This is a genomic window from Psychrobacter sp. WY6, from assembly GCF_018448495.1.
Lineage (GTDB): Bacteria > Pseudomonadota > Gammaproteobacteria > Pseudomonadales > Moraxellaceae > Psychrobacter.
Genome location: NZ_CP049902.1, coordinates 2306856 through 2537541 on the forward strand (window position 1 = coordinate 2306856; position 230686 = coordinate 2537541).

A 230686-nucleotide genomic window follows, 5' to 3' on the forward strand; every position below is an offset into this window, starting at 1 on the left:
CAATAAGACCCGATAAAAATAAATAGACGCCAGCAATGGCCGCGTGGGGCAATGCCAGTGAGTGAAAGGGGTCAAGATCATGCAGTAAGTGTGCAGCCTTGTCGGTATTGATCATCGCGCGCACCAGTATATTGTAGCCATGCAAAAGAGATAATCAGAGCGACTGGTATCGCTAGCATAATATTACCCATAATCGCCACAAACTGGGTACGTAAAATATCGACCACCAATTCTGATAATTTATTTAACTGGTGTGACTTTTTGCCAGAACCGTCCGAAATAGTAGAGGCGATTGCCGCCGCCGTCATAGCAGGCTGTTTGGTAGCAACCGTACCATGAACGATATGGATAAAAACAAAACCCAATCCATAAATCATACTATTGACAAAGGCGCGTCCCATCGGTGCGAGGGCTAGGTTATAGGCTAATATCTTAAGCGTTGCCATAAACGCAATAATAAAACCACCGATAGAGGCTTTCTTGAACATTTTTTGGTAGCCCGATTTATCGGTACTAATATAATGTTCACCCACGCGGCTGGCATTTTCAGTGACTTTGCGCGACAGCAGCTTGGTATTATTATCAATTAAGTATCCGATACTATAACGGCGGCTCGCAGTGGTAATCAGCGCTTGAATCAACTCAATGAGCGCCTGATCACGCTTATCATAATTATCTGCTACCAGTTCAGTTAGGATGCGCATACGTTGCAAGCTTTGGTCTAAACGCAGCATCATGTTGGTCAGGCGAATAGAGATTCCTGTTTTATAAATGCGCTTGCGTATGGTGGCAACGATATCTTCGCATTGTTCAATCATGACCAATAACGGCGCAGGATCTACCGCTTTTTCGGGCGTAATATCCGTTAAAGTATCAAGCTCATGCGCTTCTCGGTACTGATTGACGTATAAGACCGCCTCTTGATTTTGTGCCACAAATGACGCTGAATAATTCAGCATTTGCGGATAAAATTCCATCAAATCTGGATGCAAGCCAATACCGCTGATACGGTATGACAAAATGATAATCGCGTTCAAAATACTGTTTTTTGCTGTCGCAACTAAGTTTAAATGCTGCTCATCGACTTTGAGTAGCTCAACCAGTTCATCCCATTTGTCTTTTTTAATATTGGCAAGCCAGCGCTCATCATAGCGTTTATCAAATAAATAACCGACCAATTCTACGACAGAATCTTCTTGTGGCAGTAGCGGTAAAAAACGGTGCCCGATAAGGCGACGTAGACTATTAAAAAAGCCCTGAGATCCGACATGATGCCGGTATCGGTATATAAAGCAATTTGGCGATTAATAATCAGTTTTAAGACGAAACTTGACAGTCCATCTGCATATTCTGGATGTTGACGTAAAATATCAATCAGCTCTTGAATGTTTTGATTGGCTAATGTGGGCTTTATCACTCACTCGTAGCTCATCGATTAGGCGCTTGAGTACCGCAGGATCTGGCACATCACTTAAGGCTGTAATCTGTTGTAAAATGTGTTTTATTTCTGACACATTGCATCCCTTGTGGTGGTTATTTCAATCATTGTTATTATTGAGTATGAGCAAAGATATAAGTGCTTTGAATGGCTATATTGGCTATCAATGTCGCGATATCTACCACGATTGATTGTTAGGTTTTTAATTTACAGCTCACTAATTTGGAAATTATTGGTTCAGAGCTTATTGGTTTCGGCGTTAAAGATATTTGTACCAATCTTAATGTTGTGACTTTGCGTTATTTTAATCGTAACAATGCCTGAGCGGTTAATTATTTTGTTAGCAGTTATTTTGTGGCGCTCATTATATCGATTGTGGAAACCATCACTGTGATGATATTTTTGGCAAAAAAAGGGACAGTAGCGTGACTGTCCCCTTATCGTAGTGCGGTATGGCTTACTTTATTATAAAAGTAAGAAATTAGCTAGCAGGTACATCAAAGTAGCTAAGATCAAAGTTCATCATTGGATCACTACCAGCTTGAACCATTTGTGCATGAGCATCAATGCGTGGCAAAATACGCCCGACGAAATAATCGGCAAGCTTGGCTTTATTGGTATAAAACTCACCTTCTTTACCGTTAGCGGCTTCTACCATCAACGCAAACATGTACGAATAAGCGAGGTAACCAAAGGCATGCATGTAGTCAACGGCACAGCCATTGACTTCGTTTTTACGCTCGCCAATGTTGCTAAGCACAGTGTTAGTCAATGCTTCAATCGTGTCAGCAGCATCTAGCGTTGCTTGCTTGATACCATGATCTGCTTGCATGTTATTGACAAAATCACGAATTTCACCTAAGAAATGAGTGACGTATTTGCCGTTATTTTTCGCCACTTTACGACCTAGTAGGTCAAGCGCTTGAATACCATTGGTGCCTTCATAAATCTGGGCAATACGGGTATCACGAACGATTTGCTCCATACCCCATTCGCGGATATAGCCGTGACCACCAAATACTTGCTGGCAATCAATGGTGGCTTCTAACGCTTTGTCAGTCAAGAACGCTTTAGCAACAGGCGTCAATAGGGCAACACGCGCGGCAGCAGCTTGAGCGGCCTCTGGATCGGTACTAAACTTCTCCTGATCAAGATTTTTGGCAACGTACATCGCAAAGCAACGTGACGCTTCAGTATTGGCTTTGGCATTTAATAGCATACGGCGTACATCGGCATGATGAATGATGGCATCTGCTGGTTTTTCTGGGCTTTGCAGTTGGGTATCGCTACGACCTTGACCACGATCATTGGCGTATAGCGCTGCGTTTTGGTAAGCAAGCTCAGAACCACCAAGGCCTTGCAGACCCATGGTGACACGCTCATAGTTCATCATAATAAACATTGATGACAGACCCGTGTTTTCAGCACCAACCATCCAGCCTTTAGCGCTGTCAAAATTCATGACACAAGTGGCTGAGGCTTTGATGCCCATTTTGTGCTCGATAGAGCCGACTGCTAGCGTGTTACGCTCGCCTAAGCTACCATCTGCATTGACCAAAAATTTTGGTACCACAAATAGCGAAATACCTTTTGAGCCTTCTGGCGCGTTAGGGGTTTTTGCCAATACCAAATGAATGATGTTTTCGGTTAAGTCATGCTCGCCGCCAGTAATAAAGATTTTGGTACCTGAGATATCATAGCTACCATCATCGTTAGGGATAGCTTTGGTTTTGATGATACCTAAGTCAGTACCAGCATGTGGCTCTGTCAAGCACATGGTGCCCGCCCACTCGCCGTTGTACATTTTTTCTAGGTAAGTTTGCTTTTGTTCTTCAGAAGCCGCTGCGTTTAGGCACAGTGTTGCGCCAACGGTTAGGTTAGGGTAGAGGGCAAACGATTGGTTGGCAGTGAATACCATCTCTTCAGTCAGCATGGTCACCATTTTTGGGAAACCTTGACCACCGTATTCAGCGTTACCGCTTAAGCCAACCCAGCCTGATTCAGCATACTGCTTATACGCTTCTTTAAATCCAGTAGGAGTCGTGACGACGCCATTACCTTCAAAGGTTGCGCCTTCTTCATCGCCGCTGCGGTTGATTGGCAAAAGAATATTTTTTGACAGTTTTGCCATTTCTTCCAAAATCATATCGACTGTTTCCATATCGACATGAGCTAAGTTTTCGTTGTTTTGCCAAAATTTAGGCGCGTTAAATACATCATTTAAGATAAAGCGCATGTCATTCAGAGGGGCATTATAAACAGCCATAAACATTCCTTTGGTTCAAATAAATAAAATTAAAGTTGTTAAAGATATCAATTGTTCTTTTGGTCTAACCTTAGCGGTTAATAATCAAAGTTTAGCAAATAAGCTTGCGCACGGGTGTGTTTCTTCGTGAATTGTGCGTACACCAAAAGTATTGATAAAGGATAGCCTTTATAAAAATAAGGATAGATTTTTGACAGTGTTAACTCTACTCGTTATTAATTTTAATAGCGCTAAGAAAATCGGCAACACACCTGAGTATGTTGCCGATAAAAATACAGTATTAGCAGTATTTAACGTCTAATTAAAAAGCGAACTGATCAACGTCCATGCTCATGTATGGTTCAACACCAGTGCTGATACGCTGTACGTGAGTGGTGGTACGTGGCAATAGCTTAGCAAAGTAGAACTGCGCGGTTTTTATTTTCGCGTCGTAGAAGGCTTGTTCGCTAGTACCGTTAGCAAGTTCAGTTTGTGCTACTAATGCCATGCGTGCCCAAGTAGGCTAGCGTTACATAACCGCTGAAATACATGTAATCAACCGCAGCGCCGCCGACCGCATCTGGGTTTTCAGTGGCTTGCATGCCGATGCGTGCAGTCAAATCACCCCATTCTTTAAGGTGTTTGGCAAGTGGGCGAATAAACTGACCCATCTCATCGTTTTCTTGTTTTCTTCACAGAATGTCTGAATGATTTTGACAAAGTTTGCAAGCAGTTTGCCTTGTGAGCCCAATACTTTACGACCTAGTAGATCGAGTGCTTGGATTTCAGTGGTACCTTCGTATAAGCAAGCAATACGCGTATCACGCACGTTTTGCTCCATGCCCCATTCGCTGATAAAGCCATGACCACCATAAACCTGTACGCCATGGTTAGCCGCTTCAAGACCAGTTTCAGTCAAGAACGCTTTAGCAATAGGTGTCAATAGTGACAACATTTGATCAGCAAATTTAAGCGCATCGCCTTCGCCTTTTGCAACAGTATCGGCAAAATGTGAGAGGTAATAGACCAAAGCACGACCGCCTTCAGCAAAGGCTTTTTCAGTCAAGAGCATGTTACGAACCGCTGGATGAACGATGATAGGGTCAGCGACTTTTTCAGGGGCTTTAACACCAGATAATGAACGCATTGCTAGACGATCTTTGGCATAAGTCAATGAGCCTTGGAACGCATATTCTGCTGCTGTTAAACCTTGCACTGCGGTACCAATACGCGCCACGTTCATAAAGGTAAACATGCACTGTAGACCACGGTTTTCTGGGCCAATTAGATAACCCGTTGCGCCATCAAAGTTCATCACGCAAGTGGCTGAGGCTTTGATACCCATTTGTGTTCGATAGAGCCACAAACGACGTTATTGTTTTCACCTAGGCTACCATCTTCGTTGACCGTTACTTTAGGAACGATAAACAGTGAGATGCCTTTTGTGCCAGCAGGCGCGCCAGGTAGACGAGCCAATACAATGTGAATGATATTGTCCGTTAAGTCATGCTCACCCGCTGAAATGAAGATTTTTTGACCAGTGATGCTATAGCTGCCGTCTTCTTTAGGCTCGGCTTTGGTGCGGATAATACCCAAATCAGAACCCGCATGTGCTTCAGTCAAGCACATGGTGCCTGACCATTCGCCGCTGACCATTTTTTCTAGGTAGGTTTGTTTTTGCTCGTCCGTACCGTGATGCTCGATGGTTTGAATCGCACCATGTGATAAACCAGGGTACATAGAGAATGACCAGTTCGCTGTACCAACCATTTCATTAATGACGGTCGATAATGAGAACGGCATGTTTTGACCACCGAAGTCTTCTTCAGCAGATAAGGCTGGGAAACCAAGCTCACAATACGCTTTGTATGCTTCTTTAAAGCCCTTTGGCGTGGTCACTTGACCATTGTTAAACTGGCAGCCTTCAGCGTCACCACTTTGATTCAATGGTGATAGCTCATTTTCAGCAAAGCTTGCCGCCATTTCAAACAGGCTGTCCATTAGCTCGCGATCCGCTTCTTGGAATGCTGGCAGGGTTTTATAATGGCTTTCGCTGTCGAGTAACTCATGCATCACGAATTGAATGTCACGTAAGGGCGCTTTGTATTGCATAACTTCCTGTCCTTTTGAGAATATAACCATCATCATCAAGGGTAGGCACATGACTGCACTGTTATTTAATGCACAAGTCCAGCCCATATTAATCTAACAGCCCAAATAAATGCTAGGCAATAATGCAGATTGACGATGTTGTCGGCTATATAAAATAGTATTGAAAAGAATGGCGATGGTCAGAGTAAGCTTGAAACTTAATAAGCTCTAACAAATTCACTATAAAAGATAGGCTTTCAGAGGGGATTATACAAGTTTGGTGACAGCACTGATAAGTCATGAACCTATCTTGCATCGGTTATACAATCGACGTTAGGCGTTAAGAGGAAACGCGAATAACCATATGAAAATACTCATGATACTGGATGAATAAACATTCGTTAAAGGGGGTTTATTTGGCGGCGTACTGCTGAATCAACATCTCAGTCGCAGCCTCTGCTGGCACTGGTTTGCCAAACCAATAGCCTTGTCCCTGTTGACAGCCCATTTTTAGCAACACATCTCGCTGTTGTTCAGTTTCGATACCTTCGGCGACTACCTGCATATCAAGTGCCATTGCCAAGTCTAAAATAGCTTTTACAATGGCATGTTGGGTACGATCGGTGTCGATGTTGGATATAAAACTTTTGTCAATTTTAATAAAATCAAACGGATATTCTTGTAAGTAACTCAAAGAAGCATAACCGGTGCCAAAGTCATCCAACGCCAGACAAATTCCCAGCTCTTTGAGCAGAGTAAGCTGTTTTTTGACATTTGCATGACGCTGAATTAACGATGATTCAGTGACTTCAATATGTAGCTGATGCGCAGAAATACGGTGTTGCACCAGTAAATTGCTCACCATCTCAGAAAACTCAGGGTGGCTAAATTCGGCGGCATCTGCATTGATACAGATATGCTGACAAAATCCTTGCTGTTGCCAAGTCGATAACTGCTTAGCTATTTGAACCGCCATGTGCGAGAACAGCTCAAACGACAGTTTATGAGTGATAATGGCATTGATAAAATGTATCGGCTTTAGCAGTCCGCGAGTCGGGTGTTGCCAACGTACCAGCGCTTCAAAACCAATAATGATGCCAGTAGCCAACTCAAACTTTGGTTGATAATAAGGAACAAACTGATTTTCAGTGGTGGCGGCTCTAAGTTCCGCCTCTAACTGCAAGCTACCCGCAGTGGCTTCGTCAATGGCCGTATCATACCAGCAAATGTCATCACCGCCTTGCTGCTTGACATAATGCAGGGCTTTTTCAGCCTTGGTCAATAATCCTGTCACTTCGTCGTCGTTAGTGGGAAAGTAACTGACCCCGACGGAAATATGACAATAAATCTTGGCATCTGTCGCAGTATTTTCATCTAAGGAGAAGGGGCGTTCACACATTTGCATCAAGCTATCTAGCTGATGACGTACCATGTTAGCGTCATTGGATTCGAATAATAACGCAAAATCATCGCCGCCAAAATGGGAAAAACACTGTAAATTATCGAGCTTGAGGTTCTTCAGGCGTGTGACAAAGTTTTTACCAAAGTGTTGATGCCATCAGGGCCAAGTAAGCTTGCTAGATTGCGATAACGGTCAATATTAAGCGCACAATCACGACTTCTTGATAGCTGTCCAACAATAGGTCGCTGGTCTGACTCAAGAAAACCTTACGGTTTGGTAACCCAGTCAATTGATCATAATTGAGCAAATGCGCCACTTGCTTTTGATCCTTGACGACCGAGGACATATCACGCACCATACCGATATAGTAAGTCTTATGATTGACACAGATTTTGCGATAAGTCATGTGACAGTCAAGTATTTGTCCATAACGGTTCGGCATCGAAAAGTCGTTTTCATAAAAACCATTGCAGTCTAGATGGTTAGTAATATCTGCTAAAACGGCTCTTTCTTCATCTGATAAAAACTCTGCCGCATAAACACCAAGTGGTCGCCAAGCAAAAATGACTCACTGTAGCCAATGATAATCTCAACTGGCATTGACCGATAGATAGCGTAAATGGACATCCAAGATGAATATTGCATCATCAAGCTGCTCACATAACTCGGCCAGCAGTTGCTGTTTGTCTGCGATGGAAATAGGGGCGAAAGCAGCATAGTTGGACTCATCACGTCGAAATGGAACAGCAATTAGGATTACGCATATGGTATTTACTCATAATAGCTCAAAGCATGCAGAGTCGCCAACGCCACCACGGGTGCGGTCTCGGTGCGTAAGACTCTTGAGCCAATTTGCCAAGGTTCAAAACCAGCCTTCGCTGCTTGCTGGCATTCATCAACACTCAGACCGCCTTCAGGGCCTATTAGCAGCTCAATATAAGGAGACTGTTGCGTTAAGACTGTTGGTAGCGACCTAGGCATTGCTGGTTGTCCTGCAGCTGGTACGCTCAGTTGCAGACGCAAATCTGCTGGTTGTTGTAATATTTGATAATAAGGGTCTTGGCTAAGGGTTGTGACAATAGTACTGGTAGTAGGAGGGCGAACGTCCATTTGTGAATCGGCAGAGTGAGTCACTGACTTTTGTAACCAGTCATTTATGGACACAGGCGCAATAATAAGCGGTGGACGGTTAAGACCGCATTGTTCAACGCGGCAATGGCAACTTGCTGCCAATGTGCCAGTTTTTTTTCTACTTGGGCAGGCTTTAGATTGACCTCGCCATGATGGCTACGCAATTGAATGGCAGTGACACCAAGCTCGGTGGATTTTTGAATCGCATAGTCCATGCGTTCACCGCGGCTCATCACTAGACCGATTTTAGTGAAGACAGCGGCACTTCGGTCAGTATCTACATGTGCTAATAATGTCACAGTGGCGTGTTTTTTACTGATGACCTGTAGCTGCACCTGATACTCGCCGCCAAAGCCATCGAATAATATGCCTTGATCGCCAATATTGGCACGTAATACACGGCACCAATGATGGACGATACTCTCTGTTAATTCGGCACTATCCCCAATAGCCAAGGTGCTAAGTTGAGGATGGAGTGAGCTTTTTCATCACTGATGTCATTGCTGGTGTCATAAAAAAAACGTCGCACAGTTGCTTAGTCCTATTGTTTGAATATATATTTCAAATATCTTAGCAGAATATCGTTTGAGAGGGTAAAGGGATTATCTTTAGTAGAATTTGCATTAGTGCAATTCTTATACCAAAAGACTGGCGCTCCTAGGAACGCCAGTCTTTAAAAAATACATTCGATAAATATGATGAGTAATTAAGCTAAGCCGAGTGCTTCAACCAAGCGCTTGTTTGGCTCAACCTTATTCATGCTATAAAATGCATGGCAGGTACGCCCTCAGCAATTAAGCGCTCGCATAAACGATAGACGACATCAAAACCAAATTCACGAATGGCTTTGCGGTCATCACCAAAGTCAGACAACTGCTTACGTACATAACGCGGAATATCAGCGCCACAGCTATCGGCAAAGCGTACCAAATTACTTGAGTTAGTAATTGGCATGATACCAGCGATTAAAGGCTGAGCAACCGTATCGATACCACGCTTCTCAAGGTATCTCGCAAATATAAGTAACTATCAGCGTTATAGAAAACTGGGTAATCGATGCATTAGCACCCGCTTGGTATTTATTGACCAAGTTGTCAATATCAAACGCAAAGCGCGCTTGTGGATGCATTTCAGGATACGCTGCGACCTCGATATGGAAATGATCGCCTGAATGTTCACGGATAAACTTAACCAAGTCTAACGCAAATGGTAGCTCGCCCATACCAACCTGACCTGATGGTAAATCACCACGCAACGCGACTAAGCGCTTGATGCCCAAACCTTTATACAGATCGAGCAATTCAGCGATTTCCGCCTTATCATCACCGATACAAGATATATGCGGCGCAATGTCAGTCTCACCGCGTGCGCACAGGGCTTGAACGATATCTAAAGTGCGATTTCGGGTTGAACCACCAGCACCGTAGGTCACCGAAAAATACGCAGGTGATAGCTTATTCAGCTCATCATAAGTACTGAGTAGTTTTTCATGACCTAGCTCGGTTTTGGCAGGAAAAAACTCAAAGGAGAAAGCAGGCTTAGTCACAGTCTGGCTCCTTTTAGTATTTGTAAGCGTCAGGCTTAAATGGACCTTCGACAGGCACACCCAAATACTCTGCTTGTTTTTCAGTCAGCTTAGTCAACGTACCGTTAAAGCCAGAAACCATCGCCGCAGCGACTTCTTCGTCGAGCTTCTTAGGCAGTACTTTTACATATAAATTGTCAGTACGTGCGTCGGCTGGCAAGTCAGCAAACTTTTCTTCGAACAGATACATTTGTGCCAATACTTGGTTGGCAAATGAGCCGTCCATCACGCGCGATGGGTGACCAGTGGCATTACCAAGGTTAACCAAACGACCTTCAGCAAGCAAAATCAAATAATCATTTTCGTCGTCCGAGCGGAAAATTTGATGCACTTGTGGCTTAATCTCAACCCAGCGCCAGTTATCACGCATGAATTGGGTGTCGATCTCAGTATCAAAGTGACCGATGTTACAAACAACCGCACCAGGCTTAAGGGCTGCTAGCATATGTCTGTCACAAACATGGTAGTTACCAGTAGTAACAATCATGTCAGTGTCTTCAAGCAGACGGGTGTTGATGTTTTCTGCGCCGCCAGTGTTATCACCATTGATGTAAGGTGACAATACTTCAAAACCGTCCATACATGCCTGCATGGCACAGATAGGATCAACTTCTGAGACACGTACGATCATGCCTTCTTGACGTAAGCTTTGTGTAGAGCCTTTACCCACATCGCCATAACCGATGACCAAAGCGCGACGACCAGCAAGGAACATGTCAGTTGCACGTTTGATAGCATCATTTAAACTATGACGGCAGCCGTATTTGTTGTCGTTTTTAGACTTAGTAACCGCATCGTTAACGTTGATAGCGGGAACTTTAAGTGTGCCTTTATTTAGCATTTCGACTAAGCGATGGACGCCAGTAGTGGTTTCTTCTGAGATACCATGGATGCTGTCAAGAAGCTCGGCATAATCATTATGAATCAATGCAGTTAAATCACCGCCATCATCTAAGATTAAGTTGGCATCCCAAAGCTGACCTGACTCTTCGCCGCCAACGTGGATTTGTTGACGTAAGCACCATTCGTACTCTTCTTCAGTTTCGCCTTTCCAAGCATAAACAGAGATGCCAGCAGCAGCAATAGCCGCAGCAGCATGGTCTTGGGTTGAGAAGATATTACATGAGGTCCAACGTACTTCAGCACCTAGCGCGACTAGTGTCTCGATAAGGACGGCAGTCTGAATCGTCATGTGGATACAGCCAGCGATTTTTGCGCCTTTAAGCGGCTGATCGGCTTCGTAGCGACGACGCAAACCCATTAGGGCAGGCATTTCAGCTTCGGCAAGGGTAATTTCACGGCGACCGTAGTCAGCAAGGCTGATGTCGGCGACTTTATAGTCAGTGAAAGAGGGGTCGATCGTATGGGCAGATGGGGTGTTAGACACTGCGTCCATAATATGCTCCTATCAGTGGTTAAGGTATGATAAAAAGAATAAAAACGCAGGTGCCGTTGTTTGCGCTGTGAGCGACCAAAATAGGGCGATCGACAGTTAACCGAGCCTAACATAATGATTGATTAACATGGCTTTGAAGCCTAGATGCAATAATCAATTATTATGGCGCAACACCTCTCGGAGGGTGTCATTGTAATAGATGACAGATAAAATGTCACCCATAAAAAAGACCATCAATAGATGGTCTCTTTTAATAACAGAACGAATAACTCTAGTACCAGTTATAAGTTAATGAGGTGAAGAAGTTAGTGCCGTCAGTATTATAACCAGGGGCTGTTACATATTTTTCATTGAACACGTTATTTAAACGTGCAGTCATAGATAGGTTGTCAGTCAGTTTGTAATTACTACTAATATTACTAAATTATAACTCTCAACTTTCGTATCATTAGTAGCGTCATAATAATAATCATCCACGTACTGGTATTCAGCACGGATATCTAGATCTGATAATTGATAGCCGACATAGACCAAGCCTTTATGTTCAGGACGAATAGCTAGTAAGTTACCATCATTACCAAGTCCACTATCATTTTCGGCTTTCTGGTAATCATAGCTTAAGCCAAATAAGTAATTATCAATATTCCAGTCAGTGCTTAAAGTAGCACCTCTTTTTGCTGATTCAATTTTTCATTTTGTGAACCAGACCAAGAGATAAGGTCATCAACTGTATTATGATAGCCTGTCAAGCGCGTAGATTGAAGCAAAGTATCATACTCAATAAAGCTTCATAGTTGTCACTGGTTTCAGGCTTTAAGTTTGGATTACTTCCCCAACTAGCTGGAAATAATTGGGTAAAAGATGGTACGCGATAACCTTTAGCATAATTCGCTCCGACACGTAATTCAGGAGTGAAGTGATAAGCGGCGCCTAAGTTATAGGTGGTTTCACTATCAAAATCAGAATAATCATCATGTCTAACATTAGCCTGAGCGTCTATATTATCTTTAGATAGAATATATCCTAGATAACCACCAGTAACTTTACGGTCATCAGCTTCATAAACACTAGAGTCTAACTCTTGTTTTAGGTGCTCAATACCATAAACAGCAGTACCAATAGGTAACTTATAATCACCTGTTAAGGTGATCTGCTGTTGAGTGGTATCATATTTATCTGGATTGCCCACTTTGGATTCATATTCATAGGTAGAAGAGTCGGCAACACTGTATCCATAAGCTAGCTTAGCTGTTTTTTCAGCATCTTTGTACTGGATATAGGCGCTAGCAACCCCGTTTTTTTGATTGACATAAGCGTCATGTAGAGCTGTTTCTAGCTTTTCATAGGGAGATTCCCAGTTATACTGATCTGCTGAATCAATATCTGTGGTTGAGTCAGTATAAGCCAAATACCTACCGTGACCGCTTCATTCATTTTGGTTAAGATTCAAACTATAGTTATTGCTCTTAAATCCATCATCGTCTTTATTATAACCATAGCCATCGGGAGCAACGGCGCTAAAACCCTTGATTTCATTACGGCTAGCAGAGACTTAGGCTCGTACCTTGATCGTTTCTGAACTGTGCAGTAGCACCATATAGGTAATGGTCGTGAGAGCCTGCTCCTGCAGTTACAGAAAATTGATTTTTTTCAATATTAGAGCCTTTTGTGAATATTGAATCACGCCACCCATGGCATCAGCACCATACATACTTGAGCCTGAAGCACCGTATAATATTTCGATACGTTCAATTTGCTCAGCAGGCAATAAACTTAATGCTGCACCGCCATCATCAACAGAGCTATAACGTATCCCATCAACTAAAACTAAAATCTGTCTTTTGTCATAACCACGAATGTAGAAGTTGCCAGTAGTTCCCATGCCACCGTTAGAAAAGTTACTAAAACCTGGTTGCCGAGAGATTATATCTTGCACGGTTTGACCTTGATAACGCTGTTCTTCGCTATCAATAACCTTGTTTGGGCAATGGTATTGCTGATTTTGGTAGGGGTGCGGGTAGCTGTTACAACGATTTCATCGAGTTCAACTTGTGGTAGCTCGCTATCGCTAATAGTAGCAACGTCAGGTGTCACTGCCATTGCTGTGTTAACCGCAAGTAAACCTAGTGCGCTTAAGATACTCAAACGAAGGTAGGTACGTGAAGATGAACGTGATAAAGACATAGTCAATTCCAAAATAATCATATTAAAAAATGCAGCGAAAAAGCAACCATATTGACGTTAATATGGCTAAAAATTACAAAAAACAGTGGACAAGCAAAACTGCGTTCATTATCTACAAAACAGACCGCTTTATAAACCACTTTAACCTAATGTTTATTCACGATAAGCTGAGGAGTTTTCATGATAGATTGCGGTTTACTCATTTAACGATTATCACTCTCATTCATAGTAGGCATTGAGAAGGAGTATCGTGAAAGGTGATAAAAAATCAGAAGCCATAAGCAAAGGTGAGAGCAGATAACTCACATAGATGACCATAAAAACGTGTAATCAAAAGCACTGCTGTTATAAATAATTGCTATTATGGGGAAGTGCTCATTTGTTCTTCGTTGTACCATTCATAATGCTAAGAGGTTTGTTTTGTCTATTAAGTATCGCCTGATTCCTATGATTACCAGTCCCGAGTTGTCTTCACCATACTCAATCATCAAAATGCCACTAATGGCAATTTTGTTTTGCTTGTGATGCTGTTGAGTGCGTTGTTACCAAATAATGCATTTGCTGCTGAAGCTAGCGCACTGGGGATGGGTGGCAGTACCAGTGAGGAGTCGGCGAGTACGCCGATACCAGATTCATTCGGACGCGATACACCGCGCCATACCGTACAGGGCTTCATCAGTGCGTTAGGTGAAAATGACTATCTGCTGGCGAGTAATTATTTAAACTTATCAAAGTCTGACAATCCAACCACAATCGTTCGTCAATTCAAGCAAGCGCTGGATGCAGGCGGGCGTTTTCAGCCTGATTTGCAGATTAATAATACGCCTGAGGGCAATCTAACTGATCAGCTACCGCCAAGCCAAGAAAACGTCGGTGCGATTAATGTGGGTGAAAAAAGTGTGCCACTGATACTTGAAAGAGTGGTGTCTAAGCAAGGAGAGCAGTACTGGCAGTTTTCTACGGATACGCTTAGCTCAGTACCAGAAGTCATAGAAAATACCGAACCAACGTTAGTGTCTCGCTATACTTTTGATTCATTAGAAGGCAAAAAGCTGTTTGGCTATCAAGTGGCGGATTTAGCCGCAGCGTTAATGATGACTGTCGGCAGCTTTGTATTTACTTATATCATGGTATGGCTGCTGTACCATCTATTACGAATCGTCTATCCTCGTGTACGCGGCGTACCATTGCCATTACCTGATAAGGTCGTATTGCCGCTGGCTGTGGTCATTATGGCGCTGATATTGTCAGAAGTGATGGTATATGCGGGCGTGTCAGTGACGCTGCGAGAACCGGTCAATCGCTTTACTGAGATTGCATCTTGGCTTGCATTAACTTGGTTGCTGCTACGAGTCATCGATGCCATATTCACTCGTGCGGTAAATTTAAGTTATAAGAAAAACTATACTGAACGGGTCTCTATCTTGGGGCTGCTACGCAAAGTCGTCAAAGCGTTGCTGCTGATTTTTGCTGTGATTGTTATCTTCGGTAATTTGGGTTTTGATTTGACCACGGGTATTGCCGCCTTGGGTGTGGGTGGTTTGGCATTAGCACTGGGGGCGCAAAAAACCATCGAAAACCTTGTTGGTAGTGTCGTGGTCGTGGCGGATTCGCCCGTACGTATTGGTGATTATTGTAAGTTTGGCACTTATGAAGGCACAGTCATTGATATTGGTATTCGCTCATCGCGTGTGCGCACCTTGACGCGCACTGTTGTGACTGTACCAAACGGTGATTTCTCATCCATGCAGATTGAAAACTTTACGTCCCGCGATATGTTTCGCTTCTTCCATCAGTTATATATTAAACGCACTGCTGATATTGATGTGGTCTTTAAGATGGTTAAGGACTTGGATGAGTTTATAGATGAGCATTATTTGACCAACCAAGAATGGAATCAGGTCAATATTTTAGAGCTACGTCAAGACTGCTACATCATTCAATTACAGGCGTATGTTAATGCTAATGGCGTGACTGAGTTCTATGACAAACAGAACGTTTTGTTTGTTGATTTATTGAACCAAGTGGCGAAATATGATGTCGAGCATGCCTTGCCAACGCAGCAGCTTATTGTCAATCAAACTGAGCTTGAGCATCACATAGAAAACGAAATTGAAGATAAGAATAAGGAAGGTAACGTCGCTGAAACGACAAAAGACATGTCAAACGATGACCATGCTGATGATGATGATGCTAGCGACAATAAGGATAACAGCAACGATGATAAGCATGCCGTGGACTTGAGTAAAGGTAAAGATAACGTCAAGACAGATGAAAAAGGCAGCCAGCGAACCTCTAAATCAGTCAAGAGCAAAAAAGACAATGCGTTAAAGGCATTGAGAAATAAAAGTCGGATGATAAAGAAAATCAAGTTCAAGTACGCAAAAAGAAAATCTGGCTTTTCTATATGGAATCAGCCATAAAATTATGGATTAAAAACGGTATAAGATAAGCACTTGAGGTAAGTACCAAGCGTTTATCTTATACCATTCACAAAAATTAGAGCAGCAAAGAAAACGAGTGCTAGACTAAGCTTAAGCTAAGCGAGTTTGACATAGTGAATCGTCACTTGGATGTTTGGCATTATAAAGGGACAGCGGTTTGATTACGTAATAAGCCGTAGTATGACCATAGCAACAGGCTGGCAGCGCTGCGATGTGGTGACCAATCTTGTGTTAGATTCTTTAACTGTTTCGGCGTTGGGCGTTCCGTTAAGCCTAATAACACCATCGCCGCTACTTTAATCGCTAGATCATCGACCGCAAGTACGTCTGCACGTTTGAGAGAGAATAATAAATACATCTCAGCCGTCCAGATGCCAATACCAGTAACGGCCGTCAGCACTTCTATTGCTTCTTCATCAGGCATAATTTCTAACGCAGCAAAGTCTATATCATGATCGACTAATGAGCGAATATAACGGGTTTTTTGTTTAGATAACCCTTGCGCTCTTAAGTCCTCATCTGTTGCTTTGATAATTGCCTGTGGATTCGTTAAGGCGGCATCAAGTAGTCTTTGCCAAATACTGGCTGCTGCTGCCACAGACAGCTGTTGACCAACCATTGCTCGCATCAACTGCTCAAACCCACCGACATTATGCCGTAGACTGGGCATACCAACTTGTTCATAGATAGACAAAAATCTTGGCTCGATAACAATCAAAGCCATGATATGTTCATGTAGCTGTTGTGTGTTCTGAATGGTCTGTATGCTCATAAATGCTTATCCTGATTTATGCAAATATCGCTATAGCTAGATGTTAAATATAGTGGCTATAGTCAATAAAGATTAAATAATGATTTTATGAGCATAACAAAAAGGACTGCCAATAAGCAGTCCTTTTGATTCTTCATACTAACCCTAAAAACTACTCACCATCAGCTTTAGATTTTTTGAGCAGTACCAATACAGCACCGTTTACCACCATCTTTTGGCGGTGCAGAGCAAAATGCCAATACTTCTGGTAGTTGACGCAGCCAACCATTGACGCAGGTTTTTAAAATGGCTTCACTGCCTTTACCATGGACGATTTTTACCATGGTCTCGTTTTTCTGTTTCGCTTGGCTTAGGAGTTGAGTCATGGCCACGCGTGCTTCTTCGATGGTACAACCATGAATATCTACGGCGTCATACCAACGTAGCTTACCTTTTTTAAGCTGATCAAAGATTTTATTCTGCAAAGTCGGCTGTTTGTAAGATAAATAGGCCTCAGCAGCGACAGGATTGAGTAGTGCTTGCATATCTGACAAGCCAGCTCCCAAATCACTCGCTTCACTACCTTGCGCGGCAGCACGTTTAGACAAGGTGGTCGCATCAGGCTTGCCCGCTTTGCTAGCATTGGCAGGTGAGCGTACGTTTTTGTCTTCAAGCTGATTGACGCCATGCATTGCTTGCATAAACAGTACTTTGTCATCGTCAATATGCTCGCTAGCCATTTGCTTGACGGTCTTGTTTACTTGCTTTTGCGTGGGCAATGATACAGGCTCAGTAGGCTTTTGGTTTTCATCTTCAGGCGAATTGGTATCGCGACCTTTGCTAAGTTGGCCTTTTAGCTCTTTGAGCTGGTCTTGCATTTCTTTTGAAAATAGAGAGTTTGACATAGAAGTTAACGTATCGTTGGTTGATGAATGATGGATTGATTTAAACTGTTCAGTAGACTTAAGCCACTTTACCCGTCTGCTGCGACGCCCGCAAGTAAGGATTGTAACGCTTGTCCAGGATGGTCAGTCTTCATGAACTGTTCACCGATTAAAAAGTGCTGAATGTCATTATCTAACATCGAACGAATATCAGCGCTATTATGAATGCCACTTTCGGTGACGATAAGCGGTTTAAGCGTGCTATCCACATTAGCTGCCAGTGCGTCGATTAAAATATTTTTTAGATCCAGCGTGGTTTGCAAGTCGACATCGAAAGTATTCAAATCACGATTATTAATGCCGTAAATATTATGCGCTGAGCGCGGTAGCTGTAGCGCACGTTCAAGTTCGAATTGGGTATGGACTTCTATCAATACATCCATACCCAATTCGATACTTAGCGCATGCAGCTCTTGTACTTGGATGTCGTCAAGGCAGGCCATAATAAGTAGAATGCAGTCAGCTCCCATCAGATAAGATTGATAGATCTGGTACACATCTATCATAAAATCTTTACGCAGTATCGGTAATCTTACCGCATTAGCTGCTTGAATAAGATAGCTATCATCACCTTGGAAATAATCGCGATCAGTCAATACAGACAGACAGCTGGCGCCCGCTTGCTCGTATTGCTTGGCAAATAGGGCTGGCGCGAAGTTGTGATTGATAATGCCCTTAGAAGGAGAGGCTTTTTTAATCTCAGCGATGATACCAATACCATGCTCTTTAGTGCTAGCCGCTCGCAGCGCCGTCGCGAAGCCACGACGTGGTTTGTTATCCGCCGCGACTTGTGCTTGTAAGTCTTCAAGAGATAATACCTTGCAAGCGGCGTTTACTTCTTCCACTTTAGTGGCGACAATGCGTTGCAATACGGAAGGAACATCTGTCTTGGTTTCTGTATGAGTCATGCTGGTATCCGAATATCGTTAAATGTAAATAGACAAAATAGCTATAGTGCACAGTAATGGTGCTTAGCCGTTAAGCAGGAGTCACTAGTTGCTGCGTGTATGTGGCGAGAGACTCAAGCTTGAGTAGAGCATCACCATTCTGAATGACTTTTTGTGCCCGGCTCACACCATTAGCATAGTTGCTGGCAAGTCCTGCGGTATATATCGCCGCACCTGCATTTAGGGCAATCATATCACGAGCTTTTAGGACCGCGCGATCATGAGTCTCTTCACCTGATAAAGCGGCGCGTATTAGCTCAAGGCTTTGTTCTGGAGAATCTACATCAAGCCCAATCAGCGTTTGTGATTCGATACCCGCATCCTCTGGCATCATCTCATAGACAGAGATTTCACCCTCTTTTAATTCAGCTACTGTGGTCGAAGTGGCGAGGCTGATTTCATCTAAGCCATCCTTTGCACCGACGACCATGACATGACGTGCGCCTAGATTTTTCATAACTTTGGCGATTGGCTCACACAGCTGAGCAGTAAAGACGCCAATGACCAAATTGGGTGTGCCAGCAGGGTTGGTTAATGGCCCTAAGATATTAAAGATAGTCCGCGATTTGAGCTCACGACGGACTGGATTGGCATAACGCATCGCATCGCGCTGTGATGATTGGGCGCAAACAAAAAGCCAACGCCTTGATTTTCGATGCAGTCTTTTGCTTGCTCAGGTGTGAGCGACAGACTAATACCCGCTTGCTCCAACAAATCTGAGCTACCGGATCTGGTAGAGACGCCGCGATTACCATGCTTAGCAACTTGAGCGCCTGCCGCTGCCACCACAAACGCCGACGCTGTAGAGACGTTGAATAAATTCGCACCATCACCGCCCGTACCGATATCGACTAAATGAGCACAGTTCTTAGGTTCGATATTCGCAGCCAAAGCGCGCATGGCACTGGCTGATGCCGTAATCTCGTCGATGGATTCACCTTTCATACGTAAACCAGTCAAAATACGCCCATCATCGCATCGCTACATCTGCCTTGCATGATAATCAGCATGACTTGATACATCTCATCAAAGGTCAAATCAATATGCTGAAAAATTCGACCCAAAGCTGTCGTCAGTAGCGTATGTGTCTCTTCATCAGACAGTTGAGCAATGTTAGCTGGGTTAGGGCTTTCATTTGTTTTTGTTGTACTCATTATGATCTCTCTTAATACTTTTATACGTTAATTTTAAATTATCAATAGAATAGGTTTTATTTTAATTTTGTTATTAACGGCTTTTTAGAACATGCTTTAATAAACTGTTAGCCGACTTGTGGTAGTTGATCTGAGGTTAGTGCTGACAAATGATGCGTTTGCAAAAAATTGTTGAGCAGCATATAACCTGCTTCGCTTAAGATAGACTCAGGATGGAATTGTACCCCTTCTATCGCAAACGTTTTATGACGGATACCCATGATTTCTTCAATACTGCCATCACTGTTTTGTGTCCATGCGGTCAGCTCAAGACAGTCGGGCAGGCTGGTTTTATCAATGACAAGCGAATGATAGCGCGTGACTTGTACGGGATTAGGTAAGCCTTCAAAGACACCTTGGTCAGTATGATAAACGGCGGATAAGCGGCCATGCATGACTTCACCAGCCTTGACCACTTGTCCACCAAATGCCTGTCCAATTGCCTGATGTCCTAGGCAAATACCTAGTATCGGTATCACGCCCTGAAAAGTCTTGATAGCTTCTAGAGAGATACCAGCTTGATCAGGATCGCAGGGACCGGGGCCAATGACGATCGCATCTGGCGCAAGGGTTCTAATATTTTCAATAGTGGTTTGATCGTTACGCCAGACGGTGATGTCCTGCTGTAATTCACCGAAGTACTGTACAATATTGTACGTAAAGCTGTCGTAATTATCGATCATCAGAATCATTAGCGTTCTACTTATTGAGATGGTTATATAACGCCGTTATCTTACCACTATTTTGTAGACTATCAAATGTAGGGTGCAGGCGACCCAAACAAGTGGTGAATAACAATACATTTTGCTTGTTAGATGACATTTGTTAAAATCTCGAACGCACTAAAAAGTACATAATTTTATTTATACACTAAATACGCACTAATTTAGTGCGTAAATGCGTTAATAATGATTCTGAATAAATAATTCGCATGACGCCACTGACGATAAATCTACTACGGCTAGAATATTTTCAAAAGTATTATAAGTTACTGTAATTATTATAAAAAATATTTTCATCTTCTGTGTTTATTGTTATAAAAAACTGGCATAGCCTTTGCATTGTTACTGTTATGATTATCTTTGGTGATAAAGTGGTTCAATAATTATTATTAACAAGTGCCTGAAGAATTCAGCATAATGAGTGATATGTTGTTAGAATAATATCGAACCAAAACACTGGCGGTTCTTATTAAGCGCATAACTCAGATGACTATCTTTACTAATAATATTGACAGTGCTGGAGAATAAGCATATATTAAACAGGATATTTAGCTCTAAACGCAGCGCTGACTGTTATCAAACCAGAGATTTTTAATCAACAGATTGTACCTATAATTTTAAATCGCAATAACCTAATCAACACAACGGAGACTATTTATGTCGAACAAACTACTAGATCTTATCCAATCCTCTAATGCTAAATGGGTTGATTTTCGCTTCACTGATACACGCGGTAAAGAGCAACATATCAGCTTTCCAGCGCATAGCGTTGACGAAGAAGTGATGGAAGATGGCAAGATGTTTGATGGCTCATCTATTGCTGGTTGGAAAGGTATCGAAGCGTCAGATATGATCTTGCGTCCTGATCCAGAGACGGCTTTTCTTGACCCGTTCTTTGATTCACTTACCGTAGTTGTTACTTGTGATATCATCGAGCCATCAACGCTACAAGGTTATGATCGTGACCCACGTTCTATTGCGCGCCGCGCCGAAGAGTACTTAAAGTCAACGGGTATTGGCGATACTGCTTATTTTGGTCCTGAGCCTGAGTTCTTTATATTTGATGATGTGAAATGGTCAATTGATATGTCTGGCGTTAGCCATAAGATCACGGCCGAAGAAAGCGGCATGGTCGACTAACAATGACTATGAGTGGGGCAACATGGGACATCGTCCACGTGTTAAAGGCGCTTACTTCCCAGTACCACCAATCGATAGCTCGCAAGACATGCGCTCTGTTATGTGTGAGCGTTTAGAAGAAAATCATCGGTGAAGGCTGTGTCGAAGTTCATCACCATGAAGTTGCGCCTTGCCAGTCAGAAATTGGTGTCGCTTTCAATACGTTAGTCAAAAAAGCCGATGAAGTACAGCAGCAAAGTATGTTGTGCATAATGTTGCGCATCAGTTTGGTAAAACGGCTACCTTTATGCCAAAACCAATCGTTGGTGACAACGGTTCAGGCATGCACGTGCATATGTCAATCTCCAAAGATGGTGTCAATACTTTCTCAGGTGATGAATATGCGGGTCTTTCTGAATCTGCACTGTATTTCATCGGTGGTATTATCAAGCATGCGCGTGCGTTGAATGCGATTACCAACCCATCGACTAATAGCTATAAGCGCCTAATACCGCATTATGAAGCGCCTATCAAACTTGCGTACTCAGCGTCTAACCGCTCAGCATCTATCCGTATTCCCCATGTTAGCAGCCCAAAAGCGGTACGTGTTGAAGCACGTTTCCCTGATCCAGCGGCCAACCCATACTTAACGTTTGCAGCGCTACTAATGGCAGGTCTTGATGGTATTCAAAATAAAATACATCCAGGTGAAGCGGCTGACAAAACTTGTATGACTTACCACCAGAAGAAGAAGCACTCATCCCAACCGTTGCGGAGAGCTTAGAAGTTGCATTACAAGCCTTGCGTGATGATCATGAGTTCTTATTAAAAGGTGATGTATTCACTGAAGACATGCTAGAAGCGTTCATCGCTTTGAAAGAAGAAGAAGTGCAACGTGTCAATGTAACCGTGCATCCCGTTGAGTTGACTTATACTACAGCTGCTAATTTATAGCTAAAACACTCAGTTATTTTGATACGTAAAAAAACCAGCTAAGAATAACTTAGCTGGTTTTTTACATCTCAATAATTTGCTAAATCAACGGATATGTCCTCTTTGAAATTATTACTGATTTAACGCCCAAAGTATCGCATAATAGATATTCATAATATTAGGTACTCATTAGGTTGACTGACTATGACTTCATTATCAAAACCGGTTTTTTCAAACAGTAAGTTAGGGTTGGCACTGATTGCTGCTACGATGATTAGTATGGCAACTCTCTATGCTCCTTCAGTGAATGCTGCGCCTATTTATAAAGTTATTGACGAAAAAACAGGTCAAGTCACCTTTACCGATCGCCCGCAAAATTATGAACAGCAGGCAGGTAAAAAAATCAGCCAAACGGGTGTCACGACGAAAGAAAGTCGCGTCAGCTCAAGTAACAGTGATAACACGAGTAGTCAACCTCCTTCTAGTAATGTTAATACGACTACGCAAAATACGGCTGCTAAAAATAGCCCTGTCGCCAAACCAGTCGTCAATTATCAGCTTAATATTACTGAACCAAGCGCAGAACGTGCATATCGTCGCCCAGCCCAAAGCATTGATATCAAGGTACAAGTGAAGCCGGAGTTACAAGCAGGTGATAGTGTCAGTATTTATTTGGATGGCAATGAAGTCGCTCAAGGTCTCAGCGCATCGATTGCAACGGTAGATGTTTTACCAGGATCGCACAAGATAAAAGCCGTGTTGAAAAATGAGAAAAGTCAAACACTCAAACAAGTAGAGCGTACGGTTTATGTGATTCAAAACAATACAACATTGCAAAATAATAAGAAAATCGCGCAACAGCTTTTAGCTTATCAGAATCTACCTTGGTATCAAAAAGTGCTGTTAAAAATGCGTCAAGAGGGCAAACAACCGAATATGCAATCATTTACTAAGCCTATAGTGGATAAACCCATGACGCTTGAGCAACCAGTGACAAATTGACTTGTAGTTAATGTGTCAATCATGGATAAGTATAAGAACCCATACAAAGTAGAGTAACTTTATAAGTTAATTTCTTCTGTATAAACATAAAGGCAAGCGCTGATTGCAGCACTTGCCTTTATGTTTATAAGGATATTTATCAATTCTATGTATTTACAGCTTATTTAGTCAATTCAATCGTACCATTAGCAGTCACTGAGATAGTGCTATTGCCAGATTCAAAACTTTGGCTAGGTACTGATTCGTCTGCTGCGCCTGCTTTCATGCTCATAGCACTATACATCGGACGTGGGTAGTTGCTACCTGTATTTAGATTCACATTGACGACACGATAGCTACGAGCATCCCAAGCGCGTGTTAGGTTTTTAGCTTGTTGCTGAAAGGCACGAGACGCATTGGTCATCAGCTTTTGCTCAAGCGCATCCTTCTTGGTATCTGAGACACCAAAGTTCAGATTGTCCATCACCAACGTTTCTTGTAGGTCAGCGATGAGTTGGCTGGTTGCTGCAAAGTCGGTGCTCTTTAAATCGATGTTTGCTTGTCCTGTCCAGCCAATGATTTTGTCATTTTTATCATAGCGAGGGTAGGTGCGCTGTTGTCCGGTACTCACGGTGACCGTTGGATAGCGCTTAGCAATTTTCATGGCATTATATATTGAGGTGTTGAGCGTTGTCGCTAGAGTTTTAGAATCCGTTGCCTGCGCTTTTTTATATAAGCTGGCTCGTACTTCATCATTCTGGATTTCTTCTTTTACTTCTGTCTGAAAAGTAAGCTGATCGTAGCCTGTTGGTTCTGCATGCGCGCTACCCATCATGGCTGTGAGTAAAAATGCAGTACCAGTCGTTAGAGCGGCTTTATTAAGTAAAGTGGTTTTCACAATGATCTCCTGAGTGAGTTATATCAATAGTATTTAGGTGAGCCATACCATAGGTAAGACTCGCCTTATTATGAGAAGCTGTCCATTTTAGTTATTAGTTGATACCGAGTATGCTCAGCTTCCTCAACTAAAATAGCAAAATTTAACAGGCTCGCTGTGAGAATTTTGTCACCTAAGTTACAGGGCGTTTTGAGATAATAGAAAGAGTTTTACGATAGGGGTTGTAATATTTAAAAATTCTTGTATAATTTGCAACTGGTGGCTCCATTGGTAGCCTCGCAACATTGTTCTATGAACCCCGCCAGGACCGGAAGGTAGCAACGGTAATAGTCACAGTGTGTGCCGAGGATTTGCTTTTGGAGTCGCTTTTTTTGCCTAAAATTTGATACCTGTTTTGATATTTAATCAGAAATGCTCGTTTGATCTATTAAGCCCTTCATTGTAAAGGGCTTTTTTTCGACCTTTTTTTGTCCGATTTTGACCTTTGATTGATTAAGATGGGTTAAAATACAATGTATTAACTTTTATTAACATTCTGGACACTTTAGGGTTTTCTTATGAAGATGTTTGTTTGGTTGTTCATTGCCTTCGTGCTACTAGTGATTGTGTTTGGCGTATCTATATTTAATAAATTGGTACGCGCTCGCAACCAAGCGAAAAATGGTTTTGCCCAAATAGATGTACAACTGAAGCGCCGTCATGATTTGATTCCAAATTTGGTTGAAACTGCTAAACGTTATCTAACGCATGAAGAAGAGACGCTGACCCGTGTGATTAGTGCACGTAATCATGCCCAGAGCTTGCAAGACTCCAATACACATCAGCCAGACTCGCTTGAGCATATGGCGCTATTTGCCAAAGCTGAGAGTATGCTGTCTAAAGCGTTAGGGCAGTTCTCAGCGGTTGTGGAAGCTTACCCTGAGCTAAAGGCGGACAGCATGATTAAAGAGTTGATGGATGAGCTGACCAATACTGAGAACCGCATTGGCTTCGCCCGTCAGCACTATAATGACAGCGTGATGTTCTACAACAATGACCGCGAGGTATTTCCCAACAATCTTATTAGTACGACTTTTGGCTTTCGCCCGTTAAGCCCGCTAGTTTTTGAAGACAGAAAGGTGATCGCTCAAGCACCTGTCGTCAATATGGGCTGATATTGAATTATATTCATATGTTCAGATGCGTTTAGCTATTTTTAAGTCAGGCATATAGATGGATTTTTTTTGAACAACGCACCCGTACCCAGCGAAGTCTATTGCTCTATGGGCTATTTTTTCTCATTGTCTTTGCCCATCTGGCAGTAGCGCTGGGTATCATGGCGCTGCTGCTAACGATATTTACTGGTGGCATTTATCATTGGGTGTTGATACTGGTTGCTATCTGGACAATCGGTAGCTTTGTGATCGGTAGTTTTTTAGAGTACAGACGCTTAGAAGCGGGCGGTCGCGCTATTGCTCAGCGTGTGGGCGGGGTTCGGCTGTTTATCGACCACAGCCAAGATGCGTGGGAGCATAGTCAAGGGGTTGCTCACCAGCATGAGCCTATACCAAAGGTTCGTTTCAGCGCCCGTCATATCGCCGTGCGTGATGAGCGAGACTTCCCGCCTGTCTACCGTCGTTACTATGAGATTGCCCAGCAGCTAGCCATTGCTTCGGGTGTACGTATGCCGATTCTCTATGTATTGCCTGATGAGCAAGGTATTAATGGCTTCGTTGCTGGTCGTCATAGTCAAGATATGGTAGGTCGTCACTCAAGGCGCGCTTGATAAGCTGTCCGATGAGGGGCTGTATGGGCTGATAGGGCATGAATATGGTCATATCTTGCATGGTGATGCGACGTTTAATTTGCAACTGATGGTGGTACTGGCAGGCTTGCAATTACTCTATGACTGGAGTGATTCTATTAATAATTTTGGCGCTGGTAATCAGAATAGCCATCACAATTATTTTGATGATGCGGTCAATCGACGCAATCTCTTGTCACAAAGAGTCGTCGATAGCCATGCGCGTAGCACTGAAGCTCAAACCGCCAACTTTACCACCCATAGTGAATGGGTAAGCTATTGGCAAAGTCAATCACAAAGCCAGCAGTCGTCAGCTAAGAGCCAGTCACGATGGCTACAAAATAATAATAAGTTTGATAGTCAAGCACCGCGCAATATTTGGACGTTGTTAATACATGGATTGAGTTTTTCGAGTATGGCCAGTGCGCAACTGATTAAACACAGCTTTAATCGCCAGCGTGAATTGCTTGCCGATGCGACCAGCGTGCAGCTGACACGCTCGCCGGCTATTATGGAAACCTTACAAGCCATTCATCAAGATTCGCTTGGTTCGCGCTTAACCAGTATCGCTGATATCAATGGTCTTAGTCATTTCTTCTTTGCCAGTAGTGGTGCTGATTTGGGTGACGTCTCTTGGTTTGCTACCCATCCGAGCTTGGCTGAGCGAATGAGTGCCATTAATGCCCACGCTTATCATGATTTTGCGGTAAAAGTAGCTAAAGAAAAGCGCATAAATCAACAGAAAATAAAAGAGATATATGAGCAGCGGCGATTAGGGAATTGGGGTTTCATAAAAGCAAATAGCCTAAGCGAAAACAAAAAAGAAAAAAATACCCAATCATCAATATTTGAAACTCAATCAGCGTTAAATAACAATAAAATCAATAACGATAAAAGCCTTACTAATAACAGCAATGATGTTATAGACAAAGAAATTACCCCTTTTCCTGCAAATGAAATAAAGAATGAGTTGGACGAAGATAAGGGACTGGAGTTTGTTATCGAGAAAGATGTCGTTGTTGCAGGACGTTTACAGGTTCAAGCGCAAGATACTGGTATTCATCAGTTGCTCAAGCCATGGCAAGCAAAACCTGATAGCGATTTGCCATCGGATACATTGATTGGTATCGACGATAGACAAAAAGTTTCACTGCCGCAGTATATACTCAATCACAGTTATCACCCGCTTGGGGCGCAAGCTTTGATTGAAGCAGTTATGTTGTGCCATCAAGGTCGTATATATCAACGACTGAGAGTTATGACTTGAGTGATATCTGGCTTGGACTTGCTAACGATAAAGCGTCTGCTGTTGAAATCGATAATAACGCTAGCGCTAATATTAGCAGCCACCCCCAATTTTTAGCGCATACGATAGATCATAAATTATTAGCGGCAGTGGCACATCTTGATAGGCGTTTAGACAACGCATTGATTGCATTGGCAATAAAGCAATTGAGTCAGCATGACCTGTCAGAAACTGCTATCAATGAATCACGCTTAAGATATGAAGCGAGTCAGAGCAATCAAGATCATCAACATTATGTGCAGCAAAAAAGTGTCGTACAATGCTGATGCGCTATCAACAGGGTATCATTGAGCTATTTGAACACTATCTAACGGCGGATTTAAGTCAACATTTGGCTGATAACATAGCCAGTGAAGATGGTGCTATGGATAAAACTAAGCCAGTATCAACGCACTCAGGAAAAATAGACTCTCGGTTGCCACCGATTTTATCATTATGGCAAGCGCTACAGTTGCAGCAATTATTACCGATATTGTCTGCCGTATTAAACGCTACAAAGGTCCAGTCGCATCTTCATCCTCAATCTTCTTCATCCTATCAATGGCAGCAAGTATTGAACGCTGGCACGGATGATATTTATGACCAGATTGACCCTTCAGGACAGGTGTTTGATGGTCTCGATGTTGCGGCGAAAACAATGCTTATTTTATTGGCTTATCGCCTATCAAAAGATGTTAAGGGTCAGGTCGTATCAGCACTAGATAGCTCAGTACACATTTCAGCACCTACTTCAGTACTCGGCTATAATAATGACAGTGTTGCTCACTATCTTGTGGATTTGCGGCGTCACGCACGTTTGATTGATATTGACTTAGCCGCCGTTAGTGACGCAAATTTGCAATGGCTACTATTGACTGCGCAAAATATAAATAGTATCCAGTTATTGGCAGTGATAGAAGCGGTGCCTATTTTATTAGCATCTGCCAGTCAATCATCTAGTTCTAAAGCCAAACGTAATGATAATTATAGACAGAGGCAACAGGGCGGCGCTCAAATAGATTATAATGTGATTAATAATAAGCCTTATGATTACAATGATTACAATGATTACCGGCAATGGCTGAGCACATTGCATACGGTGATGTTACACGATACGATAGTCAGTCAAGATGAGTATGATTGCTTGTCCATGTTAGCCAATCATTGGTTAGGCGTTCGGCAGCTTTTTTGAGCAATTTAGTTGATGGTACTTAAGTAATTGTTTTGCTGGCAAGAAACGATATGTTCTTGACCTTTTCTTAATAGCATTTCTTTTGATAGTAAAAGCCTGTAAATTCATTTTAGATAAGTAGGATAGTAAATAAGCATGAGTGATATCCGAGACCCGCTAATTGTATTGCAGCAGCGCATGCAGCAGCGCCAGATTTTAGCGATGATGGGTATCAATCAGTGGGTGCAGCCGAGCTCTGAAACCATGAATATCGCCGATATTTCTGCGCCTGCCTTGCCTGATGCGGTTACAGCTAACGCTAGCATTGCATCTCATTCTAATGCTACTACTTCTACAACGAGCACCGAACAGCCAAGCATTGAATCTTCTAATATTGAACCCCCAAATATCGATACTATAAACGTCGCCATAGCAGATATGGTAGATGATGAGTCTAATCATTCTTATGATGACGCTAATGAAACAGGCTTAAGTCCTTCTGACCAACAAAGCCCCGTCATCTATAGTTTTGACTCGACTGCCCCTGATATCTCCAAGCCGGCCGTTACCTCACTTGTAAATACGGTCGTTCAGCACACTACGATTGATAATATAAACGACGCTCCGAGCTTTGAAGACGTTGGTTTTAAGGAAGAGGGCTTTAAAGAGGAAAGCTTTAAAAAGGTAGCACCATTTGATTTACAAGGTGGTCGCTATGGCGATTGGGTAATTTTGGTTGATATCCAAGCCCTTAATAATGACAGCCAAAAGCTGTGGCAAAATATCACCCAGGCGCTATCCATCAGTTGTGAGACAACCTCATTTCCTATTTGTGAAGGTATGGATACCGCTGAGCTTGCCAATGCCAGCCTTGCAGGATATGTCTTTAAAATTGGTCGTCGCGAAGAGATAAAAGTTGCCGCATTGACAGTGTTACCTGACGGTCTTGAGCATCCGAACTTTACCACTGTGCCGACACTCGATGAGATGCTGGCTGATAGTAGCCTTAAACGTCAGCTGTGGGAGCAGTTATCAAAGTAGTATTAAAGGCTTACCACTTACTATTATTACGACTACTACGGCAGAGATTAAAAAATAACGATAACATTCACCTTTAACATTTAATCTTTAATAACCACGATGATTTCATCATATTTAGGATAATGATTATGACCACTAAAGCCGCTCCTAACCGTGTACCCAACTTTTCAGCGGGACCTGCCACCATACCTACCGCCGTCTTATCACGCGCTCAAGAAGAGTTGCTTGATTGGCAGGGACGCGGTATGTCGGTCATGGAAGTGAGTCACCGTAGTAAAGAGTACATCGCGATTACTGAAAAAGCGGAAGCCAAATTGCGCTCGCTCATGGACATTCCAGATAACTATAAAGTGCTGTTTTTACAAGGCGGTGCCAGCTTACAGTTTTCAGCGATTCCATTAAACTTATTAAATGGTAGCCGCGCAGATTTTTAACGACAGGTACTTGGTCTGGTAAAGCGGTTAAAGAAGCACAGCGCTATGCCAAACTGGGTTTGGGCGAGGTTAATGTGGTGGCAACGGGTAAAGACAGTAATTTTACTGACGTGCCAGCCCAAAGCGATTGGAACCTAAGCGAAGATGCGGCGTATTTCCATTACTGCGCTAATGAGACCATTCATGGTTTGCAGATTTTTGAGCCGCCACAAGTCGATGCACCAATTATCGCCGATATGTCTTCTTGCATTTTGTCACAGCCAATCGATGTCTCTAAATTTGGCATGATTTATGCGGGTGCGCAAAAAATATCGGGCCAGCAGGACTAATTATCGTCATTATTCGTGAAGATTTATTGGGCAAAGCGAGTGAGTGGTGCCCACTACTGATGAACTATGAACACCAAGCTGAAAAAGAGTCGATGTCAAACACGCCAGCGACCTATTCTTGGTATTTAGCAGGACTAGTATTTGATTGGTTAGAAGAGCAGGGCGGCGTTGCTGCTATTGGTAAAATCAACCAGCAAAAGCCGATTTACTCTCTATAAAACGATTGATGACAGCAGCTTTTATAGTAATCCCGTTGACCCCAAATATCGCTCTATCATGAACGTGCCGTTTACGTTAGCCGACAGCAGCCTTGATAAAGTGTTTTTAGAAGAGTCAGAGGCGGCGGGCCTCATGAATCTAAAAGGTCACCGCGATGTCGGCGGTATGCGCGCCAGTATTTACAATGCAGTGTCATTAGAGTGGGTACAGCAGTTGGTTGACTTTATGATAGATTTTGAAAAAAACACGCTTAAGTTAGTACAGGCTTTGAAACAAAAGGCGCAACTTTAAGAGCTGCGTCTTTTTTTATGTCTATTAGCGTTTTTTTAAGTAGCATAATGCGTTATGTAGCATCCTTAACACCGCAAAGCATTAGGTTAAAAACCTAAGTTTGTTATGATAAAATTTCTTCAATTGCCTATTTGCCGTCGTCGCGCATTTTTTATCCAAGTCGGTTTAGAGTAGAAGGTCGTTATGAGGGGTATTACTAGTCATGATGCTAAAAAATACCATACTAAAAGCCGTCTTGCTTGTCATGACTAGCAGCTGGATACCTGTTAGTATCGCAGCGCCAATCACCACGACTGCGCTTGGGCACAATAGTACCACTGAGATATTGACGTACCATACATGCCCTATGCCAATCCAAAGGCGCCCAAAGGTGGTACGCTTTCATTGGATGCACGCGGCACCTTTAATGCGGCCAATAAATGGATGACCACAGGTGTGGCGATGGTTGGTACGGACTATCTGTATGATACCTTGATGACAGGCTCACTCAATGAAGCCTTTACCATGTATCCGCAGCTGGCAACCAAAGTAACTTATGACCCTGATGATACCAGTTGGATTATTTACCATATTAATCCTGCTGCGCGCTTTTGGGATGGCACGCCGGTCACCAGCAGTGACGTCAAAGCGACTTATGATGCACTGTTAAATAAGGTCCGATGTATATTCGCAGCTATTTGGGTGATATTAAAATATTGAAATTATTAATAAGCAGCAAGTCAAATTTGTCTTTGCTTCTGAAGATAATCAAGAAATTCTATTAACGGTCGGACAGTTTCCTATTTTTGCCAAGTCCTCTATCGATACTGATTTTGAGAAAATCACTTTGACGCCATTGATGGGCAGTGGTCCTTATAAGTTAGGGCGTGTCGATGCAGGGCGCTCGGTCAGCTATGTACGTGACCCCAATTATTGGGGTCGTGATTTGATGGTCAATCGCGGTCGTTATAACTTCGATATGATTAAGTTTGTTTATTATCAAAGCGATGAGATTGCCTTTGAAGGTTTTAAGTCTGGTCAATATCGTTTTCGCCCTGAGAATAAAGCGTCGAACTGGGCAACGGGCTATAAATTCCCTGCAGTCAAGGCAGGGATGATTAATAAAGAAACGATTAGCAGCGAAAACCCAGTACCAATGCAAGGGCTAGTGATGAATATGCGACGTCCCATCTTTCAAGATATTCGTGTTCGCCAAGCACTGAGCAAGGCTTATGACTTTGAGTGGATGAATAAGACCTTGTTTCATGGGCAGTATGAGCGCTTACAAAGCTTCTTTCATGGCTCCGAGCTTGCCGCAACAGGGATGCCATCTGCTGAAGAGATGCAGGTGCTTACGCCTTTATTACCCAAGCTTGAACCGCTGCAACGTCAAGCCGTATTAATGGAGTGGCAATTGCCTACCAGTGACGGTAGCGGCTTTAACCGTAAAGGACTGTTAGAAGCGCGGCAGCTGTTGCTAGATGCTGGGTTTTATTATAACGATATGAAACTATATCAGCCCAATGGACAACTTGCTCAGATTGAGATATTGATGACAGGCGAAACCATGGGTCGGGTGCTGCTGCCATATATTCGAAATCTAAAGCGCTTGGGATTTGATGCGACGTTACGTCAAGTCGACGGACCACAATATTATGAGCGGGTACGCCGTTTCGATTATGATATGGTGGTCGATGTATTTGCTCAGAGTTTATCCCCTGGTGCGGAACAAGTTGGCTTTTGGGGTAGCTCAGCCGCTGACCAAGCGGGCAATAGAAACACTATTGGTATTAAAAATACGGCGATTGACACAGTAATAGATCAGTTAGGCAAAGCCAAAAATCGTGATGAGATTGTTTTTATACTCAGGTGCTCGATCGCCTACTACGTGCTGGTCATTATTTAGTGCCCTTATACGGCAAATCAGCGACCAATGTCGCCTATTGGGATCAATATCGTCATACTGAAAAACTGCCCTCTAATGCCATCGGTATTGACTACTGGTGGACGGATAAAGAAGCAGAAGCACATGTTAACCAATACTTGAAGCAATAATTTAGAACAATAAAGGAAATAACGCTTCATCTTAAAATTTTATTTCGTTTAAAAATCAATAAAAGACATCAGCAATAAAGATAACTACTGGTAAGGATTTAATATGACTATTCGCATTCACCCAATCAAAGCGTTCAATGATAATTATATTTGGACATTGATTAATGAAAATAATAAACAGGCGATCGTGATTGATCCTGGTCAAGCTGAGCCTGTCATGAGTTATTTGGAAGAAAATAAATTAGAGCTAACGTCTATCTGGACGACTCATCATCATCATGACCATATCGGCGGTCGCAGAACTGCAAGAGTCTTATCCGATGACGCATCTGGTTGCGCATACTGAGCATAATGTCGATGAAGATCAAACCATCAAAGATGGCAGTACCGTCAGTGCGTGGGGCTGTGCAGCACAAGTATGGGATGTGTCCGGTCATACCGCAAGCCACGTGGCGTATATTTTAGATATCGATGGACAGAAGCATTGTTTTTGCGGTGATACCTTATTTAGTGCTGGATGCGGACGGGTATTTACGGGGACGATTGAGCAATTACACAACAGCTTTAAGCGTTTAAATGGTTTACCAGCTGAGACGCTACTATATCCTGCGCATGAATACACTGCCAGTAATCTGCGCTTTGGACTATCTATTGAACCTACTAATGACGCAATGCAGCAAGCACTGATTCAAGCAGAAGAAAAAACCACTCAAAGTATTCCGACGTTGCCAGTCACTCTAGAACATGAACGTGCGATCAATGTATTTTTACGGACGCAAGAGCCGAGTGTGATAGCAGGGGTGAAGTCTAAAACAACTATCGATGATGATAAATCTTTGGCTGTATTTGCTGCGTTACGTGAGCTTAAAAATAGCTTTTAAACCATAACGGGCGCTTCGACTGACGTTTCGATAGTTATTAGCTGCGTATTCTTTCTGTCGTCATATTTATTATCTTAGGAAGCCGTCGTTATGGGTCGTTATATCTTAAAAAGGTTACTACTGATATTACCGACGCTTTTTTGATATTGCTCGCAAACTTTGTGATTGTACAAGCAGCGCCTGGTGGTCCTGTCGAGCAGCAACTGGCGCTTATTGAGCAAGGGGCAAAAGACAATGCGCTTGGCGGTAATATTGGCGCGGGTAGTGCGGGAAATAACAGTACCTATCAAGGTACGCGTGGCTTATCTGAGGAAATGGTTGCAGCGATTAATGCCCAATACGGCTTTGATAAATCGGCACCTGAGCGCTTTTGGCTCATGTTAAAGAATTACGCTCAGCTAGATTTCGGTGAGTCTTTTTTTAAAGGGCAGTCGGTAACAGATTTAATTATCGAGAAATTACCCGTTTCTATCTCGCTTGGACTCTGGAGCACGCTGCTGATTTATATGATAGCGATTCCACTAGGTATCTATAAAGCCATGCATCATGGTCGGGGATTGATAAAGTTACTGCTATGCTACTGGCTATCGGGCATGCAATACCTGTTTTCGTATTTGCCGTTATATTACTGGTGTTTTTTGCCGGTGGTAGCTACTGGAATATCTTTCCACTGCAAGGATTAACTTCTGAGAACTTCGATCAATTAAGCGCGCTGGGTAAAATCAAAGATTACTTTTGGCATTTAGCGCTACCACTGCTGGCAAGTACGATTGGCGGTTTCGCTGGCTTGACTTATTTGACCAAGTTTAGCTTTTTAGAAGAGCTGGGTAAGCAATATGTGCTTACTGCTCGTGCCAAAGGCTTGGCTGAGCGTCAAGTGCTATACGGACACGTGTTTCGTAATGCCATGCTGATTATTATTGCAGGTATTCCAGCGGCTATCGTTGGCATTTTCTTTGCCGGAAACTTCTTAATCGAGATTATTTTTAAACTTGATGGTTTGGGGTTGTTAGGTTTTGAAGCCATTCAGCAGCGCGATTATCCGGTGATATTTGGTACATTGTTTATTTTTACCTTGGTCGGACTGTTATTACAGTTAATCAGTGATTTGAGTTATCACTTGATTGATCCTCGTATTGATTTTGAGGGGCGATAATGTCAGATAAAATATCAAATCATCCGTTACCTTCAACGCACATCTGCATCTCCTGTCTCTATGCCAAAAAAACGTCGCCTAAATCCTATCTGGCAGGCACGCCTCAACCGCTTTCGCCGTAATTGTCTAGGCGTCGTATCATTATTCATTTTTGTGCTGATATTCGTCATTTGTATGGCAGCCAATGTGATTGCCAATGACAAGCCGCTACTGGTGCAGTATCAAGGCGATTATTACTTTCCTGTCCTAAAAGCCTATCCTGAAACGGCTTTTGGTGGGGTGTTTGAGACTGAAGCCAATTATAAAGACCCTGCGGTGCAAACGCTGATTAATGAGCAGGGTTTTTACATTATGCCGCCGATTCCATTTGCCGATCAGACACCAAACGTTGAGCTGGGTATTCCATATCCAGCAGCGCCCAATAGCCAGAATTGGCTTGGTACTGATGACTTAGGCCGTGATGTGTTGGCACGGATACTTTATGGCATGCGCGTGTCATTATTGTTTGGTTTAGCATTAACACTTGCTGGGGCAGTGATTGGCATCATCGTCGGTGCGATACAAGGCTATTACGGTGGTTGGATAGATTTGGCAGGGCAGCGCTTCATGGAAGTATGGGGCGGTATGCCGCAGCTGTTTATGATTATTATTTTGGTCAGCTTATTCAGCCCTAGTATCTTCATGCTATTTGCTATGATGTTATTATTTGGTTGGATGGGACTGGTTGGTTTGGTACGGGCAGAGTTTTTGCGCGCGCGTAACTTTGACTATGTGCGTGCTGCGCGTAATCTTGGGGTATCGGACAGTCAAATCATGCTAAGGCATATCTTGCCCAATGCCCTAGCGTCAAGCTTGTCACAACTGCCATTTATATTAACAGCTATATTATTGCTTTAACGGCACTAGACTTTTTAGGTTATGGCTTGCCGCCTGGGTCACCGTCTCTCGGCGAGCTGATGGTACAAGGGAAAAATAACCTAGATGCACCATGGCTTGCGCTATCTGGGTTTTTTAGTTTGACCTTTATCTTATCATTGCTGATTTTCGTTGGCGAAGCGCTACGTGATGCCTTTGATCCGAGGCGCTCCTGATATGACAACTGATGATGTGACAACTGATGATGTGATAACGACTAATATAACGACTACTAAGCAAAGTGTTACTGAGCACAATGCCCATTCAAATAACAATCATAGCAATAGCCAAAATAAGCTTATGCTGAGCGTCGATAAACTTAGCATCGTCACGGACGCAGGCAGCGTTCTGGTCGATAAACTATCGTATGAGCTACGGCAAGGGCAGACGTTAGCGATAGTAGGTGAATCAGGCTCTGGCAAATCCATTGCAAGTCTCGCGCTATTAGGCTTATTGCCAGACAGTTTGACTGTTAGCGGTGAGGTGAAGCTGGCAGGGTCAGCAGGTTTGACTGTGCTACCGATAGCCAATGCCAATGTTGGTGTTAGTGCTAAGGCACGTAACGCTGCGCTGCGCTCTATTCGCGGACAGCGCATCGGCATGGTGTTTCAAGAGCCGATGACAGCGCTCAATCCACTACATACAGTTGCCAAACAAATTGCTGAATCACTACGTCTAGTTGGTGTGCCCAAGAAACAATGGCAAAGCCAAACAATCGATTTACTAAATGATGTCAATATTACCAATCCGATTGATAAGTTGAACCGCTATCCGCACGAGTTATCAGGTGGTCAACGTCAACGGGTCATGATTGCCATGGCATTGGCACAGCAGCCTGATATTTTAATCGCTGATGAGCCGACCACCGCGCTTGATGTTACTCTCCAACATGAGATTCTCGCTCTATTAGATGATCTTAAGCGTCAGCATAATATGGCGATGGTGCTTATTAGCCATGACCTCAATCTGGTCAGGCGCTACAGTGATGACGTCATCGTGATGCGCCAAGGACAGACGATTGAGCAAGGGCAAACCGCAGCGGTGTTTAACCAGCCCAAAGCCGAATATACCCGCTCGCTAATCAAACAAGACTTTGGCCAAGCACTGAACTTCTCTAATGATGATAAATTCAGCAATCAACCGTATTGCAAGTCAGCAATTTACAAGTACAGTTTCCCATTGAAAAAGTCTGTTTGGTGGTACTAAGCGCTGGTTTGATGCGGTAAAAAATGTTGATATGACGCTACAGAAAGGGTGGGCGTTAGGCATTGTAGGTGAGTCAGGCTCTGGAAAAACCACCATCGCACTTGCGTTAAGTCAATTACTTAGCAATCAAGCGCGTGTGGGTGGCGAAATAATGGTCAATGGACAAGATATTTCAGTATTGTCCAAGGGTGAGCTACGTCAGTTTCGCTCGCAAATTCAAATGGTATTTCAAGACCCATTTGCCAGTATCAATCCACGTATGACGGTGATGCAAATCGTTGAAGAAGGATTGCTCGTACAAGGCGTTGATAAGGCAGCACGGCAGCAGGCAGTGATGGATAGCCTTACTACCGTGCATCTGCCAGCTGAGTTTTCGCATCGCTATCCGCATGAGCTATCAGGTGGTCAGCGTCAGCGTGTCGCACTTGCGCGCGCCCTTATTATGCAGCCGAGTCTATTGATATTGGATGAGCCGACGTCCGCGCTTGATAGTACCACGCAGGTGACCGTCGTTAATTTACTACGTGAAATTCAGGAAAAATTGCAAAAAATGCAAATCAGCTATGTGTTTATTAGTCATGACTTAAAAGTGGTGCGCGCCTTATGTCAGCAAATTATGGTGCTTAAAGATGGCATATGTATTGAGTCTGGACGTACTGAAGATATTTTTAATAGCCCACAGCATCCCTATGCGCAGCAGTTGCTGCAGGCGAGTATGATTTAGCTTAGCCAAAAAGAGTTAAGCAGATAGAGTCAAATAAGTAGAACATGGCAGTTCATACTAATTGCGATATCCTAAAAATAGCAGTGATACAATAAGTTAAACAGACGTTCACTTTAGTTAGATGCTTAAATTTGTTTAATTTTTAGTTAAAGAGCAGTTTAAATCGCTGCTTTAAAGGATTGTCATCGCTATTATTACCATCAATAAAAAGGATTTTTACTCATGAAAAAACAAAATAGTATTGCTAAATTAGTAAATAACAAGTTAGTAAATACTAATGGATTGCAGCAAGTTGGTTATTTAGCCGTTGCTAAAACACGCGCTAAAGTCTTAAAAGCGTTCGCTTATGTTGTTCCAATTAGAAGACCAATGCTATTTGTTGGTGAGAGCTCTTGTGAAGAGCTATGTGATATGGCTATCAACGAAGGCAGCACCAATGTATTTATCGTCACTGATGCCGTGCTTAATAAGCTAGGTATCCCAGCCAAAGTGACTGATTATCTAGATAGCAAAAATATCAGCTATACCGTTTATGACGGCATTACCCCAGACCCTACTTTTAAGGTTGTCGAAAAAGGACTGCGCAAATCTATCGATGCTAAGTGCGATTCAATTATTGCCATCGGTGGTGGTTCGGTCATTGATGCGGCTAAGATGATTGCGATGTCACAAGGCAATAGCTGCAAGCCGCAACAACTTATCGGCATTCTTAAAGCCAGAAAGCCTTCTATGCCGCTCTATTGTATTCCTACCACGGCTGGCACAGGTTCAGAAGCAACCCTTGGTGCAGTAGTATCAGACGATAAAACGCATCAAAAAGCGCTGTCTATTGACCCAAGAATGGTGCCATTAGCAGCGGCTATTGACCCTGTTATTATGAAAGGCATGCCGGCTCATATCACAGCGGATACGGGTATCGATGTTTTAACGCACGCGCTTGAAGCTTGGATGAGTGCTAATGCGAGCGTAGAGACCGATTATTATGCGGCTTCTGCGGTCAAATCTGTGATGCAAAACCTACCGCTGGTTTATAAAGACGGCGGCAATCTTAAAGCCAGAGAAGAGATGGGTATTGCCGCTCATTACGGCGGTATCGCCTTTAATAAAGCGGGTCTTGGTTACGTCCATGCTATCGCTCATCAGCTAGGGGCGTATTACAGTATTCCTCACGGTCGTGCCAATGCCATCGTGCTGCCGTATGTGCTTGATGTCAATCGTCAAGGAAGTAAAAAAAGACTGGCAGAGTTGGCTAGAAAAACAGGTATGGTAAAATCGGGACAAGCTAGCAAGAGTGATGCTGAGATTGCCGACCACCTCATCGCGCAAGTACGCGAACTGATTGCTACTTTGAATATAGATCCAACGGGTGAAAGGCATGCAAAGCAGTGATTTTGATAAAATTGCCAAAGCAGCAGCAAAAGAAGTCAGTGATACCTATGCCGTACCAACGTATCTATCAGCGTCTGAAATCAAGGCTATTTTAACCAAGATTCAGCAAGCCAGTGATGAGCATACTGCTGGAAAATAAAAGAGTAACTAAGCTACATAAGCTGCCTAAGATATATTGATGTAATATAAAAGAGCACACTACGCTGTCCGTAATGTGCTCTTTTTTTAATTATTGTACTTTGTAGCAAACTTATCTTATTAAGAAATTGGGTATAATTCAGGATTATACTGTTTAATTATATTAAATAATATCTAATTACTGTTAAATTTTTATAACAATGTAGGTATGGTTTAGTGAGGTCAAAGAGTTATCATAGTTATATTATATTACTTTTAGGAGGTATCGATGAATCATAAATTAAAGACGGGCGCTATTTCGATGGCTGTAGCAGCCATCAGTATGGTTTTCGTTGGCTGTGCTGCCACCGAAAATACGCCCGCTGTAAAAAATACTGCCATCGATAATCCTTATGCGCCAACGGATCCAAATCTCGCAGTCGCTACGGTCGCTGGCGGTTGTTTTTGGTGCGTGGAAGCGGGTTATGAAAAGATACCTGGCGTTGTAGAAGTGGTCTCTGGCTATACCGGCGGTCAATCGACCAATCCAACTTATAGCACTGTATCAGCAGGCGGCACAGGGCATACTGAAGCGGCTCAAGTATATTATGACCCGACGAAAATCACCTATAATGGTCTCGTTCAAGCGTTATGGCGCATTGGGGATCCTACCGATGATAAAGGTCAGTTTGTAGATCGTGGTACTCAGTATCGTCCTGCTATTTTTTATAATAATGCACAAGAAAAGCAGATAGCAGAAGCGGCTAAGCAATCACTGCAAGACTCTGGTATCTATAGCAAACCAGTTGTGATTGAAATTGTTGCTGCTAGCAAGTTTTACCCATCTGAAGAGTATCATCAAGATTATAAGAAAAACCCAATCCGCTATAAAGCTTATACCTTTAATTCTGGTCGCTATCAGTTTATCGAAAGTGTCTATGGTAAAGACTACGAGCTGGATTTTAGCCAGTTTAAACCTACGGCGGCAGATAGCGTACAGGCATCATTAAACAATGCGACAGCTACTAAAGCTAGTACAGGATTCAATCCTGATACTTTTGTGAAGCCTGCACAGGATGAGCTAAAGCAGTCACTCAGTGACATTCAATATAAAGTCACTCAAAAAGACGGCACCGAACGCGCTTTTGATAATGAATATTGGATAATAAAGCGCCTGGGCTGTATGTCGATGTGATATCGGGGGAGCCACTATATTCCTCTCGTGACCAATACAAATCTGGCACTGGCTGGCCAAGCTTTACCCGTCCATTGAGCACAGATATGGTCGTTGAGAAGGAAGACCGAGGGATATTCGGCACCCGTACCGAGATTCGTAGCCGCTATGCAGACTCACACGTCGGTCATGTATTTGACGATGGTCCAGCACCGACAGGCAAGCGCTACTGTATGAATTCAGCGGCAATGCGTTTTATTCCACTGGCGCAGATGGAAGCAGAAGGTTATGGCAATTGGATTGATGACGTAAAATAGGTTAGTTAAGCTTCGTTATATTGCAATCAAGGATTGATTGCTAATTATTAATGATAGCTATATTGAAAGGTACGCATTAAAAAAGGATACTTAAGTATTTTTTATTATCTATTATTACTTGAAGCGTTAGAATGCAGGCTGACGTCTAGGGATCGCACTCAAAAACTCATTGCGTGCTTGATTGTCATGTACGTACTCACCCAACATCGAGTTGTACGTGTGGTGGAGTGCTGCTTATTTACGCCGCGCATCATCATGCACATATGCGCTGCATCCATCACTACTGCTACGCCGCGACAGCCAGTGACATCCATGATAGTTTGTGCCACTTGCTCGCTTAAATTTTCTTGAACTTGCAAGCGACGGGCGAACATGTCGACGATACGGGCAAATTTTGATAAGCCCAGTACTTGACCATTGGGTAAATAGCCTACATGAGCGATACCATGAAAAGGCAGCATATGATGTTCGCACAATGAATAAAATTCAATATTTTGTACCAATACCAGCTCGCGATTGCTCGATGGAAACAGGGCGTCGTTGACGACTTCATCCAAGCTTTGATGATAACCTTGGGTTAAATGTGCAAAAGCTTTCGCGGCACGCATCGGCGTTTCTTCAAGACCGGGACGCTGTAAGTCCTCGCCAGTTGAGAGAATCAGTTGGCGATAAGACTCAACGCTTTCTTGGTAATTTGATGCTATTGTTGGGGTGTTACTCATAAGTTTGGCAGCCATCCAAAATGTGGGTGTAGCTTAACGCTAAATCCCTAATTACGAACAGTCACAAATAACTGTGGTAAAGGATTTTTATAAAAATTGTGCAAGCTGGGAAGGGCTGTGATTATACTTGAAATCTACTTAACTTCATACTGCTGTGGCGAGCAGTTGGGCGTTTAATCAATATTAGACGCCATTATAAGGGAATACAGTTTACGACTGTTTACTTAAATTAATTCGTGTATAATGACTTATTTTATAATTTATGCTTTTTACGCTGTGATATTCATCGTATCTAATCACTCTAAATAACCTAATATGATTAATAATTTTGATCGACCCAAAAGGAAATATTATGCTACTACAAGGACAACGATTTGTCGTGACAGGCATTGCGAGCAAACTGTCTATCGCTTGGGCTATCGCTGAGGCACTGCACCGTGAGGGTGCCTCATTAATTTTCACTTATCCTAATGATAAGATCAAAAAGCGTGTCGATATGGCAGCGGAGAAATTCGAAGCAGATTTGGTACTTGAGTGTGATGTGGCGTCTGATGAGTCTATCGCTGCCTGCTTTGAGCAAGTCACTGCCCATTGGGGTGATGGAATCGATGGTGTGGTACATGCGATTGGCTTTGCACCGATGGATCAGCTTGATGGCGATTTTGTTAATGCGACGACCCGTGAAGGCAGTCAAATTGCCCATGATATCTCAAGCTATAGTTTTGTAGCATTAGCCAAAGAAGCTCGTGCTTTATTGGCCATGCGTCACGGTTCGATGCTGACATTGACATATGAAGGTAGTATCTCGGTATTGCCAAACTACAACGTCATGGGTATGGCAAAGGCTAGCCTTGAAGCCAGTGTTCGCTATTTGGCTACTTCGATGGGTGGTGAAGGCATTCGTGTCAATGCGATATCAGCAGGTCCTATTCGCACGCTTGCTGCCAGTGGCATCAAATCATTCCGTAAAATGCTCGATATCAGCGAAAAAATCGCGCCGCTAACGTAATATCACACAAACCGAAGTCGGTAATGCGGCGCTTTTCTTGCTATCACCTTGGGCATCTGGTATTACCGGCGAGATTATGTTTGTTGACGCAGGTTTTAATACCGTTGCTATCAGTGAGCAATTAATGAGGCTTGATGAGCCGAAATAATCCACTTCAATAGTCGATTATAGGGTTCTATAGATCAGGAAGGCAGCCAATCGGTTGCCTTTTTGGTATAATAGGCTTTTTGGTGTGAAGCCATTAGGCGGCGAATATGATAACCAAATTACCAAAGTGGATATTGTGGGGCGGGGCAGTACTGGCATTCAGTGCTGGCTGTGTTAACACTGCTGCGTTAATGGGGTTTACCAATCTATCGGTTTCTCACGTCACTGGAACGTAAGCTTATTGCAGCGGCTATTGCTTACTTTGGATGTGCGTAGTATCTTGTATATCGGTGCGCTACTACTGTCTTTTTTGGCAGGTGCGATACTGAGTGGTTATGTAATTGGGCAGACATCATTAAAGTTAGGTAGGCGCTATGGTAGTGCGCTATATATCGAGGCGGCACTGTTAATGGCCAGCTACTGGTTGTATCAGCAGCATGATTATTTAGGACAGTGGCAGCGGCAATGGCATGCGGATTACAGAATGCCATGGTAGCGACTTATAGTGGCGCGGTTATTCGAACTACCCATTGACGGGTTTGACATCAGATATGGGCGCAGCGATTGGCACTGGTTGGCGGTCCGATCGATTAGCAAACCGACATTAGGGTCCAAGCCATTTTGGTATTGCTTTTGCGGTGGCAGCGCCGTTGGAGCATTTTTATCGCCAAGGTTGGCTATGAAGCGCTATTTGTACCCATTGCTATCGTTTTAACAGCAGCATTTATATATAACTACGTCTCAGATCGCTTGCCAGAAAAAAGAGCCAAAAAATAAAAGGCACTCATCATAACGATCAGTACCCTTTATTTTTGCTTTGAGGTAATAATAAAGCTGTGATTTAGTTTTTACCTTCTTCCTTATGGTCTTCATGTTCATGCAACCCTTGCATCATATCGAGTGCAGAGTCATCGGTACGCTGCTGATCTTTTTTAGCCAAACTGTCTTGATTGATATCTCTCGGTGCCATTTTAGTGGTTGAATCTGTTTTATTTGCATCTGTCATAAAGTGCTCCTATTTATTGTTATTCATTTTCCGATATAAATACTAATAAAAAATAGTTGTTAAACTATTACTGGTATTAGAAATTTATTTTGACTTATTTAGTATGAGATAGCACCATACGCTTGTACATACTAAGTGTACGCTTGTTTAGTGACGATGTGTAACTGCAACTCACAAGGCTTGCTGTTTAATTAAAAGCAATTACTTGGTTATAAGTTGCTCTCACTTACTCTCGGCATTCGGTTCAAAAATTAAAAACTCATTAGATAAATATCATCTCTATAAAGTACCGTTTTAAAGTACCTTTCCTAAAACGCATTAAAGTAATTCTTTACCTATGAAACAACCATATTTATTGCAAATTTTATAAGGTTTTTTTTATAAAGGCTTTGTTGCATCAGCTTTTTGTTATATATCTGTTATGATAACGGCGTATTTTTGTGGTTGCTGGTTGAACAACCGTCAATCGCTAACATGCGTTTTATTTTAGCGTCTTTTTACACTGTCTTTGGGAAAATAAGGACATTTTATGTCAGAGCAAAAACTAGATAGCCATCTTCCTGATGATGGCAATGAGTATTTATTTACCGATACCTTTCCAAAGGGTACTGGTAAAGGGTTGATAGTGGTCGCTATTGCGGCGATAATCAGTATAATTATTTATAATGTATTGCCATTCGATATCATGCCAATAAGGGTCTTGCCTTATTGTTCTTCATCGGCGTATTGTGGCTAACGGAAGCGTTGCACGTCACGATTACGGCACTATTGGTAGTCGTGGTTGGTGCCCTAGTTGGCATACCAGAATTCGATGCCGAAATAGGCTTACAAAGCTTTGCCAATCCGACCATTTATTTGTTTTTGGTGGTTTTGCTTTAGCGGCAGCCTTGCATGTACAGCAATTGGATAAAAAAATTGCTCTGAAGATTTATCAATGTCAGGTGGCAAATTAAGCACGGCGGTATTTTTGATATTTGGTGTGACCGCATTTTGTCGATGTGGATATCGAATACTGCGACGGCGGCGATGATGTTGCCATTAGCGCTGGGTATTTTAACGCAAGTTGACCGTGAAAAAGACCGAGGCACTTTTGTATTTGTACTATTAGGTATCGCTTACTCAGCAAGCCTTGGTGGTTTAGGTACGATCGTTGGTTCGCCACCAAATGCTATCGCTGCAAAGGCGCTCAATATTGCTTTTGTGGACTGGATGAAGTTTGGTGTGCCGATGATGCTGGTATTATTGCCGCTATTGTTAGGCGCGATGTATGTGTTTTTGAAGCCCAACCTGAACCGTAAAATTGTACTGGTTGAGGATGAGCCTATTGTATGGAATAAACCTCGCGTAGTGACGATTATCGTCTTCATTGTCACCGCATTGAGCTGGATTTCTCCAAAAAGATTGGGGCTGCGCTTGATATTACAGATACTGACGCGGTTATTGCCTTATCAGCTGCTGCCGCTGTGGTCAGCTTAGGCTTGGTATCGTGGACAGGTGTCTGATAATACCGATTGGGGTGTACTCATGCTGTTCGGTGGTGGTATTGCCCTATCGACGATTCTGAAAGTGTCAGGTGCGTCCTTGGTATTGGGGGAGACGGTCGCTAATGCCTTGTCTTCTGCACCGCTTATCGTGGTTATGATTGCGGTATCAGCATTTATTATTTTCTTAACGGAGTTTGCTTCTAATACCGCCTCTGCTGCACTGCTGGTTCCCGTATTTGCTGCCATTGCAGAGCAGATGGGTTTACCACACGAAGTGTTGGTATTGGTCATCGGTATTGGTGCATCTTGTGCCTTTATGCTACCAGTTGCAACACCGCCAAATGCGATTGTCTTTGGTACGGGGTTGATTAAACAGAGCGAAATGATCCGTACGGGTGTCATTCTTAATATCATTGCTACCTTTGTCGTCGGATTGTGGGCTTATTTCTTCTTAATATAGTTTAGCAATCACATTAATCATAATTTATGAAACCCAATGTCTCAATAACGAGCCATTGGGTTTTTTTGTTTCTCTTTTCTATTCCTTTTTACGGTTAGTCGATGTATAACATAGTGATTTGTTAGGAAAATAAATAAGATGGCGCACTCTAACTCCAACTCCAACTCTAATAACAAGCATTTAAATACTATCGCAGCTATTTCCGACATTCATAGTAATGTCTTCGCGCTTGAAGCCGTGCTGACTGATATTAAACAGCGCGATATTGATCAAATTGTTAATCTAGGGGATATTTTATACGGACCGATAGCCCCCAAAGATACCTATGCGCTCTTAATGGCACAGCAGAACGATATCATTACTATTCGAGGTAATCAGGATAGACAGATTTATGAAGCGACAACGGCGGAGATTGGCAACAACGCAACCATGGCTTTTATCATAGAGGACTTGCCTAAAGCAGCGGTTAAGTGGCTGCAGAATTTACCGTTTGATTGTCATTTGAGTGAGAATATTTATCTGTGCCATGGGTCACCAACCGATGACATGGTCTATTTGTTAGAAAATATCGAGACGGGTCAGCCGACCTTACGTGATAATCTAGCCATTTTGGCACTGCTTAACGGTATCGATAGCACCGTTATCATATGTGGTCATACTCATATCCCACGTACAGTCACGCTATCGACAGGGCAGATGGTCGTCAATACAGGTAGCGTTGGTTACCCAGCCTATGAAGATGATTTGCCTATTTTGCATAAGATGCAAACCTATTCGCCCCATGCCAGTTACGCGATTATTAAATGTGTTGATACTGAACAGGGCAAATACTGGCAAACTGAGCATATCAAGGTGCCTTATGATTATGAAGCTGCGGCTAAATTGGCTTCAATGAACGGTCGTAAAGACTGGGCGTTTGCACTGAGAACAGGGCGAGTATTGCCTTGACGAGCAATTAAATATATAAGTATCAGGATTTTGCCTATTTTTAGCATGATTTATTAAGTTGCAAGCTATGATATGCATCAATATCTCTATGACCACACCAAGCCTCTTTCAATGCGGGTAGCGCTTGAATATCTATTTGCCTAAAAAAACCGTCTACATTAAGCTGTCGATAATTTGGTCCTCGCTCCATTAGTTGATTAGAAAATAAAGAAAAGCTTGCAACTGGCGTCTCGGAATGGCTATAGATATGAATACTAATAACATTAGCTCCCTCTTTGCCGCCTAGACCTTCACGCCAAAAACCATGGCTTTGACTGTTTATCTCATCGACTATGGCCTGCATTTTTTCAGGCTGATGCTTTGCGTCGTAAGATAGTAGAATAGGGTTTGAATAAGGGTTCTCAATTTCAACTTTGCTGATGTCATGATAAGTAGCTCTTGATGTTAAGCTTGATTCTTTATTTGTACAGGAAGTTAAACACAACACTATTGGCAAAAATATAGTCGCTATAAACGTCAGCTTAATAGCTATCAGAATGCCCATATTAATCCTTTTTATATGATTTATCTAACATCACACATTTTACTCAGAAGTTATTAACGTACAAGGTAATTCTTTATGCCAACACTATTTATGGTGCAGCTTGGTGGTCGCCCCAAAGGTCGTTTGATTGAGCAGCACGATATTTTCTTCGGTGTAGCCAATCAGGTAAGCGAGCTGGTAGACGATATCAATCACCACTGGCCAGAAGTCAAAAACAAATGGCATATTGATTCATACAGAGCGATTACCAAAGTGGGAAACCATACTGTTAAATTGATTGAGTCAGATAACCAAGCTGAGAATGATAACGGTTTAAAACTGTTCTTTATTAATTTAGGCGGCTATCAGCGGGGGAGTTTTGAAGAGTTTCATCATAAGCTACTTATCGTCGCTGCTACTCAAGCAGAGGCTATTAAACAAGCAAAGCAAAGTACATTTTATAAAGAATTTACTTTTAAAGATAAAGACTCACCTTTTAATGCCGCATCGCACATTGATGATAAATTTCAGGTAGATATCGATGATATATACGACGTGAATGACCTTGTCTCAAACATACAGATTTTAATTGAGCCTAGGATTCATAATAGTCACGAACTTGCAAATGCTGATGAAGATAAAGAGTATGTTGGTTATCTAAGTATCAAGAATTTAAGGAAGTTATTTTAAATTCATTTCATTTTTAGTCTCATCATTTAATTAAGGACACACCCTAATATGGCTTTAAATATGTACTATAAAAATGGAATGATTCGCAAATCGCGTTGCCAACTCTCTGATGAGCTATTACCGACCCTTTATCAGATTCATGATAATGCTAAGTTTCCAAAACTCACTTGGTTGATTGATAATGTGTATGAAAATCCTCAGATTCAACCTGATGTCGCACAAGCATTAGCTGATGAAATGGTAGCGTTTGAGAGGTTAATACTTTCGCTGCATCTGCCTTTTCCTAGGCTGCCATTGCAAAAGTTGCAGAATTTCTTTACGGGGGCTGCCATTCGTCAACAGATTATTTATACAAGCGTTTGAGCTTACAAATAATTTATTCATAAAAATAAAATAGGGCTGGCAGGTTTGAGAAATTTGATAAAATGTCACTACTAAACCACGAATTTACGAACCTTTTATGATCTATCAATGCATCACAGAAGAGGGTGAGCATTTACGTTTGGATGTGATTAATAGCGATATTGGTTATATGCTCAAGTATTATTTCGCCACCCAAGGTAATCCTTTAAGATTAGAGGCGTAGCAAGCTACTGAGGATACCTATTATACGACTCTTTCTAATGGTACTAATCTCGTTATGCGGGATCCGAATAATTATTATGAGCTGACACAGTTTGAAGATAGCGATACCTCTATTTATATTATTAATGCCATTACTGGTCAGGAGATGAATCATTTTTCTTGTGAGGATAACTCAATTGAAAAGGATCAGTATGCTTTGATTGCTCAAATGGAGCCAGAGCATTTTAAATTTAGACCCATGACGGATGATCTTAGAAATATTTTGACTGAGCGTTTTGCAAATAGGTAATAGCCTGCATAGTTGCCAACCAAACACTATAACCACCTTGAATCACGCCCAAATTACCCTCATAATCTAACCACTTCCAAACAATAAATAGCCTAAGTAAATATGCCGAATACTTCTAAGAGCACCTCAGATATGCCAACTGGAAACAATACCAATGGGTTTAAATCCGATGAATTAAGTAAATTAACAAACCCAAGTGACGATGATTTAAATATTACGGCAAACAGTAATGAAGCGTCTTCACAACCTGATATGGTGTTGATTTACCAGTACTCGCTAAAGACAGTTATTATTTAAGTCGTCTTGAGCGTGAACTGGCAAGGGCTGCCGTGGCTAAAAATAAAAAAGTTTCTGACGATAAAGCGGATGATGGGCTAACTAAAAAACGTGCGCAGTATGAAAAATCAAGACCCGCTCACAGCAAGCGGTGCAGGCACGTATGGATAGTATTCCAGAAAAACTGGCAGAAAAACTGAATCTTGATTTGCCCGTGAGTCAACGAGCAGAAGATTTAGTACAGGCAATTATTGATCACCAAGTCATTATTGTTGCAGGGGAGACAGGTTCTGGTAAGACGACGCAATTGCCGAAGCTGGCAATGCTGGCAGGTCGCGGTATCACTGGGCAGATAGGGCATACCCAGCCTCGACGATTGGCCGCGCGCAGTGTGGCAAACCGTATCGCTGAAGAATTGGGCGAGCAGCTCGGTAATACTGTCAGCTTCAAGATTCGCTTTAATGAGCAGGGTACGGCGCAATCTGTTGTTAAGCTGATGACCGATGGTATCTTGCTGGCTGAATTGGGTCACGATAGATTCTTGAGTAAATACGATACCATCATTATTGATGAGGCGCATGAGCGTAGCTTAAACATTGATTTTATTATGGGTTATCTGAAAAAGCTACTGCCCAAACGTCCTGATTTAAAAGTGATTATTACCTCAGCAACACTTGATACCAAACGCTTTAGTGAATATTTTAGCCGCTATGATAATAAGCTAAAACGCAACGTACCTGCGCCTATTTTCAATGTCGAAGGTCGTAGTTTTCCTGTTGAAGTTCGTTACCGTCCGCTGACCGATGAGCCAGTGAACAGCTCGGATGATGACAGCTATGATGACTTTGAAGAAAATCTGCCACGTGCGGTCGTTGCCGCCGTCGAAGAATGCTTTAGCGATGCACAAAATAAAGGTCATGCTGACCAAGCAGACATCTTGATATTTGCCGCCACAGAAGCTGAGATTCGTGAGCTGCAAGAGGTGCTTGAGCGTCATGGACCCAAGCACACCGAAGTGCTGCCACTATTTGCACGGCAGACTTATGAAGAGCAGCGCATCTTTCAACCGTCAGGTCGTGGTCGGCGTATCGTTATTGCGACCAACGTTGCCGAGACCGCGCTGACCGTACCGGGTATCCGCTATGTGATTGACTTGGGTTTTGCGCGGATATCACGCTATTCGTATCGCTCGCGCGTACAGCGTTTACCGATTGAGGCGATCTCGCAAGCGGCTGCCAATCAGCGTAAAGGTCGCTGCGGTCGTGTTGCGCCGGGTGTTTGTATCCGTCTGTATAGCGAAGAGGACTTTACCGGTCGTCCAGAATTTACCGAACCTGAGATTTTACGGACCAATCTTGCATCCGTTATTTTACAGATGGCCAATCTGCGCTTAGGTAGTGTTGATGATTTTGCCTTTATCGAGCCACCCGATAGCCGCTTGGTTACTGATGGGCATAAATTGCTTGATGAGTTAGGCGCGATTACCTCTAAAAATGAAGTAACTGCTGCTCATCAAACCAATAAGCCAAAACCAAAAAAAGGTCTCGACCATTTAAGCCTGACGCCAACTGGACAAAAAATGGCGCGTATGCCAATCGATCCAAGGCTAGCACGTATGTTGGTTGCGGGCAGTGATTTTGATTGTATCCGTGAGATGCTGATTGTAGTAGCGGCTCTTGCTGTACAGGATCCACGCGAGCGTCCTGCCAATAAACGCCAGCAAGCCGACCAAAAGCATGCGGAATTTCGTCAAGATGATTCTGACTTTTTATTCTATCTGAGTCTGTGGAAAGCGCTATTTGAAAAAGATGAAGATGGCAATAAGCTGTCTGGCAATCAGCGTAAGCAGTTTACAAAGAAAAACTATCTGAGCTTCCCGCGTGTACGTGAGTGGAATCAAACCCATCGTCAGTTAGTACAAATGGTCACAGACCTTAAGCTGACGGATGTTAAAGAGGCAAAAGCTTCCGATAAAGGAACCGATAAAAATGCTTCGTTAGAAACATGACCAGCGACCCTACCGCGATAGAAGATGAAGAACTCAAAGCGGTTAAATATGCCAATTTACACCGCGCTATTGACAGGTCTATTGTCTACGATTGCGCATAAAACCGAAAATCGCGGTGAATATCTAGCAGCAGCGCGCCAGAAGCCAAAATCTTCCCCGCGAGTACGGTATTTAAACAAGTACCCACTTGGGTCATGGCTTTTGAAGTGGTCGAAACCTCGCAAGTCTTTATGCGCACTGTTGCCAAAATGAACCAGAAGGGATATCTCAGCCGCAGGTGACTTATTAAAGTAATCACTACTTTGAGCCGCATTGGTCGAGAAGAGATGGACGAGTGAAAGCTTACGCGCAGATTAGCTTATTTGGGCTGATATTATTAGTAAACAGCTGACCAATTATGAGCAAGTGAACTTAGTTGAGTCACGAGAAATCTTCATTCGTGATGGTCTGGTGACTGGTAATTTGGGGCGTCAAGCGCCATTTTTACAGCATAATATGGATAAAATTGCCGACATTGAACGCATTGAAGATAAGTTACGTCGCCGTGATTTGTTGGTTGATGAAGCACTGTATCAGTTTTATGATAAAAAAATACCTGAGCATATTGCCAGTCGCAAAGCCTTTGAAGATTGGCGTGCCGAGGTTGAAAAAACTGATGCCAAATATCTATTCTTTACCGATGATGACGTGCTCAATAGCCAAGCACCGACCACAGGCGATTTCCCAGAAGTGTGGAAATTGGGTGATTTAAAACTACCGCTACGTTATGTCTTTGATCCGTCCAGCGATGATGATGGCGTGACCATTCGTGTGCCACTTGCCGCGCTACCGCAGCTTGATGCGATCGAACTATTGTGGGGCGTACCCGGTTGGCGTTATGAGCTAGTATTGCAGTTGCTTAAGTCACTACCAAAGGATATCCGCCGTCAAATTGTACCGATTCCTGATACAGCCGATAGCTTGTTTGATGAACTGCAACCTGCTGGTGGACAAGGATTGCTCAAGCAGCTTTGCCAAGCCCTAAATCGTCGCGGCGTTATGTCAGTGACGCCTGATAGCTTTAATCCCTCTAGCATTGATCGCTATTTACAGCCGCAAATCTGTGTGGTCGATGACAAAAATCGTATTATCGAAAAGGGTCGCGACCTGCAAACGCTACAGATTCGTCATGCCTCTGAAACCCGCCAAGCGGTGAATGAGCAGCAAGGTACGCATACCGAATTCCCTGAGCATTTTGCCTTTAGCAAAAATCATTATAGTGCAGGCGTGGTGATGAAGCAGTTTGCTGCGCTCGTAGCAGATGCGTCAGGTGAAGCGGTATCTATCCATCAATATACCGATGTCAATGCAGCGTTACAGGCACACCGTATCGGGGTTTTGACCTTGATAAAAGGTAAGCTTGGTGCGAAGAAAAACAGCTGACCAGCCAAATTGATAAGATATTCAAATTGGCATTTGCACCACTTGGTGATATGGAGAAGCTAAAAACCATCGTCATCGACGCGGCATTGGACGCGTCGCTTGAAGAGCATTATGTGTTATTTGACCACAGTGCTGATTTGCCTGAAAGCGCTGATGATACTGCCGTAGCGCTTGCTGAAGAATTACCCTTTACGCCAGAAGAGTACGAGAAAACCTTGGAAGTGGTGTCGGTTAACTTTCTATTGACGGGGCAAAACGTTATAAAAATCCTTAAAAATGTCTATACTCGCTGGCAGCGTATTCGCCAAAGCTTACTCATGCTCGATCGAGAGGTATTTGGTGAGTCTATCGAAGATATCGAAGACCAATTAGAAGACTTACACTTGGCTGATTTTGTTTATCGTATGGATTATAGCCATTGGCAGCAGTATCCGCGCTATCTAGAGGCGCTTGAAATTCGTATCGAACGGCTTGAGCACAATCTCGAATCCGATCTTGAAGGAGTATACGCGCTTGATGTGCATATGGAGCGGTTGGCGAATCGTGCCAATGATAAAGCCATTAGTGAGTATCGCTGGATGGTCGAGGAGTATCGTATTCAGCTATTCGCGCAACCGATGAAAACCCGCATGGCAGTGTCACCAAAGCGCCTAAGCAAGATGTGGGATAAAATGAGTTAGGATAGCGTTAGATTTTTAAAACTTGCTAATTGACAATAAATGACAATAAATGACAATTGTGTTATATAGATCTTTGATTTAGTCGATAATATTTGATTAAATGAAAGAGCTATTATTTTTTATACCAACGTTTTTTGATCGTTACTTAATATATTGATGTAGGTTTTTGAGCAGGATAAAAATAATGATTAAATTTAGGCTGATAATACTAGCATTTGTATCAACTATATTTATGAGTACGGGCTGTGATGAGACACAAGCCAGTGAGAATGTGAAGGTATTTGCGCCAACAAGCGTAGAAAAAGAAGTGCAGTTACGAGGCAGTTTTAAAAGAAGCTTTGAGATTCATGAGTTCGTTTCTGATAACATTATTTACTATGTGTCAGACCCAAAGCAGCTATTAATTAAAGATTCAAAAAGTATCAATCAAAAAGGTTATTACAAATATTTCGAAACTTACGTCATTGGTAACATTAGCCCCATCGGTCAATACGGGCCTCTAGGCAAATATCAAAATCAAATAACTATTCGTGAGATTTGCGCGTAGCTTTGATAGCGTAGGTTATCGAATGGATACCCTACTGATTTTAAGTAACTAACTTTCACTCACTATCGATAAAAAGGCTGGATTAGCAATTGCTAACCTAGCCTTTTTTTGAGTGTCACTATTTTTCTGTGACGGATAAATCTTTTATGAAACAAAAAAGCAAAGGTGGCGTCATATGACCTTTGCTCTAAAATTTAGCACCTGAGTAAAATTAGTGGCTGATCTTTTCTGTCAGCACACCCATACTATAAACGAATGCTATAACGGTCAGTGCTACAATAAATGGTGTGAGTATCCAAATCACCACGTTGATCAATAATGAGGGCAATAATCCGTTGAATAATACCGTGTTTGGTGTAAAAAAATCCGTCATAACATCGACTGAACGCTTAGCTACGGGGAATAGCAAGGTGCTTAGTGCCAGCATATAAATACTTGCTAAAACCAGGGTCGCTCATGACCACCATAAAATAAAACACCAAAAAATAAGTGACACCCAATGCCCAGCATTTGAGAGTATAGCTTAAACGAATCATGTTAGTGCCTCCCGAAATATTCTGACGATCACACGTAGAAAAATTATTATAATAGTTGCAAAATTATGAATATATTATATATGTTATAATATGAATATATAGACCAAGTCAACTGTTTTTTTCTTGGGTAAGATATTTCGTCGTTTGTTTGGCTGGAAAGAGGGAGGGTGTAGGAATCTGTTAAACAGATAATTACATTGTGTACGCAGTTGCTTATGAAGCTGTCAAGACGCAGAGGGATTGCCTTAGTCAGAAACCATTATAGTAGGGGCATTATGGTAGAAGCATCATGCTAGATATTTAACTCACTGCTTGGGCTTACTCCAAATAGCCGCTTATATTCACGGCTAAATTGGCTGGGACTTTCATAGCCTACTTGCATGGCGATTTGCGATACTTGTGCCTCGCCGAGTTGAATCAGCTGCCGAGCTTTCATCAATCGTAGGCTTTTTTGATATTGAAGCGGGCTTAGTTGAGTGATTTCTTTAAAATGTTGATGAAATCCCGACACTCATACCGCATCGACTGGCCAAATCTTCTATGATGACGGGTTTCTTCTAAATGCGCTTTTAGCCAATCGGTAGCTTGGGCAATACGGTGGTGTGACTGCCATTAACCACCAGTTGCCGAAGCTTATGACCTTGCTTGCTGCTATGAGCAGCCGATAATAAATCTCTTGCTGAATCAAAGGTGATAAAAAATCTATATCATTTGGATAATTAAGCAATTCTATCATCCGTTCGAATGCGGTTAATATGGTGTTTTTTCTAACGGCCATTTATACCTTGATGCTCATAGTCGGCATTTTTTCTGAGGTGGTATTTGTGCCATGACCTCACGAATGAGCGCCAGATTTAATTTCATAGACAATACGATGACTGGCTTCTCTACAGTGGCGTGTTTGATATGCATGCTTATAGGAATATTGACAGGGCAGAACATCAGACTGCTGTCATCAAATTTCTGGCAATCTGTACCTAAGTAATTTCACGCGTGCCTTGTAAGACGATACATATGCTAGGTTCTTGGATATAGCTGATAGTCTTTCTTGGTCTGTCGGCACAATAAAAAAACAAGCCTGAAATGTCTGATTCGATGGTTTGATTTTTGGGTAATATACTAAGTAGCTGCTCTACCGTTTTTGTTTTCATGATTTATGCTTACTTTATAATTTGCCTAATGATATAAATATTTATAGGATTAGGCAAGGATTATGGAGTAATGCTCTACCGGATTAGCGTGCTCACTTCTATAATGATGGCATCAAAACGCAGTAAGATTGATTTACAGCGTATTGCACAACACCAATAACACGCCAATCCATAAGGAATATATGATGAAAATTTTCTATAAAACGCGAGCAACGGCAACCGGTGGTCGTTCTGGTCATACAGGTCTTGACGATGGTTCGCTAGCTTTTGATCTGGTCTCTTTTCAAGAAACAGACAAGGAAGGTGTCAATCCAGAGCAGCTTTTTGCAATGGGTTATGCGGCTTGTTTTGATAGTGCTTTAAATCTGACCGCCCAGCAAATGAAACTGCCAATTACTGCCTCAAAAACCTCGACCCAAGTGGGTATTGGTATGAAAGCCGATGGTAGCTATAACTTAGATATAGATTTGTATGTTGAAGTGTCGGGTATTGATGAGGCTCAAGCGCAAACACTGGTCGAAACAGCTCATCAAGTTTGCCCATACTCTAATGCTACTCGCGGTAATGTCGATGCACGTTTGCATGTGACCGTGGTTTAACGGTCAGCAGTAGTTAACACCTAACGACTGATTCAACAGCTGCTCTAATAACTATAAACAAATATAAAAACGACATGACTTTCAACTGCTTGGGTATATAAAGTATTCAGGCAGTTTTTTATTGAGTGATTCAACGTTGATCATTAAGATTAAATTATCAGGCATGAAAAGTTAAGCACAAAAAAGAGCCAGTAGTTTGACTACTGGCTCTTTCGTTTTCAATAGATGTGAATAAAAACATGGATTTTATTCAAATAACCATCACGTATTATTTACGCTTGTTTGTAGGGTTACTATAGTTGGCAGTTCACTTGGTATTGTTGACCATTGTCTGATTTGATGGTCATGATGCCGTAATCCGCTTTGGTGTGCCAATCGTAAGTGGTTTTAGGGTTAACATTATTGACATAACGAGCGCCAGAACCTGATACCGCTTGTTCCATAGTGATTTTTGCATTGGTCAAGCCAACTTTAGGCAAGGTCACGTTTAGGTTAGCAGTTTGACCATTGGCAGTGTAGGCAGCAGTGAGTTGACCGTTGTCTTCACAAGTGAATGATTGGACTACTGGCTGAGTATTGGTCTCTGGGATCGTAGTAGTTGGTGCATTAGTGGCGCAGGCAGACAATAATAGAGCAAAAGGTGCTACGGCTAATAATTTTTTCATAATATGCCTCAAAAATATCGGTAAAAGTAGGTTGTTACTTGAAGCAACATGATACCGTAGAGAATGTAACTTCATGTTGTGTTTGAGAGCTATGGTAGTAATCTTATCTGTCTTTTTTATCACTAAGCCTCTCAGTCTTTATTGACCTATTTATTTTAAATAACGAATGAGGATATTTCACGTAGGGGCTTTTTCTCTATTTAAAATAAATACCAATACTGCACCCAAGATAACCGAGCTTGCTATAACGAATGGCACGGTTAGTTGCTCAGATAAAAACACCACGCCTAATATCGCAGCCAGTATAGGTACACACAGTTGTACAACTGCTGCTTGGGTGTTTTTTAACAAAGGCATGGCCATATACCAGATGCTATAGCCTATACCGGATGCGATCGCTCCTGATGCACAGGCCAAAAGTACTCCCTTACTAGTGATGTCACCTAAATTGATGTTTTCCAAGCATATATTGTCTAAATAAGTCATGCCTATCACTAACAGTATGGGCGCTGCTATCAGACTCCGAATGAAATTAAAACCTGTGGCTCGCAGCGGTGACACGCATGATTTGCCGCGTATGCTATATATGCCCCAAGCAGCACCACTGATTGCCATAAGCACCGCCGCTAGTAACGAAGGCACTGCTGCTGAAGGTAGCATCAAATAGACAAACCCTGCTACCGCTACGATAAATGCCAGCCATTGTAAGCCGCTCAATTGCTCTTTCTTATAGATGCCCCAACCAATCATCGTCAGCTGAACCGCTGAAAATAGAATCAGTGCTCCTGTACCAGTATCCAACTCTACATAAGCAATCGAAAAGCATAGCGCATAAATCACTAAGCTCACGCTACTTAACCAGCTGCCTTTGTCGTTTAAAATAGCAGCGTGAGCAATACTGTCAGGCTCTCGCACGTGCTTTCGTAACCGATAAGCATGAATGGTCATGATAATACCTAGGCAGACAGCAGCGCTCAGCAGGCGCAAGATGGTAAAGCTCCAAGCATCTATAAGACCCTCTGCTAACGCCATACGGCAAAAGAGAGAGTTTGCAGCAAAGGCGATTAATGCAATAACGGTGTACAAGGTGGCTTTCAAAAATAATTCCTACAATAAAGAAGCTGGTTTTTGAATAAAATAGGCAAATTCGACTTTTAGGGATGTTGTTATTACCGCTTTTTTACTAGCAAAAATACTGGCTGAAGTGTGAAAACTCAGTTGCTAGTTGCCAATTGGGAGATTTCTCACAATAGAGCATATTTTATTGCACTTGCGGGCAAAAGTATTTCTTAAATTGGACTGACGATAGTTGAATTAACAATAAAGGCTGACTACAAGGGTGGTGGTAGGTCAAGCGCATACTCAGAACGATTGCTTAAATGAATCGTCATAAATCAAATAAAAACAATAGATAGGAAACAGTAATATGGATTGGGTAAGTATTTTTATTCATGACACCACTTGGGCATTTGCGCTTGAGATATTGGTGCGTGTCAGCGTCATGTTTGTGCTGATTATCTCGTTTTTGCGTTTGACGGGAAAACGCGGCGTCCGTCAGCTGTCAATCTTTGAGTTGACCATTATCTTATCATTGGGTTCTATCGCAGGTGACCCTATGTTTAACGAGGATTTGCCGATTATTCAAGCGGTGCTGGTCATGAGCGCCGTTATCCTGCTTTATCGATTGTGCACGTGGATCATGATGGAATTCCAACCTTTTGAAGATTTATTAGAAGGGAAATCGCTCTACATTGTAGAGGACGGGATGCTAGTACTCGATAAGATTAAAAAGGGTAAAATGTCTCATGATGAGTTTTTTACTGAAATGCGCCAACAAGGGATTGAGCATTTGGGTCAAGTGCGTACAGGCCTGCTAGAGACAGACGGTAATTTTAGTATATTGTTATATCCGCCTGAAAACACTGGCTATGGTATGCCGCTTTTCCCTAAGCAGTATCAACCTGTCGAAGAGATAGAGTCAGAAACATATTACGCATGTATGCATTGCGGCTATGTCGATCATATATCTGACCCAAATCAGCTCTGTGAACGCTGTGAGAATGGATGTCGAGACTGGGCGAAGGCCTTGAATAGTGAGATCGTTAGATGATAATAAATGAGATGATGGCTATATGAATTATCTATGAGTAGATCGAGCGGTCTTATGTTGGCAGGCTTAATAATAGCCAATGATACCAACGTAAGACAGCCCTAGACTAAACGCTTTTAACATGCCCTATCTGAGTTAGGCAATTTTATACCAATCAATTTTACGGGTCATGACCATCACGCAAGCGAGTAGCACAAAACAGAAGACAGCACCAAGCAATAAATTCATATCTTCGGTGGTTAATATGCCGAAAAACGCCGCATACAATCCTGCCAATGTGACAGTGAAAATCGCCGCTCGCTTGACGCTACCCAGTACATAATAAGTATACCAACCAATGAGTCCAACACAGGCGCTAGCAGCAATGGCATACGCTTTCCAAAAGACAATTTGCTCAGCAAGTGGTAATAGTAAGACATAAAACACAAACAGCGCGCAACCGACCAACAGATATTGAATAGGGTGAATACGGCTGGATTTGATCACTTCAAATAAGAAGAAAGTGCCGAATGATACTAAGATTAATAATAAGGCATATTTCATCGTTCGTTCAGTTTGTAAATACACATCATTAGGCTCAGCAAAACTCACACCAAAGCTGTTCAGGCGCACGTTTCGATAGCTATCAGGTATGGCAGTAGCTTCTGCTGTAGCAGCGCCTTCCATTGCTATAAGCGCATCATCAGAAACCATCGACTGGCTGTTGTTATCAAGAGTGGCTTGACTGGTGACGACACATCGGTTGTTAGCGCTGCTGATACACTGCGACAAATCTTGATTGTTGGCTATTGTTAAATACTGATTTTGCCAACTGGCTTCAAAACCTTTAGCGGTAAGTTTCTTGGCATTGGGGAGCGCCTTACCAATAAAGTTTGGCGCATGCCAATTACTGCGCATCGTTAAGTTAAAGTTTTGTCCAGTCGGTACAGTGTTTACATTGCTAATACCAGCTAACGGTAAATCAATGACGATTTCTGTACTGGTCAATGACTCGCTAGTACCGTTCGTAGCAAGGGCGTTATTGCCATTCTGCTGGCTCGTTATGTTTTTTACTGAACGCTGTAATATATCTTGCGGAATAGCTACTTCTACATAGGTCAGGTTTTTCAGCAGCGCTGTCTGAGGGTAGGTTGCTTCATCGGTTTGTTATCAATGGTCACCGTTGGTAGCGTCGCCACGCCGCGCAGATCTGATACTGGAATAATCAATTTTGCTGCATTCCAGTGGATGATGGTTTTTTCGGGCTGGGTGTTATTTTTATTGGTGGGTGTGTTGATGGATCCTTGTGCGTCACTAGCTGTGCTCGTAGTGTCATATAAGCTGCTGATGGCTTGATCAAATGTATAGCGTTGATCAAATGTCAATGCACCATCATAACTGGTCGCATGATAGATGCCACGTTTATAGGTATCAGTGCTGACTTCAAGATCTTGTATGGCTTGGGTCTGACTGGCAAAGACAATTTCATTTTTTGAGTAGGATGGTGCACATTTACTGGTTGTTTCAAGTGCTGTAATCTGACATTCAGGCGTAATTGTGGTAGGGATGATGATAAATGGGGTGATGACTTCTTGCGGATTGACGTGCTGCTGGGCAATTTCTTTAACCACCGACGCGGCATAATTTTGCCGTTCGTAGATGACTGAGCCAATCATACCGAGACCGATGGCAAAAATAATACAAAGCCCGGCGATGATGGACAATTTAGTCAATAGTGTTTTTTGCATGAAAGCTCCTCATATGAATCTTTAGTCCAAAACTGTGCATATACAGTCAGTAGGTTCAAAGAAGAGCATAGAGGAGAGATGAAGAAAAAATATGTAAGAACGATGGAGAGTGTGTGGAAAAATAAGCCTTAGTGTTTTCTGATATCAGTGTTTTTTAGTATCACCAACCACTTTATCCATAATAGCAAATAATAGCCAGACAACACGAAAGTCATATGAATGATGACTTTCCACATGAGTTTGTCCGCTTCACCCTCACTCAATTCATTAGGAATATCCATAAACGATTTTAACAGATCAATCGCAGAAATAGCGACGATGGCACCAATGACTTTTAGTTTTAGACCAGAAAAATCTACTTTGCCCATCCAACTAGGTCGATCAACGTGATCACCAGTGTCAATTTTTGAGACAAATATTTCATAGCCACTAAATATGATAATTAATAATAACTGGCTACTAAAGAGAGGTCGACCAACACTAATATATTAACAATGACATCTGATACAGAGGCGCTAAATACAGTATTGAACATCATGACTGTTTTTTGAATGAACTTTATAAATATAAAATAATCCCTAAGACCAGCCCTAAATAAAAAGGCGCTAATATCCAGCGGCTGTTAAAGATGGTTTTTTCTAGGTATCGTTCAATATTTTTTAGCATGGACATCTCTTAATGCTCTTAAAGGTTGTAGGTCATTTACTGATAACGTGGTATAGGATGGATTTAAGAAAGCCATTCGAGCACTTGTTGTACCCGCTCATCTCTATCACCACCTATGCGATGAAATGGCTTTTGGTGACGGGTCAGCTGACTTTCAAAATAAGCACTGATTTCATCACGTTGATGTGGGCTATCTCTTAGGTCGTCGGCTACCCACGGGATATCAACTTCGGTTAATAAAATCAAGTCATAATGATGCGTTAACGCCGCTTGGGTAATTGCATCAGGGCAATCACCATAATACCAGTTGGCATAAACCATTAGCTCAAATAAACTGGTGTCACAAAACAAGTAGCTGCTATCGGAATTTTGCGCGGCTTGTGCGGCGAGTTTATTTTCTAACTCAATTTGACCTTGTGCAATAGGGAGTAAATCCTCCCAAGTGCAAGTGAGGTGTTCCTTATCCCATTTTGCTTGTAGATAGGTGCGCATGTATTCTGGCACCCAAGGGCAGCCAAAATGCGCTACCAAGTCGCGACATAGCGTGGTCTTACCAGTGCTCTCTGCCCCTAGAATCGCGACATTGATGACCGATTTAGGGGTATGCTGCGTGAGATTGTACGCGGTAACGTCGTTGCCATTCATAGTAAGCCCAAATTGCGATAAGAGTGAAGACTACGTATTGTAGCGCAGTAAAAGTGAGACCTTTATAAAAGTATAGCGGGACTGAAATAGCATCGGCGATTATCCAGAGTATCCAATGCTCAATTTTGCGCCGCGCCATCAGCCACATCGCCATCAAAAACAGCGCGGTGGTCAGCATATCGGTGTAATCGACCCACGTAAATAAATGCAAACCTAATACCGCGCCATCAAATTAAAGTTATTATTGATGACTGGTCTGAAGTAATACACCAACGCGACAAAGGCAATAGTCGCCGAGGCTAGTAAGGCGAGTATTGGCACATCTTTTTTATTAAGATGTTCTACTTGAATAGCATTCTGGGCGTTAATGTTTGCTAACGACTCATTTTGCTGCTGACCAGTAGGGTTGATATAATCTTGCTGTTTTTTATGGCTGTGTTTTTCTTACTCTGTGTCCAATTGATCCAGCCATATAGACTCATTACCGTATAGTAGGTATTGATAAACATATCGCCAAATAATTGCCATTTCCACAACAGATAAACAAATATAGCGGTGCTGACGAGACCGATCGGAAATACCAAAATATTGGTTCTGCTGGGCGAGTAAGACACTTGCTACCCCAAATATGACGGCAATCAATTCAAGAGCAATAAAGACAGTGGGATAGTCAGCGTATTGTCCAAATAACCAGTTAAAATTTCTACCATGAGTATTCCCAAATATGAGCGGGTTTTATGTCTCGCAGTTTTATGTGCTCGAACTGTGAACGCGTCGCTAGCAAAGTGCGCCAATTATAACGTAGCTGCTCCAAAATGAAGTCAGGACTTTGCTTATTTTTCGCAACAAACAGATTATTTGTAACAAAGTATTAGAAAAATAATTATATTCAGGCATAATAAAGGCTCTGATTTTAAGTTTACAGTTATTCACTGAAATCAAACGACTGTTATTTTCCACTTTTATGCTTATCCCAAGCCCTATAGTAGTAGACAAGGAAGCTTATCATGACGACTTGTATCACAGGCACTGGCCTGTATATTCCGCTTATAGCATCAGTAATGAAGAGCTAGTAGATTCATTTAATAAGTATGTTGAGATTATAATGCAAAGCATGCTGACGAGATAGCAGCAGGAACTTTGACTGCCCTAGAGCCTTCTTCAGCGGCCTTTATCGAAAAAGTATCTGGTATTAAATCACGTTATGTGATGGAAAAGAATGGTATTTTAGATCCTGAAATCATGGCACCAGTGATTCCTTATCGTCATTTAGGTAAAGAGCTGTCTATCATGGCAGAAATGGGTACTGCGGCTTTGAAAGACGCGCTAGCAGATGCAGGTCTTGAGGCGAATGACCTAGATGGTATCATTCTTGCCTGTTCAAACTTTCAGCGTACTTATCCTGCAGTCGCTATCGAGATTCAAAATGCAATTGGTATGATTGGTGGTTTTGCTTATGATATGAACGTTGCTTGTAGTGCCGCGACTTTTGGTCTATCGCAAGCACATGGCTCTATCGTTTCTGGTCTGGCTAAGCGCATCGCTGTGGTCAACGTTGAGATTACCTCAGCTCATCTAAACTGGCGTAACCGTGACAGCCACTTTATCTTTGGCGATGTCGCAACAGCATCTATCGTCGAAGAGCTAGAAACGCCAAAAGGTTATGAGATTCTTAACTCTAAGCTATTTACCCAGTTTTCGACCAATATCAAAAACGAATACGGCTTTATGGATCGCTCAGAGTTCTTAGCGGCACAGACTGAGATGTATCCAGACATCAAAGAGCCAGTCACCGACAAGCTATTCTTACAAAATGGTCGAAAAGTGTTCCGTGAAGTCTGTCCAAAGGTTTCAGAAGTCATCACTGAGCATTTGCAAGAAAACGATATCGCAACGTCTGATGTTAAAATGATGTGGCTGCACCAAGCCAACGCCAATATGTTGGATTTAATTCTACGTACTGTGATTGGTAAAGAAGCAGATAAAGCGATTGTGCCAAGTGTCATTGCTGAATTTGCTAACACCAGTTCAGCCAGTCCGATGATTGTTTTCCATCGCTATAAAGATGAGCTGGCATCAGGTGATTTGGGTGTGATTTGCTCATTTGGTGCGGGTTACTCTATCGGTTCAGTGTTGGTGCGTAAGGTTTAATTTTTAAAGTACAATCTGTTACTAAAAAATAGCTAAGAGCAACCTTAGCTATTTTTTTGTCTGTTGTTTTTATTATGAGCATTTAATCACATTATTTAAGCAATATATTATTCAAAATGAGGCGCTATTTGCGAATAAACGGGAAGAATGCTTAGAATATCGACAAGAATGCGTAGAGGTTTTAATTTACCCCGAAAATTTGCTATAATCACGGTCTTATTCCTCTCATCCAATTAAAAGTCCTTTTATGAAAGAATCCTTACGCCTGCGTTTAGACCAGATGGTAGACCGTTATGAAGAGGTCACCGCCTTATTATCAGATCCTAGTATCATCAGCGATAATAATAAATTCCGTGAATTGTCTGTCGAGCACAGCGACTTGATGGATATCACTACTTTATGGCAGAACTATGTGCGTGCAGAAACGGATCAGGCTGATGCAGAGGCTATGCTGGCTGATGCATCAGATCCTGACATGAAGAGATGATGCAAGAAGAGATTGATAACGCCCCGAGACCATCGTAGAGATGGAAGAGGCGCTCAATGTCATGATGCTACCGAAAGATCCAAATGATAAAGTGCCTGCTTTCTTGGAAATTCGAGCGGGTACAGGTGGTGATGAAGCCGCGATTTTCTCTGGTGACTTGTTTCGAATGTACCAAAAGTACGCGCAGACACAAGGCTGGACAGTGGAAGTGCTGTCGGCAAGTGAAGGCGAGCATGGCGGTTATAAAGAAATTATCACTCGCGTATCAGGCAACAGCGTGTATGGTCGCTTAAAGTTTGAATCAGGCGTACACCGTGTGCAGCGTGTGCCTGAAACCGAAAGCCAAGGTCGCGTGCATACCTCAGCTTGTACCGTGGCGGTGATGCCTGAAGTTGAGATTGATGATACAGTAGATCTAAATCCAGCCGATATCCGCTTTGATACCTTCCGTTCAAGCGGTGCGGGTGGTCAGCACGTTAACACCACTGACTCAGCCGTACGTTTGACCCACATTCCAACGGGTACCGTGGTAGAGTGTCAACAAGAGCGTAGCCAGCACAAAAACCGTGCGCAAGCGATGAAAATGCTGATTTCAAAGATTCAGCAAGTCAAAGTACAGGCTCAAGTTGATGCCGCAGACACCATCCGTCGTGATTTGGTCGGTAGTGGCGATCGCTCAGAACGCATTCGCACTTATAATTTCCCACAAGGTCGCATGACCGATCACCGTATCAACCTGACGTTATACAAGCTTGATGCCATTATGGAAGGCGACTTGGATGAGATTCTTGATGCACTGTTGCGTGAGCATCAGGCTGATTTGATGGCGAGTATTGGCGGTGAGTAATATTTAATAAATGTAGGATTTAGTTATTTATTTTGTTCAAAGTGCGTGTTTAAAGGCATATTAAATGAATGTTTGTAAGCTGTTAGCTGCTACTTTTATGTCAAGTATTTTAATGTCGCTATCTGCTTGCGAGGTACCAAACAATCAGCCATTAAAGGATACAACTTCGAGTGGTTCGGTAACCAAAGTTGAAGAAGGCATGAATCAAAACAGTTAGTGAATCCTCCAGTTGAGCAAAAGCTCAGCCAGAGTGAGTTGGATAGTATTTATCAGGTATTAGATGAGTATGAAGGATGTATTGTATCGTTGATACCACAGCATGTTGAAGAAGCTTGTCAGTCTATAGGCGGGACTATGAAACCACAGGGAATGGCAGGTTGTTTCAGCTGTGTTCAACAGTACTCAGATGGCGGTCAATTCTGTACAGATGGCTCAGAATGTCAGGGAGACTGTAGAGGTTGGATGGATATGGAACAAACAGAAGGCGGCGATTTTGCAGGTCAGTGCGCCTATGACGACAGTATTTTTGGTTGTTATTCAATTATTAAAGAAGGTAAGCAAGTATCAGGTGGTTGCATAGACTAAGTAAAAGATTACTTAGTTTGTATTAGCCAGTTAATGATCTCTAAAATGAAACATGAACCACAATTAAATTTTGAGAATTTTATGTCAAAGCACAATAATCAGAACCAAGACCAAACCCCAGTTGTAGAAGACGCTAACGAGCTGATTGCGCAACTGCAAGCCAAGCTAGACGATATCACTGCTTCAGGCAAACAGCCGTATCCAAATACGTTCAAACGCACCGATTATGCGCAAGATTTGCAAATGCTTTTGACGGCGTCTCAAAACAAGAAATTGAAGAAAAAGCGGCGAATGGCGAAAAAACACAGGTCAACGTGGCAGGTCGCGTCATGCTGAACCGTGGTGCCTTTATTGTTATTCAAGACATGACGGGTCGCATTCAGTTATATGTTGCACGCAAAGAGTTGGATCTAGAGACGTTAGCGACCATTAAATCATTAGATTTGGGTGATATTGTTGGCGTATCAGGCTATATTGGTCGCTCAGGCAAGGGCGATTTATATGTGCATATCGAAGAGTTTCAGTTATTGACTAAAGCGCTACGTCCGATGCCAAACAAGTTTCATGGTTTAGCTGATGTCGAAGCGCGCTATCGTAATCGTCATCTTGATTTGATGACCAATGAGACGACTCGTGATACCTTTATAATTCGCAGTCAAGTCATTAGCGGCATTCGCAAGTTTATGTTAAATGAGCGTTTCATGGAAGTTGAGACGCCGATGATGCATCCTATCCCAGGTGGTGCGGTGGCACGTCCGTTTGTGACGCATCATAACGCTCTAGATATGCCTTTATATCTGCGTATCGCGCTGAGCTTTACTTGAAGCGCTTAGTCGTTGGTGGTTTTGAAAGAGTGTTCGAGATTAACCGCAGCTTCCGTAACGAAGGCGTATCAACTCGCCATAATCCTGAATTTACCATGATGATTGAGTTTTATCAAGCGTATGCTGATTATCATGACTTGATGGATTTGACCGAACGCTTATTTAATGAATTGGCGATGGATATTTTGGGCACAACTGAGATTACTTATCAAGAAGGACATTAGTCTAAAAGCGCCATTTATACGTTTGTCTATGTCTGATGCAATTGCAAAATATGCTGAAAATTTCGATATGGCACGTATCAATGACCGTGAATATCTGGCAGAGTACGCCTCGACAACGCTTAAGCAGCAAGTGAAAGAGGTGTTTGGTGTGGGCAAACTACAGACTATTATCTTTGAAGAAACCGCTGAACACCAATTGCGTCAGCCCTTTCATCACTGAATATCCAGCGGAAACTTCACCACTGGCACGCCGTAGTGATGACAATCCTGAAATCACCGATCGTTTTGAGCTATTCATCGGTGGTCGTGAACTGGCAAACGGCTTTAGCGAGCTTAATGATCCTGCTGATCAGGCAGAACGCTTCCGTGGACAAGTCGCTGAAAAAGACGCTGGCGATGATGAAGCGATGCATTTTGATGAAGAATACATCGAAGCGCTGTCTTATGGCTTACCACCAACCGCAGGTGAAGGTATCGGCATTGACCGTTTAGTGATGTTGTTTACTGATTCTGCCAGTATTCGTGATGTGATTTTGTTCCCGCATATGCGCCGCAAGTTAGAAAGCTAAAACTGGTTTACTTGCCATAAATCCATGCTGGGACTAAACTGGACATAAGAAAGCTCTTTTGCTTTCAATGGAATGGTCCCAGATTCTTTATGAGACCTCATTTATAGGGACATCATGGATACTCAGCACGCGTCACCCTCACTTTGGCAACAAATGATTCAACAAAGTTCTTATCTTTGTATGAGTTATCAGCAGATAAAACAACCAATCCTGAGCAGTTTCAAGGTTATGATTTCGTTTTTGAGTTTTCTGGCGCTATCATTTATCTGATCGTCAATGATGTGGTGATGCAAGCGAGTATGCAAAAAGTAGACAGCGCTCAAGTTCGTGAGTGGAGAAAAGAAGTTGTCAACCAACTAATCAAGCGTCACGCTCAGCTTTATCTAAAAAACGATAGTTCGATGGCAGAAAGTAATACCTCGGCAGCTGGTAAGGATGTTTATTTCATTGGTTTGACGTCACTGTCTGTCACGCATCAAGATGATAAACCACAAGCATCCTCGCATACGGTTGATTATGAATATGGTAGTCAGTTTTTTGCTGAAGACTGTGTTTTAGATCTGGATGATGAGCAGAGTGTCTTACAGGTATTTAGCCATCAAAACTTTGTCGATATCATCAGCCAATTGGTTACGCCAAGCGATTTGTCCGCATTTTTAGACTTTCATCGCAGCCAGCTGACAGGGTTTGAGTCATTCCAAGACGAGTCGACATTACTTACCCAGTTTTTACAGTCGCCTGACTTTCATCAAGAGCGATTAGGGTGCAAGAGCAATTGATTGACAATCAGTTGATCGATCAGATTGAGCAACGCTTGCTCAAAGCTACAGAACCAGATCAGGGTCTTTGCCAAAGCACTCATGGCTGAGATTCAGAAAATACTCGGATGTGGTACAAGCTGTTTAATAGTTGATCAAACATTATTATGAGGCGGTCAACCCCTACCAAAAGAGCCGGTTGATATTTTGGTCGATGAGTCAATGTACACTTACGCTTGTCTGGTTGAAAAAATCTTAGCTTACAAAACGATGGATCAAGACTCTCGCTGGAATGGTTATGTTGTCATGAGCACTCTTATCACGGTTTGGACGCCATTATCTGATGGTTTTCTATGCGCAAGATGATAATAGTTCGCTGAGTGCTGACAAGGTGCGCACGTCTCAACAAGATTTGTTGTGGAGCTCAATGCCAAATGCAGGATCAGTGATGGATGATTTGTTTTTGATTGGCGTAGAGTTTAGACCTTGTGATGATAGCGTCAATACAAAGGTGCACTTAGATGCCTTTATCAAAAAGGCTCAGTGATTGACGCCAATACTCAGCGCTTAACAAACGTTTAGCACAACTTCAAGCGCAGTTAAATCTAAACCTAATATAGCCTACTGGTTTGACACTCCATCTATATTTGTATTATTCACATTGGCTTTATTTGCCGCACCTATCAAGTTTTAGCGCGCAAATACCGTCCCAAAAACTTTCACGAGTTGATTGGGCAAACGCATGTTTCTCAAGCATTGATTAATGCGATTGATTATAACCGTTTGCATCATGCTTACCTCTTTACGGGCACACGCGGTGTGGGTAAGACCACGATTGCGCGTATCCTATCTAAATGTTTGAACTGCGATACGGGTATTACTAGTACGCCTTGCGGTGTGTGTGATAACTGCGTGGCCATCGATCAAGGGCGATTCATCGATCTTATCGAGATTGATGCGGCATCCCGTACCAAAGTAGAAGACACACGAGAGTTGCTGGATAATGTGCCGTATGCGCCAAGTCAGGGGCGTTATAAAGTATACCTGATTGATGAAGTGCATATGTTGTCCACACACAGTTTTAATGCGCTTCTTAAAACTTTGGAAGAACCTCCTGAGCATGTAAAATTCTTACTTGCCACGACTCCGCAAAAATTGCCGATTACCATTATTTCGCGCTGTTTGCAGTTTGTACTACGTCCGCTACCACAAACGTTACTCAGCGAGCATTTGGCAAATGTTCTTACCCAAGAGCAGGTAGGTTATACACAGCCTGCGCTCTGGCAATTGGCGAGCGCCGCCAAAGGCTCGGTACGTGATGCGTTGTCATTGACCGATCAGGCCATTGCTTTTGGTCAAGGTGCGCTCGATGATGTGACGGTTAATGCGATGCTTGGTTTAATTGATGCGGCTGATCTGGTCAGTTTAATTACTGATATCTATAACCATGACAAATCTGCTGTCGCGGCTCATATAGAACAAATGCGCGCGCAAATGGTTGATGCGACGAGTATGTTTGATGGTCTTACTGAATTACTGCATCAATTGGCGTTGACTCAGCTGTTGCCTGAAGTGGCATTAAATGTAAATGAGGCACAGGCGCAAGATATAACACGCTTGCGCAGCATATGAGTCCAGATGTTCTGCAACTGTATTATGAGATTGTCGTGCAAGCACGTGAAGGTGTTAAGCTTGCGAGCACACCGATGCAAGCGCTGGAAATGTGCATTTTACGTCTGCTGGCATTTCGTCCGTTGCCAGTCGATGAGATATTAAATCATACTTATGCTGGCTCTTTATCACCTGAAGTACCAACTATAGAAGATGGGGCATCTACACCTTCTACACAGTCATCGAATAGCCAAACGGCTTCTGCACCGCCATTACAGTCTTATGGCGTTGATTATCAAGCACGAGATAATGATGATTTACAAGTCAAAACCTATAACAATTTTGAGCCAAGTTTGGCTCAAAATTCTGAGCAAAATCATGATGTATTAGTTACTAACCCTGAACCCATTGTTGAGCCTGAACCCGTTGTTGAGCCTGAACCCGTTGTTGAGCCTGAACCCGTTGTTGAGCCTGAACCCGTTGTTGAGCCTGAACCCGTTGTTGAGCCTGAACCCGTTGTTGAGCCTGAACCCGTTGTTGAGCCTGAACCCGTTGTTGAGCCTGAACCCGTTGTTGAGCCTGAACCCGTTGTTGAGCCTGATGCAAATAATTCTCAGTTAACAACGCAACTGGATGATCCTCGTAATTTTCTGCGTTGCTCACCGCAAGAACTGCTTGGTGAGTGGACACCAGAAAAATGGGATTATTGGCTACAAACGGCTCGTGAAGCGGAGATATTGGCTCAAGACGAATTGGCACTTGCGCGTCAGGGCATGATGACGGGCTTATGCGATGGCAAGGCAGTATTTATCACAAGTGTAGATAGTCGGCATTTACAAACCACTTTTCAGCAATTAGCGGCTAAACTGCAACAGCAGTTCACTCAAGCAGAAATTGACTTGCAAATCGATGGCAGCGTCATGCAAGCAGAGGATAAGACGCCTGAGCGTCGCCAACAAAAGCGCTTGGTGCAAGCCAAAACGGTTGCAGAAGCAAGACTGCTTGCTACGCCTGTGATGCAGTATTTGAATGAGCGCGGTGAAGTAAAAATGGGTAAGGTTCAGTTGTATTAAACAATCAGAAAAACTGTTGTTAAAATTATTTAAAAGTCTATATAGTTATTAAAGACAACTTTCATATAAAATATCAAGGCGATGTTGTACTATCGCCTTGATATTTTTGTTTTTATTGCAGAGTAAATGGGCTTTTTTAAACAAGAGAGAAAATTTAATAACGATAAGATAAATTAAGATTCGTTATAATGGTTAAGTTATATTAAAAACTGAAATGAAGTTTAGGTGAGAATATGTTGGATAATTTACGCGGTATGGCTGTGTTCGCCAGTGGTTGGACATGGCTCTTTTAGTGGCTCTGCTCGTGAGCTTGGCATTACAACCAGTGCAGTCAGCCAGCAAATTCGCTCATTAGAAAATGAGCTGGGCGTCGTGCTATTACACCGCTCAACTCGTAAGTTGAGCTTAACAGAAGCTGGCGAAAGTTTTTATGAAGCTGCAAAAGACGTTGTCAGTGCTGCTGAACAAGGGCGGATTAAGGTCAATCAGTTGCGTGATGAGTTGGCAGGCAGCTTACGAGTGGCGACAACACCAGAGCTTGGTGTTAATCATATTTTGCCGGCACTTTCTACGTGGATGGCGGCACATGATGATCTTAGCATTACCTATCTGGCAGACAACCACTATATTGACATGATTGATGAGCGGATTGATATTGCGATTCGTATGAGTCCATCGATTAATGATTCGAGCCTCAGCAGTCATCCATTGACTGATGTGCGCCAAATGTTGGTTGCGTCACCGCAGTATCTACGTCAACATACCAAATTGCAAACACCTAAAGATTTGGCTGATCATCAGCTGATTTGTATTGAAATCATGAAAGATGCCAATCAAATTGATCTCATTCAGACAGAAACGGGTAAAAAGACGCGCACGAAAATGAATTCACGCATTTATACCAATAATGTCTTTATGGCAACCACCTTGGCAAAAGAAGGTCATGGTTTGGTTAGAATGATGGAAATGGACATCAAAAAAGAGCTTGAAAATGGTGATTTGGTCGAAGTGTTGACCGGTTATCAATTACCAAGTTTTGTACTATATGCGGTTACCTTAAACCGTGATCAACAGCCAGCCAAAATCACTCGCTGTTTAGAGGTGTTAAAAAAGTATTTTCATGCTAATTAGATGACGTTTGAATAATGCACCGTAGAGAGTGGTTTAAAGCCTTCAAAAGCAAAAAGCCTATAGACATATTATCTATAGGCTTTTTTAGTATTAGCGTTTAATGTGGTAACCCTCCCAAACCTAAGACACCTAACAAATAGAATTAAGCTGCTTGATTGAGTTTCTGTATGGGCGTAAAACCGCCATTGCCCATGTTTGGGCGCTCATGATTATAATGATATAACCAGTTTTCTGCTTGTGTGCGTACTTGCTCTAAGTTATCAAACAGCTCCTGATTTAACCAATCATATCTCATGGTTCTGTTAAAGCGCCACATAGGCATTTGCTGTGGATTGCCAGGTTCAATATAGCTTAAGTTAATGCTTTTGCAGCCAGTGTCCGTGAGCGCATTGCTGATGTACTCAGGACCATTATCGCATTATTTGTACAGGTTTGCCTCGATATTCAATGAGCTGGTCTAATGTGCGTATGATCCTTTGTGCTGGTGAGAAGTCAATCTCAACGGTGAGCGCTTCACGGTTGTAATCATCAATCACATTAAACAGTCTAAAGCTGCGACCGTCATTTAAGCCGTCGTGCATAAAGTCCATGCTCCAGCTTTGGTTTATCCTATCAGGTACTGCTAATGGTATTGGTTTAGCGCGTTTAATGCGACGCTTGGGCTTGATTCTAAGGTTGAGTTCAAGCTCACAGTAGATGCGATATACCCGCTTGTGGTTGTACGGCAGTCCCATGACATTACGCAGGCTTAAAAAGCATAAACCAAAGCCCCAGTTCTTATTCTCATCAGTCAGTTTGATGAGTAAGTCCGCGATCTGCTGGTTCTCATCCGTGGCCATTGACTTATGGTAATAGCAGGTCACGCTGATGTTAAAGATACGGCAAGCACGACGTATGCTAATACCATGCTCTTCAATGTAATGACAAGCCATTTTCCTGCGCCTTTGGGGCGCTACCACTTTTTTGTCATGGCATCCTGTAGGATATCGGACTTAAGACATTCATCAGCATACATCTTCTTAAGACGTGCATTTTCAATTTCAAGTTCTTTTAAGCGCGCAATCAAAGAGGCATCCATGCCGCCATACTTTGAGCGCCAGTTATAAAAGGTACTTTGGCTGATATTATGCACGGCAAAGCTCGGTGATAGGGACACCTTGTTCGGCTTGTTTTAGGATATTAACGATTTGGTTGTCAGTAAAGCGTGTCTTTTTCATAGGATTCTCCTGCTGATATATTTAGCAGTTAATCTCTATTTCTAAGTGTTCTTATTTAGTGGGGGGATTACCATGTAACCAATCATTTAAAATGATGGTTTTAGCAAGTCAATCAGACGCTCAGCCACTTGTGTGCTCTCATCGCGGCTCATATTAAGCGGCGGTAGCAAGCGCACAACATGCCCACCAGTGACATTGATGATGAGCTTTTGTTCATCACGCGCACGATCAACCAACTGACTACAGTCCATGTCTTCAGGCAAAGCGATACCAATCATCATACCTGCACCACGACTGCTGACGCCATATTGTCCTAGTGTATCGACCAGCGTCTCTCGAATAAACAGCCCTTCGGTTACGGCATTGGTCATGATATCACTGTTAGCCAATACGTCTATACGCTATGTACTACACGACTGGCTAGCGGCGTACCGCCATAAGTAGAGCCATGACTACCAGCACCAAACAGGCCATTAGCGCGGCCACGTACCATACATGCGCCTACTGGAAAACCGTTACCCAAGCCCTTAGCCGTCGTCAATACATCAGGACGCGCATTACTATGTTGATAAGCGAAGTATTTACCCGTACGGCCATTACCTGTTTGCACTTCATCCAGCATAAATAGCCAGTTGTGGGCTTCACACTCTGCTTGTAGCTCTTCAAGATATGTAAATCCGTTAGCAGCAGTATTTAAACCCCCTTCACCTTGAATAGGCTCTACAAAGATGGCGCAAATTTCATCATGATCTTGCGCGGCTTGCTTAATCGCGGCAATATCGCCAAAGGGTACACGGATAAAGTCATCAATGTGTAAAACCCTTCACGGGCTTTTGGGTTGGCGGTGGCTGACAATGATAATAAGGTACGACCATGGAATGACTGCTCCATAACGATGACTTTTGGGCGTTTAAAACCTTGCTGATAGGCATATAGACGCGCCAATTTGAGCGCCGCCTCGTTCGCTTCAGCACCACTATTGGCAAAAAACACACTGTCCATTTGGGCGGCTGTACATAGCACTTCACCCGCACGCTCTTGCCAGTCGATACCGAATAAATTACTGGTATGTACTAAAGTCGCTGCTTGCTGCTGAATGGCGTCAGTCACTTGCGGGTGGCAATGCCCTAGACCGCATACAGCAATACCAGTCAGCGCATCTAAATAAGGCGTGTCATCTTTGGTATATAGCCAGCTGCCTGAACCGCGTGTAAAGCTGATTGGCTGACGGTTATAAGTGGGCATCAGATAAGTAGCAGACATATAAAACATCCTTAAAATGATAAATTAGTTAAAAGAGAAGGTGTTGATTATAGCTCGTCAGAAAAAGGCGTGGTTTCTGCAGGTAAGGTATAGTCTTCATTTGCCCATGCACCTAAGTCGATAAGTTTGCATTGACTGCTACAAAACGGCTTGTATTTATTGTCTTGCCATGCTGTTTTAGTGCCACAACGTGGGCAAGGATAGGTTTTAGGGGAGGTGTGGGGGGTAGATTCAGTCATGATAAGGGTGAGAGTATCCTCGATTTATTTGTATGATGAACGTCATTAGCGAGCGGCAGTCGGTAATTGTATCTATTTTCACCTCGTATACGCTTGATAGACTACGATAGCGCGTTACTCGCTGTCGCTATATTACTATTGAAGTGGATTGGCTATATAATAGCATGCGCCCGAATAATGGCAAAAGACAAATACTTTAAGGATAGTAGATGAGCGATAATATTGAGCTTACACATCAGCAACAGCGAGCATTTCAACCAGAAAAGCTTTCAGCACCACGTGATTTTATCATGCCAAATATCATTCACGACAATAAAAGCGCTGTCCCTTTAATATTAGAAATTGGTGCAGGGAAGGGTAAGCATGCGCTTGGTTTCGCCGCAAAAAATACCGATAAGCATCTGATTGCGATCGAACGTACGCGAAATAAATTTGACGCTTTTGCCAAACTGGCAGTGCTACAAGATTCACCGAATTTAACTGCCATTCATGCTGATGCGATCGCATGGATTGTGCATGCCATTGAACCCAATAGTGTCAGTCAAATCTTCATACTGTACCCCAATCCTGAACAGCACAATCCCAACCAGCAATGGCTAAAAATGCCTTTTTTCGAGTTTTTATTGTCACGCTTGCAAGTAGGTGGAGAGGTGGTACTAGTAACCAACATCGAAGCCTATATCAATAATGCAGAGCAGCAAGCAACGGAGATATGGTCGTTGCCTAATGAGCGCTATCAAGTTGCTGATGACAGTCAGCGCACGCATTTTGAAATAAAATATTAGCCCGTGGAGAGGTATGCTGGGAGCTTAATATGCGTAAGCCGGAGGGTTATAAAACTAGGTTTGATGAGTGGCAGGCAGATATTGTGAATCAAGTTAAATAGCCTAATTAATAAATCAAGACCAATCTTGCCGATATAAGTGCAAATTTGTAATATTTAAAATAGCCTAAGTAAATAAAATACTAAAAGATAAAACCGCCACAAAAAGGCGGTTCAAAAATTGCTTACTATTAAAGAAAATTTGCTTCAATCAAAACTATAAATAAGGTTTTACTAAAGTATCGGAATCAGTATAAGCGTCAAGCACCGTCAAAAAGGTATAAGCACCAATAAATTTTCGACTAATAAACATAAATTCTTTTGGTGGTAAGTTAAACTCAAAAGACTGCATCGCTTTTGTGGCTTGTGTTGAGAGGCGAGAGTGAAGTTTGCTGTTCGCCCAAATAAACGGTCGTCCTTATCTAGACAGTCGATAGGAATATCAGGATTGGTCGCTGGATCACTAAACGGTTCAGTTGCCAATAAAAATAGTGACGCCATATCAGAGCGTACTTTATTGCTCATACTATCAAAGAAGTCATAACCCGTCATCGCAAGCATCATCGCCTGATGGTCATGGCGGTAACCCGCTTTTAGTAAGCCATGCGCAATGGTCAAAAGGTTGTTATCAAATTGACGAATAGCACCAAAATCTAATAATACTAATTTATCGATATCGCCTTCATTTTCACTGACACGAACCAGATAATTACCAAAGTTGGGGTCCGTCTGCATTTCACCCCACACAAAAATCTCTTGCATCATGATTTCGATGGCTGCCTGACCAATAGCGTTACGACGCTCATGAGGTAATAATTGTAATGCCTCAGAAACTACGGTAATACCTGGCTCATAAGACATACAGAGTAGGCGTTTTTTGGAATAAGTGCGATTAATCTTGGGAACTATGTAACGCGGATCATTACTCAAGCGTTCATAAAAGCGTTCTGTCGTCGCGGCTTCAGCTTCATAGTCCACCTCATGATGGAGTAGGTCACGTATTTCTTCGAACCAAGCATCGAGCGAACGGGTCTGCGGAACGATATTACTAACTTTTAATAATTGCTTAAATAAAGCAAGATCTGAGTTGATCGCATCAGCAACACCCGGATACTGAATTTTTAATACAACTTGCTCGCCAGTTGCAATCACGGTGGCTCGATGAACTTGAGCGAGCGACGCAGTACCTATAGGAACCGTATCGACATCTAATTCATGTAGTTTTTCACCCAATAATTGCTGCAGCGTTTGTTGCATGGTTGGCCATGATAGCGTAGCGGTATCGTCATTGAGCGTTTGCAAGGCACGGGTGATTTCTGGTGGCAAAATATGTTCGCCATAAATCGCTAGCATTTGACCAATTTTGACGACCGAACCTTTTAGCTTACCTAGCTCTTCTGCGAGGTAGTTTGCTTGGGCTTCCATAAATACTTGGTTGCGTGCTGTGCGTGCTTCTTTATTTAAGAACATACCAGACACACTATTACCCGCCCAGCGGCGACCGATATTTAAGGAGGTTTTAGCAATCGACATTCGTCTATCAAACCCTGAGGTTTTTAAGTTATCGATGGATTGCTTGGTGCTAGAAGGTTTAGACGTATCATTTGCCATAATATAATCATTCATCCAGTTGGTATTGATTTGTGGGTTCAAAACCTACAATACAAGGGAGATGCGATGTACGGGTACAAAATTGTATCATATAAAGCACATTTGGTTGATGAGCCTAAGCTTGCCAATAGCAGTTACTTTGTAAGCCGCAGTATATGTTTGCAGACTATAATTTCGTAAAAAATAATATCAAAAAATAAGACCTAGCATGATGCTAGGTCGAATCATAAAAGCTAAGAGTAATTTGGTGTATCAGACTAAAACTGCGAGCAGCTCTCGCCTGAGTAATATTTATTTTTAACTGTTTTCACGAGCAATGGCATGATGACCAATATCACGGCGATACTGTGCACCATCAAAACTAATCGCACCTGTTACCGCAAGTGCGGCTTGCTGAGCATCTGAAATACCTGCAAGAGCAGTCACGCATAATACACGTCCGCCATTCGTCACCACTTCTTTTTCACGGTCTATGGCATCACTGTCAGAAAAAGCAGTGCCAGCATGGAAGACTTTGACAGCGTTGTCATTATTGTCATCTAGTTCTGGCAAGCCAGCAATCACATCACCTTTTGATGATGTTTCAGGATAACCTTTTGAAGCAATGACGATACCGAGGGCAGGGCGGCTATCCCATTGAGCATCACTAGGCAACTGTCCTGCTAGACCTTTTGCCACCAAATCTACCATTGATGATTGTAAACGCATTAAGATAGGCTGAGTTTCTGGATCACCAAAACGGCAGTTAAATTCGATCACATAAGGGTCACCTGTTTCATCAATCATGAGACCTGCATATAAAAATCCCGTATAAGGGTGACCAGCATTATTCATTGCATCAACCACTGGTTGAATGACTTGGGTCATGACTTTTTCATGGACATCTTGAGTGACCACTGGCGCAGGAGAGTATGCTCCCATACCGCCTGTGTTCGGCCCTGTATCGCCTTCAAAAGCCCGTTTATGGTCTTGGCTCGTTGCCATTGGCAAGATATTTTTACCATCAATCATGCAGATAAAGCTCGCTTCTTCACCTTGCAAAAACTGCTCAATCACCACGCGGCTGCCTGCATCACCAAACTTATTGTCCGCAAGCATGTCATCGATGGCCTCATATGCCTGTTCGATAGTTTCTGCAACAATGACCCCTTTACCAGCGGCAAGGCCATCGGCTTTGATAACGATGGGTGCACCTTGTTCATCGATATAAGCTTTGGCAGCTACCGCTTCGGTGAAGCCTTTGTAGGCTGCGGTGGGGATATTATTTTGTTCCATGAATTCTTTGGCAAAGGTTTTGGAACCTTCTAATTGCGCACAGTATGCTGTTGGTCCCCACGCTTGAATCCCAGCATCGCGGCAAGCATCAACGATACCAGTGACCAAAGGCGCTTCTGGTCCAACAATGACCATATCAATGGCATTATTTTGGCAAAAATCGATGATTGCACTATGTTCACTAGCGTTCTCGCCCGTAGATACTAGGACAACGTTTTGGCATTTAGGTTCAAGCGCTGTACCAGCATTACCAGGCGCGACGTAGACATTATTGACCTTATCGTCTTTTGCACATTGCCATGCTAGCGCGTGTTCGCGACCACCTGAACCAATCACCAAAATATTCATCATACGTCTTGCCCTTAGCATTAAAATTAGTTATGAGTTAGCCACACACTCTCAAATACTGGCATATTCTAACAAAAAAGTCGTACCGATTGCCATGAGTATCCACTTGCCAGCAATTAATCATCAATAAACGGAAAAACCTGTCTCATGAGCAAATGTTATCGACATGTTGCTGATTCATGAAATGATGTTGTACGCTTTAGCTGGCGCGCTATGTACGTTACACTTCACTAAATTAATGGCATTAAATCCCAATTGCGACATATTCCTAAAAACAAAGGTGAAAAAAGGAGAGAAACTTAAAATATCAAGAAAAAACAGAATAAATTGCGTAAATGGATATACTGCTCCGCAGCACCAATAATGTTTCACATATTTATGCGGTGCCATTAGTTAGTACGAATTAATAAACTTAAATAAATGATAAATTAAATCTATAAAAAAGGATGAAGGACATGCCAAACTCCCTCAGTATCGCAAAAGCGCATCAGCCAGATAAGCGATATTGCTACCAGTTATGTACAAAAAGACAAATCATTATTTGATCATTTTATTCATAGTTATTATCAGCCATTGCACGCAGAGGCAGCTGAGACTATCAGTAATGCTGACCTAGCGGGCATGGTATTACATCATTTTACGTTGCTCCAAGCCTATGATGGTAGCAAGCCACAACTGAAGGTGCTAAACCCCAAAGCAGAAGAGCAGCATTTTCATAGCTCACATACGGTTATTCAAATTGTTGCCTATGACAGACCGTTTTTAGTCGATACGATTTTGATGAGTCTTGAGTCTGAAGGTATCGATGTTCATCGTACTTATAACATCATTGTCAGTGTTGCACGTGATGATAATGGTCATATTACTCATGTCGAAGGCGCACATGAAAGCGCGACCTCTCATTTGTCTTTGATTCATTGTGAAATTGCCTATCAAGATGATGAAGATCTGGCTGCATTACAGCAAATGTTATTGGCAAAAATTGATACGCTAGATACAGTCGTTGGCGATTGGAAGCAGATGCGTGCGCAGTTGACGGATATCAAAGCTGAGCTATCAAACAAGCCACTGCCAGAAGTTTTTTACTCGCAGCAAGAGATACAAGCATTTTTAGATTGGATATTAGACGATCATTTTATATTCTTGGGTTATCGTGAATACCGTTTGGAAGGCGGGCAGGCTGTCGAAGTGAATGCTGAACCTGCTGATTTAGATTTATTCGCCATTGGTAATAGTGGTCTTGGTCTATTACGCGGTGCCGAAGAAGATAAACTGTCAGAAAGTTTTAGCCAATTGCCAAAAGTATTAAAGCAACTATTGACTGAACCGCGAGTATTGATGTTGTCCAAATCAAGCCGTGTATCGCCTGTGCATCGTCCCGTATATATGGACTTTTGGGTATTCATAAGTTTGATGACAATGGTAAGCTGGTTGGTGAATATCGATTTATTGGTCTATTGACCTCACAAGCGTATCAACTAACGGTACAGCAAATTCCGCTATTACGTGACAAAGCCAATAAGATTATGGCGATGGCAGAATTGCCACGTGACGGTCATGCACACCATAAAATGATGCATGTGATTAACACCTTACCGCGTGACGACCTCTTTCAAGCCAGCGTTGAAGAGCTATATCCTATCGTTTCTGGTATCAGCCAATTGCAAGATAAAAAGAGCCTGCGCCTATTCAGCCGTGTGGATCATTATCAGCGCTTTGTCTCATGCTTGGTCTATATCCCGCGCGACAAGTTCAACACCGAGCTACGTATCAAAGTACAGAACGTCCTAAAAGAAGCCTACGGTGGCACATCATCAGGCTTTACCACAGAATTCAATGAATCAGCTCACGCACGTGTGCATGTCCATGTGCGTACGGTGCCAGGTCAAGTGAAAGACGTCGATACTGCTGCACTTGAAGCCAAACTATCTGCTTTAATGCAATCATGGAGCGACAGCTATCAAAAGATGCTGCTGGATAATGTGGGTGAGCAACAAGCCAATGCTTTAAACCGTCGCTTCTTAAATTATATCCCTGCCGCTTATCAAGAGCGTTTTGATGCCCGTACTGCGGTTGAAGACACCAAGCGTTTGGCTGTATTGACAGCAGAACAGCCGATGATTTGGCATTTATACCAGTCAACGGGCGATGCAAGCAATCAATTACACCTAAAACTGTATGGTCGTGAACAGCCTGTTATTTTGTCTAAGGTCCTGCCAATCCTTGAAAACTTTGGTGTGTCTGTCATTTCAGCGCAAACCTATGAGTTTGATTTGCCAGAGCAGCCCATTTGGATGCAAGAGTATGAACTGACACTAGAGCATGTCGATACTGTCAACATGCAAGTGGTTCGTGGTCAGTTTGAAGACAGTCTCAAACAGATTTGGGCGGGACATGTTGAGAGTGACTCCTTTAACGAATTGGTATTAACGACCAATTTAGACACTTATGATGTGGTGGTGCTACGAGCATTGTCACGCTATATGATGCAAGCAAAAGCACCATTCTCTAGTACGTATATTCAGCAAACGGTAGTAAAAAATAGCGACATTAGCGTGGCGCTCGGTAGTTTGTTTGATGCCCGTATGAACCCTAAATACAGTGAAGGTGAACGCACAGAAAAAACCGCGCAGATTCAACAGAAAATCACGGCGGCATTGGCAGGTGTGGATAGCTTGGATGAAGACCGTATCTTGCGTTGGTATTTAGATTTAATTAACGCCATGGTACGCACTAACTTCTATCAAACCGATAGCGATGGTCAGCGTAAAGATCGTTTATCGTTTAAGTTTTTGGCAGCAGATATTCCTAATCTACCAAAACCAAAACCGATGTTTGAGATATTCGTGTATTCGCCGCGTGTTGAAGCCGTGCATTTGCGCGGTGGTAAAGTGGCTCGTGGTGGTCTGCGTTGGTCAGATCGTATGGAAGATTTCCGCACCGAAGTGCTTGGTTTGGTCAAAGCACAGATGGTCAAAAACGCGGTGATTGTTCCTGTTGGTTCAAAAGGCGGTTTTATCGTCAAAACCAAAACCATGGCAGATGGTCGCGATGCATTCCAAGCCGAAGGCATTGCTTGTTATCAAGCATTCCTACGCGGCATGCTTGATGTGACGGATAATATCGTTGATGGAAAAATTGTCCCGCCAGCCAACACCGTGCGTCATGATGAAGATGATCCGTACTTAGTGGTCGCGGCTGATAAAGGAACCGCCAGCTTCTCTGATATTGCGAATGCCTTGTCTGCTGAATATGACTTCTGGCTCGACGATGCCTTTGCCTCAGGTGGCTCGGTTGGTTACGATCACAAAGCCATGGGTATCACTGCACGCGGTGGTTGGGAGTCGGTCAAACGTCACTTCCGTATGCGCGGCATGGACATTCAAAACCGTGATAACTTTACCGTGGTTGGTATTGGCGATATGAGTGGTGACGTATTCGGCAATGGCATGCTGCTATCAACCCATACCCAGCTGGTCGCTGCATTTAACCATCTACATATCTTTATTGATCCGAATCCAGACGCTGCTGCTTCACACGCAGAACGTGCCCGCTTATTTGACATGCCGCGTTCGACGTGGGATGACTATGAAAAGTCACTTATTAGCCAAGGAGGTGGCGTTTTCTCCCGCCAAGATAAGAGCATCACGCTCAGTGCTGAGATGAAACAGCGTTTTGATATCGCTGAAGACAGCATGGCACCCAATGAGTTAATCAGTGCGTTGTTAAAATCGCCTGTTGATCTTATTTGGAATGGCGGTATTGGTACTTATGTGAAAAGCGTGAATGAGAGCCATGCTGATGTCGGCGACCGTGCCAATGACGCGGTACGGGTCAACGGCAATGAGCTACGTACGGCTATCGTTGGTGAAGGTGGTAACTTAGGATTTACCCAGCAAGGGCGTATCGAATATGCACAAACGGGCGGTCGCATTTATACCGACGCTATCGATAACTCAGGCGGCGTAAACTGCTCAGATCATGAAGTGAATATCAAAATCTTACTTGGCAAAGTGGTCGAGCAAGGCGACATGACTTTAAAGCAGCGTAATGAGTTGCTTGAAAGCATGACTGATAGCGTGGCAGAACTGGTATTGCGTCAAAACTACCTTCAACCACAAGCCATTGAGCTTAGCCACATTCGTGCGGCGGCTAACTTAAGTGATCATCAGCGTTTTATTCAGATGTTAGAAGGTGAAGGGCGTCTTGATCGGGCGATTGAATATCTGCCATCAGATGAAGAAATTGCCAAACGTCAAAAAGCAGATACTGGCTTGACCAACCCTGAGCTGGCAGTTGTCATGGCTTATGGCAAAATGTGGATGTATGACAACTTGTTATCATCAGACTTGCCAGATGATGCGTACTTTATCAATGAGTTGCGTAAGTATTTCCCTGATGAGCTGGCGACGCGGTTCTTTGATGAGATGACTGAACACCGCTTACATCGTGAGATTATCAGCACCTATTTGACCAATAGTGTGGTCAATCGTTTGGGTATTGAAGCACTGTTCCGTCTTTATGAGGAAACAGACCAATCGCTGGCGACCATCGTGCGTGGTTATGCGATTAGCCGTGATGTCTTCAATGTGTCAAAAGCTTGGAACACGCTTGAAGCACTGGACAATCAAGTCGATGCTACATTACTGCTAACTCTTGAGCTGCGTCTACGTGACGCGCTTGAGCAAGGTGTTGTTTGGTTTATAAATGCCTTTGGTCAAGAATTGCAAGTCGCTGACATGATCAGTCGCTTTAGTGATAGTGTTGAGAAATTAACCAAATCAGGCGGCTTTATTGAGCAACAATTTGCAGAATACTTGCAAGAAGATACCACTAGCCTGATGCAGAATGATCTGTCTAATAATGATGCCGCGCTGTTTGCGATGCTGCCTTATCATGTTGATGCACTTGATGCCGCACTGCTCGCTGAGCAATATGAGCGTCCTGTTGATGAGATTTGCAACGTTGTACTTTGATGCCTATCACGTCTTGCAGTTAGATTGGATGATGGACAACATCGCCACGTTACCACAGCAAGACTACTGGGATCGCCGCGCGCGCCATGCGTTGATGAACGAGCTGTCACGTAGTCTACGTCTACTGATGGATGCCATATTATCTAAACCAGATGCGAAGCAAGCATTTGGTGAATGGCGTTCACGTCACTTAGATCATTTGGAGTCAGTCACCACAGAGATGAGCAAGTTAGATAATCTGCATAGCAATGATGAAAATGGTCAAATTGGTCTTTCAACGTTGTCAGTATTGATGAGTGAGCTAAGCGGTTTAGTAACTAAGTAATTAGTTATTAAGTAATTACTATTAAGTACTAGTGACTAAGTAAAACGCCTAAATAAATCAATGGTCTTTGACATAAAACCCCACCGTTATAAGCTAACGGTGGGGTTTTTTATTGATTAATACTATCGATCGTATCTACAAAGTACCAAAATTAGATATTTACTCTACTGTTATCAGGGTATTTAAACGTACCAATTTTCCATTGTTCTCAAACCATACTTTATCCGCGTCATCGCGATAACTGTCAAATTTGGGTGTTAGTATCACGTCACCTTTATCATTAATCAGCCCAACCTTGCCAGCCTGTTTAAAGGTATAAAGCTGATGATAGAGCAGTTTTCTAATAGGCGCATTAGAGGAAAAAGTCAGCTTACCATTAGCAGCAACAATGTCGGCACTAATAATATACTCTTGGATATCTTCACTCATAGCAGTCGCTATGTCATCAGTAATCTCATGAGATAAGCTGCTGCGCAAAAATAGTAGTGGATTGGCGTTATTATTAAAGGACTCTATATGCTAATTGGCTGCAAATGGAATGATGACGTCATTATTTTGGTCAATCAGTGCGGTCTCACCTTGCAAACTTACTTGCAGATATAAAGGCTGACCCGTACAAGCGTTAAGCGGATTAATGGCTTCGTACTGCGGCATCACCGCCAGTAGCCTTTATCATCAAGTAGTCCTGTCAGACTTTTATGATTGCTCGCTGCATTATCCGTTACTAAAAAATAATCTTGGTCATAATCAGGATCATAGTGCGCATGCTGGATATGAGCGTTTGCTAACGGATAAACCCACTCGCCATGACGATTGATAATACCTTGTTTGGTATTGCCCTCTGATGACTTAACGCTGACAATAAAGCTGGTCGTTATATCAGTTCAGTTTGAATATCGTCATACTCAAAAGGCACAATTATCTTGCCAGCTGCGTTTACGACACCATATTTTCCGTTTTCTGAGCCAATAAACTTATCCATCAATATATAGCCGTCTGTCAATCCATCGAGAATAACGGTGCCATTTAAATCTTGTAGCTGCTGCGACCCATCTGTTAATTCGACTAACTTGCCAGCAAAGGGTACGTTAGTTTCAATACGCTCAAAATAGCTATTCGGTAAATAACCAGCGCAGCTGATGGTTGCCTGAGCGGTGCCAGTCGCGATAACCAAGACTCCAACTAAAACAACGGGCAGGGCGTTAGCAATCTTTGCGTTACCCACACTCTGTATAACTCTACTTAGCATCATAATAATATCATCATAGTCCTTTCATCTCTTTCACACTTTAAACAGCATCTTTAGTGGTGACTCTACTACAGCCTTGACCACTTATTTCACTATAACCACCTGAGAGCTTCTTCACGTGAATTTGGGTAAAAATGCGTGCTTTCAGCGCTTGCACATGAGAGATGATACCAATGATTTTACCTTCTTGTTGCAAGTTGGTTAAGGTGTCGAGGGCAATATCTAATGACTCCTCATCAAGCGTGCCAAAACCTTCATCCAAAAACAGTGAATCGACCCGCGTATTTTGGCTGGCCATTTGTGATAAGCCAAGCGCTAGAGCGAGACTGGATAATAAACCTTCGCCACCATGGTAGGTTCTTGGTACTACGAATATCACCGCCTTGATAATTATCAATAACGTTGAGCTCTAGCGGATTATTAATATCGGGTGTTAGCAAATAGCGGTCACTCATTTTCTTCAATTGAATATTGGCATGGTCAATCATAATTTTAAAGGTTAAACCTTGTGCAAAATTGCGATATTTTTTACCATCTGCTGAACCGATAAGCTCATACAGCTGCTGCCACACTTGTAAGGCTTCTTTTTGAGCATTTATGGCAATATTTTGCGTTGTTTGCGCCACTTTTTGTTGTTCATTGTCTATTAGTCGCTGCTTAATTGCCCCAATTGCGCCCAATCGCTGCTCATTCTCTAACTTGAGTTCAGTATGCTTACTGGCAAGACTGTCTCGATTCTCATCTGTCAGCTCAGTTAATGCCAAAGATACCTTTTCATCGAATGCATGCTGCGTCTGTTTTAATTGCATGTTGGCATGATTTAAAGCCTGTTCAATAGAGGCGTATTGCTGTTGGAGCGTATCACGTGTCGCTTTCGGCAGACGAGCGTTAAAAAAATCAGTTTCAGTATCGAACTGCGATTGTATTAACACGCTTGAAAACTCACTTTCCTGTGTGCTAAGCGTGATAGAAATCTTACTAAGATCAGTTGATAGTTGTTGGGCACGATTCTGTAGTTGCAACAGCAACTGCTCGTTATTATCTCGTTGCCTTTGTGCTTCTACCTTTTTGGACTTCGCGTTATCAAGTGCTGTATGCAAACGATTGCTTTCTTCATCAGGATCTTTATCAGTGAATTTCTGTGTTCTATCGTCTTGTAATTGCTTAAGCGCTGTTGTTTGTTCTTCGATACTGTTGTTAAGCTTATTAAGCTCAGTATTTTCATTATCCAACTGTACTTGCTTGGCCTCAATTAGAGTGGTTAATTTACTACTTTCCGTTTGTAAGGTTTGGGCGCTGTCTTTTTGAGCATGAAAGTACTGTTTCAGCTGTTTTAAACCCAAACTTAGCTGGCGCAAATGACCAATATATGTATCACTATCCTGTTGATTAACAACTATTTTATCTTGAATGCTATTGTAATATTGATAAAGTATTTTTATTGCAGTAGAATCTGTTATTACACTATGGGTTGAATCATTATCAGATATCTTGCTTAAATGATTTGATATTGATCAGCCGGATAGGTTTCTACCACAGTCGCTACCGCAGCTATTACTGTGGTCAGCTCCACAAAACTTGCCTGTAGCACGCGATCTATGTCGTCTATTCGTTGAGTGTTGAGCCTAATCAGTGGTTATCTTATGATTATCATTATGGTAGTGCTGCTGTTGTTTTTGAGTATTATCAAGCGCTTCGGTCGTCTCAGACAGTGTTTGAGTGAAGCTGTCATATTGGTTAAGCGTACTTTTGATCCTTTCTTTTCTTGGCTCAGTGCTGCTTTAACATCGTTGACGGTAGATAATAAATGGCTAAGCAACTGTGGGTCTGTGCTTATACTGTCGGCAGCATCGCCTAAATACTGAGTAACTGACAGTATTTTATTATTCATATCACTTATAGGCTGAACAATAGTGTTGATAGCAGTGTCAGAATTGATATTATTTTCGATATAGCTATTGATATCGCTACAAAGCGTTTGCGCTTGCATGCGTAATGTGGCGAGTTGATTGCTTTCATTTTGCAGCTGGTTTTGTTTGCCAGCATATTGACTTTGACAATCTGATAATTCGTGCGTCATATTATCTATACGCATATCAATATTAATAATCTGTTGCCGTGTTTGTTCCGTTAATGAGGTCTCATGTTGGCTATTATGACTTTCTAATAGTGGGTGCTGCTGTCCGTAGGGGTGTTCAAGCGCTCCGCATAATGGACATGGCATGCCATCCTGTAACTCGATAATATAATTCTCAAGATTAGCAACTTTCTGTAGTGCTTCAAGATAGTCTTGCTTGTCTTGGCGTTGAGTTTTTTCGCCTTTAATAGCTGATTCATGATTAGTATTATATCTCTAAGCGTATTCAATGCTTGTTGGATATCTGGCACAGCTGCGCTAACAATAGTTTTTCTTCTGAAACGTCAGCCAGTTGCTGGAGTCCAAGGCGTATTGTTCACTGTGATGAGTAAGCGTGTCATATAATCAATATCAGCACGTAGCTCATTTGGTGACTTATCTTCTAATAATGCCGTTTGCTGCTGTTGTAATTCTTTAAGTACTTGTTGTTTTTGCTCAATAAGCTTGTTATCTGCTTCTTGTTGCTGATTGAGAGTCGAAAGTTGTTGTTGCAACTGGCTATTTGAGTGTTGATACGCCTGTTATTGTCACTTGATATTGCTCTGTAGCAATGATTTCATACGAGTGCAATTATTATTAAAGGTAATAATATCGCTATCAATATATTTAGCGCACTACGCTCGCCTAGATAGCTTGCGATACGAGTCAGCTCACTCTTATCTTGCTCTGTTTGATGTATCATTATTTCTTGTGATAAGCGCTGGATACTCGATGATAAGATGTTTTTGCGCTGATTATCAGCGGCTAACGTATGTGTGTGCTGCTGTATTTTGGTATCGATTTTTCGCACGCTATCGATGATGGGCTGGGTATCGCGTAGCTCATTTTCCAGTTGGGATTCAGAGGTATTGGCAACGAAAAGTGGTCGCTTGCTCTAATTGTTGTTTGAGTAGGGATTTTATCAAGTAAATCCTGTTGTTCATTGCTGAGTTGTTTGCTTATATCACGACTGTGCGTCAGTGCTTGAAAAGCGCCTTCAATCTCAAGCGCCTTATTGGCCGCATTTAGACGCAAAGCATTGGGAACAAAGTCTTGCTCATCTTGTGGCGTTGGTCAGTGCGGTGAGATTTTGCGCTAAGCTTTGCTTTAATTTCGCAACGTCATCTAGCCAGCCCAGTTGCTTAGTGATGGTATCAAAGTCTTGCTGCTGCGTTGTTTGTAAGCTTTGCTGCGTTTGTAGTTCTGTTATCAGTTGTGCTTCGTTTTCAGCACTCAATAAGGGTAAGCTATCCACACCAGCTTGCAATTTAGCAAGCTCATGCCTTATCCCGTTTTTTCTCAAAGACATTTTTAGATATTTGCGCATAAATATCAGTGCCAGTTATTTTCTCTAAAATAGCGGCTCTTTCCCATGTATCTGATTTTAAAAAAGCAGCAAAACCACCTTGCGCCAACATAATTGAGCGCGTAAATTGGCTAAAATCCATGCCAATGAGTTCTTTGATAAACGGCGCTGTTTTAGACTTAGCATCCTCTAAGATATCACCTGTTTCAACGTCACTGATCTCATGGATAATAGAGGCAAGCTTGCCTTTGGGTTTTTTATGCGCGCGATGCTGATACCAAAAGCAGCGATAATGCTTACCGCCAATTTCTATAACCACTTCAGCTGAACACTCGCCAGTACCTTGGGTCATCATCTCATTAGATGCACCTGTGATATCACCCAGTCTCGGAGTCTGACTGTATAGCGCTAAGCAAATCGCATCCAAAATGGTAGTCTTGCCAGCGCCAGTATGTCCGGTAATGGCAAAAATACCTTCGCTAATAAAAGCGGGGTCGGTGAAGTCAATAAGCCACTCGCCTTTGAGCGAGTTTAGGTTTTTTAGGCGTAATTCTATTAGGCGCATGGCAGGGTCTTATAAAATTTGGTAGTAAAATTAGGGTGTTTTATTTTTTGTCATCATTATTAAGCAGGGATTCGCTTAAAAGGCTTGATAAAAAAACGGAAAATAAAATTACTTATAGATTTGAATATAGAGGGTTTGTAGTCATCCAAGATGACAATAAGGCTGGGTAACTGAATTAATTTTTGAAAGCTTTTAGGTAGCACTTTAATATTATTGTGTTCAAAATTAAGTACACTGAGGTTAGTTAGCTGGCCAATACTATCTGGAAACTCATTAAGTTGATTGTTGTCTAGTGTCAGTTGCTCTAACTCTATTAAATCACCAATACTATCTGGAAGTTCAGTGAGTTGATTGTTGTCTAGTAAAAGAACTGCTAATTGATGGAGACAGCCTATATTACTAGGCAATGTGGTTATTTGATTGTTTTCGAGTGCTAGAACAGTCAACGTCGATATATTGCCAATACTGTCAGGTAATATGGATATTTTATTACCACTAAGTGTTAATAGACCTACTTGAATGTCATTTGGAAACTCAGTGATTTTTATTATTCAACGACAATCCGTATAACTCAGAAAAATCCCTAAAACTATTGGGTAATCGCTCAATTTGGTTGTTATTTACGCTAAGCAGTGTTACTTGTGTGCATCTTGGAAGTTCAGTGAGCTGATTAAAATCCAGATTAAGCGTGTGTAATTGTGTCAAATTAGAGATATTAGATGTGATACTTGATATCTGATTATTAGGCAGATGAATATTTACTAGTGAAGGAACATTATACAAAGCTTCAGGAAATTGAGTAAGATTGTTATCGCTAGCATTAATGATAGATAGCTCGGTAAGCTTACTAATATCATTAGGTATGTGAGACAGGTTGTTTTCAGAGATTTCAAGATGCTCTAATAGATAAAGCTCAGTAATGATTTCAGGGAATTGACTGAAGCTGTTGTTACCAATACTCAGTAGTGAAAGCTGGGTTAATTTGTTCATACTATCTGGTAATTCTTTGAGTTTATTGTCAGATAGCATCAGCTCGTCCAGCGCGGTGAGATCACCAATGCTATCAGGCAGAGAGGAGAGGTTATTTTCATGTACACTTAGTGTTTTTAGTTGCTGTAGTGCACCAATCCAGCTTGGTAGTTCAAGTAATCCACAATCAGAAGCTTCAAGAACTTCTAGTTTAGTAAGGTTGTAAATACAACTGGGTAAGTGTGTTAACGTATTATTTGCAAAAGCTAACTGAGTTAGTTGTGTCAGGCTAGCTATACTATCAGGCAGATTCTTCAAACTATTAAAATTCAGGTTAAGCTTAGTGAGATTAATAAGGTTGCTAAAATTATCAGGTAAGGTCGTTAAGTTGTTAAGGCTCACATCAAGCGTAGTAAGGTTAATAAGATTGCCAAAACTATCGGGCAGATCATTTATTTGCTTGGACGCCATATTTATTTCTGTGACTTGATCCAATTGTCTGACGCTTCTTGGAATAATGTCTTCTGAAATATTATTTTTAATAGCCCAATCAATAATCGGTTTTAATTTTTCGTACTTTGTATCCCAATTTTGTTCGGTCATTATTCTGCTCTACTGTCTGTATGATGAATGGCATGCAGTATTTGCTCATAAGCGTCGCGTAGGCTCAGCTTCTGCGCGTCTGTTACCTCATTAAGCGTCAGACAGCGTTCAAATACTTCTAACTCATTTAAATCTTGTAAGGTTTCAGAGGCTGACTCTTGATTGAGCACCTTATCATAAGTGGAAAGGTTTTTGATTTTCAGTACCTCACATGGCAAGCCGTCTACTATAGCTTCTATTTGTTCACGCAGATTGGCAACAATGTCATCGCCAGTATAAATAACTTCAAGCCAAGTTGACTCTAACGATGAGCACGACTGCGTCAGCGTATGAATGGTTGTCTCAATGGTTTGCATATCACCTGAGACTTGCGCTAATGACTGAAAACAAGGAATGGGGACAGAGAGGACTTGCATGTCACGGTCAGTGTCGTGATGCAGCAATGTCGAATCTTTACTAGGGTTTTTATCTCTCGTAAGTTGAGGTAATAACTGGTGATTACTACTTAGAGGGTCGTTACTTTCTGATTCTGATAACGATATAACTTCCTCTTTAGAAGTATCTTCAAAGCCAAATAAGTCATCCATAAAGTCGTTATTGCTCTTAGTACTGCTCAAGGTTTTCTTATTTTCCGCAGGAGTAACTTCCGTTTGTAGGTCTGAGCTATTAATAACACTATCATTCATGAATTTTTCATTACCAAACCGTACCAATAATACCTGTTTTTGCTGGCGAGCTTCGCCAAAACCCATGGCAATAGGCGAGCCTGAATAGCGAATATGCTCACGTCCTCCAACGCGCTGCGGCACATGCAAGTGTCCAAGCGCCACATAATCAAAGCACTCATCAAACATATCGGCAGATATTTTACCTAAGTTACCGACATATAAGTCACGTACGCCATCATCTGCTGTTGTACTGCCACCAGCCGCAAATAAATGCCCTGTAGCAATAATAGGAACATTATGAACATGGTGCTCAATAGTCTCAGTAAGCTCATATTGCTTGGCTTTGGCAATGCTAGCCACTTCATCGTAATGAGCACGAATGCCTTTGATGACATTGGCATCTTTGCTATCAGCCGACTCGCCAGCACCACTACTTCTAACATCACGGTCACGTAAATAGGGGACGGCAGTCACGATACAATACGGAATATCGTGCTCGTCATTTAGAACCAACACTTCATCATTTAAGTCTTCACAAGCCATACCAATGACATGTACGTTTAAAAACTTTAATACTTGATTGGGCGCATCTAAAAATGTAGGTGAATCGTGGTTACCTGCCACAACAACGATATGTTGACAGCATGATTTTGAAACTTTTCCTAAAAATTCATAATATAGCGCTTGAGCTCTATTGCTTGGGGTCATGGTGTCAAAGATATCACCAGCAACAATTAATATATCCACTTTTTGCAGGCTAATGGTGTCTTGCAACCAATCTAAAAACGATTCAAATTCGTCATAACGCATTCGTCCATAAAGCCTGCGCCCCAAATGCCAGTCGGAAGTATGAAGGATAGTGAGAGGTTTGGTAGTAGATACAGGCATAATTGAGCTTCATGATGGATAAAAGACATCGATTATTCTAGCAAGAATTGGTGCGATTTGCTTTGTTATAAACTTAACAGTAAAGCAAAGTGGATACGAATGAGTAGTGACATTGAGCCGTAAATGAAACGATGAACGTTTATTAAAAATAATGGCTATTTAAAAAAGCTGATTAACAAAGCGGATTGTTAATAGTATTAAGTAACAAATAAATGGTACTAGAAAAGGTCCATATTTAGTAACATCCAAGCCATTATTAATAAGGGTATGTTATGTCGTTTATCAGATTATGCACATTGGCTTTAATTGCCACTTCCTTTTTGGCTGCTTGTAGCAGTTATGAGCAAGCAAATATGAATAATAAAACCAGTGTGAGTCAAATAAAAGATAGCACCGCGTTTGTCCATTCGATTAAACCGAGTCATTCTGACGCAATCATTGGTCAAGTGACTGAGGTCATCTCGCAAGACAGAGAGCAGCAAAAAGTTACTATCGTCGCTCAGGATGGACAGACGTATACCGCAGAAATCAGTAAAGCCAACTTTGCTCAGAAAAACGCCCATCAAATGCAGAAATTAACCATAGGCGATTATGTTGAAGTGATGGGAGAGCAATCGACATTACAATCAGATAGATAGTAAGCGCCACATTACTGTCCATGCGATGCCTTATGTTTTACGTAAAATCATCGCTGACCATCAAGTAGACTGTGTCGGTGTTGCGCCGCAATCATGTTTACTGACTAAGCCTGCTGAACAAGCTAACGCCGACTGGGAGTATCGATATAGTGGTATAGAAGGTTTTGATTTTGAACCTAATTATGAATACACTTTGCTCATCAAGAATACACCTATTAGCAATCCGCCTGCTGATGCATCATCAATTCATAGCACGCTAATAAAAGTCATTGAGAAACGAAAGACCAAATCTTAATTGTTAAAAACGAATAGCTCATAAAAGATCAATAGCGTTATACTCAAAAGCCCTGCTAATCTACTGGCAGGGCTTTTTGGAAATTTAAAATCATACTTCAACCAATCACTAACTGCTCCAAACCATCATCAGCCGTTGCTAAATTGGCCACCATTGATAACGCATGGGCTTGCTGGCTGGTATGATCTGCCTTTGGTGTAGCCGCTGTGCCACCACGTAGCCAGTTACTAGCTGTAGTGTCACTATTGTTGTTTTTCTGCTGATTTTGCAAATTATACCAAGCCAAATCATGATGGAGTGCGACCACGTCTCCCATAATGAGCAAGGCTGGCGTGGGTAGCTGATTTTTTTCTTGCAACTCAACGATGTCGGCAAGCGTTCCCGTTAATACCTGCTGATTGGGCATACTGGCATTGGAGACGATGGCGATTGGGGTGTCGCTACTGCGCCCTGCATCAATCAAGCCTGTCGTCAAACGCGCCAGCGAATGCAACCCCATATAAAAGACGACTGTTTCATCCGTATTCAAAAAGCTCTTAAAATTGCTATTGGGTGCGCCAGCCTTTAAAAATCCAGTGACAAAACGCACCGACTGCGAATGGTCACGGTGAGTCAATGGAATGCCAGCATAGCTTGCGGCGGCATTGGCAGCGGTAATACCAGGTACGACTTGATAAGGGATACTGTGCGCACGCAAACTCTCAATTTCTTCGCCGCCACGTCCAAAGATGAAGGGATCACCGCCTTTTAGGCGCACCACACGGCGACCTTCTTTTGCGCTATTGACCAACAACTCATTGATGCCCAATTGCGCCACAGCATGATTGCTACGTTTTTGCCAACAAACACTTATCAGCATCACGGCGGCCATAGGTCTAATACTGTGGTGAGACGAGCGCATCATAGTAGACGATATCCGCTTGTTGCATCAAACGCAGCGCTTTAAAAGTGAGCAGCTCTGGGTCACCTGGGCCTGCACCAACGATATAGACTTCGCCTATAGCGTTTTCTGTTTCTATTGGCGCATCTGATATCACGGGAGCAGAGGTTGAAGCGGATTCCGCAACAGTGCTAAGCGCATTATCATCTGCGGTATTTTTGCAGTGATTGCCGCAGTGGTGCTATCTAGATCTAACTTTAATTGCGCAGCTGCTTCCTTTTCATTACCGGCAAACATCAGCTGACTGACTTGACCCTCAAAGGCACGCTCCCAAAACTGTCGACGTCCCGTCAATGTTGGAATTTTGGCTTTGACTTCACTTCGAAACTCGCCAGCCAGCTTGGCCAATTTACCATAACCTTGCGGAATCAAGGTTTCGAGGCGTGCTCGCAATAGACGTGCCAGCACTGGCGCTTTGCCGTTTGACGATATGCCAATCACGATTGGATTGCGATCAACAATCGCGGGGAAGATAAAATCGCACAAATGGGGCGTATCGACTACATTAACTGGAATGTTTAGCTCAGTGGCATCAGCATGTATTTGATGGTTAAGTGTCTCATCGTCAGTGGCAGCAATAATGACGCGCGAGTCTGTCATATAGGTTTTATTATAGTTTTTATAAATCAATTCGTGCTTGCTATCACTTAACAAGGCTTGTATTTCGTGGCTAATGCTTGGTGCAAGGACAATAATACACGCGCCAGCACGGCTGAGCAAATCCGCTTTACGTAGCGCCACATCGCCGCCGCCGACGATAAGTACTTTGCGACCTTCTAATTTAAAAAATAATGGAAAGGTGTTCATAGGATTACCTGTAATTCATTCAATGTAAGGTATGTCGCTATTATGATGTATCACAGGCATACGCTCACGTAGCGAATTGGCATTAGCATATTCGTTTTTGTCATGTTGGTGAGGGTTTTTGGTGTAAAAGGGAATAGATTAGAATGTGCAATCTTAGTCAATATAAGACATAATTTCAGTCTTGAAATTTAAATAGTGAAGATAAGAACCATGATTCTGAACAATAATCGCAGAAAACCAATAACATATTCTTTTGCTATATTTGGATTATCCTTTGGTTTGATGCTAAATGGTCAAGCCGCAACCAATTTAGAGTCTAAATTAGAGAAAGACGATACAAAGGAAATGGTTTATGAGAGCGATAATGATTTTTATGAAGGGATGGCAAGAATAGAGCAAGATGATAAATATGGTTTTATTGATAAGAATAATAAGATAGTCATTCCAGTTAAGTATGACGATGCCAATGCTTTTTTTAAAGGATTATCGCGAGTCAGCCTGAATGGTAAGTGGGGCTTAATTAACAAAATGAATGAACAAATAATCCCCATAGAATATGATGAAGTGAGTCCCAGCTTTGAATTTAATCTAATAGCCGTCAGTAAAGGTGGGAAATGGGGTTACGTCAATAAAAAAAATAAAGTCGTTATTCCTATAATATATGATGAAGTAGGTGGGTTTTCAGAGGGATTGGTTAGCGTACAAAAGGATGATAAGTGGGGCTTTATGAATGATAAAGGCAAGCTAGTCATACCGATAGAATACGATAATGTAAATTATTTAATAGAAGGTTTGGTTGCTGTTGCTAAAGATGACAAGTGGGGTTTCTTTAACAATAAGGGTGAGCAAATTATTTCTTTACAATATGATTACGCCAGTAGCTTTCAAGAAGGTCTAGCGCCAGTCAAGCTTCACAAAAAATACGGATATATCAATAAACTAGGTGAAGGAATTATTGACTTTTCTTATGATTCCGCTGGTAAGTTTTCTGACGGCTTAGCATTGGTTAATAATGCTTATAAAACAACGTACGAGGTCGGTACAGTCGAAAGATATAAAATGGGATTTATTGATAAAAAAGGCAATATCGTCATTCCTTTAATTTATAATTTGAGTGACAAGTTCTCTGAAGGTCTGGTTGCAGTTCAAAAAATGGTAAAGGTGGTTATCTAAATAAAGCAGGACAGACAGTCATTCCTTGATTATGATCAAGTTGACTCCTTCCTTGACGGCAAAGCTTATGTTTATAAAGATGGCGAAGGCTACTATATCGATAAACGAGGACAGCGACTGCATTGATTTAGCTCTTATAACTATTTATTTACAGAAAAATTTGGAGCTAAGCTAAAGTCTGATCTTGTGATGAACTTGACCTATCACGTAAGGCATTTGATTTACGTGATAGGCGTAAGAATATCAAACATCTTTAACCGGATGCCAAAACCTATTCAAACTCACTCAGCATCTTAGTCATACGGGCATCTTTTTGTTGCCAGATATCCTCTAACCAGTCAAACATCATTTTTTTGGTGGTTTCATCACGGTCATAGCCGCCGTCCATGATGGCAGCAAATAATTCGTCTGGTATCTTTAAGCGAGTCACATCGACGCCCAAACGGCGAATATTGCCTTTCCATAAATCATCATAGTCAGGCGCGCCGTCTGGGTAGACAATGGTCACGTCTAAGATAGAATCCAACTCAGTGCCTAACGCATTAATTGCTAATGACAAACCGCCAGCCCGTGGTTTTAACAAATGCTGATAAGGGGATTTTTGTTGGTCATGTTTTTCTTTAGTAAAGCGCGTCCCTTCCAAATAGTTTAATAGCGCGAAAGGTTTGTCCTTTAATTGACGACAAGCACGCTTAGCCTCAAGCAGGTTTTGTTTTTTAAGCTCTGGATTCTTGGCCATCGCTTTGGCAGAAAAGCGCTTCATCATCGGAAAGTCTAAGAAATAAAAGGCTTGACCGATAACAGGAATATAAATCAGATTAAACTTGGTAAAAAACCGTGTCAGAGGCAGCGTATCTTGGCTGATATATTGCACAATGCTGGTGTCAACCCACGATTGATGGTTGCTTACCAATAGATACTGCTTGTCTTCGCTCAGGTCGTCAGGCAGGTTAATGCGCCAGTCTTTATGAGGTAGGGCATGATCAATGACGGCGTTATTACTATTAATCCAGTATTTGGTAATCGCAATCAGCGCATCATCCGCAGCTTTTGCTCCTGTCAATACTTTTGCCGCTCCCAAAGTCCAGATGGGCAGACCCACCATCGCACTATTGGCAGTAAGAACACTCGTACCAGTTAAAAAAGAGGCGGTCTTGCCTACCGCTGGTAGCTTATCGTGCAGTTTTTCATAGAGTGAATCGATTTTTTTATAAAAGACATAATAAATATCCATATTGATGAGCGCGAGTGCCTATAAGGAAATAAAAAAGGATGAGTAACTTTGTCCATGATGCGGCTTTATAGCGTCGGTTTAATGCCGAGCAGCCACTGAGGCAAGCCATAGAATACCGCAATGTTAGACAATAAAACGTTCAAGAAACGTTAATTATTCAAATGCTGACTTCTTTATACAGATAGAGATATTCAAAAATAATAGAAAATTGTCTATTAAGCGGAGTATTTGCTATAGTTTGGCGGCCTCTAATGAATACTTTATATAATAAGCTATTGTGAGGAAGAGTAAGATGTATGTCATGGTTCACCATAGCGTATTAAGCGAGCTGTTAAAGCAATAAACGGTAGTCAATATGATTGTAGTGCTAATCTAAGGTGTTGAACATTATTCCGCGTGGCGCCGTGCTAAGTTTAGCGTCTGCTTTGTTTGGCATCCTTTTATTATTGGCTTTTGTACTGACTCATCAAATAAGCTGGTCGGTTCTGGCGGCATCTATCGCTACGATCTCTTGTTGGGATACGCTTTAATTATTCAAGTCTTTTTGGTTTATTTCAAGTTAGAGACACCGCGTGAGGTATGGGTCATTGCTATTTTTCATATCATGGCCATGGCAATGGAGCTGTTTTTAACCCATCCCAAAATTGGTTCTTGGTACTATCCTGAACCATCCATTTTTAGAATTGCCACTGTGCCACTTTTTGCCGGTTTTATGTATTCGGCCGTAGGTAGTTTTTTAGCGCGTGGCTTAAGATTGTTTAATGCCTCTTTTACCGACTTGCCACGTTTACTATGGGTGAGTGTATTGGTTATTTTTTCTTATGCCAACTTCTTCACTAAGTTTTTTGTCCCTGATATTCGCAATATATTGTTCATCGCTTCAGTAGTTTTATTTTGGAAAACCAGAGTGTTTTTTCAAATCCATCACAAAAATAATCTTCAATTGCGTGATACCAAGCAATATCAATGTCCATTTTTACCATTACTGTTGTTCCTCGCTTTTTTGGTTTGGTTGGCAGAAAATATTGCTACTTTTACCAATATTTGGCGTTATCCGTCACAAGCGAATGTATGGCATATGGTAGGTTGGGGTAAGCTGGGCTCTTGGTACTTATTACTGATGTTAAGTCTAGTGTTGGTTTTGGCAGTCATGGGTAAAAGGGATGAGAAAGGCGGTTGGCAGTTAGCTCGATAATTTTGATACTTGCGTGTGTTCTCATTGTTTTGGCAGTAGCGCTAGCGCTTGGATTATAGATTCAAATTTTGTGGGACTGAATATTGAATCGAATATGAAAATAAAAAAGCCCTCTTAAATCATAAGAGGGCTTTTACTTTATGGATTGCTGCTAAAATTACAACTGCGTATGCAAACCACACTCACGGCTTTCTTCTACTTTCGTCGGATCAAAGTAATCAAATTCATTCGGTAAGTTATGCTCTTCGAGATAAACATCTAAATCGGCGTCAGTGTTTTCAAACAATGGTGCTACTTTTAACACGCCATCTTTTGATAGGCTAAGTACATCAAGACCTTGACGGAATTCCGTTTTCTTTACGAATGGCATTGAACCACACGTCAGGCTTTAGCTCATCTAGCGCGCGGCGGAATGGCTCAAGTTTCACTTGTTCAGTGAACTCGCCATGTTGCGGGTTGTCAATGCCTGGGATGCCATTCATGGTGGCGTCACGATGGGCAGCGGTTTGTTTTGGAATATACGTCACGACGTTGAGATCAAGATCACGAATCAATTTGTTGGCAAACTGATAGGTCGCATCGGTGTTATAGCCTGAATCTACCCATAATACGGTGATGTCAGGGCGCTGCTTGGCAACCAAATGCAAGATCGCTGACTCATAAGGACGGAAGTTGGTGGTGATGATTGGGTTTTTGGCTTGCGTCAATGCCCACTCAACGATTTGCTCAGGTGATTTACCTTGCAAATCTTGGTTTGCTTGGTCGATATCTAGGTTTGGGTGTAATTGGCTCATAATACATTCCTTAATAATTGTTAATATAAAAATAGCGATTTGATAGTGAATAATAAAATCAGTTTTTTGAGAACATCGGTAATGCTGAAGCGTCTCGACCATCATAGCTACTGGCTAGGGCAGTGAAGGCTTGGCTAATATCAGATTTAGCATCATGCTCATTGAGTACAAAGCTAGTAGCACCAGCGCGCAGCAAATAAGCGATTTGATCACGACCAAACGCGCCTGCCATGCGAATATCACCTTCATAACCAAGCTGACGCAGGGTCTGTGCAAAACTAAAACCGCGACCGTCTACAAACTTGGGACATGAATGACGATCAAGTCTTGCGTCAATAAAAATTCTTTTACATCAGGCAGATCATCAGCATCGGTGTTGGATGTGATCCACACACCCAATCGGCTGCTGTGCTGCTTGAGGATATCCAATACTTGCGCGAGCAAACCGTTTGCCAGTTTGCCATCAGCATTTAATAAATCTGCTAGTGGGACAAGTACATCAACTTTTTCTTGTTTGTGTAACAGCTCAAGTAAGGTCAGGTTTGATAACGCGATACCGTCAGGCAGCTGCGCTGTCGCTAGCGCTTGCCAAGTATCTTCGCCACTGATGTCTGCGCCATGGCTATCAAGCACATGATGATTAGCCATAGACCTTCTCCTTAAAGGGGGCGATACCAACGCGGTCAATCACGTCACCAAAACCCTCAACATCTTGTTCGTTAGTGCCGCGTATATCGAGATACACATCTAAAATGGTTTGTAGCGTGCTGGCCACATCATCCGCTGGCACCGCTTTTCCTAAGATTTTGCCCAATTTGGCGTCATTACTAGAGTTACCGCCAAGGCTAATCTGATACCAGTGCTCGCCTTTTTTGTCCACACCCAAGATGCCGATATCACCTGTGTGATGATGGGCGCAAGCATTCATGCAGCCTGACATGTTTAGGCGAATATCACCAAGATCATACAAGTAATCTAAATCATCAAACTGCTTTTCGATTTGTTCAGCGATGTTATGCGTCGTTGCATTGGCAAGCGAGCAGTAGTCCCAACCTGGGCAGACAATCATGTCAGTTAAGGTGTTGATATTGGCACGCGCTAAATGCAATTCTGCTAGCTGCTGCCACAATTCATAAAGCTCATTGGTTTGCACATCAGCGAATACCAGATTTTGCTGATACGTACCGCGCAATTCACCAAAGCTATAACGATCAGACAAATCGGCAAGCGCATCCATTTGCGCATCACTCAAGTCACCTGATGGCACATAACGACCGTCCACCAGTCCGGCTTTTAAAGAGATCACTACCGCACGGTAACCGTCCACCTTATGTGCCACGGTTTTTGCTTATACCAATCAGCGAAATCTTTATTGTCTGCCAATTGTGCTTGCAACTCTGATTGTACTGCGAGCGCATCAAATGACTGATAATCAGGCATGCTAAAGTAGCTAGCAGCGGTGTCAAAATTCTCTTCAGTCAAGGTAAGCGGGCCATCTTTAGTATGTGCTTCCCACTCAGCCTCCACCAATTTGCCAAACTGATCGCCACCTAAGCTATCAACCAAAATTTAATACGGGCTTTGTACTTGTTATCACGGCGACCATGCAAGTTATAAACGCGCAAAACGGCATCGAGATAGCTGAGTAAATGCTCACGAGGTAAAAACTTGCGAATCGTTTTGCCGATAATAGGGGTACGCCCGAGGCCACCACCAACGATCACTTCAAAGCCAAGCTCGCCTGCGTCATTGGTAACGACGTGCAGACCCACATCATGGACTTGCGTCGCAGCTCGATCCGCTTCGGTACCGATGACTGCAATTTTAAATTTACGTGGTAAAAAGGCAAACTCAGGGTGGAAGGTTGACCACTGACGGATAATCTCACAATAAGGGCGTGGGTCAGCAATTTCTTCTTTATGGATACCCGCATAAGGATCCGTTGTCGTATTACGGATACAGTTACCTGAGGTTTGGATGGCATGCATCTGTACTGTCGCAAGCTCAGCCAAAATGTCTGGCACTTCTTCTAGTTTTGGCCAGTTCAGCTGAATATTGGTACGGGTGGTCATGTGCCCATAGCCTTTATCATACTTACGGGTAATCTCAGCCAATTTTCGCAATTGGTAGCTGGCAAGTAGCCCGTAAGGAATAGCGATACGCAACATCGGTGCATAACGCTGAATATAAAGGCCGTTTTGTAATCGCAGCGGCAAAAACTGCTCTTCTGGCAGCTCACCTGCCAAAAATCGCTCGGTTTGGTCGCGAAATTGGGCAACTCGTTCCTCTACCAAAGTCTGGTCAGCGTAATTATATTGATACATGACGTAATCTCAGTTTTGTTTTTAATCTTAAAATCAGCGACGAAAATGATTTGCGTGTGTAATAGGTTTTATTGCCGTTCGCAATGTAAATAATTCAGCTATACATCATATAAGCTTGTAGCCAGAAACATAAATTCCTTTCAGACATATCCATATCCAAACACAGCATAAATTTTCATAACGAAAGTTAGGTAGCCTATGCGTATCAAATTTAATGCCCAGTCGCTAGTACGCTACTTATTATCTAGCGACGGCTTTCTTCTCAGTTTTGTACATTTAATCGCTTTTGCATTTTTGCTCATCTCTTCCAACCATTCTTTTTATAAGAGGTTTTAATAACTATATGTCTCAAACTCAAAGCCAAACCCAATCACAATTCAAATCAAAGCTGGTTCCACCACATGGTAGTGCAGAGCTTAAGCCACTATATTAAACGGTGCAGCACGTGATCAAGCATTAGAGCTTGCCAGCACATTGCCGACCATCACTCTAAGCTCACGTGAGCGTGGTGATTTAATCATGTTCGGTATTGGTGGTTTTACTCCGTTAAATGGTTTTATGAATCAAGCGGACTGGCAGGGCGTGGTAGACAACATGCGTCTGCAAAGCGGTGAAAACGCTGGCTTGTTTTGGCCAATTCCTATCACTTTGTCTGCGCCAAAAGAGACTGCGGATAATTTGAGTCAAGGCGACAAAGTAGCCTTGGTCGCTCAAGATGGCGAAGTCATGGGTATCTTGACGGTAGAAGAGACTTATACCATCGATAAAGAGCATGAGTGTCAGCAAGTATTTACGACCACGGATTCAGAGCATCCAGGCGTACAACAAGTATTAAACCAAGAAGCCGTCAATATTGCCGGTAGTGTTGAAGTACTTAGCGAAGGTGAGTTCCCAACGTTATATCCAGAAATCTACAAAACGCCAGCAGAAACGCGCGCAATTTTGGATGCTAAAGGCTGGAAAACAGTGGCGGCATTCCAAACGCGTAATCCAATGCACCGCTCACATGAATATCTGGCCAAGATTGCGATTGAAATCTGTGATGGTGTATTGATTCATTCATTATTAGGGGCATTGAAACCTGGCGATATCCCAGCAGAAGTTCGTCAAGAAGCCATCAAAACCTTGATCGACAACTACTTTAGACAAGATACCGTTATCCAAGCAGGCTATCCGTTGGATATGCGCTATGCTGGCCCACGTGAGGCATTATTACATGCGCTATTCCGTCAAAACTATGGCTGTAGCCATCTGATTGTCGGTCGTGACCATGCGGGTGTCGGCGATTACTACGGTGCGTTTGATGCGCAAACTATTTTTGAACACGTTGGTAAAGACGACCTTATCACCCAACCGCTCAAAATTGGCTGGACGTTCTGGTGTAACGCTTGTAACGCGATGGCATCAGACAAAACTTGCCCGCATGACGCCTCTGAGCACGTTAAAGTGTCAGGTACTAAGCTGCGTAAAGCGCTATCAGAAGACGAAGATGTACCAGATAACTTTAGCCGTCCAGAAATACTACAAATTTTGCGTGACTACTATGCCGGCATTGCAAAAGAAGAGCGTGCTGAAGTTAAATTAACGGGTGCATCTGCGGTATAAGGGCAGATCATCAGTATAAATAACCCGTACTAAGCCAGTCATAAAAAGGTGTCAGACTTATTGTCTGGCACCTTTTTGTTTTTATCACTACTTTTGAAATGAAAAACACGTCCTAACACATGCTAGCGATGACTATTAAATCTCCAAACCTACTGCCAGCTTTTTATATTCTCCAGCAAGCGAGCCTCCACCTGAGCAAAATAGTTCAGTGCATACTTGTCTGGGCTGTCGATGATGAGGGTGTCATCCTTAAATTGAAAAAAAGCCGTGCTGTCATTTACCTTTGACTGAAAAATCATACCATGAGCAGTATCTTGCCCCATGAATGTCGCTTTACCATCGAAGTGACAAGTAGGTTTTTTGATATCGCTGCGTGAGCGAACTCTAATGTCAATCTGTCGATCACCATCTGCTCGTACCATCACGCCAACCCAATCATAGCCTTGCGCGCGCTTTTCATAACCTTCATCAGCATAATCTCCAACGACTGCTTGCACAGCTGGCATGACATCGGTTATCGGTTGTTTTATAGCTTGGTGATTCACGCTAGGTGTCACGTTATTACAGCCACTTAAGGCAAACAGAGCCGCCGATGTGGTGAAAAATACTGAAAAAAAGCGTGAGTGACGAGGTGGAGACATGATCATTTAAGTACCTTTGATAAAGGAGTGTAAGAGGAATGGTCGTTATCTAAACGCAACGCCTAACAGCATGGCTGTAAGGATATTAGTTGACCACTACAAGAGATAGTATCGTTTACATAAAGGCTCGTCTATATAGTAAGCAATACCATTACTTACTCAAAAGTGTCTGCTCATCACTATAGCGCAAAATACTTAGAAAAAATAAGCCTTGTAAAATAATTAATAAAATGACTTATGCCAAGTTAATCACTCGATAAGCGCATTTGTCACTAAGCATTTGACTCACATGCTGTTAGCATGTTTCTCATTATCCATAGAACCGCATCCAAAGAATTATGAGCATTAATAAGATTGTTAATGCTGTGGAAAACGCTTCTATTATCAACATTATCGAGAGCACCCATGCAACCAGATAACAAAAGTATTCAGCAAATATCTCAAAAGAGTCATTTTGCTAACCTGCATACCCTTATTGAGGATAAAAAGACGCCAATGCCGCTAGCCAATATCAGTGTTAAAGTTGGTAGCGTACTAGCCTTTGCCATGCTAATGACAGGCTGTAATCCTACCGAAGCCACTCAACAAGACGGCTCGAACGCGACAGGTGATGCAAAAAATATCAGTTAAATGTCTCTTATGATGTATCACGCGATTTTTATAAAGATTATAACGCTTTATTTAGCGCAGATTATCAACAAAAGCATTCAGACAGTCAGGTCAATATCAACCAATCACATGGTGGGTCAAGCAAACAAGCATTGTCGGTTGCCAATGGTCTGCAAGCAGATGTAGTCACTTTAAACCAAGAAAGTGATATGAATCTGTTGGTGAAAAAAGGCTTGGTCACAGCTGATTGGCAGCAAGCGTTCCCGAACAATGCGGTGCCTTATACCAGTATCATGGTGTTATTGGTGCGCGATGGTAACCCCAAAAACATCAAAGACTGGTCGGACTTGGCGCGTAACGATATCGACGTAGTGATACCAAACCCGAAAACCAGTGGCACCGCGCGTTATGCGTTTTTGGGTGCTTATGGTTACGGATTACATCAATTTAAAGAAACGATGCAAAGTCCTGCCAAAACGGATGATTTTATCAAAAAGCTACTGGCAAACGTGGTCACTTATGACAATGGCGCACGCGCCGCAACGACCAGCTTTACTCAGCGCGGGCTGGGCGATGTGCTCATCACGACCGAAAATGAAGCGCATTTAGCCGCCAAGCAATTTGCCAAAGGACAGGTCAATATCATTTATCCCAGTTATTCTATTGTGATTGCGAACCCAGTGGCGGTCGTAACAGCCGTCACTGACAAAGACGGCAAGACGGCAGCGGCGAATGCTTACTTAAAAGGCTTATGGGACACCCCAGCACAAGAGCTGATGGCAGAGATGTATATGCGTCCAAGTAACCCACAAGTGCTGGCAGCTCACAAAGCAACTTTGCCTGATATTGAGACTTTTGAGCCGGTAGCAGTGTTTGGTTATTGGGAGCAGATCATGAGCACTTTCTTTGTCGATGGTGGGCGTTTTGATCAGCTGGCAAGAGTGAAGTAGGGAGCCGTTTATCAAGAGATTGTCAATGGCCTGATACATACTCAAAGTGCTCAATTTGTATGAGCCAGAGCGGGTAGTTAGTAGTGTGTCAGCGTTATGTATTAACGATACTATTTAAGTGATTGATAACCTTGTATTTATCCCTTTGTTATTCCATTTTGGCAATAACATACGCATATTCATCATTAAACATAATAAGATGGCACTGTTAGCATACTTGCATTACTTAACAGATACCTTTGAGGGATTTATGACATACGCTTTGCACTATCAACAAAAAAGTAAAAAACGTAACGTCTTGAGCATTGCAGGCGTTGCATTAACCTTGGGGCTGGCTGGCTGTAGCAATAGCGAGACAGAGACGACTGCTAATGCAGATGGCACCGCTGCCACAGAAGGTCAAAATATTGAGCTACTGAACGTCTCATATGATGTGGCACGTGACTTTTATAAAGACTACAACCCATTATTCGTTGAGCATTATAAAGCGGAAAATCCAAACAGCAATATTCTAATCAAGCAGTCACATGGTGGCTCAAGCAAACAAGCGCTGTCGGTTGCCAATGGTCTGCAAGCAGATGTCGCTACCATGAACCAAGGCTCTGATATTGAGTTACTTGAGAAAAAGGGTTTGGTTGAGTCAGATTGGGAAAGTAAATTCCCAGACAATGCCGTTCCTTTTACCAGCACCATCGTATTCCTAGTCCGTAAAGACAATCCAAAAGGTATCAATGACTGGGAAGATTTGACCAAAGAAGGCGTTGAGATCGTCATGGCAAATCCAAAAGTGACCGGTAATGGTCGTTATGCGTTCTTGGGCGCTTATGGTTATGGCTTACATGCTTTTGATAAAAACGAGACCAATGCCAAAAACTACGTGAAAGACATGCTCAAAAACGTCAAAGTTTATGAAAATGGCGGGCGCGCCGCGACCACCACTTTCGTTCAACGTGGTATTGGTGATGTCCTAGTGACTTTTGAAAATGAAGCCAACCTTGCCGCCACTGATTTCGGTGCGGGTAAAGTAGATATCGTTTATCCTAAATACTCTATTAAATCAGAAAGCCCTGTTGCGATTGTCAAGTCAGTGACAGATAAAAAAGGCACAACGGATGCCGCAAAAGCTTATCTTGACTACTTATGGAGCGAGCCTGCCCAGCAGCTAGCAGCCAATCTATACTTGCGTCCTAGCGTCAAAAGCGTCCTTGATAAAAATGGTGATAAATTACCACCAATCGAAACCTTCCGTCCAAATGATGCCTTTGGCACGTGGGATGAAATCATGGGTACCTACTTCAGCGATGGCGGTGTATTCGACCAGCTCGCCATTAACGCACCGCAGTAATCACTTGCTAAGTGCATAAGAGAAGCTACTGCGCTAGCAAATGCAGTCAGTCACACCGTTAGTCATGCAGAACCTTATAAAGGACATGGTCATATACGCTATGTCCTTTATACCGTAAGCACACTAATAACTACCTGATAGCATGGTTTTATGGACGACATCATCGTTAAATGCTTTCTGTTAAGTGCTCTTTTTAAGTATCAATAGTGAAAACCCACGTGAAGCAATAACAATAAATAGTAATCATCGCTAAGTACGATTGGTTAGGCAATAGGACATCATTATGAGTGCAAAAACACTGCCAGCGAAGCCCCTGCAAAAAAAGGGTGGTTAACACGTTTGCGCCAACGCAATGTGCTGCCAGGGTTCGGCCTGAGCATGGGTATCACGGTCTTTAGCTTGTCGCTACTGGTGGTATTACCGTTTGCCATGATGGCCTACACCACGACTCAGATGGGTTGGACTGGATTCTGGGAGACGATTAGTCAGCCGCAAGTCACTGCTGCTATCAAGCTAAGCTTATGGATGTCATTTTTGGCGATGCTGACCAACATGGTGTTTGGCACATTGGTCGCTTGGGTACTCGTACGCTACGAGTTCTGGGGTAAGTCGTTGATTAATGCGCTAGTTGATTTACCATTTGCATTACCAACGGCGGTCACGGGCATTTCGCTTGCGACCCTTTATGCCCCTAATGGTTTGATTGGTCAGTGGTTTGATAAATTTGGCATTCAGGTCGCCTTTACACCTATAGGTATTTGGCTCGCCTTGGTTGTGGTCAGTTTCCCCTTTATTGTCCGTGCGGTACAGCCTGTACTCGCTGAGCTATCGGTCGAATTTGAAGAGGCAGCCGCGGTATTGGGCGCCAATCGTTTTACGACGTTTCGCAAAGTAATTTTGCCAGAGCTTTTGCCCGCTTTACTCATGGGTGCAGGCATGATGTTTGCTCGTGCCACTGGCGAGTACGGTTCGGTTATCTTTATCGCTGGCAATATCCCCATGCAATCAGAGATTTTACCGCTCATTATTAGTAAACTAGAGCAGTTTGATGTTCAAGGGGCTTCTGCGGTTGCATTATTTATGCTACTGATCTCATTTGTGATCTTATTGACCATTAACATTGTGCAGTGGAAACTGTCGCGCCGTGTAGGAGCTCGCTAATGCAAATATCTAATAGCTATGACTACCAGAGCAATGCAGCGACAAGATACGCATGGATACGCCTTACCTTTATCGTCATCGCAGTGCTCTTTATGGTCATCATGTTGGTCATTCCCTTGCTGGCTGTGTTCTATGAAGCCTTTAAAGGTGGCTGGCAGTTGTATATTGCCTCGTTGGTTGACCCAGAAGCCCTGCAAGCCATTAAGCTGACGTTAATTACCGCGGCTATCGTCTTGCCGATTAATATGGTGATGGGTATCGCAATTGCATGGTTAGTGACGCGCTATCAGTTTAAAGGTAAGCAGCTGGTCACCACCTTGCTTGATCTGCCATTTTCAGTATCACCCGTCGTTGCAGGTCTGATGTTTGTTTTACTATTCGGACTCAATTCCACCATTGGCGGCTGGCTTGAAAGCATGGGATTCCAAGTTATTTATGCGGTTCCAGGTATTGTATTGGCAACGCTGTTTGTTACTTTCCCTTTTGTAGCACGTGAGCTGATACCGCTGATGCAGACGCAAGGCGACTCTGAAGAGCAAGCGGCATTGACCTTGGGCGCAACTGGTTGGCAGACGTTTTGGCATGTGACATTACCCAATATCAAATGGGCACTACTTTATGGTTTGATTTTGACCAATGCGCGGGCAATGGGTGAGTTTGGGGCGGTGAGTGTGGTATCTGGTCATATTCGTGGCGAGACCAACACCATGCCACTACTGGTTGAGATTGCTTACAATGATTATAACTTTACCGCCGCTTTTGCCTTGTCAAGCCTACTTGCCGCGCTGGCGCTCGTGACGTTGCTTATTCAACAAGTCATGACTAAGCTACAAGAGCGCAAATTTGCCAAGTCCGAACGGCTGGCAAGTGTGCCTGAATTACTGGTAAGTGCCAACGCTACGAAGGCTACCAATACTACTGATGCAACAACCGCTGAAATTTCGGATAAGTAATACTATCTACACTTGGTCTGAAAGGGCTGGCATTAGATTTAATTTAATAATGTAAATGCGGTAACCAAAAAATCTGCCACCATAGCAAAGATATAATAAGAGAACCCATTATGAGCATCGAGATTCGCAACGTTAATAAAAAATTCGGTCAGTTTACCGCCTTAGATAATATCAATATCACCGTGCCGACTGGCAAGCTGACCACTTTACTGGGACCATCAGGCTGTGGCAAAACGACGTTGTTACGCATTATCGCCGGCTTAGAATATGCTGATTCAGGGCAGATATTGTTTGATGAGATGGATGTGACCAATACGCCAGTACAAAAGCGCCATATTGGCTTTATGTTTCAGCATTACGCATTGTTTCGTCATAAAAATATCGCCGATAATGTCGCCTTTGGACTGACCTTGTTACCAAAGAATGAGCGGCCAAGTAAGGCAGATATCAATAAGCGCGTTGCTGAGCTATTAGACTTGGTGCAGTTACCACAAGTTGCCAATGCTTATCCGCATCAATTATCAGGCGGTCAGCGTCAGCGGATTGCGCTGGCACGCGCCTTAGCAGTGAAGCCAAAATTATTGTTGCTCGATGAGCCTTTTGGTGCACTCGATGCCAAGGTACGTAAAGAGCTGCGCACGTGGTTAAAGAACATCCACCATGAGCTTGGTATTACCAGTATCATGGTCACTCACGATCAAGAAGAAGCCCGCGCCGTCTCAGATGAGATCGTGGTCATGAATCAAGGGCGGGTAGAGCAGGTAGGCACATCGGAGGAGCTGATACACCAACCAGCCAATGCGTTTATTAGTGATTTTTTAGATTTGGCATAGTAAAATTTGGTGCAGTTCTTCTATTATCACCCATAAAAAAAGACCTATTTATTGTAGGTCTTTTTTTATGGGTTAAAGCAGGTCTCAATTTCATTTGGTATCTAGCGTTATTGAGATCAAATGTTGATAGCAATAATGCTAGATAGTCATCATATCTCAGCAGGCTTGGACATATCGATATCTTTGCTAGATATTTGTTTATAAGTAATATCCAAAATCTCTTGGCACCATTCTGGCAAGTCGTCAGCGACTTCATACCACATCCACGTACCGTCGCGAACACAGCTTAAAATGCCGAGTTTCTTTAAATGGTTCAAATGACGCGATATTGTTGGCTGTGGTTGATCTAGTATTTCTACCAACTCACCAACACAGCGCGATTCTTTGTTAAATAGAATTTGAAATATTTTTAAGCGCGTCGGGTCAGATAAGACTTTAAATAACTCGATAGGTCGTATCGTAAAATTATTATCAGACATAGAACAATTCCAATTGGGCTTTGTTAATAGGGGTTCAATATAACAGCAGTTATCTACAAATCGATTAAAAAATGGGCTAAATTACAGTTCGTCGTTAATTTACTACCTTTCATCATATTCGGTTACACGCACGCTTATATTCACTTACATCAATTAACTGCGTGCAATATAACTCTACTTTGATGACTGTACTTTTATACCAATAATATATCAAATGCTATTGCAAATGATAATAGTTATCGTTATTATACATCAAGCCATAAAAATGACCGTGAATATCAAGACAAACACTCTAATCACCATTTTTATCATCAATGCACTAAATTTATGAGCAATAAAAGCAGTTACCGAATAGCGGTATTCAGAGGAGCCAGACCATGTACGTATGCATCTGTAATGACGTAAAAGAAAAGCAAATCAAAGCAGCCATTGCTTCAGGTATCGATACCCTTGACGGTCTAAAAGATACCCTCGATGTTGCGACTTGCTGTGGCTGCTGCGAACGATGGTTAACGATTACCTAGATGAGCATCATGCGAGACTCGATGTCTTGGCTTACGCTGTCTAAGCGTTATCAAACCAGAGATTTACTACCCAGCTGTTCATCACCCATTACACCAATATCACTAGTACGCCTCGATACCACATACATTCAATATTCCGCACTTATCCTTTGGTCATTATACATAAAGGGTAAGTTGCGAGCGTCCATATAACTTTACTCATACACCTACTACAATGATATTGAGCATCATTAGCAGCCATTGTTGCGATAAATCAGTGATTACTAAAGCTAGCTAATTATGATTCTCAATTAGCATCTTATTCTTAGTTCATAACATTACAAGCTGTATAGCGCCTATATGCTACTATATCTGTCTCACGTTGTAAGACGTTTTGTTGATTTTGATCTTTACTGATCAGTTTACCAATAGTACTATCCTTATATGGATAATTATGAATGTACGGTGATCTGTAAAATATAAATAGGGGAGTATAGGTTATGATAGGTAGCCCAAAAGTCATTGATTATTTGAATTTTTTGTTAGGCGGTGAGCTTGCTGCCCGTGACCAGTATTTTATTCACTCAGAAATGTATGCTGAGTGGCATTATGGCAAATTGTACGACCGTATCCATCATGAGATGGCAGATGAGACGCTACATGCCCAATCTATTATTCGCCGTATCCTAATGCTGAGCGGCACGCCGAAAATGACGGTAAATGCCATCAATATCGGCGCGACAGTTCCTGAAATGCTGCAACTTGACCTTGAGCTAGAGTATCAAGTACAACAGCACTTAAAAGACGGTATTGCTCTCTGTGAAGCAGAGCGCGATTATGTCACGCGTGAGATGTTGGTAGAACAACTAAAAGACACTGAAGAAGATCATGCGCATTGGCTTGAGCAACAGTTGCGCTTAATTGATATGATTAGTCTGCCCAATTATCTGCAAAGCCAAATGGCTGAAGTCACTCCCAATCTTGTTTAATGTCACGAAGATATGAACAATAACCATAGTATTTAGCATAAATAACGGCATGAAAGGGAAGAGATAATGAAAGGGGATAAAGAGTTATTCGCGCTTTAAATAAAGTGCTCGGACAGTCATTGATTGCCATCAACCAGTACTTTTTACATGCGCGCATTGCGCGCCATTGGGGATTAGAAGCCCTCAATGAGAGTTTCTATAAACAATCCATCGCTGAGATGAAATGGTCTGATGAGCTGATTGCCCGGATTTTATTGCTAGGCGTTTACCAAACTTGCAAGATTACGGCAAGATGTTCATCGGTGAAGATGTGCCAGAGATTATCGAATGCAACTTGCGCCTAGAAAAACAAAAATTCGAGATCATTACCGATGCCATTACTCTATGTGAAACAAAGTCTGACTATGTGTCACGCCAGCTATTGGTGACGCTAAAAGATGGTAATGAAGAGTATCAAGACTGGTTAGAGACTCAAGAAGACTTGATCGAAAGCATTGGGGTTGAGCGCTATATCCAATCACAAATGGATGATGACGCGCCTTAATGGTTCATTGTTGATGCAATGAGCCGTAATATGCTCTAAAAATGCCAGCGTGTCTTGTGGTTTATAATCACTCACATGCTGGCATTTTTGTCTCATATTTGACAACGCGTGCTATCTGCACTGCTGACAAAATCAACGCTTAATCAATATTTTTTCAAACTCTTTATTCAAAATCCAAATATCAGCGGCTCAGTATAAGCCGCGTCCATCTTCGGGCTTAAGTCGTAAGAAGTAAAGCCCCGAGAGAATGGTCAAGACCCCAAGTATCCAATAGGTGGTTTGAAACGCTGTCAGCGTATCCATTTGTAGCCTTTCACGTAACAGCGTCAGTACCGCTGCCCCAAAAGCAATACCGAAACTAATCGCTAACTGCTGATTGACCGCCATCAAGCTATTGCCGCTACTGGTTTGAGCGCCTTGCAAATCACCAATAGTAATCGTATTCATCGCGCTGAATTGCATAGAATTACAAGCGCCCATTATGGTCAAAATAGGGATAAACCATAACCACTGTGAGGCATCGGTAAACTGTGCCAACACAATAATGAGCGTGCCCATCAAAAACGTGTTGAAGACCAGCACTTTGCGATAAGTATAACGCTGAATAATTTTACTGACCCATGGTTTAATCCCGATAGCACCGACCGCGATGGGCGCGAGTAGCCAACCTGCCTGCGACGGTGAGTATTCAAACACCACTTGCAGCAACAGCGGCAGCAAAAACGGTACGGCGCTAATACCTAAGCGCGTGAATAGGTTACCAGTGATGCCAATACGAAAGGTGCGAATGTCAAACAAACTCAAGGGGAACAACGGTGCTTGACGACGCTTGGCGTGCCAGATATAAGCGCCTATCAATAAACTGGCCACCAAACTAAGCAACAACCCATAAAACCCTCGACCAGTCTGTGAGCCGAACTCTACAGCAAGCGTAAACCCACAAGCCGCTGCCGCAAACAATAAAAATCCTGTCCAATCAAGCCGCTTGGTATCCTCAAATAGTGCCGGAACCAGTTTTTTGCCCATGATAAAGCCAAAAATACCCATCGGTATATTGATCAAAAATATCCAATGCCAACTGGTATATTGTACGATATAGCCACCTAAGACCGGTCCTACTAGCGGTGCTACCAAAGCAGGAATTACCGCAAAGTTCATAACGGTCAGCAGCTTATTGCGTGGGTAGGATTTGACCAATATTAAGCGAGCCACAGGCGTCATCATCGCCCCGCCAATGCCTTGTATAACCCGTGAGCCAATCAAAAAATCCAACGTTGGTGACGCAGCACATAGCAGTGAGCCAATACAAAAGATAATAATCGCTGCCAAAAATACTCGGCGCGTGCCGTATTTATCCGCCAAAAAACCACTGATGGGAATAAATATGGCCAAAGTTAGCGCATAACTGATCACCGCCCACTGCATTTTTAATGGAGACTCACCCAGCGCCTGTGCCATCTGCGGTAATGACGTATTTAATATAGTGGCATCCAAAATTTGCATAAATAGCGCCACCGCTAGCACATAGGGCAAGTATTTATCTTGTGTCGGGGTTAGCGTTACCATGTAAATCTCATTAGATATCCCATCATAAAATGAACAAAATAGTCTATTGACGACTAATTCGCTATACCAACCGAGTAGTATAAGAAAGACTCAATCATAATAAAAGGGAATCAAAGTAACGGCTGGCGGTTGAGGTTATAGAATTCTGTGTTTAGAGATAATAATATTAACACTGCTTACAAGAGAGGGCTTTAATATCAGGGTTAGTTATCGTTATAGTAAACCCTCGCTAACGACTTAAGCCAACAGATATGCAGTATAGTTAATTTCATCTCAATCATATGAGATTGGATTGACTACCGACGATATAAGTAGAAGCATCAACAATACGATAAAGATAAATTGAGGATATATTATGAGTCAGGAAAATAACAAAGGTTGCAATCATACCGATGGGCAAAACGATAAATATGTACCACCAAAGGTTTGGACGCAGGACAAAGAAAACGGTGGTAAGTTTGCTAGTATCAATCGCCCAACAGCGGGTGCGCGCTATGAGAAAGCGCTGCCAGTAGGCGCTGCGCCATTACAGCTGTACTCGTTGAATACGCCAAATGGCGTCAAGGTTAATATCCTGTTAGAAGAGCTTGCCGAGATTGGTGTTAAAGGTGCTGAATATGATGCCTATAAAATTGATATCTCTCAAGGAGAGCAGTTTGGTTCTGGCTTTGTAGCCATAAACCCTAACTCAAAAATTCCAGCCTTGGTTGATCATTCTGCCGATATAGCTGGCGAGCCGATAGCACTTTTTGAGTCTGGTGCTATCTTGATGTATCTGGCAGAAAAATTTGACCAATTTATGCCTTTGTCACTTGGCAAAGCACGGGCAGAGTGTTTGTCTTGGGTCATGTGGCAGATGGGCAGTGCGCCTTTCTTAGGTGGCGGCTTCGGACATTTTTATGCTTATGCACCTGAACCGCTAGAGTACCCGATCAACCGCTATACTATGGAAACCAAACGCCAGCTCGATGTGCTGGATACCCATCTAAAAGACAGCACATATATGTGTGGCGACAACGAAGCCGATTATAACATTGCGGATATGATTATTTGGGCATGGTATGGACAATTGGTGCTTGGAAAGCTCTATGATGCCGCCGAGTTCCTGCAAGTTGATGACTACAAGCATGTGAAGCGCTGGGCACAGGCAATTGCTGAACGTCCAGCTGTTAAGCGTGCCGTAGACCTGTCATTAAAGCCTATTGACTAAACCTATCGATAAGAGACGCATTAATAAAATCAAGGCTGATAAGCAAATAGCCTATCAGCCTTGATTTTATCCGACATCTTGCTATTCTATATTCATATATGGTTATATTAAAATAGAGATATACTTACCTGTTTACACAATGATACATTAGTACAACAGATAGAAACCTTAGTACGTTAAGATAGCTTGAGTACCTCAAGCATAACATCTTAATGAGCGGGTATCTATAGTGCTTATTTGATTGGTTTAATATTACTGGGACACCAGCAAGGCGAATAGAGCCACTTATTATAATAGACTGAGTAAATCAGACAGAATATCTGATTGAAATAAGATTGACTATATTGATGGATAATGATTATGAAGGATGATAACCGTAAACGGATCAACTTCTCACGACAGGCGATGGCTAGCGAATTAAAAGTTATCAATACCAAACTCAGCGCCATTTATAACGATCAACAGATAGATGCTGATCGATACTCAATATTGCAATACAAAGCCAACTTAACCACCCATCCTAAAAAAATAAAAAAGATACTCTTATTGATGATAAAAAATAAAATACGATTACCTATGTTTGCTGCTATCAGCGCAGCTTTATTTAGTACAGCGACGATGGCCAGCAATGGCGTTGAATTTACCAATCAAGACTGGCAGGTAGTCTGCGACAATACCCGTACGTGCCGGCTGGCAGGCTATCAAGCAGAAAACAATAGCGAATTCCCTATATCGGTATTGCTCATACGCCGTGCAGGTGCAAATGCTGGTGTGGATGGCAAGGTAAAGGGGCGGTGCTAAAGAAAGCTCATCTAAAGCCTTGATGCAACTTGGCAATCGTCATCGTATATCATTGTTCATCAATGGTAGAGACTATGGCGAAACCAAGCCTTTTTCAACTGCAGCAGGTAATGCTGACCTGACCCCAACACAAGTCACAGCGCTACTAGAAGCACTGACTAAGTCAAGCAAAATTGAGCTAGTGCTACGTAACTCACGCTGGCAACTGTCTGATAAAGGGGCTAGTGCCGTCATGCTCAAAGCAGATGAAGCCCAAGGTCGAGTAGGGACGTCATCTGCCTTTATCAATACTGATGGTGCCGCCAAATCAAATAGCACTGTATTGTCACTCAAGTCAGCACCAAAACTTCGCTTTGTGGCGCCCAATCCGAAAGCCGTCGCTAGTAACAATAGAAAGTTTGTGATGAAATCGTCGCAACTAGCGGCGCTGATGAAAAGTACGATGAAAGATGCGGATAGTGACTGTCCCAATCTATCAGACAAATCACCATGGCGTGTGAGCCGACTGAACGGCTCACAGCTGTTGGCACAACATGATTGCTGGACGGGCGCTTATAATACTGGTGCAGGCATCTGGGTCATCAATGACAGTAAACCTTATAAACCGACATTGATAACCACCAACGCCACTGGCTATGATAAGGGTAAAATCACTTCCGTACAAAAAGGTCGCGGCATCGGTGATTGTTTAACCAAGACTGATTGGATATGGACAGGTAAGGCATTTGAAAAAAGTCATGAAAGTACTACAGGGCTTTGCCGTATGATTGAAGCGGGCGGTGCGTGGCAGCTGCCGACGTATGTCACCGAAGTTAAAATGGTGCGATAGCCGCCAATAATACTGCTGATTGTCTTATTACTCAGCATATTGAATGCGTACATCTATAAGTAATTTTGCTCTATTTACCGAGAAATTTAATAAATAGCTACATATAATATTTTATTGTGCTATACTGCGTCGCCACGTTAGCTTAGGCTTTCGTGAATTATGAGATTGATAACATCGCCTGCGATTTTGGGTCTAGGATGACCATAAGTAATTGTTGCCGATGATTTTGTGTACTTAAATAACCTGTAATGAAAATAGCAGTTATTTTTGACTCATATCTTATCTACCGAACCATAAATGTGGTTTAAATTGGTTGCTATTCGCGATTATTTGCTTTGGACAAAGCATTAATAATACGCTTATATCAAACAAGGATGAGACACTCGGCACTACCACCAAAATACGTCAGACAGCACGAACGCATTTATTGTAGAGGCTCTAAGCTTTATTGGCTTGGCTTCTGATTATCGACACTTACATGTGGTCCGGTAATTCTTTAATAAAGGCAGCGTGGTGAACGGTTATCAGTGGTATGCATCAAGCTTGCTGAATTTACAGCAACTTATACTTACCAAGGATTCTCATGACTGATATTTTATCTGCAATCGCCGCTGAAAACGGCATCATCGAAAACACTGATACTCCAAATACTGATACTAATAATCAAGCGGCTACTCCTGACGCGACTGATGAAGATCAAATTACCTTTGCTGAACTAGACATTGCCAAGCCGATTTTGACCGCGCTTGATCGCAGTGGTTATACCAATCCAACACCTATTCAAGCACAAGCGATTCCTTTTGCTCTAGCAGGTCGTGACTTACTATTGTCTGCGCAAACCGGTAGTGGTAAAACAGCGGCATTCGTTATCCCTGTACTTGACCGTTTAAGCCGTGCCACTAGCTTTGATAAACTAACTAAAGCCCTTATCTTAACGCCAACGCGTGAACTTGCTCAGCAAGTACATGATAGCGTACGTACTTATTCTAAAGACATGCGTGGTCTATTCTGCGTACCTTTAGTTGGCGGCGCACCATACAATGGTCAGATCACTGCGTTGAAAAAAGGCGTTCAAGTTATCGTTGCGACCCCAGGTCGTCTACTTGACCATATCAATGCTGGTCGTGTTGACTTATCAAGCCTAGAAATTTTGGTACTTGATGAAGCTGACCGTATGCTAGACATGGGTTTTGCTGATGATATCAGTGACATCCTTCGTGCTGCACCAATTGATCGTCAAACGATTATGTGTTCTGCAACTTGGGATGGCCCAGTAGGTAAAATCGCTGCCAGCTTCACTAAGAACCCTGAGCGTGTATCAATCAAAGTAGAATCTGCACACATCGAAGAAAAAGTGTACTACTGTGATGATTTTGATCACAAAAACCGCTTACTTGACAAAATCGTTTGCCAGCAAGATATGGAACAGATCATTATCTTTGCTGCCACCAAACGTAGCACTGAAAAACTGGCTAAACAACTACAAGAAGCGGGTCATAAAGCCAGCTTCCTACATGGTGATTTGCCACAAAGCAAGCGTAACCGTATCGTTCAAGACTTGCGTAATGGCAAGGTCAAAATCCTAGTAGCGACTGACGTTGCCGCTCGTGGTCTAGATATCCCAGCTATCTCGCACGTTATTAACTATGACTTGCCGCGTCAAACAGAAGATTACGTCCATCGTATCGGTCGCTGTGGTCGTGCTGGTCGTACTGGTATCGCTATCAGCTTGTGTAGCATGGATGATCGTCCACAGCTAAACGCTATCAATCGTTACTTAGATCGCAAAATGGAAGTATGTATCATCGAAGGCATGGAGCCTAAGAAGACTTATGTACCTAGCGAAAACAAAGGTAATGGTCGTGGTCGTGGCCGTGGTCGTTCAAACGGCGGCGGTGGTAATGGTCAAGGCCGTGGTCGCGCGGGTGGTGGCTATCAAGGTAATCCTGCTAATGCTCGCGGTCGCTCAAGTGACAGCTCATCAACTGGTCAACGCGCTAGCAATGACAGCGGTTATCAAGGTAAGCCACGTGACACGTCAGGCAAACCAAACGAGCGTTCAGGTGGCAAGCCGTATCAAGGCAAGCGCACTGGTGCTCCTAGCCGCGGCGATAGCACTGGCGTTCCACGTGGTGAGCGTGCTGCAACAGGTCGTGGTCGTCCAAGTGGCAGCCAAGGTCGCCCAGCAGGTCGTTCTGACAGCCGTGGCCAAGGTCGTCCAAACGGCGGCAACCGTGGTAACAACTCGTAATACTGTTATATTTGGTGATTAAAGTTATTAATTGCTTGATCGCCTAAAGATAGCACTAAAAAGCCAGATACTCGTTATCTGGCTTTTTTGTGTTTATTCGATCGCTGCTTGCGCGTTTTTTTCGCCTTGTCTATACTAACAAGCTTTTATTCATCGTGTGCTGCGGAGCTATTTGATGCCCGATATTTCTCATTTAACCATTGATAGCCTGCCATTGGCCTTTGGCATCATTATGGCCATTATCGGTTTGGTTTTTTATACCCAAGGATTACCCGGTAAATTCTGGCAGCGCTTTTATGCGGTATTGCCAGGTATCGTGCTGTGCTGCTTTATACCTGCAACGCTTAATAGTTTAGGCGTCTTCGCTGACGGTATTGGCTCACAGATTTATGGCTTTACTGCCACTTATCTGTTGCCAGCAAGTTTGCTGTTAATGACCTTGTCGATGGATGTACCAAAGATATTGGGGCTAGGCTGGAAAGCCATCGCCATGTTTTTCGCCGCCAGTATCGCGATTATTATCAGTGGTCCAATAAGCTTGGGTGTCGCTACATGGATATCGCCTGAGATGTTTACCGATGACACGCTATGGCGTGGGTTTTCGGCGGTGGCGGGTAGTTGGATCGGCGGCGCGGCAAATCAAGCAGCGATGAAGGAATTGTTTGGCGTCAGTGATGATTTATTTGGGATGATGATTTTGGTCGATACCACCAATGCTTCATTATGGTTATTGGCTATCTTGGTATTGGCGAAGCATAGCGATAAGATAGATAGGCTATTGAGGGCAGACACCAGTAGTATTGATAAAGTGATTAAGGCGGTTGAGAATTATGAGCGTGACAATGCTCGTCCAGCAACTTTAAATGACTTGATGGTGATGTTTGGCTTATGCTTTGCTATGGTGGGTGTCGCACACTTTGTTGGTGGGCAAATTGCAGGGTTTTTTGCACCCTATAGCTGGGCAGTACAATATAGCTTTGCCAGCTCGTTCTTTTGGATGGTTGTGATTATAACCTTGATAGGGGTAATTTTTTCCTTTACCAAGATACGTCGCCTTGATCATGTGGGCGCTTCCAAAATTGGTACGGTATTTATCTTTATCTTGATTGCTGCCATTGGTATGCAAATCAATCTTGCGGGTATCGTCTCGCAGTGGCGACTGCTCCTTATTGGTTTATTATGGATGAGCATTCACGTTGTCATTATCTTTGCTGTGGCTAGAATGATCCGTGCGCCGTTTTTCTTTTTGGCAGTCGGCTCCAATGCCAATACTGGCGGTGCATCATCAGCACCCATTGTCGCAACTGCGTTTCACCCATCACTAGCGCCAGTTGGGGGTTTTTGGGCATTCTGGGCTATGCGGTAGGCACTTTCGGTGGCTATATTAGTACCCAATTGATGCGCTTGGTAGTAGGGTGAGCTCGAATATAATGCTCAGCATTGGTAACGCCAGACGCTTCTGTCATAACGCTAACTAGTCTGCGCTGTTAATTGCCAGCATATTCATATGAGTCGGACTGGTTAGTATTAGTTGATAAACAACTATGTTGACCCATCATATATCTACAGAGATAAAAACTTTCAATTTATACCAAGTTAATAACAAAAAGCCGACTTCACCGTCGGCTTTTTACTTGTAGTATCAATACACACCAAATTGAGCAAACACTCAAATTTGATATTAAATATTTTTAACTCAAAACTATAAGGACGAAACAATGCAAGCAAACTACAACCCAAAAATCATTGCTGGTGCAACATTCCCCAATATCGAAGTACCCACTTATAATGGTGACATGACGTTATTGGGCAAGCCCGAAAATGGTCATGACTGGAAAATGGTGGTTGTTTACCGAGGTCAACACTGTCCCATTTGCACCAAATACCTCAATCAGTTAGAAACATTAAAATCAGCATTTAATGAAACGGGTGTCGACGTAATCGCTGTTTCAGGTGACAGCAAAGAGCAGGTAGAAAGTCATTTGGAAAAAATAAATGTGAGCTTTCCTATCGCCTATGATCTGACCGTTGAACAAATGAAAATGCTGGGTCTTTATATCTCCAACCCACGTTCAGAGAAAGAAACCGATCATCCATTTGCAGAGCCCGGCTTGTTTGTTATCAATACAGAAGGGGAGATTCAGATTGTAGATATCTCCAACGCTCCTTTTACTAGACCTGAGCTGGAAGCCTTGGCAAATGGTCTAGCCTTTATCAGAAATCCAGAAAACAACTATCCTATTCGTGGTACACACGATTATGCTTAAGACTGTATTATTGACGACGGCATTTTTTCTTGATGTCAGACATTTAATACGCTTAAGTGTGGCTGTAAACTTAAAACTAAACTAATAAATAGTCAAAGACGTAAATTCATAGGGCAGTGCATCATAACCGATGCATTGTCTTTTTTATTGCAAACGCTCTTTATTGTTAACATTCTCTCCAAAAGCTGAAATCACAAACCTTATTTATACAGGTGTGCACTCACAGTCAAAAACTCTGCACTGTCAGCCAATTAATTTACCAAAAACCTCGCTATAGTAAAAAAGCTTCGTCATTAGGATGAATGACAGCCATATAAAGAATGAGTGTAATTGTTAAGTATTGACGGCCACATTGGGCGCTATATTTTACAGAGCCACTCATATCTTCTGATATAAATTTCTAGACAAGGAGTCTCACATGAGCAACGCTCACACTTCAATTGATCCTATTACCTTGTCCGTCGTACGTGGTGCCTTAGAAACGGCACAGCGCGAAATGACGACAACCCTAGAAAAAACCGCACGCTCTAGCGTCTTCAACTTAGCTCATGATTATAGTAATGCTTTGTTTGATCATCTGCCTGAGATGATTTTACAGGGTCAGGATATTCCTATTCATCTAGGCTCACTCATGCCAGCCATGAAAGCTGTTGCCGAATATTATGGTGATGACATTCATGAAGGCGACGTTATTTATCACAACGATCCCGTGATGATGGGCAGTCATATCCTAGATTGCTGTATGTATAAGCCAGTGTTTTATAAAGGCGAGTTGGTATTTTGGACAGTATGCAAAGGTCACGTCACTGATATCGGTGGTCCCGTGCCGGCAGGATATAATCCAGACGCTAAAGAAATATACGCCGAAGGGTTGCGCATTCCGCCTATCAAAATATGGGAAAAAGGTGTTCGACGTTGTGATGTCATTAATTTAATTCATAGTAATATGCGTTCTCGTCGTAACCAAGAAGGCGATCTTAATGCTCAATATGGTGCTTGTGCCGTCGGCGAGCGTAACATGATTGCGCTGCTAGATAAGTATGGGGTAGAGACCGTCCGTGCGGCGATTGAAGAGCTAAAGAATATGGCTGATACCCATATGCGCTCATTGATCTCATCTATCCCAGATGGTCAGTATCATGGCGAAGCAGTATTAGAAGACTCGGGTCACGGTTTAGGTGATTTGACCATTAGCGCTGATATTGAGATTAAAGACAGTGATGTACATATCAAGATTACCAGTCCACCGCAAGTACCTTACTTCATTAACTCCTATGCAGGCAACTCGATGTCTGGTGTACTGCTAGGGCTGATGATGTTTGCCCAAGTAGATCCGCCGTACAACGAAGGTTTATACCGCTGTGTCACAGTAGACTTGGGTGAGCATGGCACGCTATGTAATGCCAAAGAGCCTGCCCCTCATGTCAACTGTACCACCACGCCGATGGAAACCTTGACCGATGCCGTGCGTATGGCATTTGAAGATGCCGCGCCAGATCGTGTGATTGCTTCCTGGGGTCATGCCTCAGGTATCAACATCTCAGGTATTGACCCAAAAACAGGGGAACAATACGTCACTATGATTTTGGCCTCTATTATCTCTGGTGCTGGCGCGACTCAGCAAATGGACGGCTGGCATGCTTGCGGTACCGTATGGGAAGTTGAGCCGTTAGGTCATGAGATGACGGTAGTAGCGTTTGGAGAAGGTCGTGAGCATCCGACAATGGGCGCTGCAGGCGCAGAACAAATATCACCTGAGCTTAAGTTAGGCCGACTAGAGATTATCTATAAGGATGGCGTCACTGATCTGCATAAGCAAAACATAATAACTGAAATTCAACCGGGTGACCGTGCGCGTAATACCAATCCAGGCGGTGGCGGCTATGGCAGCTCGTTTGTACGGTCTGTACCCGCAGTATTAAAAGATGTAGAAGAAAGAGTCATATCAGTAGCAGCGGCTAAGACTGAGTACGGTGTGGTTATTGACCCACAAACGCTGGCGGTCAATGAAGCAGAGACGGATGCTTTACGTCGTAAGCTGACGGCATAAAACCCAAAACTAGCTGATGATATTACATAATTTGAGTTAAGGATGACTTATGAAAAATGATTTCCGAATTGGCGTCGATGCTGGCGGGACGTTTACTGACTTTGTTTTGGCCGAAAAAAGTGGTGATGTTCATCTATTTAAAGCGCCATCTACCCCTGAGGATGGCACCCTGGCTATCGCTAATGGTTTACAGCAAATCGCCACGCAGTTTGACCGTCCTATTGAAGAGATTATTCAAGCCTGCGACCTATGCATCAACGGTACGACCGTCGCGCTAAACGCCTTGATTCAGATGAAAGGGGTGAAGGTCGGGCTATTATGTACGGCAGGCCATGAAGACAGTATCGAGATACGTTTAGGGCATAAAGAAGAAGGGCACCGCTATGATGCTAGCTACCCGCCAGCGCCACAAATTGCCACGCGTGACCGCCGCTTCCCTATCCGTGGTCGTATTTTAGCTGATGGTACTGAGCACGAACCGCTAAACGAGCAAGACGTACTCGATGCAATCAAATCACTTAAGGAAAAAGACGTGCAGGCCGTTGCTATCTCCTTCGTCTGGTCTATTCGTAATACTCGGCATGAGCAGCGCGCCAAAGAGCTTGTTGAACAGCATATGCCAGGGGTATTCGTCTGCTGTGGTAGTGACGTATATCCACAGATTAAGGAATACACCCGTACCTCAACGACCCTAGTAAATGCTTATTTAAGCCCAGTTATGGCATCTTATGTCCATAAGATTGACGACTACTTTAAGGCGTTAGGCGCTGAGCAGCCCGTACGTTATTTCCAGTCTAATGGCGGGCTTGCAGTTGGTAGTATCATGCGAGAGCGTGCGGTAAATGCCATTAACTCGGGGCCAGCATCTGCACCACAAGCGGGTCTGTATATTGCTAACCCTTTTGGAATTGACGATATTATCACGGTCGACATGGGCGGTACTTCTTTTGACATCACCATGGCGAAGGCAGGCAGAACCAGCCTCAACCGCGATATTGATTTCTTACGTAATCGTATTGGCGTACCTATGATTCATGTAGAAACATTAGGGGCGGGCGGTGGCTCTATTGGGCATGTTAATACTTTTGGTATGCTAGAGGTCGGTCCTCAGAGTGCTGGCGCGACGCCTGGACCAGCATGCTATGGTAAAGGTGGTGACTTGCCAACCGTCACAGATGCAAACTTAGTATTGGGCTATCTACAGCCAAATGCGGTGTTAGGTGGCAGTGTGACCTTAGACAAAGACAAAGCGGTACAAGCGGTGCAAACACACATCGCTGATCCGCTAAACATCGAGTTAGATCACGCCGCATTTGGTATCAGTGCTATCGTTAATCAAAACATGTCTAATGCCATTCGCCGTATTACTATCGAAAAAGGCTATGACCCTCGGGATTTTGCGCTAGTCTGCGCAGGCGGAGCAGCTGGCATGCATATTATTGCTCTGGCTGAGGAGATGGGTATTGGAACTATTTTAATACCCAAAATCGCATCCTGTCTCTGTGCCTTTGGTCAGATTATCTCTGATATCAAGTATAACTACTTAGCGACACAAATGATGATTCTCGCACCAGATGTAGAATTGCAATCACTCAATGCTAAGCTACAAGAGCTTGAGGAGCAGGGTGTACAAAAACTGCTAGAAGATGGCTTTACAGATGAAGATATCACCATCGAACGTACCATGGAGATGCGCTATGTTGGTCAGGTGCATGAATGTAACGTGCTGATACCGAATGGTAAGCTCGATGCTGATAGCGTCAGCACCATTATTTTAGAATTGTTCCATCATCGCCATCGTGAACTTTATACTTATGATGAGCGTGATAGTCACGTCGAGCTGGTCAACATTGAGGTATCAGTAATTGGTAAAATAAGTAAGCCAAAACTACCGAGCCTTGTGCCGCAGGAAGGGGATATCAGTAATGCTAAAACGGGTAGCCGCGAGATGCTGTTTGATCAGTCCTATGACTGGATTGATACGCCTATCTATGACGGTGAGAAATTCGGTGCTGGTGCATTGGTCACAGGCCCTGCGCTTATCCAAGAGCCAACCACTACTGTGGTCATTAAAAATGGCTGGCAAGCAGAGCTGCATGAGACTGGAACTTATAAGCTGACTCGAGCAGCATAAAGCAAGTCTATAAAAGCAGGTTATAAAGAAAAACCAACTCAAGGATTTAGGCATTAAAGAGTATTTAATGCCTAAATCCTTTTTTATTTTATGATATAAAGGAGGATTATTGATGAATAACTGATAGGATATCAGTACAGTTGTATACCATATATTGAGTGTTCAAGGATGAATGCAAATCAAAAGCCAAATCGTTATCAAAATACCTCTCATCAAACCTTGCTAGCAGATAAAACAAAAGACATCGCTGCACATGATTTATCAATGAATAAAAATCTTCTAAGCCCCTCAGGGTTAGAGATGCCAGCAACGGATCGCATGCAAACCTTAGGTGCCTTCGATTGGAAACATACCATCAATGAGACTTATTTTGATCTTGAAGTTAGTTTCAGGCAACCGAATAAGTTTTCTGGTTTTTTGCAACATGCTAAGCTTCTAAAGATAGGTGTTTCGCACTATCATGCTAATACTGTGCACTATAATCGCGGCAGACAGAGCTCTGGCTATATTGATGACAGTATTTTAATTACTTTTCCTATGACAGGCGACGTTCGTTTTACCCAAAAAGGTCGACAGCTAACGTCTAAGCCCGGTCAGTTCTTTATTGAGCTGTCCAGCCTACCTTATGAGTTCTATCATCTGCACGAAGCATCACTGTATGTGATTAAAGTGCCTTTAGTGCTATTAACCCCGCAAATGGGCACTATAGAGCGGCAGTTTGCACGCAGCTTAACTGTTGATGAAGGTGCTGGCAGGTTGCTAGTATTTCAAATTGGTCAAATACTGGCGCTTATTCATAACAATCAGCTGGGTGACTTGGAGATAAAAATTCTAGAGCAGCAGCTGCTTAATCTTATTGTATTGACATTGAGTGCCCCGAAAGAGGTGATGATGAGTTGCAGCTCGTCCATACAATCGGTGCACCTAAAGCGCATCGAGAATTACGTTTATTTGCATCTAGAAAACTCCGCTTTAACTCCAGCGATGGTCGCTGCTTGTCATATCTCTGCCAGATACCTACATAAGTTATTTTCTGAGCTACCTTATACTTTTTCGGACTGGGTCAAGGAATTGCGTTTAAAGCAAGCTAATCATATTTTGAAGAGCAAAAGCTACGTGACTATAGATGAGGTCGCTCATAGAGTAGGCTATACCGATCAAGGTTATTTTTCACGTATTTATAAGCAGCACTTCGGTTATTCGCCGCGAGATACACCAAGTACAGGATAGTTATTGTTATGTACTCTGTCATGCAGTCGCTGTATGATTTATGAATTGAGCATAAGCGCGCATATTAAGCTAAGGAAAAACCAAGATGGCTGGTGTTACGAATGATAAAACAGCAAAAGTAGAGATATATGAAAGCGCTGATGGGAAGGCGCAGATAGAGATACGCTTAGAACACGACACACTATGGCTCTCACAAGCCCAATTGGCGACGCTGTTTGAAAAAGACTCGGATACCATAGGATTACATCTAAAAATATTTATAAAGAAGGTGAGTTAGACCCAGAAGCAACTACCGAGCAATCCTCGGTAGTTCGTCAAGAGGGGAATCGGCAGGTTCGACGTAACATTCGCTTTTACAATCTAGATGCTATTATTTCTGTGGGTTATCGGGTTAATTCTAAAAAAGGTACTCAGTTCCGTATATGGGCAACCCAACGTCTACGTGAATACTTGGTTCAAGGCTATACACTCAATCAAGAGCGCTTTGATAAAAACTCGAGCGAACTACAACAAGCATTAAATTTAATTAGGAAAACCGCGCAAAGTCCCGAGCTGAAAACCGATGAAGGACGCGGCTTGGTTGAGATTATCAGCCGTTATACACAGACATTCTTATGGTTACAGCGTTATGATGAAGGCTTGCTTGATAATCCTTCAGGGGAGGATGGCGGTATCTTACCCAGTCCGACTGAGGCGATGGCAGCGCTGACGGATTTAAAAGCGCAGCTGATAAATAGAGGTGAAGCGACCGAGCTATTTGCTAAGCCTCGCGGTGATGGTTTGGACAGCGTACTGGGTAATTTACAGCAAACCGTCTTTGGTGAGCCTGCATACCCGACCATCGAGAGTAAAGCGGCGCATCTGCTGTACTTTATGGTCAAAAATCATCCTTTTACCGATGGTAATAAACGCAGCGGCGCTTTTTTGTTTGTAGATTTTTTGCATCGTAATAATCGACTGCTCAATGATAAAGGTGAGATGGTCATCAACAATACCGGGCTTGCTGCATTAACCTTGTTAGTCGCTGAATCTGATCCCAACCAAAAAGAAACCTTGATTAAGCTGATTATGAATATGTTGTCGTTAGAGAGTTGATACACAGGCTTATTGTCAGCACCATTTAACCCCTTAAAACACATAACGCTAATAATAAAAAGCACAGTCTAACGACAAAACTAAAGGAAATTCAATATGTTTAGCATGATAAAAGACTGGCGCGAGCAGCGCATACTGGACAATAGCGAATTTACTCATGCTGACTGGCTGCAAGCGGCTCAGCGTATTGTGATACTTGATCGGTTAAATGAGGACGAGCTACACGCTTGTTTGAGCTAGCGACGTTGTTTTTGGCGGATAAGTCAATTACTGGCGCACAAGGTTTTGAGATTAGCGATGCGGTGAGGCAATCTATCGCCTTACAAGCTTGCCTGCCTATCTTAAACCTAAGCCTTGAGTGGTACGCTGGCTGGTCAGCCATTATCATTTATCCTGGTTCCTATAAGAGTGAAACTACCACTGTCGATGAGCTGGGCATTGTCCATGAGGGTAGTCAGCACCGTAGCGGCGAAGCGTGGTTGCGCGGCCCCGTTATTCTGTCGTGGAAGGATGCCAAACACTCAGGGGAGCGCGATGGTCACAACGTCGTCATTCATGAGTTTGTGCATAAGCTTGATATGTTAAATGGTCGTACCAACGGCTTTCCACCACTGCAAACCGATATGGATCCTGCGCGCTGGACTGAAATTATGACACGAGATTTTGAGGATTTTCAAAGCCATCATAAATCAGGTCTTGATCGTTATGGCGCAACCAATCCAGCGGAATTTTTTGCGGTACTCAGTGAGGTATTTTTTGAGACGCCGCAAAAGCTGGTCGATGCTTACCCTGATATTTACGACATAATGATGAAGTTTTTCGCCAAACACCACTTTAATCAAAATCATCAATAGTCACTATTAATGCTCCATAATGAATATACAGGCATGAAAAAGCAATAAAAAAGGGCAGTGTATTTATTTAATAACACTGCCTTTTTTTTGGCTTATTTTTCCTTTAAGTCTATGTTTTTATCTAAAAACTATTTAAGTTGTCCATTGCTCATTCACAATAGCGACCAAATAGCGTTTACCTTGATATTCTTCAAACACTAAACGCATGATACGCCAATCCATACCGGCATATTCCTCCGAGCCTTTATGATAAAACTCGACAACCTCTGAATTGGGAAAATTTTCTTCAGTTATTATCATTATTCCCACTGTGTGGAATCATTAATACTGATACTGGCATTGTTAAATTTGCTAGCATCAATCCACGTGTCTAAATATGTAGTAGTGGCGTGACGAGTAGATCACCCGTACCGTCTTTTTCGCCCCAAGTAAAACGAATTTTAGACTGTTGCAAATATTGGGCGAATTGTTCACGGCTAAAGACTTTATCTGTCTCAGGACGCACATGGGCATACATCGAAAAACGGACGCCACGGGTTGGATGAATATCATTGGTAATACGAGCGAAGTCTTTATTTGTAAGCGCGCGCTGAATACGTAAGGCTTGCTGCTTAAGGGTTTGCTGACTGATATCGGAGACAACGGGCGTTGATGAATGGCCGTTAGATTGATTTGGAGTGGCTATATTGGATTCAGCAGAAGATTGACAGCCAGTTGCTGCTAGCGCCAAAGCCAATGCGCCGCCAACGGTTAATTTAGATGAACGGTCTTTGAAAGTAGATAATAGGGTCATAAAGCATCCTTATCGCAGTGGTTAGCGAAATATACGTTAATGTGAATATAATTGAGCAAATGTCACAAGATTACTGAGCAAAAAGTTATTATTTAAAAGTTACTAAGTAATAGATTGTTTTTAGTAGATAAACCGGAATGATACGATAATACAGCAGAGTCATAATATGGTTATGATGTAATGGTTTATAACACTTATATCATTGAAGCTCGTAGAGAACGCCATGCCAACACATTATTCACTGACGCTGCTAGCTATGGGACTGATAGCAACCAATTCTGCTATAGCTGATATAGCAGAGTCAACTCAGACTTATGCAGCCATAAAAATAGCGACCATTAGCAACATGTATCAGCAAGACGTCAGCAATCAAGGCGTGGATAATCCGGTCGTATTGCAACAGTATGCCGACCCAGATCTACAAGCCGCGATGCAGATTGAACAGGATTATTTTGATAGAGAGCAAATATCTTGTCATGTTGATTATGATGTATTGTGGGATTCGCAAGATCCTGATTATGCACAAGACAAACAGTTTTCAATGACTGACCAAGGATTGGTGCAAGTGAGTTTGGCACATGGCAGCAATGTTTATTATGAGTTGTCATGTAATGGTACCGGTGACGATGCTGATTGCCGAGTGGCAGATGTGATTTTAGATGAAGATGGCAAGTCTTTGCGCAAGCATTTACTAGAAACCTGTCGCTAGCCAATACTGAGCATTATTTTTATTGATACCTAAATATAAAAACTATAAACCCTGAATAAAAATCACAGAGACAATCTTGAGAGCTTATAAATCGCACTGTATAAAACTATGAGCCTAACTTCTAAAGCTATTGGTTTGTTTTCGCATAATGTATATTATGTTAAAGGGACGGTACCCGATGATAAGTTCATGGGATTATGATCAAACAGTAATTTGTTAGTCAGTCTGGTTGTTAATTGCTTAACCATGATATGTGTTACCTGTTCAAATAATCATTGTAATCACCGCTAGTATAATTACTAACTGATATATCTTGAAGCCTTAATGTATAGAGTCTTCATAGATCCTAGTTTATCCGTAATCGATTAATGTATTAATTCAAGTCGCTAATAGCCTCTCTATATATTCCAGAAGCCTATTATAGATATGTTGTAGATACAGTAATTTTACTATTCATTCAAAGTTAGTCTGTTTGGTAATCTTGCTCTGCTCATCATTGCTAAGCTTATTACCTTCACAATACCTACCAAGCCCTTTGCATAATCTGTCATTTCTAATCATCACCTAATAACCGAATCACTCATCAATCGATTGTTGGTAGCTTAGCCGACTTCCTCATTAATGCGAATATGCTTGAACTACGTTAGGTACAGAAGTATTCGCCACCAAGTGACAATCAGCTCAAAGTAAAAGCAATAACCCTTCTGAATGCCTATTACTCTATATCATTGATAAGCATGTATACAAGCTCTGACAATGCGCCTACTTGGCATATCAGTAGGTCCAATCTAGATGCACCTTATAGCTGCTATCATCATAGCTAACTACGTTGTAATACGCTTTTATTTAGAGTCATCAAAAGAGCCTTCCTAATTAGTGAAACATTCATTGGTCTTTTCTAACATCTCTCGTTCTTCCTGAGATATCTTAATATAAAGCATTGAGTTGATACCTTCCAAATTTGCACAGAACAGTACTATCACCCTGATTAAGGTATTCTGTGCAAGTACAGGAGCACGGTTTTTCGTGCAAATATGTCGAAGGACTCTATTGCCAATAGCAAACAGCACTCTTACTTTTAACCTATGTGAAGTTTATTCCTTCAAACACCATATATATCAACAAAAAAATAGCTTACTCCTTCTTTCTCCACTATACTATAATTATCCCCAACCTTAACTTGGGGATAATTAAGTGTTAAAACCTTTATTATATAAGGTTTTTCTAATAATATTAGCGAATACCAGTGTCCATAGCAGTGTCCAATAATATTCCATGCTGCTTTCCTTAACTTGAAAAACCTACTGAAAAATTACTCTGGACCTCAGCATATAGATATTAGATCAATAATCATAACTCATCTACCTTAGAGAAATTACGGATACACATCATGACTATCAATAATGCAAACGATATCAATAAGCTTGAATGCCGAGATAAGGATTATTCGGTCAGTGTCTCAGGTGTGGCTGGTTTAAGTCTGCGTATTTATCCAAATGGTAAAAAGGAATACTACTTGCGATATTCCCATCCACATATCGAGGGCAAACGCCCTAGGATGATGTTAGGTAAGATTGAGGAGATCAGTTTACATGAAGTTAAGTATAAAGCAGAAGCCATCCTTAATACGGTCGCAAAAGGTTCTGACCCTAAAGCTATCCAGCAAAAAGAGCAAACTAATAAGTATACTCACCTAAAAAATGCTACGTTTTCTGACATTGACCCCTGCCGTCAAATCCGTATACATAAACTTGGGAGATTTTAGTTACGCAGCCTGACGATAATAATCAAACCACATCTGTATTGGTGATTTATAGCCCAAACCCTTTTGAATTCTCGTTTGGTTGTAGTACAGCTCGATGTATCTAATAATATCGTTGATCGCTGCAAACCTAGTCTTATAATCCTGATGATATACCAGCTCGTTCTTTAAAGTGCCCCAGAAGCTTTCTATTGGAGCATTGTCGAAGCAATTACCTTTAGCGCTCATTGAGCCTGTAAATTGATGCTGCTTGATGATCTTATGGTACGCGTGGCTACAGTACTGACTGCCTCTGTCAGAGTGAACGATTAGCCCTTTGCTTGGACGTTTATTCCTGATGGCCATGTTCAATGCTTTGCATACTAGATCTGCGGTCATTCGCTTATTGATAGCATAGCCGACCAGCTCTTTGGTGTATAAGTCTTTGACTCCCGCTAAATACAACCAGCCCTCATTTGTCCAGATATAGGTAATGTCGCTGACCCACGCTTGATTCGGTCTTTGCATATCAAAATGCTGATTTAATACGTTGTCATAGACCAGTTTTTTTGATTGAGTCAGTGGTGACCTTGAAGCGCCTGTGACGACGGCATTTGATGCCATGTTCTTCTTTGATGCTTCTGACCATGTATAGACTAATATCATACCCTTGCTCGGTGAGCGTTGCATGCAGACGCTCAACACCATAGCGCTCATGAGTTTCACTATGAGCGGCTTTAACTAGTAGCTCGCACTGATTACGGTGTACCTGCTGACACTGATATCACGAAGCCAGTCGTAGTAGCTCGATGGTTTAACGCTAAGTACGCGGCACATCCTACTGATGCTAAAGATTTGCTGTTGTCTTTGATAAAGGCGTACTTTACTGCTGTTTTGCGAAGTACGCCGTCGCCTTTTTTAAGATCTCGCGCTCCTCTTCGGCAACTTTAAGCTGTCGCTTTAGGCGTTTTACCTCTTCAAGCGCACTCATAAGTTCAGGGTCATACTGCTTTGTTCCTACAAGCTTGCCTTGATTAGCTTGTGTTCTGCCAGTTGGATAGCGTTTGCATGGCGATGCCAAGTTGCTTTGCGGTCGCTGAAATATTGCCGTTGTTATCCGCTATCTTCTTGACGGCTTCAGCTTTAAATTCGTTACTGTAAGTTCTTAATTTCTTGGTCATGGTAAACTCCTGTTATTGTCTTAGTTTACCAAGTTTACTTATACGGTTTCTTCAGCAGCTCATAAGTAGTTGTTTTTCATTAGTATTAAACCGACTCAAACCCGTTTGTTACCCCTTTTAGGGGTGTTTACGTAAAAACACTCAGCTCATACTAACCTCAGTTTTTACAAACCCTAAAGAGGATAGTAACCATGCTAATGAAGATTGCTAAATGATCTAGATCAAATTGTTGGTATTAAACAAGTAGAAAGAGGACTCGCTTGTAACTGTTATTGTTTTGAATGTAGCGAACCCGTTGTTGCTAGAAAGAGAGAAAAACGAGCATCATTTCGCTCACTCTAGCAATAAAGAGAGTTGCCATATCAACCCTGAAAGTATCCTACACAAGTTTGCTAAACAAGTCATTATGGAGAAAAAATGTGTGGCGCTGCCACCGTTCCAGAAACAGATGAGACTGAAGCAAAAAATTGGCAGTTCTCTAGCTTAGTAGCAGAGCAAGCTGTTGGCTCAATTCGTCCTGATTTATTAGCAAGTATTGATAGAGATGCTGTTTATCGAAGTTGCCGTCGTCATTTGTATACTCACAAACTTAATTTCATCAAACAATTAAATATCAAGACCATTGAGATAGACTTGCGAGAACTACTAAAGCGCAATGTCTGTATTCCCAGCGATGAAGCAGAACAGTTCATTCTAGAACAAGTGGATAATAAAAAATGGTTATACCCTGAAGCTAAGAAACCTGACGAGCCGTTAGCAGATTGGTTAAGTACGATGCCTTTACCTGAAATCAATACGAACCATGTTGCTGATGATAGTGAAGAAGCTCAATCTCAGCTCATCAACAATTATGTTAAACATCGCTTTATTATTAATAATGTATGGGTAGATGCATGGGTGTTTAACGATGGGGGTATTTCAGTAAAAACGGTCAGTTATAATCCAGAAATTATAGCTTTACTGAAGCAATGGAGCAAAGAAGGTGGTGGTAGATATACACCAAAATTCAAAGCTTGGAAGTATTGCAATCCTTTCTCTCATACCGTGTTACTACGTTTGCGAGAAATGGATACTACACCCAAACTCTAATTTCTTTGCGATTGATCTATCAATACTGCTGCAACTTGGAGGAAAAACATAATGAACATGAAAAGATTTACAAACCGCAAATTTAGATTTTGTTCTGCTTGTAGCTCTAAACAGGCGCTTAGAGTAATCGAAAAAGATGACTGGAAGTTAGGTGCTTACCATTGTCCAAAGTGTAATGCCGATACTGTTGATAGCTTTGTGCTTGTTAATTATTATGAAAACGGGTGCAGAATTGTCGCTAAGAAGATGAAAGCCTATGATTTATTTAATAGAAAGTAATGCTTTAATAACAACAGTGGAATTATTGGAAACTCAACAATCCGAGAGGCAGATTCTAGTTAGATACCTCTATAACGCACCAATCCAATAATTAATGAGATGGTAATTGCCGAACTGATTGAATCAGTTCGGTTCCCTAGTGAGGACTTGAACCTTTGGCTGTGGGCTATATACGATAGTAGATACAGCCATCAAGATTATGACAGTGTACTTGGTGGTGTACATGAACTGGTAATCCCCCCAATAAATAAGAACACTTACAAATAGAGATTAACTGCTAAAATACACCAGCAGGAGAATCCTATGAAAAAGACACGCTTTAGCGACAACCAAATCGTCAACATCCTAAAACAAGCCGAACAAGGCGTCCCTATTACCGAGCTCTGCCGTGAGCATAACATCAGCCAAAGCACCTTCTACAACTGGCGATCTAAATATGGTGGTATGGACGCCACACTTATCAGCCGTCTTAAAGAGCTTGAAGTTGAAAATGCCCGCTTAAAGAAGATGTACGCTGATGAATGTCTTAAATCCGACATCCTACAGGATGCTATGTCAAAAAAGTGGTAGCGCCCCAAAGGCGCAAAGCGTTGGTTTGTCACTACATTGAAGATCGTAGCATTAGCATACGCCGTGCTTGCCGTATCTTTAACATCAGCGTCACCTGTTATTATCACAAGTCGGTGGTAACAGATGAGAACCAGCAAATAGCGGACTTACTTATCAAACTGACTGATGAGAACAAGAACTGGGGCTTTGGCTTGTGCTTTTTAACCTTGCGTAATATGCTAGGACTGCAGTACAACCATAAGCGGGTATATCGCATCTACTGCGAGCTTGAACTCAACCTTAGAATCAAGCCTAAGCGTCGCATTAAACGTGCTAAACCAATACCATTAGCAGTACCTGATAGGATTAACCAAAGCTGGAGCATGGACTTTATGCACGACAGCTTAACTGATGGCCGCGGCTTTAGACTGTTCAATGTCATTGATGATTACAACCGTGAGGCACTTACCGTTGAAGTCGACTTCTCGCTACCGGCCGGGAGGGTCATACGCAGTCTTAATCAGCTTATTGAGTACCGAGGCAAACCTGTGCAGATAAGATGCGATAACGGCCCTGAATACATCAGCAATGCGCTCAAAGACTGGGCTGAGCAGCAAGGTATCATCTTAAGCTATATTGAACCTGGCAATCCACAGCAAAATGCGTATGTAGAGCGCTTTAACAGAACCATGAGATATGATTGGTTAAATCAGGAGCTGTTTGATAATCTAGAGCAGGTACGCGCACAAGCAGAAAACTGGTTATACCATTATAATCATAAGCGCCCAAACATGGGCAATGGCGGTTTTACACCGATACAGAAACTCAATCAGGCAGCTTAATTCTATTTATTAGGTGTCTTAAGTTTGGGAGGGTTACCAACTGAGCTATTCTAATATAAATATTAACTAAAGGCGCTCTGCTAACAAATTATGATAAATACTATATTTACATCAAAGATTGATTTTTGGTTGGCGTTTTTAATATTGGGTTCTAGCTTACTACTCGTTTTGGTGCCTGTATGGGAATGGATGTACAACAATAGTTCTATTAAAAGAATAATATTTATAAGCCTTTTTACCATACCAACTGCGTTACTGCTATTGGTACTGTTTTTTAATATAAAGTACACTTTGACAGCTGACACATTGTTAGTGAAAAATGGTTTTTCTACTCAGAGTATCTCGTTAGAAGACATTACCCATATCACTCCTACCAGCAGTACTTTATCTGCTCCAGCACTGTCTTTAGATAGGATTGAGATAAGATATGAAGGTGGTAGCATAGTGATATCACCAAAAGACAAAGATAGGTTCTATCATGCAATACAAGAACGTGTACCAGCATTAAAAACCGATGATAATAATGGGCTGATAAAGAGATAGCCGATAGTTCGATGCGCTATACAGGCATCGAACGTATTTCAGTGACAGATGTTATAGTAAAAAATTACTAAAATAGATCAGTATGAAAAAATGGTCAACTTACAGTCTTACGTTAGGTGATAAAGGTTTATAAATTTAATGAGAGATAACCTAGAAAATACTAAGTCAACACAGGAAAAGTCAGTTTATAAAAAAATTGGTTTAGGCATTTATATTATATTTGCTTTGATTTATTATTTTTTATGAAAGATATGTTTCTTGATGGAACTTTTTTCCTTGTAGTAGGTATAGCGCTTCTTCTAATTATTATATTTAAGTTCTTTAAAGAACATGATTACAATTTAGGGGTTATAGCGTTTTGTATATATATTCTTATACTTGGTTCAGTTGATTTTTTCCAGTTAAATCAATTAATTTCAGCTGTGGCTGCTATTGTATTATTGATAATTATGATATTTGTACACTACAAATCAGTTGAAAAGGTTTAGGACTTGTTATACCAAAACTGTTTAAGCTTGGTATTTACTTTACTTTGGAACGATAGCAAGTTGACCTTTACTGTCAGATCCGTAAATATAATTTGGGTGATTGTCGTTTTAAAAAATCTGATCTGCTATTTATTTCTATTAAGGTATATCCCAGCGGAACCATCTGAAAAGGCTCATTAATCAATTAATAGACTACTCATAGTAGACTGCTGTAGTGGAACCACTTAATGAGTACTGAGCATCTTCGGTCTTTCCTTGGCTACATCAGCGATCAGATGCCGTGAGCACTTGGTCATTTTTTGAATATCAGAATAGCTATGACCTGATTTGAGCAGACTAGCGATGATCTTGCGCTTTTCCGTATCTTTCCTACGTCCTGAATACTTACCTTCTGCCTTAGCACGAGCAATACCTTGCATCTGACGGTTACGGCGATCTTCATAGTCTTTTCGAGCAATGGCTGCGAGCATATCCAGCATCATCGAGTTAATGGCCTGCAATACACTGCTCATAAATTCTGTACTGCTTTCAGATTGAAGCGCCATATATGAGGTCGGCAGCTCTTTTGATACGATAGAGAGCTTTTTCTCTGATAGCATTCTTTTTAGCGTATCCCAATCAGCTTGGTTCAAACGCGCCAAGCGATCAATCTGCTCAACTAAGATCACATCGCCCTTATGAGCGTCTTCAATCAGCTGCATCAGCTTTGGTCGCGCCAAGATAGCGCCTGATTCGTTTTCGACATAGAAGGCAGCAATTTTGTGGCCATGATCGTTGGCAAATGCTATGAGCTCGCTTTTGGCACGCTTAGCATCTTGTTCTTTGGTAGACGCTCGTAGATACGCTCTGATAAACATAAACACCTAAAATAGTCTGTTATAAGTGGTTCCATTATAGCAGTCTGTTTTAAGTGGTCTGTTAATACGTTTGAGTGGTGAAATAGCTGGTTCCCTTGGGGTATGCTCTAAAATTCTTCCTCTCGAAATTTATTATATTTAGAAGAAAATTTACGCAAATCATTTTTCAATTTTTCATTTAAAGTATCATATAGGTCATTTTTCAAGACGTCATAAGCGTTTATAAAAGCGCCTTTATTCTTTTGAGTATATTCTTGCATCATATCTATACAAGAAAATGAACTCAGTATGTTAAATAAGATATAGATATTGTGAGGGTCGTATTCTAAAGCCTTTTGGAAATAAATTAATGCAGAGTAGTTTTGTTGATCTTCTGCAAGATATGGGGCAAGATCTACCGCTATTCCTTTTAAAGTTAAAGCTTCCGCTATTTCACTATCTGTTGAATTACTATCAGCAATTACTTCATTTAAAATACTTATAGCAAGTTCTGGCTCATAATTTTGGCAAAAAATCTCTGCTTGGGTCAGTTTTTTTTCTATGATAGACATTATTTTTTCACCCATTTGTCTTTGATTATAAGGTCAACAGTTCGATGCCTGTATAGCGCACCAATCAGGAATTGATAATAGCCAAAGCTTTTTCACTTTCAGGCTCTAATGCTAGCAGCTTAGCAGCATAATACTTCTTTTGATCTTCAGTCAGCACAATTTCAGGTGGTTCACCAAAATCTAAAATAGAATTTAATATGGAAGTATCGTTCGAATCTAGCTCATGAGCTTTGATAAAATAAAAAAAGCAGATATAGTGCATTAAGTATAAAAATGTTATAAGATAAAACATCTCAACAGATATACTCAATTATCATGACTTACTCACTAGATTATCGCAAACAAGTTCTTAAAAGCTTAGCAGATGGCATGACCTTTGCCGAGGCAGCCTCTTTTTATGACATTAGTCCAACCACTATTCAAAAGTGGAAGAAACGGCTGCATAGTAAGAGCACTCGCAATGTTACGCCATCAAAAATACCGGATGATGCACTACGCAAAGACGTTGAGCGTTACCCTGATGACTATCACTATGAGAGAGCAAGACGGTTCAACTGTACTGCCCCAGCCATTTGTGAGGCTTTAAAACGCCTAGGCATCAGTCAAAAAAAACCTTAGAGCATCCAAAAGCATGTCCAATAAAAAGAGCGGCGTATCAGAGTAAGCTTGATAACTTTAAACAGCAAGGTTATCCCATTGTGTATATGGACGAAAGCGGTTTTGAAAGCCAGACCATTCGTCCTCATGGTTATGCACCGATAGGCAAACCCTGTATCGACAGCTACAACTGGCAAGGTAAAAAGCGAACCAACGTCATTGGGGCTCTATATGAAAAGATGCTATTTGCACTGGATTACTTTGAACACAACATTAACAGCGGCATATTCTACGATTGGTGCAAACACACCCTAATCCCAAGCCTTAAAACCAAATGCGTGATTGTCATGGATAACGCTCGGTTTCATAAAAGTAGACGTATCCAAAAATTACTGAACAGGCATGGTCATCGTATCCTATGGCTGCCGCCGTACAGCCCAGACTTGAACCCTATTGAGAAAAAATGGGCTCAAGTGAAGTTTCTACGCCAAGGGTGGATGGAAAATGACTTATCCAAATTATTTTATGATGTTTGTCCTAGACATAACACTTTTGTTTTGAACTGACTATATGCAGAAAGAATACCAGAGCTGGCACAAGCACTTGTCGATGAGCAAGCTTCAAATTAATAGTACTCATTGTTTTATCTTTTCGCTAACTGCTATAATTAAAAGTAACAACTCCCCTGGTTTTGCCAATCTATGTGGTTGGAGCTCAAGACTAGGGGCTTTTTATTGTCTGTTTTTTTATTAGTTAGAACAAAAACGTTTAAAGTATATGAGTTTAATTTAAATTAGCAGTCCTTAATCAGTCTCATTACAACCCCTTAATTCAATCTTACCTGTGACCGCTATAAATATTAAAGCGATGCAACCTTCATGTATGAGTTAGATAGTTTGTATGACTATTCAAAATTAATTTGATGAGACTGTTTTATGGACATAACGAATATACCTGATGAAATAAAGCCTATAGCTGTAGTAATCCTTATTATTATTTCATTTTTACCTTTACTCAAGTTTTTTAAAGATAGCTATATTGATTTTGAGATGTCCAAGTTCAAACAAATAATCAATACCAAAGGCTACGAAGATGGACTAAGCGATCAGATGAAAGCAAGTCTTATGGACACAAGAGATAGAGCCGTTTTCAAAAAATATATGGTTTAAATCTTAGCAAAAAATATAGAGACATTGCATTAAAAATAGAGTGTCAACCTGATACTAATATTGATTGCGAAGATTTAAAGCGAGCTGCACATCATCTAGAATTCAAAGACAGCAATATAGTCGTAAATTACAAACCTTGGTTAATTTTCAATCGAAAGGTAGTGAATGTTTCAGGGTTCTTATATTTTTTGCTCGGTATATTAATGATACTTGTTCCAATTACGGTAGTCTTAATCAACTATTTCGGTCTACCTTTAAGTAAAAAAGTAGAAGTATCAGATCTGATTTTTTGGATTTTTATGGGATGCTTATATTAGGCATCGCCTACGATCAACTTAGACAAAGAGAAGCTTTAAAAGCTGTAATTAAAATAATAGTTCAATCTGAGAAGCTACCCAATCTGATTAGCATAAATAATAACTGGAAAGGTAAGAATTTTCTTAAAAAGTTAGGGCTTGAGTTTAAATCACCAGACGAAATCGATTTTGAACAGTAAGAGATAATATACATCACACCGTCGTAAAGAGTCTTAGTGAAGATGGTTTTTGGTTAAGATGCTAATCTTGCAATGGTGCGTTTTACGGAACAATTGCATTTTCGATTTAAATGATGCACGAATCGCACCATATATATTCTAACTCCCATTAGCAGGTGCTCGCCAGCCGCGAACATCAATCTTACCAGTAACAACAGCCGATATTAAAGCGGTGCGGCGTTCCTGCATGAGTTGAATGGCTTGTAAGGTTGTAAATATTGGGGTTTTGCATTAGCACCCCTACGATAGCCTAGCGCTGTTTCTCACCACCTGATAAGGTCTATATCATCAATCTTTCTCAACTACTTCTCAATACCACCCCACCCTGCTTCTGGATAACGCTCGCCAGCAATATTACAGGTATTAAATAATTCATCCAGCTTATCTATTTGCTCGGGCTTAAGCGTAATCTTGGTTGCTTGGGCATTTTCTATGAGATATTTTTCGTGACGTGTACCCGCGATAGGAATGACATGCGGATGTTTATTTAGTAGCCATGCCAGACAAAGCTGGGCATTACTGTATTGCCATTCGGTAGCTAGCTTACTGAACTGCTTTACTATCTGCTGATTATTAGTGAGCGCTTCTCCGTTTAAGCGCGGTACAGCATGACGAAAATCGCCTGCTTCCAAACTCTCAGTATCAAGCTTACCGGTTAAAAAAGCCCGTCCCAATGGACTATAAGCGACAAAACTGACACCCAACTCACGACACGTCTCTAATAGCTCCTCTTCTGGTTGCCGCGACCAAAGCGAATACTCGCTTTGTACCGCTGTGATAGGATGAATGGCATGCGCTTGACGCAAAGTCTCGCTTGAAACCTCAGATAGACCGATAGATAGACCGATACCGCGTATATCTCCTTGCTTTACTAAAGCGCTTAACGTCTGCATCATGTCTTCAATCGGCGTGTTGTGGTCACGGCGATGGCAATAATATAAGTCAATATAATCTGTGCCCAACCGCTGTAAAGAGTTATGGCAAGTCTGCTTAATATAATCAGGGCTGTTATCTAAACGACGCTCATATTGATCCTTGGCGCGGACAATACCGAACTTAGTGGCAATCACTATTTGCTCTCGCTGCGCTTTATGTGCGGCTATAAATTGTCCTAGTAACGTTTCATTGTGACCAAAACCATAAGTATCAGCACTATCAAAGAAATTAATGCCAAGATTCAATGCTTTATCAAGTAACGCTAACGATTGACTATCGTCACTGTCTCCATAGAACTCACTCATGCCCATACTGACCCCTGCCTTCAAATCCGTACAGTTAAACCTGAGAGGTTTTAGTTACGCAGCCTGACGATAAAAGTCAAACCACACCTGTCTTGGCGTTTTATAGCCAAAACCCTTTTTGGATTCTAGCCCCACTGTGAGCCTATAGTAAAAGAAACATAAATCCGCTACAGTATATAATATGGCATACTCAAAAGACTACCGACAACTGATCCTGAGCAAGCTTGAAGAAGGCTATAGCATTCGACAACTTGCAGAGGAGTATCAAATTAGCACCAACACTATTCAGCGTTGGAAAACATTTCCTGAGCGTAAAAGACGTCAATTTACCCCGACAAAGATAGACGATGATTTACTGAGAGCTTATGTAGACGCTTATCCTGATGACTATCAGCACGAGCGAGCTCGGTGCTTTAACTGCACTCAAAGAGCGATAGGTATCGCTTTAAAACGAATCGGCATCACCCAAAAAAAAGAGCTTAACTCATCCAAAAGTGGATGATGAAAAACGTTTTATATTTTTGAAAAGTTAGCGCAATTTAAACTTGATGATAAGCCTATTATCTATCTTGATGAAAGTGGTTTTAAATCTCATGAGAACAGGCCTCACGGTTACTCTAATAGAGGTAAAAAATGCTTTGGACAATACAACTGGCAGCTTAAAAACCAAACCAATGCGATAGGTGCTATTTACAATAATCAGCTGTTCGCTGTTGGACTTTATGATCGCAGTGTCAATAGTATGTATTTCATAGCTGGGTTGAACAACTGCTGCTACCAAGCTTACCGAAAGACAGTGTAATCGTTATGGATAATGCAACCTTTCATAAGCGGAAAGACACGACTGAACTTATAGAAAGTGCAAATCACACTATTTTATGGTTGCCGCCTTACAGTCCTGATTTGAATCCTATCGAGCAGATGTGGGCTTGGGTCAAACAAAAACGTAAAGAGTGGCGGCTAGATTGTGTTGATACCTTGTTCTTTTATTTCTTATGGCTGTGTGGCAATTTATAAGCTCTTTAACTATAGCTGTTGCCTTATGTCGCTGCAAAGCAGTGCTTTGCTAGTCGTTCCTCATTTAGAATGTCTCGCTCTTCCTAGGCAACTTTGAAATCACGTTTACGGCGTTTATTTCTTCTAGTATAGCAATGAGTTCAGGGTCATACTGCTTAGTGCCGATAAGTTTGCCTTCATCAGCTTTGTTTTACCAATTAGATAAAGCCTGCATAGCGATACTGAGCTGCTTTGCGGTCGCTGAGACATTGCCATTATTTTCAGCTATCTTCTTGACGGCTTCAGCTTTGAATGTTGCACTATAGGTTCTGATTTTCTTAATCATGTTAAACTCCTCATTGAGTCGTTAGTTTACCAAGTTTGGTTCTACAGTTTTTTCAGCATAGCTCCTCAGCTTTTGAGTTTGAAAAACGGTATTATGATAATTTAACCCTGTCAGGCATTACTGCATCACTCAAGAAGATTAACATTCGATATAGTCGGAGCGATTGAGTTTATTCAGCAGAGCTAACCTCTAACGCTCTCCCAAGCCTTCAGAAAATGTTTTGGTAAGTGGTTTAGTTAGATATGATAATACCGAACGCTGTCGTGATTTGATATCGACAGATGCCGTCATACCGGGCTTAATAACAATTTCATCACGGCGCCCAGAGAATTCAGCTCCCGTAATTTTGATCTGTATACGGTAATACGGTTCTTCGCCTTTTGGCGTTTGCTCCATTAAGGTATCAGGGCTTATATACACAACGTTACCAGTCATCGCACCAAAGATAGAATAATCGTAGGCGTCCAGCTTGACGCTAGCAACTTGTTGCTCCTTTACATAGGCAATATCTACAGGGCTTACCTTAGCCTCAACAATCAAATCACTACTGGTCGGCAATATCTCCATAATGATTTCTCCTGGTTTAACTACCCCTCCAATGGTCGTCACCAAAATATTTTTCACCGTACCATCTGTCGGTGCAAATAATTTCTTTTCTTCTAATACTTGCGAATGATCACGCAATTGCTCAAGTTCAGTATTTAATTCCTCTTGCGCTTTGGTCATCTCTAATTGGGCTTCTTCAAAATATTTATTACGCTTATTAGTAATTTGAGCTTGAATTTCAGCTACTTGCCGACGCAACTTTATGACATCAGCCTGACTCACATCACCATACGATAATAATGGCTCATTCATACTCAGCTCTTGCTGTGCCAAGACCATCATCTTTTGTAGTGAGCTGACATCTTGGTCAATCGCTTGCTTGCGACGGTTATAAAGTTGAGTTTGGTTTTTTATATATTCACTATAGTTCTTGATGCCTTCCGGAAATACTAATGGTCGCTCAAATATCTCAGCCTCAAGACGCGCAAGCTTGGCTTTAAGTGCTGCTATTTTAGAGCCTGAATTAGCAACGGCTGCTTGCGCACGCTCTTCTTCTAAAGTAACTATCAGCTGTCCTTTAGTGACATCCTTGCCTTCTTTGACTAATATCTCAGTCAATACACCACCTTCTACGGCTTGGATATCTTGTGTGCGGGCACTAGCAATGATAGTCCCTGTCGCCCTTGTGACTTGATCAATTTGGGCAAAATAGGCCCAAACAACTAATATGATTATCCCGATCAGCGAGCCCCAAATAATGATGCGCGTACGTCCAACTTTAGGGTCATGAGGTTTATATTTATAGTTATCCATTATCCTGCCCTAAGTTATCACGTTCATCTTTATTTTTTGATGAGATACTTGCAGTCTTATTACTGATCACTTTCACTCTAGGTGTACTGACTTTGATTGACGGTTTATTAGCAGTTTTCTGCTCATCATTGCCTTTTAATTGCTCAAGAACTTGTGCTTTAGGACCATCCATTACGATTTTTTGATTGTCCATAATAATAATGCGATCGACCAATTGGAGGAGTGGCATTTTATGCGTGGAAACAATGAGAGTTTGTCCTTGTCCAAATTCTTTTTTGAGTACCTCAATACATTGTAGTTCTTGCCGATTATCCATAGAAGCAGTCGGTTCGTCCATCAACAATATGGAAGGTTTCGTCAGTAGCAAACGGGTAAATGCTACCAATTGTTTTTGACCCCCTGACAACCCTTTGCCGCCTTCACTAATCGGTAAATCTAAACCACTAGAGTGGCTGGCTACCAGCTTGATCAGTCCAGTCTTGACGAGGGCGTCGCGCATCACATCATCACTGGGCGCTGGTAGGCCAATCAATAGGTTCTCTCGCAGTGTGCCTTCGAACAAACGATGATCTTGTTGCAGATAACCGACTTGTTCACTCACAGACTGACGACTAATCTGCTGAATATCTAATCCGTCTAGTATCCTGCCTTGGGTAGGAGCATACAGCCCTGATAGTACTTTTAGTAAAGTCGATTTACCTGAACCGATAGGACCCAATACTGCAACACGCTCACCCGCTGTTATATTCAGGCTACTAATTGCTAGTGCAGGCTGGTCATTATTTTGATAATTAAAAATAACTTTATTTAAATTAAAATTACCAGCGATTTTGCTAGGCGATAATGGATGACTGACACCGTGATTGTCTTGCTCTAGTGAGAATAGTTGTTCAATATTAAGCTTGGCAGCTTTGGCATGCGAATGTTGTACTAGCAAGTTAGGAATAGCCATTATCGGAGCCAAGATACGGCCACCTAGGATCGAGCATGCAATGAGTCCACCCATTGTCATATCGCCTGACATTACTACAAACGAGCCGACAATCACGATACCAACATAGCTGGTCTGTTGAATCATCTGCGACAGATAGCTCAGATTGTCATTGGCATGCTTCATATCCAGATCATTCTTAGTCGTAATGCTCATCACATCAAGCCAACGTGATAAAAACTTCCAATTCCCTGATCCGGCCTTGATAGTCTCGACACCTTCTACTGTCTCAACAAGGATGCCTGTTTTACGATAAGATGCTGCTGCGCCAATTGCCGCAATACTGTCGATTTTTCTACGTGCACCGAATCCTAGTATTATAGCGAGAACAGCGGCAACAATAGGAACCAAAGCCACTAAAGGATTACCAATGATGACGATTAGCGTCACAAATATAATAGCCATTGGAATATCAACAAGACCGAATAAGGTGCTGGCAGTATAAAACCCTCTGACTTGCTCATAACCGCGTAGCTGCGCTGCCATCGAACCCACCGATCCTGGCATTTGATCAATTCGCACATTTAACAGACGTTGGAACACTTCACGGGATAAATATTGATCAAGATTGACCACTACTTTATCCATAATCTTTGAGCGGGCGAACTTCATAAAAGTTTCGAATAAAATAACCAAGCCTACGCCACTTGCCAAAATAATCAGCGTGTACTCGCTACGCGTTGGGATGACACGGTCATAAACTTGCATTGAGAATAGGGATACAGCTAGTGCTAACATATTAATTAAGAATGAGGCGACTACCGCTTCAACGACGATACCACGATAGTTCCTCAAGTCTTTTTTGAGCAATTGATCAAACGAGAACTGCCTACGCTTGCTAGGCTCGTCCCCTAAACGAACACGCAACAGGTGTGAAAACGCGTCACCACGATAAGCGCTTGTCTGTCCCAGTTGACTGAACTGCCATAGTCCTTGCGGATTTTTTTGATTAATGACGCCCCAACCCTGCGTAGGATGCAAAGCCAGTAATGGTAAAAATGCAGCATCTGGTACTGGAAAAACTTCTGGTAATTGCTCAATTCCTAGTTGATTAAGCACACTAATGATACTAGAAAGTGCTAGTAAATCCTGCTGTTGATAAATCACGCCATTTAGCCTGACATTATCAACAGGATACCCTTGCTCCGTTAGTAAGGTATGTAACGCCGCTGACAGCTGTACTGCTTGCGCGTTGTGTAGCTCATCTGATGCTAACGTTATCAACGGTTGCAAATCGGGTGTCACTACCAGCTTACCGTCAGATGTCTGGCTATTTGAATCTGGAACAGATGTACTCATGATGAACATATCCTACTGATTAGCCATATTGTATATCACTCAGCGTGAATAAGAAGAGAGCTTTATATTTAAAATGACGTATTTATATTTAGTTGGCATATTGTAAGGTTCGTCTGATAATAACAAGTTATTATTATAGCTAGTATCAGTAACGTCATAGCTAACATCCTGATTAATAGGATAGGTCTTGATATCGTTATCTTGTCTCACTACAGTTTTCGGTCTAGTATCACTTTGATTCATAAACCAGTTTTTGACGGGGTCTAGAGGATGAAATAATTCAGTTGGCTGACGACTTTTATCGAACTGTTGCCACGACATCATGCCAAAATCAACCTGTAGTTTATAGTAGGCTGCAATAATAGCAGTTCGACTTTCTACCAGCTGTATCTGATATTGTGAATGCTCACGTACTGCATTGAGTACTTCAAGCCAAGATTTGCGCCCAGCGATGAACTGACGGCGATAGGAGCTGACGACAATCTGAGCCCCTGCAACTGCTGCAATTAATGAGCGCTCTTGATCTTGAGCGCTAGCAAATTGCTGATACTGCGTTTGTATGGTTTCAAGTACCAGACGTCTTGATGCTTCTTTTGACTGTACTAAGCTGTTAACGCGTGACTCTGACGCTTTCGCTAACGCTAAATTAGAAAGTCCTGCACCTGGGTCATAGCTAAGCCCTACTGAGAATCCGTTATTATTATCATTGTCATTATTGTTATCATGATAGTAGTCATATTCATATTGCGCATACAAAGTTGGATAACGCGATGACTGTATCGATTTCACCCCTTGCTTGGCGGCTTCAACACGATAATGCTCTTTTATCACTGTGGGACTATAAAAACTGGCTTGGTCAAATGCCATTTTCTCAAAAGCTTGTGAGGAGCTTTTAGCACGGCTAACAATTTCGCTCAAGTTCGGTGTTGGTAAACCAGCCACTGCTATCCGACGTCCCGCAATTTGTTCTAGTCGAGCAATAGCAATACGCTGTTGTTCAACAGCTCCTTGATAAGCATTTTGCTCCTGTAAAATGCGATTAGTGACTAGGTCTAATTCAATACGAGCGGATACACCTTGACTCACACGGCGCTGCATCATTGACTCAAATTCTGCTAGCAGCTGTAAGTTGTCATAATAAACACTCTGTTTAGATACGGCGGTAATATAGCTCTGCCACGCTTCAATAGTAGTTTTAGCAACTTGATTTTGTTGCTCATAAACATATTCTGTCGCTGCTTTATCATCAAATATGGCTTGATTCACATTGGCAGTCAACTTTCCACCCGTCCACAGCGATTGTCTAATCTGTAGCTGTGATATCATTCCGTCCTCTCGGTCATAACCCGTAGATAGCGTTGGAGCTGGTAACATATTCAGCTTTGCCGCACGAATGCTTTCGGTAGTCGCCTGTTGTTCTGCTCGCGCTGAACCTATTAAGGGATGGCTTTGAATCGCTTGATTAATAAGCGTATTCATGTAAGTGTCAGCATTGGCAAATGCTGTACCTGATAATGATATAGATAGCATACTAAAAGCTATGCTATGCCATACTCGCTTCATAGCGAACACTTTATTAATTGATGTTTTCATGGGTAAATTGTACTGATAAACATTCATTCAGTTCTGCTTTAGACAAATGGAAGATGCAAATACTAGCAAATGAGATACATATGATTGACTCATTGGAAATTTTTAATAAAAATGCGAGTCTGTTACTTGTTATATAGGACGACACTTAAGTTTAAAACTTTATTTACAGCCTAAACAAATACTCTAAGAGGCATAATGGTAGAACAATAATATACAGTACAGCAAGAAATTATAACAATTATTTAATATAAACTATCTATTAAATCCCTATTTTTGCCGTATGGATCACAACCTTATGACTCAATTATTACCACCATCTAATCAGCTAAAAAGACCAAAAGACCGATCGCCCGTAGCTATTACGCTAGCAATATTAATCCATGTGTTGGTTACAGTGGTCATCTATTTTACGGTCTTTAATGATAAGGAATCATCAACAGAAGTTTCATCGCTTAATGACAATGGCTTAGTATCCACTTCTGTTATAGAAGATGACGGGTTAACACCATTCGATGATAAAAAAACCATGGCTATCCAATCGAATGACCTGCAAACTAATAAGACAAGTACTACTAACATTAATATGGTAGCAAATACCGAAAATAATTTAGCTGATAAAAATACGCTCATCGCTCAACAGCCAACGTCTACTGTTCAAAACGCGGCACAACAAAATAGTAACTCCTCAGTAGAGCAAGCATCAAGGCTTAATGCTAACAACAATTTAAAACCCAATACTAATTCAGTCCTCGACACTCAACGAGAGCAGCCTGAATATACGCTTAAACAAACTAAAGAATATCAACAATTAGATGCTGACATCGATAAGGATACTGAGCAACTTTCTAAACTTATTGGCGAAGTTAAAAGCTACAATCAAAGCCAGATACAACAGTATCAATCAGACAAACCCTCTAATAAGATTGTAACGGCAGCGCCTTCAGTACAATACGACTACCGTATCACCCCTATTACTTCACTACCAGCAGTCACAGATAGCAAAGATAACGTGCAGGCAGATCAATAGCTTTAATTTTAATACCAAAAGCCATAATTAATTATGGCTTTCGATATGCAGGATAATTAAAAAACCTCAACTTATGAACCGACCCCCATAAGTTGGACACAACTTATGGGGGTCAGTTCACTTGTCCCAATTATATTATCGTAGGGGTAATGTCCGTATCAATATATAACTTCACAGTTGCATCAGTAGCGCTTTGATACTGATTATATCCAGCTTCAGTAGAAGTTTGTTTGGTAAATCCTACTAAAGAGACCAGATCAGCGCTATCACCATCAATAAATAACTTATTATTGCTATCGGTCATGTCAATAACGTCGCTAGTTTTGATATTGAATAACGACTGCTTACCATTACCCGTCATATCAATGGTCTCGATATTATCAAATACCCCTGCATTAAAATTGCTAAAGTTAATGCTAGTATCAGCAATGTTGATTAATAGAGTATCATTACCAATACCACCATCTATCAATAGGTTGTCAGCTGCGAATACTAGCGTATCGTTACCAGCACCGCCACGTAGCGTATCTGCGCCTGCATTGCCGCTTAGGAAGTCATCACCAGCACCACCTTCTAGGATATCTTTACCGCTACCACCGATTAGCGTATCGTTGCCAGCACCGCCTTTATAACTCACGGCTGTATTTTGACCAGAAGCATCGAGAATATCATCTTCTGTCCCACCCTCAAATACAGAGGTAAATTCAATATCAACTAATACTGGTTTGGTCACAGGAGTAGATACGTTACTCATACTGCCAGCAGAGTCAACTGTACTGAGCGTAAATTTGAGATCACCATCAAGTGGTACTGAAGATTGAATCTGCAGATCATTGATTTGCTCAGGCTTGATTCCCGTTATGGTATAGCTATTACCATTCCAAGTGATATCAAGAACAGCGTTAGGATCACTCTTGACTCTAAAGCGTAGCACATCATCGGTTAATGCTGTGCCATTGTCTGTGATAACCATGGTCACGGTTTCACTACCATCTACGTCTATCATACTAGCATTTAGATTCAGTAGTGCCCACTTACCTTGAGAGCCTAATATGGTTGTAGGGTCAAAAGTCACGCCATCAGCGATAGGTATGATATCAAGATCGATAATCAGTGGATCGCTGATGCTACCACTATTATGAATAACTTTTATCTCGATACCTGTTATAGCAGTACCACTAATATTTTCAGGAGGCTTGATGAATATATTGCTAGTCTCGCCATTAACAGCTGCTCCTAAATTAGAAGTGTTTATTGACCATAAGTTATTGCCATCACTATCTATGTCACCGTTATTATTGGCAATTACTTTCACTCCGCTGTTATTGGTGTAGTACACCACATAGCCATCTGGAATATTATCCAGACTAATAGCAGCTGCCGTATCGCCTTCATCGATATTAGTGATTTTATAATTGATAGCAATGAAGCTATCCTCATTACCAATAGCTACCGCGCTAGAGCCATCGGTACTACTGGTTATTTTAAGATTATCAGGCTGCTTTGATACACTGACATTATAAGTATGCTCATAGGTTAGCGTACCGCTATCATGTCCTGCGATATCACTGACTTCTTTGTGCGCGGTATATACCTTAATATTGGCGGTACCATCTGCGTTTTCAGCAGGAGTATATTTAATCGTGATATTATCTGGTGGATTTATACCATTCACAGAACTATCAGTATCTGCCATATTTAAAACATAATAAGTGCCAGCAGGGATATTACCAACAGCATTAGCTAATAATGTAACTGGTAGTAACACATTACCACTAGCGTCAGTCAATACTCCAGCAGGCCCAGTACCTGTGACTAGCTGGGTCTCATTAAGTTGGATATACAACTTGCCATCGATAAGCTGTACATAATCGCCATCTGCTTTATTCTTTAAGTTAATATTAATATTAACAGTAGTATCTTCAGCGGTCTGTATGACCGTGTTTTTACCAGCGGCATCCATTGGATCAGTTAGTGGCTTTATTGTGACCTTAACATCATTTATTGTAGTTACATCCTCACGACCATCACTATCCAAAGCGGTAAATATCACATCAAAAGTAATATCCTGATTGGCTCCAGATACGTTGGTACTAAAGTTGAGCGGTGGTGTCACTGTAATGGTGTCAAGCGCCTGTTCTGGAGTGAGGTTACTGGCTTCTTTAACTTCAATAAGATATATTCCATTGACTTGTTGTATGCTAACATCACCACTACTGCTCTGTACCGCAGTACCTGCTGGTAGATCACTGATAAAGAAAGTATAAGCGATTACGGGTTTTGAGAGACCAGAGACCAAGGTGGCGTTTAATATATTGCCCAATAATATACTGGCATCCTCGTTTGACTGTGATGGTGCGGTTGGCTCTTTGCCAAAATTATTAATCAACGTAGCCGTATTAGTAGGGTCATTACTTTCATCAGTAGGTCTAGTCCAGAACGATATTAATAGTTTGAGTAGCACGCGCTTCCCCACCATCACGACCGTCTCCATTGATATCTTGGGTGACGCCAGTTACCTTAATCGCGAACGTACCTTCAGGAATGTTAGGGCTGGTTTTATTAAGCTCCAATACCAGCTGGTAGGTCGCTGAACTGGTAGCAATAGCTGTATTTGGTATATCAACATACCATATACTATCTGACAGTATACCCCCTACTACAATCAGTCCTTCAGGGACATCTGTGACCTCTAAACGGGTAAAGCTCTCTGAACCATCTTTATCTGGTGAATTCATAGCGACGGTTACCGATAAAGTATCATCCCGCTGTTATTAATGGTATTGTCTGTTGAGCTCAGGGTGATGAATGGCTGGTCAGTGACTGCTTGGAAAGTTATATTGACTAGTTGGCCGTTAATAACTGGTGAAGTAGTATTAATAACTGATCCATCAACTAGTGTTGTACTATCGGTATACGTATAGCTAAACGGAATATCGATAGAATTATCACTATGCAACTTATCATTATCATATTTAAACTCCACTTTTTGGCTGGCATTAATAGTAAATTTTGACCAGCAGTAAGTGTCACACCAGTACCATCTAGCTGTAACAGCAAATCATTCGCTAAGAAATCAGCAGAGATGATGATCGTCTCTAACGCCTCATAACCTGACGCTTTGTTAGCGACATTCACCGTATCATTGCTCTCAAAAGCAGTTTTGAAATTTATGGTAGTCCACAAATCTTCAGTGGCAATGATTTGCGGATTATTCATTTTACTATCGGCGGCATCTGGTTTTATTAAGATAGAGACTGGTTTGGTACCATGACTAGCACTGTTTCCTGATCCTGTCTCTGTAGTTGTACCCGTAATAGTAAAATTAACGTCACCAGCAAAGTTATTAGGTACTTTTAATTGAGCCGTGTTATCTTTTAGGGCTTCTAGAGTGACTGACCATACTCGTCCTGTACCACTACCTCCCAAGAAGGTAACGCCTGCACCTGACAAGTCAAAACCTGCAGGCAATCCTTTAACGCTATAAACAACCTGTTCCGCTGTTGGCGAGCCATTATCATAAGGATTTATATTACTAACATTAGCGAATAGACTCGACATTGCGATAGTGCTGGTACCATCTACCGTCACCTCATCAGTGACATAATTATAATTTTTGCCATTATCAGTCATCACTTTTAGGCTATCATTGGAGATAGTATCAGCCTTACCATTAACTTTTACAGATAGGGTCAGCTGCGGACTTGGCGCACTAATGTCACCATCGATTTCTGTACTAGTTGAGGATACTTTTAGTGCTACAGTACCACTAATTCTCAGCTGGGACGAGATATAGATTCTTTACAGCATTCGTATAGTCATTGATGGTTACAGAACCACTTGTGATAGAGACTTCGGTTATCGTCGTGCCATTATCAATATATAGCTTCGCTCCTACTGGGATATCACTGATAGTCACATTATAAGTCTCAGAACCATCATTATCCCGTGAGCTTGGGGTAATCTTTAATGGAATACCCGCAGCAGGATTGATATCAGTACTCATATTGGCAGCAGTATCACGCTTATTACCGCCGACTATTGCTTGATCCTCATTACCAATAGCAGGAGAAACCGCTAATGTCGTTGGATCAGCTACTCCTTTGACTACAAAGGTTAGATAGCTCTCACCACTAACTACTGGCGTAGTACTGGCTCCTGTATCTTCATCATAGTCGATAGTTTTTGCTTGGACTTTTACGACTGTACTAGCGCCACTCGCTAAGTTGTAATCACTATAGTTCAATGGTGGCTTGACAGTGACGCTGTTTAGATAAGCCGCTGGAATATCCACCCCTGAACCATTATCGGTCAGGTTTATGACTACGCTATTTTGGTATAACTAAAGACAGCACCCACTACTGACGTAAACACACCACCTACGCCATCTACCTTATTGCCAAAGCTTAAGTGAGCATAAGTCTCTTCTGAATCTTTAGGGTTAGCGGTATGAGACTCTTGACCAAAGTTGACGGTATCATCTTGATTTGACCAACCCGTTTGTAATCTAAAGCTACCGTTGGTACCAAGATTAAATGATGCGTCCTCATTAGCCTTAGCTGTATAGGTATGATTTGGATTAATAGTCAAATCATCTATCGCATCACTATCAGTACGTCCACCAACCACTTCGGCAACGGGAGTGACGGTTACTTTTTTAGCGGGTAGCGTCGTTGTAGTTTCTACGTTAACACCGCCATCATCATCGATGTCTTTGCTGGTTACTTTGAACACAAAACTCGCATCTTTTGAGGACTGCGCTGGCGGCTTAATAGATAATCCCCCTAAGAAGGTATTGAGGTTAGTCACACTAGAAGTATCTATACTAATCGTGGTACCGCCTGCTGCCCCTACTGTGCTGCCGCTAGTATTGGTATAGGTCCACCCTTCTAACAATGTAAACTCAATCTTTGTGATAGTCTCAGGGTTAGTGCTGTTAGTACCTGATTTATCATCAAGCACTCTGAAGCCAAAGGTATCAAGGGTAACCGCTGTATCTTCTGTTGTACTAATCGCGTTAGAGGTTATCGCGACTTGACCCGCTACTGGCGTAACCGTTAGGTTGACATTCACTGTACCAATCAGCTCTATAGAGGCATCTTTCTGAATACCAGTAAGAGTTGAGTTAAGATCAGAGTCAGCATCATGATCTTGAGTGTATAGCGATACGGTAATACCGCTCATATCTTTTGAATCATACTCTGCTGACTTAATACTGATTTTTGGCATAGTACCGCCTGCGGCAACTAGACTAGTCCCAGTAATAGCACCACTACCGTTTTGGGTAGCGCCGATTAATAATTGACCAGTAGCATCAACCGTATAGAGCGTTGCTGTACTGCTGCCCGCAGGCGTAAACTCAACGATTGCGCCAGGGTTTAAGCCTTTTAGTACAAAGCCATAAGTCTCTTTATTACCAGTACCGCCTACTAAGTCACCAAAGGTAGTTGTTATCGGCAGTGCAACAAATTCATTTTCTGTACGAGTAACGGTCAAAGTCCTATCAACGACCCCTGCACCTGACTGGTAGCTAAAACTGCTAGCATCGTCGCCGCTTGCGTTGTTAGTAGCGCTATCTGTCACCGCTTGAACATCGACATTAACTTTGACCGTAGTAGTAGCCCCTGCAATGGCGTTGCCTCCTGTAGTCACTATAGTTCCATTACTATCTACCTTAATCACACTACCACATTATCCACCTCAAATTCTGTGGCGGACATATTGATAGAGATGTTCGTAGCATTGTCTCTAGGCGGAGTTAATTCTAGTCCCTCAAACTCAGCCTTAGTCATCGTAATAGTTGGTGTACCAGGGTTACTAATGATTTTACCTTCGGTCACAAAGTCACTTATTAGTACGGTGATATTGTTACCTGTTGAGGTAAAGCTGGTACTACCATAACTCAATACTGCGCCATTAGGAACGCCACTTAAGGTAATTAAGCCAATACGTTCTGGATTATCAGTAAAGTTGCTAGTCCCATCGAGGTCAGTCTTGTCCGTGATCGTAGGTGCTTTTAGTCCTAGCGCGACTTTTGTATCCTCAGGCGTTGAGACGCTAACTGCCGTGAGACCAGGTCCATCCGATACTGGATCGACGGTAATATTGAGCTTCTCCTCACCATTGAATCGATTAGGATTGGTGCTAGCTAAGCCGTTTGATACTTGTACTGTGATCTCAGGAACTTTCCACTGAAGTTAGCCACTGGGGTGAAAGTATAGCTGCCATCACTATTAATAACGATGCTACCTATCTTAACCGTATCTATAGTGACATCTTTGGCTGTGTTACTGCCTGTGGTCACGGTTACTAGATAGGACGTACCATTGATAGAATAAGACTCTACCGTTAATTTTTCGCCAAAATCAATATCGTTTGTATCATTGCTAAACAGATTAGCGGCAAGTAAATTATCTTCTTGAATACGGGCTGTATCATTGACCAAAATCGGATTGTCATTAGTACCAGTAATAGTGACCTCAACATAGCGTACGCTACTGCTGCTAAGCTCATTACCATTAGCAACGGTCGTGATACCCTTACCATCATTGACTTGTACGGCATAACGAATAGTAACGCTTTGTCCTACAGGAATAAAATCAAGTGCGGTACTGGACGCATTAATATTCCAATTACCTGAGCTATTATCAGTTTTAGTTACAGAAAATATGTTCTCTAATGCTGTCTTTTGCGCATTAGTCAAGGAAGTCAAAGTATTACCACTACCATAACTGAACTGATTCTTAGCTTTTACATAATTAAGGGTTAAGATATCAGTCGTATCTACATCAGTGAAGTTGATCATCCCTGATTGAGTAATAGATATCTTATCCGTCTGCTCTACAATCTGTTTGGAATCGATAACACCAGCAGCGGGTTTAGCACCATTAGTAATAACAGGTCTATCGTTAGTACCTGTTATGGTGATAGTAAGACTTGAAGTTGAGGTCTGACCATCTTGATCGGTAATAGTATAGGTAAAGACTTCCGTTACTTCCTGATCTTTAGCAAGCGCTTGTACGTTTGCACTGGCATTGTTCAAGGTATAACTATATGAGCCATCAGCATTTTTGGTAACGCTACCATAATTGGCAGTTTCACTACCCCAAGTAAGGTCTTGAGTTGGCGTATTGCCTAGATTATCGTTAGTTAATACGTTACCAGTTACGTTATATGATCCTAGATCTTCTGTAAGGGTTTTGGAATCAGGATTGGCATTAGGATTTAGATTCGGATAATCCAAAGTAATGGTTGCTTGATTGGATTTTAGACCACCAGTGTCAGATACCACATATTTGACAGGTGTTGGATCAGAATTAAAGTTGCTAACAGGAGTAAAGGTGACAGCACCTGTCGTAACATTAACCGTCCAAGTGCCCTCACCTTTGACTACTAAACTTGTAACCTCATTACCTAAAGAATCAATAAGCTTAACTGTTTTTGGATCAATATTACTTTCAAGATCCGCGTCATTGCTAATAACGTTAATGGTAGTTGGCTGTCCACTTATACCATTGCTATTGTCATTCACCGCAATCGGTGCATCATTGACCGCCGTGACGGTGATGGTCTCTGTAGCAGTATCTGTACCGCCTTTGCCATCGCTGATGGTGTACGGGAAGCTCACGCTGCCATTAAAGTTGGCATTTGGGGTGAAGGTGATGACGCCAGCAGTATCTACGCTGATCATACCATTGTCTACAGTAATGTCTTTGGCGGTGCCAAGCACTGGCATCGACTCACCATTGATCGAGGTGATACTTAACGTATCGCCATCAATATCGCTGTCACCATTGAGCGGTGTCAAGATGACTGAACCATCTTCAACTACGGTGTAGCTGTCATTCACTGCAATAGGCGCATCATTGACCGCTGTGACGGTGATGGTCTCTGTAGCAGTATCTGTACCGCCTTTGCCATCGCTGATGGTGTAGTCAAATTCAACTTGACCATTAAAGTTGGCTTCTGGGGTAAAGGTAATAGCGCCGTTAATATCAATCTTGACCACGCCATTATCTACGGTAATGCTTTGCGCGACCCCTGGGGTCAGTGCCGTACCATTAATGTTGATGATGCTTAACGTATCGCCATCAATGTCACTGTCACCTTTGAGTGGATTGAGGGCTATGGATTCGTCCTCATTCACCGTGTAGCTGTCATTCACTGCTATAGGCGCATCATTCACTGGGGTGATAACGATATCTAAGGTGCTGCTAGCGGTGCCGCCATCATTATCGGTGACGGTGTAATCAACAGTGGGGACTGTGCCATTAAAGTCTGCTGCTGGAACAAAGCTATAGCTGCCATCACTATTTAAAGTCAGTACGCCAATAGCGCTACCATTAGCGCTGATAGTGGTGGCGCTGCCAAGAGTGATCGCTACTTGGGTGCCACTACCATCTACATCAACGCTTGCCGCTGATACGTTAAGCGTACTGCTGTCTATATCGGTGTCATTGTCAAGCACGTTGCCAGTTGCTGTGACCTCTTCTGCCACACGATTGCTATCAGGCTTGGCTATAGGCGCATCATTGACCGCTGTGACGGTGATGGTCTCTGTAGCAGTATCTGTACCGCCTTTGCCATCGCTGATGGTGTAGTCAAATTCAACTTGACCATTAAAGTTGGCTTCTGGGGTAAAGCTGATACCACCATTGCTATCTATGCTGACGCTACCATTAGGCACACTAATGACTTGCGCTGCGCCAGTTAGCGCGGTGCCATTGATCGAGGTGATACTTAACGTATCGCCATCAATGTCGCTGTCACCTTTGAGTGGGGTTAAGATGACTGAACCATCTTCAGCAACCGTGTAGCTGTCATTCACCGCAATCGGTGCATCATTGACCGCCGTGACGGTGATGGTCTCTGTAGCAGTATCTGTACCGCCTTTGCCATCGCTGATGGTGTACGGGAAGCTCACGCTGCCATTAAAGTTGGCATTTGGGGTGAAGGTGATGACGCCAGCAGTATCTACGCTGATCATACCATTGTCTACAGTAATGTCTTTGGCGGTGCCAAGCACTGGCATCGACTCACCATTGATCGAGGTGATACTTAACGTATCGCCATCAATATCGCTGTCACCATTGAGCGGTGTCAAGATGACTGAGCCATCTTCAACTACGGTGTAGCTGTCATTCACTGCAATAGGCGCATCATTGACCGCTGTGACGGTGATGGTCTCTGTAGCAGTATCTGTACCGCCTTTGCCATCGCTGATGGTGTAGTCAAATTCAACTTGACCATTAAAGTTGGCTTCTGGGGTAAAGGTAATAGCGCCGTTAATATCAATCTTGACCACGCCATTATCTACGGTAATGCTTTGCGCGACCCCTGGGGTCAGTGCCGTACCATTAATGTTGATGATGCTTAACGTATCGCCATCAATGTCACTGTCACCTTTGAGTGGATTGAGGGCTATGGATTCGTCCTCATTCACCGTGTAGCTGTCATTCACTGCTATAGGCGCATCATTCACTGGGGTGATAACGATATCTAAGGTGCTGCTAGCGGTGCCGCCATCATTATCGGTGACGGGTGTAATCAACAGTGGGGACTGTGCCATTAAAGTCTGCTGCTGGAACAAAGCTATAGCTGCCATCACTATTTAAAGTCAGTACGCCAATAGCGCTACCATTAGCGCTGATAGTGGTGGCGCTGCCAAGAGTGATCGCTACTTGGGTGCCACTACCATCTACATCAACGCTTGCCGCTGATACGTTAAGCGTACTGCTGTCTATATCGGTGTCATTGTCAAGCACGTTGCCAGTTGCTGTGACCTCTTCTGCCACACGATTGCTATCAGGCTTGGCTATAGGCGCATCATTGACCGCTGTGACGGTGATGGTCTCTGTAGCAGTATCTGTACCGCCTTTGCCATCGCTGATGGTGTAGTCAAATTCAACTTGACCATTAAAGTTGGCTTCTGGGGTAAAGCTGATACCACCATTGCTATCTATGCTGACGCTACCATTAGGCACACTAATGACTTGCGCTGCGCCAGTTAGCGCGGTGCCATTGATCGAGGTGATACTTAACGTATCGCCATCAATGTCGCTGTCACCTTTGAGTGGGGTTAAGATGACTGAACCATCTTCAGCAACCGTGTAGCTGTCATTCACCGCAATCGGTGCATCATTGACCGCCGTGACGGTGATGGTCTCTGTAGCAGTATCTGTACCGCCTTTGCCATCGCTGATGGTGTAGTCAAATTCAACTTGACCATTAAAGTTGGCTTCTGGGGTAAAGCTGATACCACCATTGCTATCCATGCTGACGCTACCATTAGGCACACTAATGACTTGCGCGCCAGTTAGCGCGGTGCCATTGATCGAGGTGATACTTAACGTATCGCCATCAATGTCACTGTCACCTTTGAGTGGATTGAGGGCTATGGATTCGTCCTCATTCACCGTGTAGCTGTCATTCACTGCTATAGGCGCATCATTCACTGGGGTGATAACGATATCTAAGGTGCTGCTAGCGGTGCCGCCATCATTATCGGTGACGGTGTAATCAACAGTGGGGACTGTGCCATTAAAGTGCTGCTGGAACAAAGCTATAGCTGCCATCACTATTTAAAGTCAGTACGCCAATAGCGCTACCATTAGCGCTGATAGTGGTGGCGCTGCCAAGAGTGATCGCTACTTGGGTGCCACTACCATCTACATCAACGCTTGCCGCTGATACGTTAAGCGTACTGCTGTCTATATCGGTGTCATTGTCAAGCACGTTGCCAGTTGCTGTGACCTCTTCTGCCACACGATTGCTATCAGGCTTGGCTATAGGCGCATCATTGACCGCTGTGACGGTGATGGTCTCTGTAGCAGTATCTGTACGCCTTTGCCATCGCTGATGGTGTAGTCAAATTCAACTTGACCATTAAAGTTGGCTTCTGGGGTAAAGCTGATACCACCATTGCTATCTATGCTGACGCTACCATTAGGCACACTAATGACTTGCGCTGCGCCAGTTAGCGCGGTGCCATTGATCGAGGTGATACTTAACGTATCGCCATCAATGTCGCTGTCACCTTTGAGTGGGGTTAAGATGACTGAACCATCTTCAGCAACCGTGTAGCTGTCATTCACCGCAATCGGTGCATCATTGACCGCCGTGACGGTGATGGTCTCTGTAGCAGTATCTGTACCGCCTTTGCCATCGCTGATGGTGTAGTCAAATTCAACTTGACATTAAAGTTGGCTCTGGGGTAAAGCTGATACCACCATTGCTATCTATGCTGACGCTACCATTAGGCACACTAATGACTTGCGCTGCGCCAGTTAGCGCGGTGCCATTGATCGAGGTGATACTTAACGTATCGCCATCAATGTCACTGTCACCTTTGAGTGGATTGAGGGCTATGGATTCGTCCTCATTCACCGTGTAGCTGTCATTCACTGCTATAGGCGCATCATTCACTGGGGTGATAACGATATCTAAGGTGCTGCTAGCGGTGCCGCCATCATTATCGGTGACGGTGTAATCAACAGTGGGGACTGTGCCATTAAAGTCTGCTGCTGGAACAAAGCTATAGCTGCCATCACTATTTAAAGTCAGTACGCCAATAGCGCTACCATTAGCGCTGATAGTGGTGGCGCTGCCAAGAGTGATCGCTACTTGGGTGCCACTACCATCTACATCAACGCTTGCCGCTGATACGTTAAGCGTACTGCTGTCTATATCGGTGTCATTGTCAAGCACGTTGCCAGTTGCTGTGACCTCTTCTGCCACACGATTGCTATCAGGCTTGGCTATAGGCGCATCATTGACCGCTGTGACGGTGATGGTCTCTGTAGCAGTATCTGTACCGCCTTTGCCATCGCTGATGGTGTAGTCAAATTCAACTTGACCATTAAAGTTGGCTTCTGGGGTAAAGCTGATACCACCATTGCTATCTATGCTGACGCTACCATTAGGCACACTAATGACTTGCGCTGCGCCAGTTAGCGCGGTGCCATTGATCGAGGTGATACTTAACGTATCGCCATCAATGTCGCTGTCACCTTTGAGTGGGGTTAAGATGACTGAACCATCTTCAGCAACCGTGTAGCTGTCATTCACCGCAATCGGTGCATCATTCACTGGGGTGATAACGATATCTAAGGTGCTGCTAGCGGTGCCGCCATCATTATCGGTGACGGTGTAATCAACAGTGGGGACTGTGCCATTAAAGTCTGCTGCTGGAACAAAGCTATAGCTGCCATCACTATTTAAAGTCAGTACGCCAATAGCGCTACCATTAGCGCTGATAGTGGTGGCGCTGCCAAGAGTGATCGCTACTTGGGTGCCACTACATCTACATCAACGCTTGCCGCTGATACGTTAAGCGTACTGCTGTCTATATCGGTGTCATTGTCAAGCACGTTGCCAGTTGCTGTGACCTCTTCTGCCACACGATTGCTATCAGGCTTGGCTATAGGCGCATCATTGACCGCTGTGACGGTGATGGTCTCTGTAGCAGTATCTGTACCGCCTTTGCCATCGCTGATGGTGTAGTCAAATTCAACTTGACCATTAAAGTTGGCTTCTGGGGTAAAGGTAATAGCGCCGTTAATATCAATCTTGACCACGCCATTATCTACGGTAATGCTTTGCGCGACCCCTGGGGTCAGTGCCGTACCATTAATGTTGATGATGCTTAACGTATCGCCATCAATGTCACTGTCACCTTTGAGTGGATTGAGGGCTATGGATTCGTCCTCATTCACCGTGTAGCTGTCATTCACTGCTATAGGCGCATCATTCACTGGGGTGATAACGATATCTAAGGTGCTGCTAGCGGTGCCGCCATCATTATCGGTGACGGTGTAATCAACAGTGGGGACTGTGCCATTAAAGTCTGCTGCTGGAACAAAGCTATAGCTGCCATCACTATTTAAAGTCAGTACGCCAATAGCGCTACCATTAGCGCTGATAGTGGTGGCGCTGCCAAGAGTGATCGCTACTTGGGTGCCACTACCATCTATCAACGCTTGCCGCTGATACGTTAAGCGTACTGCTGTCTATATCGGTGTCATTGTCAAGCACGTTGCCAGTTGCTGTGACCTCTTCTGCCACACGATTGCTATCAGGCTTGGCTATAGGCGCATCATTGACCGCTGTGACGGTGATGGTCTCTGTAGCAGTATCTGTACCGCCTTTGCCATCGCTGATGGTGTAGTCAAATTCAACTTGACCATTTAAGTTGGCTTCTGGGGTGTAAAGCTGATACCACCATTGCTATCTATGCTGACGCTACCATTAGGCACACTAATGACTTGCGCTGCGCCAGTTAGCGCGGTGCCATTGATCGAGGTGATACTTAACGTATCGCCATCAATGTCGCTGTCACCTTTGAGTGGGGTTAAGATGACTGAACCATCTTCAGCAACCGTGTAGCTGTCATTCACCGCAATCGGTGCATCATTGACCGCCGTGACGGTGATGGTCTCTGTAGCAGTATCTGTACCGCCTTTGCCATCGCTGATGGTGTACGGGAAGCTCACGCTGCCATTAAAGTTGGCATTTGGGGTGAAGGTGATGACGCCAGCAGTATCTACGCTGATCATACCATTGTCTACAGTAATGTCTTTGGCGGTGCCAAGCACTGGCATCGACTCACCATTGATCGAGGTGATACTTAACGTATCGCCATCAATATCGCTGTCACCATTGAGCGGTGTCAAGATGACTGAGCCATCTTCAACTACGGTGTAGCTGTCATTCACTGCAATAGGCGCATCATTGACCGCTGTGACGGTGATGGTCTCTGTAGCAGTATCTGTACCGCCTTTGCCATCGCTGATGGTGTAGTCAAATTCAACTTGACCATTAAAGTTGGCTTCTGGGGTAAAGGTAATAGCGCCGTTAATATCAATCTTGACCACGCCATTATCTACGGTAATGCTTTGCGCGACCCCTGGGGTCAGTGCCGTACCATTAATGTTGATGATGCTTAACGTATCGCCATCAATGTCACTGTCACCTTTGAGTGGATTGAGGGCTATGGATTCGTCCTCATTCACCGTGTAGCTGTCATTCACTGCTATAGGCGCATCATTCACTGGGGTGATAACGATATCTAAGGTGCTGCTAGCGGTGCCGCCATCATTATCGGTGACGGTGTAATCAACAGTGGGGACTGTGCCATTAAAGTCTGCTGCTGGAACAAAGCTATAGCTGCCATCACTATTTAAAGTCAGTACGCCAATCGCTACCATTAGCGCTGATAGTGGTGGCGCTGCCAAGAGTGATCGCTACTTGGGTGCCACTACCATCTACATCAACGCTTGCCGCTGATACGTTAAGCGTACTGCTGTCTATATCGGTGTCATTGTCAAGCACGTTGCCAGTTGCTGTGACCTCTTCTGCCACACGATTGCTATCAGGCTTGGCTATAGGCGCATCATTGACCGCTGTGACGGTGATGGTCTCTGTAGCAGTATCTGTACCGCCTTTGCCATCGCTGATGGTGTAGTCAATTCAACTTGACCATTAAAGTTGGCTTCTGGGGTAAAGCTGATACCACCATTGCTATCTATGCTGACGCTACCATTAGGCACACTAATGACTTGCGCTGCGCCAGTTAGCGCGGTGCCATTGATCGAGGTGATACTTAACGTATCGCCATCAATGTCGCTGTCACCTTTGAGTGGGGTTAAGATGACTGAACCATCTTCAGCAACCGTGTAGCTGTCATTCACCGCAATCGGTGCATCATTGACCGCCGTGACGGTGATGGTCTCTGTAGCAGTATCTGTACCGCCTTTGCCATCGCTGATGGTGTACGGGAAGCTCACGCTGCCATTAAAGTTGGCATTTGGGGTGAAGGTGATGACGCCAGCAGTATCTACGCTGATCATACCATTGTCTACAGTAATGTCTTTGGCGGTGCCAAGCACTGGCATCGACTCACCATTGATCGAGGTGATACTTAACGTATCGCCATCAATATCGCTGTCACCATTGAGCGGTGTCAAGATGACTGAGCCATCTTCAACTACGGTGTAGCTGTCATTCACTGCAATAGGCGCATCATTGACCGCTGTGACGGTGATGGTCTCTGTAGCAGTATCTGTACCGCCTTTGCCATCGCTGATGGTGTAGTCAAATTCAACTTGACCATTAAAGTTGGCTTCTGGGGTAAAGGTAATAGCGCCGTTAATATCAATCTTGACCACGCCATTATCTACGGTAATGCTTTGCGCGACCCCTGGGGTCAGTGCCGTACCATTAATGTTGATGATGCTTAACGTATCGCCATCAATGTCACTGTCACCTTTGAGTGGATTGAGGGCTATGGATTCGTCCTCATTCACCGTGTAGCTGTCATTCATGCTATAGGCGCATCATTCACTGGGGTGATAACGATATCTAAGGTGCTGCTAGCGGTGCCGCCATCATTATCGGTGACGGTGTAATCAACAGTGGGGACTGTGCCATTAAAGTCTGCTGCTGGAACAAAGCTATAGCTGCCATCACTTTAAAGTCAGTACGCCAATAGCGCTACCATTAGCGCTGATAGTGGTGGCGCTGCCAAGAGTGATCGCTACTTGGGTGCCACTACCATCTACATCAACGCTTGCCGCTGATACGTTAAGCGTATGCTGTCATATCGGTGTCATTGTCAAGCACGTTGCCAGTTGCTGTGACCTCTTCTGCCACACGATTGCTATCAGGCTTGGCTATAGGCGCATCATTGACCGCTGTGACGGTGATGGTCTCTGTAGCAGTATCTGTACCGCCTTTGCCATCGCTGATGGTGTAGTCAAATTCAACTTGACCATTAAAGTTGGCTTCTGGGGTAAAGCTGATACCACCATTGCTATCTATGCTGACGCTACCATTAGGCACACTAATGACTTGCGCTGCGCCAGTTAGCGCGGTGCCATGATAGAGGTGATACTAACGTAGCGCATCAATGCGTGCACCTTGAGGGTTAAGATGAGAACCATCTTCAGCAACGTGTAGCTGTCATTCACCGCAATCGGTGCATCATTGACCGCTGTGACGGTGATGGTCTATGTAGCAGTATCTGTACCGCCTTTGCCATCGCTGATGGTGTAGTCAAATTCAACTTGACCATTAAAGTTGGCTTCTGGGGTAAAGGTAATAGCGCCGTTAATATCAATCTTGACCACGCCATTATCTACGGTAATGCTTTGCGCGACCCCTGGGTCAGTGCCGTACCATTAATGTTGATGATGCTTAACGTATCGCCATCAATGTCACTGTCACCTTTGAGTGGATTGAGGGCTATGGATTCGTCCTCATTCACCGTGTAGCTGTCATTCACTGCTATAGGCGCATCATTCACTGGGGTGATAACGATATCTAAGGTGCTGCTAGCGGTGCCGCCATCATTATCGGTGACGGTGTAATCAACAGTGGGGACTGTGCCATTAAAGTCTGCTGCTGGAACAAAGCTATAGCTGCCATCACTATTTAAAGTCAGTACGCCAATAGCGCTACCATTAGCGCTGATAGTGGTGGCGCTGCCAAGAGTGATCGCTACTTGGGTGCCACTACCATCTACATCAACGCTTGCCGCTGATACGTTAAGCGTACTGCTGTCTATATCGGTGTCATTGTCAAGCACGTTGCCAGTTGCTGTGACCTCTTCTGCCACACGATTGCTATCAGGCTTGGCTATAGGCGCATCATTGACCGCTGTGACGGTGATGGTCTCTGTAGCAGTATCTGTACCGCCTTTGCCATCGCTGATGGTGTAGTCAAATTCAACTTGACCATTAAAGTTGGCTTCTGGGGTAAAGCTGATACCACCATTGCTATCTATGCTGACGCTACCATTAGGCACACTAATGACTTGCGCTGCGCCAGTTAGCGCGGTGCCATTGATCGAGGTGATACTTAACGTATCGCCATCAATGTCGCTGTCACCTTTGAGTGGGGTTAAGATGACTGAACCATCTTCAGCAACCGTGTAGCTGTCATTCACCGCAATCGGTGCATCATTGACCGCCGTGACGGTGATGGTCTCTGTAGCAGTATCTGTACCGCCTTTGCCATCGCTGATGGTGTAGTCAAATTCAACTTGACCATTAAAGTTGGCTTCTGGGGTAAAGCTGATACCACCATTGCTATCCATGCTGACGCTACCATTAGGCACACTAATGACTTGCGCTGCGCCAGTTAGCGCGGTGCCATTGATCGAGGTGATACTTAACGTATCGCCATCAATGTCACTGTCACCTTTGAGTGGATTGAGGGCTATGGATTCGTCCTCATTCACCGTGTAGCTGTCATTCACTGCTATAGGCGCATCATTCACTGGGGTGATAACGATATCTAAGGTGCTGCTAGCGGTGCCGCCATCATTATCGGTGACGGTGTAATCAACAGTGGGGACTGTGCCATTAAAGTCTGCTGCTGGAACAAAGCTATAGCTGCCATCACTATTTAAAGTCAGTACGCCAATAGCGCTACCATTAGCGCTGATAGTGGTGGCGCTGCCAAGAGTGATCGCTACTTGGGTGCCACTACCATCTACATCAACGCTTGCCGCTGATACGTTAAGCGTACTGCTGTCTATATCGGTGTCATTGTCAAGCACGTTGCCAGTTGCTGTGACCTCTTCTGCCACACGATTGCTATCAGGCTTGGCTATAGGCGCATCATTGACCGCTGTGACGGTGATGGTCTCTGTAGCAGTATCTGTACCGCCTTTGCCATCGCTGATGGTGTAGTCAAATTCAACTTGACCATTAAAGTTGGCTTCTGGGGTAAAGCTGATACCACCATTGCTATCTATGCTGACGCTACCATTAGGCACACTAATGACTTGCGCTGCGCCAGTTAGCGCGGTGCCATTGATCGAGGTGATACTTAACGTATCGCCATCAATGTCGCTGTCACCTTTGAGTGGGGTTAAGATGACTGAACCATCTTCAGCAACCGTGTAGCTGTCATTCACCGCAATCGGTGCATCATTCACTGGGGTGATAACGATATCTAAGGTGCTGCTAGCGGTGCCGCCATCATTATCGGTGACGGTGTAATCAACAGTGGGGACTGTGCCATTAAAGTCTGCTGCTGGAACAAAGCTATAGCTGCCATCACTATTTAAAGTCAGTACGCCAATAGCGCTACCATTAGCGCTGATAGTGGTGGCGCTGCCAAGAGTGATCGCTACTTGGGTGCCACTACCATCTACATCAACGCTTGCCGCTGATACGTTAAGCGTACTGCTGTCTATATCGGTGTCATTGTCAAGCACGTTGCCAGTTGCTGTGACCTCTTCTGCCACACGATTGCTATCAGGCTTGGCTATAGGCGCATCATTGACCGCTGTGACGGTGATGGTCTCTGTAGCAGTATCTGTACCGCCTTTGCCATCGCTGATGGTGTAGTCAAATTCAACTTGACCATTAAAGTTGGCTTCTGGGGTAAAGCTGATACCACCATTGCTATCTATGCTGACGCTACCATTAGGCACACTAATGACTTGCGCTGCGCCAGTTAGCGCGGTGCCATTGATCGAGGTGATACTTAACGTATCGCCATCAATGTCACTGTCACCTTTGAGTGGATTGAGGGCTATGGATTCGTCCTCATTCACCGTGTAGCTGTCATTCACTGCTATAGGCGCATCATTCACTGGGGTGATAACGATATCTAAGGTGCTGCTAGCGGTGCCGCCATCATTATCGGTGACGGTGTAATCAACAGTGGGGACTGTGCCATTAAAGTCTGCTGCTGGAACAAAGCTATAGCTGCCATCACTATTTAAAGTCAGTACGCCAATAGCGCTACCATTAGCGCTGATAGTGGTGGCGCTGCCAAGAGTGATCGCTACTTGGGTGCCACTACCATCTACATCAACGCTTGCCGCTGATACGTTAAGCGTACTGCTGTCTATATCGGTGTCATTGTCAAGCACGTTGCCAGTTGCTGTGACCTCTTCTGCCACACGATTGCTATCAGGCTTGGCTATAGGCGCATCATTGACCGCTGTGACGGTGATGGTCTCTGTAGCAGTATCTGTACCGCCTTTGCCATCGCTGATGGTGTAGTCAAATTCAACTTGACCATTAAAGTTGGCTTCTGGGGTAAAGGTAATAGCGCCGTTAATATCAATCTTGACCACGCCATTATCTACGGTAATGCTTTGCGCGACCCCTGGGGTCAGTGCCGTACCATTAATGTTGATGATGCTTAACGTATCGCCATCAATGTCACTGTCACCTTTGAGTGGATTGAGGGCTATGGATTCGTCCTCATTCACCGTGTAGCTGTCATTCACTGCTATAGGCGCATCATTCACTGGGGTGATAACGATATCTAAGGTGCTGCTAGCGGTGCCGCCATCATTATCGGTGACGGTGTAATCAACAGTGGGGACTGTGCCATTAAAGTCTGCTGCTGGAACAAAGCTATAGCTGCCATCACTATTTAAAGTCAGTACGCCAATAGCGCTACCATTAGCGCTGATAGTGGTGGCGCTGCCAAGAGTGATCGCTACTTGGGTGCCACTACCATCTACATCAACGCTTGCCGCTGATACGTTAAGCGTACTGCTGTCTATATCGGTGTCATTGTCAAGCACGTTGCCAGTTGCTGTGACCTCTTCTGCCACACGATTGCTATCAGGCTTGGCTATAGGCGCATCATTGACCGCTGTGACGGTGATGGTCTCTGTAGCAGTATCTGTACCGCCTTTGCCATCGCTGATGGTGTAGTCAAATTCAACTTGACCATTAAAGTTGGCTTCTGGGGTAAAGCTGATATCACCATTGCTATCTATGCTGACGCTACCATTAGGCACACTAATGACTTGCGCTGCGCCAGTTAGCGCGGTGCCATTGATCGAGGTGATACTTAACGTATCGCCATCAATGTCACTGTCACCTTTGAGTGGATTGAGGGCTATGGATTCGTCCTCATTCACCGTGTAGCTGTCATTCACTGCTATAGGCGCATCATTCACTGGGGTGATAACGATATCTAAGGTGCTGCTAGCGGTGCCGCCATCATTATCGGTGACGGTGTAATCAACAGTGGGGACTGTGCCATTAAAGTCTGCTGCTGGAACAAAGCTATAGCTGCCATCACTATTTAAAGTCAGTACGCCAATAGCGCTACCATTAGCGCTGATAGTGGTGGCGCTGCCAAGAGTGATCGCTACTTGGGTGCCACTACCATCTACATCAACGCTTGCCGCTGATACGTTAAGCGTACTGCTGTCTATATCGGTGTCATTGTCAAGCACGTTGCCAGTTGCTGTGACCTCTTCTGCCACACATTGCTATCAGGCTTGGCTATAGGCGCATCATTGACCGCTGTGACGGTGATGGTCTCTGTAGCAGTATCTGTACCGCCTTTGCCATCGCTGATGGTGTAGTCAAATTCAACTTGACCATTAAAGTTGGCTTCTGGGGTAAAGGTAATAGCGCCGTTAATATCAATCTTGACCACGCCATTATCTACGGTAATGCTTTGCGCGACCCCTGGGGTCAGTGCCGTACCATTAATGTTGATGATACTTAACGTATCGCCATCAATGTCACTGTCACCTTTGAGTGGGGTTAAGATGACTGAACCATCTTCAGCAACCGTGTAGCTGTCATTCACTGCTATAGGATCATCGTTAGTTAGCTTACTATCATTATCTTTACCTCTACTGCTACCAGCAACTAAGCCTATCAGCCCTAGACTAGCTGCCGCAGGTATCCACCAAGGTAAGCCTGCTGCTGCGATATACTGAGTACCACCTAATGCTTGACCTTCCGTATCACCTATTGCTAGCTGAGTGACGTAATCATAGGTCTCGCCGGTATCAGGAATATAATAATAATATTCTCCATTCTCAGCTATTCCGAGCAGCGCGCTATCTGAGCTGTCATAGAACCCTTCTATAATAAGATCGCTATCTTGCCCTTCTTCTTCGAATGAGATATGCAAATTATTCTTTATGCGCTTAGTAATAATATGATTGGGAGCACGGCCAATAGCCGTATCGTAAAACTCATAATTAACTTTATCTACTGCAGCGATAACTGTAGGCTTGCCATCTTTTGTAATTACTTGCACTTGATCAACAGTGCTATTGGTATTATGAGTCTTAACGATAATAGTATTCATATTCTTCCTAAAATTTTTAATTTAAATTGTGTCGCTTAAGTTGCTTTTAAGTTGGTAACGTCAGTCACTAAAGGATAATAGGACTATAATTGCTTAGAGTTCTTCAACAATAGCGACCACACGACGATTAAGTTGTCGACCTTCCTCGCTATCATTACTCGCTCTTGGTTTTAACTCGCCATAACCAATACTTTTAAGCGCTCAGCTGCAATCTGAAAGCGAGTAATTAATACTTCTCTTACCGCATCGACACGTCGCTGTGATAGAGCTGGTTGTAGCTATCACTACCACGACTATCTGTATGACCTTCAATAGTTGTCATAGTGTTTGGATACTGCATCATAAATTTGCCAATTCTGCCAATTCTGCGTAGTACTCTGGGTTTACCATAGCTTTATCAGTCTCAAACAATACTTCAAGATCGATAGTGACTGCTTTCTCTAAAACAAGAGGTTTTGGTTGTATCATTGGAGGCGGTGTCACAGGTCTTGGAGTAGCTACAACGGCGCTGAACAATTAGGAACTACACGGCTAATTTGATGGGATTGATAACGATTATTAGAGAGTATTTGTGATGCATCATTCGACGTTAATTGTTTTAATGTACTTTGACCTGTTTCGTCCATCTCAACATCAAAGAAGTAAGTTCGACCACCCACTAGCTGATAAGTATTTTTGTTGGCTAGTAAATCATTGCTTTTAAATCCCGTAGCATGGACACTAAGCTGATTGGTACCCACGCATGAGTTGACGACAGTATAGTTACCAGCTTGGAGACTGGCTTGAAATCTATTGTTGACTGCAATATTAGCACTTGTTTGCTCAGGGTTATTATCGTTTTTTCGAATGAACACCAGTCGAGCACTATCAGTAGTAACTTGTCTTGCTAGCATCGCATTAATATCAGTATCTACTTGGTTATTCCATACAACTTTGCCAACACGTCGGCTATCTCCATCGTTATCGATAATGCTGTTACTGTTACCAGTGATGGCACAAGCAGATATACCAAATAGAATAGTCGATAATACAACGATGCTAATGATTTTTTTAAATAGTTGTTCCATAGTAGAATCCTGAAGATAAGCTTATAGAATAATGGTTAGTTAAAAGTTCTGTGTTTTTTAGTTATATAAATCACATAAAAATTTATTGCTTCAAGTTCTTTACTTAAAGTTACAAAGAATATAAGCTGCATATTTATACCAAAATTTCACTAAAAATTAAATATATAGACAAAGTTAAACTATAGCTATAGCTATAGCTATATTGATTTTTTAACTTATATACGTTTTAATAATTCTATAAGTATACTTTATCTACCCCACTCTCAACTTATTTTTCTAAGGTATTGAACCGCCCCGACTATATCGGAGAGTGATTTACTTGAGTCAGGCAGCGATGCCTGACAGGGTTAAATTATCATATCCGCTTTTCAAATTCAAAAGGTGATACATAACCAATTGTGCTATGCAGTCGTATTTTGTTAAACCAATCTACCCATCAAGGGTTGCCAGTTCAACATCGTTCACACCAGACCAGCTCTCTTTCAAATAATGAATCACCTCAGACTCATACAGCCCATTGACCGTTTCAGCCAATGCATTGTCGTATGAATCGCCTGTTGCACCAACAGAAGCAATCACGCCGCAGTCAGTCATCTTATCAGTGTAGCGAATAGATAAGTACTGAACCCCTCGATCGCTATGATGAATGACATCCTTAGGATTATTCCTATCCGCTATCGCTTGATTAAGCGCTGCCATCACCATATCGGTATTCATGCGATTCGATACTTTCCAGCCCAAATAGCGCGGACAAACACATCAATGATAAAAGCAGTATAGACCCAGCCGCTTGTCGTCTTGATATAGGTAAAGTCAGCCACCCACAGCTGGTTAGGGCGATGAGCGCTAAAGTTACGATTGACTAGGTCATTAGCCCGTAGTTGGTCATCACGGCTATTAGTGGTAATCTTACCCTTACCGCGCCGAACCCCTTGAATGCTATGCTGTCGCATTAACCGCTCTACGGTGCAGCGAGCAACCTTTAACCCGTCAGATTTCATCTGCTGCCGGACTTTACGCGCACCGTAACGGCACTTGCTGTCCTGCCAAATACGTTTAATCTCACTGAGATAATAATCGTCATATTGACTACGCTGTGAACGCTTTTCAGGGCTTTCTTCTAGCTCTTTAGCGCGATAGTATGTGGATGGGTAATCAGTAGTACTCGACAGATTGGCTCGATCCCATAATTATTCTTATGCTCATCAATAAAGTTGACCATTACTAAGGCGTGTGGTCTATCTCCGCCTGGGCTTCAATCCCAGCAGCCTTACGTATAATCTCATTGGCTTGTCTGAGCTCTCTGCATTTACGTTCAAGCTCTTTGATACGCTGCTCTTGGCTTTGAGCTTGAATATGTGCAGGAATGGTTTGATTGATGTGCTTTTTATGCCAGGATCGAAGGGTCTCAGGCGTGCAGCCAATCTTAGGGGCAATGGCTTGGATGGCTGACCAGTAGAGGGATAGTCGCTGCTGCTTCAATCAGCATGCGAACGGCGCGCTCTTTAATCTCAGGAGTGTAGGTTTGTTTTTTCATTGTCGGAGACTCAACATTCTGGAGAATACAACAATCCCGGAGCGGTTCAATATCGAGCTGTACTACAATCAGAGGGTTCAAAGAGTTTAGACTATAAGACACCAAGGTAGATGTGGTTTGACTTTTATTGTCAGGCTGCTTGGTTAAAATCTCTCAAGTTAATGTCTACGGATATGAAATCATATAATTCATCTGTGGGGTTAAATTCCTGCTCACAACTATTCAGAAGTGAGCGAGGATAATGGGACGATATTGCTTGATATGATTAAGAACTACTTAATCGGGAGTTTCCTAAAAACTGTGTAACTGCTATAATCCCCTAACCGGAGAATAAGCAATGACTACTCAATCTGACATTAAAAAGCTGGCTGAGCAAATGGCTGGTAGCATGAAAAGCTTCGATGACATCAAAGACTTTCAAAAGCAGCTCATGCAATCCTTTATCGATACTGCCTTAGAGGCTGAGATGGAAGACCATCTCGGCTACCCCAAGCATGAAAAGCAGACAAGCCAAACAAGCGCAATGGGCACACTAAAAAGACAGTCCGCAGTGACACAGGCGATCTTGAAATCTCCACCCCAAGAGACCGTAATGGTGACTTTGAACCTGCGTTAGTGCGTAAGCATCAAACCCGTATTAGTGGCCTTGATGATAAAATCATATTTCACTACAGGCATAGCCTTCCGTCTTGCGCTTCGGGCAAGTGTCTCCCAGACACTTGCTGATCCTCGCTCATACGCCAAAGGTCAAACCACCACTGAGATCGTAGAGAGCATTAAAGAGCTCTACGATGTCGACATCTCAAGCTCTCTTGTCTCAAGAGTCACCGATAATATATTAGAGGACATCACCGCTTGGCAGAACAGGCCGCTGAGCAGTGTTTATCCTATCGTCTATTTGGACTGCATCGTCGTTAAGGTACGCCAAGACAAGCAGATCATCAACAAGGCGATCTATCTGGCCTTAGGCGTGGGACTTGATGGCAAAAAAGAGCTGCTTGGTATGTGGCTATCAGAGAATGAGGGCGCTAAGTTCTGGCTAGGTGTTCTCACTGAATTACAAAACCGCGGGGTACAAGATATACTCATTGCCTGTGTCGATGGTTTAAAGGGCTTCCCCGATGCCATTAACACCGTCTACCCCAAAGCCAAGGTTCAGCTGTGTATCGTGCATATGGTGCGTTACTCAATGAAGTTCGTACCGTGGACAGATAAGAAGGCCGTAGCGGCTGATTTAAAGGCCATCTATGGCGCTGATACGCTTGAGATAGCAGAGGCCAACCTTGAGCACTTTGATGAGACTTGGGGCACAGAGTACCCACATGTCATCAAGTCTTGGCGTAATAACTGGGAGGGCTTAACGGTGTTCTTCGAGTATCCTAAAGACATCAGAAAAGTGATTTATACCACCAATGCTATTGAGTCTTTAAACAGCGTGATTCGGACAGCGGTGAATAAGCGTAAGGTGTTCCCCTCTGATCAGGCAGCATTCAAGGTGGTGTACTTAGCCACCCAGCAAGCATCCAAAAAGTGGTCGATGCCAATCCGTAACTGGACGTCTGCTCTGAATCGTTTTATGATTATGTTTGATGAGCGTATTAGTAAGCATTTAATCTAAACGGCAGTTACACAGAATTCGGGATGGTCTCATCAAATAAATAGTATAGTTAATTACTTAAGGCGCTCGTACACAACATCATCAACGTAAAATTTATCAATAGTACCATCACCCAATAACTCTTTTCTAACAGCCATAATTTGGCGTTTTTTCTTAAGATCGTCAGGCATTATTGGTTGAGCGTATTCTGAAGTATCGGTAAGCGCTTCAATGTCTACACCAGAATCCCCGTTAAGACCGTGTTCAGCTAAGACTCTAGGCTCTTCATCTTGAAGTATTGCATCGTTTTTATAACTTCTTGCACAGCGCTATCTCGGGAAGCTTCATGCATAACTACATGTATTGCTGCAAACTCTGCTACGCTTTCTCGGCTTAGCTTAGACATAGGTATACCTATAGATTGATAAATAGACTTACTGATGTGTGTACTAAGTCATTAAAGTTCAAGTTTAGCAGTGCTTAAATTTGAGATTTAGTCACCTAAGAATACCAACAGTCATACACAATCTGAATCAAACCATGAAACTTAAAACGATAGTTTAATGCCATTGTCTGACACGCCTTCAGTCGTCCCTAATTCGTTAGCCGCTCCCACTACCATGCTGGCCTTTGATATGGGGAAGTAAAGATGCCACTACGCTATCCTATAAGCGAAATTGGTTATTAAAAAAACTGGAATCGACAACCAAAGTGCAAGCAGCTCAAAACTAAAGCGCTGACTTTGCAGAAATTTTAGTAGTTAACTTATAGAGTTACCCCTGTCTAAGAAATTTATCATTACTGCATGCTAAATGCGCTTGATAGTGATAGCGCCAACGATCCTGTTGATTTTGAAAAGGCAGTGACAAGCAATCATTAAACAGCCTTTTAAATCCAAGCATTACCAATGCAAATGCGAATATTTTTTAGTGAGTTTTCTGCCAAGCCGCGATCAGTGAACACTGCCTTTAATGCACTATCGGGTGCAGCTGTCGATAGTGCCCGCTGAATAAATTAAACAAGCTAGAGGGAAGTTAAGAATAGCTGAAAAAGAGAATTGGAATGAAATGAGGAGAGGTGATTGGTTTAAGTTAAATATTAAGGTTCATGAACCATTAATTTTCTTCCTAACTGTAGAGCATTGTTTTTATTAGTTAATCATTCCTATTTTATTGTGAACCTAGCTTTAGGTACGCATATGTTAAATAAGCAGTACCTGATAGCAAATTTATGGGGTTATGTTATGTATAATAAACAACGAATTAGTTTAGTTAATAACCGTTTCACATGTATTGCAATCATTACTATGGTAAACCTTAACTAAATCTTCTTTATCGCTCATCGAAGCTTTAAAGCTGAGACCATCCCAGATTCTGTGTAACTGCCATTTAGATTAAATGCTTACTGATACGGTCATCAAACATAATCATAAAGCGATTAAGAGCAGACGTCCAGTTACGAATAGGCATCGACCACTTTTTAGACGCCTGCTGAGTTGCCAGATAGACTACCTTGAATGCTGCTTGATCAGAGGGGAAGACCTTACGCTTATTCATCGCTGTCCGAATCACGCTGTTTAAAGACTCAATAGCATTGGTGGTATAAATCGCTTTTCTGATGTCTTTAGGGTAGTTAAAGAACACCGTTAAGCCCTCCCAGTTACTACGCCAAGATTTGACGACATGTGGATAGTCTTTGCCCCATACCTCATCGAAATGCTCAAGATTGGCTTCTGCCATCTCAAGCGTATCAGCGCCGTAGATGGCCTTTAAGTCAGCGGCTACGGCCTTCTTATCCGTCCAAGGGACAAACTTCATGGAGTAACGTACCATGTGCACAATACACAGCTGAACCTGAGCATGTGGGTAAACGGTATTGATGGCATCAGGAAAGCCCTTTAAACCATCAACACAGGCAATGAGGATATCTTGCACCCCGCGGTTTTGTAGTTCAGTGAGAACGCCTAGCCAGAACTTAGCGCCTTCATTCTCTGATAGCCACATGCCAAGCAGCTCTTTCTTACCATCAAGTCCCACGCCTAGTGCCAGATAGATAGCTTTATTGATGATCTGCTTGTCTTGACGTACTTTGACGACGATGCAGTCCAAATAGACGATAGGATAAACACTACTCAATGGCCGGTTCTGCCAAGCGGTGATGTCCTCTAAGATATTGTCAGTGACTCTGGAAACCAGTGTACTTGAGATATCGACATCGTAGAGCTCTTTAATGCTCTCTACGATCTCAGTGGTGGTTTGACCCTTGGCGTAAAGGAATATGATTTTATCATCAAGGCCACTAATACGGGTTTGATGCTTACTAACGAGTACAGGCTCAAAGCTGCCACCGCGGTCTCTTGGGGTGGATATCTCAAGATCGCCTGTGTCACTGCGGACGGTCTTTTTAGTGTGCCCATTACGCTTATTAGGTTTATCCGCCTTTTCATGTTTGGGGTAGCCGAGATGGTCTTCCATCTCAGCCTCTAAGGCAGTATCGATAAAGGATTGCATGAGCTGCTTCTGGAAGTCTTTGATGTCATCAAAGCTGTTCATGCTACCAACCATTTGCTCGGCCAGTTTCTTGATGTCAGTTTGCTTAGTCATTGCTTATTCTCCGGTTAGTGGATTATAAGCAGTTACACAGTTTTTAGGAAAGGCTCTTAAAGCTAAACTGTTTGATGAGTTTATTCTATGTGTCACTATCATATTAGCTACATCTGCCAGAATAACCAATCAGCACTTTATCCAATTCCTCATTCCTCATTCCTCATTCCTCATTCCTCATTCCTCATTCCTCATTCCTCATTCCTCATTCCTCATCATCCAACAGCCAAGTTCGCTATCATTCAATTGTTAGCACCTTAATCATCTGGCTCTTTGGTACGAATGCTTTTGCAATACGTTAGGCGTATAAAGATATCACTACCTATAGATTATTAGCTTAGCTTAAAAATCATCACTCTTTTGGTTATCTGTTAATTCATAACCGTTCTAATAGCGCAGGTATTATCTTACAATGCTCCTACTTAGCCTGTCTGCAAGTCTGGTTTAAATCTACCTTATAGTGGCAAATATCATGACCAACTAAGCTGTAATACTTTTTGTTTTAAGTTATCAAAAACCCCCTCACTATGCGTAATATAATTCCATCTAAAGCACTGAGTTAACAACCACCAAATTTGCACAGAACAGTACTATGCCCCTAATTTTTATATTCTGTGCACGTACAGGAGCGTGGTTTTTGTCGAAAATATGTTCAATCAAATGCTAGGCAAAGCATCCATCTTATATTAACCCCAATTATTTGACCAAAATTACCAGTAATAATAAGCTACAGCTCAATAAACGCATAGCCTACTCTTCCTTCAGTCGTTATACTACAATCATCCCCAAGTGAAGGTTGGGGATAATTGTAATTTACAACCTTATATTTAAAGGGTTTTGTAAACTCACTAATGAATAACAGTGTCCATGTTAGTGTCCAATAGCTATCTACGTTTCCCAGAAGACGCTTCTCAGGATTTATAAAACGTGCGCAAAGATTGCTCTAAATCTAAGTATAGAGATAATAGATTAACATTCACAATTTACCTAGCTTATAAAGCTGACGGATGTACATCATGGCTGTCGATAATTTAAATGATATCAATAAACTTGAATGCCGAGATAAAGATTCTCGGTCAGTGTCTCAGGTATCGCGGGTTTAAGTATTCGTATTTATCCAAATGGTAAAAAAATACTACTTACGGTACGCTCATCCCCATATCGATGGTAAGCGCCCTAGAATGATGCTAGGTAAGGTCGAAGATATCAGTCTATATGAAGCTAAGTATAAAGCAGAAACTATACTTAGCATGGTCGCACAAGGCTCCGACCCTAAAGCCATTCATAAAAAAGAGCAAGTCAATAAGTATGCTCATCTAAAGAACGCCACATTTTCTGAAATCACACAAGCGTGGCGAGATCACAAAACGTCAAGTCGTCACCATAGTAAATCTAGAAAGCGCGCGTTTAGTGACTCAACCCTTAAATTTTGGGATTTGTGTCTAGGATACATGTGCCAAGAAATTGGCGACTTAAGATGAATGATATCACGAGCGAGATGATATTGAGTGTATGTGAGGCGATTCAAAACAATGAAAATCAAGCAACCTTCGTTGGTGCCAGCACTCGGCTTTATACTGAAAAAGTCTTCTCATTTGCTGTCGCAAGAGGATTATGCGATAGAAATGTAGCTATTGATACACGTGGCGAGCTCGCACCTGCCAGTTCAGGCAACCACTTACCAGCCATTACCAAGCCTGATCAGTTTGCTACCCTCCTGAACGATATGTCCCATTTCAAAGGTGCAAGTAAAACCACATTAGAAGTGATGAATTTACTACCGTATGTCTTTGTGCGTAGTATCGATTTGCGGTCTATGCGTTGGCAAGATATAGATTGGGATAACAAGCTATGGGAGTTTTCTCCTACTAAAGGCGAAGGTCGTGAGGATATGGTATCGCACTTAGTTGTGCCTTTAGCTATTCAGTCATTGAGCGCTTACGAAGAATACAAGCAATTACAGGTCATAAAGAATATGTATTTGCATCGATGCGTGCCTCAAGCAATAGCTATATTAGCAAAGCGACTTTAGTGCAGATATTTCATAGGCTTGGTTATAAAGATGTACAATGTGCTCATGGCTTTCGAGCATCTGCTAAAACCCTACTAATGGAGCAACCTGAGCTGCGTTACTCAGACATCGTGACTGAGCTGCAATTAGGCCATCGAATAAAAGATACGCATGGTGGCGCTTATAACCGATTAGATGAAATAGATACTCGAATACTAATGATGCAAGATTGGGCTGACTATATAGATAAGCTCCGGGGTTCAACGTAATAGTTACTTTACGTTGATCATATCACTCAACAATAATATGCCTATTAGCCTTCACAATGCACAATAATCTTTTGCATAGCATCTCATTCCCAGTCATCACATAACAACCAAAACGCCCTAACATTCGATTGTTGGTAGCTTAGATATTGGATACTTCTGCAACCTCGCGCTTGTGATCAACGACCAAGCTGACGGCTTCTAATCTCCGGTATCTTATCTGCATGAGCTCACTTCATGTACTGACAAACTCTATAGCCTCGGTTTAATTATCCAGTTTTACCAAACAGTCAGAATTAATATCAGCAATCGTTTTGGCACCAGTCAAGGTCATTGCGACGCGTATTTCTTTATCTAGCAGTTCTAACAAATTGCTTACCCCTGCACCGCCATCCGCTGCTAAAGCATAAATAAGGCGCGCCCTAGCATGCAAATATCAGCGCCCAAAGCCAACATGCGCACAATATCTAAGCCATTGCGTATACCAGAGTCTGCTAAGATTTTAATCTCTCCTTTCACCGCATCGGCAATAGGAGGCAGAGCACGTGCACTGGATAAAACACCGTCCAGTTGTCGTCCACCATGATTAGATACGACTATGCCGTCGGCCCCAAAACGTACCGCATCTTTGGCATCTTCTGGGTCCAAAATACCTTTGATGACCATAGGCCCATCCCAGTACTCGCGAATCCAATCTAAATCTTTCCAAGAAATAGAGGGGTCAAAGTTATTACCTAGCCAGCCTATATAGTCTTCCAATCCTGTTGGCTTACCTAAATAAGCAGAGATATTACCCAGATCGTGTGGACGGCCATTTAGCCCTACATCCCATGCCCATTGCGGATGCGTCATAGACTGGAAGTAACGGCGCATAGCGGCATTTTTACCGCTCATACCGGAGTGCATATCTCGGTAGCGTGCCCCTGGTACTGGCATATCTACCGTAAAAACCAAGGTCGAACACCCCGCCGCTTTGGCACGCTCCAAGGCATTTTTCATAAAACCTCGGTCCTTTAATACGTAAAGCTGAAACCACATTGGACGGTTAATTTTAGGCGCTACTTCTTCAATCGGACAAACCGAAACCGTCGACATGGTAAACGGAATGCCTTTTGATCGGCTGCCATAGCAGCCTGTACTTCTCCGCGGCGGGCATACATACCTGTCAGACCCACGGGTGACAACGCGACAGGCATAGACAGAGTTTCATTAAATAACTGTGTCTCAAGACTAAGCTGTGACATATCATTCAGTACACGTTGTCTAAGGGCAATTTTCGATAAATCTTCAACATTATGTTTTAAGGTATATTCCTCATAAGCACCGCCATCTATGTAATGAAATAGAAATGGTGGCAGTCGGCGCTTGGCAGCAGCCCTGTAGTCGTTTGGAGATGAAATAATCATACGCTTGCCCTTATTCTGTTAGATATCTATGTAATATTTTTGAATCTCTAATTATTTATTGATTAGCGCTAAACGATGGATGCAATTGGCTTATTTTTGAAGCGGCAAGCTTAGCCCAAACTGCCCATTACAAACAGCACGAGCAATTACGTTTGGTTTTCGACATTTTACCGATGCCGGGATTAAAGCTATTGGTTGGGTCTAGACTTTTATAGAAATTCTGCAAATCAGGCTCTGCTTCGTATAGATGACCGACATTATGCTCAGCAGGATATTTGGCTCCGCGTGCGCTCAATAGCTCTAACATCATCTTTTTAACAAGCTTGGCATCACTGCCCTTCTTCAATATATAGTCTTGATGAAACACATAACAAAAGAAATGTCCGTAATACAGCTTCTTTTCTAAGTGTTTTTCAATGTCTTCAGTCAAGCTTTCAAGCCACTCTAGCTCGTTACGTGGTATGGCAATATCCAGCGCCAATATCTCACCGACTTCTTTTTCATGTATGACTTCATAGCGTAATGCGGCACCAGCTGCTGCAAAACGATTTAAAAGCGCGCTTTCTGACTCTTCCTGACTACATTCAAAATAGTTACCCGTGTCTGAAGCAGCAAAGAACGTCTTCAGAAAACCCTGTGCTTCTGCTATACCATCGTCACTCATTTTTATGATGAGGTGATGCTCGTATTGATTGCGGTACTCCATCATGCGCTTGGGCAAATGCTTTGGAAATAGAGTAGCGATGAACTGCATGACTTTGTCAGTGAAATGCTTTGGCATCCATGACCATTTATGGAACTTTGCATCCATAGCGCCTTTGATAGAGAACAGTCTAGGTAAAGCATTTGTACCGAGATGCTTGATACTCAAGAACGTGTCTTTACCGTATTTAGCGGAGACATCAAATTATCACGGTGCATATACTCGCCCACTTCAGGGATATTGTCGAAGCGGGATAGTATCTGTCTTCTGAGCTGTGCAAGCTCACTCACACTGTTAGTGCCTATGTAGAAAGTTTGCTCTTTTGCCGCTATTGGATAAGTGTCAAGACGTACTGCAAACACGGCAAGCTTGCCAGCACAGCCGCTTGCTTCATACAGTCTGCGCTTGTCCGCATTAAAGCGACTGGGTGTGCTTGCATCAACCTCTTTTACTCGGGCGATATACTCTCTGTCAGATGCGAGCTTACCAGTGTCAGGTAATTCTCTTCTATCAAAATGACCGTTTTGCAAATTTGTTAATATTTCTTCCGGCGTATCACCCAACTTGACGTCTAGATGATTGACTAGCACCAGTTGACCGTGTTCATTTATTTGGGCAAACAACGCAAGCTCGGTATAGGCAGGCCCTCTTTTAACTAGAGCCCCACCAGAGTTATTAGATATACCACCAATAATAGACGCACCTAACGTCGAGGAACCGATGACAGAGTGAGGCGCTCTATTGACGGCATTAAGCTGACTTTGCAACTGATGCAATGTCGCCCCAGGCAAGCTGATCACTTGCTCGTTGTCATTCACCAAATACAACTGGTTTATGGCAAGCGTATTAATCACCACAACGGGTCTATCGTAGTCATTACCGCTCGGTGTTGAGCCTTCAGTCAGGCCTGTTTTTGCCGCTTGCATAATGATAATACAGTCGCCTTCAACGCACACTTCTAGGCTACGCCAAATGTCCAGCAATGTTTGTGGAAACAAAACCGCTAAAGCACTGCCGCCGCCAGAGCGCCACCCCATTCTATAGTGCTCATTTTTCTCTGGATCAGCCTGTACATTACTCGCGCCTAGCAAGTTGGTTAGTTTATCTAACACCTGATCAGGACTAAGCATGCCTTGAGAATCTTGATTTGACGAAGATATATGATGCTCCTTATCTTGTAATGGTGTGTCATTCATCATGCCAAGGGCCCTTGAAAACCAAAAATGTAAATGGCGGCCATGACGATGATGCCACAGAACAACACAGTATATGGTGGGTAAAATAGTACGCCTCAATGTGGCGCCCTCCATACCAAGTAAACCCACCGTTGCTGATGCAGCCACCACGTTATGTATGGCAACCATATTACCGGCTGCGGCACCAACCGCTTGCGCCGCGATGATTAGAGAAGGTGAAATATGTAAGCTCATGGCGGCTTCATACTGAAACTGACTGAACATCATATTAGATACGGTATTAGAGCCTGCGATAAATGCACCTAAAGCACCAATGGTTGCACTAATCAATGGAAAAACATTGCCAAAAGTACCTGAAAACAACTCTGCACTGGCGACTGGCATACTCGCCACATCTGATAAGTTTATGCCTGAATTGATAAAAATTCTAACCATTGGAATCGTAAAAATAAGTACAAACCCAGCCCCTAGTACAGTCTTGCCTGATTCTTTAAAGGCACTGTTTAGGGCGCTGACGGGCTTTCTAGTTTGAAAAGCGGCGGCAACCAAAGCACTAATTAGTAACAAGCCGCCTGGTAAGTATAAAGGACTAAAACTGGCACTGATATCTGTCTCACCTAAAATCGAGGTTAGGTCTACTGCTACACTGTTAAGTAAAGACTGAAAGCCTGTAAATACTCTTGAAAACACCAGTAAAAGGGCAACCAATAAATAAGGGAACCACGCCATAAGGGTGGACATCTTCTTATCACTCAAGGTTAGCGTAATATCTTCTTTACTGACCACTAACTTACCAAGCCATTCACTCGGCCAGTTTTTTTGCGGTTCAAAATCCCATGTGGTTTTTGGTACCAAAAACCCTCTTTTAGCAGCATTAACAACGACAGTAATACTGACCAAGCCACCGACCAGTGACGGAAACTCTGGCCCTAAAAAAACACGGTTATCATATAAGGGATTGTAAATGCCAAGCCTGCAAAAATTGCAAACGGCCAAATCGCAAAGCCTTCCCGCCAGCTTTTGTTTTTACCAAAGAAGCGAGTGAGCATCATCACCATAAAAAGTGGCATAAACGTACCAATGACACCGTGAATAATGGCGACTTGACTGGTAATCAGTTGTAAAAATTCACCCCACTGTACTCCTTCTTGTGCCAGTTGAGCACTAATGGCAGCTTTATCTAACCCATCATTTACCCCTATCACAATAGGCGTACCGACCGCACCAAATGATACAGGTGTACTTTGTATCATCATTCCCATCAACACCGCACCCAGCGCCGGAAATCCTACAGCCACCAGCAAAGGCGCTGCAATAGCGGCAGCTGTACCAAAACCAGAGGCGCCCTCAAGAAAACAGCCAAAGCACCATGCAATAATAATGGCTTGCACACGCCTATCTGGCGACACATTAGTAAACCCAGCACGGATAACGGCGATTGCACCAGTATGTTTTAATGTATTCAACAAAAAAATAGCCCCAAAGACTATCCACAATACCGAAACCGTAATGACCAAACCCTGAATAATAGATGATGACACTCGGTTAAGCGTCATATCCCATATAAAAATGGCAAGCGCTGCGGTAACCACTAAAATGATTGGCATTGTTTTTTTAGCTGACCATTGCAAACCTATCAGAAAAATACCACAGAGAACGATTGGTAGTAATGCCAAAAGCCCATATATTGTTTGATTCAAAATTACATCCTTTTGATTGTGTGATCTTCCCTGAACCAAGTCATCGAAGCCTTTATTTTGACGAATTCATGATGACTAAGTTGTATTAAATATTCACAAATAGGGACTGCTTATTTACTAAAGCTGTCTTGTAGACAAAGCCGAGCACGACTTGCGACAGTTTATGTCCCAATGTTAAAAATACCCTGAAATAGTCTACGCCTTGTTAATTCATTGATATATTGCATCAATGGACAATGTTATTTTCCTTTTTTGCTATAATTAGAAACACATTACTAAAATTGGAGAACAAGTGTGACCAAAGCTGACGACATGATTTTATTCGTTCAAGTTGTCGAAGAAGGGTCATTCTCTAGAGTCGCTGAAAAATTATCATTGACGAACTCGGTAGTGAGCAAGCGCATTGCGAGATTAGAAGAGAACTTAAATATACAACTGCTTTATAGAACCACTAGAAAGTTGAGCTTAACCGATGCAGGCAGGGCGCTTTATAACAAAGCTAAAATTGCTAAATCCGCCTTTCAAGAAGCTGAAAATGCTGTCACGGGTTACGGCGAAGATATGAAAGGTCATATACGTATAACCATGCCTGTGGTCTCTGCGAATTTCATATTTAGCGAATCTATTGCCGAATTCTGTAAACAACACCCTGAAGTATCAGTAGAGTTACAAATTACCAATCGATTGGTTGACTTGATAGAAGAAGGATTTGATTTGGCACTAAGGACCGCTGTGCTTGAAGATTCTTCACTCATTGCAAGGCGCCTTATAGATAGCCAGTGGATTATATGCGCGACTCCAGCCTATTTAGAGCAACATGGTGCGCCTCAAACTCCTGAACAGTTACAAAATCATGAGTGCTTGGTTTATAAGTTTGATAATACGGCTAACAGTACATGGCCGCTATATATAGACGGCAAAGAGCAATTAATATCTGTCCCTGGTCGGTTTCATAGCAATCATCTGAGTGCAATTAAACAAGCCGCGCTTAGCGATTTAGGTATCGCTTTTTTACCACAAGTGTTGATCTATGAGGAGATACAGAAAAATACACTCACGAAGATTTTACAATGTTTTACCAGCAAGAAGCTGGGCCTATATGCGGTTTATCCTAAGGCCAGACAACCGGATCAAAAGTTAAAACTGCTCGTTGCACATTTACGAGACTCATTACATCAAAAACAGGCTTACTACTACTAAGTAATAAGCCTGTTTTTGATGTATATAAAAAACTAATAAAGCGGTCTTAAAATTAAAAAGATGGTGATTAGTTTTTTATGAGCAGTAAAAATGATTGATGAGCCAAATATAATTATCATATTAGCTACATTGGCAAGTTAGGCAATCAAGTCATAACACATTGCTGTTCTGAATATTAACTTGCTTGCGTATCTATTGTCGTATTATCTTCTTCATTTGCTAGCTCAGACTCAGTGTCAAACTTACGCTGAATCTCCTGATAAAAAGAATGGCCTGCGTTGGTTAATATATAAGCTTTTTTGCTAGGTACTTCAATCATAATATCTCGATGAACCAATAGTTTCATAACCACGTCTTGTAACGTCCGCTCACCTTTTGTGATGAGTTTGGATTTCTCCAATATCTCTTTAACATGAGGCATGTCTGCCATTTTCAAAAATCGTCTTGGGTCAAGCCACCACTTTTAGCATTGGTTAATTTACTGAGTTTAAATTTATGGTGATTAATATATTGACCAATAACAAGCAACATAGTCATCGCTTTCATTGCTAGTTCAGTTTTTGTGCCATCTAGCGTGCCTGTAGCAACGATGTAAATATACTCAGGATCATTTATTGGTGCAATAACCAGATGATAACCGCTCATTTTATACTGTTTAACGTATTCATCTTTATTGTCTATTATCTCAATAAATAATGGATTAACGGTGTCATCACCTGCATTATCAAGGAGATGTTTATTGAGCATCTTTCCATTCATTAAATGGCTATATATCTCTTTGCTTAATGTGTAATTTGCCATAATAGCGTGCTACCTGTCTATTTGAAGTAACGTTAGTATGTTTAAAGTGGGGCTTCTGCATAATCCCAAATGATATAATCAAGATAATAAACACCATCATCAATCCTATCACGATCGTTGCGGCGCTGAGACACACATGCGTCATCCAGTGCACTTAAAAAGTATTCGAGCGCATACAAAAAATCTATTATGCCCGCATTAGGCAATAACTCCTGTAGCTTCTGCCACACATAGCGTTGTACATTCTCAATCATATTATCCACTGCTATCTCATATAGCGTTATACTCAATATTTGTTCGCAGCGTTCCTCTTCAATGTCAATCTCTGGTGGTAACGCACGTAAGGGATTATCTAGCTTTTGCTTCAACGGACGTCTGAGCATCATCTCATAATAATTATTAAAATGATCCAGCCCCCCTACTTGGTGAATAGTTAAAGCGTTTCTCGTACTTTTTTTTATGATCTCTAAACCATCAAAGGTTGTGGCAAGCTTGAATACCTCGCTGTCCGCATTTAAGTATTTATTCTGATGGCGTCCATGCCTTAAAGGCACTAGCGATTCAACCAACACCCCAAAAGCGCGCTCCATACTCAAAAAGAACTCTCTTTCTTGTGCTAAATTCACCAAATAAGCGTTTAAACGACTGGCAATGGCTCTGATGTCTTTGTAATAACAGAAGATAGCGCCAACGCGAAACTGTAGTGTTCTCGCCTTGTCTACTTCCCCTATTTCTTCAAAATAATGCTCAAGATCTTTTAGGGTTTCTGATAGATTTTTAGTCCCTTTTAATTCAAGGCTTGGGTTAATAAACTCAAGGCAAGGCGTGATGTTACGATGATATACATGCTGCGCTCTATGAAATAACTCATCTAAACCCGTCTCTAATGAGCCCATTTCACGGCTTTTATACATATCTGCAATTTCATCGACACGGTAATCTAAGACTCGCATATTTTCAGAGATATCTACTTGAATGTCGCTAAGTTTTTCATAGAAAAAAGCATAAGTCTCTTTAAAGTTAATACCCTCAATGGGCAAAGTCGTCAACTCATTTGCCAGTCGCACAACGTCTTGTCGATGCGATTCAAAAGGTTGAGAATCTAATTGTTTTTTGCGAGAAATATCCAGCCATACTAAGATGTTATAAATGTCTTTTGATAGCGTTACCATATTGGTTAAACCATCAATATTAACGAATACATTCGCCTGCAATAATGCCTCGACACTTAAGATATCTTTTAAGGCATAGTCATCATCTTGATAAATAACTTGTTCGTAAAATTTCAGATACGCTGTCATAGGAAACTGTAACGCTGTCTCGTTGGCATTAATCACATCAACGAATCTAAAAAAATGGGATTTATGCTTTAATATACCTGCTAATATCGCTTCTCGATTAATGACCATGCACAACCCTCCCCTGACGGTTGATTTGGCTCGGCATAATATGGAAGATACAATCACGAGATTTGGGCTTGCCATCGAGCAAGCTTTTATCAACTCGAATGTAATTAGGGATATAGCGTAGGGTGTCTGCATGCAAGCCCGGATTGGCGCATATAATAGTGAATCCAGCATTGCTTACCTGTTCAACAATGGTCTTGATATTATCTTTGTCAATGGTGCCCACTTCATCCACAATAATAGGCATGCGTAAGCTACTGCCTTTTTGGAAAGCTTCACTAAACAGCAATGTGGCAATTAAGGCGGTAATGGTACTGGTCGTACCGCCTGATTGTGACTTTTGTTCGATTTCACCCGTCGCCTGCGTATACTCGTAATCAATACTATCAATCAAATTACGCATTTTTAAACGTTGACTGTTTGAATGGCTAGTCTTTTCAACATAGTTGATAAGTGATTCATAAAAGCGCTCATCTAAAAGACTAGTTTGATTGGCATTGTGCTTAGCATAGGTACGCTCCAAATTCGCAAAATCAGGTGCTAAGTTAAGCTTAAGAGAGACTTGATGTAAGTTAGATATCTTATGCTCATTCAATTTTTATTGAGGGAGCTAATCGTCGTACGTAGTAATCCAGCCGAATCTGTAATTTCTTTTAATAAGTTATCAATCACACTATTATGGGTTTTTATTTTGTCATGATAATTGCTTTTTTGAAATTCAAGCGTATCAAAGGAGTTTTTGTATTGCTGAATCACCTCTCCCAGACTATTGATACCTTCAAACGCTGGTGCGGATTAATACCCTCTACCAAAACCACTTCTGTAAAATCTGACACTTTGCTGACAAGCCTGTTAATACGCTCACTTAGCCCGCCTATGCTATTGGCGATTGTAGATGCCGCATTTAAATTAATCTCAATATCATTATTTTCTAAATATGATGCTATCTCAGGATCGTCTTCCGCTAGATAAGGCAATCCCTGCGATTTTCTCACACCTGCCAGCAGACTTGTAATGCTTTCAGCCTCTTTACCAAAGCTAATAATGTCATCGAACTGCTCTACGATTTGATTGTACTTACTGTCTGTTGATGCTTTAGATTGCTCGTTAATGGCTAGCAGGTCTTGATCCTCTGCCAGCGCCTTGTCTTTTTGGCTTATTTGCTGTGTTTTATCCTCTATCTGACTTTTGATCAAGGATAATCCTTCAAGTAGCGTAATATTGGTATCAAGCTCTACTATCTGCTCCTTAAGGGTTTGTTTTTTCCCCTCAGCAATCTTTTTACCTATGTCTGTATCAAACTGAGACAGTGCGCTGTTTAACTCTACAATCTCTTGGCTCAATGTAAACGCTTCTTTCTTATCTTGTGTAATAGTTTTTTCAAACTGGGAGCGCTGTTTATCAGCATCATAAGGGTGATAAAATGTATTAGGTAAAGTGCACGATAAAAAGGACAAATGATTAGCATCATCAACCGTAAACAGCGCCGTAAAATCACTAATTTGACGTAGAGCTTCCTCCGTCAATGGGCTATTAGCGGTAATATTTAAAAAATCCTCATTAATACTGCCTAATATATGAGCGCTATGGGAGGGTAACTGATTGGCAAGTAACAAGTCATGATTATCAAGTCCGTTTTGAGCGGATTTTATTTTTTCCTCTAAGTCCTGTTTCTGCTTATCTTTTGCTGAATTAAAATAACTGTATTTTCTTTAGCTTGCATGGCTTTAAAAGTTTCGTCATACCTATGACGTTGGATAGTCATTTCAGCAATAATATCTTGTGGGCTTTTGTGAGAAAATTGACCTAATATTTTCTCAGCTTTGATTTTCTGTTGCTGCAGCTGTGCTACTTCCTCTTTTAATGCTTTGTGCAGTGTACCCAATCTAGTAATCTCATTTGCAACTTGCTTTACTTCTTCTATGGCATGATTGCGTTCTCTCTCAATGTCTTCCTTTCTAGCACCAATAGCGATTTTATCTTGAGCATACTGCTGCTGCTTTAATTTAAATTCTCGTAAAAATGCCGTGTACTCTAAGACCGCATGTTTTGCATCCAGATGTAGAGCATCAAACTGCTTTTGAATAAATTCATAGTCGTCTTTATTCTCCGTTAAGCTTTTAATCTTTAAACTTTCTTCAAATAGCTGCGCGCGCTCTATCTTAAGGTCATGTACATTTTCGTTCAGCTTCTCTTTGTCTCGTCCCCGCTGCATCTCGATAATAGTCGCAATAGCATTGGGCAATTTCTTTTTCTCATCCTTACCAGCATCAAACGCTAATTCATAAACTTTGACAAAAGAGCGAATAGACGCCTCTTTTTGGTCTTTAATCGGCACCACACAAAAATGGCTGGTCTTAGATCCTCTATTACCACATCACATTTTGTAATTCTTGCTTGGTGGTGAGGTGTAATCCACCAGTTTTTTCTGTATCTCTATCAGGCTTTTAATACCTAACTCATCAGCAAAGTAATTGGTCTGCTCATTCCATATGAACGGCTTTATCTCTTCATAAGGCACAGGGAAGAACAAACGATGGTATTTATAATCTCCAACACGGTATAGCAGCATCGTAAATAAACCAGCGTGGTTCTTTACTTCTACGGCGATAAAGATTCACTGATTGGAAAATAATGTTTGTAAGACTCTTCCTTGCTGTAGGGATCATTTGCTTTGTTCGTAAAGTTAAATTTGCTTTGTTCGTAAAGTTAAATTTGCTTTCACAGTTATTAAAATTGACCTCAGGGTATAAAATAAGCTTAGTCGCGGCGAGACTAGAGGTTTTGCCGCGGTTATTTTACCAAGTAGTACTAAAGGCTCGTCGATGGGTATCTCTGAGTAAGCATGACTTGCGGAGTTAACTAAAACAATCTTATTAAGAGAATAGTTGAGTCTAAAGTCATCATTCAAATAGTCATCAATACCCTGTTCTAAGTCATTGTCGATCAATGGACTATCTTATGATCCATAGTAGGGGCATTTATATTGTGAGCCGTAAGCTCATTAAAAGACAGGTGATGAGTATTAAAATCAGTAGCCATACAAATATGCCTCTTGTTCTAAGATAGTATTATGTTTTTTAATAATGCGTATGCAGGGGAGCAGTGCTTGAGGCATATTCTCATCAAGGTTGTATACCTTTTGCATATATTCGGGCGAACATTTATCAATAACTTGCTTAAGGCGAGACTCGACATCATTTGGAATGACAAAGTGAATCTCCATGCTTGATGGCAAGTTATTAATCAGTGAGGTTGCCGTTTTAATGCCGCCCAAGTCAAGATCTAGACATAATACAAGGTGTTATAAAGACTTAAAAATGGAAGGTGTAAGCTATTAGTAATCTCTGTCCCTGCACCAAAGATGACGTCAATGTCTTTACGCATATCCTCAGTAATTTGGTAGTGCTCGCTCAAAAACTTAAATGTTTTATCGCTATGAATAAACAGCTCTCTGTTTTCTAATATTAACGCAGACTTATGGTTTTATATTTAGGAATCCTACCGTCGTCTTTGAATATCAGAACGTCAGGATTGTTTTGGTATTTTTGGATAAGGAGTAGTTAGCCATTCACTTTAAATGCATGGCTATTATTTTGCATTGCTCCTGAGACTCTATCTTCACCTTGACTGTCAGCATAATGATGTAAAAAAGCCAACTTTTCAGGGTCGATATAACTTAGGATGTAAGTATGTGCACCCTTTTTAATCGATTGTAGGTCAGACTCAGCAAATCCATCAAAGGATGAAATAGACGCTATTAATTTCTGAAAAGCTCTAAGATTAACAGCTTCACCAGCGTCTATTTTTTCCAAATAGTTTTTTAAGGTTTTCGCAGCCATATATCAAATTTTTTAAAAGTCATATTAAAAACAGGTAACCGCAGATCATGCAAGTAGTACAATGAAGGGAGCATCATACCTAACAGTTTAGTGGTCCGCTGACTATATCATATCAGCACAGTTTCAGACATTAATAGAACAAAAGCGAGAAATACGACGACTTCACGAAGTATATAAAAAGTTCATGACGAATTGAGACAGACTAAATAAGGAAGTAAAAAGTAAAGCAGTATTTTGCTACTCCCTTACTCATAGATAGCGTACTAAAAGTTGATACCGAATAACGGCTAGGAGAATGTTGATGAATGCCTGTTTAAATACAGTCTATACCATAATGCTACAGGCTTACTATTATAAGAAATTGCAAAGGTTTTGAAAAATGTAAAAACCTTTCACGCTATTCAATAATTAGCGTAAAAGGTTTTCTGATTATTTTTAATAATCCACAGTGTAGCTCAACCCGTAAGTTGTGCCCGATGCAGGCAGACGATTCAAGTCACCATAGGTTGTTTGATGATAGACCGTTAGATAATCCTTATTGAGTAAGTTATAAATCCCATAGTCTACTCGGCCTACCGGCATTTTGACTTGTCCTAATACATCAAGCGTCATATAACCTGTGACTGGTAATGCGCTAGAATCAGGATCTTTTTGTTGATCCTTAAAGGCTTTATCATCACCACCAATTGCTAATGCTTGTAGACGTACATTGCTGCCTTTATCAAAGTTGTATTGCGCAAATGCAGTGCCTTTAAGGGGTGTCAAGCGTACGGCATCAAGCTCCAACCAATCACCATCTTTATCATATTGGCCACGAGTATAGGCGACACTGCCACCCAATTGCCATTGATCATCAATATCATGGCTGAGCGAACCTTCTATTCCGTAGACGTGCTCATCAGCATCGACCACTTCTACCGTATAGTCATTGGTAAAACGTACCGTTTTGTCTGATTCATTATAAAAACCGCTCAATCGTGCGCAGCAGTATTGCCATGCTTACCTTGCCAGCCCAACTCGTAATTGTCGATTGCGATAGGTTGTACATTGTCTGAGTTGACGACAAAGCCTGCCCGTACATCACGTAGCGCACGCTGAATATCAGCAGTCGTAAAGCCTTGTGAAAAATTGGCAAATACTTGGTCATTTGGGGTTAATTGATAGCTGGTACCGATATTAAATAGGGTTTATCGTGGTCTGTATTGCCCTTTTCCACTTGACCGGCCTGATAGTCAATGCCATAAGCATTACTGACACCGTTGATGAGAGGATCATTAAAATACTCTTCGAGCAATTGCTCATAAATGGGCGTGAAAGTAGCCGTTTCTGCTTTGAGTTTTTGATAGCGCACGCCCGCACTGGTATGCCATTTATCAGTGATATCTATATCCGCATTGACAAAAGCGCCCCATTTATCAATGGTGGTATCTGGTCCGCCATTATAAGTAAGACCATTAGTTTGAGCGCTCAAACCATTACTAGCAATAAACATGTTTAAGTCTTGGCCTTCATAGGTTTGCTCACTTTTTTCGCGTTCAAAGTCAGCACCATAGCTAAATAGCGTTTTTTTACCACCAATTTCACTATCTGTTTGCATGGCGGCACGTAAACCCATCACCTCAATGTTAGCTTCTGATTGAGTGACGACGACTGCCCCGCCCAGTAATTCTTTTAGCGTACTCTCATCGGTAAGGCCATTAGCCACCCAGACTTCGCCCGCTTGTGCAGGGAAATCTTTACCAGAAGGATAAAAACGACCTTTTTCGTCTCGATAATAACCAGTCACGCTCAGATTTGAGCCTGCAATATCATCATTATTATAATCTAGGTTCACCGATGTTTTGGTGGTATAAGGCTCGTTTTCTACGTCGGCACCGTCAATCGCTTTTAAAGATGGTGGTAGTTTTTTCGGTTTTAATAATACTTGTAAATTTTTACCATAGTCTGGACCATAGTCAGTATCCTGCTCATCATTATAGTAAGTCACTGCCAAATCAAGACGTTGGCTGTCAGTGAGCTCTATACCCAAGCTACCGTTAACACTTAGCGACTCGGTATCTTGTTGGTCAGTTTGATTGACGTCTGGACTGATGCGATTATCGTGGCTATCGAATTTGCCGCCCTTACGATCATAATCCACATCTAGGCGACCATAGACTCGCTCACCGCCATAACCCAATGTTTGCCCCACATGATAACCCAATGAATCTGAGTCAAAATTACGACTGCTACTGACGCCGACTCTGGTTTGCCTGATAGAGCCGTAACCCACCATAGATTTTGTGACGAGATTAATCAGACCACCAGCCGCGCCAGCCCCATAAATACTGGTCGCACCAGAGAGCACCTCTACCCGCTCAAGCTGCGCAGGGTCGATACTGTTTAGCTCGCGTGAAAGGCTGCGTGAGCCACTCAGTGGCACACCATTCAGCAAAAACTGCACGGGACGGCCATGCATGGTCGTGCCATAGTTACTGGTTGAGCCACTACTTGCCCCTAAACTTGGAATCAGCTGAGCCAATATATCTCCAGTAGTACGATTGCCTGTCGCCTGCATTTGTAGCTCATTTTCGGTAATTACCTGTGTGACGGCGGGCATCTCACTAATTTTTTGTGCCAAAGCCGTTCCTGTCCTTGCTTTAGCAGTGACCGTAATGGTATCTAAAGTCACGTTTGGTAACTCACTTGAGGCGGCGTTGACAGCTAAGTCTTCTGAAAGCGTCGTATTTGAAGCGATGTCCATAGCACTGACATTGTTTTGTGCATATAGTTGCTGGCTGATACAAAAGGTAAGAAAGGATAGAGCAACTTGATGGTGGCGTTTCATATTCACTTCACTTAATTGGAGGATCAAAGAGTGGTAAAAGTTATATTTAGCTAATAATGCTGTGTGTACTAACTTTGTGAACAATATTGTAAATGATAATCATTTTTGTTTCTATAATTATTTACAATATTAAAAACCCTATTGCTTCCGAAAAAATACTACTCCAGCGTCACTCAAGATTTGATATCTAAGCGGTATCCATAACTCAATTAATAGCTTTCTATATGGCTCAACACTGATATATTATTCATATCACCCAAGCGCCTGAACAAGGCTTCTTAGATCGTATGATGTCCTTGGTACGATAGAAGATGCCAAATTAAATTGAACTGACTATATTGCCGTCCTCTCAAAAGGCAAACTCATTGCTATTTTTATTTCAGTGGCTTTGTTAGTTTGCTTAATTTCGACAACGATTAGCGTAGTAGTCATGAGCTGGATGCTCAAGCTAAGGTGATTGTGATCTTGGGACGAGCGGTGGAAGCTGCTGGTGACGTCGATGTACTATGGATTTAGAACAACAATTACCAGAAGTGGCTCGCCGTGGTAGTATGCTACTGCTCATTTCATTAATATTAGTCCAATACGGTCTTATGAATTTGCCGGCAAGAGAGATAAATACTGGGCGTACAGTAGGTGTCACTTTCGTTCTGCTAAGCATGATTATGGAGCTGTGGCTCACTCCTTCATTTACCAACACAAGCAATGCTAAAGTTAACGTGGCTAGCAATTTAAGTGCCATAAAAAGCACTCCAATAGGCACCATTCTATTTATGCTTTAGGTAACAACTTGCCAGTAGAATAACGAGTAATTATTGATATCGCTAAGTCTACATCTCATCTACTTTTTGAGCCTTGAACTCACAGAAAAGTGAATTATATGCTAATAAATTTCCTATTTGGGTGCGGCAAATCTTTAGCACTCTAATTCACTAATCTATAATGATATTACAAACACGCCTTAACTCAAATTAAAAATCCATTGTGGCTGACAGCATAAATGTACGTGGCTCACCCAAACCTAGACTGGTATAATGCGGCTTTGCCCAATAAGCTTTATTCGTTACGTTAGCAACACTTGTTTTCAATGTCAGCGGCTTTTTATCAAAAGAAGTGGCATAACGTGCACCTAAATCATATACAGTGCGACCTGGTAATGACAGTGAGTTGCCTGCGTCGAGATATTGCTTAGATATCGAGTTTGCATTAGCTGTCAATGTCAAGTCTTGAATAAAAGGTAGGTCCCATTCAACGCCAAGCTTAGACTGCCATTTTGGGACACTTGTAGCTCTATTGCCCTCATTAACGCCACCAAGCGTCTTGGTTAGCTTCGCATCAATATATGAAACCCCACCCATTAGGCGTATATCTTCAATGGGTGAGCCAAAAAACCCCCATTCAACACCTCGGTTACGCTGTTCGCCAGCATAAGAAAAGATATTACTAACAGGGTCCAAATAACTATTCGGTTTCTCTATTTCATAAGCACTTAGGGTATGTGAGAACTCACCAAGATCAAGCTTTACGCCAACTTCTTTTTGTTGCGTCTTATAAGGGGCAAACATTTCACCAGCATTTTCTGCATCTATCGGTGCAGTAGAACCTTGGCTCAAACCTTCTATATAGTTAGCATATAAAGAAACTTGATCGTTTACTTTACTTAGTAGCGCTATTGATGGCGTAGTCGCACTTTCGTTGTAATCCTTTGCTGATGCCAGCATACCTGCTTGTTTACTTTCTGCCTGTTGATGTCGCAGTCCTAAAGTCAGCTGATATTTATCCTCAGCAAAAGACAGTGTGTCTGCAAGACCATAGCTGGTCAAATTCGTTTTTGTGTTCAGTAGCGCAGGAGAATTGAAGGGAATATTACGCGACTCCCATACTGGTTTATATATGTTCGTGACCCAGTCTTCAGCTAATAAACCCCTTCTAGCACTTAAATCATAATCTTCCTGATAGTCAACGATGTTAAATGCCAATTGATGATTAACTCGTCCTGTTTGGAATTTACTTTTTAACCCTATCTCAGCAGACTGTCTTTCGACTTCATCATCAACTTCTCCAAGGTTAGTCCGATAATCTCCTGCGGCATTGATAATCTGCGCGACAGAGGCACTCTGCGACTTAAATTTTGTTTTACTATTTCCGCCCGCACCATAAATCATTAAATCGTCAGTCACATCATATTCACCACGTATCATTAGCCCCTTATCTTCACTATCATTAAATGCCCAGCTTGGGTTCAGTAGCGTCTCTGGTTTGGGCGGCTTAGGAATCGACAATCCTGGTGCTAGGGTGAGACCGCGAGTCGGTCCATCGACACGATCTTTACTATGATAAAGATCTGTCGATAATCGAGCACGCTCTCCTTTCCAGTCCAGTGCAACAGAAGCCAGTTGCGCTTGTTTTTCTTGATCATTTACTGCACTATCACCCTCTCTATAAGCACCATTAATCCGAACACCAAACTGCTTGTCTTCACCAAAACGCCGTCCTACATCCACATGCCCACCAAGTTGTGAGTCTGATAAATATCTTGCCGTCACTCGCGTCAACGGCTCATCGCCTGCTCGTTTAGGCACTAGGTTGACTGCACCGCCTACTGAGCCTTTGGGCGGCATACCATTCAATAAAGCTGAGGGCCCTTTGAGTACTTCGATACGCTCAAACATCTCAGGTGAGCTACGATAATAAGGTGCCATACCGAATAGCCCGTCTACCGTAACATCACCAATGTCTGAAGAGAATCCACGGATAGAATAACTTTCAAGATTCTGGCCACCAACCCCACTGCTAAAGACGGCAGGATCAGTAGCAGCGATGACAGCCGTAATATCGATGGCTTGCTGATCTTCAATAAATTTATCGGTATAGCTGATGGCACTAAACGGCGTCTCTAAAAAATCCTTATTTCCCAAAAACCCAGCATGATTGGTATAGGTCACCTGCCCGCCTGCGTAGCTAGGATTGTCGTTGCGTTCTGCCACTACCGTTATCGCAGGCAAGGTCACTGTAGGAACGTTATTATCCTCGTCTAACGGTGGGGGTTTCGCTCCTTTGCCAGACTCAGTAGTTTGCTCACTATGTGTCACATTACTATTTGTCTGTGCATACGCTGATGGCATACAGATGAATACCGTCCCAGCGACTAGGCTCAAAGACATGGCAAGTCTTGCTGATACGATATAATTGAGCGCGAAAGAAGGATTAAGCGCAAAAGAAGGTTTGGTCAGTGTCGCCCGCTGTTTGACCCTATTTTTATGACCTAGGTGTTGAAGTTGGTGCATGGAAACGTCCTCTTGTTTTGATGGAAAATAATAATGCGAATAAAATACAAATGATAATCATTAACAATTTAGGATAAGAAGAACCCTCTCTTTCTCACTTAATCATTCACTAGGCCGTGTCCTAGTCCTACGTTAAAAACATCATTCGTCTTAGGATAGCTTTAGAACGTTGGTTGATAACCTTTGAGGACATCGTCCATTATGATGTTTAATGAGGTTGGGCTGGCGGCTGCTATATACCACGCATCTGCATCAACAAAAACAACACGACCGTTTTTCCATGCTGCTGTTTGACGAAGTAAAGGGTTGCTCACCTCCTCAGGATTGATAATAGCGCGATGCTCCATGACAGCGGTACGGTCTACGATAAAGAATGTCTGGATCTGCCTGCTGTATAAACTCACTAGAAATCGGTTGTCCATGTAGGCTGGTCTCTACAATCGTACTCGCAGGCTTCACACCCAAGTCATTAAAGATAAATCCATAGCGTGATTGCAGCCCAAAATTGCTAAAAGCCCCATTATTATGTAAGACAACCAGTGCTTTTTCTGGGCGGGTTTTTGTGAAGTCCTGAACCTCTTTGACTCTTGTATCTAACTGCGTGGCTTTTTGTTCTGCCAATGCCTCCTTATCAAAAATACGACCTAAAGTTAATAAGTGGCTTTTAACACTGGCTATATGCTGCTGACTGTTATTAAAATTCACATCGAAATGTAGAGTCGGTGCAATCCCTGACAGCTCTTGATAGTTAGCGGCGTGAAGCGGGGTCATCAAAATCAGATCAGGATGTAGCGCATGGATACGTTCCATATTTGGCTGAACAATAGCGCCCAAGTCCTCTACTGCGTCATCCGCTTTGTACTGCGAAAGAAAGTGCGGAATATAGTCTTTGACCATTCCTGCAATCGGAACATCGAGCTGATCCAAAAAATCAGCTTCATTCATATCCAGTACCGCGACGCGTTGCGGTCGATTATTGATGACAGTAGTACCAAGCTCATGCTTGATCGTGATGGGCGTCTCAAGTTTTTGTGACGCGTGTGCTGGCTCATTTGTCAGCTCAGTAGAAGTTTTTTCGCATCCTTGTAATGATACCGCTGCCGACATGACCAGTACCCAAACCCAATCTCTCTTACTCAAATTCATACTGCATCCCCTGATAAATTGAAGTTTGCACAGGCAACCACGTTCACTACGAATGATCTCAAAATCAAGATCGTATAACTCACTTAAGTTGGCTTCTGTCACGACCTGTTCAGACAGACCACTAAAGCTAAGCGTGCCATTCTTCAACGCCACAATATGGTCAGAATAGTTGGCTGCAAAATTGATATCATGAATCACCAAAATAACCGTGCGCCCCTGCTCATCACATAGACGGCGTAAGGCTTGCATGATTTGTACTGCATGCTTCATGTCAAGATTGTTTAGTGGCTCATCCAATAACAACACGTCTGTTTGTTGCGCGATGGTCATCGCCAAAAAAGCCATTTGCCGCTGTCCACCACTTAATTCATCCAAATAAGAATGACGTAGAGGCTCTAATGCCAAAAAATCAATGGCCTCATCAATGATGCGTCGATCTTCTGTGGTTAACGCACCACGGCTATACGGAAAGCGCCCAAAGGAGATCAGCTCTTCCACGGTTAATCGTAGATTAAACCCTGGAGACTGCCGTAATGTCGCAACGTGATGCGCGTATTCAGAAGTACCAATCTCACGGATGTCACGATCATTGAATGATATCTGACCACTACTTGGCTCCAATAGCCTTGCCATCATCATCAACAAGGTGGATTTTCCAGCACCATTAGGACCAATTAAGAGAGGTAACACTGCCAGCCTGAAATTCTAGGCTAATATCTGATAGCACAGATTTTTTGCCATAGTTTTTATGGACATGGTTGATGGTAATCATGTGAACCCTCTAGTACGGACAGTCAGCGCGAGAAAATAGATGCCACCCACAAGGTTGACGAGAATACTGACACTGGTTTTATAATTAAAGACATGCTCAACAAAGATTTGAGCGATTAAAAATATGGCGATAGTAATGGCACAAGCGATGGGTAAGGTGACTCTATGCCAGTTACTCCCTGCAAGCGCATAAGCGATGTTGGCAATGAACACGCCCATAAATACCGTAGGACCGATCAAGCTCGTTGACACAGCCACCAAAATGGCAATTAAAGCAAGATATAACTTAACGTATTTAGGATGGTTTACACCAAGAGACAGCGACTGCTCACGGCCAAGCGCCATCACATCTAAGACAGGCAATGTTTTACGACTAACCCATAGTACGGTGGCTACCGCAAGCGCTCCATAAAACAGAGTCTCTGGCTGAGATCGATTAAACGAGGTATAGCTCAACCCCTGAAAAACCGAAAACTCTCCGGGGCTAATACGCAGCTGAATAAACTGCGTAATCGTACCGATGACCATCGTCAGTACCAAGCCAAACAACAACAAGGTATAGACATCATTTTTACATCGAGGGAAAAGCCAGTGATGAAGTGCCCAAGAATATGCCAGCATCAATACGATTGATACGATAAAATTACCACTGACACCCAGCAGCATCAGTCCATTTGTACCCATCACAAACAGCAGCACTTGCCACAGTAAATAAACAGCCTCATAGCCCATGATAGAAGGTGCCAAAATACGATTGCCAACAATAGTTTGAAAGATTATAGATGAAAAAGCTAAGCATATACTACCGAGAACAATAGTCGCTAGACGCATCAAACGCTTAGGAATTAAGTAATTAAAATCTAAATCAGAGCCTATAAATAAGAAAATAAGCGCCAGCAATATAATCATTATCAAGGTCGTCCAAATCTTTGCCGCAGTACTCATCTTACTCCCCTCATGATTAACACAAGGAATATCACACCGCCTACCCCGCCTGCGGTAAGGCCAATAGGAACCTCAAAAGGATAAATGACGAGCCGCCCAAAAATATCACAAATCAGCAGCAAACAAGCACCGCCTAAGGCGACTACTGGCAGTGTCCGCGACAGGTTTTCCCCGTACTTTAGAGCGACTAGATTTGGAATAACCAGCCCCACAAAAGGTATGGCGCCGATGGTGATGACTGAAGCGGCCACCGTTACTGAGACTAGCATAAGCCCTAAGGCAGCTGTCGCCGCATAGCCGAGTCCTAGACTGGCGGCCATGTCCTCGCCCATACCCAGTACCGTAAAGCGATGGGCATAAATATAGGCTAATACAATGATGGGCAAAATAATATAAATCAGCTCGTAATGACCTTGTACAACCCTTGAAAAATCTCCCAATAACCACCCTTGCATACTTTGTAAAATATTATGGCGATACGCATAAAACTCCGCAATTGAGCTCAGCACACTGCCATACATCAACCCAAGGACAGGAATAAGAACAGCGCTCTTAAACTTAATACGGCTAATAATGAGAATAAAAAGTAAGCTTGAGGCAAAGCAAAAAACCAGCGCAAAGATCATTTTACTACTCGTACTGGCATTAGGAAGCATGGTGAGCGAGACCAAAATGCCAAGTTTGGCAGCATCCAAACCCCCTGAAGTTGCGGGCTCAACAAACTTGTTACGGACGATGTGCTGTAAAATCACGCCGCTAACAGACAAACCCACTCCTGTCAGTACCAGCGCAATCAGCCGTGGTATACGGCTCGCCGTTAGGGTCAACCATGCATCGTTGGAGAAATTAAAGAGGGCGATAAGTGAGGTCTGTTTTGAGCCCAGCATAAGAGAAACGGCACAGAGTAAAATGAGTAACAAAGATAGTGAGCGCATTATTGAAGTTCTCTTACTTATTACGAATGACTTTTTACTACGCTGAAACATACCACCAACAGTCTATAAAACTCATTGCTAGGATTTTTCATTAAAGCATAAATGAGAATCAATCATACTATGCTTGTTTGAATAGGTAAGTTGAATAAGGTGAAATTGGGAAGTTATACCGTGAATAAGGGAACTTATTCGGAACGACACCTCAGCATTTACCAAGGTTTAAAGATTGAATTAACTCAGGCGCAACATAGGTTGGTATAAATAAGTCGTATATCAGCAATGCTTATTTAGCTGATTTTAGAAGATTATGGCAGCTTGACATCTATTGGTTGGCTAGATAAGTTGTGTGGGTGTAACGCCATAAAATTTGGCAAAAGCTTTACTGAAATTGCTAGGATCACGATAGCCAACATACCATGCAGTCTCTTGGACGCTTTTATATTCATCTAGCAACAAACGCATTGCTTCCTGCATACGCAGTTCACGGATAAAGCTGCCGATTGTTTTACCCGTTTGTTGTTTGAACTGTTGCTTGAGATAGCATTCGTTTATACCCACTCGTTGAGCCAACAAGGAAATTGTTAATTTATTACTGTACTCTTGGCGAATAATATCAACGGCCTGATCAATTTGGCTTTTTTGGTTTGCTAATCGGCCTGATATATCTTGAATGCCTAAAATATCTTGGCAAAGCAGCAATGCTTGACTCTCTAAAGCTAATCGATCACTCAAAGTACAGCAAGGTAAAGAGAGGATATAAGCTGCACGAGCAAGTAGACGTGGCTGGTTGGATAAGCTGACTTGAACCATTTCAGGATCTTGATTATTAGAAGGTAATAGCCATGTTGGAACAGCGAAGCTTTCTGCCCAGCGCGACAACAATGTTTGATTAAAATCGATTGTTACGATATGGCTATTTATAGGGGAATTCTGCAAATATTCAGTGTCAACTATAGAGTTTATATCACCAAAATCTCCTGATCGTCGCCAAATTTGCTGCGAATGAATACTTGTATCAGTCCGTAAATTACTAGCATGTAAGGTATAGTTCGCATCTACAATTAAGTGCATCCCTACATCACAAGAAAATGGTGCGGCGGGTTCCACCAAAGATTGGCTGCTAGCAATGCTGTTTCGACCGCACGATACCATTATGCAAGCTCAGTAAGTCACCATAACCAGAGCTGCCATCATAAGTTGGACGTTTAATCAAATAGTCAGAATCAGGATGATCGAAAGACCAGTATTCGGTCTGATAGTGGTCGTAAAATGCATGTAAGTTTGCCATATAAATACAATCAAGATGTTTTGGTATGTGTGTTTATGTTATATCCAGCTAAAAATAGCTTTACACGTATAAATAGCCAGTTCTCCAGTCTTGAAGCAATAATAGCATTATTAGTAATAAACAATCATCTTAATGTTAATGATTATCAATTAAATATAATTCAATGGTATTCACATACCAAAAAGGAGTAAGCATGAGTCTGCTGATAGCGAATATAAAAAAGAGCTTGATGATATTGAACAGTTTTGGAAGCCTACTGATATCGCTCAGTTTAATCAATTAACCGTAAAACTGGCTAAATTGAAAGGTGAATATGAATGGCATAATCACGAATATGAAGATAAGCTATTTCACGTATTGTCAGGCCAGTTATTTATTATATTAGAAGACAAAACCGTAGAGGTGAACGCTGGTGAAGTTGTTGTTATTCCTAAGAACAGCAACCATAAACCTTATGCGCCTACTGAAACGAGTGTAATGTTTTTTGAACCTTTATGAATATATAGCCGGTACAATATAATTCAGATACAAGGAAGGCGAGCGAAAGTACTACAAATAGTAGACTAAGCGAGCCTGACACCGTATCTGATTTATATAGGATTGACTATAGAATTAAATCTATAACAATGTTTCTATTACAGCTATTTGATTGAAATGCATCTGAGCACTCAGTATTAATAATTTGTAAAGCCGTTAAAAATACTGCCGCCTTTGTAAATTAAATGTCGAAAATGCAATATGCATAATAAACTTATCAACCATTTATTGAATACCCACTTTGCTTTTCAAAGAGTGGTCAGCCAATCAATCTTGCAGATTTTTCTCCTAATGAAGGTGTGAATATTAGCACTCTCATTACTCGCGTTTATATTATTTCAATATCAGGATATAACGAGGCTAAGTTAACCAAATCCCTCCAATGAGTAGGAGCTTCTCTGCCTGCTTACAAAGCTATCTGGAGATATGCATATGTCAAATAGCTGGTTTTAAATAAGTCGTCATCTGCGTTTCAATGCTATTGTATTAGCATATAAACTTGATTATTTTTCCTCACGGTATAAGATGTTTTTTGCTTCTACTCTAAAATCTTCATGACTAATCGCAGGCTCAATGCTAGCTGTATTTAGGTTCACATGTGAGACAGACGCTTCTGGCTCACGATATAAGATATTCTGTGCTTCCTGTCTAAAATCACCATAACTGATAGCAGTCTCGACTTGAGCGTGCTTAGCTTCAACATTAGCCTGATTGTGATTTTTTTTAACCTCTGCTAGAGGTGAACTATCTGCTGCCGACTCGTTGATTTGATGAGTAGCTACCGTAACAGGTAGATGAACACTTACCATGGATGTTTGAGGGATTGTTGAAAAAAAAACGAGCCGACACAAATATAGTCATTAACAACAAGACACCCACTATAGCAAACCATTTTACATGACTCAGCAAACTGTCTTTTGCTAGCTTGCTGTGTCGGTTTTGTGATAATAGTGGCTCGTTATAGAATTACTGGAAAGCCAACATTTTATTGATATCACTTTTATTGTCTGGAGAGTCATAAGCCATACCGAGTCAATCCATGTTATGAACGGCCTATCACGTATCCTTGATCTCAGGATACGGGCTCTCGGGTATGTTGCAATGATTTTTGGTATGAGCGATAGAATTGACTGATAAGCGGCTTGAAAGCACTATTATTGTATGGCTAATTGCTGATGAGCAATTTGAAAAATGGTGATAAAAATGAGATGAATTGCAGTCTAATAAGTAAAATAGCACAGACTATCTCGAGGTATTAAGCAGATATTTAACGCTGTTGGCAAAATTCAGCCATTTGAATTGAGAATATACCTTAGATTGAATGACTAGTTGAAATTATGAATGTGCAGCAGACCCTAATCATTGGTCTCACGATACAAGGTACTTTGGGATTCTTCTCTAAAGTCATCATAAGTGATGGCTGCCTCAGCTGCTGGCATGGTCGATGGGGCTTCAGTAGTCTCTACTCCATTAGGATTGGTGTCTGGATTCTCAGTGGGGGATTCCTCTGGTTGCGATCACTGTCGATTTGTCTATCGCGCCTGTATCAGCAGAAGGTTGGTTGTCATCGGTTACTACTGCTTTGCCAGTGCTAACAGCTGGTGCTGCATCTGTCGTTGTTGTTTTCGTCTCTGCACTATCAGGTGCAATCGTTTTCGTTGAGGTCGATAGAACACCGGTGAAAATTAGTGTTGCTACAATAATAGCAATCAATAATGAGCCAAATATCATGCCAATAATAAGCGGTTTTTTGCTACTTACTTGCTTTCCTTTGATTTTGCTAATTGTTTAGCATGGCACTGTCATTTACAGGTCGATTATTAGATAGTTGTTCGTTCTAACTTTTTCCGCTGCTAATTTTTCTGAATCTTGACGTTTTAAATCATCAGCATTTGCGCTGTCAGCGATATCTAAAGAAGATTTATCGTTATTTGCATCAGAGTCTAAAGAGTTGTCAGTATTAGCTATCGGTGCATGATTTGTCGAAAAACCCTCGTCTTTATCGTCATCAGAAAATCTACATTAATACCTGCGCTCACGCTTTCTTGCTCTAAAGTAGCAAATAATTCTAGCTCTGTGGCGCTTAATGGCTCATACGATGAAAGATGATTGGTATTCTCTAGTGGTTTTAATGCATTTTCTTTGAAAGTAGCGTTATCCTCATTACTATCGACATTTTCGACACGCGTGATAAAACGCTCGTAGATATTATCTTTACGCATACGCTTACGTGGCTTAGTATTAGCAATTTTGGCTAAATTTGCCTCTAACTGCGCATTAGGGCTATTTTTTTTGTCGCTCATGAAGTAATACCAAACCAGTTTTTACCGCGAAAAAGTAGATAATAGCTAGAATTAAGAATAAAGTTTTTATTGTTTGCTAAATTGTAACACTAACGTTAATAAACAATATAGTAGCTCGCCTCGTTCGCTTCAAGCATAATTTGTCGCTTACTGCTCTTATTCGGATAAAATAATCAAAATAGCCAAGAGAAGATAAGCCACAAGCAACGGTGACATCATAAACAAGTGAGCATAAAGATATGGATTTAAAACAGCTCAACGCTTTTATTGCTATCGCAGATTCACGGAGCTTTAGTGCCGCAGCGACTAAAACTGGATTGTCACAACCAAGCTTGAGTCGTCTGCTTAAACAGCTTGAAACAGATATGGGTGTGGAATTGGTCGATCGCTACCATAGACCGCTACATCTGACTGAAGCTGGTACATTCTTTTACGACAAAATCAGCGCCATATTGACAGAAATTGATACCGTCACCAGCATGACGCAGCGGCTATCGACGCCCAGTAGCATGCTGAATATTGGCTTTGTCCCATCCGTGCTTTATGGATTGCTTCCTGAAATTATTGCCATGTTGAAGCAATCCAGCCCCGATATCGACGTCAATCTCAAAGACATCAGCTCATATCAACAAATAGAGGCACTCAAATCTGGTGAGATAGACATCGGATTTGGGCGTTTCCCCCATCAAGATCCATGGATTCAGCAAATACTACTACGTCATGAGCGTTATGTCGTCGCCTTACCAAAAGCGCATCCTTTGGCGCATGTAAAGGAGCAACGGTTGATAGACTTAGCGAATAATCGTCTGATTCTCTACCATCAAACCCATTTACCGATAGCGACTAGCGTAAGATCAACCAGCGCAAAGCTGGATAATAATACAAAATCCAGACGCATAAGCGCTGAGCAATCCGCACATAGCGCGCCTATTACTGAACCTTTACTACACTTATTCGCACAATACGGTATTTCGCCTTTTATGACTACGACGGTGAGTGACTTGCAAGTAGCGCTAGGCTTGGTGGCGGCTGGCGAAGGCATTACGCTTGTGCCTGCTAGCCTAAAGACCGTGCGTACCGACCAAATCAGTTATCAACGTTTAGTACACGAAAACGTCACCTCCCCTATTTATCTGCACACACTCAAAGATTTCGTTCATCCCAGCATTTCTGATTTGCTGAGCGCCACCTATCAGGTATATGAGCAGCGCGGCATCACTTATCGGCAGCAAAAATTTGTGTCACAGCCTTAAATTATCAGATATTGAATGGATATTGTGTTATAAAGAACCGCTAAAAAATAATCAGCCTTAATACTTGATATTATCAACTGATTATGCTAACTAAAAAGAATGGCAATGCAAACAAATAGTAATAACAACTAGAATAATCATTCTCCTGACTGGCTTCGGTGTGCTAAAGTCGATACAAGATGAATCGTTTTATATTTAAGCAGTTTATAAAGCCCTTCTCTCATGATCATTGGCAAGCTGACACAGGTAAGTGATAATTTGCCGTTTTAACCATTTAGAGGTATTCATGACCACACAACCCACTCAATAACCCACGCACCAACCCAAATGCCACTGACGATACCGCGACATCGCAGCAAGAAGGCTTTAGCTGGCGCATCTTTGGTCCCGGTATTTTGATGGCAACCGCTGCTATCGGTGGCTCGCATTTGATTTCATCGACGCAGCAGGCTGGCGCTATATATGGCTGGCAACTGGCCATTATGATTATTTTAGCCAACGTTTTTAAGTATCCATTTTTTCGCTTTGCAACCGACTACGTCTATGACACTGGCGAGAGTTTGATTGCAGGCTATGCCAAACGCTCAAAAGTATATCTGTGGGTATATTTTATACTCTCTATCCTATCAGCTGTCATTAGTACGGGTGCGGTCTCGCTCATCGCGGCGGTGATACTAGGTTTTATGCTACCCGCTTCTCTTGGGCTATCGACGATGGCGCTGTCATTGATTATCGTGGCGGTTTCTTGGTTCTTTTTAATTGCGGGTCACTATAAGCTGCTTGATGGTGTGACCAAATGGATTATGATTGCCTTGACGACTGCGACCGTCGCTGCTGTCATCATTGCTGCTGGCAAGCCGACAGTCATGGCTGCTGACTTTGTCGCGGCTTCCCCTTGGAATTTAGCAACTTTAGGTTTCATCGTGGCACTCATGGGCTGGATGCCAGCACCGCTTGAGTTTGCCGCCATTACCTCGATGTGGACATCTGCCAAAGTCAAAGCCGATCACACCACCCATCGCCAAGGTTTGCTTGATTTTAACGTCGGTTATGCCGTTTCTGCCATTTTGGCATTGTTCTTCTTATCGTTAGGTGTGTTTGTACAGTATGGCTCAGGACAAGAAATTGAGCTGGTCGGTGGCGCTTATATCAATCAGTTGATCAACATGTATACCGCAACCATCGGTGAATGGTCACGTCTATTGGTCGCTTTCGTCGCCTTTATGTGTATGTTTGGCACGACGATTACCTGTGCAGACGGTTATGGCCGTGCCAACGCTGAGTGCTGGCGTCTAATAAAAGGTGAAAGCGAAATCAACAAAAAGCAAATCGCTTTTTGGACGACCTATGCTATCGGTGGTGGGTTGATGATTATCACTTTCTTTACTGGACAACTAGGTACTATGCTTAAGTTTGCCATGATATCGGCGTTTGTTTCAGCGCCTATCTTTGGCTGGTTGAATTACTCATTGGTTAAAAACCATAAAAAACTGTCTTTTGGTATGAATGCACTCTCTATCGCAGGACTCATCTTCTTAACGGGTTTTGCGCTGTTATTTTTAGCCAATCTTGCTGGACTATTTGGCTAGGTATCGGTTTTAAAAATATCTATTTATATCATAAAAGCCCTTTTAGCTTAGCTATTAGGGCTTTTATGATATAAATAAGCGCAACCGCTATTGTAAATAAATGTAAATAATGGGCTATACGTGTCTTTGTGAATTCAGCAATATGAATAATAGTTTGAGCAAACCATTAATTTATAGATAATGCTATTTACATAGTGAATAATATTAGTTTTAATAAACTATTTATTTAAATTATTTAAATTATTGTGCTCAAACAATGCTTTGCACTCACTGATTATTGGGTATAATCGAACACAATAACGATAATACTATCTCTCTATGCAAGGACACTCACATGACTTTACCTTCAGCAGGCGCACGCTTTCGCAGTGCTTTGACCCAAAAAAATGATAATAACCAGCCACTACAAATTGCAGGTGCTATCAATGCCTATACTGCAATGATGGCGACCCAAGTCGGTCACCAAGCGTTATATCTCTCTGGTGCTGGTGTGGCAAATGCCTCATTTGGTCTTCCTGATTTGGGTATGACTAGCCTTGATAATGTACTAGAAGATGCACGACGTATCACTGACGCAGTTGATACGCCGTTATTAGTAGATATCGATACTGGTTTTGGTGGCGCGTTTAACATTGCACAAACCATCAGAAAAATGGAAAAAGCAGGCGTGGCAGCGGTACATATCGAAGATCAAGTCGCTCAAAAGCGCTGTGGTCATCGCCCAAATAAAGAAATCGTCAGTATTTCAGAAATGGTTGATCGCTTAAAAGCGGCATTGGATGCCAAAAATGACCCTGATTTTGTGGTCATGGCACGTACGGATGCGTTATCGGTAGAAGGTCTTGATGCTGCTGTCGAGCGCGCTGTTGCCTTCCAAGAAGCAGGCGCAGACATGATTTTTGCCGAGGCGTTAACCGATATCGAAATGTATCGTAAGTTCACTGACGTATTGGATATCCCAGTACTCGCCAACATGACAGAGTTTGGTCAGACCGACCTTTACACCACTGATCAACTATATAGCGTGGGTGTCGAGATGGTGTTGTACCCACTATCAGCATTCCGTGCGATGAACAAAGCGGCATTAAACGTTTATCAGCATCTATTGACTGATGGCACACAAAAAAGTTGTTGATACCATGCAAACCCGCATGGAGCTGTATGATTTCTTAAATTATCATGAGTTTGAGCAGACACTAGACAAGCTATTTGCTAATAAGTAGTTAAGAATTAGTTATTGGCAATACTGAAAAGATAGCTCACCTTTGAGTGTGTTATCTTTTCGAAATCCGTCTTCATTTACTTTTAGGTTATTTATGCCATTTTTTACTGCTAATACTGCTTTTAAAACGTCACTACTGAGCAGCACGCTTGCGGCGCTATTATTCATGACGGGCTGTGATAAAACACCAGAAACCGCCGACGACACCACCAGTGGTGCAAGCACTGCTGAAGTTGATGCTACCGCACCTGCCACTCAAGATGACTTGGTCATGACAACGATTACGCTAGATACTGTCAACAGCCTACTATTTGCACCGGTTATCAATAGTGGTGCGCTCAGTGCAGAGCAAGTCAGCTGTCTCGAATCACGCGACAAAGACTTGGGTAAAGCCGAAGTCGATAGCTTCTATAAGAGTCAGTTTACCGATGCAGAGTTACAAGAGTTGCATAACTTTTATACGTCAGAGGTAGGGAAAAAGCTGATTACGTTTGGTAATGAGCAATTGCGTGTCATGAATGGTGAAGAGATTGCAACGCCAATGGCTGATCCTACTCCAGAAGAGATGACTGAGATTCAGACGTTCATGGAATCACCACTGGGTGTCAAGTACATGAAAATCAATAATGCAGAAGGCGAAGGCAGCGCAATGGAAGTCTTGAATGTTCCTATTGAAGCGGAGTTTGAGCGTTGTAATGTCGATTTAGATGGTCCACAGCCTGCCTAACGCTCAACTGGCGCTATCATCATTCATCAACTGATAAATTTATTATTAGAAACTTAGAAACACCGTTTTTCACCCAAAAAGCTACCCACAAAAGGAATTTCATCATGGCAGCACAGAACCCATCAACAAAAGTATTGTCAGGCGCAGGGCTACGCGGACAAGTCGCTGGCAAAACCGCTCTATCTACCGTCGGCAAGTCAGGCTCTGGTCTGACATATCGCGGTTATGACGTGTCAGAGCTGGCAGACAAATGCATCTTTGAAGAAGTGGCCTACTTGCTTCTTTATGGCAACTTGCCGAACCAAACTGAGCTTGACGCTTATCAGACCAAGCTCAAAAGCTTGCGTGGTCTACCACAGTCATTAAAAGACGTGCTTGAGCGCATTCCTGCCGAGTCTCATCCAATGGATGTTTTACGTACCGGTTGCTCTATGCTGGGTAACTTAGAAACTGAAATGAGTTTTGATGAAGAAAACGACCAAGCAGATCGCATGCTTGCGGTATTCCCTTCTATTATCAACTACTGGTATCGTTTTACCCATGACAACGTGCGTATCGAAACCGAAACTGATGATGCCACCATTGGCGGTCATTTCTTGCATTTGCTAAAGGGTGAGAAACCAAACGAGCTACACGAAAAATGATGAACGTGTCTCTTATCTTGTACGCAGAGCATGAGTTCAACGCCTCGACCTTTACCGCTCGTGTGTGTGCTTCTACGCTATCTGATATCCATTCTTGTATCACTGGCGCGATTGGTTCACTACGCGGTCCTCTGCATGGTGGCGCTAATGAGGCGGCGATGGATATGATTGAAGGCTTTAGCTCACCTGATGAAGCCGAAGAAGAAATGATGGGTATGCTAGCGCGTAAAGACAAAATTATGGGCTTTGGTCATGCCATCTATAGCGAATCAGATCCACGTAACGTCGTTATTAAAGGCTGGGCTGAGAAGCTAGCTGCTGACGTTGGTGATGAAGTGCTATATCCAGTATCAGTACGCTGTGAAGAAGTCATGTGGCGCGAGAAAAAGCTGTTCTGTAATGCTGACTTTTTCCATGCCTCAGCCTATCACTTTATGGGCATTCCAACTAAGTTGTTCACGCCAATCTTTGTTTGCTCGCGTCTAACAGGTTGGGCAGCACACGTATTTGAGCAACGTGCTAATAACCGTATCATTCGCCCAAGTGCGGAATATACCGGTGAAGAGCTGCGTCCAGTACCAGAGATGAGCGCGCGTTAATCCATATATATTTACTATCTCGGATAAGTGCTTATGCGAGATAACCAGTTTAACTGCTAGATATATTCACAATTTAGCAGTTAAACTTTTTCTTAATAACCTCACTTTCTTTTTAGCCATATTTTTTTAGCAAAGCCTTCTTCTAACTTCTAATTCCACTAATGACTTTGCTAAAAGAATGACTATTTTTTAAATTTAAACCAGCCAACTGCCAAAGGTGAATCATGGACAACGCTCTAGTACAACCAATGAATGATCAATTCAAAAAGCCCCTGCCAGATACCGACCTCTATTACTTTGACACCCGCGAGGCTGTCGAAAATATTGAAGCTGGCGCGTATGACAAGCTACCGTTTTGCTCAAAAGTACTATGTGAAAACTTGGTACGTCGTTGCCCACCAGAAGAGCTAACAGCTGCTTTAAAACAACATATTGAGGGCAAACAAGATTTAGATTTTCCTTGGTACCCTGCCCGCGTGGTTTGTCATGACATCTTAGGTCAGACCGCGTTTGTCGATTTGGCAGGTCTACGTGATGCCATCGCTGAGCAAGGTGGCGATCCGTCTAAAGTGAATCCAATCGTGCCAACGCAATTAATTGTTGACCATTCACTAGCCGTTGAACATGCCGGCTTTGAGGAAAACGCTTTTGAGAAAAACCGTGCTATCGAAGAGCGCCGTAACGATGATCGCTTTCACTTTATCAACTGGTGCCAGTATGCCTTTGATAATGTCAACGTACCGCCCGGTAACGGCATCATGCATCAGATCAATCTAGAAAAAATGTCGCCTGTCGTCCAAGTCGTCCAAAACAAAGCCGGTGAACAAGTAGCCTTTGCCGATACTTTAGTCGGTACAGATAGCCATACGCCTATGGTCGATGCGCTTGGCGTTATCTCTATCGGTGTTGGCGGATTGGAAGCTGAGAGCGTTATGCTAGGCAACCCGTCTTATATGCGCCTACCAGATTACGTTGGTGTTAAATTAACTGGCAAGTTGCAAAAAGGCATTACTGGTACGGATCTCGTACTTGCGATGACTGAGTTTTTACGTGATGCAGGCGTTGTCTCTACCTATATTGAATTCTTTGGTGAAGGTGCACGTCAGCTGAGTGTTGGTGACCGTGCTTCTATCTCCAACATGACGCCTGAGTATGGCGCAACTGCTGCCATGTTCTATATCGATGAGCAAACCATCGATTACTTACGCCTAACTGGTCGTAGTGAAGATCAGATTAAACTGGTTGAGCAGTATGCCAAGCAAGTGGGTTTATGGGCTGATGGCATGGAAAAGGCCGAATACGCACGTGTACTTGAATTTGATTTATCTGCGGTCGTGCGCAATCTGGCAGGCCCATCTCGCCCGCATGCACGTGTATCGACAACTGATTTGGTTGCAAAAGGTATCGCTCATGGCGCTGATGAGAAGCTACCAGAACCAAAAGATGGTCTCATGCCAGATGGTGCGGTTATTATTGCAGCCATCACCAGTTGTACCAATACCTCAAACCCACGCAATATGGTAGCAGCCGGCCTCGTTGCCCGTAACGCCAATGCAAAAGGCTTATTACGTAAGCCTTGGGTGAAGTCTTCATTAGCACCTGGCTCAAAACGGTAAAAATGTACTTAGAAGAAGCCAGGCCTGATGCCTGAGCTCCAAGAAATCGGCTTTGACGTGGTTGGCTTTGCTTGTACCACCTGTAACGGCATGAGTGGCGCACTTGATCCTGACATCGAGAAAGAAATCATTGATAATGACTTATTCACTACCGCAGTGTTATCAGGTAACCGTAACTTTGATGGTCGTATCCATCCGTATGCCAAGCAAGCATTTTTAGCATCACCACCATTGGTGATTGCCTATGCTATTGCCGGTAATATCCGTTTTGATATCGAAAAAGACTCGTTAGGAAAAGACCAAGACGGCAATGACGTTTATCTAAAAGATATCTGGTTTGATGATGACGAAGTTGATGCTATTGTCGCGGCAGCAGTGAAGCCTGAGCAATTTAACGCCGTTTATATCCCGATGTTTGATGAAGCCAAAAAAGACACCGGAAAAGCATTAAGCCCACTCTATGACTGGCGCGAGCAGACCACTTATATCCGCCGTCCGCCGTATTGGGAAGGCAAAATGGCGGCGATGAATAAGCTAAAAGGCATGCGTCCGTTAGCGGTATTGGGTGATAACATCACCACTGACCATTTATCACCGTCTAATGCGATTTTGGGCGATTCGGCGGCTGGCGAGTATCTTGATACCATGGGTCTGCCAGCAGAAGACTATAACTCTTACGCAACCCATCGTGGCGACCACTTAACGGCGCAGCGCGCGACCTTTGCCAACCCTAAGCTATTGAACGAGATGGTACGTGACGAGCAAGGTGAAGTCATCCAAGGCTCGCTGGCTCGCGTTGAACCCGAAGGTCAAGTCATGCGTATGTGGGAAGCGATTGAAACCTATATGAACCGCGAGCAGCCACTCATCATCATCGCAGGTGATGGCTATGGTCAAGGCTCAAGCCGCGACTGGGCTGCTAAAGGGGTTCGTCTAGCTGGCGTTGAAGTCGTGGTCGCTGAAGATTTTGAGCGTATTCATCGTCAAAACTTGGTCGGTATGGGAGCGCTACCTTTACAGTTTAAAGAAGGTGTCAATCGTAATACGCTTAATGTCGATGGTACTGAAATATTCGATATCGAAGGCGAAGTGTCTGCTGGCGGTGAGATGACATTGGTCATTAACCGCACAGATGGCACTGTCGATAAAGCCTCAGTGAAATGTCGTTTAGATACTGCTGATGAAGTTAAAATGTATAACGCTGGCGGTATGCTCCAGCGCTTTGCTAAAGAGTTTATCGATGGCACGTTAGATATCGTTTAATAGAAACGAATAAACAACAGCGATAGCTGCCGTACACGTGACAAAAGCCAATGTTATTTATATGGCATTGGCTTTTTTAGTAGTCTCACAATAGATTCTGATACTCTTTAGTCTTATTAGGCTTCTATCCATTAAATACATTACTTATAGTATTTATTTAAATGAATTTTCTTAAAAAATAAACATTTGTTTTTCTATTTAGTATAATTGTCATTTTTATCATAAGAAGTGGCATGAAAAACATCAATAGAACTTTTATTATTTTGATTTCTGTATTGAATCTTAGTGGTTGTAGTAGTCTCACTGATTTATCAATGGTAGACGTCTCTATTTCCATTGTCATTATTGCTATTATTATTGGTTGTTGGGTTTCTAATGTACGTACGGGCCGCGATATACAAGAATCCGTTGATAGTATTATACAAATTCGACGGGAACAACTTGAAGTGGCTAAGTCCGATTTGAGACCTGGCATTGATGAAGGCGACCCAGTTTCGCAGTATCTCTTGGCGCTTAAATTTCATACTGGTGATGGTGTCGGTCAAGACTTAGTAGCAGCGTGTTACTGGTACAGTTTGTCCGCTGAAAGTGGATTTATTCATGCCGTGACAACTTTAGCCCTTATGTATATAAAAGGATGGGGTACCAAGCAAGATTTAACTAAAGCTGCTAAGCTTTTGTCTATTGCCTCAAAAGAAGGCGATCTGCAGGCACAGAACTTTTTAGCAGCAGCCTATTTAAACGGATGGGGTGTTCGAAAAAATGAAGAAAAAGCACGTTATTGGCTGCAACAAGCAGCTGCACAAAGCTCTGAAGAAACCAGTAAGTCTTTAAATATGTTGTCGCCGCAATCTATTGAGTCATTAACAATGGTCATTCAAAACGGTGATGAATATATCGTACTAAAATAATAGGAATAAAAAAATGACCCGACCAAACCCTGCTTTTGCTCCACAAATCTCTGTCCCAGCCACTTATATGCGTGGCGGTACCTCAAAAGGTACATTCTTTAAACTATCTGATTTACCACAGCGTTGCCAAGTCGCTGGCAAGTCGCGTGATAATTTCCTATTGCGGGTTATCGGTAGCCCTGATCCTTATGGTAAGCAAATCGACGGCTTAGCAATGGCAGCTCTAGCACCTCAAAAACAGTCATCTTATCTAAGTCTTCTAGATCAGACCACGATGTGAACTACTTGTTTGGACAGGTCAATATCGCCAAACCAATTATTGATTGGGCGGGAAATTGTGGTAATTTAACCGCTGCGGTAGGTGCTTGTGCCATCAATATGGGCTTAGTCGATACTGATAAGATCGCAAATAGTGCGAATACTGGCATTTGCGAAGTACGTATTTGGCAAGAAAATATCGGTAAAACCATTATCGCCTACGTGCCTGTATACAAAGATGAAAATGGTAACGTACAAGTACAAGAAACTGGCGATTTTGAATTAGACGGTGTGACCTTCCCTGCTGCTGAAGTCAAAATCGAATTTATTGATCCCGTTGATTCATCAAGCGATATGTTCCCCACTGGCAACTTGGTCGATGACTTTGATGTATCTGGCTGTGGCTTGGCTAGCGATAGTGTTAAAGCAACTTTTATTAGTGCTGGTATCCCAACCATCTTTATGAAAGCAGAAGATTTGGGCTTTACCGGTACTGAGCTACAAGGCGACATCAATAGTAATAGCGAGCTACTTGCCAAGCTTGAGAAAATCCGTGCCAAAGGCGGCGTTGCGATGGGGCTGTTTAAAGACGTCAGTGAAGCGCAAACCAGTCAACATATTCCTAAAATCGCTTGGGTTGGCACAGCACAGAGCTATACCGCCTCTAGTGGTAAATCTGTTAATGCTGATGAGATTAATTTAGTCGTACGCGCCATGAGTATGGGGCAACTGCATCACGCCATGATGGGCACAGCAGCGGTTGCAATAGCAGCGGCAGCAACGACACAGGGTACATTGGTCAATGAAGCGGCAGGTGGCGGTCAATCTAAAAATCAACTTAGTGAAGTGCGCTTTGGTCATCCATCAGGAACGTTATTAGTAGGCGGAAAAACTGAGCAAGTCGATGGACGCTGGCAGGCTAAAAAAGTATCAATGAGCCGCTCGGCAAGACGTATCATGGTTGGTGAAGTCTTTGTACCAGCAGATGCTTTTAACTAATAATTAAGGTATCAAGGAATGAATAGAGATCTATATAAGCGGCGATTTACCGTAGATGACCCACCTGATTATATTGCCCTAAGTGTAATATTGGACTTTTACGAATTAAAGAAAATAGCTTTGAAGAATTTGAAGAACTTGATGCAAAAGAAATGCAGAATAAACATGAGCTTGATCAAGACTTGATTGATTATATTTTTCACTGCATTTTTGAATGTAATAACCATAAATGTGCTAGTAAAGTTGTATGTACAGGACGCGGAAACGTGGATTTTGATATAGACGTCGATGAGTTTGGTAGTCAATCACAATATTGGTATAGCGACTATCGACCATTATTTTTCCATCCAAATCTCAAGTTAATCACTATCCCAGAAGATACACCTGCTGATATCGAAAAACTACTCAATCAGTCATTCGAACTATTCTTTACCTCTCCTTCTGCAGCAGCCAACTTAATAAGAATATCTATCGAAGAAGTTCTTACCGATCAAGGTGTAGACCTGTATTCTAAAAAAGATGACAGTAAAAAAATGTCTCTACATAGTAGGATTAAAGAACATCTACCAGATAAATATCAAACTATAAAAGAGCATCTTGAAGCTGTGAAATGGTTAGGTAACGCTGGCAGTCATTCAGATAATGAATTAAGTTTGAACGATACTATGGATGCTTATGAACTGGTTGAGTACATTCTCTTGCAAGTGTATGCGCCTCCTACTGATAATTTAAATACATTGGCACAAGATATCAATCAATCTAGAGGCCCAATAAAAAACAGACGTCTTAGTAATTAATGTAACTTTGTAATAAGGTATTATGCCAACTATTCCTACACTCAACAAACCTCCGCTAGAGAAGAAGCCGCCACTCAAAAAAACGGAGCGGCGCGCTTTGTTATGGGATATCCTCAAAAAGCTTGCCGTTTTTGCCGCGCCATATAAAGTAATTATTGCCACTTTGATATTGACCGTGCTGGGTTCGTTTACCGCTCAGGTCAATGCCTTTGTGCTGCGCTATGCCGTTGATACTTTGACCGAAATTTCCACGCTTGCCGAGCCATGGCAGGCAGGCTTGCGTATGCTCGGCATCATTAGTGCGGTACTCTTAACCAAAGAGATCTTGTCGATATTCATCTCGTTTGGGCAACGCTTCTTTGGCGAAAAGATTCGTATCAATCTATCACGTGATTTATCACAAAAAATCATTGAGCGCATCCTCACCTATCGGATGGCATTTTATACCAGTAGCGAAAACGACAGCGGCAAGTTGCAAACGCGTATCGACTATGGTGTCAGTAGCTTAACCAGTTTAGTGCAAAACTTCTTTATCGATATGTTACCGCTATTTGCCAGCGCGATCGTCTCACTCATCATTATGTTTTCGACCAATTTTTGGATAGGCTTGGTCGGTCTTATTATCATCCCGATATATTTCTTCATCAGTCAAAAACAAGCGCGGCGTCTACAAGGATTCCGTCGGCAGATGCGTGGCTATCGAGAAGCCAAAAGTGGCTTGGTTATCTCCTTGATCAACTCCATCAGCGTGGTGAAATCCTTTGTTCGTGAGTCGATAGAAGCAGAAAAACATTTAACCATTCAAAAGACATGACTGACAATCAGCTGCGTATTCGCAGTATTGGTTTTATTTATGATGCGATAAAAACTTTTATTGAGCAAATTGGCGTGGTGGTAATCATTCTGCTGACATCCTACTTGTTTTAAAAGGCGAGATGACCATCGGTATGATTTTATTCCATGTCATGCTATTTCAAAACGTCGCCGCCCCTATCCGCCAATTGCATCGTATTTATGATCAGATTAATAACGCCCTGACTTACGCTGAAGGCTTCTTTGATATATTAGAAGATGAAAGCCAAGTTGAAGATATCACGGGCAGAAGTAGTAAAAATTTAAAAGGTCATATTGAGCTGAAAAACGTCGATTTCACATATCCTAATGGCACGCAAGCGCTAAAAGATGTCAGCTTTACTATCAAGCCCAATCGTATTACTGCGCTGGTGGGTTTAAGCGGTGCTGGCAAGAGTACGATTATTAGCTTATTAGTAAAGTTTTATGCGCCAGATAGCGGCACTATATGGCTAGACGGACATAATTTAGCCGACTGCGATACTCATGAATTGCGTCAAAATATCGGTTTAGTACTACAAAGCAATCATATATTTTCGGGGACGATTAGCGAAAATATCCGCTATGGCGATATGAATGCGACTGATGAAGATATTATCATTGCAGCAAAAAAAGCCTCCATTCATGAGCAATTATTTATTTAGCAGAAGGCTATGAGAGTACAGCAAAGTCATTGTCTGGTGGTCAACAGCAACGTATCGCGCTGGCACGGATGTTTTTAAAAGATCCACCCATTGTGTTTTTGGATGAGCCAACCGCTAGCCTCGATGCCATCGCCAGCCAACAAGTGAAGAAGAGCCTAGATCTCATCAAAAAAGATCGTACCGTGATTATGGTCTCGCATAATATTGCCCAAATTATCGATGCGGATGACTTGGTCGTGATAGAAGATGGTCGCGTGGTTGAAACCGGTACGCATGAAGCGCTATACGAGAAACACGGCAAGTATTTTGAGATATTCAATGCCATGTCGGATAGCTTAAATTTGGATAAAATCAGCCAGACTCTAAATGGTTAGGAATGGTTAATGTGTGCCTAAATCGTTATAATGCCAATCTTTTACCGCCTATTTCCAGAAGCTAGCCCACTATGACTTGTGAATTTTCTATCAAAACCTTTGATGAGCTGACCTCAGTTGATCTCTATCATATTTAAAAGCCCGATCACAAGTGTTTGTGGTTGAGCAAAACTGCGCCTATCAAGATATGGATGAGGTGGACTTTGATTGCCTCCATCTTATCGCGCATCAAAACGAGGCGTTGGTAGGCTACTGCCGTATCATTCCGCCTGAATTTAATAAATTAAAATCCAATCTATCGGTCGCTGACCCTACGATTAAGACCAATCATACTGCTATGCCTGCCATCGGTAGAGTGCTGGTATTATCAGAGCACAGAGGTGACGGTATAGCACGGCAGATGATGATTCATGCCATTGCGCACTGCCGTAAAAAATATGGTAAAAAGCGCCCGATTATACTCTCTGCACAAGCCTACTTACTCAGCTTCTATGAGTCCTTGGGGTTTGTCCCTGAAGGCGATCATTATCTCGAAGACAACATAGAGCATGTGAAAATGGTTCTATACGTTGCCAAGAAAAACAAAGTACAAAAGAGCGTACTGAGTCTGCCTCCACAACGAACAAAGTCTTAAGTTTTTTGCTGTTTATCATGGCGGCTTTATTTGTGTTAGGTCTGCTATATTTGATGATTTAAGCGCGCCGCAAGGTTTTAATTTTTAACATAATTCAGTTTGGTTGTTTCATATTGAGTATGCTACTTTTAAATGATGGCTAATTTAAAAAGGTGACCGAGATAATAGGTCAAGGAAGTAGCATACTCAAGGAAGAGGAGACAACCATGTCAAATGATAATTCAGATACAACACATTCAAATAAAAATGATGCAACGGTAGAAAGCAATGTCCGTCCAGAATATGACATTGAGATTCGAAAGATTGCTGATTATGTGCTTAATTATTCGATAGATAACGACTCCCCCAATAGCGCAGATGCTTGGAATACTGCGCGTCATTGCTTGATGGATACGCTTGGTTGTGGTCTACTTGCGCTACGTTTCCCTGAATGTACTAAGCATCTGGGTCCTGATTGTGCCGATCAGCTCACACCTAATGGCGCGCGCGTTCCGGGTACAACCCACAGCCTAGATCCTATCAAAGCCGCCTTTGATATCGGCTGTATGGTGCGCTGGCTCGATTATAATGACACGTGGCTGGCTGCTGAATGGGGACACCCTTCGGACAATTTAGGCGGTATCCTAGCAGTCGCCGATTATATCAGCCAACAAAATGTTAGTCGCAATCATCAGCCATTAACCATGCGTGAGGTGCTTGAGGCTATGATTATGGCGCATGAGATTCAGGGGGTAATTGCACTCGAAAACTCATTCAACCGTGTGGGTCTTGACCATGTGTTTTTAGTTAAATTGGCCTCTACCGCTGTGGTCGCCAAGCTATATAAATTGCCACGTGAGCGTATCATGGCTGCCATCTCGCAGGCGATCGTCGATGGTCAGGCACTGCGCACCTATCGTCATGCACCCAATGCCGGTAGCCGTAAATCTTGGGCGGCAGGCGACGCTACCAGTCGCGCAGTACGCTTGGTTGATATTACCCGTCGCGGTGAAATGGGTATCCCTGGGGCACTCTCTGCACCGCAGTGGGGGTTTTATGATGTATTGTTTAGCCATACCAATAAAGACTTAGCCCTTAAACCTGCAAACGAGCGCCGTTTTACTTTCCAGCGTGAGTTTGGCAGTTACGTGATGGAAAATATCTTATTTAAGTTAAGCTTTCCTGCCGAGTTTCATGCGCAGACTGCTTGTGAGGCAGCGGTGATTTTACATCCACGCATTGATGACAGAATCGACGATATTGAAAAAATTGTCCTGACCACTCATGAATCCGCGATTAGAATCATCTCTAAAGAAGGCACATTGGCCAACCCTGCGGATCGCGATCATTGTTTGCAATATATGGTCGCGGTGCCTCTGCTAACTGGCGATTTAATGGCAGAAAATTATGAAGACGATTATCATGCACAGCACCATCTTTTAATTGATGGTCTACGCCGCAAAATGATCGTAGAAGAAGATGCGGGTTATTCAAAAGATTACCATGACCCAAGCAAGCGCTCGATTGCCAATGCCATTCAGATATTTTTTAAAGATGGTAGCAGTACCGACAAGGTTGTTGTCGAATACCCTATCGGACATAAGCGCCGCCGCAAAGAAGGTATTCCTGTATTAGAAGCCAAGTTTCGTGCCAGTTTAGCAACGCGTTTTATCGACAGTCGCTGTCAGGATATTTTTGCGCTTTGTAGCGATCAAACCTGCTTAGAGCACACTCCTGTACATGAGTTTATGAACTTGTTTATGGCAAATTAAGCATTTGCCTATTTGAAAATTACCTTTATCTTATCAATAACATAGCGCGTGTTATTGTCTTTATATAATGACAACGACACGCCTTTTTTTATCCATTAATAGCTAGTTTCTAAAAACTACCAAGGTATGGATTCCCCTGCCCAGTCAACAAAACTGCCTGATTGCAACGCCGTCATACGGTTAAGCACTTCTAATAAGCATTCTGCGCTGTAGGCTGGCGAGAACAACTGACCTTCAGCCACATTACCTTGAAAAGGGGCGGATAGTTGCGTATTTACCGTTCCTGGTTGCATGACAACCACGCACACGTCTTTAAGCGAGCGACTCCATTCAATACTCAGGTTTTTCATGCCCATATTGAGTGCCGCTTTACTCATACGATAGCTATACCATCCCCCAGCTGATTGTCACTGATACTGCCAACGCGCGCGGATATCGTCGCAAAGATTGCGGGCTTGTCATTACTACGCGCAGATTTGGCTAATAGTGGTCTAAAATGCTTGGCAATGAGTAAGCTGGCTAAGGCATTCACTTGCATGTTTTGTAAAAAGAAATCAGTCTCAACTTGACGCAGCGCTTTTTCTGGCTGCTGCGTCGCCGTATGTAATAACCCTGCACAATTGATAATCCAATCAATATGAGTGGTTTGCTGCTGAATAACCTCGGCTGCTTGTTGGATACTCTGTTCGTCGCAGAGGTTCATGGATATCCAATGCAGATTGTCAGCCTCAAAATCAGGTATGTTTCGATGATAAGTGGCAAATATATGGATATCTTGTTTTCCACCATTATCGGTATTCGCATTCTCATCCTTATTGCCACTGGCAGTGCCATCTACTAATTGCTCAATCATCGCTCTACCAATGCCGCCTGTACCACCAACGATTAGATACGTTCTGTTATTCATGATGATTCCTTTTCTGGATTTTCTTTAACAGCGTTTTTTCACCCTCTGTTTTTTTACACTATTGTCATTATCATTTCGTTCATTATTCATTTTGGCTGATTTTTATTGTCTTTACCATGATAAAAATGCTTAATAAATGTTCATTTTTTAACATTTGGCGAAGGCGTGTCCTCATATATACGCTACAATAATCAAGAATTGTCTCCTACATAAACGCCTTTATATGGATGTTATCGCATTATGCTATCACCCCAAGATCAATTGACTGAGTTGGTACGCACGCTTGAGACGCAGCAACATGTCTTTGCCACTGACCCGCTACTTATCACGGAAAAACTACAAGGTGAGGATGGCAAACCCATTCAAAAATTGCACCGCCGAGCCTCACGTATCGATAGTAACGGTGCGCTGGCACGAGTATTGGGCAAAATTGACGGGCGTATCAAAGGCATCATGGTAGTCATGAGCGTGGTGTGGTGTCTCTCGGGATTTTTGGGCTTATTCACCTTACTACAGACCAATGTGGTGAATTTCTTTTATGTATTGGTTTGCTTGCTGGGTTTTCATACTATTATGCTGTTAGGCTGGCTGGTGATGACCCTGATTAATCAAGGCAAGCAGTCTTCGAATTGGTTTGCCAATTTTGTCAGTCCCAGTTATCTGATACGTGGTAAAGACGATGTTACCAAGGCGGCTGTCGACTTGTACGAGCGCCAATTACAGCATAGCGGGATGCGCTGGTATTTGGGGCGATTTAGTCATCAGTTATGGCTGGCAACGTTGACGGGCATGCTGCTAGCGATTATTTTCCTGTTGATTGTGCGTCAGTATAGCTTTAGCTGGGAGTCGACTTTACTATCCGATCAAGCGCTAATTACCTTGACACAGGTACTCGGCTGGTTACCAAGTATGGTGGGATTCGATGTGCCAGACAGCACCGCTATCGTACAGAGTCGCTTGGTGACTGATGCGATGCCATTGACTGTTGCGCGGCAATGGGCAGGCTTATTGGTTGGTAGTTTGCTGATGTACGGTATTGTGCCAAGAGCGATTGCTTGGGCGTTTTGCGCATTGATGTTCCGTCGTAAAAAGATGCGTTTGGACATCAAGCAGCCTTATTATCAAAAGATTTTAAACTTTTGGCAACGTCAGGTGGTAGATGCTGATGACTTTAATGAAGTGCCTGCGCCTATTGCGCCAAAAGCAGCGGTCAGTGCTGGCAAGAAGCTGGTTGCTTTGCTTGAGTATCCAGCAGAGCAGGATAACTGGTGGCTTGCAGGTCTGGATGCCAATATTAATAATAGCGAGATAGAGAATTTCGGTATCGTTGATGATCGTGACGATATGGCACGTTTGAAGACGTATTTAGACAGTCACCCAGTGCAGGTCTTACTTGGTATTCATCATAAAGCCTTACCTGACCGTGGCACATTGCGTAAACTTGATCAAATCGCCCGCCATGCAAAAGATGGGCTCATTGTGCAGCTGCTGAGTGATTCAAGCGCTTTAGAGTTAACCAATCAGGTTGCAGACTATCAAGATGTTCGTTATCAGCAGTGGCAAACCGCACTCTCTGCCCGCAACATTGGTCTAGTGAATACTTGATTGACTAGCCAAACTGGGATTATCAGTTACTTAAGACAGATGGTCAGTAGTAATACCGAAATAGCACACAATTTGTTCTACAATAAAAGCCAATGTATGTTTTGATCATTAATAAATATAAGACGATATTATGAATAATGATAATAAAAAAGATAATTATGAACACAATAAGCCTGCTGGTCTCTTTGCAGATAAGGCTTATGAGGCAACCCCTAATAACGCAAACAGCACTTTAAAATCAGCTGTAACTGAGTCAGTGGAAACTCAAGACAATCAATCTTTATCAACAACGACAAGTATGACAAGGAAAACCATCGCCAGTGGTGAACCGCTAAAATTGGCCGTCGTTGGTCATACCAATACGGGCAAGACATCCATACTGCGTACACTATTGCGTGACGTCTATTTTGGTGAAGTCAAAAACGAAGCCGCAACTACCCGTCATGTAGAGCAAGCCAAATTAACAGACAACCAAACGGGCGAAGTGTTGGTGGTATTGTATGACACACCGGGTTTAGAAGATGCGTCAGGATTGATGGATTGGTTAGAGGACAATACCGCCAGTCGGCGTGATGGCATTGAGCGTTTGCAACAGTTTTTGGCAGCAGACATTGCCCAAGGTGGTGATGCGCTAAATATAAATAGCAATGAGGACTATAGCCAAGAGGCCAAAGTGATTCGGCAGCTGCTGGCAAGTGATATGGTCATTTATGTCGTCGATGCACGTGAGCCGGTACTCGGTAAATATAAAGACGAGTTAGCTATTTTATCTTGGGCAGCGATTCCTGTGATGCCAGTATTTAATTTCACTGACGCTCAGGATGCCAATATAGATGAGTGGCAGACCATGCTGGCAAGACGTAATTTACATATCTCAACGCGCTTTGATTCTGTTGCCTTTGAATTTAACGATGAAATGCGTCTATGGCAAAATTTAGCCACCATGCTCACCCACTCAGAGATGCTTGAGCAATTAATGGCGCGCCGCACTGAAGACTGGGCACAGCTAAATGACGAGGCCAACATTATCATTGCTGATTTTTAATCAATGTTGCTGCTTTTGTTCGTGAGATTAGTGAAGATGATGACCCAATGCCAGTATTACAGCAAATGCAAGAAGCGGTCAGACAGAGCGAACGGGCGATGCAGAACAACTTGCTCAATTTATATAAATTTTATGACAATGACGTAGCTGCAACGCCGCTTGAGCTAAAAGCCTATCAACAAGATCCGTTTGACCCTGAACTGCTAAAAAGCTATGGCATACGCACCACTTCTGGAGCAGCAGCTGGTGCACTATTAGGCTTAGGGATTGATGCGGCCGCTCTTGGTACAACCTTGGGGTTGGGTGCTGCCATTGGTGGTATCGCAGGTGGGCTGTTATCTAATACCAGTAGTATTGCCGATAGAATCACTGGGGTAAAACGTTTGTATATCGACCCTGCTACCCTAACCTTGCTGGCCACTCGAGCCATAGATTTATTGACAGCATTGCGCCATCGTGGTCATGCTGCAACTGATGCCACGCAATTGCTGTATAAAGGTGAGAAATCCAGTATTGAACAGTCGTTAGATGACGAAAGCGCCACTGTCACACCATGGCCGACACATAAATTGCCCAGTGAGCTAAAAAAAGCTCGTGGTAAACCGCAATGGTCATCGTTCAGTAGTGGTAAGTCTGAACAAGCGCAGCTATTACGCGCAGATATGGCATGGTCGCTTTCAGGTAAGTTGCAGTCACGTAATCGTGAGTAGCCTTGCTTGTTATACATTCAATCAGGGATTGTTTTGATATTATTAGTCCTTGTGATTGTCGCTTGCTTCAGGCTCTACTCTAAACGTAAGCATGAATTGATTAGCTTCAACCATATAAGCTTTATCGCCCTTAATCTCAACTTTTATTTGAGGTTCCTCTGTCTTGGAAAACTCAGTAACTGTATTTCCTATAAGTTCAGCCGCAAATGCCAATGCTTCATCATCTGACAGATCAGGACTTAATATACTAGTTGATGCTCCAGATAAGAACGAAAAGATCAAACCTATACTTGCAGCGTTAGTCGTATTTAAGTCACTGGTATTGATTTGATATTCTAAGCTTTTAAGCTCTCCGTTTTATCTACAGCTCCCACTAATGTTATGTCAGAAGGATAATTTACAACGAAAGTATCAAGATACTCTTGCTTATTCAAATTCAAGCCAACATCACTCCAAACCGTTTTCTTTAGACCTGCTGTTTGGTGAGTTTGTTAAACTTATTACCGTATTCCTCTGGTGTTATTCCAAGCGTAATACCCACTTCCATTATCTTATTTATCTTAGCTTGTTTATCATTAGTAACTTCAACCGACTGTTCTTTTGTAACAACCTCAGTAGAAGATTCAACTTCTGTACTAGGTTTAGGCTTTGTAACGTTCTGCTCGGTCTTCGCTTCTACTGATTTTCTAGTTACTGCTTGATCTTCATTGCCATCAGTTTTTTTGCATCATCTGATGAAACAAAGAACATTGATAAATATCAAGATAGATCCTACTGCTGTGATTTTACCTCTGCTTAAACTGGGGTTTTTATCTATAATCAATCGTTTAACAGGGGGTAATAGTAAAATTCCTCCAATTAGCATTAATAATCCAGCGATTAAACTTCCTTCAAGAAATGCCCCTAATGATCCAAATATAAAAGTGACTCCAAAAAACAACGCCCCAACTAATAATAATTTTTGCAAAATAATCTCCCATCCTAATAAGTAAACAAATAAATCCATACTATAGTTAATTTTTATTGTATTTACTTTAAAGTTTTAAAAGAGAGAGATTACCTATATGGTCATATATCCTATGAATCTAATCCGTTTATTAAAAGAGCGCTTAATGCCTCAATACCACGCACATCGGTTTGCTGTAAATAAATAGAATATAGCGGATACTTGGGAAAGCTTTGCTCAATATCTTGCATTAATTGTTGCTGGCGTTCAGCACGACGCTGCCAAAAATCATCAGACTGAGTTGGTGCTATCAACTGATTAATAACGATGGCGGCTGGCATGAGCTTACTGTCTTCTAACTGAGCTATCGCCCGCTTTGTTTCAGCCAGTGGCAATACGTCAGCCGTCATCACTAATACAATGGCGGTTTGTGTACGGTTATGCAGTAGCAACCCTGCCTGACGAAACAGCTGCTTGCGTTTTTCTAGTACAGATAGCTTGCTCCCAGCGGTCGGTTTTTTTTGTGGTAAATGGATTAGCTAAGTCTTTTGTTATTGTGTTGTTCATGACTGCCTAAATGATTTGCCACTGAGCGAAGTTTTGCCTGCCGCCGCTGCTGCGCTAGCAATCCATCCGTCCATGCCCCCATCATTTCAGGCAGCACTAATAAACGCAGTGTATGTCCCGTCGGTGCGGTATCAAAATAATATGCTCATAGCCGGCATCTGCTGCTGCAACCAAGTGCTGACACATGGATTCGAGCATCGCGGCTTCTTGTGCGCCAGGTGCTGATTTTGATAGCCGTAGATGTTCGCGAATTTTTGGCATCATGTCTGGGTTTGCATAGGAAGTAATGGTGCGTTCAACTTGGGAAAAATGCTCATCGACGATGATATCAGGGTTTAGTTCAATAGCATCTAGACAAGAAGTTACTACTGTTTTTTGGTTTTTGAGCGGGACGTTTAACACATCGCCCAAGCTGTGTGCTGGATCGGTCGAGACAATCAGTGTCTTTTTGCCTTGGTTGGCATAATAGCTGGCAAGTGCGGCGGCAGTGGTGGTTTTACCGACACCGCCCTTGCCACCGATAAATATAATCGGCTGCTTTGCCAGTTGCTCTACCAATGCGGGTAAAGGGTGTAATGCCATACTTGTATCTCATTTTAATGAATTCAAAGGAAACTAGCAGCAACCTACGTGGTCAAAAGGGCATCTATCCATACCCATTCTGGTATGCCATTCATGGAAGTTTTCTAAAAACAAAGGCTGCAACTCTAGCGTATAAAAGCTTGCCGGATTGTCGATACCTAAGCTTTCCGCAAACATGAGTAGCATGAAAAAATCTTCTTCATCACGCGCGGCGCGTGCCATTGTCTGACGATAAGGCGCATGATAAAACTCGTTTAACCCTGCCGCAAATCTTTGCCACCATGGCTCAATATTTTTTATAGGCTTTGTCATATCCGTGTTTTCCATAATCACTCTTCTTTTTCGGATGCTTATTAACTATCATGCCTATATGAGACAAAAAACGCCAGCAATTGCTGCTAGCGTTTTATCTGACATTTCATTAATTATTTAAGAGGGTTTAGAGATTACTTTTGCCTCTGTGTATCGACCATTCTTTACGGAGTACTGATAAACTCTCAAACGTTACTAAGATTGTGGCTATCAAGATAATGATATCCATAATAATAAGTAACCAGTTACCGTCATTGAAAAAGGTTTTTAGCTGAATCAATAACGCAAAAACCGTCATGACCAGTAAGAATGACAATGGCCCCAAGGTATACCACACAGGTCTGCCTTTACGTAACAATATAACGGTAACAATCATCAAGGTTAGTGCAGCCATTAGCTGATTCGTCGTGCCAAATAACGGCCAAATAATCATACCGCCAGCACCATCGATGCCACCAGCACCAAAGGCTAATAATAAACAGCTACCAACGGCAAGCAATGTTGCCACCACACTCTTATTCAGCACGGGCAGTTTATAAATCTCACCAAACTCTTGGAAGATATAGCGTTGCAGACGTACCCCAGTATCCATCGTAGTACCCGCAAACAATGCTGCCATTACCGTCAGCATCGTCTGTGATAAAACCATATCAATACCGACGCCTGCATTCAATATGGTCGCACCGCCATCAATAAAGGCACCAATAGAGCCGTCGCCAAATTTTTGATACACTGCTTGCCAGTCGCCAAGGGTTGCAAAGCCTGCTGTTGCCGCGAGTATCGCACCAAGTGCTAGCATGCCCTCACCCATGGCACCGAAGTAACCAACGAAACGTACATCTTCTTCTTTATCAATCTGCTTAGATGTCGTACCCGTTGCCACCAAACCATGAAAACCTGAGATTGCACCACAAGCAATGGTCACAAACAATAAAGGCACCATAGATGGCGTACCGATTGGCAATGCTGTGTTTATCGCTGGCGCGACAATATTCGGCGTCGCAATAAAGATGGCAGCGTATAACAAAATTAGACCGACAAATAACTGTAAGCCATTGATGTAATCGCGCGGCTGCAAGAGCATCCACACCGGTAATAAAGAAGCGATTGCCGCATAAGCAAACAAGATAATAATCCAAACGGCATTGTCAGGTAAGCCTAAGAATGTCTCAGGCAATACAACAGGGAACATAGGACCAAGGTAGATAAGTCCATATAAAGCCGTGACCCCAATAATTGATACCCAAACCAGATTCATCTTATAGCGATAAATACACTGACCGATGATAAAGGCGACTATCAAAGCCCCCCAAACAGGTAGCACAGCGGACGGGGTTTTTATCATCATATTAGCAATAGCGACACCAAATACCGCATTTACCATGAGTATAATAAGAAGATAACGATCATCATCAAGCTACGTACACGTGTACCCATGACGGTACGGCAATCGAGCCAATCGACTGACCTCGATTACGCATACTAGCCCAAATGGCTGACATATCGTGGACACCTGCCATAAAAATCGTGCCCAATACTACCCAAATGATAGCAGGCACCCAGCCCCAAATAACGGCAATGGCAGGACCAATAATCGGCGCTGCTCCTGCGACTGAAGTAAAATGATGTCCCCATAGCACGTATTTATTGGTGGGAATATAATCCACCCCATCTTTCATAGTATGCGCTGGCGTGGGGATACTGTTATCCAATGCCAAGATTTTAGTAGCGATAAATTTTGAGTAAAACAGATAACCGCAAAGCATCGCGGCAACAGCAAACACTAGCACGATTGCACTATTCATCTTATCTCTCCTTAGACAAGTAATAGGTAGCCTTATAAGTTCAAGCTTTTTAATTTAGAATATAAAAAATATGTTA

General features: G+C 42.5%; 190 protein-coding genes, 1 other RNA gene, 53 pseudogenes and 1 other annotated feature (1 of these 245 running past the window's edge). Of the genes and pseudogenes, 109 read left to right on the forward strand and 135 right to left on the reverse strand.

The genetic code is table 11. From position 1 onward, the window contains the following. The 15 genes and pseudogenes from G7Y90_RS19140 to G7Y90_RS11565 all read right to left on the reverse strand — a co-directional run. Positions 1-115 carry the 5' end (the start) of a transporter-like protein gene (locus G7Y90_RS19140; protein WP_250162418.1) on the reverse strand. 986 nt of this gene lie to the left of the window's left edge, so 115 of the gene's 1101 nt are visible here — the first part of the coding sequence; it begins with the start codon at positions 113-115; its stop codon lies beyond the left edge, outside the window. After that, positions 78-1289 carry a transporter-like protein gene (locus G7Y90_RS19145; protein WP_502937432.1) on the reverse strand — a complete coding sequence of 404 codons (1212 nt, stop codon included), beginning with the start codon at positions 1287-1289 and terminating at the stop codon, positions 78-80. The genes G7Y90_RS19140 and G7Y90_RS19145 overlap by 38 nt, the downstream gene beginning before the upstream one ends. An 81-nt stretch (positions 1290-1370) precedes the next feature. Next, complete coding sequence (locus G7Y90_RS19150) at positions 1371-1514, reverse strand: hypothetical protein (protein ID WP_250162419.1); 144 nt, start codon at positions 1512-1514, stop codon at positions 1371-1373. A gap of 405 nt (positions 1515-1919) precedes the next feature. Further along, complete coding sequence (locus tag G7Y90_RS11510; protein ID WP_201560237.1) at positions 1920-3704, reverse strand: acyl-CoA dehydrogenase C-terminal domain-containing protein; 1785 nt, start codon at positions 3702-3704, stop codon at positions 1920-1922. Positions 3705-4005: 301 nt separating this feature from the next. Continuing rightward, positions 4006-5795, reverse strand: a pseudogene (locus G7Y90_RS19155) (acyl-CoA dehydrogenase C-terminal domain-containing protein). Positions 5796-6186: 391 nt separating this feature from the next. Then, positions 6187-7206, reverse strand: a complete 1020-nt coding sequence (locus tag G7Y90_RS11520; RefSeq protein WP_349773342.1) for a putative bifunctional diguanylate cyclase/phosphodiesterase — start codon at positions 7204-7206, stop codon at positions 6187-6189. 145 nt (positions 7207-7351) lie between these two features. Beyond that, entirely contained in the window at positions 7352-7618 is a 267-nt protein-coding gene (locus tag G7Y90_RS11525; RefSeq protein WP_250162420.1) for a hypothetical protein, read from the reverse strand. A 53-nt stretch (positions 7619-7671) separates the two neighbouring features. After that, on the reverse strand, positions 7672-7893 hold the full coding sequence (locus G7Y90_RS11530; RefSeq protein ID WP_250162421.1) for a hypothetical protein: 222 nt from the start codon (positions 7891-7893) through the stop codon (positions 7672-7674). Between the two features lie 54 nt (positions 7894-7947). Then, positions 7948-8803: pseudogene (locus G7Y90_RS19160) on the reverse strand (16S rRNA (uracil(1498)-N(3))-methyltransferase). Positions 8804-9013: 210 nt separating this feature from the next. Continuing rightward, positions 9014-9853 (reverse strand): annotated as a pseudogene (locus G7Y90_RS11540) (methylenetetrahydrofolate reductase). A gap of 13 nt (positions 9854-9866) precedes the next feature. Beyond that, positions 9867-11288, reverse strand: a complete 1422-nt coding sequence (gene ahcY, locus G7Y90_RS11545; RefSeq protein ID WP_250162422.1) for an adenosylhomocysteinase — start codon at positions 11286-11288, stop codon at positions 9867-9869. Between the two features lie 393 nt (positions 11289-11681). Beyond that, positions 11682-11975, reverse strand: coding sequence for a TonB-dependent receptor domain-containing protein (locus G7Y90_RS11550; RefSeq protein ID WP_349773422.1), 294 nt, complete (start codon positions 11973-11975; stop codon positions 11682-11684). Between the two features lie 58 nt (positions 11976-12033). Continuing rightward, on the reverse strand, positions 12034-12696 hold the full coding sequence (locus G7Y90_RS11555; RefSeq protein WP_250162423.1) for a TonB-dependent receptor domain-containing protein: 663 nt from the start codon (positions 12694-12696) through the stop codon (positions 12034-12036). Positions 12697-12918: 222 nt separating this feature from the next. Next, positions 12919-13224, reverse strand: a complete 306-nt coding sequence (locus G7Y90_RS11560) for a TonB-dependent receptor (RefSeq protein WP_250162424.1) — start codon at positions 13222-13224, stop codon at positions 12919-12921. Then, positions 13212-13472 (reverse strand): hypothetical protein, encoded by a 261-nt coding sequence (locus G7Y90_RS11565; protein WP_250162425.1) that lies wholly within the window; start codon positions 13470-13472, stop codon positions 13212-13214. Before G7Y90_RS11565 ends, G7Y90_RS11560 begins: the two co-directional genes overlap by 13 nt. A 524-nt stretch (positions 13473-13996) precedes the next feature. Here G7Y90_RS11565 and G7Y90_RS11570 point away from each other — a divergent pair. Then, positions 13997-15895 carry a mechanosensitive ion channel family protein gene (locus G7Y90_RS11570; RefSeq protein WP_250163979.1) on the forward strand — a complete coding sequence of 633 codons (1899 nt, stop codon included), beginning with the start codon at positions 13997-13999 and terminating at the stop codon, positions 15893-15895. Positions 15896-16055: 160 nt separating this feature from the next. On the opposite strand, the gene G7Y90_RS11575 is transcribed toward G7Y90_RS11570, so the two are convergent. The 5 genes and pseudogenes from G7Y90_RS11575 to G7Y90_RS11595 all read right to left on the reverse strand — a co-directional run bounded on the left by G7Y90_RS11575 (position 16056) and on the right by G7Y90_RS11595 (position 20443). Continuing rightward, positions 16056-16688: a DNA-3-methyladenine glycosylase family protein gene (locus G7Y90_RS11575; RefSeq protein WP_201560244.1), complete on the reverse strand. Its 633-nt coding sequence runs from the start codon at positions 16686-16688 to the stop codon at positions 16056-16058. A gap of 151 nt (positions 16689-16839) precedes the next feature. Beyond that, a pseudogene (locus tag G7Y90_RS11580) lies at positions 16840-17572 on the reverse strand (Smr/MutS family protein). Positions 17573-17640: 68 nt separating this feature from the next. Then, a complete protein-coding gene (gene trpC, locus G7Y90_RS11585) occupies positions 17641-18519 on the reverse strand; it encodes an indole-3-glycerol phosphate synthase TrpC (RefSeq protein WP_201560245.1) in 879 nt (292 codons plus the stop codon). A 70-nt stretch (positions 18520-18589) separates the two neighbouring features. Next, positions 18590-19712, reverse strand: a pseudogene (gene trpD, locus G7Y90_RS11590) (anthranilate phosphoribosyltransferase). 107 nt (positions 19713-19819) lie between these two features. Then, complete coding sequence (locus tag G7Y90_RS11595) at positions 19820-20443, reverse strand: anthranilate synthase component II (RefSeq protein ID WP_201560247.1); 624 nt, start codon at positions 20441-20443, stop codon at positions 19820-19822. A 687-nt stretch (positions 20444-21130) separates the two neighbouring features. Between G7Y90_RS11595 and glnA the strand changes: the two are divergent. Further along, a pseudogene (gene glnA / locus G7Y90_RS11600) lies at positions 21131-22539 on the forward strand (type I glutamate--ammonia ligase). Positions 22540-22729: 190 nt separating this feature from the next. After that, a complete protein-coding gene (locus G7Y90_RS11605; RefSeq protein ID WP_201560249.1) occupies positions 22730-23527 on the forward strand; it encodes a DUF4124 domain-containing protein in 798 nt (265 codons plus the stop codon). Between the two features lie 160 nt (positions 23528-23687). Here the strand turns inward: G7Y90_RS11605 and G7Y90_RS11610 are convergent, their stop codons facing one another. Next, the gene (locus tag G7Y90_RS11610) at positions 23688-24341 is read right to left on the reverse strand and encodes an SIMPL domain-containing protein (protein ID WP_502937433.1); all 654 of its coding nucleotides are present in this window, start codon (positions 24339-24341) and stop codon (positions 23688-23690) included. A 328-nt stretch (positions 24342-24669) separates the two neighbouring features. Between G7Y90_RS11610 and ffs the strand changes: the two genes are divergently transcribed. The 18 genes and pseudogenes from ffs (at position 24670) to msrB (ending at position 40870) form a co-directional block, all read left to right on the forward strand. Next, an RNA gene (ffs, locus tag G7Y90_RS11615) (signal recognition particle sRNA small type) lies at positions 24670-24766 on the forward strand. Between the two features lie 195 nt (positions 24767-24961). Next, positions 24962-25558, forward strand: a complete 597-nt coding sequence (locus tag G7Y90_RS11620) for a LemA family protein (RefSeq protein WP_083475715.1) — start codon at positions 24962-24964, stop codon at positions 25556-25558. A gap of 101 nt (positions 25559-25659) precedes the next feature. Beyond that, the gene (locus tag G7Y90_RS11625) at positions 25660-26169 is read left to right on the forward strand and encodes a hypothetical protein (RefSeq protein ID WP_250162427.1); all 510 of its coding nucleotides are present in this window, start codon (positions 25660-25662) and stop codon (positions 26167-26169) included. A gap of 31 nt (positions 26170-26200) precedes the next feature. Next, the gene (locus G7Y90_RS11630) at positions 26201-27454 is read left to right on the forward strand and encodes a M48 family metalloprotease (RefSeq protein ID WP_250163980.1); all 1254 of its coding nucleotides are present in this window, start codon (positions 26201-26203) and stop codon (positions 27452-27454) included. Continuing rightward, positions 27451-27759, forward strand: coding sequence for a hypothetical protein (locus G7Y90_RS11635; protein WP_250162428.1), 309 nt, complete (start codon positions 27451-27453; stop codon positions 27757-27759). Before G7Y90_RS11630 ends, G7Y90_RS11635 begins: the two co-directional genes overlap by 4 nt. Next, the gene (locus tag G7Y90_RS11640; RefSeq protein ID WP_250162429.1) at positions 27753-28664 is read left to right on the forward strand and encodes a hypothetical protein; all 912 of its coding nucleotides are present in this window, start codon (positions 27753-27755) and stop codon (positions 28662-28664) included. Before G7Y90_RS11635 ends, G7Y90_RS11640 begins: the two co-directional genes overlap by 7 nt. Before the next feature lie 135 nt (positions 28665-28799). Next, the gene (locus G7Y90_RS11645) at positions 28800-29684 is read left to right on the forward strand and encodes a hypothetical protein (protein WP_201560252.1); all 885 of its coding nucleotides are present in this window, start codon (positions 28800-28802) and stop codon (positions 29682-29684) included. A 128-nt stretch (positions 29685-29812) separates the two neighbouring features. Continuing rightward, a pseudogene (gene serC / locus G7Y90_RS11650) lies at positions 29813-30957 on the forward strand (3-phosphoserine/phosphohydroxythreonine transaminase). A gap of 205 nt (positions 30958-31162) precedes the next feature. Beyond that, positions 31163-32991, forward strand: a pseudogene (locus G7Y90_RS11655) (extracellular solute-binding protein). 103 nt (positions 32992-33094) lie between these two features. Continuing rightward, positions 33095-33337 (forward strand): MBL fold metallo-hydrolase, encoded by a 243-nt coding sequence (locus tag G7Y90_RS11665; RefSeq protein WP_250162431.1) that lies wholly within the window; start codon positions 33095-33097, stop codon positions 33335-33337. Next, the gene (gloB, locus tag G7Y90_RS11670; protein WP_250162432.1) at positions 33270-33872 is read left to right on the forward strand and encodes a hydroxyacylglutathione hydrolase; all 603 of its coding nucleotides are present in this window, start codon (positions 33270-33272) and stop codon (positions 33870-33872) included. The genes G7Y90_RS11665 and gloB overlap by 68 nt, the downstream gene beginning before the upstream one ends. A gap of 90 nt (positions 33873-33962) precedes the next feature. Continuing rightward, positions 33963-35028: pseudogene (locus G7Y90_RS11675) on the forward strand (microcin C ABC transporter permease YejB). Between the two features lie 60 nt (positions 35029-35088). Then, positions 35089-36119 (forward strand): annotated as a pseudogene (locus G7Y90_RS11680) (ABC transporter permease). A gap of 124 nt (positions 36120-36243) precedes the next feature. Next, positions 36244-37873, forward strand: a pseudogene (locus G7Y90_RS11685) (ABC transporter ATP-binding protein). Between the two features lie 222 nt (positions 37874-38095). Next, positions 38096-39262 (forward strand): iron-containing alcohol dehydrogenase, encoded by a 1167-nt coding sequence (locus tag G7Y90_RS11690; protein ID WP_250162433.1) that lies wholly within the window; start codon positions 38096-38098, stop codon positions 39260-39262. Then, the gene (locus G7Y90_RS11695; RefSeq protein WP_250162434.1) at positions 39249-39401 is read left to right on the forward strand and encodes a hypothetical protein; all 153 of its coding nucleotides are present in this window, start codon (positions 39249-39251) and stop codon (positions 39399-39401) included. Before G7Y90_RS11690 ends, G7Y90_RS11695 begins: the two co-directional genes overlap by 14 nt. 267 nt (positions 39402-39668) lie before the next feature. Beyond that, entirely contained in the window at positions 39669-40574 is a 906-nt protein-coding gene (msrA, locus tag G7Y90_RS11700; protein ID WP_250162435.1) for a peptide-methionine (S)-S-oxide reductase MsrA, read from the forward strand. Further along, positions 40538-40870, forward strand: coding sequence for a peptide-methionine (R)-S-oxide reductase MsrB (gene msrB, locus G7Y90_RS11705; RefSeq protein WP_250162436.1), 333 nt, complete (start codon positions 40538-40540; stop codon positions 40868-40870). Before msrA ends, msrB begins: the two co-directional genes overlap by 37 nt. Positions 40871-40996: 126 nt before the next feature. Here msrB and folE read toward each other — a convergent pair. Then, positions 40997-41592, reverse strand: a pseudogene (gene folE / locus G7Y90_RS11710) (GTP cyclohydrolase I FolE). Positions 41593-41944: 352 nt separating this feature from the next. On the opposite strand from folE, the pseudogene G7Y90_RS11715 reads away from it, so the two are divergent. From G7Y90_RS11715 to G7Y90_RS19170, 3 genes and pseudogenes are all read left to right on the forward strand, one after another. Continuing rightward, positions 41945-42749: pseudogene (locus tag G7Y90_RS11715) on the forward strand (enoyl-ACP reductase FabI). 106 nt (positions 42750-42855) lie between these two features. Beyond that, positions 42856-42984, forward strand: a complete 129-nt coding sequence (locus tag G7Y90_RS19165; protein WP_502937354.1) for a hypothetical protein — start codon at positions 42856-42858, stop codon at positions 42982-42984. 5 nt (positions 42985-42989) lie between these two features. Continuing rightward, positions 42990-43244, forward strand: coding sequence for a hypothetical protein (locus tag G7Y90_RS19170; RefSeq protein WP_502937355.1), 255 nt, complete (start codon positions 42990-42992; stop codon positions 43242-43244). A 345-nt stretch (positions 43245-43589) separates the two neighbouring features. Here the strand turns inward: G7Y90_RS19170 and G7Y90_RS11725 are convergent, their stop codons facing one another. Then, a complete protein-coding gene (locus G7Y90_RS11725) occupies positions 43590-43754 on the reverse strand; it encodes a hypothetical protein (RefSeq protein ID WP_176393024.1) in 165 nt (54 codons plus the stop codon). A gap of 529 nt (positions 43755-44283) precedes the next feature. Between G7Y90_RS11725 and G7Y90_RS18540 the strand changes: the two genes are divergently transcribed. The 4 genes and pseudogenes from G7Y90_RS18540 (at position 44284) to G7Y90_RS11735 (ending at position 46646) form a co-directional block, all read left to right on the forward strand. Next, positions 44284-44490 carry a hypothetical protein gene (locus G7Y90_RS18540; protein WP_349773344.1) on the forward strand — a complete coding sequence of 69 codons (207 nt, stop codon included), beginning with the start codon at positions 44284-44286 and terminating at the stop codon, positions 44488-44490. A gap of 8 nt (positions 44491-44498) precedes the next feature. Further along, the gene (locus G7Y90_RS18545; RefSeq protein WP_349773345.1) at positions 44499-44633 is read left to right on the forward strand and encodes a hypothetical protein; all 135 of its coding nucleotides are present in this window, start codon (positions 44499-44501) and stop codon (positions 44631-44633) included. A 150-nt stretch (positions 44634-44783) separates the two neighbouring features. Then, positions 44784-45698 (forward strand): annotated as a pseudogene (locus G7Y90_RS18550) (SLC13 family permease). A 138-nt stretch (positions 45699-45836) separates the two neighbouring features. Then, entirely contained in the window at positions 45837-46646 is an 810-nt protein-coding gene (locus G7Y90_RS11735) for a metallophosphoesterase family protein (RefSeq protein ID WP_201560261.1), read from the forward strand. 40 nt (positions 46647-46686) lie between these two features. Here G7Y90_RS11735 and G7Y90_RS11740 read toward each other — a convergent pair whose 3' ends face one another. Then, a complete protein-coding gene (locus G7Y90_RS11740) occupies positions 46687-47190 on the reverse strand; it encodes a hypothetical protein (protein WP_201560262.1) in 504 nt (167 codons plus the stop codon). A 75-nt stretch (positions 47191-47265) separates the two neighbouring features. On the opposite strand from G7Y90_RS11740, the gene G7Y90_RS11745 reads away from it, so the two are divergent. The 7 genes and pseudogenes from G7Y90_RS11745 to G7Y90_RS11780 all read left to right on the forward strand — a co-directional run bounded on the left by G7Y90_RS11745 (position 47266) and on the right by G7Y90_RS11780 (position 53666). Further along, the gene (locus G7Y90_RS11745; protein ID WP_201560263.1) at positions 47266-47859 is read left to right on the forward strand and encodes a DUF1543 domain-containing protein; all 594 of its coding nucleotides are present in this window, start codon (positions 47266-47268) and stop codon (positions 47857-47859) included. Between the two features lie 48 nt (positions 47860-47907). Beyond that, positions 47908-48222 carry a hypothetical protein gene (locus tag G7Y90_RS11750; RefSeq protein WP_250162437.1) on the forward strand — a complete coding sequence of 105 codons (315 nt, stop codon included), beginning with the start codon at positions 47908-47910 and terminating at the stop codon, positions 48220-48222. A 97-nt stretch (positions 48223-48319) separates the two neighbouring features. Continuing rightward, complete coding sequence (locus G7Y90_RS17990) at positions 48320-48445, forward strand: hypothetical protein (protein ID WP_265089715.1); 126 nt, start codon at positions 48320-48322, stop codon at positions 48443-48445. Between the two features lie 54 nt (positions 48446-48499). Beyond that, a complete protein-coding gene (locus G7Y90_RS11755) occupies positions 48500-48733 on the forward strand; it encodes a hypothetical protein (protein WP_201560264.1) in 234 nt (77 codons plus the stop codon). A gap of 102 nt (positions 48734-48835) precedes the next feature. Then, on the forward strand, positions 48836-49030 hold the full coding sequence (locus tag G7Y90_RS11760; protein ID WP_250162438.1) for a hypothetical protein: 195 nt from the start codon (positions 48836-48838) through the stop codon (positions 49028-49030). A 103-nt stretch (positions 49031-49133) separates the two neighbouring features. After that, positions 49134-53119, forward strand: a pseudogene (hrpA, locus tag G7Y90_RS19175) (ATP-dependent RNA helicase HrpA); the annotation flags it as partial. A gap of 232 nt (positions 53120-53351) precedes the next feature. Continuing rightward, positions 53352-53666, forward strand: a complete 315-nt coding sequence (locus G7Y90_RS11780; protein WP_250162440.1) for a hypothetical protein — start codon at positions 53352-53354, stop codon at positions 53664-53666. Positions 53667-53877: 211 nt separating this feature from the next. Here the strand turns inward: G7Y90_RS11780 and G7Y90_RS11785 are convergent, their stop codons facing one another. The 4 genes and pseudogenes from G7Y90_RS11785 to G7Y90_RS18010 form a co-directional block, all read right to left on the reverse strand. Further along, a complete protein-coding gene (locus G7Y90_RS11785) occupies positions 53878-54093 on the reverse strand; it encodes a hypothetical protein (protein ID WP_250162441.1) in 216 nt (71 codons plus the stop codon). 401 nt (positions 54094-54494) lie between these two features. After that, positions 54495-54713 (reverse strand): helix-turn-helix transcriptional regulator, encoded by a 219-nt coding sequence (locus G7Y90_RS11790; RefSeq protein WP_250162442.1) that lies wholly within the window; start codon positions 54711-54713, stop codon positions 54495-54497. Positions 54714-54740: 27 nt separating this feature from the next. Beyond that, positions 54741-54980: an AraC family transcriptional regulator N-terminal domain-containing protein gene (locus tag G7Y90_RS18005; protein ID WP_349773346.1), complete on the reverse strand. Its 240-nt coding sequence runs from the start codon at positions 54978-54980 to the stop codon at positions 54741-54743. A 14-nt stretch (positions 54981-54994) separates the two neighbouring features. Next, positions 54995-55353: pseudogene (locus tag G7Y90_RS18010) on the reverse strand (AraC family transcriptional regulator). Positions 55354-55538: 185 nt separating this feature from the next. Here G7Y90_RS18010 and G7Y90_RS11800 point away from each other — a divergent pair. Further along, on the forward strand, positions 55539-55952 hold the full coding sequence (locus G7Y90_RS11800; RefSeq protein ID WP_201560267.1) for an organic hydroperoxide resistance protein: 414 nt from the start codon (positions 55539-55541) through the stop codon (positions 55950-55952). 293 nt (positions 55953-56245) lie between these two features. On the opposite strand, the gene G7Y90_RS11805 is transcribed toward G7Y90_RS11800, so the two are convergent. Both G7Y90_RS11805 and G7Y90_RS11810 read right to left on the reverse strand, forming a co-directional pair. Beyond that, entirely contained in the window at positions 56246-56617 is a 372-nt protein-coding gene (locus tag G7Y90_RS11805; RefSeq protein ID WP_201501214.1) for an MliC family protein, read from the reverse strand. A gap of 177 nt (positions 56618-56794) precedes the next feature. Further along, positions 56795-57715, reverse strand: coding sequence for a DMT family transporter (locus G7Y90_RS11810; protein WP_201560268.1), 921 nt, complete (start codon positions 57713-57715; stop codon positions 56795-56797). Positions 57716-58043: 328 nt separating this feature from the next. On the opposite strand from G7Y90_RS11810, the gene G7Y90_RS11815 reads away from it, so the two are divergent. Further along, positions 58044-58727: a DUF421 domain-containing protein gene (locus tag G7Y90_RS11815; protein WP_201560269.1), complete on the forward strand. Its 684-nt coding sequence runs from the start codon at positions 58044-58046 to the stop codon at positions 58725-58727. 135 nt (positions 58728-58862) lie between these two features. Here G7Y90_RS11815 and G7Y90_RS18015 read toward each other — a convergent pair whose 3' ends face one another. From G7Y90_RS18015 to G7Y90_RS11840, 6 genes are all read right to left on the reverse strand, one after another. After that, a complete protein-coding gene (locus G7Y90_RS18015) occupies positions 58863-59714 on the reverse strand; it encodes an inner membrane CreD family protein (RefSeq protein ID WP_284143733.1) in 852 nt (283 codons plus the stop codon). Positions 59715-59833: 119 nt separating this feature from the next. Beyond that, on the reverse strand, positions 59834-60454 hold the full coding sequence (locus tag G7Y90_RS18020; protein WP_284143734.1) for an inner membrane CreD family protein: 621 nt from the start codon (positions 60452-60454) through the stop codon (positions 59834-59836). A 128-nt stretch (positions 60455-60582) separates the two neighbouring features. Then, positions 60583-60939 (reverse strand): YqhA family protein, encoded by a 357-nt coding sequence (locus tag G7Y90_RS11825; protein WP_349773424.1) that lies wholly within the window; start codon positions 60937-60939, stop codon positions 60583-60585. 244 nt (positions 60940-61183) lie between these two features. Further along, positions 61184-61765, reverse strand: coding sequence for an AAA family ATPase (locus G7Y90_RS11830; protein ID WP_201560271.1), 582 nt, complete (start codon positions 61763-61765; stop codon positions 61184-61186). After that, positions 61716-61919, reverse strand: a complete 204-nt coding sequence (locus G7Y90_RS11835; RefSeq protein WP_502937434.1) for a nicotinamide mononucleotide transporter family protein — start codon at positions 61917-61919, stop codon at positions 61716-61718. The genes G7Y90_RS11830 and G7Y90_RS11835 overlap by 50 nt, the downstream gene beginning before the upstream one ends. A gap of 220 nt (positions 61920-62139) precedes the next feature. Next, positions 62140-62379 (reverse strand): nicotinamide mononucleotide transporter, encoded by a 240-nt coding sequence (locus G7Y90_RS11840; RefSeq protein WP_250162443.1) that lies wholly within the window; start codon positions 62377-62379, stop codon positions 62140-62142. Between the two features lie 393 nt (positions 62380-62772). Here G7Y90_RS11840 and G7Y90_RS11845 point away from each other — a divergent pair. From G7Y90_RS11845 to G7Y90_RS11880, 8 genes and pseudogenes are all read left to right on the forward strand, one after another. Continuing rightward, positions 62773-63916: pseudogene (locus tag G7Y90_RS11845) on the forward strand (beta-ketoacyl-ACP synthase III). A 247-nt stretch (positions 63917-64163) separates the two neighbouring features. Beyond that, a pseudogene (prfA, locus tag G7Y90_RS11850) lies at positions 64164-65250 on the forward strand (peptide chain release factor 1). 216 nt (positions 65251-65466) lie between these two features. After that, positions 65467-65835, forward strand: a complete 369-nt coding sequence (locus tag G7Y90_RS11855) for a hypothetical protein (RefSeq protein ID WP_250162444.1) — start codon at positions 65467-65469, stop codon at positions 65833-65835. A gap of 81 nt (positions 65836-65916) precedes the next feature. Beyond that, positions 65917-67452: pseudogene (gene lysS / locus G7Y90_RS11860) on the forward strand (lysine--tRNA ligase). 176 nt (positions 67453-67628) lie between these two features. Further along, positions 67629-68231, forward strand: coding sequence for a hypothetical protein (locus G7Y90_RS11865; protein ID WP_250162445.1), 603 nt, complete (start codon positions 67629-67631; stop codon positions 68229-68231). Positions 68232-68553: 322 nt separating this feature from the next. After that, positions 68554-68757 (forward strand): hypothetical protein, encoded by a 204-nt coding sequence (locus G7Y90_RS11870; protein WP_250162446.1) that lies wholly within the window; start codon positions 68554-68556, stop codon positions 68755-68757. Between the two features lie 122 nt (positions 68758-68879). Next, positions 68880-70894: pseudogene (gene dnaX, locus G7Y90_RS11875) on the forward strand (DNA polymerase III subunit gamma/tau). Between the two features lie 233 nt (positions 70895-71127). Continuing rightward, positions 71128-72025 (forward strand): annotated as a pseudogene (locus tag G7Y90_RS11880) (LysR family transcriptional regulator). Positions 72026-72167: 142 nt separating this feature from the next. Here G7Y90_RS11880 and G7Y90_RS11885 read toward each other — a convergent pair. The 3 genes and pseudogenes from G7Y90_RS11885 to G7Y90_RS11895 form a co-directional block, all read right to left on the reverse strand. Continuing rightward, positions 72168-73242 (reverse strand): annotated as a pseudogene (locus G7Y90_RS11885) (IS3 family transposase). A gap of 86 nt (positions 73243-73328) precedes the next feature. Next, positions 73329-74505 (reverse strand): annotated as a pseudogene (locus G7Y90_RS11890) (aspartate aminotransferase family protein). Between the two features lie 47 nt (positions 74506-74552). After that, entirely contained in the window at positions 74553-74744 is a 192-nt protein-coding gene (locus tag G7Y90_RS11895) for a DNA gyrase inhibitor YacG (protein ID WP_045453002.1), read from the reverse strand. A gap of 209 nt (positions 74745-74953) precedes the next feature. Between G7Y90_RS11895 and G7Y90_RS11900 the strand changes: the two are divergent. Beyond that, a pseudogene (locus tag G7Y90_RS11900) lies at positions 74954-75630 on the forward strand (class I SAM-dependent methyltransferase). Positions 75631-75784: 154 nt separating this feature from the next. Here the strand turns inward: G7Y90_RS11900 and G7Y90_RS11905 are convergent. Next, positions 75785-77178, reverse strand: a pseudogene (locus tag G7Y90_RS11905) (ABC1 kinase family protein). Between the two features lie 297 nt (positions 77179-77475). Beyond that, positions 77476-78801 (reverse strand): phosphoribosylamine--glycine ligase, encoded by a 1326-nt coding sequence (gene purD / locus G7Y90_RS11910; protein WP_250163984.1) that lies wholly within the window; start codon positions 78799-78801, stop codon positions 77476-77478. Positions 78802-79374: 573 nt separating this feature from the next. On the opposite strand from purD, the gene G7Y90_RS18555 reads away from it, so the two are divergent. The 3 genes from G7Y90_RS18555 to G7Y90_RS18025 are packed head-to-tail and all read left to right on the forward strand — an operon-like array spanning position 79375 to position 84102. Beyond that, complete coding sequence (locus G7Y90_RS18555; RefSeq protein WP_349773347.1) at positions 79375-80262, forward strand: hypothetical protein; 888 nt, start codon at positions 79375-79377, stop codon at positions 80260-80262. Continuing rightward, positions 80196-83777, forward strand: coding sequence for an NAD-glutamate dehydrogenase (locus G7Y90_RS11915; protein WP_349773348.1), 3582 nt, complete (start codon positions 80196-80198; stop codon positions 83775-83777). Before G7Y90_RS18555 ends, G7Y90_RS11915 begins: the two co-directional genes overlap by 67 nt. Continuing rightward, a complete protein-coding gene (locus tag G7Y90_RS18025) occupies positions 83752-84102 on the forward strand; it encodes an NAD-glutamate dehydrogenase domain-containing protein (protein ID WP_284143735.1) in 351 nt (116 codons plus the stop codon). The genes G7Y90_RS11915 and G7Y90_RS18025 overlap by 26 nt, the downstream gene beginning before the upstream one ends. Positions 84103-84261: 159 nt before the next feature. Here the strand turns inward: G7Y90_RS18025 and G7Y90_RS11920 are convergent, their stop codons facing one another. From G7Y90_RS11920 to G7Y90_RS11980, 13 genes are all read right to left on the reverse strand, one after another. Continuing rightward, complete coding sequence (locus G7Y90_RS11920; protein WP_250162447.1) at positions 84262-84579, reverse strand: WG repeat-containing protein; 318 nt, start codon at positions 84577-84579, stop codon at positions 84262-84264. Between the two features lie 42 nt (positions 84580-84621). Further along, positions 84622-84759, reverse strand: coding sequence for a hypothetical protein (locus tag G7Y90_RS11925; protein WP_250162448.1), 138 nt, complete (start codon positions 84757-84759; stop codon positions 84622-84624). Positions 84760-84976: 217 nt separating this feature from the next. Next, entirely contained in the window at positions 84977-85354 is a 378-nt protein-coding gene (locus G7Y90_RS11930; protein ID WP_250162449.1) for a WG repeat-containing protein, read from the reverse strand. A 37-nt stretch (positions 85355-85391) separates the two neighbouring features. Further along, positions 85392-85649: a hypothetical protein gene (locus G7Y90_RS11935; protein ID WP_250162450.1), complete on the reverse strand. Its 258-nt coding sequence runs from the start codon at positions 85647-85649 to the stop codon at positions 85392-85394. Then, positions 85606-86709, reverse strand: a complete 1104-nt coding sequence (locus G7Y90_RS11940) for a hypothetical protein (protein ID WP_250162451.1) — start codon at positions 86707-86709, stop codon at positions 85606-85608. Before G7Y90_RS11940 ends, G7Y90_RS11935 begins: the two co-directional genes overlap by 44 nt. 278 nt (positions 86710-86987) lie before the next feature. After that, complete coding sequence (locus tag G7Y90_RS11945) at positions 86988-87575, reverse strand: hypothetical protein (protein WP_250162452.1); 588 nt, start codon at positions 87573-87575, stop codon at positions 86988-86990. A gap of 197 nt (positions 87576-87772) precedes the next feature. After that, complete coding sequence (locus G7Y90_RS11950; RefSeq protein WP_250162453.1) at positions 87773-87982, reverse strand: hypothetical protein; 210 nt, start codon at positions 87980-87982, stop codon at positions 87773-87775. Between the two features lie 62 nt (positions 87983-88044). Further along, on the reverse strand, positions 88045-88278 hold the full coding sequence (locus G7Y90_RS11955) for a hypothetical protein (protein ID WP_250162454.1): 234 nt from the start codon (positions 88276-88278) through the stop codon (positions 88045-88047). Positions 88279-88524: 246 nt separating this feature from the next. Continuing rightward, positions 88525-88734: a hypothetical protein gene (locus G7Y90_RS11960; protein ID WP_250162455.1), complete on the reverse strand. Its 210-nt coding sequence runs from the start codon at positions 88732-88734 to the stop codon at positions 88525-88527. A gap of 10 nt (positions 88735-88744) precedes the next feature. Continuing rightward, entirely contained in the window at positions 88745-89338 is a 594-nt protein-coding gene (locus G7Y90_RS11965) for an AAA family ATPase (RefSeq protein WP_250162456.1), read from the reverse strand. Between the two features lie 59 nt (positions 89339-89397). Further along, positions 89398-89889 carry a leucine-rich repeat domain-containing protein gene (locus tag G7Y90_RS11970; RefSeq protein ID WP_502937435.1) on the reverse strand — a complete coding sequence of 164 codons (492 nt, stop codon included), beginning with the start codon at positions 89887-89889 and terminating at the stop codon, positions 89398-89400. After that, positions 89873-90910 (reverse strand): leucine-rich repeat domain-containing protein, encoded by a 1038-nt coding sequence (locus G7Y90_RS11975; protein ID WP_250162458.1) that lies wholly within the window; start codon positions 90908-90910, stop codon positions 89873-89875. Before G7Y90_RS11975 ends, G7Y90_RS11970 begins: the two co-directional genes overlap by 17 nt. After that, positions 90910-92466, reverse strand: coding sequence for an exonuclease SbcCD subunit D C-terminal domain-containing protein (locus tag G7Y90_RS11980; RefSeq protein WP_201560874.1), 1557 nt, complete (start codon positions 92464-92466; stop codon positions 90910-90912). Before G7Y90_RS11980 ends, G7Y90_RS11975 begins: the two co-directional genes overlap by 1 nt. Positions 92467-92738: 272 nt before the next feature. Here G7Y90_RS11980 and G7Y90_RS11985 point away from each other — a divergent pair, with 272 nt between their 5' ends. Together G7Y90_RS11985 and G7Y90_RS11990 are read left to right on the forward strand one after the other, a co-directional pair. After that, positions 92739-93104: a hypothetical protein gene (locus G7Y90_RS11985; RefSeq protein WP_250162459.1), complete on the forward strand. Its 366-nt coding sequence runs from the start codon at positions 92739-92741 to the stop codon at positions 93102-93104. A 25-nt stretch (positions 93105-93129) separates the two neighbouring features. Continuing rightward, entirely contained in the window at positions 93130-93399 is a 270-nt protein-coding gene (locus G7Y90_RS11990; RefSeq protein ID WP_250162460.1) for a DUF4377 domain-containing protein, read from the forward strand. A gap of 97 nt (positions 93400-93496) precedes the next feature. On the opposite strand, the pseudogene cysG reads toward G7Y90_RS11990, so the two are convergent. Then, a pseudogene (gene cysG / locus G7Y90_RS11995) lies at positions 93497-95146 on the reverse strand (siroheme synthase CysG). A gap of 210 nt (positions 95147-95356) precedes the next feature. Here cysG and G7Y90_RS12000 point away from each other — a divergent pair. Continuing rightward, a complete protein-coding gene (locus tag G7Y90_RS12000) occupies positions 95357-96319 on the forward strand; it encodes a WG repeat-containing protein (protein ID WP_250162461.1) in 963 nt (320 codons plus the stop codon). A gap of 271 nt (positions 96320-96590) precedes the next feature. Here G7Y90_RS12000 and yihG read toward each other — a convergent pair whose 3' ends face one another. Continuing rightward, positions 96591-97553 (reverse strand): 1-acylglycerol-3-phosphate O-acyltransferase, YihG family, encoded by a 963-nt coding sequence (gene yihG / locus G7Y90_RS12005; protein ID WP_250162462.1) that lies wholly within the window; start codon positions 97551-97553, stop codon positions 96591-96593. Positions 97554-97930: 377 nt separating this feature from the next. On the opposite strand from yihG, the pseudogene G7Y90_RS12010 reads away from it, so the two are divergent. Continuing rightward, a pseudogene (locus tag G7Y90_RS12010) lies at positions 97931-98748 on the forward strand (DUF817 family protein). 157 nt (positions 98749-98905) lie between these two features. Here G7Y90_RS12010 and G7Y90_RS12015 read toward each other — a convergent pair. The 5 genes and pseudogenes from G7Y90_RS12015 to G7Y90_RS18560 form a co-directional block, all read right to left on the reverse strand. After that, positions 98906-99118 (reverse strand): adenine nucleotide alpha hydrolase family protein, encoded by a 213-nt coding sequence (locus G7Y90_RS12015; protein WP_250162463.1) that lies wholly within the window; start codon positions 99116-99118, stop codon positions 98906-98908. Next, positions 99078-99542, reverse strand: coding sequence for a phosphoadenosine phosphosulfate reductase domain-containing protein (locus G7Y90_RS12020; RefSeq protein ID WP_250162464.1), 465 nt, complete (start codon positions 99540-99542; stop codon positions 99078-99080). The genes G7Y90_RS12015 and G7Y90_RS12020 overlap by 41 nt, the downstream gene beginning before the upstream one ends. Before the next feature lie 58 nt (positions 99543-99600). Beyond that, positions 99601-99885 (reverse strand): DUF934 domain-containing protein, encoded by a 285-nt coding sequence (locus G7Y90_RS12025; RefSeq protein WP_349773425.1) that lies wholly within the window; start codon positions 99883-99885, stop codon positions 99601-99603. After that, positions 99837-100190 (reverse strand): hypothetical protein, encoded by a 354-nt coding sequence (locus G7Y90_RS12030; RefSeq protein ID WP_250162465.1) that lies wholly within the window; start codon positions 100188-100190, stop codon positions 99837-99839. The genes G7Y90_RS12025 and G7Y90_RS12030 overlap by 49 nt, the downstream gene beginning before the upstream one ends. Beyond that, positions 100183-101866 (reverse strand): annotated as a pseudogene (locus G7Y90_RS18560) (nitrite/sulfite reductase). Before G7Y90_RS18560 ends, G7Y90_RS12030 begins: the two are co-directional and overlap by 8 nt. A gap of 343 nt (positions 101867-102209) precedes the next feature. On the opposite strand from G7Y90_RS18560, the pseudogene sat reads away from it, so the two are divergent. Beyond that, positions 102210-103471, forward strand: a pseudogene (gene sat, locus G7Y90_RS12045) (sulfate adenylyltransferase). Between the two features lie 149 nt (positions 103472-103620). Here sat and G7Y90_RS12050 read toward each other — a convergent pair. After that, entirely contained in the window at positions 103621-104112 is a 492-nt protein-coding gene (locus tag G7Y90_RS12050) for a hypothetical protein (RefSeq protein ID WP_250162467.1), read from the reverse strand. A 495-nt stretch (positions 104113-104607) separates the two neighbouring features. Here G7Y90_RS12050 and G7Y90_RS12055 point away from each other — a divergent pair. The 5 genes and pseudogenes from G7Y90_RS12055 to G7Y90_RS12075 form a co-directional block, all read left to right on the forward strand. Beyond that, positions 104608-105671, forward strand: a pseudogene (locus G7Y90_RS12055) (sulfate ABC transporter substrate-binding protein). Between the two features lie 250 nt (positions 105672-105921). Beyond that, on the forward strand, positions 105922-107016 hold the full coding sequence (locus G7Y90_RS12060; protein ID WP_201560866.1) for a sulfate ABC transporter substrate-binding protein: 1095 nt from the start codon (positions 105922-105924) through the stop codon (positions 107014-107016). Between the two features lie 339 nt (positions 107017-107355). After that, a complete protein-coding gene (cysT, locus tag G7Y90_RS12065; RefSeq protein ID WP_349773349.1) occupies positions 107356-108177 on the forward strand; it encodes a sulfate ABC transporter permease subunit CysT in 822 nt (273 codons plus the stop codon). Then, positions 108177-109130, forward strand: coding sequence for a sulfate ABC transporter permease subunit CysW (gene cysW, locus G7Y90_RS12070; protein WP_250162468.1), 954 nt, complete (start codon positions 108177-108179; stop codon positions 109128-109130). Before cysT ends, cysW begins: the two co-directional genes overlap by 1 nt. 110 nt (positions 109131-109240) lie before the next feature. Beyond that, positions 109241-109960 (forward strand): annotated as a pseudogene (locus G7Y90_RS12075) (sulfate/molybdate ABC transporter ATP-binding protein); the annotation flags it as partial. Between the two features lie 152 nt (positions 109961-110112). Here G7Y90_RS12075 and G7Y90_RS12080 read toward each other — a convergent pair. Next, positions 110113-110442 (reverse strand): ArsR/SmtB family transcription factor, encoded by a 330-nt coding sequence (locus G7Y90_RS12080; RefSeq protein WP_045456178.1) that lies wholly within the window; start codon positions 110440-110442, stop codon positions 110113-110115. Between the two features lie 377 nt (positions 110443-110819). Between G7Y90_RS12080 and G7Y90_RS12085 the strand changes: the two genes are divergently transcribed. The 3 genes and pseudogenes from G7Y90_RS12085 to bfr (G7Y90_RS12095) all read left to right on the forward strand — a co-directional run bounded on the left by G7Y90_RS12085 (position 110820) and on the right by bfr (G7Y90_RS12095) (position 112478). Further along, positions 110820-110966 carry a (2Fe-2S)-binding protein gene (locus G7Y90_RS12085; RefSeq protein WP_502937356.1) on the forward strand — a complete coding sequence of 49 codons (147 nt, stop codon included), beginning with the start codon at positions 110820-110822 and terminating at the stop codon, positions 110964-110966. A 479-nt stretch (positions 110967-111445) separates the two neighbouring features. Then, positions 111446-111934 carry a bacterioferritin gene (gene bfr / locus G7Y90_RS12090; protein WP_045456174.1) on the forward strand — a complete coding sequence of 163 codons (489 nt, stop codon included), beginning with the start codon at positions 111446-111448 and terminating at the stop codon, positions 111932-111934. A 66-nt stretch (positions 111935-112000) separates the two neighbouring features. Further along, positions 112001-112478 (forward strand): annotated as a pseudogene (gene bfr, locus G7Y90_RS12095) (bacterioferritin). 189 nt (positions 112479-112667) lie between these two features. On the opposite strand, the gene G7Y90_RS12100 reads toward bfr (G7Y90_RS12095), so the two are convergent. Continuing rightward, a complete protein-coding gene (locus G7Y90_RS12100) occupies positions 112668-114044 on the reverse strand; it encodes a DHA2 family efflux MFS transporter permease subunit (protein ID WP_055125460.1) in 1377 nt (458 codons plus the stop codon). Between the two features lie 355 nt (positions 114045-114399). On the opposite strand from G7Y90_RS12100, the gene yghU reads away from it, so the two are divergent. From yghU to G7Y90_RS12160, 13 genes are all read left to right on the forward strand, one after another. Further along, on the forward strand, positions 114400-115254 hold the full coding sequence (gene yghU, locus G7Y90_RS12105; protein WP_201560865.1) for a glutathione-dependent disulfide-bond oxidoreductase: 855 nt from the start codon (positions 114400-114402) through the stop codon (positions 115252-115254). Positions 115255-115614: 360 nt separating this feature from the next. After that, entirely contained in the window at positions 115615-116055 is a 441-nt protein-coding gene (locus tag G7Y90_RS18030; RefSeq protein WP_284143736.1) for a DUF1176 domain-containing protein, read from the forward strand. A gap of 22 nt (positions 116056-116077) precedes the next feature. Beyond that, positions 116078-116884, forward strand: a complete 807-nt coding sequence (locus tag G7Y90_RS12110) for a DUF1176 domain-containing protein (protein ID WP_284143873.1) — start codon at positions 116078-116080, stop codon at positions 116882-116884. A gap of 583 nt (positions 116885-117467) precedes the next feature. Next, the gene (gene csdA, locus G7Y90_RS12115) at positions 117468-119135 is read left to right on the forward strand and encodes a DEAD/DEAH box helicase CsdA (RefSeq protein WP_201560864.1); all 1668 of its coding nucleotides are present in this window, start codon (positions 117468-117470) and stop codon (positions 119133-119135) included. Positions 119136-119310: 175 nt separating this feature from the next. Further along, positions 119311-120501: a DUF819 family protein gene (locus tag G7Y90_RS12120; RefSeq protein WP_250162469.1), complete on the forward strand. Its 1191-nt coding sequence runs from the start codon at positions 119311-119313 to the stop codon at positions 120499-120501. Positions 120502-120853: 352 nt separating this feature from the next. After that, entirely contained in the window at positions 120854-121402 is a 549-nt protein-coding gene (locus G7Y90_RS12125) for a peroxiredoxin-like family protein (RefSeq protein WP_250162470.1), read from the forward strand. A gap of 418 nt (positions 121403-121820) precedes the next feature. Then, a complete protein-coding gene (locus G7Y90_RS12130; RefSeq protein ID WP_201560862.1) occupies positions 121821-123452 on the forward strand; it encodes a hydantoinase B/oxoprolinase family protein in 1632 nt (543 codons plus the stop codon). Between the two features lie 49 nt (positions 123453-123501). Beyond that, positions 123502-125586 (forward strand): caprolactamase subunit alpha, encoded by a 2085-nt coding sequence (capA, locus tag G7Y90_RS12135; RefSeq protein WP_250162471.1) that lies wholly within the window; start codon positions 123502-123504, stop codon positions 125584-125586. Between the two features lie 168 nt (positions 125587-125754). Continuing rightward, positions 125755-126816: a helix-turn-helix transcriptional regulator gene (locus G7Y90_RS12140; RefSeq protein WP_250162472.1), complete on the forward strand. Its 1062-nt coding sequence runs from the start codon at positions 125755-125757 to the stop codon at positions 126814-126816. A gap of 85 nt (positions 126817-126901) precedes the next feature. After that, positions 126902-127093: a virulence RhuM family protein gene (locus tag G7Y90_RS12145; protein WP_250162473.1), complete on the forward strand. Its 192-nt coding sequence runs from the start codon at positions 126902-126904 to the stop codon at positions 127091-127093. Between the two features lie 68 nt (positions 127094-127161). Further along, positions 127162-127911, forward strand: a complete 750-nt coding sequence (locus G7Y90_RS12150; RefSeq protein ID WP_250163987.1) for a type II toxin-antitoxin system death-on-curing family toxin — start codon at positions 127162-127164, stop codon at positions 127909-127911. Positions 127912-128007: 96 nt separating this feature from the next. Then, positions 128008-128151, forward strand: coding sequence for a hypothetical protein (locus G7Y90_RS12155; protein ID WP_250162474.1), 144 nt, complete (start codon positions 128008-128010; stop codon positions 128149-128151). After that, positions 128139-128765: a M90 family metallopeptidase gene (locus G7Y90_RS12160; RefSeq protein ID WP_250162475.1), complete on the forward strand. Its 627-nt coding sequence runs from the start codon at positions 128139-128141 to the stop codon at positions 128763-128765. The genes G7Y90_RS12155 and G7Y90_RS12160 overlap by 13 nt, the downstream gene beginning before the upstream one ends. 132 nt (positions 128766-128897) lie before the next feature. On the opposite strand, the gene G7Y90_RS12165 is transcribed toward G7Y90_RS12160, so the two are convergent. Together G7Y90_RS12165 and G7Y90_RS12170 are read right to left on the reverse strand one after the other, a co-directional pair. Further along, on the reverse strand, positions 128898-129065 hold the full coding sequence (locus tag G7Y90_RS12165; RefSeq protein WP_250162476.1) for a hypothetical protein: 168 nt from the start codon (positions 129063-129065) through the stop codon (positions 128898-128900). Positions 129066-129135: 70 nt separating this feature from the next. Beyond that, a complete protein-coding gene (locus G7Y90_RS12170; protein ID WP_250162477.1) occupies positions 129136-129558 on the reverse strand; it encodes a hypothetical protein in 423 nt (140 codons plus the stop codon). 223 nt (positions 129559-129781) lie between these two features. On the opposite strand from G7Y90_RS12170, the gene G7Y90_RS12175 reads away from it, so the two are divergent. Both G7Y90_RS12175 and G7Y90_RS12180 read left to right on the forward strand, forming a co-directional pair. Next, entirely contained in the window at positions 129782-130267 is a 486-nt protein-coding gene (locus tag G7Y90_RS12175; protein ID WP_045455644.1) for a hypothetical protein, read from the forward strand. A gap of 1390 nt (positions 130268-131657) precedes the next feature. Continuing rightward, on the forward strand, positions 131658-132032 hold the full coding sequence (locus tag G7Y90_RS12180) for an Arm DNA-binding domain-containing protein (protein WP_250162478.1): 375 nt from the start codon (positions 131658-131660) through the stop codon (positions 132030-132032). On the opposite strand, the pseudogene G7Y90_RS12185 reads toward G7Y90_RS12180, so the two are convergent. Continuing rightward, positions 132033-133189, reverse strand: a pseudogene (locus G7Y90_RS12185) (IS3 family transposase). Positions 133190-133606: 417 nt separating this feature from the next. Here G7Y90_RS12185 and G7Y90_RS12190 point away from each other — a divergent pair. From G7Y90_RS12190 to G7Y90_RS12205, 4 genes are all read left to right on the forward strand, one after another. Beyond that, the gene (locus G7Y90_RS12190) at positions 133607-134278 is read left to right on the forward strand and encodes a hypothetical protein (RefSeq protein WP_250162479.1); all 672 of its coding nucleotides are present in this window, start codon (positions 133607-133609) and stop codon (positions 134276-134278) included. 51 nt (positions 134279-134329) lie between these two features. After that, positions 134330-134557 (forward strand): hypothetical protein, encoded by a 228-nt coding sequence (locus G7Y90_RS12195; protein ID WP_250162480.1) that lies wholly within the window; start codon positions 134330-134332, stop codon positions 134555-134557. 303 nt (positions 134558-134860) lie between these two features. Continuing rightward, positions 134861-135948, forward strand: a protein-coding gene (locus G7Y90_RS12200) for an IS3 family transposase (RefSeq protein ID WP_250162481.1) whose coding sequence is annotated in 2 segments (ribosomal slippage) — positions 134861-135113 and positions 135113-135948 — 1089 coding nt in all. Because the reading frame shifts where the segments join, the coding sequence is not laid out codon by codon here. A gap of 291 nt (positions 135949-136239) precedes the next feature. After that, complete coding sequence (locus tag G7Y90_RS12205) at positions 136240-136491, forward strand: PH domain-containing protein (protein ID WP_250162482.1); 252 nt, start codon at positions 136240-136242, stop codon at positions 136489-136491. Positions 136492-137203: 712 nt separating this feature from the next. On the opposite strand, the gene G7Y90_RS12210 is transcribed toward G7Y90_RS12205, so the two are convergent. The 3 genes from G7Y90_RS12210 to G7Y90_RS12220 all read right to left on the reverse strand — a co-directional run bounded on the left by G7Y90_RS12210 (position 137204) and on the right by G7Y90_RS12220 (position 138697). Further along, positions 137204-137836, reverse strand: coding sequence for a recombinase family protein (locus G7Y90_RS12210; RefSeq protein ID WP_101204367.1), 633 nt, complete (start codon positions 137834-137836; stop codon positions 137204-137206). Between the two features lie 107 nt (positions 137837-137943). Next, positions 137944-138402: a hypothetical protein gene (locus G7Y90_RS12215; RefSeq protein ID WP_250162483.1), complete on the reverse strand. Its 459-nt coding sequence runs from the start codon at positions 138400-138402 to the stop codon at positions 137944-137946. Positions 138403-138451: 49 nt separating this feature from the next. Further along, a complete protein-coding gene (locus G7Y90_RS12220) occupies positions 138452-138697 on the reverse strand; it encodes a hypothetical protein (RefSeq protein WP_250162484.1) in 246 nt (81 codons plus the stop codon). A gap of 5 nt (positions 138698-138702) precedes the next feature. Between G7Y90_RS12220 and G7Y90_RS12225 the strand changes: the two genes are divergently transcribed. The 3 genes from G7Y90_RS12225 to G7Y90_RS12235 all read left to right on the forward strand — a co-directional run bounded on the left by G7Y90_RS12225 (position 138703) and on the right by G7Y90_RS12235 (position 140153). Then, positions 138703-139005 carry an IS630 transposase-related protein gene (locus G7Y90_RS12225; RefSeq protein ID WP_250162485.1) on the forward strand — a complete coding sequence of 101 codons (303 nt, stop codon included), beginning with the start codon at positions 138703-138705 and terminating at the stop codon, positions 139003-139005. Positions 139006-139025: 20 nt separating this feature from the next. Further along, complete coding sequence (locus G7Y90_RS12230) at positions 139026-139550, forward strand: IS630 family transposase (RefSeq protein WP_201541007.1); 525 nt, start codon at positions 139026-139028, stop codon at positions 139548-139550. 369 nt (positions 139551-139919) lie between these two features. Continuing rightward, a complete protein-coding gene (locus G7Y90_RS12235; RefSeq protein ID WP_250162486.1) occupies positions 139920-140153 on the forward strand; it encodes a hypothetical protein in 234 nt (77 codons plus the stop codon). A gap of 837 nt (positions 140154-140990) precedes the next feature. Here the strand turns inward: G7Y90_RS12235 and G7Y90_RS12240 are convergent. Next, a complete protein-coding gene (locus tag G7Y90_RS12240; protein ID WP_250162487.1) occupies positions 140991-141953 on the reverse strand; it encodes an aldo/keto reductase in 963 nt (320 codons plus the stop codon). 157 nt (positions 141954-142110) lie between these two features. Between G7Y90_RS12240 and G7Y90_RS12245 the strand changes: the two genes are divergently transcribed. Both G7Y90_RS12245 and G7Y90_RS12250 read left to right on the forward strand, forming a co-directional pair. Beyond that, the gene (locus G7Y90_RS12245) at positions 142111-142431 is read left to right on the forward strand and encodes an IS630 transposase-related protein (RefSeq protein WP_201540928.1); all 321 of its coding nucleotides are present in this window, start codon (positions 142111-142113) and stop codon (positions 142429-142431) included. Positions 142432-142491: 60 nt separating this feature from the next. Then, a pseudogene (locus tag G7Y90_RS12250) lies at positions 142492-142946 on the forward strand (IS630 family transposase). 86 nt (positions 142947-143032) lie between these two features. Here the strand turns inward: G7Y90_RS12250 and G7Y90_RS12255 are convergent. The 4 genes and pseudogenes from G7Y90_RS12255 to G7Y90_RS12270 form a co-directional block, all read right to left on the reverse strand. Continuing rightward, positions 143033-143271 (reverse strand): annotated as a pseudogene (locus G7Y90_RS12255) (transposase); the annotation flags it as partial. Between the two features lie 189 nt (positions 143272-143460). After that, positions 143461-144630, reverse strand: coding sequence for a beta-barrel domain-containing protein (locus tag G7Y90_RS12260; RefSeq protein ID WP_201540926.1), 1170 nt, complete (start codon positions 144628-144630; stop codon positions 143461-143463). After that, positions 144623-146920 (reverse strand): type I secretion system permease/ATPase, encoded by a 2298-nt coding sequence (locus tag G7Y90_RS12265; RefSeq protein WP_250162488.1) that lies wholly within the window; start codon positions 146918-146920, stop codon positions 144623-144625. Before G7Y90_RS12265 ends, G7Y90_RS12260 begins: the two co-directional genes overlap by 8 nt. 39 nt (positions 146921-146959) lie before the next feature. Continuing rightward, positions 146960-148450 (reverse strand): TolC family protein, encoded by a 1491-nt coding sequence (locus tag G7Y90_RS12270; protein ID WP_250162489.1) that lies wholly within the window; start codon positions 148448-148450, stop codon positions 146960-146962. A 358-nt stretch (positions 148451-148808) separates the two neighbouring features. Between G7Y90_RS12270 and G7Y90_RS12275 the strand changes: the two genes are divergently transcribed. Further along, positions 148809-149540, forward strand: a complete 732-nt coding sequence (locus G7Y90_RS12275) for a hypothetical protein (RefSeq protein WP_201540924.1) — start codon at positions 148809-148811, stop codon at positions 149538-149540. Between the two features lie 130 nt (positions 149541-149670). On the opposite strand, the gene G7Y90_RS12280 is transcribed toward G7Y90_RS12275, so the two are convergent. From G7Y90_RS12280 to G7Y90_RS12390, 25 genes and pseudogenes are all read right to left on the reverse strand, one after another. Then, entirely contained in the window at positions 149671-152019 is a 2349-nt protein-coding gene (locus G7Y90_RS12280; RefSeq protein ID WP_250163988.1) for a calcium-binding protein, read from the reverse strand. Continuing rightward, positions 151970-152278, reverse strand: a complete 309-nt coding sequence (locus tag G7Y90_RS12285; RefSeq protein WP_250162490.1) for a hypothetical protein — start codon at positions 152276-152278, stop codon at positions 151970-151972. Before G7Y90_RS12285 ends, G7Y90_RS12280 begins: the two co-directional genes overlap by 50 nt. Positions 152279-152435: 157 nt before the next feature. After that, a complete protein-coding gene (locus tag G7Y90_RS12290) occupies positions 152436-153176 on the reverse strand; it encodes a hypothetical protein (RefSeq protein ID WP_250162491.1) in 741 nt (246 codons plus the stop codon). A gap of 133 nt (positions 153177-153309) precedes the next feature. Further along, positions 153310-153834, reverse strand: coding sequence for a hypothetical protein (locus G7Y90_RS12295; protein ID WP_250162492.1), 525 nt, complete (start codon positions 153832-153834; stop codon positions 153310-153312). A 29-nt stretch (positions 153835-153863) separates the two neighbouring features. Next, positions 153864-155192: a hypothetical protein gene (locus G7Y90_RS12300; RefSeq protein WP_250162493.1), complete on the reverse strand. Its 1329-nt coding sequence runs from the start codon at positions 155190-155192 to the stop codon at positions 153864-153866. Positions 155193-155218: 26 nt separating this feature from the next. Continuing rightward, positions 155219-155446 (reverse strand): hypothetical protein, encoded by a 228-nt coding sequence (locus tag G7Y90_RS12305; protein ID WP_250162494.1) that lies wholly within the window; start codon positions 155444-155446, stop codon positions 155219-155221. Between the two features lie 242 nt (positions 155447-155688). Then, the gene (locus G7Y90_RS12310) at positions 155689-159144 is read right to left on the reverse strand and encodes an Ig-like domain-containing protein (RefSeq protein WP_250162495.1); all 3456 of its coding nucleotides are present in this window, start codon (positions 159142-159144) and stop codon (positions 155689-155691) included. Then, positions 159068-160114 (reverse strand): Ig-like domain-containing protein, encoded by a 1047-nt coding sequence (locus G7Y90_RS12315; RefSeq protein ID WP_250162496.1) that lies wholly within the window; start codon positions 160112-160114, stop codon positions 159068-159070. The genes G7Y90_RS12310 and G7Y90_RS12315 overlap by 77 nt, the downstream gene beginning before the upstream one ends. Then, on the reverse strand, positions 160080-160304 hold the full coding sequence (locus G7Y90_RS12320; RefSeq protein ID WP_502937357.1) for a hypothetical protein: 225 nt from the start codon (positions 160302-160304) through the stop codon (positions 160080-160082). Before G7Y90_RS12320 ends, G7Y90_RS12315 begins: the two co-directional genes overlap by 35 nt. A gap of 20 nt (positions 160305-160324) precedes the next feature. After that, complete coding sequence (locus G7Y90_RS12325; protein WP_250162497.1) at positions 160325-160633, reverse strand: Ig-like domain-containing protein; 309 nt, start codon at positions 160631-160633, stop codon at positions 160325-160327. Positions 160634-160724: 91 nt separating this feature from the next. Continuing rightward, positions 160725-161627, reverse strand: a complete 903-nt coding sequence (locus G7Y90_RS12330) for an Ig-like domain-containing protein (RefSeq protein ID WP_250162498.1) — start codon at positions 161625-161627, stop codon at positions 160725-160727. Positions 161628-161654: 27 nt separating this feature from the next. Further along, positions 161655-161819: pseudogene (locus G7Y90_RS19180) on the reverse strand (Ig-like domain-containing protein); the annotation flags it as partial. 2 nt (positions 161820-161821) lie between these two features. Beyond that, positions 161822-162514, reverse strand: a complete 693-nt coding sequence (locus G7Y90_RS12335; protein ID WP_250162499.1) for a tandem-95 repeat protein — start codon at positions 162512-162514, stop codon at positions 161822-161824. Beyond that, positions 162501-162602, reverse strand: a complete 102-nt coding sequence (locus G7Y90_RS19185) for a hypothetical protein (protein ID WP_502937358.1) — start codon at positions 162600-162602, stop codon at positions 162501-162503. The genes G7Y90_RS12335 and G7Y90_RS19185 overlap by 14 nt, the downstream gene beginning before the upstream one ends. A gap of 122 nt (positions 162603-162724) precedes the next feature. Beyond that, positions 162725-163771 carry an Ig-like domain-containing protein gene (locus G7Y90_RS12345; protein ID WP_250162500.1) on the reverse strand — a complete coding sequence of 349 codons (1047 nt, stop codon included), beginning with the start codon at positions 163769-163771 and terminating at the stop codon, positions 162725-162727. After that, on the reverse strand, positions 163713-163898 hold the full coding sequence (locus tag G7Y90_RS19190) for a hypothetical protein (RefSeq protein WP_502937359.1): 186 nt from the start codon (positions 163896-163898) through the stop codon (positions 163713-163715). Before G7Y90_RS19190 ends, G7Y90_RS12345 begins: the two co-directional genes overlap by 59 nt. Before the next feature lie 20 nt (positions 163899-163918). Continuing rightward, positions 163919-164860: a cadherin-like domain-containing protein gene (locus G7Y90_RS12355; protein ID WP_250162501.1), complete on the reverse strand. Its 942-nt coding sequence runs from the start codon at positions 164858-164860 to the stop codon at positions 163919-163921. Next, positions 164857-164952: pseudogene (locus tag G7Y90_RS19195) on the reverse strand (hypothetical protein); the annotation flags it as partial. The gene G7Y90_RS12355 and the pseudogene G7Y90_RS19195, both read right to left, overlap by 4 nt. A 167-nt stretch (positions 164953-165119) precedes the next feature. Then, positions 165120-165377 carry an Ig-like domain-containing protein gene (locus G7Y90_RS12360; protein WP_250162502.1) on the reverse strand — a complete coding sequence of 86 codons (258 nt, stop codon included), beginning with the start codon at positions 165375-165377 and terminating at the stop codon, positions 165120-165122. Between the two features lie 167 nt (positions 165378-165544). After that, positions 165545-165664 carry a cadherin-like domain-containing protein gene (locus G7Y90_RS12365; RefSeq protein ID WP_250162503.1) on the reverse strand — a complete coding sequence of 40 codons (120 nt, stop codon included), beginning with the start codon at positions 165662-165664 and terminating at the stop codon, positions 165545-165547. A gap of 8 nt (positions 165665-165672) precedes the next feature. Continuing rightward, the gene (locus G7Y90_RS12370) at positions 165673-169782 is read right to left on the reverse strand and encodes a beta strand repeat-containing protein (protein ID WP_250162504.1); all 4110 of its coding nucleotides are present in this window, start codon (positions 169780-169782) and stop codon (positions 165673-165675) included. Further along, on the reverse strand, positions 169728-170624 hold the full coding sequence (locus tag G7Y90_RS12375) for a cadherin-like domain-containing protein (protein ID WP_250162505.1): 897 nt from the start codon (positions 170622-170624) through the stop codon (positions 169728-169730). Before G7Y90_RS12375 ends, G7Y90_RS12370 begins: the two co-directional genes overlap by 55 nt. Before the next feature lie 339 nt (positions 170625-170963). After that, positions 170964-171107 (reverse strand): hypothetical protein, encoded by a 144-nt coding sequence (locus tag G7Y90_RS12380; protein ID WP_250162506.1) that lies wholly within the window; start codon positions 171105-171107, stop codon positions 170964-170966. A 14-nt stretch (positions 171108-171121) separates the two neighbouring features. Beyond that, positions 171122-171691, reverse strand: coding sequence for a hypothetical protein (locus G7Y90_RS12385; RefSeq protein ID WP_250162507.1), 570 nt, complete (start codon positions 171689-171691; stop codon positions 171122-171124). A 355-nt stretch (positions 171692-172046) separates the two neighbouring features. After that, positions 172047-173228, reverse strand: a pseudogene (locus tag G7Y90_RS12390) (IS3 family transposase). Further along, positions 172840-172955, reverse strand: a sequence feature (AL1L pseudoknot). (Overlaps the previous pseudogene by 116 nt.) Before the next feature lie 337 nt (positions 173229-173565). Here G7Y90_RS12390 and G7Y90_RS12395 point away from each other — a divergent pair. Next, positions 173566-174846 (forward strand): annotated as a pseudogene (locus G7Y90_RS12395) (IS256 family transposase). Positions 174847-176213: 1367 nt separating this feature from the next. On the opposite strand, the gene G7Y90_RS12400 reads toward G7Y90_RS12395, so the two are convergent. Next, entirely contained in the window at positions 176214-177428 is a 1215-nt protein-coding gene (locus G7Y90_RS12400) for an IS256 family transposase (protein WP_502937360.1), read from the reverse strand. A gap of 1181 nt (positions 177429-178609) precedes the next feature. On the opposite strand from G7Y90_RS12400, the gene G7Y90_RS12405 reads away from it, so the two are divergent. From G7Y90_RS12405 to G7Y90_RS12415, 3 genes are read left to right on the forward strand one after another with little or no spacing between them, the layout of a single operon-like run. Further along, positions 178610-178909 (forward strand): hypothetical protein, encoded by a 300-nt coding sequence (locus G7Y90_RS12405; RefSeq protein WP_250162508.1) that lies wholly within the window; start codon positions 178610-178612, stop codon positions 178907-178909. Next, positions 178906-179460 (forward strand): tyrosine-type recombinase/integrase, encoded by a 555-nt coding sequence (locus G7Y90_RS12410; RefSeq protein ID WP_250162509.1) that lies wholly within the window; start codon positions 178906-178908, stop codon positions 179458-179460. The genes G7Y90_RS12405 and G7Y90_RS12410 overlap by 4 nt, the downstream gene beginning before the upstream one ends. Then, positions 179460-179708 (forward strand): hypothetical protein, encoded by a 249-nt coding sequence (locus G7Y90_RS12415; RefSeq protein WP_250162510.1) that lies wholly within the window; start codon positions 179460-179462, stop codon positions 179706-179708. The genes G7Y90_RS12410 and G7Y90_RS12415 overlap by 1 nt, the downstream gene beginning before the upstream one ends. Positions 179709-179970: 262 nt before the next feature. Here G7Y90_RS12415 and lldD read toward each other — a convergent pair. From lldD to G7Y90_RS12430, 4 genes and pseudogenes are all read right to left on the reverse strand, one after another. Next, positions 179971-181111: pseudogene (gene lldD, locus G7Y90_RS12420) on the reverse strand (FMN-dependent L-lactate dehydrogenase LldD). 127 nt (positions 181112-181238) lie between these two features. Continuing rightward, positions 181239-182944 (reverse strand): annotated as a pseudogene (dld, locus tag G7Y90_RS19200) (D-lactate dehydrogenase). A 186-nt stretch (positions 182945-183130) separates the two neighbouring features. After that, a pseudogene (locus G7Y90_RS19205) lies at positions 183131-184006 on the reverse strand (L-lactate permease); the annotation flags it as partial. Beyond that, on the reverse strand, positions 183940-184710 hold the full coding sequence (locus tag G7Y90_RS12430) for an L-lactate permease (RefSeq protein WP_250162511.1): 771 nt from the start codon (positions 184708-184710) through the stop codon (positions 183940-183942). The pseudogene G7Y90_RS19205 and the gene G7Y90_RS12430, both read right to left, overlap by 67 nt. 294 nt (positions 184711-185004) lie before the next feature. On the opposite strand from G7Y90_RS12430, the gene G7Y90_RS12435 reads away from it, so the two are divergent. Beyond that, the gene (locus G7Y90_RS12435) at positions 185005-185910 is read left to right on the forward strand and encodes a LysR family transcriptional regulator (RefSeq protein WP_201560853.1); all 906 of its coding nucleotides are present in this window, start codon (positions 185005-185007) and stop codon (positions 185908-185910) included. Positions 185911-186085: 175 nt separating this feature from the next. Here G7Y90_RS12435 and G7Y90_RS12440 read toward each other — a convergent pair whose 3' ends face one another. From G7Y90_RS12440 to G7Y90_RS18055, 12 genes are all read right to left on the reverse strand, one after another. Further along, positions 186086-186340: a hypothetical protein gene (locus G7Y90_RS12440; RefSeq protein ID WP_250162512.1), complete on the reverse strand. Its 255-nt coding sequence runs from the start codon at positions 186338-186340 to the stop codon at positions 186086-186088. Between the two features lie 2 nt (positions 186341-186342). Next, positions 186343-186711: a condensin complex protein MksE gene (locus tag G7Y90_RS12445; protein WP_250162513.1), complete on the reverse strand. Its 369-nt coding sequence runs from the start codon at positions 186709-186711 to the stop codon at positions 186343-186345. Positions 186712-186752: 41 nt separating this feature from the next. Further along, complete coding sequence (locus G7Y90_RS12450; protein ID WP_250162514.1) at positions 186753-188120, reverse strand: hypothetical protein; 1368 nt, start codon at positions 188118-188120, stop codon at positions 186753-186755. Then, positions 188110-188712 carry a hypothetical protein gene (locus G7Y90_RS12455; protein WP_250162515.1) on the reverse strand — a complete coding sequence of 201 codons (603 nt, stop codon included), beginning with the start codon at positions 188710-188712 and terminating at the stop codon, positions 188110-188112. The genes G7Y90_RS12450 and G7Y90_RS12455 overlap by 11 nt, the downstream gene beginning before the upstream one ends. Positions 188713-188869: 157 nt before the next feature. After that, on the reverse strand, positions 188870-189733 hold the full coding sequence (locus G7Y90_RS12460) for a hypothetical protein (RefSeq protein ID WP_250162516.1): 864 nt from the start codon (positions 189731-189733) through the stop codon (positions 188870-188872). A gap of 44 nt (positions 189734-189777) precedes the next feature. Continuing rightward, positions 189778-190458 carry a hypothetical protein gene (locus G7Y90_RS12465; RefSeq protein ID WP_250162517.1) on the reverse strand — a complete coding sequence of 227 codons (681 nt, stop codon included), beginning with the start codon at positions 190456-190458 and terminating at the stop codon, positions 189778-189780. 36 nt (positions 190459-190494) lie between these two features. After that, the gene (locus tag G7Y90_RS12470) at positions 190495-190689 is read right to left on the reverse strand and encodes a hypothetical protein (protein WP_250162518.1); all 195 of its coding nucleotides are present in this window, start codon (positions 190687-190689) and stop codon (positions 190495-190497) included. A 713-nt stretch (positions 190690-191402) separates the two neighbouring features. Beyond that, positions 191403-191534, reverse strand: a complete 132-nt coding sequence (locus tag G7Y90_RS18040) for a hypothetical protein (protein ID WP_284143737.1) — start codon at positions 191532-191534, stop codon at positions 191403-191405. 146 nt (positions 191535-191680) lie between these two features. Beyond that, on the reverse strand, positions 191681-191959 hold the full coding sequence (locus tag G7Y90_RS12475) for a hypothetical protein (protein WP_201560846.1): 279 nt from the start codon (positions 191957-191959) through the stop codon (positions 191681-191683). A gap of 435 nt (positions 191960-192394) precedes the next feature. Beyond that, positions 192395-192934: a porin family protein gene (locus G7Y90_RS18045; RefSeq protein WP_284143738.1), complete on the reverse strand. Its 540-nt coding sequence runs from the start codon at positions 192932-192934 to the stop codon at positions 192395-192397. Further along, a complete protein-coding gene (locus G7Y90_RS18050; RefSeq protein ID WP_284143874.1) occupies positions 192931-193134 on the reverse strand; it encodes a TonB-dependent receptor domain-containing protein in 204 nt (67 codons plus the stop codon). Before G7Y90_RS18050 ends, G7Y90_RS18045 begins: the two co-directional genes overlap by 4 nt. After that, a complete protein-coding gene (locus G7Y90_RS18055) occupies positions 193113-194786 on the reverse strand; it encodes a TonB-dependent receptor (protein ID WP_284143739.1) in 1674 nt (557 codons plus the stop codon). Before G7Y90_RS18055 ends, G7Y90_RS18050 begins: the two co-directional genes overlap by 22 nt. A gap of 506 nt (positions 194787-195292) precedes the next feature. On the opposite strand from G7Y90_RS18055, the gene G7Y90_RS12485 reads away from it, so the two are divergent. Then, on the forward strand, positions 195293-195568 hold the full coding sequence (locus G7Y90_RS12485) for a hypothetical protein (protein WP_193007407.1): 276 nt from the start codon (positions 195293-195295) through the stop codon (positions 195566-195568). A gap of 189 nt (positions 195569-195757) precedes the next feature. On the opposite strand, the gene G7Y90_RS12490 is transcribed toward G7Y90_RS12485, so the two are convergent. From G7Y90_RS12490 to G7Y90_RS12520, 7 genes and pseudogenes are all read right to left on the reverse strand, one after another. Continuing rightward, positions 195758-198073 (reverse strand): TonB-dependent receptor, encoded by a 2316-nt coding sequence (locus G7Y90_RS12490; protein WP_227676053.1) that lies wholly within the window; start codon positions 198071-198073, stop codon positions 195758-195760. 161 nt (positions 198074-198234) lie between these two features. Continuing rightward, positions 198235-199219 (reverse strand): annotated as a pseudogene (locus tag G7Y90_RS12495) (siderophore ABC transporter substrate-binding protein). 3 nt (positions 199220-199222) lie between these two features. Further along, positions 199223-199991, reverse strand: a pseudogene (locus G7Y90_RS12500) (iron ABC transporter ATP-binding protein); the annotation flags it as partial. Next, on the reverse strand, positions 199988-200899 hold the full coding sequence (locus G7Y90_RS12505) for an iron chelate uptake ABC transporter family permease subunit (protein ID WP_502937436.1): 912 nt from the start codon (positions 200897-200899) through the stop codon (positions 199988-199990). The pseudogene G7Y90_RS12500 and the gene G7Y90_RS12505, both read right to left, overlap by 4 nt. A gap of 32 nt (positions 200900-200931) precedes the next feature. Further along, entirely contained in the window at positions 200932-201870 is a 939-nt protein-coding gene (locus G7Y90_RS12510; RefSeq protein WP_193007411.1) for an ABC transporter permease, read from the reverse strand. A 333-nt stretch (positions 201871-202203) separates the two neighbouring features. Then, positions 202204-202977, reverse strand: coding sequence for a helix-turn-helix domain-containing protein (locus G7Y90_RS12515; protein ID WP_250163993.1), 774 nt, complete (start codon positions 202975-202977; stop codon positions 202204-202206). A 13-nt stretch (positions 202978-202990) separates the two neighbouring features. After that, the gene (locus G7Y90_RS12520) at positions 202991-203158 is read right to left on the reverse strand and encodes a hypothetical protein (protein WP_250162520.1); all 168 of its coding nucleotides are present in this window, start codon (positions 203156-203158) and stop codon (positions 202991-202993) included. A gap of 300 nt (positions 203159-203458) precedes the next feature. On the opposite strand from G7Y90_RS12520, the gene G7Y90_RS12525 reads away from it, so the two are divergent. Continuing rightward, on the forward strand, positions 203459-203656 hold the full coding sequence (locus tag G7Y90_RS12525; RefSeq protein WP_250162521.1) for a cupin domain-containing protein: 198 nt from the start codon (positions 203459-203461) through the stop codon (positions 203654-203656). Positions 203657-204198: 542 nt separating this feature from the next. Here G7Y90_RS12525 and G7Y90_RS12530 read toward each other — a convergent pair. From G7Y90_RS12530 to G7Y90_RS12540, 3 genes are all read right to left on the reverse strand, one after another. After that, a complete protein-coding gene (locus G7Y90_RS12530) occupies positions 204199-204504 on the reverse strand; it encodes a hypothetical protein (RefSeq protein ID WP_250162522.1) in 306 nt (101 codons plus the stop codon). Between the two features lie 682 nt (positions 204505-205186). After that, entirely contained in the window at positions 205187-205426 is a 240-nt protein-coding gene (locus tag G7Y90_RS12535) for a hypothetical protein (RefSeq protein WP_250162523.1), read from the reverse strand. A gap of 233 nt (positions 205427-205659) precedes the next feature. After that, positions 205660-205998, reverse strand: coding sequence for a hypothetical protein (locus G7Y90_RS12540; RefSeq protein ID WP_250162524.1), 339 nt, complete (start codon positions 205996-205998; stop codon positions 205660-205662). A gap of 239 nt (positions 205999-206237) precedes the next feature. Here G7Y90_RS12540 and G7Y90_RS12545 point away from each other — a divergent pair, with 239 nt between their 5' ends. The 13 genes and pseudogenes from G7Y90_RS12545 (at position 206238) to G7Y90_RS12600 (ending at position 222131) form a co-directional block, all read left to right on the forward strand. Beyond that, a complete protein-coding gene (locus G7Y90_RS12545; RefSeq protein ID WP_201553851.1) occupies positions 206238-207251 on the forward strand; it encodes a LysR family transcriptional regulator in 1014 nt (337 codons plus the stop codon). A 398-nt stretch (positions 207252-207649) separates the two neighbouring features. Then, positions 207650-208840 carry an NRAMP family divalent metal transporter gene (locus G7Y90_RS12550; protein WP_250162525.1) on the forward strand — a complete coding sequence of 397 codons (1191 nt, stop codon included), beginning with the start codon at positions 207650-207652 and terminating at the stop codon, positions 208838-208840. 334 nt (positions 208841-209174) lie between these two features. Next, a pseudogene (gene prpB, locus G7Y90_RS12555) lies at positions 209175-210063 on the forward strand (methylisocitrate lyase). Between the two features lie 93 nt (positions 210064-210156). Continuing rightward, the gene (locus tag G7Y90_RS12560; protein ID WP_201553853.1) at positions 210157-210789 is read left to right on the forward strand and encodes a DUF2059 domain-containing protein; all 633 of its coding nucleotides are present in this window, start codon (positions 210157-210159) and stop codon (positions 210787-210789) included. Positions 210790-210893: 104 nt separating this feature from the next. Further along, positions 210894-212032, forward strand: a pseudogene (prpC, locus tag G7Y90_RS12565) (bifunctional 2-methylcitrate synthase/citrate synthase). 248 nt (positions 212033-212280) lie between these two features. Then, a pseudogene (gene acnA / locus G7Y90_RS19210) lies at positions 212281-213846 on the forward strand (aconitate hydratase AcnA); the annotation flags it as partial. 447 nt (positions 213847-214293) lie between these two features. Further along, the gene (locus G7Y90_RS19215; RefSeq protein ID WP_502937437.1) at positions 214294-214911 is read left to right on the forward strand and encodes a hypothetical protein; all 618 of its coding nucleotides are present in this window, start codon (positions 214294-214296) and stop codon (positions 214909-214911) included. Between the two features lie 233 nt (positions 214912-215144). After that, a complete protein-coding gene (locus G7Y90_RS12575) occupies positions 215145-215822 on the forward strand; it encodes a tetratricopeptide repeat protein (protein WP_201560940.1) in 678 nt (225 codons plus the stop codon). A gap of 13 nt (positions 215823-215835) precedes the next feature. Further along, positions 215836-217079: pseudogene (gene prpF, locus G7Y90_RS12580) on the forward strand (2-methylaconitate cis-trans isomerase PrpF). 86 nt (positions 217080-217165) lie between these two features. Continuing rightward, a pseudogene (locus G7Y90_RS12585) lies at positions 217166-217876 on the forward strand (DUF4145 domain-containing protein); the annotation flags it as partial. A 22-nt stretch (positions 217877-217898) separates the two neighbouring features. Further along, a pseudogene (locus G7Y90_RS12590) lies at positions 217899-219746 on the forward strand (ABC transporter ATP-binding protein). Positions 219747-219897: 151 nt separating this feature from the next. Next, a complete protein-coding gene (locus G7Y90_RS12595) occupies positions 219898-220380 on the forward strand; it encodes a GNAT family N-acetyltransferase (RefSeq protein WP_250162527.1) in 483 nt (160 codons plus the stop codon). A 206-nt stretch (positions 220381-220586) separates the two neighbouring features. Next, positions 220587-222131, forward strand: coding sequence for a bifunctional 2-methylcitrate dehydratase/aconitate hydratase (locus tag G7Y90_RS12600; RefSeq protein ID WP_201560942.1), 1545 nt, complete (start codon positions 220587-220589; stop codon positions 222129-222131). 116 nt (positions 222132-222247) lie between these two features. Here G7Y90_RS12600 and G7Y90_RS12605 read toward each other — a convergent pair whose 3' ends face one another. Both G7Y90_RS12605 and G7Y90_RS12610 read right to left on the reverse strand, forming a co-directional pair. Next, the gene (locus G7Y90_RS12605) at positions 222248-222508 is read right to left on the reverse strand and encodes a Rossmann-fold NAD(P)-binding domain-containing protein (protein WP_250162528.1); all 261 of its coding nucleotides are present in this window, start codon (positions 222506-222508) and stop codon (positions 222248-222250) included. Continuing rightward, a complete protein-coding gene (locus tag G7Y90_RS12610) occupies positions 222505-223038 on the reverse strand; it encodes an SDR family NAD(P)-dependent oxidoreductase (protein WP_250162529.1) in 534 nt (177 codons plus the stop codon). Before G7Y90_RS12610 ends, G7Y90_RS12605 begins: the two co-directional genes overlap by 4 nt. 240 nt (positions 223039-223278) lie before the next feature. On the opposite strand from G7Y90_RS12610, the gene G7Y90_RS12615 reads away from it, so the two are divergent. Both G7Y90_RS12615 and G7Y90_RS12620 read left to right on the forward strand, forming a co-directional pair. Beyond that, positions 223279-224643, forward strand: a complete 1365-nt coding sequence (locus G7Y90_RS12615) for a DUF2868 domain-containing protein (RefSeq protein WP_201560943.1) — start codon at positions 223279-223281, stop codon at positions 224641-224643. 130 nt (positions 224644-224773) lie between these two features. Beyond that, positions 224774-226398 (forward strand): annotated as a pseudogene (locus G7Y90_RS12620) (GTPase/DUF3482 domain-containing protein). Positions 226399-226440: 42 nt separating this feature from the next. Here the strand turns inward: G7Y90_RS12620 and G7Y90_RS12625 are convergent. From G7Y90_RS12625 to G7Y90_RS18060, 6 genes and pseudogenes are all read right to left on the reverse strand, one after another. After that, on the reverse strand, positions 226441-226611 hold the full coding sequence (locus tag G7Y90_RS12625; RefSeq protein ID WP_250162530.1) for a hypothetical protein: 171 nt from the start codon (positions 226609-226611) through the stop codon (positions 226441-226443). Between the two features lie 514 nt (positions 226612-227125). Further along, positions 227126-227365 carry a hypothetical protein gene (locus tag G7Y90_RS12630; protein ID WP_250162531.1) on the reverse strand — a complete coding sequence of 80 codons (240 nt, stop codon included), beginning with the start codon at positions 227363-227365 and terminating at the stop codon, positions 227126-227128. A 110-nt stretch (positions 227366-227475) separates the two neighbouring features. Beyond that, positions 227476-227796 carry an ArsA family ATPase gene (locus G7Y90_RS18575; RefSeq protein ID WP_349773350.1) on the reverse strand — a complete coding sequence of 107 codons (321 nt, stop codon included), beginning with the start codon at positions 227794-227796 and terminating at the stop codon, positions 227476-227478. A gap of 83 nt (positions 227797-227879) precedes the next feature. Further along, positions 227880-228493, reverse strand: a pseudogene (locus G7Y90_RS18580) (ArsA family ATPase). A 33-nt stretch (positions 228494-228526) separates the two neighbouring features. Beyond that, positions 228527-228820: a cory-CC-star protein gene (locus tag G7Y90_RS12640; protein ID WP_193007426.1), complete on the reverse strand. Its 294-nt coding sequence runs from the start codon at positions 228818-228820 to the stop codon at positions 228527-228529. A 112-nt stretch (positions 228821-228932) separates the two neighbouring features. Continuing rightward, a pseudogene (locus G7Y90_RS18060) lies at positions 228933-230610 on the reverse strand (carbon starvation CstA family protein). Between the last annotated feature and the right edge of the window lie 76 nt (positions 230611-230686).

Bases quoted from the DNA above. Each gene is read 5' to 3' on its own strand.
- G7Y90_RS11785 (WP_250162441.1), bottom strand. From the start codon at position 54,093: ATGCTGGCACTAAGCACCTTGCTATTCCCCGTAGCTAAGCGTTCAGTC.
- G7Y90_RS12510 (WP_193007411.1), bottom strand. From the start codon at position 201,870: ATGCGCTCACTATCTTTGTTACTCATTTTACTCTGTGCCGTTTCTCTT.
- G7Y90_RS12640 (WP_193007426.1), bottom strand. From the start codon at position 228,820: ATGGAAAACACGGATATGACAAAGCCTATAAAAAATATTGAGCCATGG.
- G7Y90_RS12195 (WP_250162480.1), top strand. From the start codon at position 134,330: ATGAACATGAAAAGATTTACAAACCGCAAATTTAGATTTTGTTCTGCT.
- G7Y90_RS18030 (WP_284143736.1), top strand. From the start codon at position 115,615: ATGAAGGATGATAACCGTAAACGGATCAACTTCTCACGACAGGCGATG.
- G7Y90_RS11530 (WP_250162421.1), bottom strand. From the start codon at position 7,893: ATGCTGCTTTCGCCCCTATTTCCATCGCAGACAAACAGCAACTGCTGG.
- G7Y90_RS12505 (WP_502937436.1), bottom strand. From the start codon at position 200,899: ATGATTATATTGCTGGCGCTTATTTTCTTATTTATAGGCTCTGATTTA.
- G7Y90_RS11640 (WP_250162429.1), top strand. From the start codon at position 27,753: ATGCTGATGCGCTATCAACAGGGTATCATTGAGCTATTTGAACACTAT.
- purD (WP_250163984.1), bottom strand. From the start codon at position 78,801: ATGAATATTTTGGTGATTGGTTCAGGTGGTCGCGAACACGCGCTAGCA.
- G7Y90_RS11665 (WP_250162431.1), top strand. From the start codon at position 33,095: ATGACTATTCGCATTCACCCAATCAAAGCGTTCAATGATAATTATATT.
- G7Y90_RS12285 (WP_250162490.1), bottom strand. From the start codon at position 152,278: ATGAATTCACCAGATAAAGATGGTTCAGAGAGCTTTACCCGTTTAGAG.
- G7Y90_RS11945 (WP_250162452.1), bottom strand. From the start codon at position 87,575: ATGCCATGTCCATTATGCGGAGCGCTTGAACACCCCTACGGACAGCAG.
- msrA (WP_250162435.1), top strand. From the start codon at position 39,669: ATGAATCATAAATTAAAGACGGGCGCTATTTCGATGGCTGTAGCAGCC.
- G7Y90_RS12530 (WP_250162522.1), bottom strand. From the start codon at position 204,504: ATGGTAAGTGTTCATCTACCTGTTACGGTAGCTACTCATCAAATCAAC.
- G7Y90_RS12445 (WP_250162513.1), bottom strand. From the start codon at position 186,711: ATGGCAAATTACACATTAAGCAAAGAGATATATAGCCATTTAATGAAT.
- G7Y90_RS12485 (WP_193007407.1), top strand. From the start codon at position 195,293: ATGGATTTAGAACAACAATTACCAGAAGTGGCTCGCCGTGGTAGTATG.
- G7Y90_RS12520 (WP_250162520.1), bottom strand. From the start codon at position 203,158: ATGGCAAACTTACATGCATTTTACGACCACTATCAGACCGAATACTGG.
- G7Y90_RS12275 (WP_201540924.1), top strand. From the start codon at position 148,809: ATGACTCAATTATTACCACCATCTAATCAGCTAAAAAGACCAAAAGAC.
- G7Y90_RS12175 (WP_045455644.1), top strand. From the start codon at position 129,782: ATGCCAACACATTATTCACTGACGCTGCTAGCTATGGGACTGATAGCA.
- G7Y90_RS12030 (WP_250162465.1), bottom strand. From the start codon at position 100,190: ATGGCTAATCATCATGTGCTTGATAGCCATGGCGCAGACATCAGTGGC.
- G7Y90_RS12615 (WP_201560943.1), top strand. From the start codon at position 223,279: ATGCTATCACCCCAAGATCAATTGACTGAGTTGGTACGCACGCTTGAG.
- G7Y90_RS12265 (WP_250162488.1), bottom strand. From the start codon at position 146,920: ATGAGTACATCTGTTCCAGATTCAAATAGCCAGACATCTGACGGTAAG.
- G7Y90_RS12165 (WP_250162476.1), bottom strand. From the start codon at position 129,065: ATGATAATAACTGAAGAAAATTTTCCCAATTCAGAGGTTGTCGAGTTT.
- G7Y90_RS11895 (WP_045453002.1), bottom strand. From the start codon at position 74,744: ATGACTGAATCTACCCCCCACACCTCCCCTAAAACCTATCCTTGCCCA.
- G7Y90_RS11525 (WP_250162420.1), bottom strand. From the start codon at position 7,618: ATGCCGAACCGTTATGGACAAATACTTGACTGTCACATGACTTATCGC.
- G7Y90_RS12260 (WP_201540926.1), bottom strand. From the start codon at position 144,630: ATGGATAACTATAAATATAAACCTCATGACCCTAAAGTTGGACGTACG.
- G7Y90_RS12145 (WP_250162473.1), top strand. From the start codon at position 126,902: ATGGCTGGTGTTACGAATGATAAAACAGCAAAAGTAGAGATATATGAA.
- G7Y90_RS11815 (WP_201560269.1), top strand. From the start codon at position 58,044: ATGGATTGGGTAAGTATTTTTATTCATGACACCACTTGGGCATTTGCG.
- bfr (WP_045456174.1), top strand. From the start codon at position 111,446: ATGATAGGTAGCCCAAAAGTCATTGATTATTTGAATTTTTTGTTAGGC.
- G7Y90_RS11800 (WP_201560267.1), top strand. From the start codon at position 55,539: ATGAAAATTTTCTATAAAACGCGAGCAACGGCAACCGGTGGTCGTTCT.
- G7Y90_RS12225 (WP_250162485.1), top strand. From the start codon at position 138,703: ATGACTTACTCACTAGATTATCGCAAACAAGTTCTTAAAAGCTTAGCA.
- G7Y90_RS18025 (WP_284143735.1), top strand. From the start codon at position 83,752: ATGAGATTTGCAACGTTGTACTTTGATGCCTATCACGTCTTGCAGTTA.
- G7Y90_RS11870 (WP_250162446.1), top strand. From the start codon at position 68,554: ATGGTTTTCTATGCGCAAGATGATAATAGTTCGCTGAGTGCTGACAAG.
- G7Y90_RS12575 (WP_201560940.1), top strand. From the start codon at position 215,145: ATGAAAAACATCAATAGAACTTTTATTATTTTGATTTCTGTATTGAAT.
- trpC (WP_201560245.1), bottom strand. From the start codon at position 18,519: ATGACTCATACAGAAACCAAGACAGATGTTCCTTCCGTATTGCAACGC.
- G7Y90_RS12470 (WP_250162518.1), bottom strand. From the start codon at position 190,689: ATGCTGCTATACCGTGTTGGAGATTATAAATACCATCGTTTGTTCTTC.
- G7Y90_RS11605 (WP_201560249.1), top strand. From the start codon at position 22,730: ATGACTTCATTATCAAAACCGGTTTTTTCAAACAGTAAGTTAGGGTTG.
- G7Y90_RS18540 (WP_349773344.1), top strand. From the start codon at position 44,284: ATGTCAGAGCAAAAACTAGATAGCCATCTTCCTGATGATGGCAATGAG.
- G7Y90_RS19165 (WP_502937354.1), top strand. From the start codon at position 42,856: ATGATAACCAAATTACCAAAGTGGATATTGTGGGGCGGGGCAGTACTG.
- G7Y90_RS12405 (WP_250162508.1), top strand. From the start codon at position 178,610: ATGATGCTAGGTAAGGTCGAAGATATCAGTCTATATGAAGCTAAGTAT.
- G7Y90_RS12440 (WP_250162512.1), bottom strand. From the start codon at position 186,340: ATGGCAGACATGCCTCATGTTAAAGAGATATTGGAGAAATCCAAACTC.
- G7Y90_RS12100 (WP_055125460.1), bottom strand. From the start codon at position 114,044: ATGGTAACGCTAACCCCGACACAAGATAAATACTTGCCCTATGTGCTA.
- G7Y90_RS12130 (WP_201560862.1), top strand. From the start codon at position 121,821: ATGAGCAACGCTCACACTTCAATTGATCCTATTACCTTGTCCGTCGTA.
- G7Y90_RS12235 (WP_250162486.1), top strand. From the start codon at position 139,920: ATGGACATAACGAATATACCTGATGAAATAAAGCCTATAGCTGTAGTA.
- G7Y90_RS12110 (WP_284143873.1), top strand. From the start codon at position 116,078: ATGCAACTTGGCAATCGTCATCGTATATCATTGTTCATCAATGGTAGA.
- G7Y90_RS12310 (WP_250162495.1), bottom strand. From the start codon at position 159,144: ATGGCAGCTATAGCTTTGTTCCAGCAGCAGACTTTAATGGCACAGTCC.
- G7Y90_RS12385 (WP_250162507.1), bottom strand. From the start codon at position 171,691: ATGGAACAACTATTTAAAAAAATCATTAGCATCGTTGTATTATCGACT.
- G7Y90_RS11980 (WP_201560874.1), bottom strand. From the start codon at position 92,466: ATGCCTGTATCTACTACCAAACCTCTCACTATCCTTCATACTTCCGAC.
- csdA (WP_201560864.1), top strand. From the start codon at position 117,468: ATGACTGATATTTTATCTGCAATCGCCGCTGAAAACGGCATCATCGAA.
- G7Y90_RS11835 (WP_502937434.1), bottom strand. From the start codon at position 61,919: ATGGCGATGTGGCTGATGGCGCGGCGCAAAATTGAGCATTGGATACTC.
- G7Y90_RS12605 (WP_250162528.1), bottom strand. From the start codon at position 222,508: ATGAGTAAAGCGGCACTCAATATGGGCATGAAAAACCTGAGTATTGAA.
- G7Y90_RS11830 (WP_201560271.1), bottom strand. From the start codon at position 61,765: ATGAATGGCAACGACGTTACCGCGTACAATCTCACGCAGCATACCCCT.
- G7Y90_RS12190 (WP_250162479.1), top strand. From the start codon at position 133,607: ATGTGTGGCGCTGCCACCGTTCCAGAAACAGATGAGACTGAAGCAAAA.
- G7Y90_RS12270 (WP_250162489.1), bottom strand. From the start codon at position 148,450: ATGCTATCTATATCATTATCAGGTACAGCATTTGCCAATGCTGACACT.
- G7Y90_RS11510 (WP_201560237.1), bottom strand. From the start codon at position 3,704: ATGGCTGTTTATAATGCCCCTCTGAATGACATGCGCTTTATCTTAAAT.
- G7Y90_RS12180 (WP_250162478.1), top strand. From the start codon at position 131,658: ATGACTATCAATAATGCAAACGATATCAATAAGCTTGAATGCCGAGAT.
- G7Y90_RS11740 (WP_201560262.1), bottom strand. From the start codon at position 47,190: ATGGGCATTCTGATAGCTATTAAGCTGACGTTTATAGCGACTATATTT.
- G7Y90_RS12155 (WP_250162474.1), top strand. From the start codon at position 128,008: ATGTTTAGCATGATAAAAGACTGGCGCGAGCAGCGCATACTGGACAAT.
- G7Y90_RS12120 (WP_250162469.1), top strand. From the start codon at position 119,311: ATGCCCGATATTTCTCATTTAACCATTGATAGCCTGCCATTGGCCTTT.
- G7Y90_RS12600 (WP_201560942.1), top strand. From the start codon at position 220,587: ATGTCAAATGATAATTCAGATACAACACATTCAAATAAAAATGATGCA.
- G7Y90_RS11575 (WP_201560244.1), bottom strand. From the start codon at position 16,688: ATGAGCATACAGACCATTCAGAACACACAACAGCTACATGAACATATC.
- G7Y90_RS12450 (WP_250162514.1), bottom strand. From the start codon at position 188,120: ATGGTCATTAATCGAGAAGCGATATTAGCAGGTATATTAAAGCATAAA.
- cysW (WP_250162468.1), top strand. From the start codon at position 108,177: ATGCAAATATCTAATAGCTATGACTACCAGAGCAATGCAGCGACAAGA.
- G7Y90_RS11930 (WP_250162449.1), bottom strand. From the start codon at position 85,354: ATGATGCTAAGTAGAGTTATACAGAGTGTGGGTAACGCAAAGATTGCT.
- G7Y90_RS12000 (WP_250162461.1), top strand. From the start codon at position 95,357: ATGATTCTGAACAATAATCGCAGAAAACCAATAACATATTCTTTTGCT.
- G7Y90_RS18055 (WP_284143739.1), bottom strand. From the start codon at position 194,786: ATGAAACGCCACCATCAAGTTGCTCTATCCTTTCTTACCTTTTGTATC.
- G7Y90_RS12210 (WP_101204367.1), bottom strand. From the start codon at position 137,836: ATGTTTATCAGAGCGTATCTACGAGCGTCTACCAAAGAACAAGATGCT.
- G7Y90_RS11985 (WP_250162459.1), top strand. From the start codon at position 92,739: ATGTCGTTTATCAGATTATGCACATTGGCTTTAATTGCCACTTCCTTT.
- G7Y90_RS11520 (WP_349773342.1), bottom strand. From the start codon at position 7,206: ATGGTACGTCATCAGCTAGATAGCTTGATGCAAATGTGTGAACGCCCC.
- G7Y90_RS12280 (WP_250163988.1), bottom strand. From the start codon at position 152,019: ATGGTGGGGAAGCGCGTGCTACTCAAACTATTAATATCGTTCTGGACT.
- G7Y90_RS11760 (WP_250162438.1), top strand. From the start codon at position 48,836: ATGCCGAATACTTCTAAGAGCACCTCAGATATGCCAACTGGAAACAAT.
- G7Y90_RS12125 (WP_250162470.1), top strand. From the start codon at position 120,854: ATGCAAGCAAACTACAACCCAAAAATCATTGCTGGTGCAACATTCCCC.
- G7Y90_RS12020 (WP_250162464.1), bottom strand. From the start codon at position 99,542: ATGAGCCAATTACACCCAAACCTAGATATCGACCAAGCAAACCAAGAT.
- G7Y90_RS11750 (WP_250162437.1), top strand. From the start codon at position 47,908: ATGGCTTTAAATATGTACTATAAAAATGGAATGATTCGCAAATCGCGT.
- ahcY (WP_250162422.1), bottom strand. From the start codon at position 11,288: ATGGACGCAGTGTCTAACACCCCATCTGCCCATACGATCGACCCCTCT.
- G7Y90_RS11695 (WP_250162434.1), top strand. From the start codon at position 39,249: ATGCAAAGCAGTGATTTTGATAAAATTGCCAAAGCAGCAGCAAAAGAA.
- G7Y90_RS12355 (WP_250162501.1), bottom strand. From the start codon at position 164,860: ATGAATGACAGCTACACGGTGAATGAGGACGAATCCATAGCCCTCAAT.
- G7Y90_RS12375 (WP_250162505.1), bottom strand. From the start codon at position 170,624: ATGAATACTATTATCGTTAAGACTCATAATACCAATAGCACTGTTGAT.
- G7Y90_RS19215 (WP_502937437.1), top strand. From the start codon at position 214,294: ATGGGTCTGCCAGCAGAAGACTATAACTCTTACGCAACCCATCGTGGC.
- G7Y90_RS12085 (WP_502937356.1), top strand. From the start codon at position 110,820: ATGTACGTATGCATCTGTAATGACGTAAAAGAAAAGCAAATCAAAGCA.
- G7Y90_RS12490 (WP_227676053.1), bottom strand. From the start codon at position 198,073: ATGCACCAACTTCAACACCTAGGTCATAAAAATAGGGTCAAACAGCGG.
- yghU (WP_201560865.1), top strand. From the start codon at position 114,400: ATGAGTCAGGAAAATAACAAAGGTTGCAATCATACCGATGGGCAAAAC.
- G7Y90_RS11725 (WP_176393024.1), bottom strand. From the start codon at position 43,754: ATGACAGATGCAAATAAAACAGATTCAACCACTAAAATGGCACCGAGA.
- G7Y90_RS12245 (WP_201540928.1), top strand. From the start codon at position 142,111: ATGGCATACTCAAAAGACTACCGACAACTGATCCTGAGCAAGCTTGAA.
- G7Y90_RS11745 (WP_201560263.1), top strand. From the start codon at position 47,266: ATGCCAACACTATTTATGGTGCAGCTTGGTGGTCGCCCCAAAGGTCGT.
- G7Y90_RS11620 (WP_083475715.1), top strand. From the start codon at position 24,962: ATGAAGATGTTTGTTTGGTTGTTCATTGCCTTCGTGCTACTAGTGATT.
- G7Y90_RS11570 (WP_250163979.1), top strand. From the start codon at position 13,997: ATGCTGTTGAGTGCGTTGTTACCAAATAATGCATTTGCTGCTGAAGCT.
- G7Y90_RS12560 (WP_201553853.1), top strand. From the start codon at position 210,157: ATGCCATTTTTTACTGCTAATACTGCTTTTAAAACGTCACTACTGAGC.
- G7Y90_RS11965 (WP_250162456.1), bottom strand. From the start codon at position 89,338: ATGCGCCTAATAGAATTACGCCTAAAAAACCTAAACTCGCTCAAAGGC.
- G7Y90_RS12050 (WP_250162467.1), bottom strand. From the start codon at position 104,112: ATGTCTCCACCTCGTCACTCACGCTTTTTTTCAGTATTTTTCACCACA.
- G7Y90_RS12410 (WP_250162509.1), top strand. From the start codon at position 178,906: ATGAATGATATCACGAGCGAGATGATATTGAGTGTATGTGAGGCGATT.
- G7Y90_RS17990 (WP_265089715.1), top strand. From the start codon at position 48,320: ATGATCTATCAATGCATCACAGAAGAGGGTGAGCATTTACGTTTGGAT.
- G7Y90_RS12545 (WP_201553851.1), top strand. From the start codon at position 206,238: ATGGATTTAAAACAGCTCAACGCTTTTATTGCTATCGCAGATTCACGG.
- G7Y90_RS12475 (WP_201560846.1), bottom strand. From the start codon at position 191,959: ATGGCTGCGAAAACCTTAAAAAACTATTTGGAAAAAATAGACGCTGGT.
- G7Y90_RS11565 (WP_250162425.1), bottom strand. From the start codon at position 13,472: ATGTCTTTATCACGTTCATCTTCACGTACCTACCTTCGTTTGAGTATC.
- G7Y90_RS18005 (WP_349773346.1), bottom strand. From the start codon at position 54,980: ATGGCCGTTAGAAAAAACACCATATTAACCGCATTCGAACGGATGATA.
- G7Y90_RS11935 (WP_250162450.1), bottom strand. From the start codon at position 85,649: ATGGCCAGCCAAAATACGCGGGTCGATTCACTGTTTTTGGATGAAGGT.
- G7Y90_RS12215 (WP_250162483.1), bottom strand. From the start codon at position 138,402: ATGGGTGAAAAAATAATGTCTATCATAGAAAAAAAACTGACCCAAGCA.
- G7Y90_RS12540 (WP_250162524.1), bottom strand. From the start codon at position 205,998: ATGAGCGACAAAAAAAATAGCCCTAATGCGCAGTTAGAGGCAAATTTA.
- G7Y90_RS18020 (WP_284143734.1), bottom strand. From the start codon at position 60,454: ATGCAAAAAACACTATTGACTAAATTGTCCATCATCGCCGGGCTTTGT.
- G7Y90_RS11990 (WP_250162460.1), top strand. From the start codon at position 93,130: ATGCCTTATGTTTTACGTAAAATCATCGCTGACCATCAAGTAGACTGT.
- G7Y90_RS11690 (WP_250162433.1), top strand. From the start codon at position 38,096: ATGAAAAAACAAAATAGTATTGCTAAATTAGTAAATAACAAGTTAGTA.
- G7Y90_RS11805 (WP_201501214.1), bottom strand. From the start codon at position 56,617: ATGAAAAAATTATTAGCCGTAGCACCTTTTGCTCTATTATTGTCTGCC.
- G7Y90_RS11755 (WP_201560264.1), top strand. From the start codon at position 48,500: ATGCGGGATCCGAATAATTATTATGAGCTGACACAGTTTGAAGATAGC.
- G7Y90_RS11645 (WP_201560252.1), top strand. From the start codon at position 28,800: ATGAGTGATATCCGAGACCCGCTAATTGTATTGCAGCAGCGCATGCAG.
- G7Y90_RS12170 (WP_250162477.1), bottom strand. From the start codon at position 129,558: ATGACCCTATTATCTACTTTCAAAGACCGTTCATCTAAATTAACCGTT.
- G7Y90_RS11780 (WP_250162440.1), top strand. From the start codon at position 53,352: ATGAGTACGGGCTGTGATGAGACACAAGCCAGTGAGAATGTGAAGGTA.
- G7Y90_RS12060 (WP_201560866.1), top strand. From the start codon at position 105,922: ATGACATACGCTTTGCACTATCAACAAAAAAGTAAAAAACGTAACGTC.
- G7Y90_RS12535 (WP_250162523.1), bottom strand. From the start codon at position 205,426: ATGATATTTGGCTCATTATTGATTGCTATTATTGTAGCAACACTAATT.
- G7Y90_RS12315 (WP_250162496.1), bottom strand. From the start codon at position 160,114: ATGGCAGCTATAGCTTTGTTCCAGCAGCACTTTAATGGCACAGTCCCC.
- G7Y90_RS11975 (WP_250162458.1), bottom strand. From the start codon at position 90,910: ATGACCGAACAAAATTGGGATACAAAGTACGAAAAATTAAAACCGATT.
- G7Y90_RS11735 (WP_201560261.1), top strand. From the start codon at position 45,837: ATGGCGCACTCTAACTCCAACTCCAACTCTAATAACAAGCATTTAAAT.
- G7Y90_RS12140 (WP_250162472.1), top strand. From the start codon at position 125,755: ATGAATGCAAATCAAAAGCCAAATCGTTATCAAAATACCTCTCATCAA.
- G7Y90_RS11610 (WP_502937433.1), bottom strand. From the start codon at position 24,341: ATGATGGGTAGCGCGCATGCAGAACCAACAGGCTACGATCAGCTTACT.
- G7Y90_RS12550 (WP_250162525.1), top strand. From the start codon at position 207,650: ATGGCAACCGCTGCTATCGGTGGCTCGCATTTGATTTCATCGACGCAG.
- G7Y90_RS12080 (WP_045456178.1), bottom strand. From the start codon at position 110,442: ATGTCTGATAATAATTTTACGATACGACCTATCGAGTTATTTAAAGTC.
- G7Y90_RS11595 (WP_201560247.1), bottom strand. From the start codon at position 20,443: ATGATTCTGATGATCGATAATTACGACAGCTTTACGTACAATATTGTA.
- gloB (WP_250162432.1), top strand. From the start codon at position 33,270: ATGACCATATCGGCGGTCGCAGAACTGCAAGAGTCTTATCCGATGACG.
- G7Y90_RS12015 (WP_250162463.1), bottom strand. From the start codon at position 99,118: ATGCCATTCGTAAAGAAAACGGAATTCCGTCAAGGTCTTGATGTACTT.
- capA (WP_250162471.1), top strand. From the start codon at position 123,502: ATGAAAAATGATTTCCGAATTGGCGTCGATGCTGGCGGGACGTTTACT.
- yihG (WP_250162462.1), bottom strand. From the start codon at position 97,553: ATGGATATTTATTATGTCTTTTATAAAAAAATCGATTCACTCTATGAA.
- G7Y90_RS12610 (WP_250162529.1), bottom strand. From the start codon at position 223,038: ATGAATAACAGAACGTATCTAATCGTTGGTGGTACAGGCGGCATTGGT.
- G7Y90_RS12400 (WP_502937360.1), bottom strand. From the start codon at position 177,428: ATGACTAAGCAAACTGACATCAAGAAACTGGCCGAGCAAATGGTTGGT.